The following is a 220,420-nucleotide window of genomic DNA, read 5'->3' on the forward strand; positions in this document are numbered from 1 at the left end:
CTCGCTGGTCTGGCTGGCGCTGCGGCCGAAGGACGACTAGGGCCGGTCCGGGTCAGGCGCTGCGCCAGAAGCGCGGGGTCAGGATCACGAAGACCACCATCAGTTCCAGTCGCCCGACGAACATCGCCGCGGTCAGGATCCATTTCGCCGGGTCGTTCAGGCTCTGGAAATTGCCCGCGGGGCCGATGATGTCGCCCAGGCCAGGGCCGATATTGGCAATCGCCGTCGCCGCGCCGGAAATCGCCGTCACGCTGTCCAGCCCGGTGGTTCCCAGAAGCACCGCCACCACGCCCAGGCTGACCACGAAGGCGGTGAAGAACGCCATCACGGAAAGCAGCGTCTCGGTGGCGATCGGCGCTCCGGCATAGCGCGGGGTGAATATCCCGTGCGGCGAGTGGATGCGGCGGATCTGCGATCCGATCGAGGCGAAGAGGATCTGGTAGCGGAAGATCTTGACCGAGCAGCAGGTCGATCCGGCGCAGCCTCCGATCAGTCCGACGAAGAAGAACAGCACCACCGGCAGCGAGCCCCAGAGCTGGTAATCGACCGAGGCATAGCCGGTGCCGGTGATGATCGAGGTGACGTTGAACAGCGCCTCGCGGAAGGAATGTTCCATATGGTCGCCGTTGACCGTGACCCGGTAGAGCGCGATCGTCACCACCAGCGTCGCCACGACCATCAGGAAGCTGCGAACCTGCGGGTCGCGCAGCAGCGGCCGTGCGGTGCCGGCGATGATCTGGACGTAGCGGACGAAGGGCAGGCTGGCCAGGACCATGAAGACCGAGGCGACATATTCCGCCGCGCCCTGATAGGTGCCGAACGAGGCATCCCAGGTCGAGAAGCCGCCCGTCGACATGGTGGTCAGCGCATGGTTCAGCGCGTCGAAAGGCGGCATGCCGACGAAGACGTAGCAGGCATAGCAGGCCGCGGTCAGCGCCAGATAGGCGGCCGAGATCCGCGCCGCGATCTGCGCCGCCCGGGGCAGCACCTTGCCGTCGGTATCGAAGGCCTCGGAGCGGAACATCTGCATCCCGCCGATCCGCAGCTCGGGCAGGAAGGTCATCGCCACCACGATGATCCCGATGCCGCCGAACCATTGCAGCATCGAGCGCCAGAGCAGCAGCCCGCGCGGCAGGAACTCCAGCCCGGTAAAGACGGTCGAGCCGGTGGTGGTCAGCCCCGACATCGATTCGAAGACCGCATCGACGGCCCGGGCCTGGGTGGCGCCCAGAGCAAAGGGCAGGGCGCCGAACAGCGGCAGCACCAGCCAGATGCCCGAGGCCAGAAGGAAGGTCTGCCGGATCGTCACCTTGGCGGTGACGCCGTTGGCGCAGGCCAGGGCGACGAAACCGCCGGTGATGGTGGTGATCAGGGCGCTTTCCAGGAACACCGGCCAGTGGCCGTTGCCTTCGATCAGATCGGTCAGCATCGGGATCAGCATCGTGATCCCGAGAAACCCGAGGATCAGGCCGATGACATATCCGACTGGGCGCAGATCGAGCATCGGTTCGGCATGGCCGGAGGGGCTGCGCCTGTCAAGCAGGTCCGGCGCGCAGGCAGGCGTTTCGCAGGCCGGCGACGTGGCCAGAGCAACATCGGGGGCCCGCATGGCCCGGCTCTGGGAATCGCCCGATGTCGCGCCTAGTCTTGCCGGATCATGCCCCAGAGCCGCCCTTCGCCCCTTGCCGCCGCGCCGCTCCGCCTGCTTCTGCTGGGCGGCTCGGCCGAGGCGGCGGTGCTGGCGAAACGGCTGGCCGGGCAGCCCGGGCTCGCCTCGATCCTGTCCCTGGCCGGCGCCACCCGCGATCCGGCGCCGCAGCCGCTGCTGTTGCGGGTCGGAGGCTGGGGCAGCGCCGCGGCGCAGGCCGACTGGATGCGGCGCGAGGCCATCGGCGCGGTGATCGACGCGACGCATCCCTTCGCCGCCCGGATCGGCCCCCGGACCGCGGCGATCTGCGCCGCTGCCGGTCTGCCCTATCTGCGGCTGCTGCGGCCCGGCTGGGTGGCGGGGCCGGGCGACCGGTGGACCCGGATTCCCGGCCCCGAGGCTGCCGCAGAGGTGATCCCCGAGACCGCGACGGTCCTGCTGGCCACGGGCCGGCTCTCGCTGCCCGGCCTGTCCGGTCTGGCCGGGCGGCGGCTCTATTGCCGCATCGTCGATCCGCCGACCGCCGCCTTTCCCTATCCGCCCGGCGCCTGGCTGCAGGGCCGCCCGCCCTTCACCGAGGCCGGCGAGAGGCGGCTGCTGCGCGATCTGGGCATCGACTGGATCGTCGCCAAGGACTCCGGCGGGGCCGGGGGCTGGCCGAAACTGGCGGCGGCGCGGGCCCTCGACCTGCCGGTGGCGCTGATCGACCGGCCTCCCCCCCCGGGTGCCAGTGTCTCCACCGTCACCGAGGCGCTCGACTGGCTGGCGCGGCTGCGGGGCGGCGCGCCATGAGCCCGGCGGCGCCGGTCGGGCGGATCATCGAGACCGAGGCCTGCGTCGCCGAAGGTGCGGCCTGGCTGGCGGCCCGCGACCCGGTGCTGGCCCGGGCGCTGGAGATCTGCGGCCCGCTGCCGCTGCGCCGCCATGCCGACGGCTTCGGGGCGCTGATGCAGGCGATCATCGGGCAGCAGGTCTCGACCGCCTCGGCAAAGGCGCTTTCGGCAAGGATGCAGGCCGCCGGGCTGACCGGCCCCGAGGCGATCGCCGCGGCCCCGGACGAGGCGCTGCGGGCAGCCGGCATGTCGCGGCAGAAGACCCGCTATCTGCGGGCGCTGGCCGAGGCGCGGCTCGACTATGCGGCGCTGCGCCGGGCCCCGGATGCCGAGGTCGTCGCGGTGCTGACCGCGCTGCCCGGGATCGGCAACTGGACCGCGGAAATCTACGCGATGTTCGCCCTGGGCCGGGCCGATGTCTTTGCCCCCGGCGATCTCGCCCTGCAGGAAGCGGCACGGATTCTCTATCGGCTGGACGGCCGCCCGACGCCGCGCGCCCTGGCCGGGATGGCCCGGGCCTGGTCGCCCTGGCGAGGGGTGGCGGCGCGGCTGCTCTGGGCCTATTACCGGGAAATCAAGGGACGCGAGGGGGTGGCATGAGCCGCAGATTGAAGGATGGCCGCCAGGCGGCGAAATCGGGGACGGCCGGTTCGGTCGTGGTCTTCCTGCACGGCTATGGTGCCGATGGTGCCGATCTTCTGGGCCTGGCCGAGCCGCTCGCCCCGCATCTGCCCGACACGGTGTTCCGGGCCCCCGATGCGCCTGACCGTTGCCAGGGTAATCCCTACGGGTTCCAGTGGTTTCCGATCCCCGGCATGGATGGTTCGACGGTCGAGGAGAGCCTCGCCGCCTTTGCCCGCGCGCGGGCCGATCTGCATGCCTATCTCGACAGGGTGCTGGCCGAAGAGAAGCTGCCGCCCGAACGGCTGGCTCTGGTCGGGTTCTCGCAGGGCACGATGATGGCGCTGCAGACCGCGCCGGAACGCGCGTCGCCGCTGGCCTGCGTGGTGGGGTTCTCGGGCCGGATCGTGGAGCCGGCGGCGCTGGCGACGGCACGGAGCCGCCCCCCGGTGCTGCTGATCCACGGCGACCAGGACCCGGTCGTGCCCTTCGACAACCTGGCCCATGCCGGCGCGCTGCTGGCCGACGCCGGGTTCGAGACCTACAGCCATGTCATGAAGGGCACCGCGCATGGCATCGCGCCGGACGGTCTGTCGGTGGCCCTGGGCTTTCTGAAGAAACATCTGCCGCCGCTCTGAGCCTCCGGCGGGAGGGTGCGCGGCCCCGAAGATACCGGCCTTGCCCATCTTCGGGACGAAAATACTCTCGGGGGGTGAGGCGCAGGGCGCCGAGGGGGGCGGACAGCCCCCCTTGCCCGGACCGTCAGCCGCCGGTGTGGCTCATGTGGCGGGACATCTGGCCGAGGCTCCGGCCCGCGGCGTCGGTCCGCGAATAGTCGAAGTCATGACCCTTGGGCTTGTGGGCGATGGCCTCGCGGATCGCGGCGATCAGCGCCGTGTCGTCGGACGAAGCGCGCAGCGGCGCCCGCAGATCTGCGCGGTCCTCCTGGCCCAGGCACATGAACAGTTCGCCGGTGCAGGTCAGCCGCACCCGGTTGCAGCTTTCGCAGAAATTATGGGTCAGCGGGGTGATGAAGCCGATCTTCTGCCCGGTCTCTTCCAGCCGCACATAGCGCGCCGGCCCGCCGCTCGATTCGGCCAGGTCGGTCAGCCGGTATTGCTCGGACAGCCGGGCCCGCAGATCCTTCATCGACCAGTACTGGTCGAGCCGGTCCTCGTTGCCCAGATCGCCCATCGGCATGACCTCGATGAAGGTCAGGTCCATCCCGCGCGCGGCGCACCATTCGGCAAGCTTGAACAGCTCGTCCTCGTTGAAACCCTTCAGCGCCACCGTGTTGATCTTGACCCGCAGCCCCGCCGCCTGCGCCGCGTCGATCCCGTCGAGCACCTGCGCCAGCCGGCCCCATCGGGTGATCTCGGCGAATTTCCTTTCGTCCAGCGTGTCGAGCGAGACATTGACCCGCCGCACCCCCGCCGCCGCCAGGTCCTTGGCAAAGCGCGACAGCTGCGAGCCGTTGGTGGTCAGCGTCAGCTCTTTCAGCGCGCCGCTCTCCAGATGCCGGGTCATGGCGCGGAAGAAGGTCATGATGCCCTTCCTCACCAGCGGTTCGCCGCCGGTGATCCGCAGCTTCGACACGCCCAGCCCGACGAAGGCGGTGCAGAGCCGGTCCAGCTCTTCCAGCGTCAGAAGCTCCTTCTTCGGCAGGAAGGTCATGGTTTCCGACATGCAGTAGAGACAGCGGAAATCGCAGCGGTCGGTGACCGAGACGCGCAGATAGCTGATCGCGCGGGCGAAGGGGTCGATGAGCGGTTCCATGCCATCGACCCTATGCCTGCACCGGCACCGCGGCAAGCCGTCGCGAGAGACTGATCGCGGGTGATTGATCGCGGTGCGGTTGCGGCCTAGGCTCGCGCCATGAGCACGCTTGCCCGATCCCGCCTGTCCCCGCCCCGCCTTGCGGTGCCGTTTCTGCTTCTGCTGCTGCCTGCCTGTGCGATCCTGAAGCCGCAGGCGCCCGCCGCGCCGGGTCCCGAAGAGACGCCGGCCGAGGCCGGGCTGCTGGTCTCGGCCCCGCCCCCGCCGCCGACGGCGCGAACCGTTGAAGAGTTCGACACCACCACCGCCGCCGAACGGGCCGCCGCCGCGAAGGCCCCGGCCCCCTCGGGAGAGCGCAGTCTGGGGCGGACGGTGGCCTCGCTGGGCGATCCTGCCGCGCCCGGGTTCTGGCTCGAGACGCCGCTGGTCAAGTCGGTGACGCAGGGCCGGGTGGTGCTGCCGGCCTCCGGTGCCGTGGTCCAGGTCGAGCTGCGCCCGATCGACGGGCCGGCCTCGGCCGGAAGCCGCCTGTCGCTGGCCGCGATGCGGCTGCTGGGCGTGGCGCTGACCGACCTGCCGGAGATCGAGGTCTATGCTGGCTGACGAGCGCAGGCTGGTGCGGCAGGAGGGCGACTGGGCCGCTCGCCGCGCCGCCTTCCGCTGGCCGCGCCCGCACCGGTTCAACATCGCCGAAGCCTGTTGCGACAGCTGGGCGTGGGCCGCGCCCGAACGCGAGGCGATCCTGCATCTCGATGCCGATGGCAACCGCGAGAGCTGGAGCTATGCCAAGCTGAAACATGCCTCCGACCGGCTGGCCAATGCGTTTCGGGCCCGGGGGCTGCGGCAGGGCGACCGGGTGGCGGTGCTGCTGGCGCAGGCGCCCGAGGTCATGCTGACCCATTTCGCGGCCCTGAAGCTGGGGGCCGTGGTGCTGCCGCTCTTCACCCTGTTCGGGAGCGAGGCACTGGCCTATCGGCTGGCCGATTCCGGGGCCCGGATCGTCGTCACCGATCCCGAGAACCTCGACAAGGTCGAGGCCCTGCGCGCCGATCTGCCCGACCTTCGGGAAATCTATGTCACCGGCCCGGTCGCCGCGCCGCTGCGCGCCTTCTGGGAAGAGATCGCAGCTGCCGCGCCGCAGCTGGCGCCGGTCGATACCCTGGCCGAGGACCCGGCGGTGATGATCTATACTTCGGGCACCACCGGCCCGCCCAAGGGGGTGCTGCACGCGCATCGCTTCCTGCTGGGGCATCTGCCCTCGATGGAATGTGCGCACGAGGGCTTCCCGCAGCCGGGCGATCGCGGCTGGACCCCGGCCGACTGGGCCTGGATCGGCGGGCTGATGGATATGGCGATGCCCTGCCTCTACTACGGCATCCCGCAGGTCTCGCACCGGATGCGGCGCTTCGACCCCGAGGCAGCCTATGCGCTGATCCGCGAAGAGGGGGTGCGCAATGTCTTTCTGCCGCCAACGGCGCTGAAGCTGATGCGGCAGGCGCCGGCGCCGCAGGGGGCGATGCTGCGCTCGATCTCCTCGGGGGGCGAAAGTCTGGGCGCGGATATGCTGGACTGGGCGCGGGGCGCTCTGGGTGTGGTGCCGAACGAGATCTACGGCCAGACCGAATGCAACCTGTCGCTGGTCAGCCAGGCCGGGGCGATGGAGCTGCGCCCCGGCACGACGGGCCGGGCGGTGCCGGGATTCGATGTGGCGGTGCTGGGGCCGGGCGGCGCCGAGGTGGCCGAGGGCGAACTGGGCGAGATCGCGGTGCGGCGCGGCACCCCGGTGATGTTCCTGCGCTACTGGAACAAGCCCGAGCAGACGGCGGCGAAATTCCAGGGCGACTGGATGCGCAGCGGCGATCTGGGGCGCTGCGAAGACGGCTATTTCACCTTCGTTGCCCGCGACGACGACGTGATCACCTCTTCGGGCTACCGGATCGGACCGTCGGAGATCGAGAACTGCCTGACCGGGCATCCGGATGTGGTGATGGCGGCGGCGGTGGGCCGGCCCGACCCGGTGCGGACCGAGATCGTGGTGGCCCATGTGGTGCTGCGCGACGGGGTGTCGCTGACCCCCGAGCTGGAAGCGGAACTGACCATGCGGGTGCGCGAAAAGGTCAGCCCGCATGTGGCCCCTCGGGCGATGGTCCAGGCCGAGAGCCTGCCGATGACCACCACCGGAAAGATCATGCGGCGGGAACTGCGCCAGCAGGGCGGCTGAGCGCCCGACCTCGGCCGTCAACTCTCCGAATCCGCCGGGACCGGGCCGCAATTCGGCGCCATCTGGTATTGCGCGGTCCGGCACCCGTTCCGAACGCCTGACCAATCCCCGCGCCCGATACCCCGCCCCAATGGCGTCCCGCGGCTGCGCAGCGGGAGTTGGGCCTTTTCTCCCGCCGTAACTTATGACATATGTCATATGACACAACTGACGGAGACAGGAATGAGTGATCTATTCAGCGTCGAGGGCCGGGTCGCGATCGTGACCGGCGGGCTTGGCCAGCTGGGTCAGGAATTCGTGAAGAGCCTGGCCGACGCCGGCGCCCGGGTCGCGGTCTATTCGCGGCGTGCGGTGAGCGACGCGGATATTTCCCGGCTGTTCCCGGGGCGCGAGGACAAGGTGCGGGTCTTCGTGGCCAGCGTCACCGACAAGGCGGCGCTGAAGGCTGCCACCGACGAGCTCTGCGCCAGCTGGGGCGTGCCGCATATCCTGGTGAACAATGCCGGCATCGATTCCAAGCCGGACGGTTCGGCCGAACAGAACGGCCCGTTCGAGGACTACCCGCAGAAATACTGGGACGAGATCATCGACGTGAACCTGACCGGCGTCATGCTGTGCTGCCAGGTCGTCGGGGCACGAATGGCAGCCGAGGGCCGCGGCTCGATCATCAATGTCGGCTCGATGTACGGCATGGTCTCGCCGAACCAGGCGCTCTACGCCTATCGCGAGGAACGCGACGGGGTGCCGTTCTACAAGGCAGTCTCCTATGCCGCGTCGAAATCCGGCCTGGTCAACCTGACCCGCTATGTCGCGACCTATTGGGCCAAGAAGAACGTGCGCTGCAATCTGGTGTCCTTCGGCGGCGTCAAGACCGGCTCGTTCGACAAGGAGTTCATCGACAACTTCCTGGAACGGGTGCCGATGGGCCGTCAGGCCGAGAAGGGCGAATACAACGGCGTGATCCGTTTCCTCGCCTCGGATGCCTCGTCCTACATGACCGGCTCGAACGTGGTGGTGGACGGGGGCTTCACCGCATGGTGAAACCCGGCGGCAACACCAGCGACCGGCTGCATATCGGCGTGGCCGCGGCCGTCGAGGAGCGGATCCTGTCGGGCGCGCTGGCGGTCGGGTCGAGGTTGCCGTCGGAATCCGAGATTGCGCGCGAATTCGGGATCAGCACCCGGTCCGCGCGCGAGGCGATGCAGGTGCTCGAGACCAAGGGGCTGGTGCGCCGCAGACACGGCGAGCGGGCCGAGGTCGTGCGCGACGACTTCGGCGCCTTCGTGGATTCGCTGGCGCGGACCGTGCGGTCTCGCTTCGCCGCCGAGCCGAGCTATCTCGTGCAGCTGATGGACGTGCGCCGCATGTTCGAGGTCGAGGCCGCCGGAAATCTCGCCGGCAGCGATGCCGAAACGCTTGCCGGTCTGGATCAGGCGGTCGGCCAGATGGCCGAGGCGGTGACGGCCAAGAGCTTCCCCGATTATGCCGAGGCCGATGCCGCCTTTCACCTGGCGCTGGTCCGGGCGGTCGGCAACGAAATCCTGACCACCTTCTACGAGAACCTCTACGGGCTGATTACCGAGATCATCCGGCTGACCGTCCGGGTGCCGTCCAAGCCGATGCTCGACGGGCTGGCCGAACACCGGCAGATGCTGGCCTGCCTGCGCCAGGGCGGTGCGGCGGCGGCGCGGAAGATCGTCGCCGAACATGTCGATCAGTCCAAGTCCTACCTTCAACTCGCCCTCGGCGACCTTGCCCGCAGAAAGACCGAAGCATGACCACCGCGACCTTTGATTATTCCGGCGTCGATTGGGATGCCGTCCGGCGCCTGAGCCGCTGGTACACCGGCGACATTCACGACGTCATGTCGGACCTCGGCCTCTATGGTCATCTGAAGGGCATCTCGCTGTATGGCCGTCTGGCGCCGGGCCGCACCGTCTGTGGTCCGGCGGCGACGGTCCGCTACCAGCCTTCCAGCCGCAAGGGGCAGCCGCAGGATGTCTATCACGGGGTGATCGACAACCTGGTCAAGGGCAGTGTCATCATGGTGGATTCCTCCTGCGCCGAGGGGTCGGGCACCGGGGAACTGATGTCGACCGGCGCCAAGACGGCCGGGGCCGTCGCGACGGTCGTGCATGGGACGGTGCGTGACCTGGCCGAGGTGCAGAAGCTCGACTATCCGCTGTTCGGCGCCGGCGTCAGCCCGGTCGGGGTCTCGGGCAACATGGAGCCGCGCGAGGCCCAGGTGACGCTGGACATCGGCGGGGTCAAGGTGTCGCCGGGCGATATCATCATTGCCGATGTCAACGGCGTCGTGGTGGTGCCGGCGGCCTCGGCCAGGGCGGTGGCGGATGCCGCCGACGCCCATGGTGCGGCCGAGCAGCAGGCCCGCGACCGGATTCTGAAAGGCGAGAAGCTCAGGGACATCTGGCCGGTCTGACCGGCCGCGCAAGGGGGGAGAAAACAGCAAGTGGCCGGACCGCGACATCTCGCAGCCAGGGGGCAGGGGGCAGGCCGCGCCGCCGCGCACCTATCGCGCGTGGCCCAGCCGCTGCGAGATCAGGTTGGCGTGATAGGTGACGACCTTGCTCAGTTCCTCGATGTCGGTGGCGGCCATTTCCCAGGCCGGGGCGCTGACGCTGATCGCCGCGAAGACCCGGCCATTGGCGGCGCGGATCGGGGCGCCGACGCAGCGCAGCGCCGGTTGGTGTTCCTCGTTGTCGATCGCATAGCCGCGGGCGCGTGTTGCGGCGAGGTCGTCGCGCAACGCCTGCGGGTCTGTCAGGGTCGTGTCGGTATGGCGTTCCAGTCCGAGCGCGATGACCCGCTCGACCACCTCGTCGTCCTGATAGGCCAGGATCGCCTTGCCGACGCTGGTGCAATAGGCCGGCGAATTCTCGACGAAGGAACTGGGCAGGATCCGTTCGGTCCCGGCATCGGTGCGCTGGATGATCAGGGCGCGCTGGCCGTCGAACACGGCCAGATGCACGGCGCGGTTGGTCAGCCGGTGCAGCGATTCGACCAGGCCGCTGCCTTCGCGATGCAGTTCCAGATTGGCCAGCACGGTCGAGCCGAACTCGAACAGGCGCAGCCCCAGCCGATAGGCGTCGCGCTCGTGCTCTTGCTCCAGCAGTCCGACCTCGCGCATCGAGGCGGCCAGCCGATGGGTGGTCGAGCGCGGGAAACCGGTCAGTTCGCAGATTTCGGACAGCGACAGGCTGCGCCGGTTCAGGGTGAAGCAGTCGAGGATCGCCATCACCTTCTTCAGCGACTTGAGGCTGCCCTCGACAGCCCTGCGGGCCGGTCGGTCGGCTGGGTCGGTCTGGTCCATCCGGTCAATCCTGACGATCAGTTGCGCACCCGCGACATATATCCGGACCCGAGGCCGCGGCGCCATAGGGCAGCCGGACAATCGGGGCGGGCCGCCCGGCCCCCGCGGCGGCGCATTGCCGCCCTCGTGCCGGTTCGCCGCGATGAAACCGGCGGGCAGCGCAACTGCCCGCCGACAGGTCCCTTAGGCCGCCCTGAGACGCTCGGTAGCGGCCAGCACCGGATCGACCGCGGCGTCGATCAGGCGCATCCGGTCGGCGTCGACCCGCTCCATCGGCGCCCGCGGCTGGTAGAGCGGCAGCCCCTGGCGCGACTGGACGTATTTCACGCAGGCCGGCAGCATGTCATGCGGCATCGCGTTCCAGAGCGCGTTCAGCTTGAAATGCAGGTCCAGGGCGCCGGCGTGATCGCCGCGCTGCACCGCGTCGAAGATTGCCACGGTCGCGGCCGGAACCGCGCAGGTCAGGGCGCTGATGGCGCCATGCGCCCCCATCGAGAAGGCCGGATAGAGCAATGCATCGATGCCGCTGAGCACCAGGTTTTCCGGCTTCGCGGCCAGCAGCAGGTCCGAGACCGACTTCAGGTCGCCCGAGCTTTGCTTCATGCCGACGACGCCGGGCACCTCGTCCATGATCGTCAGCATCGCCTCGACGCTGAGGTAGTTCCAGGGGATCACGTTGTAGATCAGGATCGGGATCCGCGTTGCCTCCCAGATGGCGCGGAAATGCTCGATGGTGGCCTTCAGGCCGGGCTTGAACAGATAGTGGACCGGTGTGACCTGCAAGGCGTCGATCTTGATGTCGCCAAGCATCTCGATACGGTCGATGGCCTCGCGGGTCGAGTTGACGATCAGGCCGGCGACAAAGGGCACCCGGCCGGCGGTGGCGGCATGGGCTTCGGTCATCGCCCGGGCGAATTCGTCCGACGACAGCGTGTGGCCCTCGCCCGTCGATCCGCCGACAACCACGGCACGCACGCCCGATTCGATCATCAGATCGATCTGCGGCCCAAGCGCATCCGGGACAAGATTGCCCTCGGCGTCGAACGGCATCGACAGCGGCGGCAGGATGCCCGTCAGTTTGTTTCGCACCGAAAGGGCGACTTCATTCGGCATTTTGAACTCCCGTTTGCATTGTGTGGCCTGCCCCCACGCATGGACCGTGCGGGTTTGAATCCGTCGCCGGGAGCAGAGTTGCAATTCCGAATATCGGGATTGCGACCCGTTTTGTATAGCATGAATCTGCAAGACGCTGTCAATCAGGCCGACATATTGGCCGAATTTCCAAGCATATGTGGCGTTGGCGCAGAGTCTGACCCGTGTTCGGTAGGAGTTGCATGGGGTTTCGTGGGATGTTAATCCCGAAATACGGTATAGTGCAGCATGGCTGCGAATGGGAGGAAACTGATGGGAATTCTTAAGAAGGCCGCAATGGCGGCGATCGCGGTGGTGGCGACGGCCGGGACCGCGCTGGCAGAATATCCGGACCGTCCGATCACATTGATCGTGCCCTGGTCCGCGGGTGGCGGCACCGATGCGACGGGCCGGCTGATCGCCGCGCAGCTCGAAGAGGCGCTCGGCCAGCCGATCAGCGTCGTGAACCGCACCGGGGGCGGCGGCATCGTCGGCCATGCCGCCCTGGCCGAGGCCGAGCCGGATGGCTACACGCTGGGAATCATCACCACGGAACTGTCGATGTACAAGGCCGTGGGCTCGTCCGATCTCACCTATGCGGACTATTCGCTGATCGGGCTCTACAACGCCGACCCCTCGGCGATCTTCGTCAAGGCGGATTCGCCCTATCAGACGATTCAGGACCTGGCCGATGCGATCAAGTCGGATGTCGGTGCGCTGGATGCCAGCGGCGCCAATTTCGGCGGCCTTAACCACCTGTCCTGGATCAGCCTGGTGCAGGGGCTGGGGGCCGATGCCGAAAAGATCAACTGGGTGCCGACCGATGGCGGTGCGCCGTCGCTGCAACTGCTGGTGTCCGGTGCCATCGACGTGGTGGTGGCGCAGTTCCCGGAAGCCAAGGCGCTGATCGAGGCCGGCGAGATTCGCCCGCTTGCCTATCTGGGCAGCGAGCCCAACAAGGGCTTCCCCGACGTGCCGACGGTGAACGACGCTCTTGGCGTGAACTTCGCGATCGCCGGCTGGCGCGGTCTGGCGGGTCCGGCGGGTCTGCCGGATGACATCACCGCCAAGCTGGTCTCGGAACTCGACAAGATCGTGCATTCGGACTCCTTCGGCGAGTCGATGGACAAGCTGAATTTCGGCGTCGTCTGGGCCGGTGGCGATGACTTCAAGACCTATCTCGAACAGCGCGGCGAGGCCTTCGGCAGGGCCATCTCCTCTGCTGGTCTGGACAAGAAGTAATCCCGCCACGTCGAGGGAAGACCATGACAATGAAAGCCAGGCCGAACTCTGATCTTCTGATCGGTCTGGCCTTCACTGCCGGCGGCCTGGGGATATGCTACCAGGCCGCCGGTCTGCGCCCGATGCCGGGCATGGTGGTGGGATCGGGGCTGTTCCCGACGATCACCGGCGCCGCCATGTGCCTGTTCGGACTGGTGCTGGCGGTGGAGTCGCTGCTGCGCCCGTCTGAAGGCGGCGATGCCGCGCCCGGGGCGGGCCCGGACCGACGCCGCGGTGCGCTGCCGCTCTATTCCGTTCTGGTGCTGGTCGGCCTGGCCCTTTTGGGGGCGCTGCTGCCCTCGGTCGGCTTCATTCTCTGCGGCGTTGTGTTCACCGCGCTGGTCACGCGCCTCGGCGGCGCCGGCTGGACGGGCAGTCTTGTCTTCGCGCTGATCGCGACCTTCGGCCTGTACTATGTCTTTGTCTACGGGCTGCGGGTGCCGCTGCCGCACGGACTCTGGGGGTTCTGAGCGTGATCGACGCCTTCATCGCCGCCGCGGAACTGGTCTTCACCTTCAAGACCCTGCTGGTCATCCTGCTGGCCTCGGCCTTCGGCCTGTTCGTCGGCGCGATGCCGGGCCTGACCGCCACGATGGCCGCGGCGATCCTGGTGCCGATCACCTTCTACATGGACCCGATCCCGGCCATTGCCGCGATCATCTCCTGCACCGCGATGGCGATCACCGCCGGCGACATTCCCGGCGCATTGCTGCGGATTCCGGGCACCCCGGCCTCGGCCGCCTATGTCGAGGATTCCTACGGGCTGACGCGGAAGGGCAAGGCCAGCCTGGCCGTCGGCATCGGCATCACCTCGGCCATGATCGGCGGGCTTGTCGGGTCGCTGGTGATCGTCTTCGCCGCGCCGCTGCTGGCCCAGTTCGCGCTTGGCTTTTCCAGTTTCGAATATTTCTGGCTGGCCCTGCTGGGGCTCAGCTGCGCCGCGCTGGTCTCGGGCGGCGGCCTGGCCAAGGGATCGCTGTCGCTGCTGCTGGGGCTGTTCATCGCCCAGGTCGGGCTCGACCCCCTGATGGCCCAGCCCCGCTTCACGTTCGGCTCCAGCGAACTGGCCGGCGGGATCAGCTTCATTCCGGCGATGATCGGCATGTTCGCCCTGGCCGAGATTCTGCGGAACGGTCGCCACGGTGCGCGGCTGGAAAAACAGACCCGGGTCGGAAACCCGTTCCGCGGGATCGGGGCGGTGCTGTTCAAATACAAGAAGAACCTGTTTCGCGGCGCCGGTATCGGCGCCGTCATCGGGGCGCTTCCCGGGGTCGGCGGAGACCTCGCGGCCTGGATCACCTATGCGCTGGCCAAGCGGACCTCCAAGACGCCCGAGAAATTCGGTACCGGCCACCCCGAGGGCCTGGTCGAGGCCGGGGCGACGAACAATGCCGCGCTCAGCTCGGCCTGGATCCCGGCGATGGTCTTCGGCATTCCGGGCGACGCGGTGACCGCGATCGCGGTCGGCGTCCTGGTGATGAAGGGGATGGAGCCCGGCCCGCAGCTGCTGACCATGAACCCGCAGAATTTCTATGCGGTGCTGATGGTGTTCTTTCTGGCCAACCTGCTGCTGCTGCCCTTCGGGTATCTGGCCGCCAAGGCTTCGCGCTTCGTCTTCGACGTGCCGCGGTCCTATCTCAATGCCGCGATCCTGCTGTTCTGCGTGGTCGGGTCCTACGCGATCAACAATTCGATGCTGGGCGTCTGGGTGATGATCGGTCTTGGGATCATCGCCTATCTGCTGGAGGCCCGCGGCTTCGCCGTCGCCCCGATCATCCTGGGCATCGTCCTGGGGCCGCTGCTCGAAACCAATTTTACCACCTCCATGATGATCGCGCGCGGCGATGTCTGGGCCTTCTTCGAGCGGCCGGTGGCCGGGGTTCTGGGGGTCTCCACGATCGTGATCTGGGTGGCCGCGACCGTCTCGGGCCTGGTTTTAGCGCGTCGGCGCCGGATACGGGCCTGACCGCCCGGCGCCTTCCGAACATCGCCGCCGCACCGTCCCCGGAAACTGGGCGGACTTGATCCAGAATAAAGACCGGCCCGCAGGGGCGCCTATACAGGGGCGAACCCTTTCGCGGAACCGGCTCTGACAGGCCGCCCGCAATTCCTCAGTTTGTGAGACCCGACCGTGAACAGTAAGCAGAAACAGTTCAACTGGACCTTCTGGATCATCGCCGCGCTGATCTGGTTGGGCCTGCAAGCCTGGCTCGGCTATCGCAGCGTCCTGCCGCTGCAATACAGCGAGTTCCTGACCTATCTCCAGGACGGGAAGGTCGCCGAGGTGACCGTCACCGAAACCATGATCGAAGGGAAGTTCTCGCAGCCCGTCGAGGGCAAGGACTACTTCGTCACCCACCGGATCGAGCCGGACTTCGCGGCCGAGCTGGAGAAATACGACGTCAAGTTCGCCGGCGCCTCGGACCAGACCTGGCTGACCACCCTGATTTCCTGGGTCGCACCGGTGCTGTTGTTCTTCGGCCTGTGGATGATCCTGATGCGCCGCATGTCCGGCGGGCAGGGCGGGCTCGGCAGTCTGGTGAACATCGGCAAGTCCAAGGCGAAGGTCTATCTCGAGACCAAGACCGGCGTCACTTTCAAGGATGTCGCCGGGGTGGACGAGGCCAAGGGCGAGTTGCAGGAAATCGTCTCGTTCCTTCAGGACAAGGACAAATACGGCCGGCTCGGCGCGCATATCCCCAAGGGCATCCTGCTGGTCGGGCCGCCGGGGACCGGCAAGACGCTGCTGGCCCGTGCCGTCGCCGGGGAGGCCGGGGTGCCGTTCTTCTCGATTTCCGGTTCGGAATTCGTCGAGATGTTCGTCGGGGTCGGCGCCGCCCGGGTGCGCGACCTGTTCGAGCAGGCCCGGAAGGCGGCGCCCTGCATCATCTTCATCGACGAGCTGGACGCGCTTGGCCGGGCCCGCTCGGCGGTGTCGGGCTATGGCGGCGGAGACGAGAAGGAGCAGACGCTGAACCAGCTTCTGTCCGAGCTCGACGGTTTCGATCCGCGGGTGGGCATCGTGCTTCTGGCAGCGACCAACCGGCCCGAGGTCCTGGACGCGGCACTGCTGCGGGCCGGGCGGTTCGACCGGCAGATCGTCGTGGACCGGCCCGAGCGCAAGGGGCGGGTGGATATCCTGAAGGTCCATACCAAGCGCATCAAACTGTCCGAGGATGTCGATCTGGATCAGGTGGCGGCGATCACCACCGGCTTCACCGGCGCCGATCTGGCCAACCTTGTCAACGAGGCGGCGATCGTGGCGACCCGGCGCAACGGCGACAAGGTGACGATGGCCGATCTGACGGCGGCGGTGGAACGGATCGTGGCGGGGGTGGAGCGCAAGTCGCGGGTGCTGGGCAGCGCCGAACGGGCGCGGGTCGCGCATCACGAGATGGGCCATGCGCTGGCGGCGGCGAACGTGGAGCACGCCGATCCGGTGCACAAGGTCTCGATCATCCCGCGGTCGATCGGGGCGCTCGGCTACACGATGCAGCGCCCGACCGAGGACCGCTTCCTGATCACCTTCTCCGAGCTGAAGGACCGCATGACGGTCCTGATGGCCGGGCGCGCCGCCGAGGAACTGGTGTTCGACGAGATTTCCACCGGCGCCTCGGACGATCTTGCCAAGGCCACCGACATCGCGCGGGAATGCGTGACCCGGTTCGGCATGACTTCGGTGGGGCAGACCGTGCTGGAGGACAAGCCCGGCCAGTATCTGGACCAGAAGGCCCTGGGCATCGCGACCCGGGACTACTCCGAGGAAACCGCGCGCGAGGTCGATCTGGCGGTGCGCGGGCTGATCGACGCGGCCTATCAGCGGGCCAAGGAGATCCTGACCGCCCATCTGTCCGATCTGAAGGCCGGGGCGGCGCTGTTGCTGGAAAAGGAAACCATCACGCCGGCAGATTTCGCCCCGATCGCGCGCGGCAAGCCGCCCGAAGACGATCAGGCGGCCTGAGGCGGGGGCAGATCGGCCGGGCCGGCACTTCGGCCCGGCGCGATCCTAGTCCAGCTCCACCAGCAGGTCCTTGGCGTCGATCTGGTCGCCCGGCGCCACATGCACCGCCTTCACCGTGGCGTCGCGGTCGGCGTGGATGCCGGTCTCCATCTTCATCGCCTCGATGGTCAGCAGCAGGTCGCCCTGCTTGACCTTGGCGCCGGCCACCGCCGCCACACTCGCGACCACGCCCGGCATCGGGGCGCCGACATGGGCCGGATTGCCGGGCTGCGCCTTGGGTCGCGCCGCCGTCACGCCCTTGGCCTTGCGGTTCGGCACCCGGATCAGCCGCGGCTGGCCGTTCAGTTCGAAGAACACCTTGGCCTCGCCCCGGTCGTCGGTCTCGCCCACCGCCTGCAGGCGGATTTCCAGGGTCTTGCCGGGGTCGATCTCGGCAGTGATCTCCTCGCCCGGCTCCATGCCGTAGAAGAAGGTCTTGGTCGGCAGGGTGCGCACCGGGCCGTAGGTGGCGTGGCGGCCCATGTAGTCGAGAAAGACCTTCGGATACATCAGATAGCCGTTCAGGTCCTCGTCATCGACCTTGAACCCGTTGAGCTGCTTCGACAGGTCGGCCCGCGTCGCTTCCAGATCGACCGGCTCCATCGCCTTTCCGGGGCGCTCCTTCAGCGGCTTCTCGCCCTTCAGGACCTTGGCCTGCAGGGCCTTGGGCCAGCCGCCGGGCGGTTGCCCGAGGTTGCCGCGCATCATGTCGACCACCGAATCGGGGAAGGCGACCTCGACATTCGGGTCTTCGACCTCGGCCCGGGTCAGCCCCTGCGCCACCATCATCAGCGCCATGTCCCCCACGACCTTCGACGAGGGCGTCACCTTGACGATGTCGCCGAACATCTGGTTGACCTCGGCATACATCTTGGCGACCTCGTGCCAGCGTTCCTCCAGACCCAGCCCGCGCGCCTGCGCCTTGAGGTTGGTGAACTGGCCGCCGGGCATCTCGTGCAGATAGACCTCGGACGCCGGGGCCTGAAGCCCGCTTTCGAAGGCGGCGTATTGCGCCCGCACCGTCTCCCAGTAGTTCGAGACCTCGCGCACCACCTCGATGTCGATCCCGGTCTCGCGGTCGGTGCCCTTCAGCGCCTCGACCAGCGTGCCCATCGTCGCCTGGCTGGTGTTGCCCGAAAGCGAATCCATCGCCGCGTCCACCGCGTCCACGCCGGCCTCGGCGGCGGCAAGGATCGTCGCGCAGGCGATTCCGGCGGTGTCATGGGTGTGGAAATGGATCGGCAGGCCGACCTCTTCCTTCAGCGCCTTGACAAGAATGCGGGCGGCGGCGGGTTTCAGCAGCCCGGCCATGTCCTTGAGCCCCAGCACATGCGCCCCGGCGGCTTCCAGCTCCTTCGCCATGCCGACATAGTATTTCAGGTCGTATTTTGCGCGGTCCGGATTGCCCAGGTCGCCGGTGTAGCAGATCGTGCCCTCGCAGACCTTGCCGGACTCGATCACCGCATCCATCGCCACCCGCATGTTCTCGACCCAGTTCAGGCTGTCGAAGGTGCGGAAGATATCGACACCGCTGGCGGCGGCCTGACGCACGAAGGACTGCACCACATTGTCGGGATAGTTGGTGTATCCGACCCCGTTCGAGGCACGCAGAAGCATCTGGGTCAGCAGGTTCGGCATCGCCGCCCGCAGGTCGCGGAGCCGTTGCCAGGGGCATTCCTGCAGGAACCGGTAGGCGACGTCGAAGGTCGCCCCGCCCCAGCATTCGACGCTGAACAGCTCGGGCAGATTGGCGGCATAGGCCGGCGCCACCCGGATCATGTCGATCGAGCGCATCCGCGTGGCCAGCAGGCTCTGGTGCCCGTCGCGCATCGTGGTGTCGGTCAGCAGCAGCCGGTCCTGCGCCTTCATCCAGTCGGCCAGCCCCTGCGGCCCGGTCTCGTCGAGGATCTGCCTCGTGCCGCGCGGCGGTTCGGGCCGGCGCAGCAGCGGCGGCCGGGGCGGCTTGGCATCGGCGGCGGGCAGGGGCCGGCCCTCGGTCTCGGGATGGCCGTTGATGGTGATGTCCGCGATGTAGGTGAGGATCTTCGTCGCCCGGTCGCGCCGCGCCGAGAACTGGAACAGCTCCGGTGTCTGGTCGATGAACTTGGTGTGATACTCGTTGTTCAGGAAGGTCGGGTGCTTCAGCAGGTTTTCGACAAAGGCAATGTTGGTCGAGACGCCCCTGATCCGGAACTCGCGCAGGGCCCGGTCCATCCGGGCAATCGCGGCCTCGGGGGTCGGCGCCCAGGCGGTGACCTTCTCCAGCAGCGAATCGTAATAGCGGGTGATCACCGCGCCCGAATAGGCGGTGCCGCCGTCCAGCCGGATGCCCATGCCGGTCGCGCCGCGATAGGCGGTGATCCGGCCGTAATCGGGGATGAAGTTGTTGGTCGGGTCCTCGGTGGTGATCCGGCACTGGATCGCATGGCCGTGCAGGCGCACGTCATACTGGCTGGGCGTGCCGGTCGCCTCCATCAGGCTCTTGCCCTCGGCGATCATTATCTGCGCCTGGACGATGTCGATGCCGGTGACTTCCTCGGTCACCGTATGTTCGACCTGGACCCGCGGATTGACCTCGATGAAATAGAAGGCGCCGGTCTCCATATCCATCAGGAACTCGACCGTTCCGGCGCATTCGTAATTCACCGCTTCGGCGATCTTCTTGCCGAGCCCGCAGACCTCCTCGCGCTGCGCCGGCGACAGATAGGGAGCGGGCGCGCGCTCGACGACCTTCTGGTTGCGGCGCTGCACCGAGCAGTCGCGTTCGTAGAGATGATAGATATGGTCCTGGCTGTCGCCGAGGATCTGCACCTCGACATGGCGGGCCTTGAGAATCATCTTTTCCAGGTAGCCCTCGCCATTGCCAAAGGCGGCCTCGGCCTCGCGCCGGCCCTCGCGCAGCTTTTCCTCAAGCTCGTCCTCGGACTCGATCGGCCGCATCCCGCGCCCGCCGCCGCCCCAGCTGGCCTTGAGCATCAGCGGATAGCCGACCTCGGCCGCCTGGGCCCTGATCCTGTCCATGTCGTCGCCCAGCACCTCGGTCGCCGGGATCACCGGCACCCCGGCGGCGATGGCGACCTTGCGGGCCGAGGCCTTGTCGCCAAGCGCACGCATCGTCTCGGCCTTGGGGCCGATGAAGGTGATGCCATTGGCGGTGCAGGCATCGACGAAATCGGGATTCTCGCTCAGCAGCCCGTAGCCCGGATGGATCGCGTCGGCACCCGAGAGCTTGGCGACCCGGATCATCTCCTCGATCGAGAGATAGGCCGCCACCGGTCCCAGTCCTTCGCCGATCCGATAGGCTTCGTCGGCCTTGAAACGGTGCAGGCTCAGCTTGTCCTCTTCGGCATAGACCGCGACCGTCTTCTTGCCGAGCTCGTTTGCGGCCCGCATCACCCGGATCGCGATCTCGCCGCGGTTGGCAATCAGGATTTTCTTGAATTCTGGCATGAGGCTCCCCCGGCTTCGTTACGCCAGTGTCATGCTGCAGTGCGGAAAACGCAAGGGGGCGGCGGCTGTCGGGGCCTATTCGGACTTGTGCACCATCCGGTTCGTCAGGGGCCGTTCCTCTAGGATCAGCGAAAACCCGAAACCCACCAGGGCAATCCCGGCCGCGATCCAGTAGATCGGGTGCAGCGCACCGACCACCGCGGCAATCGCGCTCTCGCGCAGGTCCGGTGGCATCGCGGCCATCATCTGCGGCCCGATCTCCAGACCGCCGCCAAGGTCGGCGGCACCCTGCACCGCGCCCAGTCGCGATGCCATGCCCGAGGCGAACAGGGCGCCGAACAGCGCCACGGCCATCGACCCGCCGACCTGCCTGAACATCAGCCCGGCAGCGGTCGCGGTTCCCAGTTGCTGGCGCGGCACCGCGTTCTGCACCGCCGTGGTCAGTACCGGGAAGATGCAGCCCATGCCCAGCCCGACCAGAAGGATGAAGAACCCGATCAGCGGGTAGGGCGTGGTGTCGGTTATCGTCGACAGCGTCAGCATCCCGACGATCAGAAAGCTGGTGCCTATCCGGGTCAGGATCCGGTATTTCCCGGTCCGCCCCATGTATTGGCCCGCCAGGGTCGAGGCGCTCATGATCCCCGCGGTCATTGGGATCAGCTGCCAGCCCGACACCGTCGGGGTCGAGCCCTGGGCGATCTGCAGGAACACCGGAATGAAGGTGATCGAGCCGAACATCGACGCCCCGGCGACAAAGCCGATCACGCAGGTGACCCAGAACACGTTCAGCCTGAACAGGCCCAGCGGCAGGATCGGCTCGGCCGCGCGGCGCTCGATCATCAGGAAGGCGGCCAGCGACAGCAGCGCCAGCGCCATGAGGCCCAGCGACATGGGGCTGCTCCAGGGCAGGGTGCGCCCGCCCAGCGAGGTGACCAGCACCGTCGCGCCCAGGGTCAGGCTCAGCGCGATGGCCCCGGCATAGTCGATCTTGTGCGACACCCGGTCGGGATGCGCCTTGAAGCCCAGGGTAAAGCCCACCACCGCCGCCAGCCCGAGCGGGATGTTGATGTAGAAGATCCAGTGCCAGGACAGGTTCTCGACGAACCAGCCGCCCAGCAGCGGCCCGATGACCGACGAGGTCGAGAATACCGCCGCGAAAACGCCCTGCACCTTGCCGCGATCCTTGGGCGCGATCACGTCGCCGATGATCGACAGCGCCAGGACGAACAGCCCGCCGCCGCCAAGCCCCTGCAGGGCCCGCGACACGATCAGGAAGGTCATCGACTGCGACAGGCCGCAGAGCGCCGAACCGGTCAGGAACATCCCCACCGAGATGAAGACCATGACCCTGCGGCCATAGAGATCGCCCATCTTGCCGTAGAGCGGCGCCACGATGGTCGATGCCAGGATATAGGCGGTGACCACCCAGCTCAGATGTTCCAGCCCGCCAAGATCGGCGACAATGGTCGGCAGCGCCGTCGAGACGATGGTCTGGTCCAGCGAGGCCAGCAGCAGCAGCACCGCCACCGAGCCGATGACCACGCGCACCGCGCTGTCCGGTGACGGGACGGGGGCGGCGGTTCGGGCATCCGGGGATTGGGTGGTATTGGTCACGGGACGAGGGCTCCGGATCTCGGACGGGGAAGCGGCGCGGTACGGGGTCCGCAGCCGCGGCGAGAGCTAGCTGTCGCCACGATATGTGTCAAGCGCATGTATATGCGCATGGCATGTTATTGACTTTTGCATATGTTTCTGCCATGCGGCGCCACATGGGGACAGGCAGGTCATGAGCAAGGGCTGGAAATACGGCGATCCGGTGCCGTTCATGCACGACCGGGTGGCCGAGACCCTGCGCGCGGAAGGTCTGGCCGACGCGGCGATTCCGGCTCTGCTCGACTTCGACACCGCGAATTTCCAGTGGCACCGGGTCGTGGCGCGCGGCGAGATCATGCAGTCGATCCTGAACCGGCTGAAGGTCGATCTCGACCTGTCGCTCTATCAGGGACTGCTGGCGCTGATCCGTATCCAGGCCGGTGTCGGACGCGAGGCCGCGCAGCCCACCATCGGGCTGGTGGCCGAGGAGATGGCGGTGGACCCGTCGCGGGCCAGCCGGATCGTCTCGGAACTGGTCAATCGCGGCTATGTCCGCCGCGAGGTGGCGCAGGACGACGGTCGCCGCTCGGTCCTGTCGCTGACGCCCAGGGGGTTCGAATTGCTGGGCCGGTTCCGGGCCGAGAAATGGCAGATCATGGCCCGCGTGTTCCGCGACTGGGAGCCCGAGAGCGTTGCCCATTTCGCCCGCTCGATCCGGGCCTATACCGAAAGCGTGCAGGCGGTGATGGCCGAACGCGCCGCCGAACCGGCGCCCGAGCCGCCCGATTGCGGGTCGGACTAGGGTTGCCGCTCAGACTCCGCTGACCACCGCCTTGCGCACATCCGCCGGTTTCTCCGCCGCCAGTTGCCCCAGGTTGGCCCGCAGGTCCGCGGTCAGCATCTGCACCAGATGCTCGGCCCCGGCCGCGCCCAGGGCGCCCAGGGCATAGTGGAATGCCTTGCCGAGAAAGACGAAATCGGCGCCCATCGCGATGGCGCGCAGGATGTCCAGCCCGCCCTCGATGCCGCTGTCGTAGATCAGCGGGTATTCCGGGCCGACCGCCGCCCGGATGCCGGGCAGGCAGTCCAGCGCTGCCGGTGCCCCGTCGAACTGCCGTGCCGCGTGGTTCGAGACCCAGACCGCATCGACCCCGGCATCCTTCAGCCGCAGCGATACCTCCGGGTCCAGCACGCCCTTGACGACGAACTTGCCGCTCCATTCCTCGCGCAGCATCTCGACATAGTCCCATTCGGGCGCGATCCGCATCAGATAGCCGATATGCGCGGTCGAGGGCAGGGCGCCCTTGTGCTCCGAATACCGTTCGATGAAGCGCATCTTCGGCATACCCAGCCGGGCGGTGCCCAGGGCCCAGGCCGGGCATTGCGCAATATGCCAGAGCGTGCGCGGGGTGATCTGCGGCGGATGCGTCAGCCCGCCGCGAATCTGCCGCTCGCGCCGCGAACTGGCCGGCACGTCCACCGTCAGCACCAGGGTATGGAACCCGGCGCCCTTGATCCGGGCCAGCATGTCGGCGCGCACCGCGGGATCGCGCGGCGGATAAAGCTGGAACCAGCCCTGATCGCCCACCACATCCGCGACATCCTCGGGCGCCCGGGTGGCCATGGTGGACATCGCATAGGGGATCGCGTGCCGCGCCCCCAGCTCGGCCAGAATCCGTTCCGCCCCCGGCCACATCGCGCCGGACATGCCCACCGGGGCAATCCCGAAGGGCAGCCCCTGCTTGCAGCCCAGCAACTCGACCGAGAGATCGGCGGTCACCTCGCCCTTCAGCACCTGCGGCAGGAACAGCACCCGGTCCAGCGCGGCGCGGTTGCGGACCATCCCGGTCTCGGTCCCGGTGGCGCTGTCGAGATATTCCCACATGAAATGCGGTATCCGGCGCCGGGCACGGGCGCGCAGGTCGGAGAGGGCGGGGTAGCGTGTGTCGAGATCCATACCCGGTTTCTGGCCCGGCGGCGCGGGATTGGCAACGGGCTCTGTCGCCCGCGGCAGGGGGCTGGCCCCGACAAACCTGCGGGGGTCGGGTATTCCGGCGTTGACGCAACGGCATTGCGGCCCAATGCTGGACCCGGCTCCAAGGAGGGCGCGGATGCAGATTGTCTTTCTGGAGATCGACACCGATGCGGAATGGGCAGTCTGCTCGCTCGGCCCCGCCTTTCTGGCCGCCGTGGCGCGGCAGGCCGGTCATCAGGCGCGGATGCTGCGGATCCCCGAATCCGAACCGATCGACGAGGCGGTGGCGCGGGTCAGGGCGGCCGGTCCGGACCTGATCGGCATCTCGATGACGACCCGGCAATGGCTGCGCGGCCGGGCCCTGGCCAATGCGCTGCGCGAGGTCGCGGATATCCCGCTGCTGGCCGGCGGGCTGCACGCCACCTTCTCGCCCGACCAGGTGCTGGGCGAACCCGGCTTCGACGCGGTCTGCCTGGGCGAGGGCGAGGCCCCCTTCGCGGCGCTGCTGCGGCATCTGGAGCGCGGCGGCACCCTGGCCACGGCGCGGATGCAGAACATCTGGATCAAGGGGCAGCCGCATCCCGGCCTCGCCCCGCCGGTGGCCGAGATCGACGACATTCCCTTCATGGCCCGCGACATGCTCGACGAACGCTATGGCGTGCGCCACATGACCACGCAGCGCGGCTGCCCCTTCCCCTGCACCTATTGCGCGGCGCGGATGTATGACCAGCTCTATGACGGGATCGGGACTTATGGCCGGCGGCGCACGCTGGACTCGGTGATGGCCGAGCTCAAGGACATTCGCGCGAACGGCGAGTTGAATTATGTCATTTTTCTGGACGATACCTTCACGATCAACCACCCTTGGGTGTTCGAATTCTGCAAGCGGATGCCGGAAGAGATCGGCGTCGGATTCTCGATCCACGCCCGCGCCGAGACCCTGAATCCGAAACTGATCGCGGCTCTGGCGGCGGGCGGCTGCAAGCATGTCGTCTTCGGCGTCGAGAGCGGTTCGGAACGGTTGCGGCGCGAGGTGATGAAGCGGCCGGTGACCAATGCGCGGATGATCGAGATCTTCCAGCGCACCCGCGACGCCGGGATGATCGCCACCGCCAACTACATGATGGGCGTGCCGGGCGAGACGCGCGAGGATCTCCAGGCGACGCTCGACCTGCACCGGGAGTTGAAGCCCACTGATTTCGGCTATTTCGTCTTCTATCCCTTCCCGGGCACCCAGTTGTTCGAACATTGCCGCCAGCATGGCTATCTGCCCGAGAACTGGCAGAGCCTGCCGGCGCGTCACGACGCCTCGATCCTGAACCTGCCGGACCTGACGCCCGGGGATATCGCGGAGAACTACGCGAAATGGACCCAGGTGCGCGAAGAGGACACCGCCCGGCGCTCGGTCCCCGCCGCGGCCCCGGTCTCGGCGAGTGCCTGCTGACCGGGGCGCGGGCTGCGGCGGCGGGAGCCTCCGGCGGGAGTATTTGGGAACCCGGAGATGGGCCGTCAGGGCCGGCAGGCGCGCGGAACGGAATAGGAACTTTTCCTTGCCGCCGTTTGCTTCTATCCTGCGGCCATGAGCAGGTTCGATGACGAGTCAGAGGCGTTCGAAGGCGCTGCGCAGGCGGGCGGCGGGCTGTCGCTCAGCCAACAGGCGATCGGTGCCCGCGGGGCGCCCTATCTCGACGATCTGAACCCGGAGCAGCGCGCCGCGGTCGAGGCGCTGGACGGGCCGGTGCTGATGCTGGCTGGGGCCGGGACCGGTAAGACCAAGGCGCTGACCACCCGGATCGCGCATCTCTTGAACACCGGCCGGGCGCGGCCGAACGAGATTCTTGCCGTCACCTTCACCAACAAGGCGGCGCGCGAGATGAAGGAACGCGTGGCGCGGCTGCTGGGCCAGACGGTCGAGGGCATGCCCTGGCTGGGGACCTTCCACGCCATCGGGGTCAAGCTGCTGCGCCGCCATGCCGAGCTGGTGGGGCTGAAGTCGAATTTCACCATTCTCGACACCGATGACCAGATCCGGCTGCTCAAGCAGTTGATCCAGGCCGAGAACATCGACGACAAGCGCTGGCCGGCGCGGATGCTGGCCGGGCTGATCGACGGCTGGAAGAACCGCGCCTGGACGCCGGAGAAGGTGCCCGCCTCCGAGGCCGGGGCCTACAACCACCGCGGAACCGAGATTTATGCCGCCTATCAGGAGCGGTTGCGGGCCTTGAACGCGGTGGATTTCGGCGACCTGCTGCTGCACGTCCTGACCATTTTCCAGACCCATGCGGATGTGCTGGCGCAATACCGGCGCTGGTTCCGCTATATCCTGGTCGACGAGTATCAGGATACCAATGTCGCCCAGTATCTCTGGCTGCGGCTCCTGGCACAGAAGCATCACAACATCTGCTGTGTCGGTGACGACGACCAGTCGATCTATGGCTGGCGCGGCGCCGAGGTCGGCAACATCCTGCGGTTCGAGAAGGATTTTCCCGGCGCCACGGTGGTGCGGCTGGAGCAGAACTATCGCTCGACCCCGCATATCCTGGCCGCCGCGAGCGGGGTGATCGCGGGCAACGAGGGACGGCTGGGCAAGACGCTCTGGACCGATCTGGCCGAGGGCGAGAAGGTGCGGCTGATCGGCCATTGGGACGGCGAGGAAGAGGCGCGCTGGATCGGCGACGAGCTCGAGGCCCTGTGCCAGGGCAGCCGCGGCATGGCGCCGATGAGCCTGGACGATTGCGCCATTCTGGTCCGCGCCAGTCACCAGATGCGCGCCTTCGAGGACCGGTTCCTGACCATCGGTCTGCCCTATCGGGTGATCGGCGGGCCGCGGTTCTACGAGCGGTTGGAAATCCGCGATGCGATGGCCTATTTCCGCGTCGCGGTCAGCCCCGATGACGATCTGGCCTTCGAGCGGATCGTCAACACGCCGAAGCGCGGCATGGGCGACAAGGCGATGCAGACCCTGCAGGGGATCGCGCGGCGGCAGGGGGTGCCCTTGCTCGAGGCGGCGCGGATCGCGGTGGCGCATGGCGAATTGTCCGGCAAGGCCAAGGGCGCCATGGGGCTGCTGGTCGATCAGTTCGACCGCTGGCACGCGCTGGCGCTCGGACCGCTGGAACCGGTGGCCGCCGATGCGGATGCGGTGATCGAGGAGGACGGCGCGCAGGCGGCCGGGCGCGGCGCTGCGGGGATCAGCCATATCGAACTGGCCGAGCAGATACTCGAGGAGTCGGGCTACACCGCGATGTGGCAGGCCAGCAAGACGCCCGAGGCGGCGGGGCGGCTGGAGAACCTGAAGGAACTGATCAAGGCGCTGGAGAATTTCGACAACCTGCAGGGGTTCCTGGAGCATGTCGCGCTGATCATGGACAACGAGACCGAGACCGGCGAGGCCAAGGTCAGCATCATGACTCTGCACGCTGCCAAGGGGCTGGAGTTTCCGGCGGTGTTCCTGCCCGGTTGGGAAGACGGGTTGTTTCCGTCGCAGCGGAGCATGGACGAGAGCGGGTTGAAGGGGGTCGAGGAGGAACGGCGGCTGGCCTATGTCGGGATCACCCGGGCAGAGCGGCTGTGCACGATTTCCTTCGCGGCGAACCGGCGGGTCTACGGGCAGTGGCAATCGGCGCTGCCGTCGCGCTTCGTGGACGAGCTTCCGGCGGAACATGTCGAGGTGCTGACACCGCCGGGGCTCTATGGCGGCGGCTACGGTGCGGCGGCGCCGGCGGCGACGCTGGACGAACGGGTCGCGCGGGCGGATGTCTACAACTCGCCGGGCTGGAAGCGGATGCAGAGCCGGGCGAAGGCGCGGCCGACGGCGCAGCCTTCCGAGGCGCGGCATATCGTGATCGACGCCGAGGCGGCGCCGGCCTTTGAGCTGGGGGCGCGGGTGTTCCACCGGAAATTCGGCTACGGGGCGGTCACCGGGATCGAGGGCGACAAGCTGGAGATTGCCTTCGAAAAGGCCGGGACCAAGAAGATCGTCGCCGGCTTCGTGGTGGCCGCCGAAAGCGCCGATGACGTGCCGTTCTAGGCCGATTCCCGGGCGTCCCCATGGGGACGGGGGTCCAAACATTTGAAATACAACGAAAACCGGAATCCAGCCCCAGTTTGGTTAATGATTCCTTTCGCCGTTGGGCCGGATTCGCTCAGTGCCGGAGCACCGGCAGCAGCGACAGGATCAGCATCGCGGCCATGGTCCAGTTGAAGGCGCGCAGCTGGGCCGGGTTGGTCAGCAGGCGGCGCATCTCGCGCCCCATCAGGGTCCAGAGCGCGTTCAGCGGCGGCCCGACCAACAGGAAGACCGCCATCACCACCGCGACTCCGGCCAGGCCGGGCGTGGGTGCGTAATTCGCCACCGCGCCCAGCACCATGGCCCAGGCCTTGGGGTTGACCCATTGGAAGGCCGCCGCCGCCAGGGTGCCCATCGGACGCGGCTTCACGGCGGCTTCGCCCGGCGCCCCGGCATGGGCGATCTTCCAGGCAAGCCACAGCAGGTAGGCGACGCTGAGAACCTTCAGGGCCAGTGCCGCCTCCGGCACGGTCTGGAACAGCGCCCCCATGCCCAGCCCGGTGAGGGCGATCATCATCGCCAGCCCGGCATTGATTCCGAGAATGTGCCACCAGGTCCGGCGCAGGCCGAAATTCGCGCCCGAGGCCAGCAGCATGACATTGTTCGGCCCCGGTGTTCCCACCGAGACCACGGCAAACAGCGCAAGCGCCAGAAGAAGTGTCGCGTCCATCATGCGCAACGATCCCTCAGTTCCGACGAAATCAGATTGCGAAGATGTGTCGAATGCCGCTATCTCTGCAATCAGTGATCGAGATGGACCAGATAAACGAAAAGATATTGCGTGAGTTGTCGCGCAATGGCCGGATCTCGAATCTCGACCTGGCGGCGGCGGTGGGCCTGTCGCCTTCGGCCTGTCTGCGTCGGGTGCAGGAGCTGGAGCGGCAGGGGATCATCGCTGGTTATCGGGCGGTGATCGACCGGAGCCGGCTGGGGATCGGATTCACGGCCTATCTCATGGTCGGGTTGGCCCTGCACAGCCGCGACGCGCAGCGCGCTTTCGAGCGGGCGGTGTCCCGCGCGCCCGAGGTCCGCGAATGCCACAATGTCACTGGATCGGTGGAGTACATCCTGCGGGTCGAGGTCTCGGACCTGGCGACCTTCAAGCATTTCCATACCGAAGTGCTGGGCGACCTGCCGCATGTGCGCTCGATCACCAGCTATATCGTGATGGAATCGCCCAAGGACGAGCGCGCCTGATCCGATCCTGCCGATTGTCCGGAGAAAGGTGCGGCGATGCTCGGGAGGAGGTGAGCATCGCCGCTGTCTGCCAGGCCTCAATCTGGGAGGAGAAGGCCCGGTAGTCTAAAGGTGCGGCGATGCTCGGGAGGAGGTGAGCACCGCCGCTGTCTGCCAGGCCTCAATCTGGGAGGAGAAGGCCCGGTAGTCTAAAGGTGCGGCGATGCTCGGGAGGAGGTGAGCACCGCCGCTTTCTGCCAGGCCTCAATCTGGGAGGAGAAGGCCCGGTAGTCTAAAGGTGCGGCGATGCTCGGGAGGAGGTGAACATCGCCGCTTTCTGCCAGGCCTCAAACTGGGAGGAGAAGGCCCGGTAGTCTAACCGTGCGGCGATGCCCGGGAGGAGGTGAGCATCGCCGCGATCTGCCGGACCCCGAATTGGGAGGAGGAGGTCCGGAAGTCTGTTCGTAGGGCCTGCCCGCATCTGGCGGGAGGCCAATTCCTCAGGCCTCGTAGGCCGCTTGCCGCGCGATCGACTGGATTTGCGAGCGATGAATGCCCAGATCGGCCAGTTCGCGGGCCGAAAGCTGGTTCAGCTCGGCCACGGTGCGGCGGTAGGTGTTGTAATGCGCGAAGCGCTCGGTGATCACGCTGACCAGGGCCGAAAGCCGGTTGCGGAGGCCGAAATGCGCGGAAGCGCGGGTTTGGTTCACATATGCCATGTCGGTTTGCCTTAGCTCTGCCGTTTGATTGCGGGGCCCGTATCGGCTCCGGTTGAGCTCAAGATAGGCAAATGCTGCATGTGCACAATGCCCGATGCGGCAATGCCGCCATGCAGAAAATGCATAAGCAGTGCTGACGCATATAGAATTGGTGTCCGGGCATGTTAGCGCCCATACTTTAGGCGGAAGATGAACGGCAGAGACGGGACGTGACCCTACGTCCAGGCGCCGCCATCCGCAGGTCGGGGCGCAGGGTGCCGCTGCGGAACCGAGTCGCCAGACCACGGAATCGGGCCGGTGGGGGCGGATTGATTCGACGGGCCGGGGTCGAAATCGCCGGAACCCGGTGCTGAAAGCGCGGCGACGATCCGTGATCGGGCTGGAGTATGGGAAAATCGCTCCACCATGCCCCACTTTTCTCCCTTCTACATCTAGTGTTCGTGATCGGCCTCACCACAAGGAGGGGTAGGTTGTGGTGCTGTGTCCCAGAAATTCGTTGTCCAGGAAGGGCATCGGTGACGAAAAGTGCCACACGGTGGCGTGAATTGGGTTGACGTGAAGCGATTTCCCCGGCATCAAGAGTTCCAGAAAGCAGAGGCACAGGGTCAACGAACCCGACGCTCTAATAAGAAACACGAGGCAGGTTTCATCAGGCAGCCTCTGCTTTCCTAACGACGAGATCCGGCGCGGGCATAACCCAAATCCCCCCAAGGCAGCGCGCAGTCGGACAAACCCAGAAATGGGACGAGGGCGGCGGATCGGGCGTGGCAGCACTCGATCCGCCGTTTCCGTTTCCGGGGCACAGAAGTTGGGGTGAAGACGGGCGACAGTGGACGTGGCGAGTTTCAGCGGAGAAGCCACCGTCAAGGTGGACGACAAGGGGCGGATCATCCTTCCGGCCTCTCTGCGTGCGCCGCTGGAAGGCCCGGACGGCAAGATCCCGACCGACAAGAAGCCCGCCCTGATCATCGTCTATGGCGGCGAACAGCAGAAACAGTTGCAGGTCTATACCGAGGCGTCGATCCAGGAGGTCCGGGCCAAGATCGAGCGGCTGCCGTCGTCGCCGCGCAGCCGGGTGCTGCGCTATCTCTACTTCTCGCGCACCTCGCGGGTCGAGGTCGACGGCGCCGGGCGGATGCTGATCGAGAAGAAGCTGCGCGAGAAGCTGCAGATCGAGAACGAGCTCTACGTCATCGGCCTGGGCAAGACCTTCGAACTGTGGCGCGCCGATGTGTTCGAGGAGCAGATGGCGCGCGACATGGAACTGGCCGAGGGGCTGGCCGAGGGTGTCGATCCGCTGGAAGAGCTGGACCGGGCGCTGGCCGAGCTGGACCGCAGCCCGCAGGCCGGGACGGCGGCATGATGGCGGGGCCTGCGGCGATGCCCGCGCCCGCGCATATCTCGGTGCTGCTGGCGCCGCTGCTCAGGGCCGTGGCGCCGGTCTCCGGCACCTGGATCGACGCGACCTTCGGGGCCGGGGGCTATGCCCGCGGGCTGCTGGAGGCGGGGGCCGAGAGGGTGATCGGCATTGACCGCGATCCGCTGGCCTTCGAACTGGCCGAGAGCTGGGCTGCGCCGCTGGCCGACCGGCTGGTGCTGGTCGAGGACACCTTTTCCAACATGGACCGCCATGCCGAGGGCGTTGACGGGGTGGTGATGGACCTGGGCGTCTCGTCGATGCAGCTGGACCGGGCCGAGCGCGGATTCTCGTTCCAGAAGGACGGGCCGCTGGACATGCGGATGGGCCGCGACGGGCCGAGCGCCGCCGATCTGGTGGCCGGGGCGGACGAGGCGGAACTGGCCGACATCCTCTATCTCTATGGCGAAGAGCGGGCCTCGCGCCGGATCGCCCGGGCGATCGTTGCCGAGCGGGCCAAGGCGCCGATCGAGACCACGCGGGCGCTGGCGCGGATCATCGAGGGCTGCCTGCCAAGGCCGAAGCCGGGCCAGAGCCATCCGGCGACCCGCAGCTTCCAGGCGATCCGGATCGCGGTGAACGACGAGTTCGGCGAGCTGGTGGCCGGGCTGGAGGCCGCCGAGCGGGTGCTGCGGCCCGGCGGCAAGCTGGCGGTGGTCAGCTTTCATTCGCTGGAGGACCGGATCGTGAAGCGGTTCCTGGCCGAGCGCAGCAGCACCGGCGGCGGGGGCAGCCGCTATGCGCCCGAGGCCGCGGGCCGCGAGCCCGGGTTCAGGCTGCTCGGGCGGGCGACCGGGCCGGATGCGGCGGAAGAGGCGGCCAACCCGCGCAGCCGTTCGGCCCGGCTGCGGGTTGCCGAACGCAGCAAGGCCGGGGCGCAGCCGGTGGACCGTTCGGCCATCGGCCTGCCGCAGTTGCACGACAAGACCAGAAAACGGGGGCATCGGGCATGAGGACACTGTTCAAGGTGATGGTGGCGCTGGTGGTCATGGGGCTGGGCTTCTGGACCTATCAGCAGAACTACGCCACCCAGGACAGCCAGAAGGTGGTCGCGCAGCTGAACCGCGACATCGGCCGGTTGCAGGACGAGCGGGCGGTGCTGCGCGCCGAATGGGCCTATCTGAATCGGCCCGAGCGGCTGCGCGAGCTGGTCGATATCAACTATGAACGGCTGGGCCTGCTGCCGCTGGCCCCGACCCAGTTCGGCCGGATCGACGAGATCGCGAGGCCGGTGCCGCCGGAACTGCCGATCACCGACCCGGTCGAGGTGACCGGCCGGATCGAGGAGGACCAGCAATGATCCGCACGCCGCTGCGCCCGCTGGCGCGAATCCTGGAGGCCCGTGCCAAGGGCGGCAATCCCGATCTGATCGAGAAGGAGAACCTGCGCGCCCGGCATGAGATCGTCCGCGACAAGGCCCGTTCCCGTGCCGAGGGCCGGCTGCTGATGCTGGGCCTGTTCTTCGTTGCCGCCTTCGGCGCCATCGCGGTCCGGATGGGCCATATCGCCGCCGCCGAACCGCGCGAGCCGGTGGCCGCCGCGACCGATTCCATTCAGGCGCAGCGGGCCGATATCCTGGACCGCAACGGCCGCATCCTGGCGACCAATCTGCAGACCTATTCGCTCTATGCCCAGCCGCCGCTGATGGTGGACCCGGCCCATGCCGCCGAGGAGCTGACGAAGATCTTCCCCGACCTCGACGGCAAGCGCCTGCTGGCCGACCTGACGGGGCCGCGCAAGTTCTTGTGGATCAAGAAGAAACTCAGTCCCGAGCAGATGCAGAAAGTGCATGACATCGGCGAGCCGGGGCTGCTGTTCGGCCCGCGCGAGATGCGGCTTTACCCGAACGGCCGGCTGGCGGCGCATGTGCTGGGCGGCACCACATTCGGCGTCGAGGGCGTGCATTCGGCCGAGGTGATCGGCACCGCGGGGGTGGAGCGGGCGTTTGACGCCTTCCTGCGCGATCCGGCGAACGAGGGCCGGCCGCTGGAACTGTCGCTGGACCTCACGGTGCAGGCGGCGGCGCGCGAGGTGCTTTACGGCGGCATGAAGCTGATGAATGCCAAGGGCGCGGCCGCGGTCCTGATGGACATCCACACCGGCGAGGTGCTCTCGATGATCTCGCTGCCCGACTTCGATCCGAACAACCGCCCCGGTCCGCCGGTCAAGGGTCTGCCCTCGGACAGCCCGATCTTCAACCGCGCGGTGCAGGGGGTCTATGAACTGGGTTCGACCTTCAAGGTCTTCGCCGTGGCGCAGGCGCTGGACCTGGGGCTGGTCTCGCCCTCGACCATCATCCAGACCAAGAGCCCGCTTGTCTGGGGCAAGTACAGGATCCGCGACTTCCACGACTACGGCAACCAGATGAGCGTGACCGACGTGATCGTGCAGTCCTCGAACATCGGCACCGCGCGGATCGCGCTGCAGATCGGCGGCGCGCGGCAAAAGGCGTTCCTGGCGAGCCTGGGCCTGCTGGACCCCTCTCCGGTGGAACTGGCCGAGGCGCCCTATGTCCGGCCGCTCTATCCGAAGAAGTGGAAGGAAATCTCGACCATGACGATTTCCTATGGTCACGGCCTGTCCGACAGCCCGCTGCACCTGGCGGCGGCCTATGCAACCATCCTGGGCGACGGCACCCTGGTGAAGCCGACGCTGCTGAAGCGGAAGTCGGTCGAAAAGGGGCCCCGGATTGTCTCGGAAAAGACTTCGGCCACGATGCGGTCGATGCTGCGCGAGGTGGTGACGCGGGGCACGGCGAGTTTCGGCGATGTGCCGGGCTATGCGGTGGGCGGCAAGACCGGCACTGCCGACAAGCCCAAGGAGAACGGCGGCGGCTATTACGATGACCGGGTGGTGGCCACCTTCGCCAGCGTTTTCCCGGTGAACGATCCGCGCTATGTCCTGGTCGTGACGCTGGACGAGCCCTCGACCTATATCGCCGGCGAGACCCGGCGCACCGCGGGCTGGACGGCGGTGCCGGTCGCGGCCGAGATGATCCGCCGGATTGCGCCGCTGCTGGGACTTCGGCCCGAGATTGAACCCGGGAGCGAACTCAGGTTAACAGAGGCATCGGTCAAGGACTGAAGGACGACCAGAGATGGCGCGGGCGCCCGGAGAGACCACATTATCGCGGCTGGGGCTGACGGCCCTGGGCGGACGGGATGCCCGGATCACCGGACTCGCGGTGGACAGCCGTCAGGTGGCGCCGGGCAATCTCTTTGCCGCGCTGCCCGGCACACAGGTGCATGGGGCGACCTTCCTGCCGGCGGCGCTGGCGGCGGGGGCGAGCGCGGTGCTGACCGACCGCGAGGGCGCCGATCTGGCGCGCGAGGCCCTGGCCAAGGCGAATGTGGCGGTGGTGCTCTGCGAGGACCCGCGCCAGGCGCTGGCCTATGCGGCGGCGCTGTTCTTCGGCGCCCAGCCCGAATGCGTGGTGGCGGTGACGGGGACCGCGGGCAAGACCTCGGTGGCGACCTTCACGCGGCAGATCTGGCAGGTGCTGGGATTGCCGGCGGTGAACCTGGGCACCATGGGGGTGATCGGCGACTTTCAGGCCAAGCTGGCCCATACCACGCCCGAGCCGGTGACGCTGCACCGGCTGCTGGCGCAGATGACCGGGGCCGGGATCAGCCATGCGGCGATGGAGGCCTCGTCGCACGGGCTGGACCAGCGGCGGCTGGACGGGGTGGCGCTGACGGCGGCGGCCTTTACCAATTTCAGCCAGGACCACCTGGATTACCACGCTGATTTCGATGAATATTTCGCCGCCAAGGCGGGGCTGTTCGCCCGCGTGCTGCCGGAGGACGGGATCGCGATCATCAATATCGACGATGCCCGCGGCGAGGAGATGGCGCATATCGCGCGGGGCCGTGGCCAGGACGTGGTGACGGTGGGCCGCTCGCCCAAGGCGGCGCTGCGGATCATCGCGCAGCGCTATGACGCCAAGGGACAGGACCTGCGGTTCACCTGGAACGGGCTGGCGCAGACCGCGCGGCTGCCGCTGATCGGTGGCTTCCAGGCCGAGAACGTGCTCTCGGCGGCGGCGCTGGCGGTGGCCTCGGGCTGCGATCCTTCGGATGTCTTCGCGGCGCTGCCGGAACTGACGACGGTGCCGGGGCGGATGCAGCTGGTCGCGACGCGCGAGAACGGTGCCACGGTCTTTGTCGATTACTCGCACAAGCCGGGGGCGCTGATCTCGGCCCTGCGGTCGCTGCGGCCGCATGTGCTGGGCCGGATCGTGGTGGTCTTCGGCGCCGGCGGCGACCGCGACCGGGGCAAGCGGCCGCTGATGGGCAAGGCGGCGGCCGAGAATGCCGATGTAGTGATCGTGACCGACGACAATCCGCGCAGCGAGGACCCGGCCAGCATCCGGGCGGCGGTGATGGCGGGCTGTCCCGAGGCGAACGAGGTCGGCGACCGGGCCGAGGCGATCCTGCGCGGGGTCGATGCGCTGGAGCCGGGCGACACGCTGCTGATCGCCGGCAAGGGGCACGAGACCGGGCAGATCGTCGGCGACGCGACCTATCCTTTCGACGATGCCGAACAGGCCAGTGTCGCGGTGGCGGCGCTGGACGGGAGGGTCGCGTGAGCCTCTGGACCTCGGCCGAGGCGGCTGCGGCGACAGGGGGGCGGGCAACGGTTGACTGGCAGGCCGACGGCGTGTCGATCGACAGCCGGAGCCTGCAGCCGGGCGACCTGTTCGTCGCCCTGAAAGATGTGCGCGACGGGCATGACTTCGTTGCGCAGGCGCTGGCCAAGGGGGCGGCGGCGGCGATGGTCAGCCGGGTGCCCGAGGGCGTGGCGGCGGATGCGCCGCTCCTGATCGTGCCGGATGTCCTGGCCGGGCTGGCGGCTCTGGGCGCGGCGGGGCGGGACCGGTCGGGCGCGCGGGTGGTGGCGGTGACCGGCTCGGTCGGCAAGACCTCGACCAAGGAGATGCTGCGGGCGGTGCTGTCGGCGATGGGACGGGTCCATGCCGCCGAGGCGAGCTACAACAACCACTGGGGGGTGCCGCTGACCCTGGCGCGGATGCCGCGCGACAGCGACTTCGCGGTGATCGAGATCGGCATGAACCATGCAGGAGAGATCGCGCCGCTGACCGCGATGACCCGGCCGCATGTCGCCATGGTCACCAATGTCGCCGCGGTGCATCTGGAGTTCTTCGATTCGGTCGAGTCGATTGCCCGCGAGAAGGCCTCGATCTTCCGGGGGCTGGAGCCGGGCGGCACGGCGGTGATCAATGCCGACGATGCGACCTCCCCGATACTCGATGCCGAGGCCGGGGCGCAGGGCGCGCAGATCGTGCATTTCGGCACCGCGCCGGGCAGCGATGTGCGGGTCGTTCAGGTGACGCTGTCGCAGGACACGACGGTGGTCAGCGCCGAGGTGCAGGGCCAGACGATCCTTTACAAGATCCGCTCTCCCGGCCGGCATTTCGCGCTGAACGCGGCGGGGGTGATCGCGGCGGCGCAGGCGTTGGGCGCCGATCCGGTGGTCGCGGCCTGCGACCTGGGGAATTGGGCACCGCCCAGCGGCCGCGGCACCCGCGAGACGGTGGTGCTGGACCTGGTCTATGACGAAGAGCGCTTCGCGCTGATCGATGACGCCTTCAACGCCAATCCGGTCTCGATGGCGGCGGCGCTGGAGGTGCTGGCGGTCAGCCCGGTGCGCGACGGGATCGGCCGGGTCCGGCGGGGCCGCAGGATCGCGATCCTGGGCGACATGCTGGAACTCGGCCCCGAGGAGGTTCCGCTGCACGCCGCGATTGCCGACTCGCCCAGCCTGGCGGCGATCGACGTGGTGCATTGCGTCGGGCCGCTGATGCGGGCGTTGTGGCAGGCGCTGCCCGAGGGCAAGCGCGGCGAATGGCACGAGACCGCCGGGGCGATGTGCGCCCGCGTCCATGCCCTGGTCGATGCCGGGGATGTGGTGCTGGTCAAGGGATCGAAGGGCGTCAAGGTTTCGCGCGTCGTCGATGCCTTGCGCAAATTAGGGCAGGCGCGGCCCGATGACATGCGCGGTGACGGCCCGGAGGGGACACCGCGAACAGAAGGGGCGCAGGGCTGATGCTGTACTGGCTGACCGAATATTCGGACGGGGGCGACTTCTTCAACCTGTTTCGCTACATTACCTTCCGATCCGGCGGGGCCTTCTTTACCGCGCTGGTGTTCGGCTTCATCTTCGGTCGGCCGCTGATCGATTTCCTGCGCCGCAAGCAGGGCCGCGGCCAGCCGATCCGCGAGGACGGGCCGGCCAGCCACCTGGAGACCAAGAAGGGCACCCCGACCATGGGCGGGCTGCTGATCCTCTCGGCGCTGATGGTGGCGACGCTGCTCTGGGCCCGGCTCGACAACGGCTATGTCTGGCTGGTGCTCTTCGTGACCCTGGCCTTCGGGCTGATCGGTTTCACCGACGATCTGGCCAAGGTGAAGAAATACAACACCAAGGGCGTGCCGGGCCGGTTGCGGATGGTGCTGGGCATCATGATCGCGGCGGTGGCCAGCTACTGGGCCGCGGCCATGCACCCGACCGAGTTGAGCAACATGCTGGCCTTTCCGGTGTTCAAGGCGACGCTGTGGGACCTGGGCTGGGGCTTCATCGTCTTCGGCGTGGTGGTGATCGTCGGGGCCGCCAATTCGGTCAACATGACCGACGGGCTGGACGGGCTGGCAATCATGCCGGTGATGATCGCCTCGGCGACGCTGGGCGTCATCGCCTATGCGGTCGGACGGGTCGATTTCTCGGAATATCTCGATGTGCATTACGTGCCCGGGACCGGCGAGATACTGGTCTTCTGCTCGGCGCTGATCGGCGGCGGGCTGGGGTTCCTGTGGTATAATGCGCCGCCGGCGGCGGTGTTCATGGGCGATACCGGCTCGCTGGCTCTGGGCGGTGCCCTGGGCGCGATCGCGGTGGCGACCAAGCACGAGATCGTGCTGGCGATCGTCGGCGGGCTCTTCGTGGTCGAGACGCTGAGCGTCATCATCCAGGTGCTCTATTTCAAGCGCACCGGCAGGCGGGTGTTCCTGATGGCGCCGATCCACCACCATTTCGAGAAGAAGGGCTGGGGCGAGAGCCAGATCGTGATCCGGTTCTGGATCATCTCGCTGGTGCTGGCGCTGATCGGGCTGGCGACGCTGAAACTGAGATAGGCCGCGGCGCGGGCGGATGTGGCCGGGGGCTCCCCTTGGCCGTCCTGCCGGTCCCGGCGCCGCCTGCCTGACCGGAAAGGCCGGCATGACCCGACCCAGACACATCATCCTTTCGGGCTGTTCCGGCGGCGGCAAGTCGACGCTGCTGGCGGCGCTGGCGGCGCGCGGCCATGCCACGGTGCCCGAGCCGGGGCGGCGGCTGGTGCAGGCGGCGCTGGCCGGGCAGGGCGGGGTGCTGCCCTGGGAGGATGGTCCGGGCTTTGCCGCCGCCTGCATCGACCTGGCGGTGGCGGATCATGCGGCCGTCCGCGACCGCGGCGGGCCGGTGTTCTTCGACCGCTCGGGGCTGGACGCGGTGCTGTGGCTGCAGGCGCGGGGGCTGGCGCTGCCGGCCGCGGCCGGCGAGGTGCTGGCGCAGCGTTTCGAGCGGGTGTTCCTGGTGCCGCCCTGGCCCGAGCTGCGGGTGGAGGATGCCGAGCGGAAGGGCTCGATGGCCGAGGCGGAGGCGGAATACCATGCGCTTGCCGCGGGCTATCCGGCCCTGGGCCATCCGGTGACGCTGCTGCCCAAAGGGACGGTTGCAAAGCGGCCGGCGTTCCTGGCCGGGGCGCTGGATTGCCCGCTGTAGCGGCGCCGCGCAGGCTGGCCCTTGCCGCGGAATTGGCCTAGCTCTGATCGGGCAGTGGCGTCGGAGGGGCGATGATACCGGTTCAGGGATTTGACGGGCAGAGCGTTCTGGTTCTGGGGCTGGGCCGTTCCGGCCTGGCGGCGGCCCGGGCGCTGGCGGCGGGCGGGGCCGAGCCGCTGTGCTGGGACGACAGCCCCGAGGGGCGGGCGGCCGCCGAGAACGCCGGCTTCGCGCTGCGTGATCCGCTGCGCGGCCCGGGGCTGGAGGGGATCGCGGCGCTGATCACCTCGCCCGGCATCCCGCATCTCTACCCCGCGCCGCATCCCGCCATCGCCGCCGCCTGGGAAGCCGGGGTGCCGGTGGACAACGACATCGGGCTGTTCTTCCGCTCGCTGGCGACGCAGGGCTGGGACGGGTTCGACGTGGCGCCGCGGGTCATCGCCGTGACCGGCTCGAACGGCAAATCGACCACGGCGGCGCTGATCCATCACCTGTTGACCGAGGCCGGGCGCGAAAGCCAGCTGGCCGGCAACATCGGCCGCGGGGTGCTGGACATCGACCCGCCGGGCGAGGCCGGCGTGGTGGTGCTGGAACTCAGCAGCTATCAGACCGACCTGGCCCGGGCGCTGACCCCGGATGTCGCGGTCTTCACCAATCTCTCGCCCGACCACCTGGACCGGCATGGCGGCATCGGCGGTTATTTCGCCGCCAAGCGCCGGCTCTTTGCCGAGGGCGGGCCGGACCGGGCGGTGATCGGGGTGGACGAGGCCGAGGGGCTCTATCTGGCCAATCAACTGGCCGAGGCGGCATCGGATGACCGGGTGATCAAGGTCTCGGTCAGCCGGAAGCTGGGCGGTCCGGGCTGGCTGGTCTTTGCCCGCAAGGGGTTCCTGTCGGAATGGCGCAAGGGGCGGCAGGTGGCCTCGATCGACCTGCGTGCCGTCAAGGGGCTGCCGGGGGTGCACAACCATCAGAACGCCTGCGCCGCCTATGCGGCGGTGCGCGGGCTGGGGCTGGCGCCGAAGGAAATCGAGCAGGCGTTCCACAGCTTTCAGGGCCTGCCGCATCGCAGCCAGCTGATCCGCGAGCGCGGCGGCGTGGCCTGGGTGAACGATTCCAAGGCGACCAATGTGGACAGCGCCGGCAAGGCGCTGCAGGCGTTCCGGAATATCCGCTGGATCGCCGGCGGGCTGGGCAAGGAGGGCGGGATCGAGGCGCTGCGTCCGCATCTCGGCTCGGTGCGCAAGGCCTATCTGATCGGCCATTCGGCGCGCGACTTCGCGCTGCAGCTGGGCGACCTGCCGCAGGACATCTGCGAGACCATGGAACAGGCCGTGGCGCGGGCCGCGGCCGAGGCCGAGCCGGGGGATACGGTGCTGCTGGCCCCGGCGGCGGCGAGTTTCGACCAGTATCCGGATTTCGAGAAGCGCGGCGAGGATTTCATCGCCCGGGTCATGGCGCTGCCGTAGGGCGGCGCTGCGGGGAGGTCTCCTGCAGTTCCGCCCGGCCGGCGATTTGATCCCGCGCAAGGCGGTCCCGGGATGGCTGCGGCAGGTTGGGGGCGTCTGAAAGGAGGCCCGCGATGAAACTCTTGATCGCCTATGCCACTACCGACGGCCAGACCCGCAAGGTTGCCCGGCGGGCGATGGACCGGCTCTACGAGGCCGGCCATTCGGTGGAACTTCTGAACCTTGCCGATCCCGCGGGGGTCGAGTTGGGCCGGTTCGATGCCGCGATCCTGGCCGGGTCGATGCATATCGGCGGCTATCAGCGCGAGCTGACCGATTTCGTGACCGACCACAGCGCAGAGCTGAACCGGATGCCGACGCTGTTCCTGCCGGTCTCGCTGTCGGCGGCGGGGCACAACGTCTCGGACTGGGAAGGGCTTGGCGACCGGCTGAACCAGTTCATCGAGTCGACGGGCTGGAAGCCGGGCCGGATCGAACATGTCGCCGGGGCGTTCCGGTTTTCGGCCTATGACGCCTTTCGCGGCTGGGCGATGCGCCGGATCGCGGCCGAGCGCGACCCGACGCTGAAACGGGGCGAGGACCGGGAATACACGGACTGGCCGGCGCTGGAGGCACTGGTGACGGACTGGGCCGCGGGGCTGAAGGCGAAGCAGGGCGCAACGGGTTGAGGGCGTGGTGCGTGCAAGCACGCACCCTACGTCGCCACAGGCCGGGGATATTGGACCCGCCCGCCGCTGCCGCCCTACAGGGTGCGTGCCTGCACGCAGGATCGGGCCTATTGGGTCAGCTTGACGGCGGTGCCGCTGGCATCGACCAGCACCAGCCGTTCGTTGACTTCGGAGCCGCCCAGCGGTTCCAGCCGGGTCGACATCGTGACCCCGACGACCGCCTCGGCGCCCAGCCGGGCGGCGGCCCTGCGCAGCTCGTCCCGGGCCAGGGCCTGCACCCGCGCCAGTTCCGCCTCCAGCCGCTCGCCCCGGGCGCCGGGCTGGTGGCGCAGACCGGCCAGCAGGTCCTTGCGGGTCTCCAGCGCCTGCACCACGGTTGCCTGCACCATTTCGAACCAGACCACGGCCGGAGCGCCGGGATATTCCGACAGGGTGGTCAGCCGGATCTGCGCGGCGGGGTCGGGGCCGGCAGCGGGCGGGGGCTGCCTGGGCGAGGATCGGGGCGCCTCGCCGTTGCTCAGTCTGGTGTGACAGGCGCCGCAGACCCTGGCGCCGGCATATTCGTATTGCGACAGAAAGCTGAGTTCGGTGCCGCACTCTGCACAGGTGGCCATGTTCGCCTCGAATCGGTCGGGTTGAGCCACAAGCCTTCCCGGAAGCCCGGTAACGATCAAGCCCGGGCGGGGGTCTTGCACCCCTATCGAGACTTTCCAAAAGCCCCCGTCTGCGTTACACTTCGACCCCAGACCCGGGGCAAACCCGGGCGACCCGAGGCAGTGAGACAGTCAGATGACCGAGATGGCCTATGGCACCATCCCCGTGCGGGATGGTGAGCCGGTACTTCCGAAATGGTGGCGCACGATCGACAAATGGTCGCTGTCCGCGATCCTTCTGCTGTTCGGCGTCGGCATATTGCTTGGCCTGGCGGCCTCGCCGCCGCTGGCCGAAAAGAACGGGCTTCCGGCCTTCTATTACGTGACCAAGCAGGCCCAGTTCGGGGCGCTGGCGCTGGTGGTGATGTTCGCCACCACGATGATGTCGCCGCAACTCGTGCGGCGTCTGGGGGTGGTGGGCTTCTGCTTTGCCTTCCTGGCGCTGCTGCTGTTGCCGCTGGCCGGGACCGATTTCGGCAAGGGCGCGGTGCGCTGGTATTCCTTCGGCTTCGCCAGCGTCCAGCCGTCCGAGTTCCTCAAACCCGGTTTCGTGATCGTCTCGGCCTGGCTGATGGCGGCGAGTTTCGATCTGAACGGACCGCCGGGGCGGCTCTATTCCTTTGTGCTGACCATGGTGATCGTCGGTTTCCTGGCGATGCAGCCCGACTTCGGCCAGGCGGCGCTGGTGCTGTTCGGCTGGGGGGTGATGTATTTCGTCGCCGGGGCGCCGGTGTCCCTGCTGGGCGCGCTGGCCGGTGCCGTGGCGATCCTCGGCACCTTCGCCTATGAGCATTCCGAGCATTTCGCGCGCCGGATCGACGGCTTCCTGAATCCGGAAGTCGATCCGCGGACCCAGATCGGCTATGCCACCAACGCGATCATGGAGGGCGGTTTCTTCGGCGTCGGCGTCGGTGGCGGCGAGGTCAAGTGGTCGCTGCCCGATGCCCATACCGATTTCATCATCGCGGTGGCGGCCGAGGAATACGGGCTGATCCTGGTGCTGCTGATCATCACGCTCTACGCGACCGTGGTGGTCCGCTCGCTGCTGCGGCTGGTCAAGGAGCGCGATCCCTTCATCCGGCTGGCGGGCACCGGGCTGGCCTGCATGTTCGGGGTTCAGGCGATGATCAATATGGGCGTCGCGGTGCGGCTGCTGCCGGCCAAGGGGATGACGCTGCCCTTCGTCAGCTATGGCGGCTCGTCCCTGATCGCGGGGGGAATCGCGGTCGGCATGTTACTGGCCTTCACCCGGACCCGGCCACAGGGCCGGATCGAGGATCTGCTGGGGCGTCGAGGATGAACCGGGTTCGCGTGGCGCAGCGCATACTGGCCTTCATCGGGATCTACTGGGTGCCGGAACCGAAGACGCCGAAGCCGGCCCGTGCCCGCCGCGCCCGGCCGCGTGCGTCGCTGTCGCCGCTGCTGCGCAGGGGGCTGGGCTTCGTCGGGGTCTGGCTGGAGCCCGCCGAAGAGCCCCGGCCGAGGCGCAGCCTGTGACGGCGCCGCTTCTCGTCATTGCGGCGGGCGGCACCGGTGGCCACATGTTCCCGGCGCAGGCCCTGGCCGAGGTGATGCTGGCGCGGGGCTGGCGGGTGAAACTGTCCACCGATGCGCGCGGCGCCCGCTATGCCGGAGGCTTCCCGGCGCCTGTGGTGGTCGAGGTCGTGGCCAGCGCCACCCCGGCGCGCGGCGGCCGCCTGGCCCGGATGGCGGTGCCGTTCCGGCTGTTCGCCGGGGCCTGGTCGGCGCGCCGCGCGATGAAGCGCGATCGGCCGGCCGTGGTGGTGGGCTTTGGCGGCTACCCCTCGATCCCGGCGCTGGCGGCCGCATGGCTGCTGAAACTGCCGAGCATGATCCACGAGCAGAATGGCGTCCTGGGCCGGGTCAACACGCGCTTTGCCCCGCATGTCGATCTGATTGCCTGCGGCACCTGGCCGACCGCCCTGCCGGCCGGGGTCGAGGGTGTCCACACCGGCAATCCGGTCCGCGCCGCGGTGCTGGAGAAGGCCGGCTCTCCCTATACGGTTCCGGGCGACAATCCGATGTCGGTGCTGGTCATCGGCGGCTCGCAGGGGGCCCGGATCCTGTCGGATGTGGTCCCGGCCGCGATTGCCGCCCTGCCGGATGACCTGCGCCGCCGGTTGCGCATCGCCCAGCAGGCGAGGCCCGAGGATCACGACCGCGTCACCGCCTTCTATGCCGGGGCCGGGATCGAGGCCGAGGTCGCGCCCTTCTTCGACGACGTGCCGCGCCGGATGAGCGAGGCCGAGCTGGTGATCAGCCGGGCCGGGGCCTCGTCGGTCGCCGATATCTCGGTGATCGGGCGGCCGTCGATCCTGATCCCCTATGCCGCGGCCACCGCAGACCATCAGAGCGCCAACGCCCGCGGGCTGGTTGACGCGGGGGCGGCGGTGCTGATCCCGGAAAGCAGGCTTGATCCCGGGACGCTTTCCGACCATATCGCCGCGATCCTGAGCGATCCGTCCGCGGCCCAGAAGATGGCGCAGGCGGCGCTGGCGCAGGGCAGGCCCGGCGCTGCCGAGACCCTGGCCGACCTGGTGCAGGAACTTGCCCGACCCAAGACCAAGACTACCGACCCCGAAAGGACGACATGAACGCGGCCACCAAACTCCCGACCCAGCTCGGGCCCATTCATTTCGTCGGCATCGGCGGCATCGGCATGTCCGGCATCGCCGAGGTGCTGCTGAACCACGGCTATTCGGTGCAGGGTTCGGACCTGAAACCGTCGAAGATCACCGAGCGGCTGGAAGGCCTGGGCGCGCGTATCTTCATCGGCCAGAAGGCGGCCAATCTGGAGGGCGCCGAGGTCGTGGTGATCTCCAGCGCCATCAAGCCCGGCAACCCGGAGCTGGACGAGGCCCGGACCCGGCATCTGCCGGTGGTGCGCCGGGCCGAGATGCTGGCCGAGCTGATGCGGCTGCGCTCGAACATCGCGGTGGCCGGAACCCATGGCAAGACCACCACCACGACGCTGGTGGCGACGCTGCTGGATGCCGGCGGGCTGGATCCGACGGTGATCAACGGCGGCATCATCCACGCCTATGGCTCGAACGCCCGGATGGGGCAGGGCGAATGGATGGTGGTCGAGGCCGACGAAAGCGACGGCACCTTCAACCGCCTGCCGGCGACCATCGCCATCGTGACCAATATCGACCCCGAGCACATGGAGCACTGGGGCAGCATCGAGAACCTGCGGCAGGGCTTCCTGGACTTCGTGTCGAACATTCCTTTCTACGGGCTGGCGGTCTGCTGCACCGACCACCCCGAGGTGCAGTCGCTGGTCGGCAAGATCACCGATCGCCGGGTCGTGACCTTCGGCTTCAACGCCCAGGCCGACATCTCGGCGACCGGGCTGCGCTATGACAAGGGCGTGGCGCATTTCGACATCGTGCTGCGCAACGAGGATCAGGTGATCGAGGGCTGCACCCTGCCGATGCCGGGCGACCACAATGTCTCGAACGCGCTGGCGGCGGTGGCGGTGGCGCGGCACCTGGGGATGAAGAAGGACGAGATCCGCAGCGCCCTGGCCGGGTTCGCCGGGGTCAACCGGCGCTTCACCAAGGTCGGCGAGGTCGATGGCGTCACCATCATCGACGATTACGGCCATCACCCGGTCGAGATCGCGGCGGTGCTGAAAGCGGCGCGGCAGGCCAGTTCGGGCCGGGTCATCGCGGTGCATCAGCCGCACCGCTATTCGCGGCTGCACGACCTGTTCGAGGATTTCTGCACCTGCTTCAACGATGCCGACGTGGTCGGGATTGCCGAGGTCTATGCCGCCGGCGAGGCGCCGATTGCCGGTGCCGACCGTGACGACCTGGTCGCCGGGCTGATCCGGCACGGCCATCGGCATGCCCGGGCGGTGATCGACGAAGAGGACCTGGAACGGCTGGTGCGCGAACAGGCGCGGCCCGGCGACATCGTGGTCTGCCTCGGCGCCGGGACGATCTCGGCCTGGGCGAACGGGTTGCCGGCGCGGCTGCGGGGACAGGCGGCATGAGTCTGCCGCTGATCCTTGCCTGCATCTGGGCCCTGGTGGCGACCGGGACCGCGATGCTGCCGATGCGCTATCAGCCCTGGCCGGGGATTCCGCTGCTGGTCGCGGCGCCGGTGCTGCTGGTCTGGATCGGCCGCGAGCACGGCACCTGGTGGGCGGTGGCGGGGCTGCTCGGCTTCCTGTCGATGTTCCGCTATCCGCTGATCTTCCTGGTCCGCCGCGCGCTTGGCCTGCCGGTCTCGCGGCCGCCGGGGCTGGCGGAGTCCGATCTGTCGCCGGCGATGCGGCGGATGCTGCCGCGCGAGGCCCGCGACGCGGAAGACGAAGGCCCTGCCGAGAGGGCCGGGTCATGAGCCTGCCGCTGATCCTCGCCTGCGTCTGGGCCATTGCCGCCAACCTGATCGGGATGTTGCCGAGCAAGGATTATCACTGGCGCGCGGCCTATCTGCTGATCGCCCTGGGCGTGCCGCTGGTCGGCTGGGTGACCTGGACCAACGGCCCCTGGATCGGGCTGATCGTGCTGGCGGCGGGGGCGAGCATCCTGCGCTGGCCGATCTGGTATCTCTGGCGCTGGATGATCGGGAAGGGCAAGGGCGGTGCGACCTGAGGCTTGCGTGGCCGCGGCTCGGCGGAACATCAAATCGCGGTGCGGCGAGGCCACCGGGCCGCGTGCCCGCACGTGCTCCGTAGTCGTCCCCGGCCGTGCGCCGATAGGCCGACCCCCGACGTTCCATTGAAACGCCCCGCATTCGGCGATAGCGAGCGCCCATGACCCTCCCCACCCCACGAGGCACTCTCACTCCCGACCGGCCGCTGGCCGATCTGACCTGGCTGCGGGTCGGCGGGCCGGCGGATTACCTGTTTCAGCCCGCCGATCTCGACGATCTGAGCGATTTCCTCAAGGCCCTGCCCGCGGATGTCCCGGTGTTCCCGATGGGAGTCGGCAGCAATCTGATCGTGCGCGATGGCGGCATCCGGGCGGTGGTGGTGCGGCTGGGGCGCGGGTTCAACGGGATCACGATCGAAGGCACCCTGGTGCGGGCCGGGGCGGCGGCGCTGGACGCGCATGTGGCGCGCAAGGCCGCGGCGGCGGGGCTGGACCTGACCTTCCTGCGCACCATTCCCGGCACCATCGGCGGTGCGGTGCGGATGAACGCGGGCTGCTATGGCTCGTATACGGCGGATCATTTCGTCGAGGCGGTGGCGGTGACGCGGGCGGGCGAGGTGGTGACGCTGGGGCCGGAGCAGATGAACTTCCGCTATCGGCAGAGCGATCTGCCCGAGGACGCGGTGCTGGTCGAGGCGGTTTTCCGGGCCGAAACCGGCGATCCGGAGGAATTGAACGCGCGGATGGAGGCGCAGCTGGCCAGGCGGAACGAGACCCAGCCGGTGAAGGACCGCACTGCCGGCTCGACCTTCCGCAACCCGGCCGGGTTCAGCTCGACCGGGCAGGCGGACGACAGCCATGAGCTGAAGGCCTGGAAGCTGATCGACGACGCCGGAATGCGCGGCGCCACCCGCGGCGGGGCGTTGATGAACCCGAAACATTCGAACTTCCTGACCAATACCGGAGATGCCAGCGCCGCCGATCTGGAAGGATTGGGCGAAGAGGTGCGAAAAAGGGTTTCCGAATGCTCCGGGATCACGTTAGAATGGGAAATCATGCGCGTGGGCGATGCTTAGGTCGCCCGGGCGGATGACAAGGGTCCGAGACAGGGCCTGTTGAGGCGGAAAGGACCGGAGACACGGTCCGAAAAGGCAATCGAGGCGGGTATGTCGAGCAGGGCAACCCCGCATGTGGCGGTACTGATGGGCGGCACCTCGGCGGAACGCGAGGTGTCCTTGTCCTCGGGCAGGGAATGCGCGGCCGCGCTGCGGGTGGCAGGGTTTCAGGTGACCGAGATCGACGCGGGCGTCGATCTGGCCGAGGTGCTGCGGGCGCTCGGCCCTGATGTCGTCTTCAATGCGTTGCATGGCCGTTGGGGCGAGGATGGCTGCGTGCAGGGGCTGCTGGAATGGCTGCGGCTGCCCTATACGCATTCCGGGGTGCTGGCCTCGGCCCTTGCGATGGACAAGCAGAAATCCAAGGCCGCCTTCGTCGCCGCCGGTCTGCCGGTGGTCGAGAGCCGGCTGGCCTGCAAGGCCGAGGTCGAGGCGTATCACGTGCTGCCGCCGCCCTATGTGGTGAAGCCGAATGCCGAGGGCTCGTCGGTCGGGGTCCATATCGTGCAGGAGGCGGCCGACGGCCCGCCGCAGCTGGACGAGTCGCTGCCCGAGGTGGTGATGGTCGAAGCCTATGCGCCGGGCCGTGAACTGACCTGCGCGGTGCTGTCGGGCAAGCCGCTGAACGTGACCGATATCTACAGTGACGGCTGGTACGACTATCACGCCAAATATGCCGAGGGCGGCTCGCGCCATGTGGTGCCCGCCGACATTCCCGAACAGATCACCGCCGCCTGTCTCGACTATGCCACCCGGGCCCATGCCGCGATCGGTTGCCGGGGGCTGAGCCGCACCGATTTCCGCTGGGACGAGAGCCGGGGTCTCGACGGGCTGATCCTGCTCGAGATCAACACCCAGCCGGGGATGACCCCGACCTCGCTGGCGCCGGAACAGGCGGCGAAGGCGGGGATCAGCTTTCCCGAACTGTGCCGGATGATCGTGGAGGATGCCTCGTGCGACCGCTGACGCATCGCCGGGGCCGCGACATGTGCCGCCGGATGGCACCACAGGGGCAGGCCCCGAAGGAGGCCGGATGAGCGCGCCGGACGAGACATTGCGGGCGACCCGGCCGGGCTGGCTTGGCAGCCGGGCACGGGCGCGGCTGGTGGGGCCGACCCCAGAGGCCGCCGCGGGGAGAGAGGCCGGGCAGGGCCGGATCGAGCCGGTGCTGAGCCGGACCCCGGCCAAGCCGGCGGGGACGTCGGCGCCGCGCCGCGACCCGGCGCCGAGCCGGGTGGTCTACCGGCTGCACCGGCTTTGGCTGACGCCGCTGTTCCGGGCGCTGCTGCGGCGCGGGCTGCCGATCTTCGCGGTGGTGCTGGGCATCGGCATCTGGTTTCACGACGAGGCTCATCGCGCCGCGGTCACCGACTGGGCCGAGGGGCTGCGCCAGTCGATCGCCGAGCGGCCGGAATTCATGGTGCAGATGATGCGGATCGAGGGCGCCTCGCCGGGGACCGCCGACCAGATCCGCCAGAAGCTGGGTCTGCGCCTGCCGCTGTCGTCCTTCGAGATGGATCTGGAGGCGATGCAAGCCAGCCTGCACGAGCTGGACGCGGTGGAATCGGCGCAGCTGCATATCCGCAAGGGCGGGGTGCTGGAGGTCGCGGTGACCGAACGCCAGCCGGTGGTGATCTGGCGCTCGGCCAAGGGCATCGGCACGCTGGACAGCACCGGCCACCCGGTCGCGCCGCTGCTGTCGCGGCTGGAACGGCCCGACCTGCCGCTGATCGTCGGCGAAGGGGCCGACAAGCATGTGCGCCAGGCGCTGGAGCTCCTGGCCGTCGCCGGGCCGATCCGGGACCGTATCCGGGGGCTGATCCGTGTCGGCGAGCGCCGTTGGGACGTGGTCGTCGAGCCGTCGATCCGGCTCATGCTGCCGGATCGGGACCCGGTGAGCGCCCTGGAACAGATCATCGCCCTGCATCAGGCGCAGGACCTTCTCGACCGCGACATCACCGCGGTGGACCTGCGCAATCCGCAGCGCGCCACGGTCCGGCTGAATGCCCCCGCCGCCGAGACCTATCGTCAGACTTCCGCCGCCTTGTCAGGAGCCGCCAGACCATGACCGACCTCTATCAATCGCAACGTGCCATGCGGAACATGCGCAAGGCGGCCATTCAGAGGGGCGTCGTGGCGGTTCTGGACCTGGGCACATCGAAGATCGCCTGCCTGGTGCTGCGATTCGACCCGACCCATGACGAGGGCGCCTCGGACGGGGTCGGTCGGATGGCGGGGCAGAGCGCCTTCCGGGTGATCGGGGCCGCCACCACCCGCTCTCGCGGGGTGAAATTCGGCGAGATCGACGCCATGGCCGAGACCGAACGCGCGGTGCGCACGGTGGTGCAGGCGGCGCAGAAGATGGCCAATGTGCGGGTTGATCACGTCATCGCAAGCTTCTCGGGGGGCGAGCCGCGCAGCTACGGGCTGGACGGTTCGCTGGACCTGGAGGACGGCCAGGTCCGCGACCAGGATGTGGCGCGGGTCATGGCGGCCTGCGAGGTGCCGCCCTATGGCGAGGGCCGCGAGGTGATCCATGCCCAGCCGGTCAATTTCTCGATCGACCACCGCACCGGCATCGAGGACCCGCGCAGCCATCGCGGCAACCGGCTGTCGGTGGACATGCACCTGCTGACCGTCGATCAATGCGTGATCCAGAACCTGATCCACTGCATCAAGCGCTGCGATCTGGAATTGGCCGGGATCGCCTCGTCGGCCTATGTCTCGGGGATGTCGAGCCTGGTCGAGGACGAGCAGGAACTGGGCGCCGCCTGCATCGACATGGGCGGCGGCACCACCGGGGTCTCGATCTTCATCAAGAAACACATGATCTATGCCGACTCGGTGCGGTTGGGCGGGTGCCATGTCACCGGCGACATCTCGAAGGGGCTGCAGGTGCCCTTTGCCACCGCCGAGCGGATCAAGACCTTCTATGGCGGCGTCGTGGCCACCGGGATGGACGACCGCGAGATGATCGAGATCGGCGGCGAGACCGGAGACTGGGAGCGCGACCGGCGCACCATCAGCCGCTCGGAACTGATCGGGATCATGCGGCCGCGGGTCGAGGAGATTCTCGACGACGTGAGGGCCAGGCTGGACGCGGCGGGATTCGAGCATCTGCCGAGCCAGCAGGTGGTGCTGACCGGCGGAGCCAGCCAGATTCCGGGGCTCGACGGGCTGGCGCCGAAGATCCTCGGCCAGAAGGTTCGAATCGGACGGCCGCTGCGGGTCCAGGGGCTGCCACAGGCGATGACCGGCGCGGCCTTTGCCAGCGCGGTCGGGCTGTGTCTTTTCGCCGCGCATCCGCAGGACGAATGGTGGGACTTCGAGATTCCCGTCGAACGCTACCCGGCCCGATCGCTCAAGAGGGCGGTTCGATGGTTCAGAGACAACTGGTAAACGCTACATCTGGAGTTTTGGGCGAAATCCCGCGTATGGCAATTTTGTGGCCCACCAGATTTTGTGGCAGATATGTGTTTTTCGCGTGACGGGGTAAGCTGAAACCGATAAAGTCAGCACAAACAAAGGGCCGGGCCGGGGTGGGCCTGGCGTCAACAGCAGCAGGCGGACAGATCAGATGACCTTGAACCTCACCATGCCGACCCAGGAGCAGGATCTGAAGCCGCGCATTACGGTGTTCGGCGTAGGCGGGGCCGGCGGCAATGCCGTCAACAACATGATCGAGAAGCAGCTCGACGGAGTGGAATTCGTCGTCGCGAACACCGACGCGCAGGCGCTGAGCCAGAGCCGCGCCGAAGCCCGCATCCAGATGGGCGTCAAGGCGACCGAAGGTCTGGGCGCCGGCGCCCGCCCGACGGTCGGCGCCACCGCTGCCGAAGAGACCATCGAAGAGATCATCGACCACCTGGCCGGGGCGCATATGTGCTTCATCACCGCCGGGATGGGCGGCGGCACCGGGACCGGCGCCGCGCCGATCATCGCCCAGGCGGCCCGCGAGCTGGGCGTGCTGACCGTCGGCGTCGTCACCAAGCCGTTCCAGTTCGAGGGCGTCAAGCGGATGCGCCAGGCCGATGAAGGCATCGAGGCCCTGCAGAAGGTCGTCGATACGCTGATCATCATCCCGAACCAGAACCTGTTCCGGCTGGCCAACGAACGCACCACCTTCACCGAAGCTTTCGCGCTGGCCGACGACGTGCTCTACCAGGGCGTCAAGGGCGTCACCGATCTGATGGTGCGCCCCGGCCTGATCAACCTCGACTTCGCCGACGTCCGCGCGGTGATGGACGAGATGGGCAAGGCGATGATGGGCACCGGCGAGGGCGAGGGCGACGACCGCGCCAAGATGGCTGCCGAAAAGGCGATCGCCAACCCGCTGCTGGACGAGATCAGCCTGAACGGCGCCAAGGGTGTCCTGATCAACATCACCGGCGGCCACGACCTGACGCTGTTCGAACTCGACGAAGCCGCGAACATCATCCGCGACAAGGTCGATGCCGATGCCAACATCATCGTCGGCTCGACGCTGGACACGGCGATGGAAGGCTGCATCCGGGTCTCGGTGGTTGCCACCGGGATCGACGCCTCGGTCAGCGCCGAGGATCAGCCGGTGCCGCGCCGCCGTCTGGCCGAGCCGCTGGCGAACCCGGCCGAACTGGCCGAAGCGCCGGTCTTCGAAAAGCCGGAAGTGGCGGCCGCGGCCTATGCCGAAGCGGCCCCGCAGGCCGGAGCCGATCGCCGCGGTGCCGCGCCGGCACAGCCGGGCCAGGATGCCCAGGAGCCGACCCTGTTCCAGGAGCTCGAGCCGCAGAACACGTTCGAGCCGAGTGCCGAGCCGGAGCAGATGGAAGAGGCCGGTCAGGCCGACGACCTGCCGCCGCCGGCCTATCAGCCGGGCCGCGCCCGGATGGCCACGCCGCCGGTCGAATCCTCGGCCGCCAGCTTCGTCGCGCCCAAGGCGCGCCCCGCCGGTTCGCCGTCGCCGGAAGCCTTGGCCCGGTTGCAGGCCGCGGTGAAGAAGGTGCCGCAGCAGGAGCCGCGTGGCGCCGCCCCGGCGGCCCAGCCCGGCGACCAGGGCGACCGTCAGCCGCGCTTCGGGATCAACTCGCTGATCAACCGGATGACCGGCCATGCCGAAGGCGCCAGGCCCGCCGCGGCGGCCCCGACGCAGGCCCCGGTGACCCGGCGTCAGCCCCCGGTGCAGGCCCAGCCGAGCGCCGAAGAAGAGCTGTCGCCCGAGCAGGAGCGCATCGAAATTCCGGCCTTCCTGCGCCGTCAGGCCAACTAGGCCCGCTCACATTCGCGCCGATCCGGCGCCACACAGACACAGGACAGGGCCGGAGAAATCCGGCCTTTTTCTATTGATATCAGGCTGTTGCCCTGCCTTCTTCGAGATTGCGGCGAATTCCTGCCGGATCGCGGCGGGGATGTTACAGGTCGTTGCAAAGAGTGAATTGTGTTGCCCGGCGCGGTTCCCTAACTGAACCGTGACGAAACCCGACCAGCGGATCCGGGATCTCGTTGTGGCAGAAACGATCCCTGAGGCTACACATTGCAGCGCACTCTCAAAGGACCCGTCGGCTTTGTCGGCACCGGCCTGCATTCCGGCCGTGCGGTGCGGATGACCGTGCAACCGGCTTCGGCCGGCTACGGCATCTGGTTCCGCCGGGCCGACCTTCCCGGCGATGCGCTGATCGCGGCCCGCTGGGACCAGGTCGTCGGCACGACTCTCTGCACCGAGATCGCCAATGGCGCCGGAGCCCGTGTCGCCACCATCGAACATCTGATGGCGGCGCTGGCCGGCTGCGGCATCCAGAATGCGCTGATCGAGATCGACGGGCCGGAAGTGCCGATCCTCGACGGGTCCTCGGCGCGCTTCGTGCAGGGCTTCCTGAAGCGCGGCCTGCGTGAACAGCAGGCCGAGGTCATGGCGATTCGGGTGCTGGAGCCGGTGACGGTCAGCCAGGACGGTGCCAAGGCGAGCCTGCATCCCGCCGAAGGGCTGGAAATCGACTTTGCCATCGACTTCGTGGATGCCGCGATCGGCCGTCAGCAGAAGCGACTGCGGATGGCCAATGGCGCCTTCGTGCGGGAGCTGGCCGACAGCCGGACCTTCTGCCGGCAGGCCGATGTCGAGCGGATGCAGGCCAACGGCCTGGCCCGTGGCGGCACCATGGCGAACGCGGTGGTCTTCGACGGCGATCGGGTGCTGTCGCCGGGCGGGCTGCGGCACCGTGACGAACCGGTGCGCCACAAGATGCTTGATGCCCTGGGCGACCTGGCCCTGGCGGGGGCGCCGCTGCTGGCGCGCTACAGGGGCGAGCGGGCCGGTCACGCGATGACCAACCGGCTGTTGCGGGCGCTTTTCGCCCGGCCCGGGGCCTGGGAACTGGTGACATGCGGCGCGGGCGTGGCGGCCCGGTTGCCCGGCGCCGGCGTGGGGCGGGCCGATCTGGCGGCGGTTGCCTGAAGGCGACGGCCGGCGGTCCGGGTGCAAAGAGCGTTTTGCACCGGAATTATCTGTGCTAGACAACCGCCAAGGATGCCGCCCCCACGGGGTCGGCACAGGCCATTCATGGGGTGAGCGGGTGCGGAAATCGGGACGGGCAGGGGGACGGTCGGCCGTTGCGCTGTGCCTGGCGATGACTCTTGCGGCCTGCGGCGGCGGCTCGTCGTTCAGCGGACCTTTCTCGGGTGCGTTCGGCAGCGGTGACCGCGGGAAGCCGCTGGAGGAATACTCCGCCGAAGAGATCTACAAGCGCGGCGAATACGAGCTGGAAAGCGGCAAGGCCAAGGATGCGGCCAGGTATTTCGGCGAGGTCGAGCGTCTCTACCCCTATTCCGAATGGTCCAAGCGCGCGCTGATCATGCAGGCCTACAGCTATCACAAGGACCGCGACTACGAGAATGCGCGGGCCAGTGCCCAGCGTTACATCGACTTCTACCCCGCCGACGAAGACGCGGCCTATGCCAAGTATCTGCTGGCGCTCAGCTATTACGATCAGATCGACGATGTCGGCCGCGACCAGGGCCTGACCTTCCAGGCGCTGCAGGCGCTGCGGGCGGTGATCGAGGAATATCCCGACAGCGAATACGCCCAATCGGCGATTCTCAAGTTCGACCTGGCCTTCGACCATCTCGCCGCGAAAGAGATGGAAATCGGCCGCTATTACCTGAAGCGGGGGCATTATGCCGCAGCGATCAACCGCTTCCGGGTGGTGGTCGAACAGTATCAGACCACGTCGCACACCGCCGAGGCGCTGCACCGGCTGGTCGAGAGCTATCTCTCGCTGGGCCTGACCGACGAGGCGCAGACCGCGGGCGCGATCCTGGGCTACAACTTCCGCTCGACACCCTATTACGAGGACAGCTACCGCCTGCTGACGAGACAGGGGCTGGAGCCGGAGGCCAAGGGCGACAGCTGGCTGGCGGCGATCTACCGGCAGGTGATCAAGGGCGAGTGGTTGTAGGGTGGGTGCTTGCAGGCACCTTTCTTGAACAGGCAGTGCGTGCGGATTCGCATCCAACGGGGCTGAAATGCTGCTCTCGCTCGACATTCGTGACATTGCCCTGATCGACCGGGCGGCGCTGACCCTGCGCCCCGGGCTGAACGTGCTGACCGGCGAGACCGGGGCCGGCAAGTCGATCCTTCTCGATGCCCTGGGCTTCGTGCTGGGCTGGCGCGGCCGGGCCGAGATGGTTCGCCCCGGCGCCAGTGAAGGGGAGGTGGTGGCGGTCTTTGCGCTGACGCCGGACCACCCGGCGCGGGCGATCCTGGCCGAGGCCGGTCTGCCCGTTTCGGACGAGTTGATCCTGCGGCGGGTCAATTCCTCGGACGGGCGCAAATCGGCCTATGTGAACGATCGGCGCACCAGCGGCGAGGTGCTGCGGGCGCTCTCGGACGTTCTGGTGGAACTGCATGGCCAGCAGGATGACCGGGGCCTGCTCAACCCGCGCGGGCATCGCCAGTTGCTGGACGATTTCGCCGGGAACGCGGGGCTGATCGCCGCCACCCGCTCTGCCTGGGGCGCGGTGGCTGCGGCCCGCAAGGCGCTGGTCGAAGCCGAGACGCGGCTCGATGCGGAACGGGCCGAGGAGGATTTCCTGCGCCATGCTGCCGCCGAGTTGGAGGAGCTGGCGCCGGAAGCGGGCGAGGATGCCGAACTGGACGCGCGTCGCCGGCTGATGCAGGGCGCTGCCCGGATCGGGGAGGACATCACCCGGGCGCATCAGGCCCTGGGCAACGAGGGCGCCGAGGGCCCGATGATCGACGCCCTGCGCTGGTTGGAAGGGGCGGCGGGCGAGGCGGGCGAGGTCCTGACCCCGGCGATCGACGCGCTCGGCCGGGCGCTGGACGAGCTGGGCCAGGCCGAACAGGCGGTGAGCCGGGCGCTGGAAGAGCTAATTTTCGATCCCCGCGAACTGGAGCGGGTCGAGGAACGCCTGTTCGCGATCCGGGGCCTGGCGCGCAAGCATTCGGTCGCCCCGGACGAGTTGCCGGCGCTGGCCGAGGAATTCTCGGCCCGTCTGGCGGCGCTCGACGGCGGGGCCGGCAACCTGGCGGCGTTGAAGGCGGGTCTGACCGAGGCGGAACAGGCCTATGAGGCCGCGGCGGCGGCGCTGACTTCGGCCCGGACCAAGGCGGCGCGGAAGCTCGACAAGGCGATGGCCCGCGAACTGGCGCCGCTGAAGATGGAGCGGGCGGTGTTCTCGACCGAGATCGCCGCCGCCGAGCCCGGCCCCGAAGGCGCCGATGCCGTCACCTTCACCGTCGCCACCAATCCCGGCGCTCCGGCCGGGGCGCTGAACAAGATCGCCTCGGGCGGCGAGCTGTCGCGGTTCCTTCTGGCGCTGAAGGTCTGCCTGACCGGGCGGTCGGAGGGGCTGACGATGATCTTCGACGAGATCGACCGCGGTGTCGGCGGCGCGACGGCGGATGCGGTCGGGCGGCGGCTGGAGGTCCTGGCCGCGGGCTCGCAGGTCCTGGTCGTGACCCATTCGCCACAGGTCGCCGCGCGTGCGGCGCATCACTGGCGGGTGGAAAAGCGGGTCGAATCGGGAGTGACCCGGTCATTGGTGACGGTTCTCGAACAATCCGACCGTATCACCGAGATTGCACGCATGCTGGCGGGTGATCGGATTACGGACGCGGCGCGGGCCGCTGCAACCGAGTTGATTCAATCCTCGTGAATGCACGCTTAAGGCGATGTTCATGACAATCGCGGTGGAAGCGCAAGAATGGGGCGGCAAGATCTTGCCCAGTGCGGATTCCGCCGCATAATGTGAAGTTAACTGCATTTTGCGGTTCGTCGCCATGTCGCGGGGTCTGGTCTGCGGGATGGTGATGTTTGGAAGGTAAGACTGGTACCTGAAGGGGGCTCTTGAATATCAAAGCATGGCATGCAGCGGCCGGATTGTTTGCTGCGGCGGCGGGCGGGGCGAATGCCGCGACCACCACCTATGACTTCGGCAACCCGGACACCGGGCCGTTTTCCGCTTCGTGCTCGGTTGCGGGCATTGTCAATGCCAACTGCTCGGTCACTCAGACCTCCAATGGTCTTGGCGTGGACGGCAACCCGGACCTCATCGATCCGGACCAGATCGACGGATTCCCCGTTTTCAGCGCGGAAACCCTGACCATCACTTTCAACTATGCAGTTAATCTGGTCGAGTTTACCCTCGGCTTGCTGGATGGCTATGACGACTATGAACTGTCGATCAACGGTGGCTCCTTTTCTCACTTCGGTCCTGGAGTTTCGAACCCGATCGTTGTTGGACAAAACTACGTTTCGTCCTTTTCGATCCGCGCTAGCGGCGAATTGAAAAAGGAAGACTGGTATGTCGGCAATGACGCCTTCACGCTCCGCTCGATGACGGTCGCTTCCGTCCCGCTGCCGGCCGGTGGCCTGCTGCTGGTGGGTGCGCTTGGCGGGCTTGGCGCTCTGCGTCGCCGCAAGGCCAAGAAAGCCGCCTGAGCTTTCGAAGACGATTATTGAAAAGGGCGGTGAGAAATCACCGCCCTTTTTTTTCGTTCCGGCTGCGGCCCGGTGCCCGATGCCGCTGGCGCGGGCAGCCGGCAGGGCAGCCCGTCTTGATCAGTCCATCGCCTTGAAGTGGAACTCGCCGCCCTCTTTCAGCCCCGAGGGCCAGCGCGAGGTCACCGTCTTGGTGCGGGTATAGAATCGGAAGGCGTCGGGCCCGTGCTGGTTCAGGTCGCCGAAGCCGGATTTCTTCCAGCCGCCGAAGGTGTGATAGGCCAGAGGCACCGGGATCGGCACGTTGATCCCGACCATGCCGATGTTGACCCGGTTGGCGAAATCGCGGGCGGTGTCGCCGTCGCGGGTGAAGATCGCGGTGCCGTTGCCGTATTCGTGGTCCATCGCCAGGCCCAGGGCCTCCTCATAGCTCCTGGCGCGCACGGTGGACAGGACCGGGCCGAAGATCTCGGTCTTGTAGATATCCATGTCCTTCGTCACCCGGTCGAACAGATGCGGGCCGACGAAGAAGCCGTTTTCATAGCCCTGCAGCTTGAAGTCGCGGCCATCGACCACCAGTTCGGCGCCCTGGTCGATGCCCGATTGCACCAGCCGGTGGATATTGGCCTTGGCGGCGGCGGTCACGACCGGGCCGTAATCGACATCGTCGCCGGCGGTATAGGGGCCGACCTTCAGCTTCTCGATCCGCGGAACCAGCCTTTCGATCAGCGCGTCGGCGGTCTTCTCGCCCACCGGCACCGCCACCGAGATCGCCATGCAGCGCTCGCCCGCCGCGCCATATCCGGCCCCGATCAGCGCATCCGCCGCCTGATCCAGATCGGCGTCGGGCATCACGATCATGTGGTTCTTGGCGCCGCCGAAACATTGCACCCGTTTGCCGTTGGCGCAGCCCTTGGCATAGATATACGAGGCGATCGGGGTCGAGCCGACAAAGCCCACCGCCTGCACCGTCTCGTTCTCCAGGATCGCGTCCACCGCTTCCTTGTCGCCGTTGACGACCTGCAGGACGCCATCCGGCAGGCCGGCCTCTTTCAGCAGTTCCGCCAGCATCAAGGGCACCGAGGGGTCGCGCTCGGAGGGTTTCAGGATGAAGGCATTGCCCGAGGCCAGCGCCGGGCCCATTTTCCACATCGGGATCATCGCCGGGAAATTGAACGGGGTGATCCCCGCCACCACGCCCAGCGGCTGGCGCATCGAATACATGTCGATCCCCGGCCCGGCGTTGTCGGTATATTCGCCCTTCAGCATCTGCGCCGCGCCGATGCAGTATTCGATCACTTCCAGCCCGCGCTGCACATCGCCCTTGGCGTCGGGGAAGGTCTTGCCATGCTCGCGGCTCAGCGCTTCGGCCAGCTTGTCCATGTCGCGGTTCAGAAGCTGGACGAAGGCCATCATCACCCGGCCACGGCGTTGCGGGTTGGTGGCGCCCCAGGCCGGCTGCGCGGCGGCGGCATCGGCAATGGCGCGATCGACCTCGTCCCTGGAGGCCAGGGGAACCCTCGCCTGAACCTCGCCGGTGGCCGGGTTGAAGACATCGCCGAAGCGGCCCGAGCCGCCCTTGACCGGCGCGCCGTTCAGGAAATGGGTGAGTTCTTGCATCGGGTCCTCCCAAGGAATTCTGAGCGTTCGCCGGCAGCCTAGCCTTGCATCGACGCCCATGAAAGCGGCAGTTTGACAAAAGGGCTTTGCGGAAATGGGGCGGTGAAGATGAGCGCGCAGTGGGATGACTTGCGGATTTTCCTTTCCGTGGCCCGGGCCGAAAGCCTGTCGGGCGCCGGGCGGGCGCTGAAGCTCGACCCCGCGACGGTCGGCCGCCGGGTGCAGCGGCTGGAAGAGGAACTTGCCCAGCCGCTGTTCACCAAGTCGCCGCAGGGCTACGAACTGACCGAGGCCGGGGCGCGCCTGCTGCCGCATGCCGAAGCCGCCGAAGCCGCTGCCAAGGCTGCTGCCGACGAGATGCGGGGCAAGGGCGGCGGGCTGTCGGGCACGATCCGGATCGGAGCCCCGGACGGCTGTGCCAATTTCCTTCTGCCACAGGTCTGCGCCGCGATCATGGACGCGCATCCCGGGCTCGACATACAGGTCGTGGCGCTGCCGCGGGTCGCCAACCTGTCGAAACGCGAGGCCGATATGGCGATTGCCGTCAGCCCTCCGGCTTCGGGCCGGCTGACGGTGCAAAAGATCACCGATTATCACCTGCACCTGGCGGCCTCGCGGCGCTATCTGCGTCAGAACCCGAAGATCACCAGCATCGCCGATCTCCAGTCGCACCGGATCGTCGGCTATATCCAGGACATGATCGCCGATCCCGAGCTCGACTACCTGGCCGAGATCGGCAACCCCAGGGTCAGCTTCGCCTCGAATTCGGTGATGGTGCAGTTCAACTATCTGGTGCGGGCGCTCGGGGTCGGGGTGGTGCATGATTTCGCCATGCGCTTCGGGCCGGGCCTGCGCCGGGTGCTGCCCGATCAGGTGGCGCTCAGCCGGGCGTTCTGGCTGATCCGCCCCGAGGACGACCGCAAGTCCGACCGGCTGAACCGTTTCGCCGAGGCGCTGGTCGCGGGAATGCGCGCCGAAATCGCTCGCGCGGAAGGCGACTCTTGACTTGGCGCCGGACTCGGCCAAGCTGATCGAACCCGCTCCGTGGCGCAAGGAGGACTCCCGATGCTGGTTGCACAGATCCTGAAATCCAAGCCCGAGGCGCCGGTGGTCACGATCCTGCCGGGCGCGACGGTCGCCGCCGCGGCCGAGCTTCTTTCGGCCCGAAGGATCGGCGCGGTGATCGTCTCGGAAGACGGGAAGCGCCCCGTGGGCATCCTTTCGGAACGCGACATCGTGCGCGAGCTGGGCAAGCGGGGGCAGGGTTGCATGGCCGATCTGGTCAGCGCCCTGATGACCAGAAATCTGGTCACCTGCACCGCCTCGGATGCCGCCGAGACGGTGCTGACCCAGATGACCGAGGGCCGGTTCCGCCACATGCCGGTGATGGCGGGCGAGGAGATGACGGGGATCATCTCGATCGGAGACGTGGTCAAGGCGCGGCTGGCCGAACTGGCGATGGAGCGCGATGCGCTGGAAGGCATGATCAAGGGCAGCTAGCCCGAACCCGCATGGCATCCGGATGGCGCGGTGCCGGATGAAAACCGCCTTGCATTCCGCGGCGCAATAATGTTGCGTGCCCCTGGCCAGGAGGATCAACCATGCGCATCGGACTCTACCCCGGAACTTTCGATCCGATTACTCTGGGGCATCTCGACATCATCCGCCGCGCCGCTGCGCTGGTGGACCGGCTGGTGATCGGGGTCGCGATCAACCGCGACAAGGGGCCGCTGTTCTCGCTGGACGAGCGGGTGGCGATGGTCGGGGACGAATGCGCCCGGGTCGCTGTCGAGACCGGGATCGAGATCGAGGTGCATCCGTTCGAGAATCTGCTGATCGACTGTGCCCGCGATGTCGGGGCCGGGATCATCATCCGCGGCCTGCGGGCGGTGGCGGATTTCGAATACGAGTATCAGATGGTCGGGATGAACCGGGTGCTGGATGAAAGCATCGAGACGGTGTTCATGATGGCCGAGGCCAAGCATCAGGCGATTGCCTCGAAGCTGGTCAAGGAAATCGCCCGGCTGGGCGGCGACGTGTCGAAATTCGTGCCCAGGCCGGTCTTCGACGCGCTACACGCCAAATTCGGCCAGGCGGACCGGCCGGAGGATCAGCGGCCGTAGACGGCGCGGCGGGCGATCCGGGGCGCGTCCTCGCGGTAGATGTCGAGGTCCAGCGCCACGTCCAGCGGAAGAGAGCGGATTTCACGGACGGTGCGGGCATAGGCGGCGCGTTTGGCGACGGCGCTGCGGAGATCGTTGAAGAAGGTCATCGGAAGTATCCTCTCGGCCTGGGGTCTGTTCCCCGTTGACCGAAGGATGGGCACGAATGTTTGCGGTAACAAGCGCTGTTTCTGCGGTGCAGCATTGCACTGGATGCATGGCAATGGCGGGGGGGCCACCCCTGACCGGCGGTCACGCAGGAAAAGGGGCGCCCGAAGGCGCCCCTTGAGCCACCCGGTGGGGCAGGTCTCAGATCAGCTTGCCCATCGCCACGGCGACATCCGCCATCCGGTTCGAGAAGCCCCATTCGTTGTCATACCAGGCCAGCACCCGGACCAGGTTGCCGGGCAGCACCTTGGTCTGGTCGGCGGCAAAGGTCGAGGAGGCCGGGTTGTGGTTGTAGTCGGTCGAGACCAGCGGCTGGGTCTCATAGCCCAGCACGCCGCTCATCGCGCCTTCGGACGCGGCCAGCATGGCGGCGTTGATCTCTTCCACGGTCGCCGATTTCTCCAGCACCACGCTGAGATCGACGCAGGAGACGTTCGGTGTCGGGACCCGGATCGAGGAGCCGTCCAGCTTGCCGTTCAGCTTCGGCAGCACCAGGCCCAGGGCCTTGGCGGCGCCGGTCGAGGTCGGGATCATGCTGAGCGCGGCGGCGCGGGCGCGGTAGAGATCCTTGTGCATCGTGTCCAGCGTCGGCTGGTCGCCGGTGTAGCTGTGGATCGTGGTCATGAAGCCGGTGGTGATGCCGAAGGTGTCGTCCAGCACCTTGGCCACCGGGGCCAGGCAGTTGGTGGTGCAGGAGCCGTTCGAGACCACCAACTGCTCACCCGTCAGCGTGTCGTCGTTGACCTTGTAGACGACCGTGTTGTCGGCCCCGTTCGACGGCGCCGAGACCAGAACCCGGCTGGCGCCGTTCTCGAGGTGAACCTTGGCCTTGTCGCGGGCGGTGAAGATGCCGGTGCATTCCAGCACGATATCGACATGCTTCCAGGGCAGTTCGGCCGGGTTGCGCACCGCCGAGACCGCGATCGGGCCGCGTCCGACGTCGATCGAGTTGCCATCGACCTTCACCGGATGCGGAAACTTTCCGTGCACCGAGTCGTGGCGCAGCAGATGGGCATTGGTTTCGACCGGGCCCAGATCGTTGATCGCCACGACTTCGATGTCGGTGCGGCCCTGTTCGATGATGGCGCGCAGGACGTTGCGCCCGATGCGTCCGAACCCGTTGATCGCGACTTTGACGGCCATGCTGATGTCCCCTGTGAGAAAGCTGGAATGACTTGGCCTGCGTTGAACGGCATTCCGGGCGAAACGTCAACCGGGACAGGGGGCGCAGGGCGCCGTTCGGCCTAGATCCCCTGGTGCCAGAAGGCCATCCAGGTGGTCAGTTCGCCAAGCTTGCGGAACAGGAACACCGCCGCGTCGAGGTGCAGCACGAAGTGGTCGAGCAGGAGAAAGCCGATAATCATCAGGCCGAGGATGGTTGCCAGCGTATTGGTCACGGTGAGAGAGGCTCCGTTCGGGCCGAAACCGGCCGGATTGTGGCGCCAGATTAGGCCAAAGCGCCGATGCCAGAAAGCGGGCGGATTGACGAACGCGCTGCCCGTGGTAAATCCGCCCCGATCCCTATAGGCCCAAGTCATGAACATTTTTGCTGATATTCGCACCCTGGTGCTCGAAAACCTTGCCGCGATGACCGGTGAGGGCGCGTTGCCCGAAGGGCTGGATTTCTCTGCCGTTGCCGTGGAGCCGCCGCGCGACGCGGGCCATGGCGACATGGCGACCAATGCGGCGATGGTGCTGGCCAAGCCCGCCCGCATGGCGCCGCGCGCCATTGCCGAGGCGCTGGCGCCGCGCCTGACCGCCGATCCGAGGGTCGAGACGGCCGAGGTGGCCGGGCCCGGCTTTCTCAACCTGCGGCTGGCGCCGGATGTCTGGGGCAGCCTGGTGCAGCATATCCTGGGCCAGAGCGCCGATTACGGCCGCTCGAACCTCGGCGCCGGGCAGAGTGTCAATGTCGAATTCGTCAGCGCCAACCCGACCGGCCCGATGCATGTCGGCCATGTCCGGGGCGCGGTCTTCGGGGATGCGCTGGCCTCGCTGCTGGCCTTTGCCGGCTATGCGGTGACGCGGGAATACTACATCAACGACGGCGGCGCGCAGGTCGATGTGCTGGCGCGCTCGGTCTATGAGCGCTACCGCGAGGCGCATGGCCTGTCGCCCGAGATCGCCGAAGGGCTTTATCCGGGCGACTATCTGGTGCCGGTGGGCGAGGCGCTGAAGGAGAAATACGGCGACAGCCTGCTCGACAAGGGCGAGCAATACTGGTTGGCCGATGTGCGCGAATTCGCCACCGAGGCGATGATGGCGATGATCCGCGCCGACCTGGCGCAGCTGGGCGTCAAGATGGATGTCTACAGCTCGGAAAAGGCGCTTTACGGCACCGGCAAGATCGAAGAGGCGATCGACGAGCTGCGCAGCAAGGGGCTGATCTACGAAGGCCTGCTCGAACCGCCCAAGGGCAAGGTGCCCGACGACTGGGAACCGCGTGAGCAGACCCTGTTCCGGTCCACCGCCCACGGCGACGATGTCGATCGGCCGGTGATGAAATCGGACGGGTCATGGACCTATTTCGCGCCCGACATCGCCTATCACTGGGACAAGGTGCGGCGTGGCTTCGACCAGCTGATCGACGTGCTGGGCGCAGACCATGGCGGCTATGCCAAGCGGATCAAGGCGGTGGTCTCGGCGCTCTCCGACGGCAGGGTGCCGCTGGACGTGAAGCTGATCCAGCTGGTCAAGCTGATGAAGAACGGCGAGCCGTTCAAGATGTCGAAACGGGCCGGCACCTTCGTGACCCTGCGCGACGTGGTCGAACAGGCCGGCGCCGACGTGACCCGCTTCGTGATGCTGACCCGCAAGAACGACGCGCCGCTGGAATTCGACTTTGCCCGTATCCTGGAGCAATCCAAGGACAACCCGGTCTTCTACGTTCAATATGCCCATGCCCGTATCCGCTCGGTGCTGCGCAAGTCGCTGGAAGCCGGGCTGCATCTGACCGATGTGCCGCTGATCGAGGATGAGGCGGAAGTCAAGCTGGCGAAACGGCTGGCCGAATGGCCGCGCCTGGTCGAAATTGCCGCCCGGGGCCATGAGCCGCACAGGATCGCCTTCTATCTCTATGATCTTGCGTCGGATTTTCATGCCCTCTGGAATCGCGGCAACGATCAGCCCGAGCTGCGCTTCCTGCAAGAGGGCGATCCGGCCCGTTCGGCGGCGAAAATCGCCCTGCCCAGGGCCGTTTCTGTTGTGATTTCTGCTGGTCTTGGTATTCTTGGCGTCACACCCGCCGAAGAAATGCGCTGAAGCATCGCGGCGGTCGAGCAGGGTTTGGGCACGTCTCCGGCAGAGAGGCGGCCCGACGGTGAACAAGGCAGGCAAATGGCGGACACCGAACTTGGTGAGCTCTACGGTCCGGCGACAAGGTCGCGCGGGTCGGTTTCTGGATGGATCGGACTGCTTGGGGCGGCGACCTCGCTGGCCATGGTGCTGGGCGTCGGGGTCTGGGGTTACAAGCTTCTGATGCGCGATGTGAACGGCGTGCCGGTGGTGCGGGCGCTGGAAGGGCCGATGCGGATACAGCCCAAGGACCCGGGCGGCGACCGGATGGCCTTTCAGGGGCTGGCGGTCAACCAGGTCGCGGCGGTCGGCGAAGCCGGAGAGATTGCCGACGAACTGGTGCTGGCGCCCCCGGCGCCGGACCTTCTGGACCATGACCTGCCGCTGGCCGAACTGGCCGGGGCGCCGGTGCCGGATTATTCCGAACAGACCGATGCCGCCGTGGCCGAAGTGCTGGAGGGCGGCACCGATGCCGAGGCTGCCGATGCCGGTCTGATCGATCCCGACGCCGCGCCGCCGGTTGCCGCCTCGGCCACGCTGGCCGATGCCGCGCCGCCCGCGCAGGCGCTGAAGCTGGTTCCGGCCTCGGTTCCCGGCGTCAAGCGCTCGCCCCGGCCGCCGGAACGTCCGGCGCGCCTGGAACGCGCTGTCGCGATCCTCGCCGCCGCTGCGGTGCCCGAGGCCGAGAAAGAGGCGGCCGCGGCCGAATCCGCCGTGGAAATCTCGGCCGACAGCCTGCCGGCCGATTCCCGCCTGGTGCAGTTGGGCGCCTTCGACTCGGTCGAACTGGCGCGCAAGGAATGGGGCAAGATTGCAGTGAAATTCGCCGATGTGATGGACGGCAAGATGCGGGTGATCCAGAAGGCGACCAGCGGCGGGCAGACCTTTTACCGGCTGCGGGTGGCAGGGTTCGAGGACCTGGCCGACGCACGTCGGTTCTGCGCCATTCTGGCGGCGGACAAGTCCAAGCCGCTCTGCGTGCCGGTCGCCACCCGCTGAGATGGTCGCGGCCTGCATCCTGGCCCCGGAAGGTCCCCGGCTGACCCCGCAGGACAAGGCCCGATTCCGCGCTCTCGATCCCTGGGGCTTCATCCTCTTTGCCCGGAACGTCGAGGATCCCGCGCAGCTTTCCGCGCTGACCTCCGATCTGCGCGACTCCGTCGGCCGCGATTGTCCGGTTCTGGTGGATCAGGAAGGCGGCCGGGTGCAGCGCCTGCGGGCCCCGCATTGGCGCGAATGGGTGCCGCCGCTGGATCAGGTCGAGTCGGCGGGCGAGGACGCGGCGCGGATGATGTTCCTGCGCGGTGCCCTGATCGGGGCCGAACTGCGCGGTGTCGGGATCGACACCGACTGCGCCCCCTGCGCCGATGTGGCCAGTGCCGCGACGCATCCCTTCCTGCGCAACCGCTGCTATGGCGAGGCTCCCGATGTCGTTGTCCATATGGCGCGGGCGATGGCGGCGGGGCTGCTGGCCGGGGGGTGCCTGCCGGTGATGAAGCATCTTCCCGGACATGGCGCCGCGACGGTGGACAGCCACCTGCATCTGCCGGTGGTGGGCGAGGACCGCGCCACCCTGCGGGCCCGCGACTTTGCGCCCTTCGCGGCGCTGGCGGACCTGCCGATGGCGATGACCGCGCATGTCGTCTATCCGGCCTTCGACGATGCCGCCCCGGCCACCCAGTCGCGCGAGATGCTGCATCTGATCCGGGGCGAGATCGGCTTTCAGGGCCTGGTGATGACGGACGACATCTCGATGGAGGCGCTGAGCGGCGATCTCGACCAGCGGACCCGGGCCGCGATCGCGGCGGGCTGCGATCTGGTGCTCTACTGCAAGGGCGAGCCGTCGGAATGCGAGCTGGTCACCGCCGCCGCCGGGCCGCTGACCGGACAGGCGCTGAGCCGGGCCGAGGCCGCCCTGGCCGCGCGTCCCGCCGGTCCGACGCTTGACATCGAAGCCGCCGAGGACGAGTTTCTCGCACTTCAGCAGGGCGGCGGATGACCGGGACCGAAGACTTCGAGGACGCGGGAGACCGCGGAGAGCGGGTGCGCGACCGGCTGGATGCCGAGGCGCTGATCGTCGATGTCGATGGCTGGGAGGGGCCGCTGGACCTTCTGCTGACCCTGTCGCGCAGCCAGAAGGTCGATCTGCGGAAGATTTCGGTGCTGCAGCTGGCCGAGCAATATCTGGGCTTCATCGACCGGGCCCGCGACCTGCGGCTGGAGCTGGCGGCGGACTATCTGGTGATGGCGGCCTGGCTGGCGTTCCTGAAGTCGCGCCTGCTGCTGCCCCCCGATCCCGCCGACGAAGGCCCTTCGGGCGAAGAGATGGCCGCGCATCTGGCCTTCCAGCTGGAACGCCTGGAGGCGATGCGCGAGGTCTCGGCGCGGCTGATGGGGCGCGATCAGAAGGGCCGCGACTTCTTCGTGCGCGGGGTGCCCGAGGATGTTCAGGCGGTGCGGCGGGTCACCTACACGGCGACGCTTCTCGACCTGATGCAGGCCTATGCGCGGATTCGGACCCGCGACGAGTTCCGCCCCTATGCGATGGATCGCGATCATTTCTTCACCATGGATCAGGCGCTGGACAGGATGCGCGGGCTGATCGGCTTTGCCGGTGACTGGACCACGCTGGAGAGCTATCTGCCCGAAGGCTGGGAGGTCGATCCGGCCCGCCGCCGCTCGGCGACAGCGGCCACTTTCGCCGCTTCGCTGGAACTGACGAAAGCCGGAACAATCGAGCTTCGGCAAGGCGAGATGTTCGCGCCGATCCAGATCAGGAAACGGCCAAATGTCTGAAGAGCAAGAAGAAAGCCTGTTCAAGGCACCGCCGCTGGCAGAGCAGGAACGGATGGTCGAGGCCATCCTCTTTGCCACTGCCGAACCGGTCAGCCTGGCGGAAATGAACGCCCGTATGCCGCATGGCTCGGATGCTTCCGAAGCGGTGCGGCTGCTCCAGCGCCGCTACGAGGGGCGCGGGGTGAATGTGGTGCGGGTCGGCGACAACTGGGCGGTGCGCACCGCGCCGGACCTGGGCTTCCTGATGCGCAAGGAAACGGTCGAGACCCGCAAGCTCAGCCGCGCCGCGATCGAGACCCTGGCGATCATCGCCTATCATCAGCCCGCCACCCGGGCCGAGATCGAGGAAATCCGCGGCGTCTCGGTCTCGCGTGGGACCATCGACCAGCTGATCGAACTGGGCTGGATCCGCTTCGGCCGCCGCAAGATGACCCCGGGCCGTCCGGTGACCTTTGTCGTGACCGAGGAATTCCTGGACCATTTCGGGCTGGAGAACGCCCGCGACCTGCCGGGGCTGAAGGAACTGCGGGCCTCCGGGCTGCTGGAAAGCCGGCCCTTCCCGGGCAGCAACGGGCCGGGGGAGGACGACGAGGCGGCGGACGCCGAAGAGGGCGAAGACCTGGAACAGGGCGAAATGTTCGACGGTCAGGGCCCGGCGTGATAGGCTGCCCCCGGGGGCGAAGGAGCAGGACATGAACATACTCGATTACCTCCTCCGCACGGTGATGCGCCAGTTGGTCAACCGTGGCGTCAAGGCCGGGATCGACCGCGCCGCGGGCGGCCGGAAGGCCCGCGACGGGGCGGCCAGGGACATGACCCCGGAAGAGCGCCGCCAGGCCAAGGAGGCCCGGCAGACTGCCCGGCGGGCCAGGCAGGCCGCGAAACTGAGCCGCCGAATGATGCGCTGACGTTGCGGCGCCGCGTCTAGACGGAACGGAATCCGGCTGAAACGCTGCTTTGTATTGCGCCGCAGCAAGCAGGGACTATTCTCGGCTGCAGCGAGGTATGCTGCATTGCAGAAACACGTCGACACCACCGCGTATCTGCGGATCACGCCCGACGCGGCGATCACGACCAAGGCGCATGGCGGCCGGGCGAAGTGTCTGCAGCGTCTGGTGCGGCTGGACCTGCCGGTGCCCGAGACCCTGGCGCTGCCCTTCGACATGGTCGAGCGGATCGCCGCCGGGCAGATGCCCGATACCCGGGCCATGCTGGCCTGCCTGAACGGTGTCGGGCTGGTCTCGGTCCGGCCGTCCTCGGAGGATCCGGACTGGGGCGGGCCGGGGGCGATGCTGAATATCGGCATGAACCAGGCGCTGCATGCCGAGTTGTCCAGAACCTTGGGCGTCGAGGCGGCTGACCAGCTCTATGTTCGATTTATCCAAGCCTACGCGGTTCATGTCGCCCGGCTGGACCCGGAAATGTTCGATTCCGCCAAGGCCGATGGGGTCCTGACCCCGGCCGAAGCGCTCCGCGCCTATGAGCTCGAGACCGACGAGGCCTTTCCGCAGGACCCGGCGGTGCAACTGGCCGAGGTTCTGCGTTCGATGGCGCGGGCCTGGGCCGGAACCTCGGCTCGGCTGCTGCGGATGGCGCGCGGCGCCCCGGCGGATGCGGGGCTTGGGCTGGTCGTGCAGGCGATGGCCCTGGGCCTCGGCCGTCCGGAAAGCGGTGCCGGGGTGATCCAGTTCGCCGATCCGGTGACCGGAGAGCCGCAGATAACCGGGCGCTATCGCAGCCAGGCGCAGGGACGCGACGCGCTGACCGGCGAGGGCGCGCTCTATCTGACCCGCGACCCGCGCGGCCCCTCGTTCGAAGAGCTGTGCCCCGAGGCCTATGCCGACCTCCTGCGTTATGGCAGCCTTATCCGGTCCCGGCTGCGCGAAGAAATGCAGATCGAATTCACCATCGAGAACAACAGGTTGCATGTTCTCGATGCGGTGCGGATCGGGCGGTCCGCGCGGGCGGCGCTGAAGATCGCGGTGCGGCTGGCCGAGGATGGCTGCATTCCGAAGACCGAGGCCGTGCTGCGGATTCCGCCGCGGGCCCTGACCGAACTGCTGCACCGTCAGGTCGATCCGCGCGGTGCCCGGGACGTGGCGATCACCGGCATCGCCGCCAGCCCCGGGGGGGCGGTCGGACGGATCGTGCTTTCCTCGTCCGCGGCGCAGGCCAGTGCGGCCCAGGGCGAGCCCTGCATATTGGTGCGCCGCGAAACCACGCCCGAGGACGTGCGCGGGATGCATGTCGCTGCCGGTGTGTTGACCGAGAAGGGCGGGATGACCAGCCATGCCGCGGTCATCGCCCGGGGTCTGGGCCTGCCCTGCGTGGTCGGCGCCCGTGGCCTGCGCTTCGTCCCCCGTGACCGCTCGGTGAAGACCGCCGACGGGCGGGTGTTTAGGGAAGGCGACATCATCACGCTCGACGGCTCGACCGGCGAGGTGCTGGCCGGTGCCGCGCAGATGCTGGCGCCGGCGCTGGACGGGGCCTTCCGTTCGTTGCTGTCCTGGGCCGACGAGGTGCGCGACATCGGCATCCGCGCCAATGCCGACACCCCCGCCGATGCCCAGACCGCCCGGATGTTCGAGGCCGAGGGGATCGGCCTGTGTCGGACCGAGCACATGTTCTTCGAGGAAGACCGGCTGACGGTGATGCGCGAAATGATCTTTGCCGACAAGGCCGAGGATCGCCGCGCCGTGCTCGAACGGCTGCTGCCCATGCAGCGCGAGGATTTTACAAGGCTCTTCAGCATCATGCAGGGGATGCCGGTCTGCATCCGGCTGTTCGATCCGCCGCTGCACGAATTCCTGCCGTCCGAACGCGACGGGATGCGCGAACTGGCCGAGGCGCTGGCGCTGCCGCTGGCCGATGTCACGGCACGGGTCGATGCGCTGTCGGAATTCAACCCGATGCTGGGGATGCGCGGTGTCCGGCTGGGCATCGTGATGCCCGAGATCTACGACATGCAGGCCCGGGCCATCTTCGAGGCGACGATCGAGGCCAGCCGTCTGGGCGAGCCGGTGGTGCCCGAAATCATGATCCCGCTGGTCTCGGCCCGGCGCGAGGTCGAACTGGTCAAGTCACGGATCGACGCGGTCGCCGCCGAGGTCCGGAATGCCAAACGCGCCAGTTTCACCTATCGGCTTGGCGTGATGGTCGAGACTCCGCGCGCCGCGCTGCGGGCCGGAGAGATCGCGCGCCATGCCGATTTCCTGTCCTTCGGCACCAATGACCTGACCCAGATGACCTATGGCCTGTCGCGCGATGATGCCGGCCGGTTCATGGCGGCCTATGTCAGCCAGGGCGTCTTCGGGGAAGACCCGTTCCACCAGCTCGACACCGAAGGGGTGGGCGAGCTGCTGAAGATCGGGGCCGAACGCGGACGCGAGTCGAAGCCGGATATCACCGTCGCCCTCTGCGGCGAACACGGCGGCAACCCCGAGTCCATCGGCTTTTGTCGGGCGGCCGGCTTCGATTATGTCTCCTGTTCGCCCTATCGCGTTCCGGTTGCGCGGCTGGCGGCGGCACAACTGGCGCTCCTGGAGCCGAAAAATCCAAGGTAGCTGTCCGTAAGGTGTTGAAATCATTCATTGCGGGAACGATTCGAGAACTCGTTTCCTGACCCTGCGGAACGAGCGCTCTCCCGCTTGTCAAGTGCTTGTGAGAGCGAAAGCTGGACTCATGGTCGAATTTTGCAGTATGACCTCGCCTCGGAAACGGTGGCGTATCAGTGGCCCGTCGGTTTGGGCAATCTGCTAGGGGGTTAGCTTTGAAGTTTTTGGTGGGAGCGCTGCTTTGCGGCGCCTCGCTCGTATGCGCCGGCATGGCAGGCGCAGACGGGCGATTGAGCACTTCCAATGGTCCGGCATTGGAACCTGCAGCACAGATCGCCGATCTGCTGGGCCGGGATCATGCCTCTCTGATGGCCGCGATGCCGCTTGTGATGCAGCAGCAGGTGGTGCGCGAGGCCGGGCCGAAGGGCAAGGTGGGACGGATCTCCTATGATCCGGAATGGATCGCGGCACAGCCCCACGCCACCGGCGGTGCCGAGTTCAAATGCCTGGCCGAGGCGCTGTATTTCGAGGCCCGGGGCGAGACGGTCAAGGGCCAGGTCGCGGTGGCCGAGGTGATCCTGAACCGGCGCGACTCCGGACTCTATCCGAATTCGGTCTGCGGCGTGGTCGGGCAGGGGGCCGGACGCCGCCATGCCTGCCAGTTCTCGTACAAGTGCGACGGTCATGCCGATGTGATCCGGGAAAAGGCCGCCTATGAGCGGGTGGCGAAGATCGCCAAGCTGATGCTCGCGGGCGCACCCCGGACCCTGACCCATGGCGCGATGTATTACCACAACGGAACCGTGCACCCGTCCTGGGCCCGGCGCTTTGCCCTGACGGCGAAGATCGGCACGCACCGCTTCTACCGCCGCTAGGGTCGTTCCGGGCGTGGCAATCCGGTCGCCGACCGGCTAAGTCGGGCGCCGAGGAGGCGCCGATGCCGAGTGAGACCGCCCAGGCCTTCGGGCCACCCGAAATGCGTGCCGAAGCCACGGCCAGCGGCCCCGCCGACCGCATCTCGCTGCGCGACCATGTCGTGGAGGCCGAGATCGGCGCCTTTCAGGAAGAACGCGGCCGCCGGCAGCGGCTGGCCTTCAATGTCGTGGTCGAGGTCGTGCCCCTGGCGCCGCCGTTCGACGACGACGTCGATCGCATCCTGAGCTATGACACGATCACCGAGGCGATTGCCGCCGAATTGGGGGCCGAGCGGATCAATCTGCTGGAAACCCTGGCCGGGCGGATCGCGGAACGGATCCTGGCCCGCCCGCAGGCGCTGCGGGTCTTTGTCCGGGTCGAGAAGCTGGACCGTGGGCCGGGGGCCCTGGGTGTCGAGATCGTCCGCGGCCGCGAGCATCTGCCGGGCCGGCCCGAGCCGGTCGGGCCCACGCCGCGCGTGGTGTTCCTGGCGCCCGAGGCGGTGGCCAGCCCGCTGCTGACCGGCTGGCTCGACCAGCTGGAAGCGTCCGGCCCGGCCTCGGTGCTTTGCGTCGGAGCCGAAGGCAACCGACCGCAGGCCATCGAAGCGCTGGCGCAGCGGCGGATCGACCTGCTGGCGATCGAGCAGGCCGCCTGGGTCCTGGCGGCCCGGGATAGGCGCTGCGTGGTGGTCGGTTCACGGACCGAGATGGACCATGCGGTGAAGCATCACCAGATCGTGGTCTGGGCGCCGTCGAAGCTGGTGCTGGACACGCCGCGCGGTGTCGAGGCCGATCCGCGCGATCCGGTCGGGCTGGCGCTATGGCTGGCGCAGGAACTGGGGGCGGTGGATGTGCTGCTGATCGGCGCCGAGGCGCCACCGGAGGTGCCGGGGCTGACCCTGCGCAGCCGCCCCGCGACGGAGGCGACACTTGACTGATCCCGCATTCGACCGCTTCGGGAGGATTGCAGCATGACACTCTATTACCGTCCGATCCCGATGACAGACCCGGCCCGGCCGGCCGACTCGCAGCTATTGGCGGGGGGCTGGTGCTGGTTCGACCGGGTCGAAGTCCTGGCCCGCGAAGCCGCGCCCGAAATCATCGGCTGGGAGGAGACGCCGGCCGAGGTTCTGGCACGACTGACGGCGCCGCGCCCGCCGGTCGTGGGGCTGGACATGGACCGGCCGCGGCTGATGGGAATCCTGAACGTGACGCCCGACAGCTTTTCCGACGGCGGGCTCTATCTGGCGCCCGAGGCGGCGCTGGCCCGGGCCCGCCGCATGGCCGGGGAGGGGGCCGATCTGCTGGACATCGGTGGCGAAAGCACGCGCCCCGGCGCGGCCCTGGTGCCCGAAGCCGAGGAGATCGCCCGCACCGCGCCGGTGATCGCCGGGTTGCAGGGGCAGGGCCTGCCGCCGATCTCGATCGACACCCGCAAGGCCGGGGTGGCGCGGGCGGCGCTGGACGCCGGGGCGGCGATGCTGAACGATGTTTCGGCTTTGAGCTTCGATCCCGGAATGGCCGCCTGCGCCGCCACCTCGGGCGTGCCGATCTGCCTGATGCATGCCCAGGGCGACCCCGAAACCATGCAGGCCGCGCCGCGTTATGACGACGTTCTGCTGGATGTCTACGACCATCTGGCGGCGCGGATCGCGGTGGCCGAGGCTGCCGGAATCGCCCGGAAGAACATCGTCGTCGATCCCGGCATCGGCTTTGGCAAGACCCAGGAGCACAATCTGGCGCTGCTGGCCCGTTTGTCGCTGTTCCACGGTCTGGGCGTTCCGGTGCTGCTGGGCGTCAGCCGCAAACGTTTCATCGGCGTGATCGGAGATGCGCCGGAACCCGCCGACAGGATGCCCGGATCCCTGGCTCTGGCCCTTGGCGCGGTGGCACAGGGGGTTCAGATCCTGCGGGTCCATGATATTTTGCCCAGCAGGCAGGGCCTCGCGCTCTGGCAGGCCGCAATCCGCGGACAGGCCGGACAGGCGACAGGCAGGGAAAGCGCAGGATGACCAGAACACTCTTCGGCACCGACGGGGTGCGCGGAACGGCCAACAGCTATCCGATGACCGCCGAGATGGCGCTTCGGCTCGGGGCGGCGGCAGGCCGGTTCTTCCGGCAGGATGGCGGTTCGACCCGGCACCGGGTGCTGATCGGCAAGGATACCCGCCGCTCGGGCTACATGCTCGAGAATGCCCTGACGGCGGGGCTGACCTCGACCGGAATGAATGTACTGCTGACCGGCCCGTTGCCGACCCCGGCGGTCGGCTTTCTGACCCGCTCGATGCGGGCCGATCTGGGGATCATGATCTCGGCCAGCCACAACCCGCATGAGGACAACGGCATCAAGTTCTTCGGCCCCGACGGGTTCAAGCTCTCGGATGTCGCCGAGGCCGAGATCGAGGCGATGCTGAACGGCGATATCCGGCTGGCGGAGCCGTCGAAGATCGGCTCGGCCCGGCGGATCGAGGACGGTCGCGGCCGCTACGAGGAATTTGCCAAGACGACCTTCCCGCAGGGCACCCGCCTGGCCGGTCTGAAGGTGGTGATCGATTGCGCCAACGGCGCCGCCTACCGGGCCGCGCCGGAGGTGCTGTGGGAACTGGGGGCCGAGGTGATCCCCATCGGGATCACGCCCAACGGCATCAATATCAACGACAAATGCGGATCGACCCACACCGATGCGGCGGCCGAGGCGGTGCGGGCGCATGGCGCCGATGTCGGAATCTGCCTGGATGGCGATGCCGACCGGGTGATGATCCTGGACGAGAACGGACGGGTGGCCGATGGCGACCAGATCATGGCGCTGCTGGCCGGACGCTGGGCCGACGAGGGCCGGCTGAAGGGCGGCGCGCTGGTCGCCACGGTGATGTCGAACCTGGGGTTGGAACGGTACCTGGCCGGCCGCGGCCTGACGCTGGAACGGACCCCGGTCGGTGACCGCTATGTGGTCGAGCGGATGCGGGCCAAAGGGATGAACCTGGGCGGCGAGCAATCCGGACATATCGTGATGACCGATTTCGCCACCACCGGTGACGGGCTGGTTGCCGGGTTGCAGTTCCTGGCCGCCATGGTCGAGACCGGGCGCCCGGCCTCGGAACTGGTGCAGAACTTCGCTCCGGTGCCGCAGCTTCTGAAGAACGTGCGGTTTTCCGAAGGTGCCGAGCCGCTGGCGGCGGAGTCGGTCAAGGCGGTGATCGCCGATGCCGAGGGCATGCTGAACGGGGCCGGGCGGCTGCTGATCCGCAAATCGGGGACCGAGCCGCTGATCCGCGTGATGGCGGAATGCGAGGACGAGACGCTGTTGGCGCAGGTGGTGGACGGCATCGTCGAGGCGGTGGCGGCGGCCGGCTGAGCCCGCCGGCCAGCGCATGCGAAGGACCGGGTGCCGCCGCGAACCAGGTCCACCGGGCGTCCGGTGAGGATCGCGATCAAGACGCTGGACGCCGGGCTGTGCACCGCCTGATCGGCGACGCCCAGCCCGGCCATGATCCAGACTCAACGCATCAGTTGCGGGACTTGTCGACCATCTTGCCTTTGGAGATCCAGGGCATCATCGCGCGAAGCTTCTCGCCGACCTGCTCGATCTGGTGTTCGTCGTTCAGGCGGCGGGTGGCCTTGAACATCGGCTGGCCGACGGCGTTCTCCTGCATGAAGTCACGCACGAACTTGCCGGTCTGGATGTCGCGCAGGACTTCCTTCATGCGCTTCTTGGTCTCTTCATAGGGCAGGATCCGCGGGCCCGAGACGTATTCGCCATACTCGGCCGTGTTCGAGATCGAGTAGTTCATGTTGGCGATGCCGCCTTCGTAGATCAGGTCGACGATCAGCTTCACCTCGTGCAGGCACTCGAAATAGGCCATTTCCGGTTCGTATCCGGCTTCGACCAGGGTTTCGAAGCCCATGCGGATGAGTTCCACGAGGCCACCGCAGAGCACGGCCTGCTCACCGAAGAGGTCGGTTTCGCATTCCTGGCGGAAGTTGGTCTCGATGATGCCGGAACGGCCGCCGCCGATGCCCGAGCAGTAGGAGAGTCCGAGTTCCATCGCCTTGCCGCTGGCATCCTGATGCACCGCAACCAGGCAGGGCACGCCGCCGCCCTTGACGTATTCGCCGCGCACGGTGTGCCCGGGGCCTTTCGGGGCCATCATGATGACATCGACGCCGGGCTTCGGCTCGATCAGGCCGAAATGGACGTTGAGGCCGTGGGCAAAGGCGATCGCCGCACCTTCACGCAGGTTGTCATGGACGTATTTCTTGTAGGTCTCGGCCTGCAGCTCGTCGGGCATGGTGAACATGATCAGGTCGCACCAGGCGGCGGCTTCGGCGATGCCCATCACCTTCAGGCCTTCGCCTTCGGCCTTCTTGGCCGAGGGAGAGCCCTCGCGCAGCGCAACGACAAGGTTCTTGGCGCCCGAGTCGCGCAGGTTCAGCGCATGGGCATGGCCCTGGCTGCCATAGCCGAGGATGGCGACCTTCTTGTCCTTGATGAAATTGATATCGCAGTCACGGTCGTAGTAGACGCGCATGGCCGAGTCCTTCCTTGGGTTTCGTTGCCAGCTTGATATCGGGGAATTCGGCTGAGTTTTCTGCAAACTTCACATTTCAGCGGCAGTATGCGAAGTATCTATTCGATATATCCGGAAAAATGCAGATTTCATGCAGCCCGATGATACCGACCGCCGCATCCTGCGCCGCCTGCTGGCCGAGCCGGGGCTGAGCACCGCCGACCTGGCCGAACGCGCCGGGGTCACGCCGGCCACCTGCGGGCGGAGGCTGGAAAAGCTGCGCGCGGCGGGAATCCTGAAGGGCATCCGGGCCCGGATCGACTGGCAGGCCCTGGGCTGGGCGGTCGAGGTCTCGCTGCGGGTCACGCTGGACAAGACCGACCCGCGCGCCTTCGACGAGTTTCTTGCCGCCGCCCGCCAGGTGCCCGAGGTGCTGGAACTGCAGACGTTCCTCGGCCGCGTCGATGTCCGGCTGGTGATGATCGCCCGCGACATGGGCCATTACCAGCGGCTTTATCACGAGAAGATCCTGACCCTGCCGCATATCGCCGATCTCGAGGCGCTGATGCAGGTCGCCCGGATCAAGCCGGCGGGGACCTTGCCGCTATGAGTGATCTCGACCCCACCGACCGCGCCATCCTGCGGGCATTGGCCGAGGATGCCACCCTGACCTCGGCGGCACTTGGCCGGCGGCTGGGCGTTCCGCAGCCACAGGTCTGGCGTCGGATCAAGGCCCTGGAGGACTCCGGCGTGCTGGCAGGGGCCTGGGTCGATCTGGACCTGGAACGGTTGGGTCTGGGGGTGACGGTCTTCCTGGGCCTGAAGCTGGCGATCAAGGGCAGGGTCAGCCTGGAGGATTTCGAACGTGCGGTGACCGCAATTCCGGAGGTGATCGAGGTGCATCACGTCGTGGGGCACTACGATTACCGGCTGAGGATCGCGGCCCGCGACCTGCCGGATTTCGAACGTCTCCTGCGGCGCCGGATCATGACCCTGCCGGGCATGGGCGAGGTCGAGGCCAATGTGCTGCTGAGCGAGGAACGCCTGCCGGGGCCGCTGTGATCCGCGTCATGCGTCCTGACCCGGCGGGCCCATCCCGGCACGGATCAGCCCGCGCCGGATCGGCGCAACGTCATGGACCAGTTTCAGCCCGATCTGCCGCAACTCCTGCGCCAGCCGGTCGGGCGAGCGGGTGACCCGGTTGAACAGGTCGATGGCGATGGCGCGGGCGGCGATGTCGCGGCTGCGGCTGGCCTCGAAACGGGCCAGCACCGCGGCAGCGCCCGGGTCCGGCTGCCCGGCCATGGACTGCGCCAGCGCGGCGATATCCATCACCGAGGTGTTCAGCCCCTGCGCCCCGATCGGGGGCAGCACGTGCGCCGCCTCGGCGATCAGCGCCACCCGGCCCGAGGTGAGCGCCCGCGCCCGCTGCGAGACCACCGGCCAGAGTGCGCGCTCGGTCAGCAATTCCAGCGGCCCCAGCAAGCCGCCGCTGCGCCGGGTCGCCTCGGCGGCGAAGGGTTCGGGCGGCAGGGCGGCCAGTTCGGTGGCCCGGGGGCCGGGGTTCATCCAGACCACCGCCGAGGCCGGAACGCCCCCGGCATCGGGCAGCGGCACCATGGTGAAGGGGCCGCCGTCGAGATAGAGTTCGGTCGAGATACGGTCATGCGGCACCGGATGCGAAACCGCGAAGGCCAGCGCCTTCTGCCCGTAGCGCGTCACCGAAAGCTCGATCCCGGCGGCGTCGCGCATCGGCGAGGCCCGGCCATCCGCCGCCACCGCCAGACGCGCCCGCAGGCGGCGCCCGTCGGTGAGGCGGATCAGCACCTCGGTCGAGCGGTTGACCAGCGCGGCAAAGCCGCAGCCCCAGGCGATCTCGACCCCCGGCTGGCGTTCCAGATGGGCCAGAACCGCACCGCGCAGGGAATCGTTCATGAAGTTCCAGCCCAACGGCCCGGCGCTTGCCTGCGCGAACAGGCGCTCGGTCCGCACCGTGGGGGGCTCTCCGGCCAGATCGACGATCCGCAGCCCGTCCAGCGGTGTCGCCAGCGGGGCCAGCGCGGGCCACAGCCCGATCCGCTCGAACAGGGCCTGCGCCGGACGCAGGAAGGCGGTGGAGCGCAGGTCGCCGCGCCCGGCGGGCCCCGGCTTGGGGCCGGGATCGGCGACCAGCACCCGGAACCCCTCGGCCGCGAAGGTCGCCGCCGCGATCAGCCCGGCCGGACCGGCCCCGGCAAGGAATATGTCGATCTCTTCGCGTTCCATGTCCCGACCCTAGGGCCGCGGCGCGGTGTCGTCACGGCCTGTCAGCTGCGACAGAAAGGCGCCGAGGTCCGGGGCGTGGTGATGGACATGCGGAGCTTCGTGCCGGTCGGGATGGACATGGATGCAGGCCATGCCCATGTCATGCGGCACCGCCAGGTTGCGGGCGTCATCCTCGAACATCGCGGCGCGGGTCGGCTCGACCCCGGCGGCGCGGAACACAGCGTCGAAGGCGCCGCGCTCGGGCTTGGGCAGGAAGCCGGCATCCTCGATCCCGTACATGGCGTCGAACAGGCCGCCCAGGCCGCGCGCCTCGGTCACGCGCTCGGCATGCTGGCGCGAGCCGTTGGTATAGACGATCTTGCGGCCCGGCAGCGCCCGGATCGCCGCCGCCAGCGCCGCATCCGGTTCCAGCGCCGACAAGGGGATGTCATGCACATGGGTCAGATAGGGCGTCGGATCGACCCCGTGCTCTCGCATCAGCCCCGACAGGGTGGTGCCGTAGCTGCGCCAGTACTGCGCCCGCAGCCGGTCGGCCTCGTCCCGCGCCACACCCAGTTCCTGCATCACCCAGTCGGTCATCCGGACCTCGATCAGGTCGAAGAGCCGCGCCGAGGGCGGGTAGAGCGTGTTGTCGAGGTCGAAGACCCAATGGCTGACGTGATCCAGTTCCTGCATGGTCTCGGCTTATCTCCCGGCCGACGGAACGGCAAGGCGGCTTGCCCACCGGCGCAGGCTCTGCCACGGTCGCCCGGCAAGAGCGAGAGAGTCCCATGGCCGAGAAACAGACCGGACAGAGCGATGCCTATGAGCTGATTCTGGAAGCCATCGACAGGGGCGACTACCGGCCCGGCGACCGGCTGGTCGAGGTCGAACTGGCCGAGCGTTTCGGCGTCTCGCGAACCCCGATCCGCGAGGCGCTGCAGCGGCTCGAGACCCAGTCGATGCTGACCCGCGACGGACGCAGCCTGATCGTCGCCTCGCTGGATCACAACCAGATGGCCGAACTCTATGTCGTCCGGGCCGAACTGGAAGGGTTGGCGGCGCGGCTGGCGGCCCGGCACGCGACCCCGGAAGAGATACGGGTGCTGGCCGAGATGGTGGCCGAGGACCGCGCCCTGCTCGGCGATCCGGAGGCCCTGTCGCGGGCCAACCGGCGCTTTCACAGCCAGATCCACCGCGCCTCGCACAATGCCTTTCTGGTCCAGCAGCTTGGCCTTGTGCATCGCTCGATGGCGCTGCTTGCGACGACCTCGCTGGCGGTCGAAGGCCGTGGCGCCGCCGCCTTGGCCGAGCATGAACGGATCGTCGAGGCGATTGCCGCCGGCGACGGCGATACCGCGACCGAGGCCCTGAAGGCGCATATCTCGAAGGCCTACGAAACCAGGCTGCGTTCCGACGCGCGGCGGATCGAGACCTCCTGAGCCGCCGTGGGCCGCGCCAGGCCATGCGTGGTCTTTTCCCAGTAGAAGGGACGGGTCAGCGCCTGCGCCAGCGCCCGCCAGGCGGCAATGGTGCCGAGCGGGAAATAGAGATGGATCGCCGGCACCCAGATCGCCAGGCCGCGATGGTGCGTCATCCGCAGCGCGATCAGGGCAGAGGCCAGGTTGACCGCCTCGGCGATGAAGAACGTCAGCCCGAAGCCCAGGATCACGGGCCAGCCGAAGAGGGGCACCAGTGGATGACCCAGCCCCATCGGCAGGGCCCAGAACGACCACAGCAGCGGCGCCAGAAGATATTGCGACAACGTGCCCAGGAACAGCAGTTGCACGCCCCAGAACTGTCGCGGCCCCAGTTCGCGCCAGAGCGCCAGCGGATTGCGCATATGGGTGGCCCAGGTCATCGCATAGCCCTTCAGCCAGCGCGAGCGTTGCCGGACCCAGGGCCAGACCCGGCAATTCGCCTCTTCCCCGGTTACCGTACGGACCAGCCGGGTGCGCCAGCCGTGCCGGGCAAGGCGCAGTCCGAGATCGGCATCTTCGGTGACGTTCCAGGCGTCCCAGCCGCCGATGGTCTCCAGCGCCGCGCGCCGGAAGAACAGCGTCGTTCCGCCCAGCGGCACCACCAGCCCGAGCCGCGCCAGGCCGGGCAGCACCAGCCGGAACCAGGTCGCGTATTCGATGGTGAACAGCCGCGACAGCCAGTTCTGATGGGCGTTGTAATAGTCGAGTGAGCCCTGCAGGCAGACGACATCGGGCGGCGCATTGGCGAAACCGGCGGCGACGCGCTGCAACTGGTCCGGCTCGGGCGCGTCCTCGGCGTCGTAGATGCCGATCACCTCTCCCCGGCAGAGGCCAAGGGCATAGTTCAGCGCCCGCGGCTTGGTCTTGAGCTGTCCCGCCGGCACCTCGACCACCCGCATCCACCAGGGCAGTTCGGCCCGGGCGATGGCGGCGCGGGTCACGGAGTCGTTGGCTTCGGTGACCAGGCATATCTCGAGCCGCTCTTTCGGATAGCTCAGGGCGCCGAGCCGCCGGATCAGCCGCCCGGCGATTTCCGGCTCCCGGAACAGCGGCACCAGGATCGAGATCATCGGCAGGGCCGGGGATTGCCCGGCGTCGCCGATGCGCGAGCGGACCGGCGGCCCGCGTCGGTGGCTGCGGAACCGGGGCAGGGTGCGGCGGGTGTGCTGCAACGTGGTCCAGATCGCGACGATCTTGAAACCGGTCGTGGCGACCAGCGTGAAGACCGCCCAGAGCGTCAATGCCGCCAGGGTCCAGAGCGGGAACAGGAGTATCGGCAGCAGCACCAGCGCCAGAGCGGCCAGGGCCGGCCAGCCCGGCCGCCTGCGCTGCCAGACCCGGCAGCTTTCCTCGACGGGGATCCGGGTTTCGGCCCGCTCGGCCATCCGTCGGCTGCACGCCTTCAGCAGCGCGGCCTCGACCTCGGTTCTCTCGGCCAGCACGAGCCGGAAGGCGCCGAGCTTCGTGCGCAGCCTGTCGGCCTGCCGCAGGGCTTCGGCCGGGCGCGATGTCGCCAGAATCACGGCGCCGCCAGCCGGGCCGAGCGGCAGCAGGTTCATCGACAGGCAGAGGTCGATCCCCAACCGCTCGACCAGCGCCGAGTCGGCGGTCAGGCCGTCGCGCCGGACCGGGGCGGCGAGGGCCGCCGAGGTGGCGTCGAGAAGCCCGGCCTCGTCCAGCGGCCCCTCGGCCAGCAGGCTGTCGATGGTCGGAACACCGTGGTGCAGGCGGGCGGCGCGAATCCGGTCGATGGCCGGGCAGGGCAGCAGGCCGGTGCTCTGCAGATAGTCCAGCAGCCGCTCCTCGGCGGGGGGAAGCCCGGTGGCCAGGGGCGCCTGTGCCTCTGGCCGCAAGGCGCAGAACGTCCGCAGTCGGGCCATGGCGCCAGCCCCCGGCCATGGGCGCCGACTGGCGACCCGGGGCGCCGTCTCTGCCAGATTTCCGTCTTCCGACAGTCCGATCGTCACCACACCGGCCCCTCTTGCCCAGGACCGGGTCAGCTTGCTTGGGCCGGGTTAATGGGTGGTTAAGGAAACCTACCCTGCCGCGCGAACCGCCTGCCTGCGGGCGTCCATCGCCTCGGTGAACCGTTCGAACAGGTAGTAGCTGTCCTGCGGGCCGGGCGAGGCCTCGGGGTGATACTGCACCGAGAAGACCGGGCGGTCGGTCAGCTTGATGCCGCAGTTCGAGCCGTCGAACAGCGAGACATGGGTCTCGACCACCCCTTCGGGCAGCGACTGGCTGTCCACGGTGAAGCCGTGGTTCATCGAGGTGATTTCGACCTTGCCGGTTTGAAGGTCCTGCACCGGATGGTTGGCGCCGTGATGGCCGTGGTTCATCTTGATCGTGCGGGCGCCGAGCGCCAGCGCCAGCATCTGATGGCCGAGGCAGATGCCGAAGATCGGCACTTCGGCTTCGAGAACGCCCAGGATCGCCGGCACTGCATAGGTGCCGGTCGCCGCCGGGTCGCCGGGGCCGTTCGACAGGAACACGCCTTCCGGCTCCATCGCCAGGATCTCTTCCGCGGTCGCGGTGGCGGGCAGCACCGTCACTTCGCAGCCGGCGCTGGCCAGGCAGCGCAGGATGTTGCGCTTGGCGCCATAGTCGACCGCCACCACCTTTCGGCCCGGGCCTTCGCGTTTGGAATAGCCCTGCGGCCAGGCCCAACGCATCTCGTCCCAGCGATAGCTCTGCCTGCAGGAGACATCCTTGGCGAGGTCAAGCCCGACCAGCCCCGGAAAGGCGCGGGCCGCGGCGACCAGCGCCTCGATATCGAAATTGCCTTCCGGATCATGCGCCAGCGCCACATGCGGGGCGCCCTGCTGTCGGATCGCCCGGGTCAGGCGCCTTGTGTCGACGCCGCCGATCCCGATCCGGCCGTGCTTTTGCAGCCAGTCGGTCAGGTTGCCGGTGGCACGCCAGTTCGACGGCTCGGTCGGATCCCATTTCACGACCATGCCCTGGGCCACCGGAACGGCGGCCTCGTCATCGACTTCCGTGGTGCCGGTGTTGCCGATATGCGGGAAAGTGAAGGTGATGACCTGCCCGGCATAGGAGGGATCGGTCATGATTTCCTGATATCCGGTCATCGCCGTGTTGAAGCACAACTCGGCCGTGGTCTGGCCCGTGGCTCCGAAGCCGTGACCGAAGAAAAGGGTGCCGTCCGCCAATGCCAGACAAGCGGTTGGTCTCGCGTGGCCGCTGGCCGTGCCCATTGCCGACTCCCTTGCTGGATCGGCCGGAACCTACGGGGTCTCAGGCCCGGGGTCAAGCCAGAGGAAACAATCACCTTACGCAAGGTTTTCAGTGACTTACGCCTTGCATCAGGCATTGTCATGACACAGATGACGGCGTATTGTAGGTCTCTTGACGCAGCGCATGGGGATGGCTGAGATCATGGAACTTAGGGCACGCATCAGCGAGGCGCTGAAAAGCGCCATGCGCGAGAAGGAAGCCGAGCGTCTGTCGACGCTGCGACTGATCAATGCGGCAATCAAGGATCGCGATATTGCCTTGCGCGCTGAAGGCCGCGACGACGGCGCCAGCGATACGGAAGTGCTGCAGATCCTGGGCAAGATGGTGAAGCAGCGGCAAGAGAGCATCCGCGCCTATGAAGAGGGCGGGCGGCTGGAACTGGCCGAGAAGGAAGCCGAGGAAATCAAGGTGATCGAGGGTTTCCTGCCCCGGCAACTGACCGAGGCCGAGACCCGGGCCGCAGTGGCCGAGGCGATCAGTGCCACCGGCGCATCTTCGATCCGCGACATGGGGCGGGTGATGGGCGAGCTGAAGGCCCGTTTCACAGGTCAGATGGACTTCAGCTCGGTCGGCTCGATGGTCAAGGAGCGGCTGGCCTAGCCACCGCTACCGCCGGGCCGGGTTTGCGAAGGCCGCCACCAGTTCGTTGCGCAGCGCGACTCGTTCCTCGGGGCCCAGAAAGGCGCCGATCTCGACCGTTCGCGGGCCGCCGTGCAGGGTCAGGTAATTCTCGACCGGGCCACCGGTTTCCTGCATCTCGACCCGGACCCAATAGGGATTCGCCTCCCAGCTGCGTTCCCGGCCATCGGGGTCGATCCGCACCAGCCGCGCCGCCTCGTCGGTGATGGTCAGCACCTCGCGCAGCGCGCCGTCGCGGTATGAGCGGCGCAGCAGCACCCAGGTCAGCGCCAGCGCGCCCAGCACATAGGGCAGCATTCCCCAGAGTGCCGCCTGGCCCAGCAGACCGAGCACCGGCACCATCAGCAGCACGAATGTCACCGCGATGAAGGCGACAAAGCCCTGCGGCGGCAGCGACCGGTAGGGCCAAAGCGTCAGGGTGACCTGCGGCCTGTCGGGCCCGGCTCCGGGGCTGTGCGGGACGTTTTCGCTCCAGTGATAGGGCATGGCGTCAGGCTTCTTCGGCAAGGTGGCGGGGCATCCCGTTTTCCTGTGTCGCCGCGGTGAAGTCCAGCGTGTCGGTTCCGGCTGAGCCGAGAGGTCGCAGCCCGGTGGCGATTTGCCTGAATCGAGGGCGTTTTGGTTCCGGGGCAGGGGCGCCGTCGCGGCGGGGGCCCGAAAAGCGAAAGACCCCGGGGGATACCCGGGGTCTTCCTGTCTTGCTCTGGCGGGCCGCCCTAGTGGGCGTGGCCGTGGTCCCAGTCGCTCTGCTTCGGCAGCGTCTCGAACGTGTGTTCGGGCGGCGGCGAGCTGAGGGTCCATTCCAGCGTGTCGGCATACTCGTTCCAGTAGTTGTTCTCGGTCACCTTCGCGCCGCGGGTCAGCGTGTAGTACATGATGACGAAGAACACGACGAAGGAGGCGAAGGACAGGAAGGCACCGATCGACGACCAGTAGTTCCAGTAGCCAAAGGCTTCGGGGTAGTCGATGTAGCGCCGGGGCATGCCCTGACGGCCGAGGAAGTGCTGCGGGAAGAAGGTCAGGTTGACGCCCACGAACATCAGCCAGAAGTGCAGCTTGCCGGCCCATTCCGGATACTGCCGGCCCGACATCTTGCCGATCCAGTAGTAGATGCCGGCGAAGATCGCGAAGGCGGCCCCGATGCTCATCACATAGTGGAAGTGCGCCACCACGTAGTAGGTGTCGTGATAGGCCCGGTCGATCCCGGCCTGGCTCAGCACGACGCCGGTGACGCCACCGATGGTGAACAGGAAGACGAAGCCGGTGGCGAAGAGCATCGGCGTCTTGAACTCGAGCGAGCCGCCCCACATCGTGGCGATCCACGAGAACACCTTGACCCCGGTCGGAACCGCGATCGTCATCGTGGCCAGCATGAAGTAGCTCTGCTGGGTCAGCGACAGACCGGTGGTGTACATGTGGTGCGCCCAGACGACGAAGCCCAGGAAGCCGATGGCGATCAGCGCCCAGACCATCGGCAGATAGCCGAAGATCGGTTTCTTCGAGAAGGTCGCGATGACGTGGCTGATGATGCCGAAGCCCGGCATGATCACGATGTAGACTTCCGGGTGGCCGAAGAACCAGAGGATGTGCTGGTAGAGAATCGGGTCCCCGCCGCCGGCGGCATCGAAGAAGGTGGTGCCGAAATTGCGGTCGGTCAGCAGCATGGTGATGGCGCCCGCCAGAACCGGCAGCGACAGCAGGATCATCCAGGCGGTGACGAAGATCGACCAGGAGAACAGCGGCACCTTGAACAGGGTCATGCCCGGCGCCCGCATGTTGAGGAAGGTGGTGATCATGTTGATCGCGCCGAGGATCGACGAGGCGCCCGAGACGTGGACCGCGAAGATCGCCAGATCCATCGCCATGCCGCTTTCACGGACCGACAGCGGCGGATAGAGAACCCAGCCGACGCCGGCGCCCAGCTGGCCGTCGCCACCCGGCGCGAACACCGAGCAGATCGCCAGGGTGGTGCCCGCGACATACATCCAGAACGACAGGTTGTTCATCCGCGGGAACGCCATGTCCGGCGCACCGATCTGCAAGGGCATGAAATAGTTGCCGAAACCACCGAAGAGTGCGGGGATCACGACGAAGAACATCATCAGGATGCCGTGGCCGGTGATCAGCACGTTCCAGAGGTGCCCGTTCGGCGTGCAGTCGCCGACCGCGGCCGCGGTGACCCGCAGGCCCTCCATGCACATGTACTGGACGCCCGGCTCCATGAGCTCGAGCCGCATGAACACCGTGAAACAGACGGATATGAAGCCCACCACCGCCGAGACGACGAGGTAGAGGATGCCGATATCCTTGTGGTTTGTGGACATGAACCAGCGGGTGAAGAAGCCCCGTTGGTCGTGGTGGTCCTGCGCGTGCGTGGCGGCGTCTGCCATGCTGATCTCCCGTTCTTGCACTTCTGCCGGGGGCAGGCTCGGCGCACAGCGGGTGCAACGGGCCGAGGCCGGGCGGCAGGTTCCTGATAGCTTCTAATTCGGTGCCGGGGCGGGGGCAATGCTCAAGCCGCAGTCCGACACGGGAAAATTGTCGCGGCCCGGCTCCGGGCCACAGGCCGACGGCGCGCACCCCCGCGGCACGGGGGCGCGAGTCCGGCGCTTCAGCTGTTCAGCGACTCGAGATAGGCCGCGACATCCCGGCCGTCCTTGAGTTTGTAGGTCATCTTCGACTTGGCCGTGCCCTTGCCGAGGTATTCACGCAGGAACGTCTTGGGGTCCTTGATGAACTGCGGCAGGTTCTCGGTATCCCAGACCAGCCCGGCTTTGCCGGCCGCCAGCATGTCGGGGCTGTACTTGAACCCTTCGTAGCTGCCCGCGGGGCGCCCGATGACGCCAAAGAGGTTGGGTCCGACCCGGCCGCCCTTCTGAATGACCTTGTCGCCGTCCACGATCGAGTGGCAGGCCTTGCACTTGCCGAATTCCTTGATCCCGTGTTCGATATCGCCGTCGGCAAGGGCCGGCAGCGCCGAAAGGGTCAGGATCGCAAGCGTGATGGGTTTCAACAGTTCGCGCATTGGAAGTCCCAGATTGATTGACAGGCCCTTGTCTTAGCCAATTGCGGCACCGATTTCGAGCGGCCCATTGTCGCGCCCGATTCCGGCCTGGTCTTTCGACGGCGCATCGAATTCGCCGGGCCGCACCTGGCGTTGGTAATCGGGTTTGAGACTTGCTCGGGCGGGGCCAGCAAACGGACGATGCGCGGATTCAACCTCCGGGTGATCCGCCTGATCCCCCGCCCTGGCCGGCCGAGTCGCGTCGCGCGAACAGAATCGCGACCTTCCCGCCGCAGTGTCGGGGACGGGGGAGCACGGTCCTGTGTCAGCCGCGTGGCATGTCAGGATTGTGGCGCCCGACCTTCGAATGCGGCGGAACTGTGGCGGAAGTGTGACAGGTTCGGTGCCGCCGCGGTCGGTCAGCTATGGGTCATCCGAATCGACATCTCGGTCAGCGCTTCGCGATCCTCGTCGCTGAGCGCATCGGTGCCTTCGGTCAATGCATGCAATTCGGCCAGCAGCGGGCGGATCGCGGCGATTTCTTCATCGGTGAACTCGCGATCCGATCGCACGAAACTGGCGACCGAACGCAGCCCGCCCGAGGAGATGGCGATGGTCACGCCATAGTTAAGCCCGTGCGCGCGCGCGCCTTCGAAAACCCCTGCCGTGTCCTTCTCGGCCAGGTCGCTCCAGCGCACCGCGCCGGTCTGGGTCAGACCCCAGGCGACCGTAGGATCCTTCATTAGCAAGCCCTTATTGGTATATTCTTCGCTCCAGGCGACGGGGTAGCTCTGAAACAGGAAGGTCGGCGCCGAGAAGCGGATATGCAACGCGATGGCGAATCCGGCGGGACTTTCCTGGTGCAGAAGTCCGATTAGCTCGGCGATCGTGGCCTTGTTTTTCATTGCGCGTCTGTCTGCTCGCTGTTAAGTTGCGCGGGCTGTTACCAGCGCCCCGAAAAGAGTACCAGATTCAACCAGAATGCGTTGTTTGCATTCTGCAACAAGTCTTAAACGGAACCCGCACTGGTTGTAAACTTGCAGAAAACCACAGCACAGGGGCAGCGCTTCTTCGAACTCGCGCCGGCAGGTCACTACTTGGCCCTGCGGGTGGGTTTTGCCTTCCCGATGGAAGAGAGGATCGAGCTTCCCCCGGCCTGGATCGCGGAATACACCCGTGGCGGGCTGATGCTGATGGACCCGGTGATGAAGTGGGTCTACCAGCACCAAGGTGCCCAGCGGTGGAGCGAGCTGGCCTTGCCCGATCCTGCAAATGTCCTGGCCGCTGCGGCGCGCCACGGCCTGTGTTTTGGCGCGGCTGTCGCGGTCAATGATCATGATTTGAAGGGCCAGCGCAGCTTTGGCTCCTTTGCCCGCTCCGATCGCGAATTCTCGGATGCCGAACTGGATGAACTGTTGGCCGAGGTCGAGCGGCTGCATCAGGCCAAGGCGCCGCCGACCAACCTCACCAAGGCCGAACTCGAGGCCCTGCGCATGGTGAAGGACGGGTTGCTGATGAAGGAGATCGCCGGGCTTCTGGGGGTCTCGGAAGGCGCTGTTCAGCAGCGTCTGAAGAACGCGAAGACCAAGTTGAATGCGACAACTTCGTCACACGCTGTGTCAATGGCGTCAGGATTTGGGCTAATTTAGGGCAAAAAGTTGGCGGAAATGGGGCATTGTTTCGAATCTTCGTAGCATTGTCCCAAAAGTGCTGTTTTCATTCACTCGCCGGTAAGGAGAGTGAATCATGCACAACATCACCTTTGACTTGTCGCGGCTCCATCTCTATGGGTCTGCTTTCTATGACTTCCTGAAACTTCGGAAGCACTTCTTCGTCGATACGCTCGGCTGGGACATCCCCCATGATGATTCGGTCGAGATGGATCAATATGACAATCCCAAGGCGCACTACTCGCTGGTGCTGCAGAACGGAAAGGTCGTCGGCGGCGCGCGCTGCATGCCGACATCGAGCCGTTGGGGACAGCACAGCTACATGCTGAAGGATGCGCGCGACGGCAAGCTCGAGGACATTCCTGCCTCGGTCATGCCGAGCGACGTGGTCTCGGATCAGGTCTGGGAATGCACCCGGCTCGTGGTCTCGGACGAACTGACCAGCCACGCGGAGCGGTCGGAATGTCTGTCGCTGATCGTGGATGGATTGATCCGCACCGCCAATCTGCACGGCGCGGCCGAGCTGATGTCGCTGTCGCCGGTCTCGCTGATGCGGGCGCTTCGGCAGCTGGGCTATGACGCATACCGCGTCGGAGAACCCTATCGCAACTTCGGTGACGGCCGGAACTACGCGGTTCTGGCGATGTCGGCACAGCCTGTGATGGGGCTGATGGCGGCGGAATAGCACGCGGGGAGGGGCCGGACGCGAGCCCATGGCCCCCCGATGCCCCCCGGTGGTGCATCCTTACCCAGGCGGTTTACGCCACCGGGCGGGCGCAGCTATGCTGTGTCGGCTGGGCCGGTCAGGCCCCGAACATGTAATCAGGAGTCCCTCGATGACCGCTGCGCGTCTCGTTCTTGCCACCCTTTGCCTGCCGCTGCTGGCCGCCTGCGAGATGGAGGGCGGGTCCTTCCAGGGGAGCGAGCCGAGAACCATTGCGGATCGCTGTGTCCGCAAGGCCGCCAGCGCGTTGCGCGTGAAGCGTGACCTGATCACCGTGACCGAGGCGCTGTCGGTGCCGGAAGGCGACCTCGTGACGATGGAAGTGCCCGGAACCGGCACCGTGCGCTGCACGGCGGATGTGGACGGGGTGATTACCGAACTGGCGAACATGTCGGCCACGGTCGCGGCGGCCGAGGCCAGCCCGGGCTGAACCCGGGCAGGGGCCGGCTCAGACCAGCCGATCGACTTCCTTGGCGGCGCGGATGAAATCGCGGAACAACGGCGCCGGTGCGAAGGGTTTCGACTTCAACTCAGGGTGGAACTGGACCCCGACGAACCAGGGATGGTCCTTCCATTCGATGATCTCGGGCAGCCGTCCGTCCGGTGACATGCCGGCAAAGACCATGCCGCAGGCTTCCAGTTTCTCGCGATACTTGCCGTCGACCTCGTAGCGGTGGCGGTGGCGTTCCTCGATCTCGGTCGTGCCATAGGCCTTTGCCGTCTTGGAGTCCGGTCGCAGGATTGCCGTATAGGCGCCCAGCCGCATCGTGCCGCCCTTGTCGTCATCGACCTTGCGGGCCACGGTGTGATTGCCCTTCACCCATTCCTTGAGGTGATAGACCACCGGGGTGAAGCGCTTCTTCCCGGCCTCGTGGTCGAATTCCTCGCTGCCCGCATCCTTCAGCCCGGCCAGGTTGCGCGCCGCCTCGATCACCGCGATCTGCATTCCCAGGCAGATGCCCAGATAAGGCACGCCCTTTTCGCGGGCGAACTGTGCCGCCTTGATCATGCCCTCGGTGCCACGCTCGCCAAAGCCGCCCGGAACGAGGATCGCGTGGAAGTCCTGCAGATAGACCGAGGGATCCTCGCGTTCGAAAATCTCGCTGTCGACCCATTCGGCGCGGACCTTGACCCGGTTCGCCATGCCGCCATGAGTCAGCGCCTCGGACACCGATTTGTAGGCATCCTCCAGTTGGGTGTACTTGCCGACCACAGCGATCCGCACCTCGCCTTCGGCGGTATCGACACGGTCGGTGACGTCTTCCCAGCGTTCGAGGTTGGGACGGGGCGCGGGCGAAATCCCGAAGGCATCCAGCACCGCCTGGTCGAGCCCCTGGCGGTGATACGCCATCGGCGCTTCGTAGATCGACTTGAGGTCGAGCGCCGCGATCACCGAATCCGGCCGGACATTGCAGAACAGCGCCAGTTTCTCGCGTTCCTTGGCGGGGATCGGACGGTCGGCCCGGCAGACCAGTATGTCCGGGGCCAGCCCGATCGAGCGCAGCTCCTTGACCGAGTGCTGTGTCGGCTTGGTCTTCAATTCGCCCGCGGCGCCGATATAGGGCAGCAGGGTCAGGTGCATGAAGACGCATTGTCCGCGCGGCTTTTCCTGGGCGAACTGGCGGATCGCCTCGAAGAAGGGCAGGCCCTCGATGTCGCCGACGGTGCCACCGATCTCGCAGAGCATGAAATCGACTTCATCCTCGCCGATCCTGATGAAGTCCTTGATCTCGTTGGTGACGTGCGGAATCACCTGGATGGTCTTGCCCAGGTATTCGCCGCGGCGTTCCTTCTCGAGCACGTTGGAATAGACCCGTCCCGAAGAGATCGAGTCGGTCATCCGCGCCGCCACCCCGGTGAAGCGCTCGTAATGGCCGAGGTCCAGATCGGTCTCGGCGCCGTCGTCGGTGACGAAGACCTCGCCATGTTCGAAGGGCGACATCGTGCCGGGATCGACGTTGAGATAGGGGTCGAGCTTGCGGAGCCGCACCGAAAAGCCGCGCGCCTGCAGCAACGCCCCGAGGGCCGCCGAAGCCAGACCCTTGCCGAGCGACGACACCACACCGCCGGTAATAAAGACAAATCGCGCCATGGAGAGCCCCCGTGAGTAATGCCGATCGCGGCGGCGGTGTAGCCGGAATATTCCAGCACCCACGGGATTCAAGCCTTACGCGATTCCCGCGAGGGCCGCAACATCAAGTGGGCTGCCCAGGTGTCAAACCTAGGGCTTGTGTATCAGTCGGCGCGCGGCGGTGCGACGGGCGCATCGCTCGGTGCCGGCGGCAACAGATCCTCGCCCGCGGGAACCTCTGGGGTTTCCACCGCGGCCGGGACGGGTTCACCCAGCCGGTCCAGCACCGAAGCACCGGCCGAATTCTTTGCCGCCACGATCGTCAGCGCGATGGCGCAGGCAAAAAACGTGGCGCCGAAAATCCAGGTCAGCTTGGCCAGCGCCGTTGCGGCCGCCCGGCCCGACATCACGCCGCCACCGCCGCCCGACATCAGCCCGCCGCCTTCGGAACGTTGCAATAGCACGGCGCCGATCAGCAGCAGCGCGTTGATCAGGAGGACGGTGAGAAGGACGTTTTCCAAGGCGCGGAACCCACTGTTGTGACCGGCGCTATCTAGGCGCTTCGGGCGGGCTTCGCAACCCTGTCGGCAGTCAGCCCGGCAGCTTCGGGGTGCCGCGGGTCAATCGTCGTCCACGTCATCCATGTCGGCCTGGCCCGACAGGGCCTTGCGGGCGAAGCTCCAGGACAGGCCGACGCCGAGGACCAGCGACAAGGCCAGGATTGCCAGCCAGGTGTTCAGATCGCGGTTCGACAGGCTCAGCCAGCCCTGATCGTAGAGCACCCATCCCAGGGCGCCCAGCAAGGCGGCCACCAGAATCATTCCGAACGGTCCGATCGAGCGCAGCGTGGCGCGCAGGTAGATGATCCAGCCGACCAGAAGCAGCAGCCCCAGAAAGACCGTCAGCGAGGTCTGCTCGCGCCAGTTGCCAACGCTCCAGCTGGTGTAGTTCCAGGCGGTCGGATTGAAGGTCGCCGCCACCAGGAACAGGGCAAAGACCCATCTGATCAGAAATCCCATGCCTTCCCCCATTTCGGCCCGGTCGCCGCCGGCGTTTCGAGGACGCTAAGACCTCTGTCGCGCCCCTGTCCAGCCTTGCGGCGAAAATGCCGGTTTCGTCGGTGCGCCGGGACCGCTATGAGGGTGCCGGATTTGCACAGGGAGGCCGCGAATGGCCAATGTCGTAGTGGTCGGCGCCCAATGGGGCGACGAGGGCAAGGGCAAGATCGTTGACTGGCTGAGCGAGCGCGCCGATGTCATCGCGCGCTTCCAGGGGGGCCACAATGCGGGCCATACGCTGGTCATCGACGGCACCGTCTACAAGCTGTCAGCGCTGCCGTCCGGCATCGTCCGGCCCGGCAAGCTGTCGGTGATCGGCAATGGCGTGGTGCTCGATCCCTGGGCGCTGCTGGCCGAGATCGAGCGGCTGGCGGCGCAGGGGGTCAGCGTGACGCCGGACAATCTGATGATCGCCGAGAACACGCCGCTGATCCTGCCGCTGCATGGCGAGCTGGACCGGGGCCGCGAGGGTCAGAACTCGACAGCGCGGATCGGCACCACGGGGCGCGGCATCGGCCCGGCCTACGAGGACAAGGTCGGGCGCCGGGTGATCCGTGTCGCCGACCTCGCCGATCCGCAGACGCTGGAGACCCGAATCGAACGGCTCCTGACCCATCACGACGCGCTGCGCTCGGGTCTTGGCCTGCCGCCGGTGGACTGGGCCGGGCTCAGCGCCATGCTGGCCGAGGTGGCGCCAAAGATCCTGCGCTTCGCCGGGCCGGTCTGGAAGGTGATGGGCGAGATGCGCAAGGCGGGCAAACGGATCCTCTTCGAAGGGGCGCAGGGCGCGCTGCTCGATGTGGATTTCGGCACCTATCCCTATGTGACCTCCTCGACCACCATGGCCGGCGCGGCGGCGACCGGTTCGGGGCTGGGCCCGAATGCGGCCGGTTTCGTTCTGGGCATCGTCAAGGCCTATACCACGCGGGTCGGCGAAGGCCCGTTCCCGACCGAACTGGACGACGCGACCGGGCAGCGGCTGGGCGAGCGGGGCCATGAATTCGGAACCGTAACCGGGCGCAAGCGGCGCTGCGGCTGGTTCGATGCGGTGCTGGTCCGCCAGACCTGCGCGATCTCGGGCACCCGCGGCATCGCACTGACCAAGCTGGACGTGCTGGACGGGTTCGAGACCCTGAAGATCTGCACCGGATACAGGATCGGTGACGAGGTCTATGACTATCTGCCGACTGCCGCCGCGCTGCAGGCGAAGGTCGAGCCGATCTACGAAGAGCTGGACGGCTGGTCCGACAGCACGGCCGGCGCCCGGTCCTGGGCCGAACTGCCGGCGGCGGCGGTGAAATACGTCCGCCGCATCGAGGAGCTGATCCAGTGTCCGGTTGCGATGCTCTCGACCTCGCCCGAGCGTGACGACACGATTCTCGTCACCGATCCCTTCGTCGACTGATGGCGCTGCGCTGGAGAACCCGCCGCCGCCTGTCGCTGCTGGTGCTGGTCGTCGGCCTGCCGGTCTACATCCTGCTGGCGATGAAGCTGGTGTCGGTGCTGGCCCCGACCGATCGGCCGGCGATCCTCGTCGAACTGGCGATCTATGTCGGCCTGGGTCTGCTCTGGCTGCTGCCCTGCCGCCCCCTGTTTCGCGGCATCGGCCAGCCCGAGCCCGAGGACGAACGCCTGGCCCGTCAACGTCGCTGAGCCGCGTCCGGCCCCGAGGCCCACTGTCCCCCGAATCACGAAGGGGCGACCCCTGCGGATCGCCCCTCGGCCTGCCGAAATGAAGTGCGGGGCAGCCCTTTCGGACCGCCCCGCGGGCAGGCGTCACCCGACATGACGTGCCCTAGTGATGCGCGCCCTCGGGGCGGAAGCGCGAATTCTTGGCGATGGTGAACTGGCCACGCTTGATCTTCTGGATCTTGCCGGTGCGCAGCAGGGTCCCGAAGGAGCGCAGGCCGTCCTCCCGGCTGAACGCGCCCCCCGTCGCCTGCATCGCGGCCTTCATCAGCTGCGGGCGCGAGAAATGCGGCCGGCCTTCGACAAAGGCGGCATAGGCGGCGGCGGCTTCCAGGACGTCCGGCAGTTCGGTGGCGGCCATCTTCTCGGCATATTCCTCGAAGGAAATGCTGTCGGCGATCGCCTTGCCTTCGGCGGGGAATTCGTCATCCGCCAGTTCGTCGTCCTCCATCAGAGCCAGGTTGCCGGTGGTGATCCGGCGCGGCCGGACCGAGGACTCGGAGGGCACTTCCAGATTCGGCAGGTCGATGCGCTGCTCGGAGACCAGCATCAGCGGCGCCAGGCGGCGTGTGGTGCCGGTGGCCCGCTCGCCGGGGCGGCGCGGTCGCACCACGCGTTCCAGATCGTTGCGATACTGGCTCATGTCCTCGTCGGTCTCGATGGCCTCGCCATTCTCGTCCCGGTCGGCGCGGGTCGCGGCAACGGCGGCCTTCAGATGCGCGATGGTCGAGCGGCGGCGCGAAGCCTCGGTATCGTCGAGCTGGCTGTTGGTCTCGTCCAGGATGCGGCGCACCGAGGCGTCGTCATCGCCGGCATAGGTCTTGTCCAGCAGCGATTTGCCTTCGCGGTTCCGGCGCGGCGTGTCGGCGGCAGAGATCGCTTCCTCGAAGGCGGCATGGTCCTCGGCCGCCTGGGCGGTGAGACGCTCGCTCTGGTCATCCCCGTCGGTATTGGCCGCCTCGGTTCCGGCGGCGTCTTCTTCCGCTTCGGCGGTGCCGGCATTCTCGGCTTCGACCTCGGCCAGTTCCGCCAGAAGCGAGGCTTCCTCTTCATCCGGCAGGGTCGATCCGGTCAGCGTCACCGGCGCCTCGAAGTCGTCCGTGACGTCCGCTTCGACGGCCTCAGCTTCTTCGGTGATGTCGGTGATCTCTTCCGGGCTTTCGGCGAGAAGGTCGATGTCGTCATCCTCGTCGTCCGCCCCGGCTTCGTCCTCGGCGTCGAAGAACAGCGAGGTGTCCTTGTCGTCCTCCGCCTCGTCCTCGTCGTCCACATCCTGCACGGCGCGGGCAACGGCGTCGGCGATCGAGAACAGGCCGTCCTCATCCGTGGCCTCGCCCGATTCGTCCTCTTCATCCGTGTCGCGGTCATCCGACAGCACCGGCATCGGTGCCAGCTCATCGGCTTCCGGCGCGGTCTCGGTGTCCGGGAAATCCTCGGTCTCGCGGTCGATCGAGGGTTTGCGCATCTTGATGACCCGGGCCCGAACGAGACGCGGGGCAGGGGCCGGCTCATCCTCGGGCTCGACCTCGTTGTCGGTCTGGATGTCGGCATCCTGCTCGGGCAGCACGGTCACTTCGGCCGAGGCCATGACGGTGACCGAGGTCTGCACTTCGACCTCGTCCGGACCTGCCGAATCGGCACTCTCGCTGACCCGGCTGATCAGGTCGGCCAGATCGACATCACCCGAGGCAACCTCGGTATCGTCGCTGTCCTCGTCCTCGAAACCGTCGGTGTTCTCGTTGCTCGCCTCTTCCATCTCGACGGCTTCGATCTCGAGTTCGGCCTCGGTGGCGGCGGCAGCGGCGGCTTCGACGGCCATCGAGGTTTCCAGTTCGGCGGCGTCGGCTTCCGCCTGGGCCTCGGCCTCGACCATCGCTTCGGCCAAGGCCGTCTCGGCGTCGCTGTCGTCGGCGTCGGTGACGGGTTGAGCGGCCTCGACGGCTTCCGGCGCCTCGATGTCGGTGTCGGCGGTTTCGGCCGGAGCTTCGGCTTCCTCGACCGGCTCGACCTGTTCGGCGGCCGGCTCGGCTTCGACCTCGGCATCCTTCTCGGCGGGGGCGTCCTCGAAGGCCGAGGAGATCGGCTTGAAGCCCAGCATCTCTTCCGACTGCGGCTCTTCCACGAAAGCGTCGGCGGCGGCAGAGCGGGCCACGGCGGCACGGATCCGCAGCATCTTGGCGGCAAAGCTCTCGGGGGCTTCGGCGGGCTGCGGTTCGGCGGCGGTCTCGGCTTCGGGCCGGGTCGGGGCGGCGGTCGGCTCGGCGTCCGGGGTGGGCTCCGGAGACTGAGCGGCCAGCGCCAGGGCCCGGGCGCGCGACTTGTCCTTCTTCTTCTTTTTCTTCCGCGGCGTGGACTCGGCTTCGGGCTGCGCCGGGCTTTCACCCGCCTCGTCCTCGGAGTCATCCATCTGCCGCAGCGTGACGCCGCTGCCCTCCACCTTGGCGATCACCCTGCGGTTGATCTCGCGCTCGGCGATACGGTGCAGCATATCGGCGTCAGGGGTCGGAGGTTCGGCGCCGAAATAGCGGTCATCGGCTGCAAGGTCCCGAAAATACTCCGCAATTCCGCGCATTGTGGAGAACGGATCGTCGAACCCTTCCAGAGTACAGGAAAAGGTACCATACGATACGGTGAGGATCTTGCTTGTGCCTACCATCTTCTCGTCGCTTTCTCCCCCGAGCCAGCAATACCTTATTTACCAATGACTGGTTCGCAAACCGGAACAGATACGGGTAAATGGCGTGATATTTTCAGGGTCAGATTGTGGACTGTTTCCTGATCGTGAACATTAAGGGAAACTGTGCGTGATCGTCGATACTATGGAAAATGTTACGCTGCTTGGCGCCGGCGAGGTTACGGCGGCAACTCTTGCCGAAGCGTTGACCCTGGCGCCGAATCTCGTGGCGGCGGATGGTGCGGCGGCCAAGGCCTTGTCTTTCGGGCATCTTCCCACGGCGGTGATTGGTGATCTCGACAGTATAGATGGGGCGAGTCGGGAGAAGATTCCAGCCGATCGCCTGCATCTGGTTGCCGAACAGGAAAGCACCGATTTCGAGAAGTGTCTCGCGGCGGTGTCGGCGCCGCTGATCCTCGGGGTCGGATTCATGGGGGCGCGGCTCGATCACGAACTGGCGGCCTACAACGCGCTCGTGCGCCATCCCGACCGCCGCTGCATCCTGATCGGGCCGGTGGACATCTGCTTCCACGCACCGCCCGAATTGCTGCTTGAGGTTGAACCGGGCGCGCGGGTTTCGCTGTTTCCGATGGCAAAGGTGACGGGGCGTTCCGAGGGGCTGCACTGGCCGATCGAGGGGCTTCGCTTTGCGCCCGACGGTCGAATCGGCACCTCGAATGCGGCGCATGGGCCGGTGCGGCTGGAATTCGACGGGCCGGGAATGCTGGTGATCCTGCCGCGCCAGGCGCTGCGCGCCGCGATCACCGCCCTCGGCGCCGTGGCAACCTAGGCGCGGGCCCGGCGCCGCTCGCGGTGGACGATGTAGAGCCCCGCCGCAATGGTGATCGAGATGCCCAGCAGCGCGAGATTGTTGGGAAAGTCGTGAAAGATCAACCAGCCGACCAGGGCGGCGCAGGGGATCTCCAGATATTGCATCGGCGCCAGGGTGGACGCCGGGGCGAAGCGCAGCGACCAGGTCATCAGGAGATGGGCGAGGGTGCCCGCCAGAGTCATCAGGATCAGCACCCAGACATCCGAGCGCTCCGGCATCACCAGCCGCAGTTCGTTCCAGCCCAGGCCCTGACCGAGGGCCAGCACCGGCAGCATCCACAGCAGCGCCACGCCGCCGGTCATGGCCTGCATCGCCACCGGATCGAAATGCCGGGCGATGGACCGGGTGGCGAACATGAACAGCGCGAACAGCAGCGCCGCAGCCATGGGCAGCAGGGCCGGTGCGCCGACGGCGACGAAATTCGGCTGCACCACCAGCAAGGTGCCGCCAAAGCCCACGGTGCAGGCGGCAAGGCGGTGGCGGCCGACTTCCTCTCCGGCGAAGAACCAGCCGAACGCCAGCATCATGAAGGGCATCACGAAGGCAATCGCCACCGCATCGGCCAGCGGCAGCCAGCGCAACGACAGGAACATCAACCCCATGGCGGTCATCTGCAGAACCGCCCGCAACACGACGATCGCCAGCACCCGGCGCGGCATTGCCAGGCTGCCGCCAAGCGCCAGCGCCAGCGGCGCCAGCAGGACGAACTGGCCGACGAAGCGGATCAGCACCATCTCGCCCAGCGGCAGCCGGTCTCCGATCAGCTTGGCGCAGGCATCCGAGAAGGGGATGGTCATGCAGAAGCCAAGCATCAGCGCGATGCCCAACGGCACCCGCTGCGCGGCGCCGGTCGGCTGCTGCGCAGGCGGAAGGCTGGGCGGGGACAGGCTGCTCATCGCCCGGCTCCCGGAAGGTCGTCGGCCGCGCCGGCGCCGGCTGGCACGGAAGGGGCGGTCCGGACGGACGCCGAGGGGAACGGGGCAGCAATCATCGGACCAGCGCTAAGGCGGCCGGCGCGAAAGGTCCAGAGCTTGCCGGCCGGGGCCCGGGCTTTTCCCGCGGGGGTCAGGTATTCCGACCCCTGCGGTCCCGGAAGAGGCTTGATCCGCGGCCCTGCCTTGCCCAAGCTGACGCAAGCATGCGCGCCGGCCCCTGTTGCCGGGCGCGGCACAGCGATGGAGCGGGCGGATGGACAAGAAAGACCTGGCACAGATCAAACCGGGGTCTCCGGCCTTCACCTCGAAATGGTGGAAGGAGAAACGCTCCGATGCCACCAAGGGCAGCGGTGTCCTCAAGGCGCTGGACGAATGGCAGAAGGCCTGTCCGAAGGACCCCGGGAAACTCTCCAGCCCCGCCGCCGCCGATGCCGCCACCAAGGCCGCCAAGGGCCTTGTCGCGGCGATGACCAAGGCCAAGGCGAAGAGCGGCAAGGACAAGGTCAGCGCAGATGCCTGCCTGCTCTATGTCAAGCTGGCCACCGCCTATATGGGCAGGATTCCGGCACCTGCCCCGGTCGCGGCCTCGGGCGCGCCTGCCGCGGACAAGGACTGGCCAAAGGTCCAGGCCCAGATGACCAAGGCACTGGCGGCGGCCAAGGCGGCCGCGACCAAGGGCGGAAAGATGGTCGAGTCCGTGGGCGTGGTGAACAAGGCTCTGGAAAAGGTCACCGCGCTGGCCAATGCCCGGGTCCAGGGCAAGACCGGGCGCCCGATCGCGGAACTGAACGCCCAGCTCGACAAGATCGGCGCGGCGCTGAAGGAGCCCAACCGCTTCCTCGGTCAGCAGGGCGCCCTGCGCAAGCTGCAACAGGGGGTGCTGTCGGCGGCCTCCAGGGTCAAGTCTCCGGCGGCCGCGGCGGCAACCAAGGCCTTTGATCAGGACTTCGACAAGCTGATGGATTTCGAGCGCCGGCTGGAAGCGGCGATCAAGGACACCGAGCGCGAGCTGGACGAGGCCAGAAACATCGTCAACAAGTCCGACACGACGCTGGATTCGGTGCGCGCGACCTTCGCCGATTTCCAGGATTCGGTCTATGACCACATCCAGACCAGCCTGCACCAGATGCCCGCGGCCCTGAATGCGCTGACCGTCGAGGCCGTCGAGATCATGAAGATGAAGGGCAAGACGCTGGACGCCAAGGCTCAGGAGGCGCTGCGCGACCGGGTCGATGATCTGGGCGACAGGCTGGCCCAGCTCGACCGGATCGCCACCGCCCATTCAAATGACGGCGCCTCGATGAAGAAGGTGATCCGGGGCTTCGAGAACGAACCCGATTTCGCCAAGGCGCTGCCGAAGCTGGACAAGGACCTGGCGGCGATGCGTTCGGCCCTGAAGAACGCCGAGAAGGCTGCCGATGCGGCCAGGAAGGTGGCGGCGAGCCTGACCGCCGCCTGAGGAGCGTCCGGCCTGCCGGGGGGCGGGTCAGGGAAGGTCGAGTTCGAATACGGTAACGACCGAAGTGCCCTGCGGCGGCATCCTGGCGATTTCGGTCAGGGCATCGGCAGGGAGGTCGATGCCGGCATGGGCGCGCAGCACCTTCTCATTGACGCTCCAGTCGGCGAAATGGGTGGCGCCGCGCTCGACCAGATAGGCGGCCAGGCGGTGCTCGCGCATCGCCGCCGCGGCGCGTCCGCTGACCACCCCGTCCAGGTTGATCACGCGCACCCCGGGCCGTGCGAAATAGCCAATGGCGCCGCTCTGCATCGCCGCGACGACGGCACCGTCCGGCAGGATGTCGGTCATTCCCGACAGGGCTGTGCCATAGCCGCGCCCGTGCGGTTCCGGCACTTCGGCGCGGGCGGCTTGCCACAGCGGCCAGGCGGCGGTCAGATTGCCCATGATCAGCGCTGCGGCCAGCGGTGCCGCCAGCCAGGAAGCCCGGCGGCCGATGTCCGCCAGCATGCAGCCCATTGCCGCGATCAGGGCCAGCGAGACCGGCAGCAGGTAGCGTTCGAAGAACCAGTAGGCGGGCAGCAAGGCGCCGTAGAACAGGTATAGCGGGACCGCGGCCAGCAGCAGCAGGGCCACCGCATCCATCCGGCGCCGGGCCAGCGCCGCCGTCAGGTGCCAGAAGGCCGCCGCCGCGAAGAGCATCGACAGATCAGGAACAAGGGCCGTCTCGGGAACCGGTCCCCGATAGGTCGTCAGTTCGAGCAGCGCCATCCCCAGCAGCAGGGGCGTGTCGAAACCGTGCGGCGCATAGAAGGCGGCGATTTCGCGGACCGCCGCTCCGCTCTCGGGCACCGGGGTCCCCGCGACCCAGAGGCAATAGCCCCACCACGGCGCAACCACGATCAGGCCCGCCAGGGCGATGGTCAGGACCTGCCGCCAGCGAAAGCGGAACAGGCACCACAGCCCGATCGCGGCGACGATGAAACAGGTGTCGATCCGGGCCCAGAGCGCCAGGCCCAGCACCAGACCCAGAGCAAGGAAGCGGCCCGGCGGATCGTCGCGCCGCAGTCTCTGCGCCAGCAGCGCGGCCCAGAGCCCGGTGGCGGCGGCCAGGGTCGTCTCCAGGCCGTTCGGCGCGTTCAGCAGCAAGAGCTGCGCGGTTGCCCCGATCAGCCCCGCCGCCAGTGCCGCCCATGGGGCGCCGCTGACCTCTCCGACGAGGCGGGTCAGCAGGCAGACCGCCGCCAGCCCGAAGACCGAACTGAGCACCGCGGAGGCCATGACCGGAGCCCAGCCGCCATCCCATATCCAGAACAGCGGCACCTGCATCAGGACGATCAGCGGCTGAAAGCCCGAGGTCCATTCGACTCCGTCGGTGCTGGCGGGCAGGCCATGCGCGATGTTCCGGGCGATGCTCAGCGCGTAATAGGTGTCGTCCGGCAGGAACACCGCGTCCAGCCGCAGGACCCCCTGCGCCAGCAGCAGGGCCAGCAAGAGGCCCGAGACAATCGTTGCGGTGAGGCAGGCGCGGGAAAGGGTCATCGAAGGGCCTCGGACGAAACGCATTGCCCCTTGGCCTAGGGGGGCAGCGGCCCTGTGGCCAGCGTGGCGCCAAGGCCGCGGCGCAGGTTTCGGACGGCTGTGGCCGGGATGACTCGCCCGGGCCGGGCCGAAGGGTCAGCAGTTCGGCACGTTCACCGCCAGACCGCCCAGCGAGGTTTCCTTGTATTTCTCGCTCATGTCGGCGCCGGTCTGGCGCATGGTCTCGATCGCCGCGTCCAGCGGCACCAGATGGCTTCCGTCGCCGCGCAGGCTGAGCGAGGCCGCCGAGACCGCCTTGATCGCGCCCAGCCCGTTGCGTTCGATGCAGGGCACCTGGACCAGTCCCTTCACCGGATCGCAGGTCATCCCGAGGTGGTGCTCCAGCGCGATTTCGGCGGCGTTCTCGATCTGCTCCGGGCTGCCGCCCAGCACCGCTGCCAGCCCCGCCGCCGCCATTGCCGAGGCCGAGCCGACCTCGGCCTGGCAGCCGCATTCGGCGCCCGAGATCGAGGCGTTGAACTTGATCAGCCCGCCGACCGCCGCCGCGGTCAGCAGGAACTCGGGCACCCGCGCCGCGCTGGCGCCGGGCACATGGTCGAGCCAATAGCGGATCACCGCCGGAATCACCCCCGCCGCGCCGTTGGTCGGCGCCGTCACCACCTGGCCGCCGGCCGCGTTCTCTTCGTTCACCGCCATCGCGTAGACCGACATCCAGTCGTTGATGACATGCGGCGCGGTCAGGTTGCGGCCGCGCTCGCGTTCGAGACTGGCGCGGATGCCCGGCGCCCGGCGCTTGACGTTCAGCCCGCCGGGCAGGGTGCCGCCGGTCTCCAGCCCGCGCTCGATACAGCCGTTCATCACCGTCCAGATCCGCGCCAATCCACGGTCGAGCTCGGCGGCGCTGCGCCGGGTCAGCTCGTTGGCGCGTTTCAGCCCGGCGATGGTCAGGCCGGTCTTGCGGCACATCTCCAGCATCGCGGCGGCGCTCTTGAACGGATAGGGCACCGGCGCGCCTTCCGCGGTGTCCTTGCCCGCCGCCAGCTCCGCCTCGGTCAGCACGAAGCCGCCGCCGACCGAGTAATAGGTCTCGGCCAGGATCACGTCGCCCTGCGCATCGCGGGCCCTGAGGATCATCCCGTTGGCATGGCCGGGCAGCGGAGGGCCGTAGTCGAAGACGAGGTCTGCCGAGGGATCGAAGGTCAGCGGCGCCAGGCCGGGCGGGGTCACCTGCCGGGTCGCGCGGATCCCGGCCAGCGCGACCTCGGCCTTCGCGGCGTCGTAGTCCTCGGGGCGGAACCCGGCGAGGCCGAGGATCACCGCCCGGTCGGTGGCATGGCCGACCCCGGTGAAGGCCAGCGAGCCATGCAACGAGGCCGCCAGCCCCCGGGCGCTGAAGGGCGAGCCGCGCAGCCGGTCGAGAAACCGCGCCGCCGCCAGCATCGGCCCCATGGTGTGGGAGGACGAAGGCCCGACCCCGACCTTGAACATCTCGAAAACCGACAGGAACATCGTGCCTCTCCTCTGGCACCGGCAGGTACCGGAGCCGAGTGATGCCAGAGCCGGGGGGGCGAGGTCCATGCCAAAGCGACCATTGGACGGGACAGTGCGACCCCGGCCGGCGGTCGCGGGCGGTGGCGGCGGGACGCCTCCGGCGGGAGTATTTGGGACCCGAAGATGGGCGTGCCGGGATGGGCGTGCCGGCGGATCAGGCCGGGCGTTGCCGATGCTCGATCAGCATCCACGAGCCGCAGGCGCGCGCATAGGTAGAGCGGCAGTGCAATGCGCGGGTCTTGCCGGTCACCCGATAGCTGAGCACGGCGACCCCGTCCTTGTGCAGCATCCTGCGGTCGTCGATCCGGGGCGGCGCGTCGCGGTCCCAGAAGCGGTTCTCTTTCATCCACAACGTCTGATCGTGCAGCATGGTCAAACCTCCAGGCCCCGACGGGGACCGATCCCGAGTATGCCTTCGCAGGGTAAACGCCATATGTTGAGGTTTGGTTTCACGTTCCGCGCGATTCCCGGACAAATGCGCGTGTCGGCGGCGTGAGCGGCGCAGGCCGGCCGGCTCAGGACGGGCGGCTGAGGATGAAGGCGGCGGCGCCGCTCAGGGCGACCAGCTGCAGCAGCAGCACCCAGGTCGGAACCTGCAACCAGAGCGTGAGCCCCAGCGAGGCGGCCATGGCGACGCAGGACCAGAATTTCGCCACTCTCGGGATCGCGCCGGTTTCCTCCCAGCGGATGATGCTGGGCCCGAAGACCGGGTGGCCGATCAGCCAGGCCCGGGCCCGCGGGCTGCCGCGGCCGAAGAAGAAGGCGGCGAGGATCATGAAGACCGTGGTCGGCATGATCGGCAGGAAAATCCCGATCACCCCGAGCGAGACCGAGATCCAGCCCAGCACCAGATAGACCGGACCCGGCACCCTAGCCCTGCGCATCGGGGCAGCCGGCCAACGGGCGGCGGGCGGATCGGGACAGCGGGGACGGGGCGCGGGACATCGGAACTCCTTCCCGCCAGCATATGGGCCAGTTGCGGGCCGAGGAAAAGCCCGGCGCCGCAATTCGGACCCCGACCGCGACGGCGCGCCGCGTCAGTCGATCGCGGCGCGGACCGCAGCGGTATAGCCCTCGGGGTCCTGAAGCATCGCGAAATGGCTGACCCCGGGCAGGATGACCTCGGTCGAGCCGGGGATCACCGCCGCCATATGGTCGGTATGGGCGCGGGTGATCGCCTCGTCATGGTCGCCGAGGGCGATGGTGATCGGCACCGTGATCGTGCCCAGTTCGGCATCGCTCCAGGCCGGCTGGCTGGCCCACATCCCGGCGATCTGGTTGACGAAGGCCTCGAATTCGTCCGGCGTCGGCGACAGCCGGGCATAGTCGCCGGCCATCCACTCGATGTAGCTGCCGAAGACGGCATCGGTCTCGACCGCCGGATCGACGCCATCGGTGGTGACATTGGCGGCATGGGCGAAGACATGGGTCAGCCGTTCCGGGTGGTGCAGCGCCATGTCGATGCCGATGATGCCGCCGTCCGACCAGCCGACCAGCGCCACCTTGTCGACGCCCAGCCCGTCGAGCAGCCCGACGTAATCCTCGGTCATCAGATCATAGCCGAAGGGCTGTTCGTCGCGGGTCGAGCGGCCATGGCCGCGGCTGTCGGCGACGATCACGGTATGATCCTGCATCAAGTCGATGACCTGATTTGCCCAGATGTCGGCATTGCCCAGCCCGCCGTGGATCAGCAGCACCGTGGGGCCGCTGCCGAAGGTGGCATAATGCATCTCGATTCCGTTCACCGGCATCATCCCCTCGGCGCTGGCCTCGGGCATCGGCGGCGGCTTCGGGATCGACATCCAGCGATCCTCGGCAAGGGCGGAACCGGCAAGAACGGGCAGCGCGATCAGCGCGATGGCGGGCAGAACGGGACGCATGGAAGACCTCGTGGATTGACAGTGGATGGACCGGCAAGGGTCTGGAGCGCCCCGACGGTGGGCGCCGCCTTCCGTGGTGTCAAGGCAATTGGCCCTTTTGCCCCTACCGCTGCCGGAGCATCTTTCCTATAACCCGCGCACCCTCAGCAACGGAGACCCCGATGGCCGGACAGCTTTCTCCCATCGACACCGCCAAGTTCGTCGCTGCCAAACGGGCGGTGGAATATATCGAGGACGGCATGAAGGTCGGCCTCGGCACCGGCTCGACCGCCGCCTGGATGGTCCGCTGCCTGGGTGAACTGATCCGCGAGGACGGGCTGAGCATCATCGGCGTGCCGACCTCGACGCGAACCGCCGAACTGGCCCGGCAGGTGGGCGTCAAGGTGATGAGCCTGGACGAGGCGCGCTGGCTCGACGTCACGATCGACGGGGCCGATGAATACGACCCCGATCTGAACCTCATCAAGGGCGGCGGCGGCGCCCTGCTGCAGGAGAAGATCGTCGCGACGGCCAGCGACCGGATGATCGTCATCGCCGATGCCACGAAGGCGGTCGAGCACCTGGGCGCCTTCCCGCTGCCGGTGGAGGTGGTGCCCTTCGGCTGGCAGACCTCGAAGGCGCTGGTCGAGGAGATGCTCGATTCGCTCGACGTGATCGGCCAGCATTCGACGCTGCGGATGAACCGTGACGCGCCTTTCGTGACCGACGAGGGCAATTTCATCCTCGACCTGCATCTGCAGCGGATCGGCAACCCGCGGCAGCTGAGCCTGGTGCTGAACCAGATCCCCGGCGTGGTCGAAAACGGGCTGTTCATCGACATCTGCGACGTGGTCGTGGTCGGCCATGGCGACGGCAAGGTGGAGGTCACCGACATCAACGAGGGCACGCATGAAGAGGACACGATCCAGTTCGCCGATGCACCCAACCTGTTTGCGGATTTCTGAATGAGCTTCGACTACGACCTTTTCGTGATCGGCGGCGGCTCGGGCGGGGTCCGCGCCGGCCGGGTGGCGGCCGAGGGCGGCGCCAGGGTGGCGCTGGCCGAGGAAAGCCGCATGGGCGGCACCTGCGTCATTCGTGGCTGCGTGCCGAAGAAGCTGATGGTCTTTGCCTCGGGCTATCGCCAGGCGGTGATCGATGCGCAGGAATACGGCTGGGACCTGACCCCGGGCAGTTTCGACTGGCCGCGGTTCCGGGCCCGGCTCGATGCCGAGCTGAACCGGCTCGAATCCGTCTATCGCACCAATCTCGCGCGGCCCGGAACGACGATCCATGACCAGCGCGCCACGGTGGTCGATCCGCATACGCTGCGGCTTGCCGATGGCACCACCGTCACCGCGCGGCATATCCTGGTGGCCACCGGCGGAAAGCCCTTTGTCCCCGATACGGTGCCGGGCGCCGAACTGGCGATGACCTCGAACGACGTGTTCCAGATGGAGGAGTTGCCGAAGTCGATCCTGATCGTCGGCGGCGGTTACATCGCCACGGAATTCGCCTTCATCCTCAAGGGGCTGGGCGTCGAGGTGACGCAATACTATCGCGGCGCCCAGGTGCTGCGTGGCTTTGACGAAGAGGCCCGCGGCCTGGTCGCCGAAGCCATGGGCCATGCCGGGATCGACCTGCACTGCGGCACCGACGTCGAGCGGATCGAGAAACGCGACGGCCAGCTCTGGGTCAAGGCCAGCACCGGGCGCGAGGCCTGTTTCGACAAGGTTCTCTATGCCACCGGCCGCCGTCCCAATACCGAGGGGCTGGGGCTGGAGGCGGCGGGGATCTCGCTGGGCCGCAACGGCGCGGTGCCGGTCGATGCGCATAACCAGACCTCGGTGCCCTCGATCTTCGCGATCGGCGATGTCACCGACCGGGTGCAGCTGACCCCGGTGGCGATCCGCGAGGGTGCGGCCTTCGTCGAGACCGTGTTCAAGGGCAATCCGACAACGGTGGATTACGAGAACATCCCCTCGGCGGTCTTCACCCAGCCGGAACTCGGCGCCGTCGGCCTGACCGAGGAAGAGGCGCGCGAGCGCGAGCCGGTGGACATCTACTGCGCCGCCTTCCGCCCGATGCAGCATGCTTTCATCGGCCGCCAGGAGCGGGTGATGTTCAAGCTGGTTGTCGCCAAGGAAAGCCGGAAGGTGCTGGGCTGCCATATCGTGGCGCCGGGCGCCGGAGAGATGATCCAGATCGCCGCCGTGGCGGTGAAGATGGGCGCGACAAAGGCCGATTTCGATGCGGTGGTGGCGGTGCATCCGACCATGGCGGAAGAGATCGTGTTGATGAAGCAGCCGGTTCGCAGCTATTAGCCACGGGTTGAATTTTCGCCTGTCAGAGCACAGGTTGAGCAGGGATTGATGGGAGCAAGCATACTTATGGCCGGAAACAACGGCGGACCCTGGGGCGGCGGCTCCGGTGGCGGTGGCGGTAACGACGATGACGATGGCAGCCGGGGCGGTCAGCGCCCGCCGGTCGGCGGCGGGCAGGTTCCCGACATCGATCGCATCGTCCGCAAGGGACAGGAACAACTGCGCGTCCTGATGGGCGGCCGCGGCGGCAATGGTCCGCGCGGTCCCTCGAACGGCAGCGGCGGCGGTGGCGGGCCGCAGGGCCCGATCGTCACCCGCGGCACGTTGCTCCTCGGCGGTCTGGCGGCGGTGGCCGTCTGGGTCTTTGCCTCGTTCTATACGGTCAAGCCGGAAGAACAGTCGGTCGAACTGTTCCTCGGCAAGTTCTCGTCGATCGGCAATCCCGGCCTGAACTTCGCCCCCTGGCCCTTCGTCACCGCGGAAGTGGTGCCGGTCGCGGTCGAACAGACCGTCGATATCGGTGTCGCCAAGTCGTCACGCGACGAAAGCGGGCTGATGCTGACCACCGACGAGAACATCGTCGACATCGACTTCCAGGTGGTCTGGAACATCAACGACCCGGCGAAATACCTGTTCAACCTGCGCGACCCGAAGATGACCATTGAAGCGGTGGCCGAATCGGCGATGCGCGAAATCATCGCGGCCTCGGAACTGGCGCCGATCCTGAACCGGGATCGCGGCGTGATCGCCAGCCGCGCCGAGAAGCTGATCCAGGACACGCTGGACAGCTACGACAGCGGCGTGACCATCGTTCGTCTCAACCTCGACAAGGCCGACCCGCCGCGCGAAGTCATCGACGCCTTCCGCGACGTGCAGGCCGCCGAGCAGGAGCGCGACCGGTCGGAACGCGAAGCCGATGCCTATGCCAACAACGTCCAGGCAAAGGCCCGCGGCGAAAGCGCGGCGGTGCTGGAACAGGCCGAGGCCTATCGTGCCCAGGTGGTGAACGAGGCGCTTGGTGAAGCCAGCCGCTTCCTTGCCGTTCTGGCCGAATACCGGAACGCGCCGGAAGTGACCCGGCGGCGGCTCTACCTCGAAACCATGGAAGCGGTGCTGGGTCAGGTCGACAAGGTCATTCTTGACGACAAGGCCGTCGGCGACCAGGGCGTGCTGCCCTATCTGCCGCTGAACGAGTTGGGCCGGACCGCGCGCCCCACCACCTCCACCCAGACCGGAGGCAACTGAGATGCGCCGTACAACCCTCATCCTGCCGATCCTGGCCATCGTCATCGCGGCGGCGCTGTCGTCGATCTTCATCGTGGACGAGCGCGAGAAGGCGCTGGTCCTGCAATTCGGCCAGATCAAGGCGGTCAAGGAAGACCCCGGCATCGGTTTCAAGATTCCGCTGATCCAGGAAGTCGTGCGCTATGACGACCGGATTCAGTCGCTGGATACCGACGAGATCGAGGTGACGCCCTCGGACGACCGGCGCCTCGTGGTCGATGCGTTCGCGCGCTGGCGAATCGCCGACGTGGTCAAGTTCCGGCAAGCGGTTGGTGTCGGCGGTATCGCCACCGCCGAATCGCGGCTGAATTCGATCCTCGTGGCCCAGATCCGGCAGGTTCTGGGTTCGGATCAGGTGACCTCGAACACCATCCTCTCGGCCGACCGTGCCATCCTGATGAGCCGGATTCGCGACGCGGCGCGGGGCCAGGCGTCCAACCTCGGGATTCAGGTGATCGACGTCCGGCTGAAGCAGACCAACCTGCCGGCCCAGAACCTCGACGCGACCTTCGCCCGGATGCGGGCCGAACGTCAGCGTGAAGCCGAGGATGAACGCGCCCGGGGCCGCGAGGCCGCGCAGCGGGTTCAGGCCCAGGCCGACCGCAACGTCGTCGAAATCGTGTCGGACGCCAAGCGCCAGTCCGAGATCACGCGAGGCGAGGCCGATGCCGAACGTAACCGGATCTTTGCCGAAGCCTACCAGCAGGACCCGGAATTCTTCGGCTTCTATCGTTCGCTGACCGCCTATCAACGGGCGCTGAAGGCGGGCAACACGACGCTGGTGATCTCGCCCGACAGCGAGTTCTTTACCTATCTCCAGTCCTCCGGCCTGGGGCAATTGCCGGTCGACAGTGCCGAACCGGTCCGGCCGGTCCAGCCGCGCCCGACCGATACCCCGACGCCCGAGCCGGCCCCGACGCCCGAGCCGGCTCCGGCCCCCGAACCGGCGCCTGCGCCGGCGGAATGAAAACCATGATCCTCGCCCTCGGCCTCGTCTTCGTGGTCGAGGGCCTGATCCTGGCTCTGCTTCCGAACCGGCTCGACGAAATGCTGCGGCTGATCGCCGAGATGTCGCCCGACATGCGCCGGACGCTGGGCCTTCTGGCCCTGGCCACCGGCGTGGTGCTGGTCTGGCTGGCCCGCTCGGCGATCTGAGCCGAAGCCGCCGGTCCGATCCGGACCCCACCCGCTTCACCTTGAAAATATCCCCGCCGGAGGCTGCCTCCGGTCCGGTTCAGCGCACCAGCCGCAATTGCTGGCGCGGTGCCGCGGTGCCCTTGCGCAGCGCCTCGTAGGGGTCTTCCGTGGCCAGCATCATATCGACCACCTGGCGCAGCAACTGCCGGCGTCCGCGGGCCGAATAGAAGCCCCCGGCCACCTGCGAGGTTTCCAGCAGATAGTGCCGATAGTCCCGATAGGCGCGGCTGTCGGGCCGTCCGGGCCGGGCGAAGAACTCGGGCAGGGTCTGGGTCGAGACGAATTCCGGCTTGGCATAGACCGCCTCGCCGAAGACCTTCAGCGGCAGGCCGCGCCAGAGCACCTGCTGCGCGGCAGTGGAATTGACCGTCACCGCGCTGCGGGCATGGTCCAGGAGCTGCGCCAGTTTGCCGCCGCGCACGTAATGGACCCGGCCGGCCACGCCGAACCGCTCGGCCAGGGATGCGATCTCGCGGCGCAGCGGCACCCGGCCATCCTCCAGCGGATGCGCCTTGAAGACCAGGTGGTGATGCTGCGGAGCGCCCTCGGCGAAGCCCCGGACCACCACCTCCAGAAAGGCGTCCATCGACCGGAACGGGGAATGCATCCGGAAGCTGGCATCATGCGCCAGTTGCAGCAGGCAGAGGTGATAGGGAAAGCCGCCGGTCCGGATTCTCCAGGTCGCCACCACCCGGTCGGCCCAGTGCAGCGGCATCAGCCCCAGGCGCCGCAGGTAGAGACGGAACTCCTGCGCCACGCTCTCGGCCCGGTGCGGCCGGAATCCGGCATAGGCGCGATTCCGGGCCAGGACCTGGAAGTGATAGAGCGCCCCGTAGAAGATGTGGTGCCGCATGTCGCCCCAATGGGTCGGCGCCTCGGTATGGTCCAGTTCGGCATTGGCCAGCGCGGTGCGCATATCCTCCACGCCGAGGTCCATCAGGCGCGAATGGCCGTTCGAGCCGTCACGTTCGTAGGTCACCCAGTAGGGCCGCAGATAGCCTTCCTCGAAGACATGCACGGTGATGCCGCGGGTCCGGGCCAGCGCCACCGCCTCGGCATGGATCGGTCTGGTGTCGCCATAGAGCACCAGGTCGGTGATCCGTTTCTCGGTCAGGATTTCGGCGGCACGGGCCGGCCAGGCCTCGGGCGTGTCGCGATAGGGGATGAAGCTGGGCCGGTCGGACCAGAAGACCTCGTCGCCGCGGTTGAACCCGACCCGCCAGACCTCGGCCCCGGCGGCGCGCAGCATCCGGCCGAGGCGGCTGAAGAACGGTCCGTGCGGCCCCTGCAGGAACAGGAAGCGCCGGTCTATCCCGGTTGCGAATGTCATTCACCCTCCGACCCGCATCCATAGCGACGGCCCTTCAGCCTGTCACCCGATCCCGCTTCATCAAAGCCGGAAAGCCGGGCGTTTTGATGGCGGCGCATGGGCAATTGCGCCCGATACGGCGCCACGTCCGGCACCGCGGCGGCTGGCGATGGCGCCCGGGTGCTTGATCTTGCCGGACGCCGGGGGCTACACCGCGACAACAGGTCCAGGGAGACGCCCATGTTCACCGGCATCATCAGCGACATCGGAACCGTGCGTTCGGTCTCCCAGAAGGGGGACCTGCATGCCAGGATCGGCACCGCCTGGGATGTCTCGACGATCGAGATCGGCGCCTCGATCGCCTGCGACGGGGTCTGCCTGACCGTGGTCGCCACCGGCGGCACCCCGCCCGAAGGCTGGTTCGATGTGGATATCTCGGCCGAGACCGTCGCCAAGACTAACATCGGTCGCAACCTCTGGGCGCCGGGCAAGCGGATCAACCTGGAGCGGGCGCTGAAGGTGGGCGACGAACTGGGCGGGCATATCGTCTCGGGCCATGTCGATGGCGTCGCCGAGGTGCTCGAGATCCGCGACGAGGGCGAATCGACCCGGGTCGGCTTCCGCGCGCCCGAGGACCTGGCCCGCTTCATCGCTCCGAAGGGGTCGGTGGCGTTGAACGGCACCTCGCTGACGGTGAACGAGGTCGAAGGGCGCAATTTCGGCGTCAACCTGATCCCGCATACCAAGACGGTCACGACCTGGGGCGAGGTCAAGGTGGGCGATGTCGTCAATCTCGAGATCGACACCCTGGCGCGCTATGTCGCCCGGCTGAACGACTGGGCCGCCTGACCTGGCGGACAGCGGCTGCCGTCGCGGACGGCCTTGCGGAAGGATCGCGCGGAACGGGCCGGGGGAAGACCGGCCGCGGTCGTGCGAAGATGTCATGCCTCCGGCGGGAGCATTGCCACCCCGAAGATGCGCCTGAGCGGTGCCGGGCAGCGGCGGGCCGCCTTGCCTTTCGCCCCGCTCGGAGACTAGAGAAAGCACGGCGCGGGGCGCGACAGGATGATGCGGCCGGCCCTGCCCATAGCCCTCTTGTCGTCCTGGCCGGGTCCGGTCCGGCGATGCAATTCAGCGGGTCCCGTCCCGGGGCGCCGCATGGCCCGGAACCGCCGGGCTGCTGGAGCCAGAAAGACCTTGCTGAAGCATTTCCAGAGCATTCCGCCGGTTCCGATCGCGAGCTTTCTCTTCGTGACCGGCATCCAGGGAACCCGGCCCCTGATTCCGCTCTATTCGCAGCAGATCGGTGTCGGACCGGAGGAACTGGGCATCCTGGTTGCCGTCTTCGCGCTGATTCCGCTTCTGCTGGCGTCGGTCGCCGGATCGCTGATGGACCGCCACGGCATGGGCCGCGCGCTGGTGCTGGGCGGCCTGGCCGGGGCGATCGGGCTGTTGCTGCCCTTCATCGCACCGGGCCGCGCCGGTCTCTATGTCTCGCAGCTGATTGCCGGCACCGGCTTCACCGTATTCATGCTGGCGGCGCAGAACCAGAGCGGCAAGTCGGCCGGCGATGGATGGAGCCGCGAGCGGGCAGTGGCGGTGTTCAGCATGGGCGTCGCACTGGGCAGTTTCGTCGGCCCGTTCATCGGCGGGATCGTCGGCGAGCATGTGGGCTATGACCGTGCCTTCCTGCTGCTCGGCCTGCCGGCGCTGGCGGCCGTCGGCTTCGTGCTGCCGCAGATGCGGGCCGACCGGCTCGAGACCCGGCCCGCAACAGAGGGCGCAGCAGGACCGCGGACGCTGGGCAATCCGCTGCGTGTGCTCGGCTATCATCGCTACATGCTGCGTGCCATCATGGTCAGCAGCCTGATCCTGATGGGCAAGGACCTGTTCGTCGCCTATTTCCCGCTCTATGCGCTTTCGGCCGGCCTCTCGGCCTCGTCGATCGGGATCATCATCGCGCTGCACAATGGCGGCGGGGTCGTGATGCGCTATTTCATGCTGCCGCTGGTCCGGATCCTGGGCAAGGACAGGGTCATCGTCCTGTCGATCGGCTTCGGCGGGCTGGGCTTCCTGGTTCTGCCGCTGTTCAGCAGCCCGGTGGCGCTGACGCTGATCGCGCTGGCCATCGGCCTGGGCCTGGGGGTGGGGCAGCCGCTGTCGATCACCCGCACCATGAACCTGTCGCCGCCGGACAAGATCGGCCAGGTGCTGGGTTTCCGGCTGGCCTGCAACCGCTTCACCCAGCTGGTCACGCCCCTGGCCGTCAGCGGCGTCGTGCTGTTCACCGGGGTGAGCGGGGTCTTCGTGCTGATCGGGTTGGTCATGTCGATCGGAAGCACCCGAATCTCGATCCCGGAAGGCGAGGAGCGGCCAGCCTAGGGCGCGGCCGCGCCGGTCGCCGCCGGGGTCAGAGCAGCAGCTGTGCCATGGTCAGGCCCAGCGTCGCGATGAAGGCCCAGGCGCAGAGCGCCAGGAGGAGCGGCCGCAGGCCGACGCGCATCAGGCTGGCCAGATGGGCCTGCAGCCCGGCCGCCGCCAGCCCCAGCACCAGCAGGAGTTCCGAGACCAGGCGGATGCCCTGGTGGGCGGCGTCGGGGACGGAGACCACGCTGTTCAGGATCACCACCGCCAGGAAGCCCAGCACGAACCAGGGGATCGGCGCCTTGCCCGCGACCCCGTCCTCTTCCCGGTGGCCCAGGCGCATGCTCAGCGCCACGCCCATCGCCACCGGCACCAGCAGCACCACCCGGCCCAGCTTGGTCACGGTGCCGACATTGCCGGCCAGGTCGCCCTGCTGATAGGCCGCGGCGGTCACCTGCGCCACCTCATGCACCGTGGCACCGGTCCAGACCCCGAAGACGGTCGGATCAAGGCCCATCAGCCCGGCCAGAAGCGGATAGGCCACCATCGCGACACTGCCCAGCAGCGTCACCGTGGCGATGGCATAGGCCATGTCCTCTTCCGGTCCGCGCCGCACCGCGTTGATCGCGATCACCGCCGAGGCGCCGCAGATCGAGGTTCCCGCGGCAATCAGCTCGGTCAGGTGTCGCGGCACCCTGAGCAGGCGCCCGAACAGCAGAGTCGCGCCGAAGGTGGCGAAGACGCAGGTCATCACGATGACGATGGTCGTGGTGCCGAGGCTCGAGATGTCCATCAGGGTGATCCGGATGCCCAGCAGCACGATGCCCAGCCGCAATGCGTGCTTGACGAGGAAGCCGGTATGGGTCAGCGCCGCGGCGGGCAGCGGGGCGACATTGCGCAAGGCGATGCCGAGGAGGATGGCCAGCATCATCGAACTGACGCTGGCCAGGGCCGGAAGCTGGTGCAGAAGGATCGCCAGGCCCGCGACCGCGGCGGGCAGGAGAAAGCCGAGGAAGGGCAGGGCGCGCAACCGCGCGGCGGTGGACACGGGGGTGTTCAGGTTATGCATGGGACTCGATTCTCATTGATTGGCGCGAACATCGTCTTGCCAAACAAAAAATAAAAACAAATAATAATCGTATAACCGATCGAAAGTGTCGATGAATTGACCCTTGAGCAGCTACGCATATTCGTCGCGGTCGCGCGTTGCGAGCATGTGACCCGGGCGGCGGGTGATCTGAACCTGACCCAGTCGGCGGTCAGCGCCGCGGTGACGGCCCTGGAACGCCGGCACGGGGTGAAACTGTTCAACCGCGTCGGTCGTGGCGTCGAGCTGACGCCCGAGGGCCGGCTGTTCCAGAAAGAGGCCGAGGCGGTGCTGCTGCGTGCCGGAGAGGCCGAACAGGTCCTGAACGACCTGGTGCGGCAGCCCGGCGGGCTGCTGCGCCTCGCCGCGAGCCAGACCGTGGCAAGCTACTGGCTGCCCTCCCGGATGATGGCCTTCCACGAGTATTACCCCGAGGTTGCGCTGGAACTGACGGCCGGGAATACCGAGACCGTGGTCGCTGATGTAAGGCAGGGCACCGTCGATCTCGGGGTCGTCGAGGGCGAAGTCGCGGGCGACGATCTGGATGTTCTCGACGTCGCCGGTGACCGGATTTCGGTCGTGGTCGGCGCCCGGCACGACTGGCGCCACGGGCAGAAGGTGGGTGCGGAGGAACTTGCCGCGACCTCCTGGATCATGCGCGAGCGCGGATCGGGAACGCGGGCCGAGTTCGAGCGCCGGATCGCCGAACGCGGGGTGGACCCGGGCGCGCTGGATGTGGTGCTGGAACTGCCCTCGAACGAGGCCTGTCTCGCGGCGGTCGAGGGCAGCCTCTCGGCCACCGTCCTGTCGCGTCGGGCGGCGCAGGCGCGGCTGGGCTACGGCCTGTGGGAGGCCGGTTTCGATCTTCCGCGGCGCCGGTTCCGGGCCATCCGGGATCCCCGCCGGTATCTGTCCCGCGCGGCACGGGCAATGCTGGAAATGCTGAAAGGTTAGGCACCGGGCGCGAAGTCTCTGGACGCAAGGGCCGGGCTGCGGTTTGATCCCGGCGTCACACTTGGGATTTCCGATGACCGATCCGCTTCCCGCCCTGGGCCACAACAGGGGGCCGAGCCTGGCCCCGGGCTCGTCCTGGGCCCGGCATTGCTGGACCAGGGCGCGGGCCGAGCTGTTGCCGACCCTGCCGCTGGAGGTGATCCGTCTCCGGGTGGCGCGGGCGCGGGAGATCGGGCTCGACTATCCGACCTATGCGCGGGTCCGGGCCACGACCGGGCGCGACATCGTCGCCTTCCTGTTCTCGACTGAGACTCTGCGGCTGCGGCCGGTGCGGCTCGACCTGCCCTCGGACCGGGCCGGGAAGCTGGCCGAATTGGCCGCCGACCGGCTGTTGCTGGCGGCGCCGGACGTGGCGCCCGAGATGGCGCTGCGGCGCTTTGCCGAACAGGGGGTGACGCTGGCCGGGGCGAGCCCGGCACCCGCCGCCCTGGGCCCCTGGGCCGAGGCGCGGGCGGCGCTGCGGGCGGCGCTCGACCCGCTGAAACTGCCCGGCGACGCGGTGCTGCTGATCGGCGAGGGGCGGCTGCAGCAGGACTGGGCCGAGGCCGGGCACCTGGCCGGGTTCGTTCCGGGCGACAGGTTCTTCGGCGGTGCCGGCGCCGCGACCTGAGCGGGGCCGGCCCCGGCGGCAGCGGGCGCGGCATTGCCGAGGCAAGATGTCGCGCGGTCTCGCGCGCGGGAACCGGGCCGGTTCCGGGGCGTCCCCTCTGGCCAAGGGCGGCGGGCGCGTGTATCCCGCCCGCTGAACCATCAGAGGCCAGCATGACCGATTTTTCCGACGCAATCTCTTCGGTCGACGAGATCATCGAAGACGCCCGCAACGGCCGGATGTTCATCCTGGTCGATCACGAGGACCGCGAGAACGAAGGCGATCTGGTGATCCCGGCGCAGATGGCCACGCCCGAGGCGATCAACTTCATGGCCACCCACGGCCGCGGGCTGATCTGCCTGGCGCTGACCGGAGAGCGGATCGACGCGCTCGGCCTGCCGCTGATGGCGGCGCAGAACTCGTCGCGGCACGAAACCGCCTTCACCACCTCGATCGAGGCCCGCGAGGGGGTGACCACCGGGATTTCGGCGCATGACCGGGCGCGGACCGTGGCGGTGGCGATCGATTCGGCCTCGACCGCCGCCGATATCGCGACGCCGGGCCATGTCTTTCCGCTGCGCGCCAAGGATGGCGGGGTGCTGGTGCGGGCCGGGCATACCGAGGCGGCGGTGGATGTGTCGCGGCTGGCCGGGCTGAACCCTTCCGGGGTGATCTGCGAAGTGATGAACGACGATGGCACGATGAGCCGTCTGCCCGACCTGGTGGCCTTCGCCCAGCGGCACGGGCTGAAGATCGGCACGATCTCGGACCTGATCGCCTATCGCCGGCGGCACGACAACCTGGTGCGCCAGACCCAGAGCCGGAAGATCATCTCGGAATTCGGCGGCGAGTGGGAGATGCGGGTGTTTTCCGACCAGACCCAGGGGGCAGAGCACATCGTCCTGATCCGGGGCGACATCTCGGGGGACGAACCGGTCATGGTGCGGATGCATGCGCTCGACCCGATGCTGGACGTGATCGGCGCCGGCGGGCCGGGCCGGGCGCGGGAATTCGGCGATGCGATGGAGATGATCGCCCGCGAGGGCCGCGGCGTGCTGGTCCTGCTCCGCGATCTGCACATGCGGGTGGCCGAGCCGGATACGGTCTCGCCGCAGACGCTGCGGCAATACGGGCTGGGGGCGCAGATCCTGTCCAGCCTCGGGATCACCGACCTGATCCTTCTCACCAACTCGCCCAAGCCCAAGGTGATCGGCCTCGAAGGCTACGGCCTGTCGATCGCCGGCACCCGCCGGATCACGGAGTAGACCGATGGCCCTGACCGATCCCCACGGCGCCCTGCCGCTGCCGAAGTTCGAAGCGCCGGTGAAACTGCTGATCGTGGTGGCGCCCTATTACCGGGCGATTGCCGAGGATCTGCTGGCCGGGGCGCGGGCGACGCTGGAGGCCGTCGGCGCCGCGCATGAGACGGTCGAGGTGCCGGGTGCGCTGGAAGTGCCCTCGGCCATCGCCACCGCCCTGCGCGAGGCGAATTTCGACGGTTTCGTCGCGCTCGGCTGCGTGATCCGTGGCGAGACCACCCATTACGACACCGTCTGCAACGACAGTTCGCGCGGGCTGATGCTGCTGGGGCTGCAGGGCGCCTGCATCGGCAACGGCATCCTGACCGTCGAGAACGAGGCGCAGGCCGAGGTCCGCGCCGATCCCGCGGGCCAGAACAAGGGCGGCGGCGCGGCGGCTGCGGCGCTGCATCTGATCGCCCTGCGGCGGCGCTGGAGCGGGGTGAAGAACCCGGTCGGCTTCCGCCCCGCCGACGAGATCAAGCTTGCCAAGGGCGGGGACACGCTGTGAGCGCGCCGATGTCCAGGAGTCGTCAGGCCAGGTCGGCGGCGCGGCTCTATGCCGTGCAGGCGCTGTTCCAGATGGAAAGCGCCTCCCAGACCGCCGAATCGGTGATGCGCGAATTCGAGACCCACCGGATCGGCGTGGTCTATGAAGACGCGGAAATGGCCGAGGGCGATCTCGACCTGTTCCGGCTGCTGGTCGGCCAGGCGGTGAACCACCAGGCCCGGATCGACCAGATGACCGACCGGGCGCTGGTCGAGAAATGGCCGATCGCCCGGATCGACCCGGTGCTGCGGGCGCTGTTCCGCGCCGCCGGCGCCGAGCTGGTCGAGGGCAAGGCGCCGCCGAAAGTGGTGATCGTCGAGTTCGTCGATATCGCCAAGGCCTTCTTCCCCGAGGGCCGCGAGCCGAAATTCGTCAACGCGGTGCTCGATCACATGGCCCGCGAGGCCCGGCCCGAGGCCTTCTGATCCGGCCGGGTCCGGTTCGCTGCCGCGGCCATCTTTGGGTCCGAAATACTCCCGCCGGAGGCACCCGCCGGCATCACCGGCGCGCCGGGTGGCATGATGGATCACCGTCCCGGCCTGCGCCCATATGGCGGACCCGTGGCGATCGGCGCCGAACGGTTCAGGCGATCCGGCGCTCGAACATGTCGGTTTCGGGATCGGACAGGCCGGGATGGCGATGGAACCCGGCTTTTTCAAGAACCCTGGCCGAGGCCGCATTGCCCTTGCCGACCCCGGCCCGAAGGGTTCGCGGCCCCGCGCCCCGCAGCGTCGCGACCAGCCCCGCGACCACTTCGGTCGCATAGCCCTTGCCCCAGGCCGTCGGCCCCAGCAGATAGCCGACATGGCAGATCGGTGCCGGCGTCCCGGCCCCATCCTCCGCCAGCAACAGCAGTCCGACGATGGCCCCGGAACCGGTCTCGGCAATGGTGAAGACCGTGCATTCGGCGGCACGGGCGGACATCCAGTCGGCGATCCGGGTCGCTTTGCCGGACAATTGCAATGGCTCGGGGAGAGGAGCCAGGACGTCGGGGGTCAGGATGTCGGACAGGGTCGCCTCCAGCGCCCGGCGCTGCTGCGGATCGGCAATGACGGGCGACCAGTCCCGCAGGGTCAGCCGGTCGGTCGTGAAGCTCTGCATGGGGGCTCCGTGCTCTGCTGGTCGTCGGGGCGCCGGGCGGGCGGTGGCCGGCTGGATGCCCGCTCTCGTCTCATGGCGGATCGGAGCGGGTCGTCAGGCGGAAGCGTTCCAGCTCCTGCGCGGTGAGGATGTAGATTTCCTCGGGCGGGGTTGCCAGCGCCGGTTGCATCAGCCGCAGGTCGATGCCCATCTCGGTGAGGTAGCCGACCACCTCGGCCTGGCCGCGCTGGATGTCGCGCACCGCGAGGAAGGCGGGCAATACGGTATTCTCGCCGAAATAGTGCTGGTGGACCCCGACCAGGGCGCCGTCGGCGACCTCGCGGAGCACCCCGGCCGCCAGGATGTAGGGACAGGCCGACAGGCAGGCATCTCCCGGTTCCATCGCCGTGGACATCCCGGCCGTCCGCACCAGCCGCCCGATCGCCAGCGCATCGCCGACCGAACCTCCGGGAGAGGAGAGCCAGATCCGACGCGGCGGCACCGCCTGTTCTTCCAGCCAGTCGGCAAAGCGCCCGGCATCGCCCTCGGCAATCGCGCCGGTCAGCCGGGCCTCGGGACCGGTCCGTTCGAAGCGCAGCCGCTCGGGCATGTCCTCGAGCTGCGGGAAATGCCTCGTGCCCGGCGGTGCCGGCAAGCGCGGCACAAGGGCCGGGTCATAGCGCCGTGTCTGGTCGCCCGGGGCCGTCGGGGCGGTCAGGTCCTCGACTCCGCGCCCGGCGAAGAGCCGCGGCAGGGTGGCCGACAGGTCATGCGTCACCAGCCAGGCGCCCATCGCCAGCTGCATCACCAGGATGAAGCGGATCGCCTCTCCGGTCCGGGTCCGGGCACGCAGCCGCACCGGCTCAGCCCTTGATCGGCTTGACGGTGGCGCTTTCGGGCCGGGTCTCGGGGCGCGGCACCTCGCGCGGTTCCAGATCGGGGAAATGCGGGCCTTCGCTTTCGGTCCGGGGCAGGGTCAGGTCGGCCTGGCGCAGCGCCGCCAGCGCGTCGCGCAATTCGGCCAATGTCATCGCCTCGCCCGAGGAGACATGCACCCGGCCCGAGCGGATCGCCGACTGGGCGATGGCCAGGATCAGCACCAGCACCGCCGGCAGCAGGTCGATGGCGATGGCGCCGGCCCAGCTGGGCACGAAATTGCGGGCGTAGAGGATCACCGCATCCGCCGCCGAGACCGGGGTATAGGCAATATCCGCCGGCGGCTCCATCGCCATGACCTCTTCCGCCGCGCCTTTCAGGGTCTCGGCCCGGGCCTTGAGCAGGTCCAGCACCGAGCGGATCGTCGCCGCCTGATCGGCGCGGCCGACCTCGGTGCGTCCGTCGAGTTCGGGCAGCACCACGGAATCCGCCAGATCGGCCGCCGCCCGTTGCACCAGCGGCGCCACCGATAGCTGCCGCAGCTCGGTGATCACCCCGGCCAGCCGCACCGATTCCTCGGAGAATTCGACCGAGCGGGCCGCCACCGGTCCGACCGAGACGGTCAGCGCCCGCATCCGTTTGAGGATCGTGTTGCCTTCGGTAAAGGCCGCCTCGACCGCCTCGGTCTGGGCCGCGATCTGGCGTTCCAGCGCGGTCAGCTCGTCGGATTTCTGCCGCAGCACCCGGAACACCGCACCGCGCCCGGCCAGGCCCGAAAGCGAGCCGGCGGCCTCCTGCGCCGAGAGGTCCTCGAAGCTGGTCCGGACCCGGGCCACGTCGCGCTCCAGCGACTGGGCGGCCAGGCTGATCGAATGGGCCCGCTCCAGCGCACCCTGGTAGTCCTGCACCGTCACCGCCAGATGCTGTTCGACCGCCGCCGCCCCGGCCAGTGCCGCGGCGTTCAGCCAGGAGGACATGGCGATGATCGCGCCCGACCCCAGCAGCATGGCGAAGAGCAGTCCGATCCGGGCGCCGAAGGTGCGCACCGCGGGCACCAGCCGCATCATGTAGGACCAGAAGACGAAGATCCCGACAGAGACCGCGATCGAATAGGAAATCGCGGCAAAGACGGAGAGCGCGCCATTGTCGTCGAGCAGCGAGGATACGCCGAGATAGGTGTAGATGCCGCTGGCCGTGGCCAGCACGCCGAGCGCCGCCGAGGTGAAGCTGTCGAGCCAGCCCAGATGGCCCTCGATCTCGCGCGCATAGGCCAGGCCTTCGGACTGGCGGGCGGTCAGCCCAGTGTGGATCTCGGTCATGCCGGGTCGGTTCCCTGTTGGGCCGCGCAAAGCGGCGCGGCAGCGGCGACGATAGAGCCAATCCGCGGTTTCGCCAAATCACGGCGGCGTCGGCGGCGGGGCGCGGGCAGGCAGCGGCGATATGTCCGGCCCGGCGGGGCTTGGACTCACCCCCTCCTGCCACTAGATTCCCATCAGCAAGGGAGAATTGCGATGCCGGAACTGGTTCGTCTCTACATTCGTCACAGCCTGATCGGCTTTGCGCTGGCCGCGCTCTTCGTGGCGCTTCTGGTCGGCTTCGATATCGCCGGGCTGCGGCATCTCGTGCTCGAGACCGACGGCGGCTGGCTGGCAGGACTGGTGATGGTCATGCTGAACGGGATCGTTTTTGCCGGGGTGCAGTTCTCCATCGCGATCATGTCGATGGCCGAGGATCGGCAGCCCCCGGGCGGCGGTCTGCGGCAGGCGATCCAGCGGCTCTGGGTGCCTGCGCCGGCCCCCGGGCAGGTCGCGGTTCCGGTCCGCAACGATCCGCAACCGCGGGGCTGAGCCTCGCCGCGCCCCGGTGGCGGGGCGCATCTGTCTGTGCTGAAAGGGAAAAGTGGCGGAATCCGTAGCATCCGTGTGGGTGTTGCATTCCCGAGGACCCGCTAATGCAGGTGGGCGCCAGGTACCCGGACCAGGGTCCGAACAGAGCCAGCTCCCTCGGAATACTTATAGGCCACCGGAATGGGACCCATCACGCGAAGAGCAGAAACCGCCACCCGTTGAGATAGGGCCGGGCAGGGGCATCGGCAAGCCCTGATCGCACCGGTTTCGCCCGGGGTCGCGAAATCCGGCCGCTTGATTTCTGTTTACCTTTTGTTCACAATTCCCGGATGACCGAGATCCCGCCGTCCGAGCATTCCTCCGGCCTGCAGCCCGGCCAGCTGCTGGCGCGGGGCACCTGTCGCCATCTGATCGGGCATGGCTTCGCCACGGTCGAGGAACTGGTCCCGGCGCCGGGCCTGCGGGTCGATGTGATGGCCCTGGGGGCGAAGGGCGAGATCTGGGTGGTCGAGTGCAAGTCCTCGCGTGCCGATTTCCAGTCCGATCAGAAATGGCAGAACTATCTGCCCTTTTGCGACCGGTTCTTCTGGGCGGTGAGTGCCGATTTTCCGCTCGAGCTGCTGCCCGAGGAAACCGGCCTGATCATTGCCGATGGTTACGACGCCGAAATCCTGCGGGTCGGACCGGAAACCAGGCTTGCCGGTGCGCGGCGCAAGGTGATGACACGCAAATTCGCCCGCCATGCGGCGTTGCGCCTGCAGGCGCTTCGAGACCCCGGGGTCACCGCCGCGGGGCTTTCCCCGGCGGTTTAGCGCCGGGTTTCGGAGCTTTCGGCTTCTTGCCCTTCTGCCGCTCGGGTTTCGCCGCCATGACCCGCGCCTGTTGCGCGGCAAGGCGGATTTCCTCGGCGATTTCCTCGGCCTCTTCCGGTTCGAAGTCCAAGGGCAGATCAATGCCTTCGCCGGCGACGTAGAAGCGCACCATTCCCAGGGTGGTCGGTGCGATCTGAAGATCGGCGGCGATGTCGCTTTCCTTGTCGATGCCCATTGCGGTCCCCTCTGGTCGGCCCGGACTTAAGCCCGCGCCCGCGATCCCGCAAGCCGGAACACGCTTGACCTCGGCAATCGGGCGGTCAGTCTGGGGCCCGAAAGGGGCTAGCGATGAACCCGCCCGAACCGACCCAGACCCCGGCCGCGCTTGACCCGTCGCAGGTGATCCTGCGACCCCTGCGCCCCGGCGATGCCGACTGGCTGATCGCTCAGCACGGCAGGCTCTATGCCCGTGACGAAGGCTTTGATGCCAGTTTCGAGCAGCTGGTGGCCGATATCGTGGCCGGGTTCCTGCGCGACCACGACCCGGCCCGCGAACGTGGCTGGATCGCCGAGGCAGGCGGCGAAAGGCTCGGTTCGATCTTCCTGGTCCGGGCCGAAACGGGGCAGCCGCCCGATACCGCCAAGCTGCGGCTCTTCCTCTTGCTGCCGCAGGCGCGCGGGCTGGGGCTGGGCCAGCGCCTGCACGATGCCTGTCTCGATTTCGCCCGTGGCGCCGGCTATCGGCGAATCGTGCTCTGGACCCATGAGAGCCACCGCGCCGCGACCCGGCTCTATGCCCGCAACGGCTGGACCATGACCGGCAGCCGGGCGACCCGGTCCTTCGGCCGCGACGTGGTCGAACAGGCCTGGTTCCGGCTGCTGTGACAAGGGGCGCGGGGCAAGGCGCGCGCCGGGGCTGCGGGAAGGCGGCAAAGAGGCTTGCACAACGCCGCTGCCGGGGTTAAGTCCCCGAACCGTGCCGCCTTAGCTCAGTTGGTTAGAGCGCTGGATTGTGGATCCAGAGGTCCCCCGTTCGAGCCGGGGAGGCGGTACCACCCCCAGGCCCCCGTTTTCGTGATGTCCGGCGCTGCCGCGCCTCACTCGTCGGTCAGCCGGGCACGCTGGCGCAGCTTGCCGCTCTCGGCGTCATAGACGAGCACCTCGTCGCCCTCGGTCAGCACCAGCACGAATCCCTCGCCCAGCGTCACCGCCCGGGCTTTGACACCCTCGGGCAGGGCGATGCTCTCGGGCAGCAGACGCGGGGTCGGACCGGGGCCCTGGTTCAACCGCCAGATCATCAACCCGATGATCACCACGATTCCGACGATCATCACCGTGGTCAGCAGGGTGACAAGCCAGCGCAGAAGCCGTAGGTTCCGCGCCGTTGCGGCATCCTCCGCAGTTTCCGCCGTTTCGGCACGTTCTGGGGTTTCGTTCATGTCCCGCACCCTGATCCGGGTCACCATCGAAGCCGATCCGCCCGATAGGCTTGATAAGGCACTGGCCCGCGACGTGCCAGAGGAAGCGGCGCTGTCGCGGTCGCGTCTGGTGCGGATGCTGGCCGAGGGCGCGATCAGCCGCGATGGCGTGGTCGTGTCCGACCCCAAGGCGAGGGTCGCCGAGGGCGAGACCTTTCTGATCAGCGTCGAGGAGCCGGACGATCCCGACACGCGGCCCGAGGATATTCCGCTGTCGGTGGTCTACGAGGATGACGAACTGATCGTCATCGACAAGCCCGCCGGCATGGTCGTGCATCCGGCGCCGGGCACCCCGGGCGGCACCATGGTCAATGCCCTGCTGCATCATTTCGGCGGCAACCTGTCGGGGGTGGGGGGCGAGAAGCGCCCCGGCATCGTGCACCGGATCGACAAGGATACCACCGGCCTGCTGGTGGCTGCGAAATCCGACCGGGCGCATCACGCGTTGGCGGCGCAGTTCGAGAAGCACAGCGCCACCCGTGCCTATCTGGCGATCTGCCACGGGGTGCCCGATCCGGGCGACCCGAGGCTGCGCGGGTTGCGCGGTGTCAGCTTCGAGGGTGGCAACGTCCTGAAGATCACCACCCATCTGGTCCGGCACAAGACCGACCGCCAGCGTCAGGCAGTGCTGTTCCACGGGGGCCGCCACGCGGTGACGCGGGTCCGCACGGTCGAGGCTTTCGGCGGCCAGGTCGCGCTGACCGAATGCCGGCTGGAGACCGGCCGCACCCATCAGATCCGGGTCCACATGGCCTATGCCGGCCATGCGCTGGTCGGTGACCAGACCTATGGCGGCCGGCGTCGGGTGCGTGGGGCTCTTCCCGGGTCCGAGGCGGTCATGGCCTTCCCGCGCCAGGCGCTGCACGCCGCGCTTCTGGGTTTCGATCACCCGGTTTCGGGCGAGAGGATGGAGTTCGAGGCGCCGCTGCCCGCCGACATGGCGGGGCTGCTGGAGGCGTTGCGGGGAAAAACCGATTAATTTTCCCTACCGGTCTTGAAATCCTACCGGTAGCATTCCCATATCGGTGTGGAGATGGCTGAAAACCGTAAATCCATGCATCCCGTCCACCGGTCGAATTGCCCGATCAACCTCGCCGTCGAGGTTCTCGGCGACCGCTGGACGTTGCTTGTGCTGCGCGATCTGATGTTTTCCGATCGGCGCCATTTCCGTGCCCTTCTGGAAGGCTCGGTCGAGGGGATTTCGCCCTCGGTTCTGTCGGATCGCCTGCATTCGCTGGTGGCGAGCGGGCTTCTGGTTCGCGAAAGCTGCGAGGAGCACCGGCAGAAGGCGATGTTCCGCCTGACCCCGGCCGGGGCCGATCTGGTTCCGGTGATCGCGGCCCTGGGCGCCTGGGCGGCCAAGCATTGTGATCCCGATCCGGAACTCTGCGATGCCACGATGGCGCTGGAGCAGGGCGGCGAAGAGGCCTTCTACGCCTTCAAGGAACGTCTGCTGGCCGAGGCATCGGCGCCGCAGGCCGCTCCTGCCGAGGCGGAAAAGATGACAAAGGCTGACACAGATGTCCCAACTGCGTGACAACAACGGAACGTTATTGGCATCTGCGCCGGAACCGGCGTCACGCTGCGTATGAGAGGAACAACTGCCGCGCGGACTTGACAGCGCGGCCCCGCACGACCACTTGGAAGTTAATAGGCTTAACATAGGAATGAGGGACAGGATGGCGAGCTACGCAAATCTCCCGGCACCGTCCCCTGAACAGGGGCTCAACCGTTACCTTCAGGAAATCCGGAAGTTTCCGCTTCTGGAACCGGAGGAAGAATACATGCTGGCCAAGCGATGGGTCGATCACGAGGACCCGGACGCGGCGCACAAGCTGGTCACGTCGCATCTGCGGCTCGCCGCCAAGATCGCGATGGGCTATCGCGGCTATGGCCTGCCGCAGGCCGAGGTCATTTCCGAGGCCAACGTGGGCCTGATGCAGGCGGTCAAGCGCTTTGACCCCGAGCGCGGATTCCGTCTGGCGACCTATGCGATGTGGTGGATCCGGGCCTCGATCCAGGAATACATCCTGCGCTCGTGGTCGCTGGTGAAGCTGGGCACCACCACCGCCCAGAAGAAGCTGTTCTTCAACCTGCGCAAGGCCAAGAACCGGATCGGTGCGCTGGAAGAAGGCGACATGCGACCCGAGAACGTCGCCCGGATCGCGCATGACCTGAGCGTGACCGAGGACGAGGTGATCTCGATGAACCGCCGCCTGGCGGGATCGGATTCCTCGCTCAACGCCATGGTCGGCGGTGGCGGCGACGGCGACAGCTCGACCCAGTGGCAGGACTGGCTCGAGGACAAGGATGCCGATCAGGCCGGCGCCTACGAGGAAAAGGACGAGCTCGACACCCGGCGCGAACTGCTGGCCGAGGCGATGTCGGTTCTGAACGACCGCGAAAAGGACATCCTGATCCAGCGCCGCCTGCAGGACGAGCCGGTGACCCTGGAAGACCTCTCGGGCGTCTATTCGGTCAGCCGCGAACGTATCCGGCAGATCGAGGTCCGCGCCTTCGAGAAGCTTCAGGAGAAGATGCGCGAGCTGGCGAAGGGCAAGGGGATGATGGTTCCGGCCTGAGCCGGTTGCCCGGTCTCTCTCGTCAAGACCTGGATGCGCCGCCCCCTCGGGGCGGCGTTTTTCTTGCGGTCGTTCCGTGCCGCCGCCGGCCGGGGCGACGAATTGCCCGAAATGGTCGATCCGCTCTTGGCCCAACAATTCATTTGCCTATGATCGCCCGCGATCAAGGGAGAGAACAGATGTCGAAACCCGTTCGCTGGGGCGTCTTGTCCGGCTCGAACTTCGCCGCCACCACCATGGCGCCGGCGATTCACGAGGCCGAAGGCGCCGTGCTCGATGCCGTGGCCACCGCCGATCCGGCAAAGGCGGCAAGGTTCCAGGCCTTCCATCCCGGCATTCGCGTGCTGCCCGATTATGACGGGCTGCTTGCCGATCCCGATATCGACGCAGTCTATGTGCCGCTGCCGAATTCGATGCATGTGGACTGGACCGAAAGGGCCCTGCGCGCCGGCAAGCATGTGCTGACCGAGAAGCCGATCGCGGTGACGGCGGAAGAGATCGACCGGTTGATCGCGCTGCGCGACGAGACCGGGCTGCTTGCGGCCGAAGCCTTCATGATCGTCCATCATCCGCAATGGCAGAAAGCCCGCGCGCTGCTCTCCGAGGGCGCGGTGGGCCGGCTGCGCCATGTCGATGCCGCCTTTTCGTTCTTCAACGACGATGCCGGCAACATCCGCAACCGCGCGGAGGTCGCGGGCGGCTCGCTGCGCGACATCGGCGTCTACACCATGGGCTCGGTCCGCTTCGCCACCGGCGAGGAGCCGGTCAGCGTCGAATGCAGCATCGACTGGGAGAAGGGCATCGACGCCACCGCCCATGTCGCGGCGCGGTTCCCGTCCTTCACCTATCGCTCGATGACCTCGATGCGGATGTGTCCGCGGCAGGAGGTGATCTTTCACGGCACCGAGGCGTTGCTGCGGGTGCCGGCGCCGTTCAACGCGGCGGTGTTCGGCGAGGAACAGGTGATCCTCGAACGCGCCGACAGGAGCATCGAACGGTTCCGCTTCCCCGGCACCAGGCAATACAAGCTGCAGGTCGAGGCCTTCTGCCGGACAGTCCGCGACGGTGCCGCCTATCCCTGGCGTCTCGAGGACGCGAAGGGCACCCAGGCGATGATGGACCGTGCCTACGCGGCGGCAGGCCCGGCCGGTTGACAAGGATCAAGGCCGGGGCGGCGCGGCTCGCCCATCGTGGTGCCTGCCTGACAAGGAGCAACGCCATGCAACAGGACCTGACCCTGATCATCATCGCCAACGAATCCGAGGCGGCCTTCTATTCCTCCGCCGGGCTCGGCAGGGGGCTGCATCGGCTCTCGGAGATATCCGCCGCCGACTTCGCCGACACCCACCGGGCCCATACAAAACCGATGGGCCGCGGAAAGGGCGGGCCGGCCGGAGAGACGCATGAATACGAGCCGAAGACCTCGGACCGCCGCCTGAGCCGCGAGAACTTCTCGCATCACGTCGCGGAGGCGGCCGAGGAAATCTGGGAGGCCGAGCCCTTCACCCGTCTCTTCGTCGTCGCCCCGCCGCGGATGCTGGGCGCGCTGCGCGACGATCTGCCGGGGTCGCTGACCCGCAACCTGGCGGGGGATCTCGACAAGGACCTCGTGAAGGTGCCGCTTCAGGACCTGCCGGAACACTTCAGGGGGCTGATCGTCCTGTAACCTGCCGGAAGCCGCCTGTTGCACTGGTTCACGCTCCGGCGCATCATGTATCACGGCGGTTTGACGCGGCGCGACATGGCTTTGAGTTGCCACTTGGGTGGTGCTGCGCGATCACTGTCGGGCACACAGCCGGGCTATGCGTTGCCCGACAGGCTAGTATTTCGAGGAGGTTCTCCGTGACATCTCAGGCACTCATCCGCCCAATTGACCGCACCGCGCCACTCAGGGCGCTCTGGCTACTCGCCGTGGCCACGGTGCTGGTCGTGGTGCAGGCCTTTTCCGTCCAGGCAAAGGGCGCACCGGAAAGTTTTGCCGATCTGGCCGACAAGGTCAGCCCGGCAGTCGTCAACATCACCACATCCACCGTCGTCGCTTCGGTGGGCGGGCAGGGACCGATCGTCCCGGAAGGCTCGCCTTTCGAGGAGTTTTTCAGGGACTTTCTCGACCAGAACCCGCCGGGCGGCTCGCCGCGGCCCCGGGCACGGCGCAGCCAGGCGCTCGGCTCGGGCTTCGTGATTTCCGAAGACGGCTACATCGTCACCAACAACCACGTCATCGACGGCGCCGACGAGATCGAGATCGAGTTCTTCTCGGGCAAGCGCCTTGATGCCAAGGTGGTCGGCGTCGACAAGAACACCGATATCGCCCTGCTCAAGGTCAATGCCGACAAGCCGCTGGCGCATGTGTCCTTCGGCGACTCGGACAAGATGCGGGTCGGTGACTGGGTCATGGCGATGGGCAACCCGCTGGGCCAGGGCTTCTCGGTCTCGGCCGGGATCGTTTCGGCCCGCAACCGGGCGCTGTCCGGCAGCTATGACGACTTCCTGCAAACCGACGCCGCCATCAACCGGGGCAACTCGGGCGGTCCGCTGTTCAACATGGACGGCGAGGTGGTCGGTGTGAACACCGCGATCCTGTCGCCCAACGGCGGCTCGATCGGCATCGGTTTCTCGATGGCCTCGAACGTGGTCTCGAAAGTGGTCAGCCAGTTGCAGAAATACGGCGAAACCCGGCGCGGCTGGCTGGGTGTCCGGATCCAGGACGTGACCCCGGACGTGGCCGAGGCAATGGGTCTCGACTCGACCAAGGGCGCCCTGGTGACGGATGTGCCGGAAGGTCCGGCGCTGGCCGCCGGCATCAAGGCGGGCGACGTGATCCTGTCCTATGACGGTGCCGAAGTTGCCGATACCCGCGATCTGGTGCGCCGGGTGGGCGACAGCGATGTCGGCTCGGTGGTCCGGATGGTGGTCTATCGCAACGGCAAGACCGAAACCCTGATGGTCACCCTCGGCCGCCGTGAAGAGGCCGAAGGCGCGGTCCCGGCCTCGGCCCGCCCGGACGCGATCGTGGAAGGCGAGGAACTGGGCATGGACCTGACGCCGCTGACCGATGCGCTGCGCAGCGATCTGGGCCTCGACTCGAGCGTCGAGGGGCTGGTGGTCAGGAATGTCGCCGAAGGTTCGGAAGCGGCCGACAAGGGCATCGCCAAGGGCGATGTCATCGCCGAGGCCGGTCAGCAGAAGGTGCAGACCCTGAAGGACCTGCAGGACCGGATCGCCGAGGCCAAGGACGCCGGGCGCAAGTCGCTGCTGCTGCTGGTCCGCCGCAACGGCGAGCCGCGCTTCGTGGCGCTGTCGGTCGGCTGAGCCGACAACGGAAAGATCGGAACGGGGCGCCTTCGGGCGCCCTTTTTCATGGGCTCAGTCCGGCACCCGCGCATAGGCGACCAGTCCCAGGGACCGCGCCGCTTCGATCGACAGGATGGCGCTGTCCAGCCCCTGCTGCTGGCGCTGATAGCTGCGCAGCGCCAGCCGCGTGTCGGGGTCCATCTTCCCGGTGATCGGCCCGGCATAGAAGGACCGCACCGCTAGCGCCCGCTGCAGCGAGGCGACGAACTCGGGGGTGATCTGGTCCCGGCAGGGGGTCTCGATCAGGATTTCCGCGCCGCCGCCGCTGATCTTCTGATAGGTCGCCTCGCGGTAGATCGCCGGGCTTATCACGGTTCCGTCGGCATCCCGCACTTCCGGGTTGACCAGGACATGGCCCTTGACCGTTTCGAATTCGGTCGGGGTGCGGTCCTGGGCGTAGCAGCTGCCGGGGGCGGCGCCCGGCGGCGGCGGGGCGCTGTCCTCGGCCAGGACCAGCGGCGCCTCGGCCTGCCGCGCCACCGCGGGCGGGGCGCCGTCGGGCGCCGCGCAACCGGCCAGCGCCAGCGCCGCGGTCAGGGTCAGCAGGGATCGGGTCATGCGCCTGTTTCTCTTGCCCGCCTGTCGCGGCGGTTGTTCTTGGCGGCAGGATACGCGGTTTCGACGGGGCCCGGAAGCCACCCGCGACCGGCCCGGCGAACTGGCGCAGCCCGGCCACAGTGGGCGGGCCGCCCGCCCGGCGCGCCCTGCCGGCCTCTTCGGGTCCCAAATACTCCCGCCGGAGGCACCCGCCGTCGCCGCGGGCGCTGCCGCTCAGGGCGGGGGGCCGGGAGAGCTCGCCCCGGGCCGGAGCAGGCTGTCGAGCAGCGGCGAGAGATCCTCGACCCGTTCGGCCAGCACATGCGCCACGCCATGTTCGCGCTGCAACCGCCCGGTGACGCGCAGCAACCGCCCGGCGATGACGGCGCGGCGGAACTTCTCGTAGATCGCCCGCCAGACCACCACATTGGCGGTGCCGGTCTCGTCCTCGAGCGTGACGAAGATCACCCCCTTCGCGGTGCCGGGGCGCTGGCGCACCAGCACCAGCCCGGCCACCGTCACCCTGGCGCCGTTCGGCGGCCGGTCGAGCAGCCCGGCCGGCAGCGCCCGGGGCGGGCGCGGCCAGGCGTCGGGATGAGGCGTGACCGGATACATGGCGAGAGAATACAAGAACAAAAAGGGAACATCAATCCGGTTCCGCCACCGTTCCCGCCACTGGCCGGCCAGGCCCCTCCGCCGCTTCCATCAAGAGCGTGTGCGATCCGCAACGGCAGGCGATACGGGGGGTGGAACCCGGCCCGCGACCGGGCTAGAGACGCAGACGACATTCTGCGGACGGGGCTCATGGCGAAGATCACCTATATCGAATACTCCGGCAAGGAGCATACGCTTGACGTCAAGAACGGACTCACCGTCATGGAAGGTGCGCGCGACAACGGGATTCCGGGAATCGAGGCCGATTGCGGCGGCGCCTGCGCCTGCTCGACCTGCCATGTCTATGTTGCCGAGGACTGGGTCGACAAACTGCCGCCGAAACAGCCGATGGAAGAGGACATGCTCGAATTCGCCTACGAGCCGGACCCGGTCCGATCGCGCCTCACCTGTCAGCTGAAGGTGTCGGATGCGCTGGACGGGCTGGTGGTGCAGATGCCGGAACGGCAGATCTGATGCCCGGTCGGGCGGTCCGGACCACCGTTCTGGCCGCCGTCGCCGCGCTTGCCACCCTGGCCGTCCCCGCCGCCGCCTGCACCGTGGCGCAATGGGGGCTGACGGCCTATCCCGAAAGCGTCGTCCATGATGCCACGACCAGGGGCCACCCGGACCGCGCCTGGTTCGACGGGCCGGTCGATCGCTATCGGCACGGGGTCTTCGGCCGCGAGCACGAGCCGTCGCAGCTCTGGGTCTACGAGGTCGGCAACCATGGTCTTTGCGGCCATGTGCTGACACTCGATTCCGACCATGTCTTCGAGGATCTCGCCCCCCGTCTGGCCGATCTCGACGGCGACGGCAACAACGAGATCATCGTGGTCCGCAGCCATCTGCGGAAGGGCGCGCAACTGGCGGTCTATCGCTGGACCGGGCGCGAGCTGGAGCTGGCGGCAGCCACCGGATACATCGGCCGGACGCACCGTTGGCTGGCCCCGCTGGCGGTGGGCGATCTCGATGGCGACGGCCTGCCCGAGCTGGCCTATGTCGACCGTCCGCATCTGGCCCGGGTGCTGCGGGTGGTGCGGATGCAGGGCGACAGGCTGGTTCCGGTGGCCCGCCTGGACGGCGTCACCAACCACAAGTTCGGGGCGGCAAGGATCGAAGGCGGCCTGCGGGACTGCGGTGCGGGGCCGGAACTGATCGCCGCGTCGGGCGACTGGACGGCCTTGCTGGCGATCCGGTTGACCGCAAAGGGGCTGACGCCGCGCAAGATCGCGGCCGAAACCGGCCCGGCGGCCTTCGCCCGCGCCCTGGCCTGCGAATAGGGCCGCCTCAGACCCCGACCTTCGGCCCCAGACAGATCATCGGTTCCGAGCTTTGCCTGGCCTCGTAGAGCTCGGTTGCGGCGGGATCGTTCTGGAACCGCGCGATCAGCCCGTTGCTGCCCTTCTCGAAGGTCCAGCACTGCGGCACCTCGTTGTTCTCGTAGGTGAAGCAGATCATGCCCTGGTCCTCGTACCAGCTGCCCTCGACGCAATCGTCGCCCAGAAAGGCCCAGCGGACCCGGCGGTTCTTGAGATACTGCTCGATCCCATAGGCGGTGCCGCCGGAATTGTAGGTCAGCGTGCGGCCGGTGACATAGGCTTCGAACTCGGCCCCCGACATTGGCTCCGCGTTGGCCGGAGCGGCCAGGACAAGGGCAAGGATGGTGGCAAGGGCGCGTGTCATGTGACGATCTTGCCAGATCGCCAGTCATCCGGCCAGAGGGCAGGCAGGGGATCGGCAAGGCTTCGCAGGGAAGTGATCCGTCGCGAGCGCGCGCCCGGCCGGTTCAGCCCTGCGCCCCGGTCGCCTTGGTCAGCGCCGCCAGCCGGGGATGCATGACCCGTTTCCACAGCGGCGGCACCATCGCCAGCGCCGCCATGGCGGGCAGCGAGGCGGGCAGCATCGGCTCGGCCCCGGTCCCGGCCAGCCGCAGCGCCGGATAGGGCCGGGCAGGGTGGGCGTGGTGGTCCGAATGGCGCGGCGCGTTCAGCATCAGATGCGTGGTGAACCAATGCGGCGCGTTCCAGCTCAGCTCCGGCCCGACCGGGGCAGGGCGGCCGCCCGCCGACACCGGCCGCGCCAGCCCGTAGTGCTGCACGTAATCCGACAGCAGCAGCTGCATCTGCGCATAGCTCGCCAGCGCCAGCCAGGCCGCCAGTCCGGCCCCGCCCGCCAGCGCCCAGACCAGTGCCAGCCCGGCCAGCGCGCCGAGAGCATAGGTCCGATAGGGGTGCCAGCCGCCGCGCCCCTGCCGCCGCGCGGTCTCGGCCCGCAGCCCCTCGACGAACGATCCGCGCCAGGCCCGCAGTGCGAAATGGTAGAAACCTTCGCCTTTCCGCGCCGTGTTCGGGTCGCTGTCCAGCCCAACATTCGGATGATGCACCAGCCGGTGCGCCGAGGTGTGATGGCCGAAGAGCAGCGAGATATAGACCCACATCCCCAGCCGGAACAGCCGCCGGTCGGTGCGATGGATCAGCTCATGCGCATTCGAGTTCGAGACCTGGCCGAACCACATCCCCGCCGCCAAGGCCACCGCGCCCCTCGCGCCCCAGCCGATCCCGGTGCCGCCCGAAAGCGCCAGCACCGCCAGCGGCAGCAGCACGAAATGCACGCAGGCGAGCACCACCGACAAGCCGTCCGCGGCGGGAAATTCCTGTCCGGCACGGGCTTCGGGCACCAGCCGCACCAACAGGTCCAGCGCCGCCGCCAGGAGCGTCATCGCCAGCAGGGCCGCCAGCGCCCAGTAGCCGCCCAGCACGGCCCCCAGCCCGATCAGCAGCGCCGGGGCCAGCGTCGCTCCGGCAAAGACCGCCATGCCCTGCATTGCCACTCTCCGTTTCCGCGCCGATCATGGCCCTTCGCGGCGGCGCTGAAAACCCCGGCCCGAATCCGCGCCCCCGGCCTTCCCATTCGTCCCGGGAGCGTTTACCTGAGAGCCAATTGAAAGGGCATCGATGGCGTTCTTCAGCAAATTGAAAGAGCGGCTCTTCAAGAGCTCGGCAAAGCTCGAGGAAGGGTTGGAGGCGATCGTTTCGGACGGCGGCAGCGCCGAGGCCGAGGCCGAAGCGCAGGCCGAAGCTCGGGTCGACTCTCCGCCGGACGCGCCGGAAGCGCAGCCGGAAGTGCGCGAAGAGGTTTCCCCGCCCGCTGCCCCGGACGACGCGCCGGCAGACCAGGCGGCCGAGCCGCGCCCCGAATCCCGTCCGCCGCCCGCGGCCGAAGCTCCGCCAGCCCGGCCCGCCGCCGACCCCGAGCCCGAAACCGCCGCGCCGCAACCCGTCGCCCCGGCACCGGTTCCAACTCCGGCAGCCCCGGCCGCCCCGGCCGCGAAACCCGCCGAGCCGGCGAAACGCGGCTTCCTGGGCCGGATCCTCGGCCGCTCGGAAGGGCCGGTCCTGCGGCGCGAGCTGGACGATGCGATGCTCGAAAGCCTGGAAGACCTGCTGATCGCCTCGGACATGGGCGTCACCACCGCCAGCCGGGTCACCGCCAACCTGGCCGAGGGACGGCTGGGCAAGCGGCTCTCGGTCGCCGAGATCAAGGACATCCTCGCCGCCGAGATCGCCAGGATCATGGAACCGGTGGCAAGGCCGCTGCCGATCTACCCGAAGCGCCCGCAGGTCGTGCTGGTCGTCGGGGTCAACGGCTCGGGCAAGACCACCACCATCGGCAAGCTGGCCAGCCAGTTCCGCGCCGCCGGCAAGAACGTGGTGATCGCCGCCGGCGACACGTTCCGCGCCGCGGCGGTCGAGCAGCTCAAGGTCTGGGGCGATCGCGCCGGCGTGCCGGTGCTGACCGCGCCGCAGGGCTCGGACCCCGCCAGCCTGGCCTTCGAGGCGATGACAAAGGCCGAGGCCGATGGCGCCGATCTGCTGCTGATCGACACCGCCGGGCGGTTGCAGAACCGGCAGGACCTGATGGAGGAGCTGGCCAAGATCGTCCGGGTGATCCGCAAGAAGGATCCCGAGGCGCCGCACAACACCCTGCTGGTGCTCGATGCCACCACCGGCCAGAACGCCCTCAACCAGGTCGAGATTTTCGGCGAGCTGGCGAATGTCACCGGGCTGGTGATGACCAAGCTGGACGGCACCGCCAAGGGCGGCGTGCTGGTGGCGCTGGCCGACAGGTTCGGACTGCCGATCCATGCCATCGGCGTCGGCGAGCAGATCGACGATCTGGACGCCTTCGACCCCGAGGATTTCGCCCGCGCCCTAACCGGGGCCGTCGCCGGATGACGGGCCGCGCCTGTGGCGGTCCTTCTTCGGGCCGATGTCTTCGGCCCAGCGAAGGCCGACCAGCACCAGCAGCACCAGCGCCGTGGCCAGGGCTGCCAGCCCGATCTGGCCCAGCCCGCAGGCCAGCCCGATGGCGCTGACCACCCAGAGATCGGCAGCCGTGGTCAGCCCGGTGACATGCCCGCCCGAGGCGAGGATGGTGCCGCCGGCCAGAAAGCCGATTCCGGTGGTGACCGCCGCGACCAGCCGCAGCGGATCGACGCGCAGGGTCGGCCCGCCCATGGCATTCGCGTCGGCGACCACCTCGAAGGCCAGCAGGGCAAAGAGACAGGCCCCGACCGCCACCATGATATGGGTGCGCAGCCCGGCGGGCTTGCGATGCCATTCCCGCTCCAGCCCGACGATGCCGCCCAGCAGACCGGCCGAGAGAAGCCGCAGCAGCATCGCCGTCCAGCTCAGCGACAGCGGTGTCGCGGTCAGTTCGCCCCAGGCATGGCTCAGCATCGCGTTCCCTCTCCCTGAGCGCGGCGGGTGCAGCCGATGACCGAATGGCTTGCCGCGCTGGCCGGCACCCCCGAGGGCGCCCGGCTGGCGACGATCCTAGCCCTGGTCTCGGCCTTTGCCCATGCGGTGTTTGGCGCCCTGCAGAAAGGCCGCCACGACCCCTGGCTGAGCCGCGGCTCGATCGATTTCTCGATCTTCGTCCTGGCCCTGCCGATGGCGCTGTTCCTGGTGCCCTGGCCGACGCCGGCGGGCTTCGCCGTGCTGCTTGGTGCGCTGGTCATCCATTTCTTCTACAAGATGGCGATGGCGCTGGCCTATACCCGCGCCGCCTATACCGTGGTCTACCCGGTGGTGCGCGGCTCGGGGCCTCTGGCCACCGTGGCGGCGGCGGCGCTGATCTTTCACGAGCATTTTACTCTGGTGCAATGGCTGGGCGTCGGCTGCCTCTCGGGCGGGATTCTGGCGCTGGCGGGGCTGAACCTGCGCGGCGTCACCCTGGGCCGGGCGGCGCTGCGGGCGGGGTTGGGATACGCGCTGATCGGCGGGCTGCTGGTGGCGCTCTACACGACCTATGACGCCTTCGGGATCCGGCTCTCGGCCTCGCCCTTCACCTTTCTGGCGTGGTTCTTCCTTATAACCGCCATTGATTTCCCCATAATCGCGGCCCTGCGCTATCGCCGCATGTCCGCGCCCCCGGCCCCCGGCCCGCTGCTGGCCCGCGGCTTTCTCGGCGCGGTGATCGCCTTCGTCAGCTTCGGTGGCGTCATGCTGGCCACCTATCTCGACAAGGTCGGAGAGGCGGCGGTCCTGCGCGAGACCTCGACGGTCTTTGCGGCGGGAATCGGCTGGTTGATGCTGGGAGAACGGGTCGGGGCGCGTCGTGCGGGGCTGATGTGCTTGATCGCACTGGGTGCCGTGATAGTTGAGATGGGAGGCTGATCCAGTGGAGACATCAATGACCGAGCCCAAGCCGGTGCGCAAGCTGAGCCCGACCATGAAACTGGTTCTCGATTTCGGGCCGATCCTGGCCTTCTTCCTGGGCTATGCGCTGTTCAAGGGCCGGGTGTTCAGCATCAACGGCACCGAATATTCCGGCTTCGTCGCCGTCACCGCGATGTTCGTGCCGCTGCTGGTGGCGACGACGCTGATCTCCTGGCGGCTGACCGGCAAGCTGTCGAAGATGAACCTGATGACGCTGGTGCTGGTGGTGCTGTTCGGCGGGCTGACGATCTGGTTCAACGACGAGCGCTTCTTCAAGATGAAGCCGACGATGATCTATGCGATCTTCGCCTTCATCCTGCTGGCCGGCCTGGCGCGGGGCAAGAGCTATCTGGCCATGGTGATGGACGAGGTGCTGCCGATGCAGCCCGCCGGCTGGATGATCCTGACCCGGCGGCTGTGCATCTTCTTCGCCGTGCTGGCGGTCAGCAACGAGCTGATCTGGCGCAACTTCTCGACCGACACCTGGGTGACCTTCAAGACATTCGGGCTGACGCTGGGGGTCTTCGGCTTCTTCCTGTTCCAAGGCAAGCTGTTCGAGACCTATGCGCTGCAGCAGAAGGACGGGCCGGACGAGTGAGTCCGGCATCCCGGTCCGCCCGCCCATCTTTGCCTTGAAAATACTCCGGGGAGCGCGAGGGGCAGCGCCCCTCGCCGGGTCGCTGCGCCGCAGGCGCGGCGAAACCCGCCCTGCGCCGCGGCCGGTCCCCGGGCCTAGCGTGCCGCCGCCGCGACCCGGTTGATCCCGAAGGCCCGTGCCCGCGCTCTCGGGTCGGCGTCGAACAGCGCCGCAAGCTGCTCGGTCATCGCGCCGGCCAGCTGTTCGGCATCGGTGATCTTCACCGCGCGCTGGTAATACTTGGTCACGTCATGCCCGATCCCGATCGCCAGCAACTCCACCTGGCGGCGCTTCTCGACCATGGCGATCACGTCGCGCAGATGCTTGTCGAGGTAGTTCGCCGGGTTCACGCTCAGCGTCGAATCATCGACCGGGGCGCCGTCGGAGATCACCATCAGGATCTTGCGCTGCTCGCGCCGGGCCACCATCCGCCGATGCGCCCATTCCAGCGCCTCGCCGTCGATATTCTCCTTCAGCAGGCCCTCCTTCATCATCAGCCCGAGGTTGGGCCGGACCCGCCGCCAGGGCGCGTCGGCGGATTTGTAGATGATGTGGCGCAGGTCGTTCAGCCGCCCCGGCCCCTGCGGACGGCCCTCGGCGAGCCATTTCTCGCGGCTCTGGCCGCCCTTCCAGGCCCGGGTGGTGAAGCCGAGGATCTCGACCTTCACCTGGCAGCGCTCCAGCGTCCGGGCCAGGACATCGGCGCAGATCGCGGCGATCGAGATCGGCCGGCCCCGCATCGAGCCGGAATTGTCCAGCAGCAGCGTCACCACGGTGTCGCGGAATTCGGTGTCCTTCTCGACCTTGAAGGACAGCGGCGTGGTCGGGTTCGCCACCACCCGCGCCAGGCGGCCCGCATCCAGCGTGCCCTCTTCCAGATCGAATTCCCAGCTGCGGTTCTGCTGCGCCTGCAGGCGCCGCTGCAGCTTGTTCGCCAGCCGCCCCACGGCGCCCTTCAGCGGGTCGAGCTGCTGGTCCAGATAGGCACGCAGCCGTTCCAGCTCGGCCGGTTCGGCCAGTTCCTCCGCGCCGATCTCCTCGTCGAAGGCGGTGGTGAAGACGGCATAGTTCGGATCGGCTTCCGAGACCGGCGGCGGGGGCGGCGGCTCCAGCGGCGCTTCGCCCTCCGGCATCTCGGCCTCGTCGCCCATCTCCTGATCGGCCAATTCGTCGGCCGAGAGCTGCGCCTGCGACGGGTCCTGGGTATCCTCCTGGCTGCTCTCGGATTCGGCATCGGCCTCTTCCGAGCTGTCGTCCTCCTCGCCCTCCGAGTCGGGGGTCTCCTGATCCTCTTCGCTTTCGGCCTGCTCCTGCGATTCCTCGTCCGATCCGTCCGGGTCCTCGCCCAGCTGGTCGCCATAGCCGAGATCGGCGATCACCTGCCGCGCCAGCCGGGCAAATGCCGACTGGTCCTCCAGCATCTCGCCGATCCGGTCCAGCGTGCCGGCGGCCTGATCCTCGATGAAGGGGCGCCACAGCTCCATCACATTGGCCGCGCTCTTGGGCAACTCGCGCCCGGTGGCCAGATGCCGGACCAGATAGCCCGCCGCCACCGACAGAGGCGCGTCCGAGGCGCGGGTCACCTGGCCATAGCCCTTGCGTTCGGCCTCGGCGCCGATCTTGGCGTCGATATTGCCGGCGGTGCCGGGCATGGTGCGGGCGCCGACCGCTTCGCAGCGGGCGGTTTCCATCGCCTCGTAGAGGTCCTTGGCCATCTGCCCCTGCGGCATGTATTTGGCATAGGTGGCATCGTCCTGATGCCGCAGCTTCAGCGCATAGGCATCCGCCGTGCCGCGTGCCAGCAGCACCTCGTCGCGGGTCATCCGGCGCGAGACCTGCGGCAGCCGCACGGTATCGACGGTCATCCCGGGCGGATCGACCGAGTAGCTGACCGTCAGTTCGGGGTCGTCGGCCATGACCTTGGTGGCCTCGGCCAGCGCCTTCTTGAACGGGTCGGCGGGGTTGTCGTTGGGTTTGCTCATCGGGTCCGCCTCGGGTCAGCTTGCGTCCGGCCGGTGCCGCACGGGGTCATGCCCCTCATAAATCACCCCGTCCGGGGCGCGGCAAGGGGCCGCGATGGCGCAGGCCGGTTGTCCGGGCCTGCGCAAGTCCATTAGGCTGGTCCCGACCCAGAGCAAGGAACCCGAACATGACCAGACCTTTCCAGCGGGTCGCAGGCGCCGCCGCACTGACCGCACTGCTCTGGCTTGGCGCGGCCCTTCCGGGGCTGGCAGGGCCCGACTGCGCCAGGTTGATGGCCAGCTTCCGGGTGCCGGCGCCGGGTGCCACGGTGGCGGGTACGCAGGGAATGCGGCTGGCCGGTTGCAGCGCTGCCGAGACGACGATGTTCCGCGCCAATCTGGACGCCGCGCGCAAGGCCGTGCCGGTCCAGGATCCGAGCCGCCTCTACGGCACATGGCTGGGCGACGATGTGCTGGACTATGTCGCCGGGATCGCCGTTCCGGGGCAGGAGGTTCTGGTGATCGGCCCGGGCGAGGGGCCGGGCCAGATCGCGTTCCGGCAATACTGGATCAAGGCCTCGGTGCCCGCGGGGCCCGAGTCGCTCTGGGACGAGACCGGCACCTACCAGGGGCTGCTGGCCGAGGGCGTTCTCGACCCGCAGGGTGACGCGCCGGGCCGCTACGGGGTCCAGCCGTTTTCCGATATGCCGATGATCCGCTACCACCACCCCGTGCTCGAATGGGAGCGTTCGGCCAATCTCGGGGTCTGGCAACGTCTCAATCATTTCGAGCAGCCGTTGACCTTCGCGCTGGCCGGGGAGGTCTTGGTGGCGCAGACGCAAAAGCGCAGCTGGCCCGGCCGCGAGGATACCCCGGCGCTGGTGACATATACCAGGGTGGCCGAGGGCGCGCCGGAACTGGCGCTGTTGATGGTGCAGGTGCTGGAACTCAGCCAGGCAAAGAATTTCGACTGCCTGACGCATCAGATCAGCGAAGGGCAGGGGCCGTTGGTGCAGGCGCTCGCACCGGTGACGCTGGAGGAGGTCCGCGCCAACCTGCTGCGGCAGGTTGCGCTGCTGATCGAGCGAAAGGAACTCATGGAGCAGGCAAGGAACGGCGGCCTGACTGACGAGCAGCGGGACCGGATTCCGGTCGTCCTGGACAGGATGATGGGGCTTTCGGAAGCCGCGCCATTCACGGCGCTGCGCGGGACCGTCCGGAAGGGCACCGTCATCGGCTGCTACGACTTCCCGTGAACGGCTATTCGGCCGCCTGCCGCTCTGCCGCGCCGTCATAGGCGGCCCGTGCCGCCTCGATCCGTTGTGCGTTTTCCAACGTCCATTGTGCAAGGGCGAGGATCGGGCGCTGCAGATCGCGGCCCAGCGGCGTCAGCGCATATTCCACCTGCGGCGGTTTGGTCGGCAGAACGGTGCGGCTGACAAAGCCGTCGCGCTCCAGATTGCGCAGGGTCGAGGCAAGCATCTTCTGCGAAATATCGCCGATATCGCGGCGTAAGGCATTGAATCGTCTGGGTCCCTGGCTGAGCGCGCGGATCACCAGCATGGTCCATTTGTCCCCGACCCGGTTCAGCATCTCGCTGATCCTCGTGCAGGGCCCGGGCTCGTCCGGCGCCCCGGTTTCGTCCGGGTAACCTTGTTTCATCACGGGTCCCTCCTGTCATTCCGGTGCCCTGGTGCGGCGCCGGTGCGTCCTTGCGGGCGAGTCGCCTCTTCACAATATCCGGGTAGTTACGATTCGTAACCATACAACACAAGGAGAGCGCCATGTCCCGCAAACCCCGCATCGCCATCATCATCGGTTCGACCCGTCCCACCCGCTTTGCCGACAAGCCGGCGGCCTGGCTGCTGGACAAGGCCGGGACCCGCGACTGGGATGTGGAACTGGTCGATCTGCGCGACTACGACCTGCCGTTCTTCGACGAGATGGCGTCGAATCTCTGGATGCCGTCAAAGAACCCGAAAGCGGTGAATTGGCAGGAGAAGATCGCCGAATTCGACGGCTACATCTTCATCGTGGCCGAGTACAACCGCTCGATCACCGGGGCGCTCAAGAACGCCCTGGACCAAGCCTACAAGGAATGGAACCACAAGCCCATGGCGGCGCTCGGCTATGGCGGCACCGGGGCGGCCCGTGCGGTCGAGCATCTGCGCAGCATCGCGATCGAGTTGCAGATGGTCCCGACCCGCTCGGCGATCCACATCCTTGGCGCCGATCTGCAGAAGGTGCACCCGATGACCGGCGGCACGGCCGAGATGTCCGAGATCGAGGATCACCTGATGCCTTCGGTCAATGCGACCTTCGACGATCTGGAATTCTGGCTCCGCGCCACCATGGCGGCCCGGCAAGAGGATATGGAAGTCGCTGCCTGAGGCGGCGGGGAGACGAAGGAAAGGGCCGGAGGCATTGCCTCCGGCCCTCTGTCCGTCCGGGATGGCTGCCTAGCCGCAATAGCCCTTGCTGGCCTGGATCGAGCCAATGGGCTGATCGTCGGCGCTTTTCACCTCATAGGCAAAGATGGCCCCGGCTTCGAGCATCGCCTTGGCGGTCTCGTCCTCGCAAAGCGTCCGCTTGACCATCGCGATCCGGTTCTGATGGTAGTCGGGCGAGACCTTGTCCTTGTCCAGCAACGAGCGGATGGTGCGGGTCAGCGTGGTGCCTTCCAGCTTGGCATCCTCATAGCGCGAGAAATCGTCGATTTTCTTGCCCTCGGTCCCGACCTCGTCGGCCAGCCCTTGCAGATAGGCGGTGACCTCCTCGGCTGTGGGCGGAGTCGGTCCGCCGATCCAGCCCTGGCTCTTGCCCAGGAAATAGCCGCCGATGGCGATGACGATGATGACCACAAGGCCAATGATGCCGTTCTTGCTCATTCTGAAATCCGTTCTTCCAACTGGTTTGCCCCGGCCAATGTCGGCCGGGAAAATTTTCTAACTGTGCCCCGCTATAGCACGGGCGCCGGGCATCTAAACCCTTTGCCGGATGAAAAAGGCGGTCATGGACGTTTTCAGGCGCCGGGGACCAGCTGGTCACAGTCCGCGAGAAATGCCTGCGCCAGCTTGCCCGACCCCGCCCGCCCGGCAAACAGGGCATCGCCCAGAAGCCGCCGCTGCTCGGCCTTGGCGGCAACCCGCCAGCCCATCGCGACCTGCTCGGAAACGCCGCTGTCAGGCTGTACCGCCCGCATCAGATCGGCAAACCGGTCGCGGCGCCGGGCCGGAACCTCCGAGGCCGGCCCATCAACCAGCCAGTAATGCTCGGTCAGCGCCGAATAGCGCCCGGCGCAGGTGGCGAAGGCGTGCAACTGCTGCTCGGGCGTCAACGGCGCGGCGCGGGACGGGGCGGGGCCGACCCCGGCGAGGGCGGCGATCAGGCAGGCACAGATTGTCCTCAAACCGACCATGAATGCAGCATGGCCCCGAAAATTGCGCAAAACAATCAGGCAATCTGAAAACTCCTGGGCGCCGTGGCGATCAGGCCGGGTCCTGCCCGCAGAACTCCGCCAGGTCTTTCAGAAATCCGGCGACCGCCTTTTGGTTGCCGGGTGATGCCATTCGGGTGGCGATCTCCCCGGGCGACAGTTTCATGAAATGGAACCTCAGGAACAGGTCTTCGCGGAACCTCTGGCTGACGGTGGCAAGCACCAGCCGGAGCTGCTCCAGCATGTCGTCGCCGCGATGCGAGCAATGCATCAGTACGATCGGCTTGGTGATGATCTCGTCCCGCGACACCAGCCAGTCGATGGCGTTCTTCATTCCGCCGGGGATGGCCCGCACATATTCGGGGCTCGAGATGATGACCGCGTCGCTCCGTTCGATCAGGCCGACGAAATGCGCGACCGTCTCGGGCAGGGGCCCCGCTTCGAGATCCGGCGAAAAGACCGGCAGCCCGGCGACTTCGGCAAAGACCGTCACCTCGTGCGCGGGCCGGGCGATCCGGGCCACGGCGCGCAGCATGGCAGTATTGGTCGAGTCGGCCCGCCCGCTGCCGGAAATCGCGAGGATGTTCATTGGCCGGTGCTAGCGCATGGATCACCGGGCATCAACGGCGGGAGGTTGCCGTGGCGCATCGGGCGAAAAATGGCAAAGGGCCGCCCGAAGGCGGCCCCTGCGTCAGGTCACGAAAGCTGCCCGGCTCAGACCGCAGCGGCACTCGCGGCGCTTTCCGGCAATTCCTCGTCAAAGCAGCGCTGATAGAACTCGGCCACCGTCTGCCGTTCCAGCTCGTCGCATTTGTTCAGGAAGGTCAGCCGGAAGGCATAGCCGACATTGCGGAAGATCTCGGCGTTCTGCGCCCAGTTGATGACGGTCCGCGGGCTCATCACCGTCGAGAGATCGCCGTTCATGAAGGCGGTCCGGGTCAGGTCGGCCACGGTCACCATCTGGCTGATGATCTTGCGGCCCTTGTCGTTGTTGTAATGCGGGCTCTTCGCCAGCACGATCGCGCTTTCGGCGTCGTGGCTCAGATAGTTCAGCGTCGCCACCATGCTCCAGCGGTCCATCTGCGCCTGGTTGATCTGCTGCACCCCGTGATAGAGGCCGGTGGTATCGCCCAGGCCCACGGTGTTCGAGGTCGCGAACAGCCGGAAACTCGGGTGCGGAGTGATGATCTCGTTCTGATCCAGCAGGGTCAGCTTGCCGTCATGTTCCAGCACCCGCTGGATGACGAACATCACGTCGGCCCGGCCGGCGTCGTATTCGTCAAACACGATCGCCACCGGGTTGCGCAGCGCCCAGGGCAGGATGCCTTCGTGGAACTCTGTCACCTGCTTGCCGTCGCGCAGCTTGATCGCGTCCTTGCCGATCAGGTCGATCCGGGAAATGTGGCTGTCGAGGTTGACCCGCACGCAGGGCCAGTTCAGGTGCGCCGCGACCTGCTCGATATGGGTGGATTTCCCGGTGCCGTGATAGCCCTGGATCATCACCCGCCGGTTATAGGCAAAGCCCGCCAGGATCGCGAGCGTGGTGTCGGGGTCGAACTTGTAGGTCGGATCGATCTCGGGAACCCGGTCGCTGCGCTCGGCGAAGGCCTTCACCTTCATGTCGCTGTCCATGCCAAAGACATCGCGGACCGAAATCTCTTCGGTGGGCTTCTGGGGCAGATCGGACATCGGCAGGTTCCTTCGTTTGACGCTGCTTGATTGTCCATTCCGCCGGGCTGTGCAAGGGGGGCAGGCCGTATCCGGAGGGCGCGAGCAGAGGTTTTCGGGCATTCTCCGCCGGTTCGGGGCCAATGGCGCGGATATACCGCACCCTGTCACGTCCGGGCGGTGGTGGCGCCGCCGCCGGCGTTCCTCGTCGGCAAGGCATCGTGAATCAGCCCCGGCTGATGAAGCCCGGGTTCACCACGCCCTTGAAGCAGCGCGGGAAGTAGGGGTAGCTGTCCGTCGCATAGTAGCGGTAGCTGCCGCCGACCATCATCCCGTTGCATTCGTCGAGCGTGCCGGCGCCTTCGACATATTCGAAATCCTCCTCGAAGGTGCCGTCATGGGGCCCGAAAGGCGCGGTCGGCCGGTCGCCGGATTTCAGCCGGTAGGACGAGCTGACCCGCCCGGGCTCGTAGTGAATCTCGAACCCGTCCGGGGCAAAGCCGATCGGGTTGCCGTCGAGCGAGGCGACATAGGCCGGGGATGTCGCGTGGTAGTGATACAGGCCCGAGCGATCGACATGCGCGTTCTGGGCGTCCATGCCCAGCTTGCGCGGCGCGTACATGGCCTGCTGGCGCCAGCCGCTCGACGGGTCGGAACTGAAGCCGCCGCGCCCGTCGGGGTCATAATACCCGGCCGTGTAGGGGCGGAACGGCACGCCGGTGAGCGATACGCCGACAGTCATCAGCCCTTTGGTCGTCTTTCCGGCCAGCTTCGGTTCCGACGGGAAACAGAAGGTCAGATGCTGCTCACGGAAGGCGTTCGGGTTCGCCCTGTTGGGGAAGCGTCCCATCTCGTGGTTCGGCGCGCCATTGGACGAGATGCAGGTCATGTCCCCGCGGGTGGTGATCCGCGACTGGTTGTCATGCGCGGCGGCTGCCAGGGGAAGCAGGCAAAGGAACAGGGCCGATCGGATCATGTCTCTCTCGCGGTTGCCGGTGATCCGTAGCAACACGCGCCGGTGGCGCGTTTCCGTCGCCGCCGGATTCGGGCAGCGACGGCCGCGCCGGGGCCGATCAATCGCGGAAGTTGCGCGAGACCTTGATCTGATCCCAGGCCCAGACAACCTCTTGCAGCCGGTCCTCGTCGGCCCGGTTGCCGCCGTTCATGTCGGGATGAAGATCCTTGACCAGGCTCTTGTACTGCTTGCGGACCTCGGGGCGGGTCCAGTGGTCCTTGGCTTCCAGGATCTCCAGCGCCTTGCGCTCGGTCGGGGGCAGCTTGCGGGTGCCGGTGATCGACTTGCCGGGGTTCTGCGTCGCCTTGGCGCCCAGCACCTCATGCGGGTCCTTGATCCCCAGCCGCGACCAGGCTCGTTGCTCCTCGCCCTTCTTGAAGGGCTTGGTCGGCCGTTCCCAGACCCGGTCCTTGTCGAGCTGCTCCTGGAATTCCTCTTCGGTCGAGCCGTTGAAGAAGTTCCACTTCAGATTGTATTCGCGCACGTGCTCGCGGCAGAACCAGAAATAGTCGTCCAGGATGTCGGGCGATTTCGGCGCCCGGTACTGGCCCGCCTCCTTGCAGCCCGGATGTTCGCAGACCCGTGTCGAGGTCTCGAACGCCCCGGACATGCCCCGCCGTCCTCTGGTCCGCTTCTTCTTGTCAGCCCCGACCGATATGTCGAAACCGAATGGATCGTTTTTTGCCATGTGACCGCCTTTTCGACTCGGACCAGCGAGTTTAGAGGTTTCTCCCGGAACGGGAAGAGGGTAGGGCGCAAGAATGCCGATGAAAGACCAGATCGAGACGCTTCTGAGCGACGCCTTTGCACCGTCGCGGCTGGAAGTCCTGGACGAGAGCGAGAGTCATCGCGGTCATGCCGGATACCAGGAGGGCGGCGAGAGTCATTTCCGGGTCCGCATCGCGGCGCCCGTCTTTGCCGGGATGTCGCGCCTGGCGCGGCATCGGGCGGTTCATGCCGCGCTGGGTCCCGAGGTGATCGGGAAGATCCACGCGCTGGCGCTGGAGATCGAGGCCTAGCTCACTCGCCCGCCAGACCTCCGTTCGCCGGACCCAGACGTGGCGAGGGACCGGGCTCGGGATCGCGGCGGACCGGGACCACGGTGGGTTCCTGTCCATCCGCGGCCTGCGGCGGGCGCGGGGGTTCGGGTGTCGGTTCCGGCACGGGGTCCGGCATCGGCACGACCCGGGGCCGCGCCGGGGCGGGATGCTGCGCCTCGACATCGAGAACCCGGCGAAACACCAGCATGTTCTGGAACACCGTGGTCCGCCCGGTCAGGCCCGAGCGTTCCTCGGCCGGCAGGGTGTCGGTCCGCAGATATTCCCATCCGTCGGCGCCGTGCAGGTTCATCAGGCTGGCCAGGGTATGGGCGAAGCGGTCCTCGGGCGTCTTCACCCCGCGGGCTTTCTCGCCCTTCTTCGGGGCGGGAACGACCTTGTATTCGTATCGCGTCATGAGGCTCTCCCGGGTCGGCTGACCGGGGGGTTCTAGCCGAGACCGGCCGAGTCTGGAAGGGCATCGCCGGGGGAATGGCGCGACTGTGACCGGGTGTCCCCATGGGGACGGGGGGTCAAGAGATTGGAATCGTTGAGAAAGCCGTGGGGACGCCTGTCTTGGTGAATGGGCGGTTAACAGCTGAGGGGCGGGGACGCGCGCGAAGAGGGCTGTGGCGATGGCTGGAGGAATGGCCCACAGGAGACGCCGGTGTTCAGTGCAGCGAACGGTAGCTTCGCGCCCAATCTTACGGATGTTGCATGGCGTCCGAAGGCGCGTGACCTGCGCATTACTGCCAGTCACTACGGCCTCGCCAACACATGACTTTCGTTCGGAGCTTTTCGTTGTTATTTGGAATGTAGTCCGCCACGGGAAACGGACAGGATAGCGCGTTACGCGACTGGCGCTAAAGACTATGGCTTGTCGTCAGTAAATCGAGGTCTCATCTGTGCCAGATGAAAGGGTCCAACAACTCATTGACCAACTCCGTGAGACGGAATTCGTTGAGGTGAAGAACTGGCTCGGCGGCCTTGTTGAAAGCGACGAAAAAGCACGGCTTGCTAAGGAGATCATTGCTCTCGCAAACTCGGGTGGTGGCCATATTTTCATTGGCTTTACAGATGATGAAGGGCAAGGACATCAGCCCATCGATCCAGAGGAAATCGAAGCAAAGGCATTCTCGCAGGATGCCATTGCCGGGATCGTTCATCGATATTGCACGCCAGCTATTCAATGCAGTGTCGAGATTTATCGTCAGACAACAGGTCAAATTGACCATCCCGTAATATCCGTTCCGGCCGCTGGCCGAGTTCCATTGTTCGCATCCAGGCAAAGCCCAGATAACCGAACGCTTGCTAATGGGATCGTTTACGTTAGACGACCGGGTGGAAAAAGTGAGCCCTGCAGGACGCAAGACGACTGGGAGCGTCTCTTGGAGCGACTGGTGCACGCGCGCCAAGATCAACTGATAAACGCGATCAGGAATGTTCTGAATCCAGAGCAAGAATTTACTCCGCCAGCACAAGAACAGGTATTCGAAGACTGGATTCGCGCGTCGCGTGCTGCGCGGGCCGACCTTCTTGCGGATTTGCCAGAAGGACACCCACTGCGTCTTGAAATCGGATACTACGAGGTGGCATTCTCAATCAGGTCATTCCAAGAGCCTGACATAGCTGAACTTAACAAAAACCTCGACCTGAACCGCCCACGGCACAGCGGCTGGGCGCCCTTTGTGTCTTTACATCGGGATGGGATGGCGCCCCGCCCGTCGCGAGATGTGATACAGACGTGGCTAGTTGGCAAGGAAGAGCGTGACCGCGACCCGTTCTACTCCGATTTCTGGCGTCTGTCGGTACATGGCGACGGATATCTTGTGAGGGCGATGCAGGAGGACAACCCAAATTATGGTGCCAACCTAGCGCCTCGCCCTCATCGACCAGGGTTTGATTGGGAACTGCCTATCTACCGTATGACCGAGATGCTCAAGTTGATTGAGTGGCTCGGTTTAACATATGCATCCGTGGATTCCACCTTCCAAATGCGCGTTACATACTTCGGTACCAACGGTCGGAGATTGACACAGCATCGATTGCGCTACATGTTGCATTGCGGCGGCATGGCGCATGAAAACTCGATTACTTCGCAGATTTCAGGACGTGTTGGTGAGATCGCATTGAATACCGAGGAAATGGTCTTCTCGCTGTTGCGCCCGGTGTTTGTTCAATTCGATTTTGCGGAACTGCCGAGGCAGCTCGTTGACAACGTCGTTCAAGACGTCGTGAATTTTCGAGCGTAGTGCATACTTTGACCACAATACGCCGACAACAGACGTTCGAGTAGTTGCGTCGAATGCACACTTCGTCCGCACTGTCGGCTTCTGAGCGCCGCGCAGCGTCAGCCCGATTCCCGTCGCCCATGAGGCAAGACCACAGGCCGATCCCGCAGCCCGCTACAGCCCCAGCTTCTTCGCCACCAGTTCGTTGACCGCCTTCGGGTTGGCCTTGCCGCCGGTCGCCTTCATCACCTGGCCGACGAACCAGCCCGCCAGCTTGGGATTGGCCTGGGCCTTCTCGACCTGGGCCGGGTTCTCGGCGATGACGGCATCCACCGCCGCCTCGATGGCGCCGGTGTCGGTGACCTGCTTCATCCCGCGCTCGGCCACGATCGTCGCCGGGTCGCCGCCTTCGGTATAGACGATCTCGAACAGGTCCTTGGCGATCTTGCCGGAAATCTCGCCGCTGGAAATCAGCTCGACGATGCCGCCGAGCTGCTCGGCCGAGACCGGGCTGTCGCCGATCTCGTGGCCTTCCTTCTTGAGCCGGCCGAACAGTTCGTTGATCACCCAGTTGGCGGCCAGCTTGCCGTCGCGGCCCCGGGCCACGGCCTCGAAGTAATGCGCGTTCTCGACATCGGCGGTCAGCACCGAGGCGTCATAATCGGTCAGCCCGAATTCGGTCATGAAGCGGGCCTTCTTGTCGTCGGGCAGTTCCGGCAGGCTGGCGGCGATGTCATCGACCCAGGCCTGTTCGATTTCCAGCGGCAGCAGGTCGGGATCGGGGAAGTAGCGGTAGTCATGCGCCTCTTCCTTGGACCGCATGGAGCGGGTCTCGCCCTTGTCGGCATCGTAGAGCCGGGTCTCCTGCTCGACCGTGCCGCCGTCCTCCAACAGAGCGATCTGGCGCCGCGCCTCGAAATCGATGGCCTGCTGGATGAAGCGCATCGAGTTCATGTTCTTGATCTCGCAGCGGGTGCCGAGATGCGAGAAGTCCTGGGTTTCCTGGTATTTCTCGTAATCGCCCGGCCGGCAGACGGAAACGTTCACGTCGGCGCGCAGGTTGCCGTTCTGCATGTTGCCGTCGCAGGTGCCGAGATAGCGCAGGATCTGGCGCAGCTTGACCACATAGGCCGCCGCTTCCTCGGGGCCGCGGATGTCGGGGCGCGAGACGATCTCCATCAGGGCGACGCCGGTGCGGTTGAGATCGACGAAGGACATGGTGGGGTCCATGTCGTGGATCGACTTGCCGGCGTCCTGCTCGACATGGATGCGTTCGATCCGGACCTTGCGGGCGGTGCCCTGGCCCATCTCGACCAGCACCTCGCCTTCGCCGACCAGCGGGTGGTAGAGCTGCGAAATCTGGTAGCCCTGCGGCAGGTCGGGGTAGAAGTAGTTCTTGCGGTCGAAGGCCGAGACCAGGTTGATCTGCGCCTTCAGGCCCAGCCCGGTGCGCACCGCCTGCTCGATGCAGTATTCGTTGACCACCGGCAGCATTCCCGGCATCGCGGCATCGACGAAGGCGACGTTCGAGTTCGGCTCGGCCCCGAAACGGGTCGAGGCGCCCGAGAACAGCTTGGCCTCGCTGGAGACCTGGGCATGGATTTCCATCCCGATCACCAGTTCCCAGGGGCCGGTGGCGCCTTCGATGGTCTTCGGGGTCGGCGGGGCAAAGGTCAGGTCGAGCATCTGCGATGGTCCTTGGCGGTGTCGGAGCGTGTTCTAGGCGCTCGGGGCCGGGCGGGCAAGTTCGCTTGCAACGGCGGCCGGGCAGGGGGCGCTGCCCCCTCGGCGCGGGCGCGCCTCACCCCCGGGATATTTGCAAGATGAAGCGGGGGCGGGCGCCGGCTGGCGGACATCCGCTGATCGGCGGGATCGATGTTTGACCCGGAGGGGGCTGTCGGGCCATGAGTCCGGCTGCCGGGATGCTGCCTGCCCGGTCTTGCCGATCTGGACCCATGTTGCCATTTCCCCGCTCCGGCGCCGTCCGTGCCGCAATGCTCGCCGCGATCTGCGCCTTCCCGACCGCCTGCGCCCCCCTGGCGGCGCCCGAGCCCGAGGACAGCTCCCCGGCGATGCGGTGGGACCACCGGCCCGAGGCCGAGCGCTGGACCAACGCGGCGATGCTGGCGATGCAGACCCGGGGGACCTCGCTGCTGACGGTGGTGCCGACGGATATCGACGCCTATTGCCCGGGCTATGAAGAGGCCGGGCCCGAGGACCGGGCCGCCTTCTGGGCCGGGCTGTTCTCGGCCATCGCGAAATACGAGAGCACCTGGAACCCCAAGGCAAAGGGCGGCGGCGGGCTCTATTTCGGCCTGCTGCAGATCCTGCCCTCGACGGCGCGGTCGGTCGGCTGCGATCCCGGCGAGCTTCTGGACGGCGCGGTGAACCTGAACTGCGCGGTGCGGATCGCCGACCGGCGGGTGCGGGTCTCGGACGGGACGGTGGCCTCGATCACCGCCGACTGGGGGCCGATGCACTGGGCCGACAAGCGCGCCGAGATGGCGGCCTGGACCCGCGAGCAGGACTATTGCCAGGCCCGCTAGGGGCGGATCGGTCTTTGCGGCGCGGTCGTTTGATCGGGGTGGTGGTGGTGCGTGCAAGCACGCACCCTACGGTGCCGGCCGGGTCCGTGGGTTCCGGCCGACGCGGGGCGGGTAGGGTGCGTGATTTCACGCACCAAACCGGTGCCGCCGAGCCCGGCCCTAGCGGCCGCCGGTGACGTCCAGCGTGGCGCCGGTCACGTAGGAGGCGGCGTCGGACAGCAGCCAGAGAACCGCTTCGGCGACTTCGCTGGCGGTGCCGGCGCGCTGCATCGGCACCAGCGCGGCCATCCGCGCGGCCCGGTCGGGTTGCCCGCCCTTGCCGTGGATCGGGGTCTCGATGATGCCGGGGCGGATGCCGCAGACCCGGATCGATTCGCGGGCGACCTCGTCTGCCAGCCCGCGGGTCATGGTGTCGAGCGCGCCCTTGGTGGCGGCGTAGTCGACATATTGCCCGGGCCCGCCGAGCCTTGCGGCGACCGAGGAGATGTTGACGATCACGCCGCCGGCATGGCCGTAGCGGGTCGACATCCGGCGCACCGCCTGGCCGGCGACCAGCAGCGGGCCGATCAGGTTGGTATCGACCATCCGGCGCAGGCGCAGGGGGTCGATCTCGTCCAGCCGCGCCGCCTGATCGACGATCCCGGCATTGTTCACCAGCCCGTCGAGCCGGGGGAAGGCGGCATCGAACTCGGCGAACATCCGTTCCACCTCGCCCGGGATCGACAGATCGGCCTGGAGCAGTTCCACCCTGGCCCCGGCCGCGCGGGCCTGATCGGCGACCTCGGTGGCGGCGGCGGTGTCGGAGCGGAAGCCGAGCGCAAGGTCATGGGTCGGGGCGGCGAGACGGGCGCAGGCGGCGCCGATGCCGGTCGAGGCGCCGGTGATCAGAAGGGTCTTGCGGGGCATGGTCTGGCTCCTGTTCTCCCCCGGGCCGGTGCTCAGCCGACCCGGATTTGCAGCTTGATGTCGCGGGGCCGGCCTTCGGCGGCACGCTCGAATGCCGCCACCGAATCGGCAAAGGCGAAGGTCTCGGTGATCAGCGGTTTCAGATCGACCTTGCCGGCGCCGATCAGGGCCAGGGCCCGGTCATAGACATTGGCATAGCGGAAGACGGTTTCCATCCGCAGTTCCCGGGCTTGGGCGGCGACGATGTCGAGCGGGACGGGTTCGACCGGCATTCCGACGAAGACCACCGCGCCGCCGGGGCGGGCGGCGCTGAAGACCGATCCGAAGGCCGAGGGATGGCCGGAACATTCGAAGACCAGATCGGCGCCCCAGCCGGCGGTCTCGTCCATGACCCGGGCGGTGGCATCGCCGGGGGGGGCGATCAGGCCCGGGTAGTGCTGCACCGCTTCCAGCTTTTCCGGCTTCACATCGGACAGGTAGACCCGCGCGCAGCCCCCTGCCAGCGCCGCCAGCGCGACCATGTAGCCGATCGGCCCGGCGCCGATCACCAGGGCCACGTCGCCGGGCGCGATCCGCGCCCGCGCCGCCGCCTGCATCCCGATGGCGAAGGGTTCGACCATCGCGCCCTCGGCAAAGCTCACGCTGTCGGGCAGCCTGTAGGTATAGGCCGCGGGGTGAGTCACCGACCCGGTCAGGCAGCCATGCACCGGCGGCGTTGCCCAGAAGGTCACGGCGGGATCGACATTGTAGATCCCCAGCCGGGCGGCGCGGCTGTGGGGGTCGGGCACGCCGGGCTCCATGCAGACCCGGTCGCCGGGGGCGAGGCTCGTCACCCCGGCGCCGACCTCGGTGACCACCCCGGCGGCCTCGTGGCCCAGCACCATCGGCGCTTCGACCACGAAGGGGCCGATCCTGCCGTGGGTGTAGTAATGCACGTCCGAGCCGCAGATCCCCACGGTATGCACGGCGATCCGCACGTCATCGGGGCCGAGGCTCTGGTCCAGGGCGATGTCGCGGAGCGAAAGCTGGCCGACCCGTTCGAGAACCAGAGCCCGCATGGTCACGCGCCCAGGATTCGGCTGACCATCTCGGTCAGGTCGCGGCTGAGATCGGGGGTGGCGAGAACCCGGCGCAGTTCGGCCCGGATCAGCTCTTGCCGGTGCGCGTCATAGCGCCCCCAGCTGTCGAAGGCCGAGGAAACCCTGGCCGCGGTCTGCGGGTTGATCGGGTCGAGCCGGATCAGCGCATCGGCCAGCAGCCGGTAGCTGGCCCCGGACGGATCGTGGAAGCCGGCAGCGTTCAGCGCCAGCGCCCCGATCACCGAGCGGCAGCGGTTCGGGTTCTTCCAGTCGAAATCCTTGTGCGATTGCAGGGCCCTGGCGGTTTCGGCACAGGTTTCCGGACTGGCCAGCGTGACCTGCATCGAGAACCACTTGTCGATCACCAGCCGCTCGTGCTGCCATTGTTCGTAGAAGGCACGGGTTTCGACCGCTCCCTCGCCGACCGCCAGCAGCGCGGCCCAGGCGGCCTGCTGCTGGGTCATGTTGTCGGCCTTCGAGAATTGCGCCCGGGCCCGCGCCGGGTCGAGCCTTGTCAGCAGGCCGAGCGCCGCATTGCCGAGCGCCCGCTTGCCGGCCGAGGCCGCGTCGGGCGTGTAGGGGCCCTGCACCTGGCAGCTGTCATGGAGCGCCGTCAGCTCGGATTCCAGCGCCCGGGCCAGGGCGTCCTCCAGCGCGCCAACCGCCCGATGGATCGCCAGCGGGTCGGGGGTGGTGCCGGACTGGTGCAGGGTCTGGGCCAGGTCGTCCTCGCCCGGAAGGGCCAGCATCTTGGCGCGGAAGGCGGGATCGAGGCTGTCGTCGGTGATCACCGCCCGCAGCCCCTCGATCAGGTCGGCGTCGGGGGCGGCGCCATCGCGGATCGTCGCCAGCAGGCTGTCCTTGGCCAGGGCCCGGCCCGATTCCCAGCGGTTGAACGGATCGGTGTCATGCGCCAGCAGGAAGGCCCGCTCGGCGGAGGGCACGGCGCGGTCGAGCACCACGGGCGCGGAGAAATCGCGCAGCAGCGAGGGCACCGGGCGGCTGGACAGGCCCTTGAATTCAAAGGTCTGCTCGGCCTCGGTCAGTTCCAGGACCCGGGTCGGCAGGACCTCGTCCCCGTTCGGGTTCAGAAGGCCCATGGCCACCGGAATCACCTGCGGCTGCTTGTCGGGCTGGCCCGGGGTCGGCAGGGTCTGCTGGCGCAGGGTCAGGGTATAGGTGCCGTCGGCATAGCTGTCCTCGACGCTGACCCGCGGGGTGCCGGACTGGGTGTACCAGCGCTTGAACTGGGTCAGGTCGCGGCCGGTGGCGTCCTCGAAGACCTTCAGCCAGTCCTCGATCGTCGCGGCGTCGCCGTCATGGCGTTCGAAATAGAGATCGAGCGCCTTGTCATAGCCTTCCGGGCCGACCAGGCGGCGCAGCATGCCGATCACCTCGGCGCCCTTGCGATAGACCGTGGCGGTGTAGAAGTTGTTGATCTCGGCATAGGCATCGGGCCGCACCGGGTGGCTGAGCGGGCCGCTGTCCTCGCGGAACTGGCCGGCCCGGAGGCCCAGCACGTCGTCGATCCGCTTCACCGGCTGGCTGCGCATGTCGCCGGTGAACTGCTGGTCGCGGAACACGGTCAGCCCTTCCTTGAGGCAGAGCTGGAACCAGTCGCGGCAGGTGATCCGGTTGCCGGTCCAGTTGTGGAAATACTCGTGGGCGATGATGCCCTCGATCAGCTCATAGTCCTTGTCGGTGGCGGTCTCGGGGCTGGCCAGGACATAGCGGGAGTTGAAAATGTTCAATCCCTTGTTCTCCATCGCGCCCATGTTGAAGTCATCGACCGCGACGATGTTGAAAATGTCCAGGTCGTAGGCGCGGCCATAGACGCGCTCGTCCCAGTCCATCGAGCGGATCAGGGAATCCAGCGCATAGTCGCATTTGTCCTCGTCGCCGGGGCGGGTCCAGATGTTCAGATCGACCCGGCGATCCTCGCAGGTGATGAATTCGCCATGCGTGGCCACCAGATCGCCGGCGACCAGGGCGAAGAGATAGGCGGGCTTCGGCCAGGGGTCGTCCCATTCCGCCCAGCCGGGGCCGGAGCCGACCGGATTGCCGTTCGACAGGAGCACCGGCAGATCGCTCTCGATCCGGACCTTGAAGGGCGCCATCACGTCGGGGCGGTCGGGATAGAAGGTGATCTTGCGGAAGCCCTCGGCCTCGCATTGGGTGCAATACATGCCCTTGGAGATGTAGAGCCCTTCCAGCGCGGTATTGGCCGCCGGGTCGATCTCGACCTCGGCTTCCCAGAGGAAGCTGTCGGGCAGCGGCCGGGTGAGGGTGAGGCCGGTCGAGTCGAGCTCGTAATCGCCCGGCGTCAGCTCGACCCCGTCCACCGCGGCGCGGATCAGCCGCAGCTTCTCGCCGTCGAACCGCACCGGGCCGCTGCCGGCCGGGTTGGCGCGGTAGCGGATTGCCGAGGTCACGCGGGTCGCCGAAGGCGCCAGGCGGAAGGTCAGCGCCACCGACTCGGCCGTCAGCGGATAGGGGCGGTAATCGGCAAGAAGCGTCTGGGTCGGGGAATCGTCGCGCATGGGAACTCCGGTCTGGCATCCCCCGCGGCGCGCGGGATGCGCTGGTCTGTTTTCCGGGCGACGTTAGCCCCGCGGGGCAGCGGCAACAAGAAGGGGGGCGCCAGCGGGGGCGGTTCAGTGCATTCCGGCCCGAATATAGGCCTCGAGCTGCTCGGCCACGGTGCCCCAGCCCCGGGAAAAGCCCATCTGCTCGTGCTGTTCGGCGCTCTCCGGGGTCCGGTGCCGGGCGATGGCGGTATAGTCGGTGCCCTCGGGGTGGTCCCTGAAGATCAACTCGGCGGTGAAGCCCAGCCCGGGGTCGCTCGCCGGCTGCCAGTCGGCCAGCATCATGTCGGTGAAGACCAGCGCATGACCGGGATCGACATGCAGGTAGGAGCCGTCATTGGGATAGTCGGCGCCGTCGACATGCATCCGGGTGAAGAACCGGCCGCCGGGGCGCAGGTCGATGATCGCCTCGGTGGTCTTGTGCGGCCTGGGGCAGAACCAGGGCAGCAGCAGCTCGGGCGTGGTCCAGCATTGCCAGACCAGATCGCGCGGCGCCTTCAGGATGCGGCGCAACGTCAGGGTGGTGTCGGCGGTCATCGGGGGCGCTCCTTCATCAGGGTGGCAAGGTGGTCTTCCAGATTGTCGAGCCGGGCATCCCAGAGCGCGCGCTGCTCTTCCATCCAGTCGCGGGCCGGGGCGAGGGCGCCCGGCCGCAGCGCGCAGATCCGGGTCCGGCCCTGTTTGCGGGTCTCGATCAGGCCGCCGGATTCCAGTTTCTTGAGGTGCTCCATGAACGAGGGCAGGGCCATGCCGAAGGGTTCGGCAAGGGCGCCGGCGGGCTGCGGACCGGCCGAGAGCCGGGCCAGCACCGCGCGCCGGGTCGGATCCGCCAGCGCCTGGAACAGCGCGTTGAGCGGGGCGGGATCGGTCATCCCTTTTCCAGCAGCAGATGGCGGGCGTCCGGGGTCGCCAGGGTCCGGGCGATCCGGTAGCCGAGGCCGGGCAGGTCGAGCCCGGGCCAGAGCGCCTCGCCGCCGCCGAGCAGGATCGGCGCCACCGCCAGATGCATCTCGTCCACCAGCCCGCGTTGCAACGCCGCGCGCAGCGTCGCCACCCCGCCGCCAAGCCGGATGTCGAGATCGCCCGCCGCCGCGCGGGCCTGCTCCAGCGCCGCGTCGAGCCCTTCGGCGACGAAGTGGAAGGTGGTGCCGCCATGGTCGAAACTGGCGCGGGGGTGGTGGGTCAGCACATAGACCGGGCAGCGGTAGGGCGGCACGTCGCCCCACCAGCCTTTCCAGTCGTCATTGGCCCAGGGGCCGCGCTCGTGGGTGAACATGTTGCGCCCCATGACCCAGGCGCCGATGCCGTGAAATCCGCGCGCCGCCAGCCGGTCGTCCTCGCCGATCGAGCCGCCGTCCTGGCCAAACATCGTCCGGAAGGTGCGGGTCTTGAAGGCCCAGCGGTGCAGGTCCTGGCTGCCCCGGCCCATCGGATTCTGCAGGTCCTGGCCCGGCCCGGCGCCGTAGCCGTCGATCGAGATCGTGAAGCCGTGAACGCGAAGGCGGGTCATGTCAGCTCTCCTGAGCGGGGAAATGGGTCAGTTCCCAGATATGGCCATCCGGGTCGGCGAAAGCGCGATAATACATGAAGCCGTGGTCCTTGGCGGCGCCATGTTCCGCGCCGCCCTTGGTCGCGGCGGTCTCGACCAGCCGGTCGACATCGGCGCGGCTGTCGATTTGCAGCGCTACCAGCACCTCGCGGGCCCTGGCGGTATCGACCGGCGCCACTCCGGCAAAGCCGCGGAACTTGTCATGGGTCAGCAGCATCGCGAAGGCGCTGTCCGAGAGGATCAGGCAGGCGGCGGTGTCGTCGGTGTAGTCGGGATTGAACGCATAGCCGAGCGCCCGCCAGAACCGCATCGCGGCGGGCAGGTCGGCGACCGGCAGATTGACGAAGATCATGTTAGACATGGGGCGGCTCTGGGATTGATAAGGGCATCTCCTAAGTATTGGGTTTCGCCTGTCGCGGCGATTCGCTCAAGCAAAAATTAGGGGGACGCCTAAGTTTCTAGATCGGGCCGGAATTGGTAACATTTTCCGACCGAAATGGCCGAGAATCGGAACAATCGACTTTTCATCGTCGCGCGGGAGCGCCATAGAAAGGAGCAAACAAGGGGACAGAGCCATGAGTCAGCGGATCGACAGAAACGGATTGCAGGTTGCGCCGGAGATGGTGGCGTTCATCGAGATCGCGGCACTGCCGGGCACCGGCGTGGCTCCGGGCAGCTTCTGGTCGGGGCTGGCCGGGCTGATCGAGGAGTTCGGACCGAAGAACCGGGCGCTGCTGGAAAAGCGCGAGCAGCTGCAGTCGAAGATCGACGCCTGGCACCAGGCCCGCAGGGGCGAGCCGGTGGACCCGGCGGCCTATCAGGCCTTCCTGCGCGAGATCGGATATCTGCTGCCCGAAGGGCCGGATTTCAGCATCGAGACGCAGAATGTCGATCCCGAGATCGCGACCCTGCCGGGCCCGCAGCTGGTGGTGCCGGTGATGAACGCCCGTTATGCGCTGAACGCGGCCAATGCACGCTGGGGGTCGCTCTATGATGCGCTCTACGGCACCGACGCCATGGGCGATCTGCCGAAGGGCAAGGGCTATGACCCCGAGCGCGGCGCCCGGGTGGTGGCCTGGGCCAAGGCGCATCTCGACAGGGTGGTGCCGCTGAAAGGCGCCTCCTGGGCCGATGTGACCAAGCTGGAGGTCCGCGACGGGGCGCTGGTCGTCACCGCCGGGGTCGAGACCGGGCTGGAAGCGGCGTCGGAATTCGTCGGCTACAATCAGGGCGGCGAGAGCCCGTTGCAGCTGCTCCTGCGCGCGAACGGGCTGCTGATCGAAGTGGTGGTCGATCCCTCGACCCCGGTGGGCAGGTCCGATCCGGCGGGGATTTCCGATGTGCGGCTGGAAAGCGCCGTCTCGGCGATCATGGATTGCGAGGATTCGGTCGCGGCGGTGGATGCCGAGGACAAGGTTCTGGCCTGGGGCAACTGGCTGGGCCTGATGAAGGGCGACCTGACCGAGGAGGTCAGCAAGGGCGGCAAGAGCTTTACCCGGCGGCTGAACCCGGACCGGGTCTATCGGACCCCGGAGGGCGGCGAGATCACCGTCAAGGGCAGGGCGCTGATGCTGGTGCGCAATGTCGGCCATCTGATGAGCAATCCGGCGGTGCTGGACGGCGAGGGCCGCGAGGTGCCCGAGGGGCTGCTCGACGCCATGGTGACGACGCTCTGCGCGATGCATGACCTGAAGAAAAGCGACGGCGCCCGGAACTCGGCCGCCGGGTCGGTCTATGTGGTCAAGCCGAAGATGCACGGGCCGGAAGAGGTGGCCTTTGCCGACGAGATCTTCAGCGCCGTGGAAGCCTCACTGGGCCTGCCGCAATATACGGTGAAGCTGGGGATCATGGACGAGGAGCGGCGCACCAGCGTCAACCTCAAGGAATGCATCCGGGCCGCGAAGCACCGGGTGGCCTTCATCAACACCGGCTTCCTGGACCGGACCGGCGACGAGATTCACACCTCGATGGAAGCCGGGCCGATGATCCGCAAGGGCGAGATGAAGAACTCGGCCTGGATCGCCGCCTACGAGGACCGCAATGTCGATATCGGCCTGGCCTGCGGGCTGAAGGGCAAGGCGCAGATCGGCAAGGGCATGTGGGCGGCGCCCGATCTGATGGGCGACATGCTGGCGCAGAAGATCGGCCATCCGCAGGCCGGGGCGACCTGCGCCTGGGTGCCGAGCCCGACCGCGGCGACGCTGCATGCCACGCATTACCATCTGGTCGACGTGATGGCCCGGCAGGACGAGCTGGCCGCCGGCGGGCCGCGCGGCAAGCTGGACGATCTGCTGACGATCCCGCTGGCGCATGGGGTGAACTGGTCCGAGGAGGAGATCGCCGCCGAGATCGAGAACAACGCCCAGGGCATCCTCGGCTATGTGGTGCGCTGGATCGACCAGGGGATCGGCTGCTCGAAAGTGCCGGATATCCACGATGTCGGGCTGATGGAGGATCGGGCGACCTGCCGGATTTCGTCGCAGGCCCTGGCCAACTGGCTGCATCACGGGGTGGTCAGCGAGGCCCAGGTCCGGGCGGCGCTGGAGAAGATGGCGCAGGTGGTGGACCGGCAGAATGCCGGCGATCCGGCCTATGAGCCGATGGCGCCGGGCTATGACGGGGTCGCCTTCAAGGCGGCCTGCGATCTGGTGTTCCTGGGCCGCGAGCAGCCTTCGGGCTATACCGAGCCGGTGCTGCACCGGCGGCGGCTGGAGCGCAAGGCGCAGCATTAGGGCGGCCGGCCCGGCTCGGGCCCCGTCCGGGGCCGTCGCCGGACCGCGTCGGCGGAACGCCTCCGGGGGGCGCTGCCCCCCGGCCTGCGGCCGCCCCCCGGAGTATTTCCAAAGGCAAAGAACGGAGCACGACATGGCAGAGATCACCCTGCGCAAGGCGAAGACGATCATCAAGGCGGCGCTGGCCGAGGCCAAGACCCGCGGCTTCAACCCGCTGGCCGTGGTGGTGCTGGATGCCGGCGGGCATCTGAAGGCGGCCGAGCGCGAGGATGCGACCTCGGCCGGGCGGGCGGCGGTGGCCGAAGCCAAGGCCTATGGCGCGGTGATGCTGGGCATGTCCGGCAGCGCCCTGCGCGACCGGGCCGAGATCGCCCCGCAGTTCGTCTCGGCGGCCAATGGCGTCTTCGGCGGCAAGCTGGTGCCGGTGCCCGGCGGGGTGCTGGTCAGGGATTCCAAGGGCGCGCTGATCGGTGCGGTCGGGGTTTCGGGCGATACCTCGGACAACGATGCGATCGCGGCCATGGCCGGGATCACGGCGGCGGGGCTGGTCGGCGAGGTCTGAGGCCGCGCCGGCGCCTTCTAGAGCGCCCGGGCGCCGATGTCGCGGCGGTAGAAGCCCTGCGGCCAGTCCACCGCCTCGGCCATCGCATAGGCGCGCTCCCTGGCCTCGGCCAGGGTGGCGCCGCGCGCGGTCAGGTTCAGCACCCGGCCGCCATTGGCCAGCAGCCGGGCGCCGTCGCGGCGGGTTCCGGCATGAAAGACGATCTGCGAGCTGTCCGCCGGGATCGCCTCCAGCCCCTTAATCTCGGAGCCTTTCTCATACGCGCCGGGATAGCCCCGGGTCGCCATGACGACGGTCATCGCATGGTCGTCGGCCCAGTTGACCCGCGCCCCGGACAGCCGGCCGCGGGCCGCCGCCTCGATCAGGTCGAAGGCCTGGGCGCCGAGCCGCAGCATCAGCGCCTGGCATTCCGGGTCGCCGAAGCGGGCGTTGTATTCGATCAGCCGCGCCCGTCCGTCGCGGATCATCAGCCCGGCGTAGAGCACCCCCTGATAGGGGGTGCCGCGCCGTGCCATCTCGGCGAGCGTGGGGCGGATGATCTCGGCCATCACCTGGTCCTGGATCGCCGGGCTCAGCACCGGGGCCGGGGAATAGGCGCCCATGCCGCCGGTGTTCGGGCCCTGGTCGCCGTCGAAGGCGCGTTTGTGGTCCTGCGCGGTGCCGATCGGCAGCGCGTCGAGCCCGTCGCAGAGCACGAAGAACGAGGCTTCCTCGCCGGTCATGAATTCCTCGATCACCACCTCGGCCCCGGCATCCCCGAAGGCGCCGCCGAGAATGTCGTCGACCGCCGCCAGCGCGGTGTCGAGATCCATGGCCACGATCACCCCCTTGCCGGCCGCCAGCCCGTCGGCCTTGATCACGATCGGGGCGCCCTTGATCCGGACATAGGACCGGGCCGAGGCGGCATCGCTGAACCGCGCCCAGCCGGCCTGCGGCACGCCGGCGACCTCGCAGACCTCCTTGGTGAAGGCCTTGGACGCTTCGAGCTGGGCCGCCGCCGCCGAGGGGCCGAAGACCGCGATGTCCAGCTCGCGCAGCCGGTCGGCCACCCCGGCGGCCAGGGGCGCCTCGGGGCCGATCAGGACGAAATCGACGGCGTTCTCCTCGGCGAAGGTGGCGACCTGGCCGGGGTCGAGAATGTCGAGATCGGCGCATTCGGCGATCTCGGCGATCCCGGCATTGCCCGGCGCCACGATCAGGCGGTCGCATTTCGGGTTCTGCTGCACCGCCCAGGCCAGGGCATGTTCGCGTCCGCCGCCGCCGAGGATCAGAATGTTCATCGTGTCGCCTCCGGTTTTTCGTGCCTTCTAGAGCATAACCGGCGCCGACGGGAACCGTCCGGCGGCGGGAATCTGCGGCGGCGGGGCAATCGGCCGGTCTGCGGGCGTGTCGGGGGATTGACGCAGGGGCTTTTGCCGACATGGTGTGACCAAGCCATCCTTACCGAAGGTCTTGCCATGCTGTCCCGTCTGCTTTCCGCCCCGATCGTCGTGCTTGCCCTGGCCGCACCGGCGCTGGCCGAGGTCTCGGCCCGCCATTTCCCGGCCGCCTTCGAGGCGCTGGACGAGACCCAGCGGCGCACGGTGCAGCAGGAGTTGCAGACCGCCGGGCTCTATGGGGGCAGCATCGACGGGCGCTACGGGCCGGGGACCGAGCGGGCGCTGATCCAGGCCGTCGACCGGATCGTCGGGGACGGGTTCCACGGCATCGCGATCTTTCTCGACACCGAGGCGGATGCGATCTCGTTCATGTTCACCCTGGCCGAGGGCGGCTATTCGAAATGGCTCTATGGCGAGGGCGACGAGAACGACGGCGGTTGAGCGGCGGTTGAAACGGCCGCGAAAGCCGGTCAGAAAGGCGCCATGTCCGACCTCTTCGAAGACGATGCCTCTCCCGACGCCGGCCCCGGCGGCAATGCGCATGAATTCTCGGTCGGCGAGATTTCCGGCGCCGTCAAGCGGCTGATCGAGGGCGAATTCGGCCAGGTCCGGGTGCGCGGCGAGGTGGGGCGCTGCGTTCTGGCGCGGACCGGGCATCTCTATTTCGATCTCAAGGACGACCGCGCGGTGCTGGCGGCGGTGTCCTGGAAGGGCCAGGTCGCCCGGATGAGCGTCAGGCCGGAAGAGGGGATGGAGGTCGTCGCCACGGGGCGCCTGACCACCTATGCCGGGCAGTCGAAATACCAGCTGATCGTCGATGACATCCGCCCGGCCGGGGCCGGGGCCCTGATGGCGATGCTGGAAAAGCGCCGCGCCGCCCTGCAGGCCGAGGGGCTGTTCGATCCGGCGCGCAAGAAGAAGCTGCCCTATCTGCCCGAGGTGATCGGGGTGGTGACCTCGCCCAGCGGGGCGGTGATCCGCGACATCCTGCACCGGCTGCGGGACCGGTTTCCGCGCAAGGTGCTGATCTGGCCGGTGGCGGTGCAGGGCGAGAAATGCGCCCCGGAAGTGGCCCGCGCCATTGCCGGGTTCAACGCGCTGAGTCCCGGTGGCGCGATCCCGCGGCCCGATCTGATCATCGTGGCGCGGGGCGGCGGCTCGATCGAGGATCTCTGGGGCTTCAATGAAGAGGCTGTGGTGCGGGCGGCGGCGGCCAGCGAGATCCCGCTGATCTCGGCGGTGGGCCACGAGACGGACACCACGCTGATCGACCATGCCGCCGACGTGCGGGCGCCGACGCCCACCGCGGCCGCCGAACTGGCGGTGCCGGTGCGGCTGGAGCTGATGGCCTGGACCGCCGAGCAGGGCGGGCGGCTGCGCCGGGCGCTGACCCGGGGGCTGGCGCAGCGCGGCCAGCGGTTGCGCGACCTCTCGCGGGCCCTGCCGCGCCCCGACAGTTTGACCGAAAACGCCCGGCAGCGGCTGGACCGGGCCGATGCCGGGCTGGAGGCGGCGCTGACCCAGATGGTGGCGATGCGCCGCCTGCAACTGTCCCGGACCGCCGGGAAGCTGCATCCGGCGCTGCTGACGCAGCGCGTCGATGCGGCCCGCAGCCGGCTGGCCGAGAAGGCCGGACTGCTGCCGCGGGCACTGACGACGCTGACCGAACGGCGCGGGGCGCGGCTGGACAGGGCGGCGGCGCGGTTGCGCCCGGCGGGGCTGGAGCGCGATCTGGCCCAGGCCCGGCGCAACCTGACCGGCTTGATGCAACGGCTGCGCAGCGCCGCCCGCAATGCCGAGGACCGACGGGCCCGCAAGCTGGAGGCGCTGGAGCGGTTGCGATTGTCGGTCGGATATACCGAGACCCTGAAACGCGGCTATGCGGTGGTGCGCGGCGATGGCCATGTCGTCACCACGGCCGAGGCGGCGGGGGCCGCGACGGCGCTGGAGATCGAGTTCCGCGACGGCCGCCTGCCGGTCGCGGGCCGAGGCGCCACGCCGCCGGCTGCGCCGAAAAAACGCGGCAGGGGCACGCCCGACGATCAGGGCAGCCTGTTCTGACCGCTCCGTGCCGCGGCGGCGTTGGTCCTGGAGATATCCCCGGGTGGCGGCGCGGCTGCGGGGGCAGACGGGCCCTGCGACGCTCGGGACCGCGCGCGGCTCAGAAGGCGCGGAAGGTCATCGTTGTGAGCGACCGCTCGATCCCCTCGATGTCGAGCAGGTTCTCGTTGATGAAATGGCCCACATCCGCCTCTTCGGGGATGTAGAGTTTCAACAGCAGGTCATGCTCGCCACTGGTCGAATAGAGTTCGGAATGGATCTCGCGGGCGATGATCCGTTCGGCGACCGCATAGGTGGTGCCGGGCTTGCAGCGAAGTTGGACGAAGACACAGGTGCTCATGGCGGCAACGTTGGCACGAAGCCGCACCGGGACACAATATGCCATTCGCAGGAACCTGCGTCTTGGCAGGGGAGGGCGCCGGGGCTAAGACACCGGCAGCCAAGCCCGGAAGGCCCGAGATGCGCAGAGCCGAGATCGCCCGCAAGACCGCCGAGACCGAGATCACCGTTGCGGTGGATCTCGATGGCAGCGGCCGTTACGCCAACGCCACCGGGGTCGGCTTTTTCGACCATATGCTGGACCAGCTGTCGCGGCATTCGCTGATCGATCTGACGGTGAGCGCCAGCGGCGATCTGCATATCGACGATCACCACACGGTGGAGGATTGCGGGATTGCGCTGGGCCAGGCGCTGAGCAAGGCGCTGGGCGACAAGCGCGGCATCCGGCGCTATGGCGAATGCCACCTGGCGATGGATGACACGCTGGTGCGGGCGGCGCTGGATCTCTCCGGCCGGCCCTGGCTGGGCTGGGGCGTGGAGATGACGGCGCCGAAGATCGGCACCTTCGACACCGAGCTGGTGCGCGAATTCTTCCAGGCGCTTTCGACCCATGGCGGGATCACCCTGCATGTCGATCTGCTGCGCGGGATCAACAGCCACCATATCGCCGAGGCCGCCTTCAAGGCCGTGGCCCGGGCCCTGCGCATGGCGGTGGAGCCCGATCCGCGGGCCGGGGATGCCCTGCCGACGACCAAGGGCGCGCTCTAGGCGGGCAGGGCTGCGGGGACCGGGGCCTTGTCGCGGCGCAGCAGCCATTCGGCCAGCAGCAGATTCGGCACCCAGCAGGCCCAGGCGATCACCGTATAGGCGCGGTCGAAATCAAAGCCGAGCAACTGGCCCAGCGGCAGGTAGAGCCGCAGGGTGACGGCGGCGAAGGTCAGCGCCGCCGAGCGGATCATCCAGCGCCGATGCGCGGCGAAACGGCGTGCCCTTGCCTGCCAGACCCCGGCGGCGGTGCTTGTCAGCCAGAGCAGGCCGAGCAGGAAGAAGCCGCTGGCCGCGACGGGACCGGCCTTGCTGTGCCAGGCGAGGCTCAGCGCGCCGAGCCCGGCCAGCAGGATCGCCAGCGCATAGGCACGACCGATCCGGCGGTGCAGGGCGGGGCGCCGGGAACGCAGGCCTTTCCAGAACTGGAACGGCATCAGCGCCAGTGCCAGCGGCGCCAGCCCGACATGGGCGAAGAAGGCCAGCGGATGCGCGATGGCGTGATACTCGACGAATTCCATCGAGGCATGGACGCCGAGAACCAGAAACCGCCAGGAGACCAGCGCGATGCCGAGCGACAGGAGCCAGAACAGGGTGCGGCGGGCATGGGTCAGGGGGATCATCCGAAGGCTCCGATTCGGTTCAGCTTGACAGTGTAAAGATCACGTTGGCTTTACACTGTCAAGTTTCACCCTATCCTGTGCGGCATGAGCAAGGCACCAACACGCAAGCAACACCATCATGGCGATCTGAGGCAGGCGCTGATCGAGGCCGGCATGGCGCTGCTGGCCGAGGGCGGGCCCGAGGCGCTGACCCTGCGCCGCTGCGCGGCGCGGGCCGGGGTCAGCCACGCCGCGCCGGCGCATCACTTCGACGGGCTGGCGGGCTTGCGGCAGGCAATTGCAATGGAGGGGTTCCGGATCTTTCGCGAGACGATGGAAGCCGCCGCTGCGGCCGGGCCGCAGACCCCGCGTGCCCGGCTGCGCGGGGTCTGTGCCGGCTACCTGGAGTTCGCGATCCGGCATCCGGCGCTGTTCGACCTGATGTTCGGGTTCAGCGCCTCGGAACTGCCGCCGCCGCGCAAGGACGAGCAGAACAGCCTGGCCTATCAGACCCTGCGGCAGGCCTGCGCGCCCTTTGTCGGCCCCGGGCAGGACCCGGCGGCGATCGAGTCGCAGGTCTGGTCGCTGGTGCATGGGTTCGCGACGCTCTACCTGTCCGGGCGGATGCGGTTCAATGCCGGTTCGGCGGCGCCGCGGGCGCGCTTCGACGAGGTGATGGCGCTGCTCGACCGGATCGGCACCGACCCCGCCGCGTGAGCCGGGACTTGGATTTCCCGGCGATTGCTTCTAGTCAGCCGGGGCAGACCAGCCATGGGGTGCCTGAGAATGCTGACCGCACTGATCGACTATGATTCGGGCAATCTCCATTCGGCCGAGAAGGCCTTTCAGCGGATCGCGCGCGAGACCGGGGCGGGCGAGGTGCGCGTCACCTCGGACCCCGAGGTGGTGCGCCGTGCCGACCGGGTGGTGCTGCCCGGCGACGGCGCCTTTCCGGCCTGCAAGCGGCAGCTGATGGATTACACCGGCCTCTTCGAGGCGCTGGACGAGGTCGTCACGCGGAAGGCGCGGCCGTTCCTGGGGATCTGCGTCGGGATGCAGATGCTGGCCAGCCGGGGGCTGGAATACGAGGAGGTGCCGGGATTCGACTGGATCGGCGGCGAGATCGTCAGGATCGAGGGACAGGGGCCGGAGGGGCCGCTGAAGGTGCCGCATATGGGCTGGAACGATCTGGTGGTGGATCGCCCGCATCCGGTGCTGGCCGGGATCGGGACCGGGGACCACGCCTATTTCGTCCATAGCTACCAGTTCCGGCTGGCCGATCCGGCGCATCTTCTGGCGCATGTCGATTACGGCGGCCCGGTGACGGCCATCGTCGGGCGCGACAATATGGTCGGCACCCAGTTTCACCCGGAAAAGAGCCAGGCCACCGGATTGCGGCTGATCGGCAACTTTCTGCGCTGGCGGCCCTGAGCGATGCCGGGCGGGCCGCGCGATCTGTCGGCGGACCAGCTGGGGGCGATCCTGACCGAGATCGGCGAAGAGATGTCCGAACGCGAGGATCGCGGCCGGGTGGCAAGCTATATCCCGGAGCTGGCCGGGGTCGATCCGGCGCGGTTCGGCATGGCGCTGGCGCTGCCCGACGGGCAGGTGCTGAGCACCGGCGATGCCGCGGTCGGCTTTTCGATCCAGTCGGTCTCGAAGGTCTTCGCGCTGGCCATCGCACTGGGGCGGCTGGGCGATCAGCTCTGGGACCGGGTCGGGCGCGAACCTTCGGGCAATCCGTTCAACTCGATCCTTCAACTCGAGCATGAGAACGGTATTCCGCGCAATCCCTTCATCAATGCCGGGGCGATCGTCGTCACCGACGCGATCCTGACCGGGCATCCGCCGAAGGCGCTGCTGGGCGAGATTCTGGACTTCATCCGCGACGCGGCGGGCGACGAGAACATCCATATCAACGAGGCGGTGGCGCGGTCGGAGACCGAGACCGGGCATCTGAACATGGCGCTGGCGCATTTCATCGCCGCGCATGGCAATCTGCGCAACCCGGTCGAGATGGTGCTGGGCGCCTATTTCCACCAATGCGCCATCGAGATGAGTTGTGTGCAGCTGGCCCGGGCCGGGCGGTTCCTGATCGCCGCGCCGGGGGCGCCGCGGATCGTCTCGCTGGCGCGGGTGCGGCGGATCAATGCGCTGATGCTGACCTGCGGGCATTACGACGCCTCGGGCGATTTCGCCTATCGGGTCGGGCTGCCTGGCAAGAGCGGGGTCGGCGGCGGCATCCTGGCGGTGGCTCCGGGGCGGGCGGCGATCGCGGTCTGGTCGCCGGGGCTGAACGCGCGGGGCAATTCGGCCCTGGGGTCGGAAGCGATGGAGATGCTGGCGAAGCGGACCGGCTGGTCGGTATTCGGCTAGGGTCGGGCCTTTCCTTTGCCCGGCCTCCCCGTCGTGCCGGCCGCAGCCCCGTGACGGCGGTCCCGCGAATGCCGGTTAGGCCTACTCGGGCGGCGCGAAGATCATCACGTCCAGTTCGTCGCCCGGGGTGAAATCCTTCACCGTGGCCTCGAACCGGGTCGGGCCGGTCTTTTCGATGCCCTTGAAGCACAGGCTGATCTGGTTGTCGGTGCTGCCCTTGTCGAGGATCAGGTGGAAGGTTCCGATCGGCCCCCGCCAGTTCGCCCCGGTGGTCAGGATGTAGCGGATGTTGGTCGCCAGAAGCATCCCGTAGGGCGCGCCCGCCAGCTTCTTGCGCAGCGCCGAGATCTCGCCCTGGCTCATGCAGTAGTCGGCGGGGTCGAATTCGACGAAATCCGGGCCGCCGACAAAGAAGGCCCCGGCCATCGGGCTGTATTCGTGGCGGATATGCACGGTCTTCCCGGCGGGAAAGTCCTGGGTCCAGTAGTAGCTGGCATGGATGGTCCAGAGCGGCGCCGGGTCAGAGCCGTCATACCAGCGCGCCGCGCCCAGCCGTTCCAGCTCGGCGCGGCCCTCTTGCGGCACCGCCCTGAGCGCCGCCATGACCATGTCGTAGTCGAGACTTCCGACCGGGATGCCGTAGCTTTCGAGCAGGCGGGTGATGTCTATTCCGTTGCGCAGCGCCTTGATCTCGAGCGCCGGGTAGAGCTCCTGCCCATCGGACCAGACCCGGAAGCCGATCCGCGCCGAAACCGAGTCGCCCGGCCCGCCCAGCCGGTCGGCGCCTTCCCAGGCGAGATCGTAATCGGGCAGCGGAAAGGCCACCAGCGTCGTGGTCCCGGCCTGTTCGGCGCTGCGAAAATCGTAATCGACGGTGATCTTCCCGGCCGAGACGAACAGGGTTTCGGCCAGCAGTTCGACCGGGGCGTCACGGACCAGCCGAAGCCCGCCGGCCTCCATCACCGCAACCGAATCGTTGCCCCGGACGGGCCCGGCCAGCAGCGCCATCGCCGCCAGCATCCCGAACATCCCCTGCCTGATCCGCATCGCGTCCCCCGATCTGCCGCGGCCAGGCGGACATCAAAGGCCAGCCCCGACCATGACACCGATCAAACACCGGCAGGACGCGGCTGTCTACTTCACCCGGGTCCAGTTCTGCTTCTTGCAGATCGGCCCGATGCAGCCCGAGACCTTCAGCGTGTCGCCCGAAAGCTGCATCTTCGAGCGATAGACCTTGCCGGTCGAGGGCTGCCAGATCTGCCCGCCCGAATAGGAGCCTCCGCCATCGGCCCGCATGTCCCAGACGATCTTCCTGCCCAGGTTCTCGGACTTGTACTCGCCGGCACTGTTGAAGGTGTTGGCGATCACCCCGCAGAGCCTGTCGCCGCAGGGGCCGAACCGGACATGCGCATAGGCGCCGTCATCCACCTCGGTCTTCCAGAGCCCTTCGACCGGATCGGCAAGGGCGGCCAGCGGTGCCAGGGCCAGGCCCAGAACCGCCACCAATATGCGTGTCATCTTGGTCATCGTTCGTCTCCAGATTTGGCACAGTCTGTGCGGCGCGCGCCGTTGCGGCAAGTCTGACGTTGGGTCTGGGCCGTGGCGCCGGTCCGGGCGGGTGGCCCGGGCGGTTGCCGCAGCGCCGGCTTTCTGCCAGAAGCCGCGCGAACCACAGGGAGTGCCCGCCGATGATCCTCTATCCCGCCATCGACCTGAAGGACGGCAATTGCGTGCGGCTGCTGCGCGGCGACATGGCGGCGGCGACGGTGTTCGGCACCGATCCGGCGGCGCAGGCGCGGGCCTTTGCCGAGGCGGGCTGCGCCTGGCTGCATCTGGTCGATCTGAACGGCGCCTTCGCCGGCCAGCCGGTGAACGCCGCGGCGGTCGAGGCGATCCTGGCCGCGGTCAAGGTTCCGGTGCAGCTCGGCGGCGGCATCCGCGACATGGCGACGATCGAGCGCTGGCTGGACAGGGGGCTGGCGCGGGTGATCCTGGGCACCGTGGCGGTGGAGAACCCCGAGCTGGTGCGGGCGGCGGCGGCGGCCTTTCCGGGCCGGATCGCGGTCGGCATCGACGCCCGCAAGGGCCGGGTGGCGACCCGCGGCTGGGCCGAGGAGACCGAGGTCATGGCGACCGATCTGGCGCGCAGCTTCGAGGATGCCGGGGTGGCGGCGATCATCTATACCGACATCGACCGCGACGGCGCCATGCAGGGGCCGAATGTTGCCGCGACCGGGGCGCTGGCCCGGGCGGTGCGGATTCCGGTGATCGCCTCGGGCGGAGTCTCGTCGCTGGACGATCTGCGGGCGCTGGAGGCCACCGGGGTGATTGCCGGGGCGATCTCGGGCCGGGCGCTTTATGACGGTGCGATCGACCTGGCCGAGGCGCTGGCGGTGACCGGCGGCTGACCTCCGTCGCGGCGGCGGCGAACCGCGCGCCACAGCAGCCAGAGCCAGCAGCCCAGACCAAGCGATCCGGTGATCAGGGCGATCGGGATGTTGACCGGCAGCCCGCCGATCCGCTGCGCCTGTCCGGCCAGCAGCGCGGTGGTCAGCGGCGCGATCAGGAACAGCAGATGCCGCCAGGCCGGCACCGGCCTGCCCAGGTCGAGCGGCCCGGCATCGCCGAGCCGCCAGATCATCCAGCCGGTCATCAGGATCAGCGCCGGGCAGCTCAGCCGGATCGGCGACGGCGCCGCCATCGCGTCCAGGAGCCAGAGCGCCAGGGCCAGGATCGGCAGCACCCGCAGCGCCCAGCGGGGCGGGCGTTGCAGCGGCGTCAGCCGGTCGAGCAGGATATTGGCCAGCGGCACCGCCAGCCCGGTTCCGGCCAGATAGAGCGCGATGGCGCCGCTGCCCGGCATCGGCCGCTCGGCGGGCCAGTATTGCGCCCAGATGCCGCCGAAGAGGCCCAGCAGCAGCCAGCCGAGGCCCTGGCGCAGGGGGCCCAGGACGGCGCCGCTGCGGGCCAGCCAGACCAGCGCGCCGCCGGTGATCAGCGCGTGCCAGGCCAGCGGGGTCCAGACCAGCTGATAGGGGAAGGCGTCATACATGGTGCCGACGATGATGCCCTCGGCGACGAATCCCAGGAGTGCGCCGCCCAGGAAGGCGCCGCGCCAGCCGCCCAGCCCGAAGCGGAGCAGGGTGCCGAGCGCCAGCCCGGCGGTACAGGAATAGGCAAGCCAGATCAGGCCGAGGTCGAGCGCCGCCACCGGCGTCGGCGGGGCCGACCAGAACAGGAATTCCGAGCCCCAGACCGCGATGGCGCCGAAGCCGAGGCTGGCAAGAATGAACTGCAGGATGCGCATGGGTGCAGACTGGCATCCCTGCCGGCCCGGTTCCAGCCTTCGCGATGCCGCAGGCGGGCGGCGGCCGCGATCGACGGCCCCGTGCCGTCCCTGCACATCTGCGCGCGGATGGCACCGCGGCGGTGGCACCTCGGAAAGTTTTCCGCTAGGTCGGGCGCGAAGGACGGAGCCATGCTGAAGACCCGCATCATCCCCTGTCTCGACGTGGCCGATGGCCGCGTGGTCAAGGGCGTCAATTTCGTCGATCTGGTCGATGCCGGCGATCCGGTGGATGCCGCGCGCGCCTATGATGCCGCCGGGGCCGACGAGCTGTGCTTTCTCGACATCCATGCCACGCACGAGAATCGCGGCACCATGTACGACCTGGCGACCCGCACTGCCGAGCAATGCTTCATGCCGCTGACCATCGGCGGCGGGGTGCGGACCCCCGAGGACGTGCGCGACCTGCTGCTGGCCGGGGCCGACAAGGTCTCGTTCAATTCCGCCGCGGTGGCCGATCCGGATGTGGTGGCGCGGGCGGCGGACCGGTTCGGCTCGCAATGCATCGTGGTGGCGATCGACGCCAAGACGGTGGCGCCGGGGAAATGGGAGATCTTCACCCATGGCGGGCGCCGGGCCACCGGGATCGACGCGGTCGATTTCGCCCGCAGGGTCGCGGCCAGGGGGGCGGGGGAAATCCTGCTGACCTCGATGGACCGCGACGGCACCAAGGCCGGCTTCAACCTGCCGCTGACCCGCGCCGTGGCCGATGCGGTGTCGGTGCCGGTGATCGCCTCGGGCGGGGTCGGGACGCTGGATCACCTGGTCGAGGGCGTGACCGAGGGCCATGCCAGCGCCGTGCTGGCCGCCTCGATCTTCCATTTTGGCACTTTCTCGATCTCCGAGGCCAAGGCCCATATGGCGGCGGCCGGCATTCCGATGAGGCTGACATGAGCCGCGAGACCGCCCTGGAACGACTTGCCACCACCATCGCCGCCCGCAAGGGCGCCGATCCCGAGACCTCCTGGACCGCGAAGCTGCTGGCCCGGGGCCCCGAGAAGGCGGCCGAGAAATTCGGCGAGGAAGCGGTCGAGGCGATCATCGAAGCGGTGAAGGGCGACCGGGCCCGGCTGACCTCGGAAGCGGCGGATGTGCTCTATCACCTGCTGGTCATGCTGGCGGCGCGCGACGTGACCCTTACCGAGGTGCTGGCAGAGCTGGAGCGCCGCGAAGGCACCTCGGGCATCGCCGAAAAGGCCGGACGCAGGGGCTGACGGCCCGCGGCCGCGGACCGGTCATAGCATCCGTCTTCCATCTTTGGGTCGGAAATACTCCGGGGGTCCGGGGGCAGCGCCCCCGCGGATCGGCGCGCCGGGCGCGTCGATCCCGACCCGCCTCGCCGGGCCGACCCGCGCTAACCGGCCCCGGCCTCACCGCATCCAGAGCCCGGCCTTCCTCAGCCGGTTGCGGATCATCTGCTCGCGCTTCGGCAGGTGCTCGCGGTCGAACAGCGCCCGCGCCCTGGCGCCGCGGCCCTGGTAGACGGTGCGCAGGATCGGTTCGTATTCCTTCAGCACCTTCTTGACCCGGTTCGGCGCGGTCACGGATTCGAGCATCTGCACCACGGCATCGGATTCGCGGGCATAGAGCATCGGGAAGGTGCGGTAGTGGCAGGTCACGTCGCCGTCGAGACCGGCCAGCTCGGGCCCCGGGCGGCCGCCGCCGAAGGAATGGATCACCAGCGGCAGCACCGCCTGGTCGAGCCAGGGGTCGAGCGGCTGGCAGATCAGCTCTGCCGGCGGGTCGTCGCGCAGCGCCACGGCCCAGTCGAGAAAGCGCCGCCCGAAGGCGGCCGGATCGGCGCCGAAGAACCAGCCGGCGTTGAAATAGAGATAGCGGGCCCAGTATTCCTCGGGCTGGCTCCGGTCGATGGTCGGCTCGATCTCCAGCCCGAAGCGGTTGTAGAGCGCCCGCCAGATCGCGTCGTAGCCGGGGCCGTAGAGCTCGATCCGCGGCCAGGTGCCCTCGCGCCGCATCGAGGCCGAGGGCCGGTCGAAGTCGAACCGGATGTCCGACAGCTTGCCGGTGATCAGCGTGTCGGTGTCGAGAAACAGGAAGGGCTCGCCGGGCGGCAGCACCGAGAGCGCCTCGATCTTGTTGCCATGGGGATAGCTCTGGCCGAAGGCCCGGCTTTCGAAGGGCCGCAGTTCGGCGCCGAAACCCTCCAGAAGGGCCAGCAGCGGGGCTTGCCGCGGGGCCGGGTCGATGTCCCATTTCGGGCCGCGCACCGGATGTGCGACGATCAGGCGGCCGGGAAACCCGGGATCGGCGGCGCGCAGCGACGCGGCAAGGATCACCGCCTCATAGGCCAGGCGGCCATGCTGGGCGACGATCAGCAGATTGAAGGGTTTTGCCTTTTTCGGCTTTGCGGTCATACTGCCCCTGCCGGTGCTTTCCGGCAGTATATTCGGATGCGGCACATGACGAAAGCTGCATCGCCCGACCATTGGAGCCCGTCATGGATATTCTCTTCTATCTCATTTTGCTGGGGGCCGGCCTGTCCGGGGCCGCGAACTCTTCCAGCCAGGACTACGCATATGAACCGCCCGCCAAGGTGCAGGAAGCTCCCGAGGCTCCGAAACCCGAGCTGCCCGACATCGCCGAGATTGCTCCGGAAACGCCCGAGGCCCCGGTGGATGACGCGCCCGACATCGCCGCGGTCGAGCCGGAAGCGCCGGCGCTGCCCGATTTCGGCGCTGCGCCCGAAGAGGCCGGCGATCCGGGCTGGTTCGGCCCCGACCATGGCGGCTACGTCGCCGAGAACCTCGATCCGACCGGCAAGATGACCACCGCCGCCGAGATCAAGCCGATCCTGACCGTGACCAAGGGCCAGTGGCTGGCGGTGCGCGACTATGACGGGCAGGACCTGCTCTATTTCACCAATCTGCTGGCCTGGCGCTGCGGGGTCTTCGAGATCCGCTATGCGGTGAACGACGGTCCAGTGCAGATCTTCGAGGCCGAGCCCTGCTATGACGACGAGGCGGCGCCGAATGCGCTGAAGCTGGAAGACAGCCTGCCCTATGTGGTCCTGCCGGCCGGGTCGGTGGCCAGCGTCCGGGTCGAGGTGCTGTATGACGATCTCAGCGTCGACAGCGCCGAATACGACCGCGCCGCGATCGAGATCAACTGATGGCCGGGGAGGTATCGCCGCCGCCCGGGCTGACCCCGCCGCAACAGGCCCTGTGGTGGCTGGAGCGGGGCGGGCTGTCCCTGGGACCGGAATGGGAAAAGGCGCATGCGATCTGCCAGTCGAACGAGGGCGATCCGGCGCATGACCTGGTGCATGCGCTGGCGCATCTGATCGAGGGCGACCTGGGAAATTCCGACTACTGGTATCGCCGCTCGGGCGATGCGCCGGTCAGCCGCGACCCGCATGCGGAATGGCGGCGGATCGCGGATCGGTTGGGTGGGCCGGCCCGGCAGGACTAGACCGGCCGGACATCCCTAGCTCTGGAAATCGACGCTGGTGATGAGGTTGTTCTTGTCGGCCTGGCAGGTGTAGGTCGAGCCGTTGACCGAGGTGTAGATCTTTGGTCCGATTGCGGTGTTGACGGTGCCGGTCACTTCGACCTCGTCGGCCGACATGCCGGTCTGCGTGGCGACCGCGGCGGCGCAGCTCTGCTGCACGGTGGGCGGGCCGGGCGGAGCGCAGGCGACTAGGCCGATCGCGGCAAGGGCAAGGCAGATGGTCTGGGTTGCGGTCATCGAAAATCCCCCAAAGGTGAAAATGGATCGTGACGTAACGATAACCGATCCGGCCCGAAGCGGCCAGTGCCTGCCGCCCGCAGGTGGCAGGCTTGTGCCGGTCGCGATGCGGCGCGGCGCCGGCGGGATCAGTCGCGGGTCCGCGCCGCGATGGCGGCGGCGATCCGGGCCCGGACCTCGGGCGGCTGTTCGCCGATCGCGTCGCGGAGCACGGCCAGGTCGTTCCTTGCGGCGTGGAGCTGGTCGATCAGGCTGATCACCACAGCCAGCGCCTCGGGCTCCATGTCATAGACATCCGCGAATTCGCAGAGCAGGTCGAGCCGGGCCAGATCGCTCTTGCGGAAGACCGGCCCGGTCGCGCTGCGGGTCGGCACCACCGCCTCGGCCTCGACCAGGGCGGTCAGCCGGGTCCGGGTCAGCCGGGCCACCAGCGTCAATGTCTGTTCTTCGGAGTAGATCTCGGTCACCGCATCGCCCCCTTCAGCAATTCCTTGCGCGGGTCGTCGTTGCGACCCTTGCGCCACTCCTCGAGAAAGGCCGCCAGCTTCGGATCAGGCGCCTTCGGCACCACGATGCTGAGCGTCACCAGCTGGTCGCCATGGCCGCCCTTGCGCTTGACGCCGCGGCCGCGCAGCCGCAGCACCCGGCCCGAGCTGGCGCCCTTGGGTATCGTCAGGGCGACGGTGCCCTTGATCGTCGGAACCTCGACCTTGGCGCCGAGGATCGCCTCGTCGATGGTGATCGGCAGGGTGATCGCGATGTCGTCCCCTTCGCGGCGGAAGACCTTGTGCGGGCGGACCGAGACCGTCACCAGCGCATCGCCGCGCGGGCCGCCGCCGAAACCTTCGCCGCCCTTGCCGCGCAGCCGCAGGGTCTGGCCGTCGCGTAGCCCTTCCGGGATCGTCACGTCCAGGGTGTTGCCGTCGGGCAGGGTGATCCGCGAGGTGCCGCCGCGCACCGCGTCGAGAAACGGAACCTCGAGCGCATAGCGGTGATCCGGCCCCGGCGCCGAGAACCCGGCCCCGAAACCGGAACCGGCGTTGCTGTGGCGCTGGCCGGCACGCTGCCGGAAGAATTCGGCAAAGATGTCGTCCGGGTCCATCCCCGAGAAATCGCGCGGCCCGCCGTGGGCCCCGGCTCCGGCGCCGGGCGATCCGGCGAAGTCGCGGTAGTAGTTGCGCTGCGGCTTCTCGTGGCCCTCGGCGTCGATCTCTCCGGCGTCGTAGCGCGCCCTCGTTTCCGGGTCCTTCAGCAGGTCATAGGCCGCCGAGACCTTCACGAAACGCGCCTCGGCTTCGGGATCGTCGGGGTTGATGTCTGGATGGCTGGTGCGGACCAGCTTGCGATAGGCCGATTTGATCTCGTCCTGAGTGGCCGAGGGTTTCAGCCCGAGAGTGGCATAGGGATCAAAGTCCATTGGGTCGGGTCTTCTCTGAACTTGCGCCCGTCGGCGAGAGCGGGCCTGTCGCGTCTTGGAACCACAGCCAGGGTAGCCCGGCTCTGATCGAGGTCAATCCGTCGCGAAAATCTGCGGCGCCCGGTTCGCGTACCCGGGCATTCCGGCAGATCGCCGCTCTGGCGCGTCCGGGCCGTCGGGGCGGGATTGGTCAGCCTCGCGCCGCTTTGGCCGGTTTGGCGCGCTTCTTTCTGGCCGGAGCCGGTTCGGCCGGTCCCGACGCCTTTTGCGCGGCTTCCGACGCGTCGCGCTCAAGCCGGGCGGCGCGCAGGCGCTTGGTCTTGGCGAGCCGGGCCTTGGTCTCGGCCTCGATCAGGGCCTTCGAGGCTTCGTGAATCCGGTCGGCCACGCTCTGGGCGCGGCTGGCACCGGGGGTTGGTTGGCGAAAGGCCCGATTTGCGCGGTCGGTCTGAAGGTTGGTTGTGGTCATCATGTCGTCTCCATTCTGCTGGCGTCATCCCGGCAAAGCCCCCGGAACCCAATGGGCCGGGCACCGGGAGGAGTGAACCAGTCTGCGTCAAGGCGGCGCGGTGTGTCTCCGGGCTGACCGGAGGCGACAGGCACCATTGCGGACCCTCTCGTGCCGCGAAGGGGCGGCGGTCCGGCGCGGTCGGGAAGACCCGGGGCACCTACCACATATGGTGGCTCCTGGCCGAAAAACAAGCGCGCGATGGTCCGGCGGGGGGCCGGTGGCGGCCGTCAGGGACGCTGCGACGGATCGTCGCCAAGGCCGGTATTCCTGTCATGATCAGCCCCCTACGGTTGCGGCAACGGGGGGCGGGCCTTAGCTGAGGCGGGCGTGCGAACTCCTGAAGTTGCATTGTCGATGGAGTAGACGAAATGATCGAAGTTGAAACCAAGGACGGAATCGTCGTCGCGACGGCGAAGGGCGAAGTCACCGCGGATGATTACGAAAAGACCCTGGTGCCGGGGATCGAGGCGGCGATCGCGGCGCATGGTCCGGTGCGGATGCTCTATTGGTTCGGACCCGAGTTCACCGGCTTTTCGGCGGGCGGGGCCTGGGCCGACATGCGGCTCGGGATGCGGCACTTGCGCGATATCGAGCGGGTGGCGGTGGTGACCGACAATCACGTCATGGGCGCCACCGTGCAGGCCTTCGCGGCGGTGCTGCCGATGGCGGTGCGGGTGTTCGGCGATGCCGATATCGCGGCGGCGAATGCCTGGCTGGTGGCGGACGACCCGGCGAAGGGCTGAGCCGACGGCGGCCTACGGGCCGACTGGCGCGCGGTCGGCAAAGACCGGTCCGACCCCCCGTGCGCGGATCTCGGACCCGTCGCGGAGCAGGAACAGTGCCGAAAGACCCAGGCCCCGCGCCAGTTCGCTGCCCGCGTCGGGGCCGGTCACCATCAACGCGGTAGCGAAGGCATCGGCCAGCATGCAGCTTTCGGCCACCACGGTCACCGAGGCGGGCGGCTCGGCCAGCGGTCCGCCGCGTCGCGGGTCCATGGTGTGCGACAGGCGGTGGCCGCCGATCTCGACCCAGTGCCGATAGTCGCCCGAGGTGGCAACGGCGGCATCCGAGAGTTCGAGCACCGATTGCAGGGCCCGCGTTCCGTAGAGCGGCGCCTCGATCGCCACCGGCCAGGCGCTGCCGTCGGGGCGGTGGCCAAGCGCCACGACCTCGCCATCGACCGAGAGCAGGGCGTCGGTCAGCCCCAGGGCCTGTGCCGCCCCGGCCATGCGATCGACGGCATGGCCCTTGGCGATCCCGTTGAGGTCGAAGCGCACCGGCGCGTGTTTCCGGGCGCGCCGGTTGGCCGGGTCAAGCTCCAGCACCTCCCAGGAAGGCCGTTGCCGCTGGCCGAGCGCCGCCCGGATCGCGCCGGGATCGGCGGGGTCGGGACCGAATCCCCAGGCCGAGACGGCGGCGCCGACGCCGATCTCGAAGGCGCCGGCACTCTCGCAGCCGACCGCCAGAGCGGCCCCCAGAACGGTCAGCAGCGACTCGGGCAGGCTGACCCAGTTCTCCGGCGCGGCGGCGTTGAGCCGGTTGAGTGCACTGCCGGGTTTCCAGAGCGACATCTCGGTATCGACCTCTCGGACCGCATCGGCGAGGGCCTGCTCCAGCGGGGTGCGGTCGAAGCCCTTCGGGACGAAGCACAGGGCGGCCCAGCGGGTGCCCATGGTGGCGCCGTTCAGGGCCAGGCGGTCCAGATCAGAAAACGTCCTCGACATAACGCCCCTCCCGTTTCAGCGCGACCGGGTCGATGGCGAGGGGGGCGAGGATCTCGGACAGCGCCCGGCCGACGCCCTGCGCCATCTCGCGCCCGCCGCAGACCATGATCCGGGCGCCGCTGGCGACCAGTTCGGCGATCCGGGGGCCATCGGCGCGCAGCGCGTCCTGGACATAGCCGCGCTCCGGCCCGCGCGAGAAGACGGCGGCGGCGCTGTTCAGCCGGCCCTCGTCCTGCCAGCGGGCGAGGTCGTCGCGATAGAGGAAGTCGCTCTGCCGCGACCTGTTGCCGAAATAGAGGTGGATCGGCCGCCGCCTGTGGTTGTCGCGGACGAAGCCCGCCAGCGGACCGATACCGGCGCCTGCGCCGATCAGGATCAGCGGCGAGGTGCCCGGGCCGGCATGGAAGGCGGGGTTGGCGCGGACAAAGGCGGCGACGGATTCGCCCGGTTGCAGCGCGGTAAGCTGGCCCGAGCAGAGACCGCCCGGCATCCGCCGCACGACGATCTCGACGAAGCCGTCGCGGGCGGAGGACGCCAGCGAATAGTAGCGCGGCCGGTCATCTCCCCTGGGCACGATGCCCAGCAGGTCGCCGGGCGCGAAGCTGCCGAAGCCCCGGTTCAGGAGACGGTCCAGAGACCGGCGCCAGAGCCCGCGCCGCGGCAGGGCGAAGCGCAGGATCGAGACCGGGGCCTGCACCTCGTCGCCGTGATCGTCGCGCGACAGCAGGGTCAGGGTCTCGCTGGTCTCGCCCGTCTCGACCGGCCCGAGCCTGAGGTCGAGACCGGTGGCGGCCGAGAACGCTTCGCCCCAGCGGTGGAAGTCGCCGGACGACTGCCTGTCGACGCTGCCGGGCGGGGCAAGCTCGCGCCAGCCGGCCTCCAGCGCGGCCTTGCGGATCGTCTCGGCATAGGCGCAGAAGGCATCGAAGCCGCGATCCCCGAAGCCGAGGATGGCAAAGGGCATCTGCGGGGCGGGTGTCGTCTTCAGCCGGTCGAGAAACCCTTTGGCCGAGGCCGGGGCATCGCCGTCGCCATAGGTCGCGGCGAAGATCACCATGCGTTCGGCTTGGGGATAGCGGTCCGGCGCATAGGAGGACAGCGGCCCGACATGGACCGGCGCGCCGGTGGCGGCCTCGATGGCCTCGGCGGCTGTCCGGGCAAAGCGCCAGGTGGTGCCGCCTTCGCTGCCGACCAGAAGGACCGTGCGGGCGGTTTCGGGGGGCGCGCTCTGGCGGCGGCCCCGGCCGGTCAGCCAGACCAAGGTGCCGGTGCCGGCCAGAACCGGCACGCCGAGGGTGCCGAGTCCGAGGATCAGGCCCAGCCAGGCCGCGCCCTGTCCAGTGTGCAGCAGGTGGACCCAGTCCATGATCCGGTCGGACAGGCTGCGGGGCACCCAGCCGGTGACGTCACCGGTGCCGGGATCGACATTGCCGACGCCCTGATAGGTTTCCAGCAGATAGGCTCCGGCCGGATCGCCCTGGCGTGGCAGGTCGAGGCCGATCAACTCCGACACCGGGACGTCGAGCCCCGGCAGCAGCGCCGCATCCCGCGCCGCTGCACCGCTGGCGGCGGGCATGGGCGGCACTGCCGGGTTGTCGGGAACCAGTCCGAAGGTCGCCGCCGACATCCAGAGCGCGGTCAGGGTGCTGAGCATCACGACCGGCAGTGCCAGCCGTCCGAACCAGAGATGCCAGCGCCCGGCGCCGCGTCCCCGGGCGGGCCGGAACAGCGCCGCCCAGCCTCCGGCACGCCGCACCGCCAGCCCGATGCCCGAGACGGCCAGCGCCAGCAGGGCCAGACTCGACAGGGCCACGACGATGCGGCCGGGATCGCCGGTGAAGAGTTGCCGGTGCAGGGTCTCGATCCAGAGTTCGGTGGCCGAGGGGGTGGTCGGGCCCAGCAAGGCGCCGGTTGCCGGGTCGATGCCGGTCTGCATGAAGCCGTTGTCGCCAAAGCCGATCGCGGTGATTTCGCCGTTTGTCGAACGCTCGATCCGGGTGGTGCCGGGCAGGGCCTGCACGACCTGACTGGTCAGTTCCCCCACCGAGAGGCTGGACGGGCCTTCGGCCTGGAGCGGCGGAAACAGCGACAGCGCGACGCCGCTGAGGGAGACGACGACAAGCACGGCCGCGGCGGGCAGCGCGACCCAACGGTGGAGGACTCTGAGCATCGGTCCGGCGCCTTACATCGCGTATGAAAAGGACTCGATATAGCCGCGCCCCGAGACCGGCTTCGAAGCGCCCTCGCGGGTCAGCGGCAGGACGATCTCGGAGGGGCTGGCCGGGTAGTGCTCGACGGCGGCGTCGATATGCAGCGTGTAGCCGGCATCGAACAATGTGTCGGCAAGGTCGAGCGTCACGGTCAGGGTCCGGCCCGAGCCGACGCTGGCGCCGGTGATGCCGCTGATTTCGTTCATGTCGCCGCCGGAATAGCGATACCAGTCGGTCAGGTCGGGAATGTAGCGGGCCTTCGATGCCGCCATCCAGAGCGTGCCGACATAGGCGCCTGTCTGGTCGGTGACGTAATAGGCCAGGAAGGCCGGCTTGCCGCCGTAGTTGCGCAGCTGGGTCTTCAGGGTGACTTCGGTGGCGCCGGCCAGCGAGGGCGCGGTGAGCGCGGTGGTCAGGGCGAGTGTGGCGAGGAGCGGTCTCATCTTGGTCTCCGGATGGTCATCGGGGGTGGGGCGGCGGTGTGCCGCCCCGCCGGGTCAGTTCACTTGCGCCTTGGGCGTCATGCCTTTGCCGAACAGGCCGTTGTCCGGCGGCGGGCCACCATTCTGCATGCCGCGCTGCTCGCAGCTGCCGGACCCGCGCGCGCCGCGTTCGTCATCATCGTCGTCGCCGCAGGCGCGGTGCTCGTGATCGCCGCCGCGGCCGGCATGGTCGCGGTTGTGGTCGTGGTCGCGGCCGCCATGGTCGTCATCGTCCTGGCCGAAGAGCCAGCCGAAGGCGCCATGGCGCTCGCCATGTGCCTCGCCTTGCCGGACCGGGATCACCCTTTCGTCCGGGGACGCATCCTGGGCCAGCATCGGCGCGGCCAGCGCGGCGCCAAGGGCAAGCGCAACCGCGCCACCCGTCAGAAGAAGTTTCATCGCAAAGCTCCTGTCTTGCGGTTCCTGTCTGGAGGCTTTGTCGCCGCTGATCCTGTCGGCCACCTGACGGGCGCGCGAAAAATGCGTCAGCTTCCCGTCAGCTTCCGGCGGAGGAAATTGCCGGGGCGACGGGGACGGTTCAGCTTCCCGTCAGCCGGCGCTGCTAGTAGTCAGGACGAAACTCCCAGGGATCGACCCTTCCATGCGCGTTCTGTTGATCGAAGACGACGCGGCGCTCGGCGCCGCTGTTCGGGACCAGGTCCGGGCCGACGGCCATACGGTGGACTGGGTCACGCGGCTGGACGATGCCGGGGCGGCGCTGAAGGCGGGCGGCTTCGAACTGGTGCTGCTGGACCTGATGCTGCCGGACGGGCGCGGGATTCCGTTCCTCAAGGCTTTGCGGGCCGAAGGTGCGGTGGTGCCGGTGATCATCCTGACCGCGCTCGACCAGGTGTCGGACAGGATCGACGGGTTGAACGCCGGGGCCGATGACTATCTGGTCAAACCCTTCGACCTGACCGAACTGTCGGCCCGGATCGGCTCGGTCGCACGGCGCTATACCGGCAATCCGAACCCGCTGATCACCCTGGGGCCGCTGTCCGTCGATCTTGCCGCGCGGGTGGTGAAGAAGGACGGGCGCAAGGTGCAGCTGACGGCGCGGGAATGGGTGCTGTTCGAGGCTTTCGTGCAGCGTCCGGGCCGGCTTCTGTCGAAGCCGCAGCTGGAGGAACGGCTCTATTCCTTCGACGACAGCGTCGAGAGCAACGCGATCGAGGTTCATGTCAGCCGGTTGCGCAAGAAGCTGGGCCGCTGGGTGGTCCAGACCGAACGCGGGCTGGGCTATCGGCTGGGCACGCCATGAAGGCGGCGCGCTCGCTCGAACTGCGCATCGCGGTGACGGTCGGCATCGCGGTGACGCTGCTCTGGGTCGCGGCGGCGACGCTGACCTGGCGGCTGCTGGATGACGAGATGAACCAGCTCTTCGACCGCGACCTGAAGAACACGGCGCAGAGGATCCTGCCCCTGGTGCTGCGCGACGAAGGACATGACCGTCCCCGCGACGAGGACCGCGAGGAAGAGGACCGCGAGGAACATGACGGCGACCGGAAGGGCCATGATCACGAGTTGGTCGAGCGGCTCGGCGACGAGGAGGAATACGTCGATTACGTGATCCGCAACCGCTCCGGCGACGTGCTGCTGGCCTCGGCCGGCGCCGATCCGGCGCAGATACCGGACCGGAAGGGCGAAGGGTTCCTGTCCACCGCCAGCCATCGCATCTATTTCGCCCAGGCCGCCGACGGGCGCCTGCGCATTGCGGTGGCCGAGCCGCTGGACCATCGCCGCTCGGTGGCGCGGGGGATGCAGATCTGGCTGGCCCTGCCGCTTCTGGTGGTGATCCCGCTGACGCTGGCGGCGATCCTTCTGGCGGTCCGGCGCAGCCTGCGGCCGGTGGCGGGGCTGCGGCAGGCGCTGGAGGCGCGGGGGCCGCGCAATCTCGGCCCCGTGGATGCGGCCGAACTGCCCACGGAACTGCAACCGATCGCGCAGGGCGCCAACAGCCTGCTGGCGCGGCTGCGCGCGGCCTTCGAGGCCGAGCGGAGTTTTGCCGCCAATGCCGCGCATGAGCTGCGGACCCCGATTGCCGGGGCGATTGCCCAGGCGCAGCGGCTGAAGACCGAAACCGGGGACAAGGCCGCCGCCGAACGCGCGGGCGAGATCGAGACGGTGCTGAAGCGGCTGAACGTGTTGTCGGTGCGGCTGATGCAGCTTGCCCGCGCCGAAGGTTCGCGGCTGCGGACCGGCACCGCGACCGACATGGTGCCGGTGCTGCGGATGATTGCCGACGATTTCGGCCACGGTGACGACGCCGACCGGATTCAACTGCATCTGCCGGAGGGGGAGGTGCTGTCCGATCTGGACCCGGACGCCTTCGGCATCCTCTGCCGCAACCTGATCGAGAATGCTTTGCGCCACGGTGCGGCGGGGGCGCCGGTCGATATCCGTTTCACCGGCGAGGGCGTCCTGACGGTCGAGAACGATGGCCCGGTGATCCCGCCTGCCGACCTGGAGCGGCTGACCCAGAGGTTCCAGCGCAGAGCGGAGTCCGGCGAAGGCAGCGGCCTGGGGCTGGCCATCGTCCGGACCATCGCGGAGCGGGCCGACGGGGTGTTGAGCCTGGTCTCGCCGGTGCCGGGCAGGGCCGGCGGGCTGTCGGTGCGCTTTGAGTTGCCGCATGCCGATGCGGCCGGGGACAAGCCGTCGGCCTGAGGGGGCGGGGAGCGCGCTATTCCGCCGCGAGTGCCGGCCCCGGTTCCTGCCCGTTGCGCCATGCCGCGCGGAACCCGCTCGGCGTGCAGTTCCTGATCCGCGCGAAGGTCCGGTTGAACATCGACAGGTTGCCGAAACCGACATCGGCGGCAATCCGGGACACCGGATCGTTGCTTTCGATCAGGCGGCAGCAGGCATGGCCGATGCGCAACCGGGCGACGTAGTCGCCGAAGGTCATCCGGGTGTGGCGGCGAAACATCCGGTGAAAGCTGGATTGGCTCGCGCAGGCCATTTCGGCCAGGGCGGCCACGGTCAGCCGCTCGGCATAGTGGTGGTGGATGTGGTCCAGAACCCGGGTGAACCGGGGGTCGGCGGCCGGCAGGTGACCGGTCGGCGGCGGCGCGGTGCCGATTGTCTCGGCGCCGGTATCGCGGGCGATCTCGTTCAGGGCCTGCAGCAGCAGGATCAGCCTGTCGGCGGGCAGGGCGCCGCGCATCGCGCGCATCCGCTCGGCCACCCTTTGGCGCGTCGGGGGCGAGAAGCTGACCGCCTGGACGCAGCCGGCCAGAAGCTCCGAGACATGGCTGAGCTCGGGCAGCGTCTCGGCAAGCCGCCCGATCCAGTCCGGCGAGAAACAGGCGACCAGCGCCATATGCGGCTGGTCGGCCCGCAGCCGCTCCCGCGAGCGCCAACTGTGCGGCACGTTCGGGCCGATCAGGACCAGATCGCCATCGTCATAGGGGCCTACGTGATCGCCGACGAAGCGGTTGCCGCGGCTGTTCAGGGTCAGGGTCAGTTCGAACTCCGGGTGCCGGTGCCATTCGAAGGGGATGCCGTCCGTCAGACGCCGGTCGAGAAAGAACCACGAGGCGCCCGGTTCCGGCACCAGCGTCTCGAGAAAGGGCCGGGATCTGAACATTTCTCTCACCCTTCTCGGGAAATCTGACAGTTTCGTATCGGAATCTGAGCCAATCGGCAAGCGATCGTCAGCGGCGGGCAGGCTATGCAGGACGGGGATAGGAACAGGAGGACGAAGATGAGCGGCGAAACAGTCACCCCCGAAACCGGCGTTGAAGAGGGCCGGGGCAGCCATTCCGGCGCGCCCGCCGATGCCTGTCCGCTGGCCCGGATCGAAAAGACCTTGCCGCTGCGGGTGCTCAGCCCCGAGGACTGGCGGCACTGGCAGAGCCGCGGCTTCGTCGTGGTGAGACAGGCGGTCCCGCGCGAGATGGCCGATGCCGTGGCCGAGATGCTGTGGCAGTTCCAGGAAATGGATCCCGATGATCCGGGCACCTGGTACAAGCCGCAGCTTCGCGAGATCAAGATGAAGGAGCTGAACGGCACCGGCATGGTCGAGGTCTACAACCACCAGAGCATGTGGGATGTGCGGCAGTATCCGCGGGTCTATGACGCCTTCGTGGACATCTGGGACCGCGAGGAGCTCTGGGCCGAAATCGACCGGGCCAACCTGAACCCGCCGAACCGCGCGGCGCGGCAGCAGAAGCGCAGCCAGGGGTTCATCCATTTCGATGTCGATATCTCGCAACGTCCGCTGCCGGTCGCGGCGCAGGGGGTTCTGTCGCTGCGGCGGCAGGGCGGCGAGATTGGCGGCTTCCAATGCGTTCCGAGCGTCTTCGCCGAGATCGACGACTGGTGGGACCGGCAACCGCCCGGGTCGGACCCGTTCCGGCCGGACGTGACCGGGCACGAGATCGTCAATGTCGATCTCGAAGCGGGCGACCTGCTGATCTTCAACTCCCTTCTCGCCCATGGCGTGCGGCCCAATGTCTCGGAACGGGACGTGCGGATGGCGCAATATGTCTCGATGTTCCCGGCCGATCCCGGGGACGAGGCGCAGCGGCAGGAACGGTTGCGCATCTGGTCCGAACAGACCCATCCGGTCGGCGATCCCTTCCCCGGCGACCCGCGCGAATTCGAGCGCCGGAACTTCCCGAGGGCGCAGCTCGATGCACTGGGGCGCAGGCTTCTGGGGCTCGATCCCTGGACCTGAGGGCAATCGCGCCGGGTCTGGGGCCGTGAAGGCGGAAAATCCTGCAAGTCCGGGGTTTTCCGGGCCTGGCTTCTTCCTGCCGTGCCGTTGTTGGGTTACAGCGGCGCGGCAAGGGATCGGCAGCGGTTCGACCTTGCTTCCATGGCGAATGAGGAGACCGAACTGATGTCTGAAGGCGAAGCGCCGGGCGCGCGAGGAATGTCATCCCTGACGATCGAGGATGTGGTCTGCGTTCCTCTGGTCGGCGAAAGCCCGAAAGGCGGTTGGAGCAACGAGATTCAGCCCGATGACTCGATTCATGCGCTGATCGCGGTGCATACCGCCGGGGGGGCGAGCGGCTATGGCTCGTGCTTCACCGACGGCTATCTTGCGAAGGAGGCGGTGCGGCAGTTGCGGCCACTGCTGATCGGAGAGAACGCGGCCGAGGTCGGGCGGCTGACCGAGACCCTGCACCAGAACAGCTTCTGGATGGGGCGCGGCGGGACGCTGACCCATGCGATCAGCGGCATCAACATCGCGCTGTGGGACCTGCTGGGAAAGGCCGTCGGCCTGCCGGTCTCGGTGCTGCTCGGCGGCCGCTACAAGGAGCGGATCGAACCCTATGCCTCGCTGCTGATGGATGAGCCGGAGAAGATGGGCGATGTCCTGTCGGGCTATGTCGAGCAGGGCTACCGCGCCTTCAAGATCGGCTGGGGCCCGTTCGGGCGCAGCGGGTCATATGCCAGGGACGAGGCGATCATCCGGGCGGCGCGGGACGTGTTGTGCCATGGCGAGCATCTGATGGTCGATGCCGGGGGCAGCGATGCCTTCTGGCCGAACCGGCTGAAATGGGCGATGCGCACCGCCGACATGCTGGTGGATTACGAGGTGGACTGGTTCGAGGAAGCGCTCCAGCCCGATGATCTGGAAGGATTCGTCGCCCTGCGCAACTACAGCCGGGTTCCGATCAGCGGCGCCGAGGTGCTGACACGCTGGCAGAGCTTCCGGCCCTTCATCGAGGCCGGGGCCTTCGACATCATCCAGCCCGACGTCACCAAGGTCGGCGGGATCACCGAACAGCGCCGGATCGTGGAAATGGCCGAGCAGCATGGCGTAGCCTATGTCGGCCATGGCTGGAACACCGCCCTGGGTCTGGCGGCCGATCTTCAGATGGCGGCGGCTTTCGCCAATACCCCGTTTGTCGAATACATCGGCGGCAGCCGCTATGTGGACGGCATTCTGGAAACGCCCTTCACTCTGGATGCCGACGGGTTCCTCGACATTCCGGCGGCACCCGGTCTTGGCGTGACGCTGGATTCCGGCAGGCTGGACGGAATCGCCGTGGGGCTGGAGGCGCTGCGCCTATAGCGGCGCGGCAGAGACCGAATAGTCGACGGGGACCGGGGCCTGCGGGGTGATCTGCACTGCGGTCCGCAGGCCCCGCCGGTTCAGCGGGTTGGGGGCGGTCGAGATCGCGTCGGCCAGATCGAAGGCCGCCGCCAGCGGTTCGACCCCGAGCCCGCGGTAGCGCCCGTTGAACGGTGGGTCTTCGGCGCCATGGTCGCTGATCCAGAGCATGAGCGAAGGCAGTATCTCCCGGTCCCAGTCCAGCGTCACCGCTGCCCGGTCCTCGAGATAGCGCAGCACCGCCGGCCCCGTCGCGCCGCCGAGCAGCAGAACCTCCTCGACCTCGCCAGCTGGCGGCAACCGGCCGAGGTCGGTGGTGCCGCCCGGTGCAGGGACCTCCGACAGCGAAGTGAAATCGCGGTTCGGCAGGGCGCGGGTCTTCCCCGGCGGGATCAGTCCTGGGTAGGTCTGGCCGAGCTCGAAGCCGGCATCGATCTGCAACTGGCCGGGTGTTTCGGGCAGGCGGAAGATCGGATGCAGGCCGACCGAGACTAGGGCCGGGCGTCGGGCATGGATCTCGAGCCGGAAATCCAGCGCCGGGCTGCCGTCGCGGCCGGAAACATGACGTTCGAGACGGGCGACAGGGGAGTCCTCGTCATAGTCGAGCCGCATGTGAACGGCGCCGTCGGCGCAGCTGACGACCTCCCAGTCGCGATCCGCCGAGGGGCCGTGGTCGGTCGGGTTGCAATGGCTGCCGGCGCAGCGCCGCCAGTCCTCCGTCATGCCCTCGGGCGGGGGGCTGGAGCCGAAGGGGACGCCGACAAACTCCCCGCCCAGCTCGCGCAGATGGCCGACGATGGCCGGGTCGGTGATCGTGCCCATCCAGTCGGCCCGCGCAAAGGGGCGAAACCTTTGCCCGTCCAGGTCGAATTCGGCCCAGGCCAGCATTCCGGCCGTGGGCAGGACGGCGAAGCGGCCATGCGACCAGCCGAGTTCGCGTTCGGCAGTCATCAGGCGGGAAGCTTCAGGACCGGGGCAGGCGGACCCGCCACCTCGGCCCGCAGGGTGAAGAGACTGCCCGAGAGAGGCGCCTGGGCCAGGGCCCCGGCGTCCAGATCGACGCGGGCGGTGGTGATGAACAGCTGCCGGTTGTCGTCGCCGCCGAAGCAGAGGCTTGTAACCAGCGGCACGGGCAGTTCGACGCGGGCCTGCAGGGTGCCGTCCGGAGCATAGCGGCTGACGCAGCCGCCGCCCCAATGTGCGACCCAGAGGCAGTCCTCGTTGTCGAGCGTCACCCCGTCCGGAAGGCCCTCGTCCCTGGTCATCTGGACGAAGAGGCGGCGATCGAGGAGGCGGCCCTCGGCGTCGATCCGGTAGGTGTGGATCCGGCCCTCGGTGCTGTCGCTGAGATAGAGTCGGTCGCCGGCGCCGGTGATCGCCGGCCCGTTGCAGACGGCAAGACCGGCATCGACCGGCACCGCCCTTGTTCCGTCCATGCGAAAGAGAATGCCGCGCGGCGCGCTTTCGCTGTCTTCCGCGGTTCCGATCCAGAGCCGCCCCAGACTGTCCACCTTGCCGTCGTTGTAGAACAGGTGCGGCAGCGAGTGCAGCGGGTGGGCGAAGGGGGTGGTCTTGCCGGTGGTCCGGTCCAGCAGCACGATCCCGTCCTTGCAGCTGACCAGCAGCATGCCGGGCTGGCTGGTGGCCATGACCATGCCCAGCGGTGCCTGGCCGGGCACGGCGATGGTCTCGGGCTGTTCGGCGCCGGGGGGCAGGATGTGCAGCCGGCCCTCGACCGCGTCGATCCAGGCAAGCTCGTTGCTGCCGGGCAGGACGACGGGTGTTTCGCCCAGCGTGCAGTCGATCCGCAGCAGCAGCTCCGATTCCATCTCCGCGATCCTCAGAAGGTGGCCGAGACGCCGCCGTCCACCAGCATGATCTGGCCGGTGACATAGCGGCAGTCGTCGGAGCAGAAGAAATAGGCCGGTCCGGCGATGTCCTCGGGCAGCCCGGCGCGGCGCAGGGGAATGCGGCCGTATTTCAGGTAGATGTCCTGGAACCAGTCGGTCTGGTGCTCGTGCCCCGAGCCGTCCGGAAGTTTCGCCATGTCGGTGTCGATGAAGCCCGGCGCGATGGCGTTGACCACGATGCCTTCGGGCGCAAGGTCGCAGGCCAGCGCCCGGGTGAAGTTCACGATCGCCCCCTTGGCGGTGGAATAGGGGATCGCGTCCACGCTGCCGCGCATGCCCATGATCGAGGCGATGTTGAGCACCCGCTTGGGCGCCTCGCCCTTGCGCAGCAGATCGAGCATGGCGCGGGTGACGCGGATCGCGCCGTGCTGGTTGATGTTCATCACGTCGAGATAGTGGTCCATCGTCAGCGCGTCGAAGCCGGTGGCGTCGAGGATCGAGGCGTTGTTCACCAGGATGTCGCAGCGGCCGTGGGCTTCGGCGATGGAATCGCACATCGCCGCGACCGAGGCGTCGCTGCCGATATCGACGGCCAGGGCCGAGACATCGCCTGTCAACTCGGCGGCGCTGGCCTCGGCCAGGTCCTGCCTTATGTCGGCGATCAGCACCGAAGCGCCTTCGGCGGCGAGACGGGCGGCAATGGCCTTGCCGATTCCCCTTGCCGCCCCGGTGACCAGCGCGACGCGTCCTGCAAGTGTTCTGTCAGTCATTCTTCTTCCAATGTGCCACGGGGGTTGAGCCGCAGGGCCACGATCGCGGCCAGGGTGATCGAGACCCCCAGGACGATCGTGACCAGGGCGTTGATCTCTGGCGAGAAGCCGACCCGCATCATGCCCCAGAGCCGCAGGGGCAGGGTGGTGGTGTCGCCCGCCAGGAAAAAGGTGACGAAGGTCTCGTCGAAGGAGATCGTCAGCGCCAGCACCGCCCCGGTGACGGCAGCCGAGCGCAGTTGCGGCCAGATCACCCGCGCGAAGGTCTGCCAGCGCGTGGCGCCGAGATCGGCCGAGGCCTCGATCATCGAGCGCGGGATGGATTGCAGCCGCGTCAGCACCAGCCGGTAAAGGATGGCCAGCACCAGCGCGACATGGCCGATGGCGATGGTCGCGGTGCCGCGCGGAATGCCCAGGCCGTTGAAATAGATCAGCAGCGACAGGCCGGTGATGATCGGCGGCATCAGGAAGGGAAGATAGACGAACAGTTCGAGCAGCCGCCGCATCATCGCGCCTTCCCACTCGACATAGAGCGCGATGGCGATGGCCAGGGCCGTCGCGATGGCGACCGAGATCAGCCCGACGATCAGCGTCGTCTCGACCGCGTTCAGCACCGAGGTATTGCCCAGAAGCTGACCATACCATTGCAGGCTCGCTTCGTTCCAGTGGACGCCGTTGCGGTCGGTGGGCACGATCGAGAAGATCGCCGAGATCAGCACCGGCGTGTAGAGGACCAGGAAGGTGATGACGGTCAGGCCGCCCAGCACCCAGTCCACGCTCCGTTCTGCAAGGGATTTGCGCATCTATCTCTGCCTCGCGGCCATGAATGCTGCCAGGCCGATCACGGCCAGGGCGAAGAGGAACATGATCACCGCCAGCGCCGCGCCGAAGGGCCAGTTGTAGGCCAGTCCGAACTGCGACCAGATCACCCGTCCAAAGGTGAAGCCGTTCGGGCCGCCCACCATCTGCGGGGTGATGTAGTCGCCGAGCGCAAGCACGAAGGTGAACAGCGCCCCGGCGGCGGTTCCGGGCAGGCTGAGCGGCAGCACCACGCGCCAGAAGGTGGTGCCGGCACCGGCGCCCAGATCGGCGGAGGCCTGGGTCAGGCTTTTCGGAATCCGCTCCAGCGTCAGGAAGATCGGCAGGATGACGAAGGGCAGCAGGATCGTCGCCATGGTGATCAGGATGGCGGTCCGGTTGTAGAGGAACAGCGTGCTCGGCTGATCGAGAATTCCGGTGAAGACCAGGAACTTGTTGAGAAAACCGTTCAGCCCGAGGATCGAGCGCATCGTGTAGATCTTGACGATATAGCTCATGAACAGGGGCAGGATCAGCAGCAGGAGCAGCAGATACTTGATCCGCCCGCGCAGCCGCCAGATGAAATAGGAGACCGGATAGCCGATGGCGATGCCGATGCCGGCGACCGCGGCGCAGAGGCCGATGGTGAACAGGAAGGTGCGCCAGTAGGCGTCGTTCTCGAGGAACCCGGCGTAGTTGGCCAGGGTCGCGTCGGGAACGATGACATTGTCGGAGACCCGCCAGAAGGACATGACGAAGAAATTGCCGATGGGCAGCACCACCAGCAGGAGCGGCACCGAGGCGGCGAGCGCGAAGAGCAGCAGGCGACTGGTGCGCGAGGTCATGGGGCCTGCTCCGCGGCCTTCTCGACAACCGCGATGTCGTCGCGCCGGATCCAGATGCTCTGCCTGGCGCCGGGCGCGGGCGGGGTCTGCCCCGGCTCGCTGGTGATCCGGGCGGTGAAGGGCGTCTCGATCCCGGGCAGGCGCAATGTCATGTCGCTGCCCGCGCCGGCGAACTCGACCGAGAGAACCTCGGCCTCGGTTTCGAGCGCGTTGTCGCGCGGGCTCAGCGAGATGAGTTCCGGGCGCACCGCCATGAGAACCCGGCGCGGCGCCGCCTCCACCCCGTCGGGCCGGGCCGTCGCGCCCATCGGCGTGACCAGGCGGCCGTCGGCGTCAATATCGGCTTCGCAGAGGTTGTTGTCGCCGATGAAGCTGGCGACGAAGCGGGTGCGCGGACGATAGTAGATGTCCTTCGGCGAGCCGATCTGTTCGACCGAGCCCACATTCATCACCACCATCCGGTCCGACATCGTCAGCGCTTCCTGCTGGTCATGGGTGACGAACAGGAAAGTGGTGCCGATCTGGCGTTGCAGGTCCTTCAAAAAGCCCTGCATCTGGCGCCGGAGCGCGGCGTCGAGCGCCGACAGCGGCTCGTCCAGCAGCACGATCCTGGGCCGGCAGACGATGGCGCGGGCCAGCGCGACCCGCTGCCGCTGCCCGCCCGAAAGCTCGGCCGGCGAGCGGTCATGGAAACTGCCGAGTCCAACGGTGTCGAGCGCCTCCTGCACGGCCCTGGCGATCTCGTCCTTCGGCATCCGCCGGATCGACAGGCCATAGCCCACGTTCTTTGCCACCGACATATGCGGAAACAGGGCATAGTCCTGAAAGACCGTGTTGAACGGACGCTTGTTCGTCGGCACCCGGGCCAAGTCCTGACCGTCGAGAAGGATGCGGCCGCCGCTGGGCTGGGTAAAGCCGCCGATCATCCGCAGGATCGTCGTCTTGCCCGACCCGGAAGGTCCGAGCAGGGTCAGGAATTCGCCGTCCTTGATCTCCAGGTCGATCGGGCGCAGGACTTCTACCGTGCCATAGCTCTTGCTCAGGGCTTCCAGCTGCAGGGCCATGGTTCAGGCCACCGTGAACTTGCGCATGACGTCGTAATCCAGCTCGACGCCGAGGCCGGGCTTTTCGGGCAGGCTCAGGGCGCCGTCGACAAGATGCAGCTCTTCCTGCGCCAGCTCGCGCCGCAGCCGCTCGACGCAGAGCTGGGGCGGCAGGTATTCGATGAAGCTGCAATGGTTGGTGACGAAGGCCAGATGCGCGGTGGCCGAGATCGAGATGCCGGTCTTCCAGCAGTGCGGCACGATCTTCAGACCACGTTCGGCGGCCATGTCGCAGACGATCTTGGCTTCGCCGATCCCGCCGACGCGGCCGACATCGGGCTGCGCGACCTGGACCTTGCCGATATCCATCAGTTCCTTGAATTCGTATCGCGTGGCCAGCCATTCGCCGCTGGCGACCATCGTCGGCGCCTGCTCGCTGACCTTGGCGAGGGCTTCGACATTGTCGGCCGTGATCGGGGTCTCGAGGAAATAGAGATCGAACTCGGCCCAGTCCTTCACCGTGGCCAGGCAGGCATCGGCATCGTCCCAGAGATACTGCACATCGACCATCAGCGTGATTTCGGGGCCGACGGCCTTGCGCACCGCTGCGACGACTTCGGTATGCTTCTCGAACGGTTCCCGCATCCCCGAATGGGCATAGGGGCCGTTCATCGTGACTTCGCTCTTCATCGCGGTAAAGCCGAGCGCCTTGGCGTCGAGCGCCGATTGCACCAGCGCGTCGCGGTATTCCTCGAAACTGTGGCCCGCCGGTTGCAGCGAGGCATAGGGGGTGACGCTCTGCCGCGTGGCGCCGCCCAGCAGGGCGTGGACCGGCTGGCCCATGGCCTTGCCGCAGAGGTCCCAGAGCGCCATGTCGATGGCGCTCATCGCATGGATCACCATCCCGCGCCGCCCGTTCATCGCGGTGCCGGTATAGATTTGTTCCCAGAGATCGCCGATCCGGAACGGGTCGGCGCCGATCAGGATCTCCTTGATCGCCTGGCCCATCGTATGGGTGCCGGGCGCCTCGATCACCGCCTTCGCCATCCAGGGGTTGGCGTCGCATTCACCGATCCCGGTGACCCCGCCGTCGGTATGGATCAGCACGACGAGGCTGTCCTGGGCCGAGGACGTGAAGCTGGGATCGTAGTCCGGCGCCAGGAGGACGTGGCATTCCACGTCGGTGATCTTGAGATTCGGCGCGGGCGAGGAGAGCACCGGAGAGACGGTTTTCATCGAATGGGATCCGTTCTTCGCTTGAAGGATCGGTGGCGGGGAGCCCCCGCCACCGCAGGTCTGTCCGAAAGGCGGTTCAGAGCGCCGCCTTGACCTCGTTCCAGACCGTGACGCGCTTGTCGAAGTCTTCCGGGGCTTCCAGGAAGACAAGCTGGTCGGCATAGGTGAAGCCGTTGCGCGTGTTGGCCTCTTCGTTGACCGCGTTGCCGTAGCTCTTGTCGTCGGACAGGATCGTGCCGACCTCTTTCGAGAGGCAAGCGTTGACCCAGGCATAGGCCAGGTCCACGTCTTCCGCCCCGGCCGAAACTTCCCAGCAATCCAGCCAGCCGATGGCGCCTTCGGACGGGATGGCCATCGCCGCATCGACGCCCAGGTCGCGCAGGCCGGCGACCTGCGGTTCGCCCATCGAGAACATCGCCTTCACGCCCGAGTTGGCGAAAATGTTCACGCCTTCGTCGAAGCCGGCGAAATAGGTCAGAAGCAGGCGCTTCTGCGCGATCAGCTTTTCCTTGACCATGTCGAACTGCGCATCGGTCAGGTTGAACGGGTCGTCGAGGCCCAGAACCATGGCGGCGAGCGTGACGCTGTTGTTGGCGTCGTCCAGCGCGATCAGCTTGCCGGCATTGGCCGGGTCCCACATCACTTCCCAGCTTTCCGGGGCGGCGTCGAACTGGGCCTTGTCATAGACCAGCGGCAGCGAGCCCCAGGCGAAGGGGATGCCGTATTGCTTGCCGTCGCGCATCAGCACTGGAAGGTCCTGGAAGGCGGGGCTGAGGTTGGCGGAATTGGGAATCTTGGCCAGATCCAGCGGCGCGATCAGCCCGGCGCCGATGTAGCGGTCGAAGCCCGAGGTATCGACCGAGATCAGGTCGAAGTCGGCGCCTTGCGAGCCCTGCATCTTGGCGAACATCTCGTCGACCGAACCGGCGTAGGAAATCGAGACGTCGGCATCGAACTCTTCCTTGAACGGGTCCAGCCATTCCGGCTCGGCATAGCCTTCCCAGCACAGGATGCGCAGGTTGCGGCTGGCCGCGAAGGCCGGCCGGGCGATGAACGGCGCCGACAGGGCCGCCGCGCCGGTGGCCAGGGCATGGCGCCGCGAAATCGCGGTCGGCATGGCCCGTCTGGCCCCGCCCATGTTCTCTTGTTCAGACATCTGTAAAACTCCCTTGCTTGTTTTCTGGTCTGGTTACGGTCACTTCTCGGACAGCTTGCGGTACATCCGGGCACCGGCGACATGGGTCTCGATTTCCGCGTCGAGCAGGTCGAGATCGCCAGACTGCAGCACTTCGACATAGCGGTGGTGCTCGGGGATGATCCGCTCGTAGTTGTCGTCGCGGTCGGTCTCGATGGCGAACATGATCAGCACATGCCGCTGGATGGCCGACCAGAGGGTCGAGAGAAGCGGACTTCCGGCGATATCGAAGACGGTCTGGTGAAAGGCGGTGTCGGCGCGGTGAATGCCGTACCAGCCGTTGCGCGGGTGGTGGGCCTCGTGCTCGATCTCCAGAATCCGGTCGCTCAGCAGTTCGAGCGGATGCGGATCGGTCTTGAGCTTTTCGGCGACCAGCCGGGCCGCCAGCCTTTCGACCGCGACCCGGGCATCGTGAAGCTGAACCCCCCAGGCCTTGTCGAAATTGGCGACATGCATGCCGCGGCGCGGCTTGGGCACCACGATCCCCTGGCTGGCGAGAATGCGCATCGCCTCGCGCACCGGCACCCGGCTGACGCCCAGGCTTTCGGCCAGTTCCGTTTCGACGAGTTTCTGGCCCGGAGCCAGTTTCTGGCCCGCGATGGCTTCCACGATGTGATCGGCGACCCGGTCGGCGAGGGCCCGTTCCCGCAGCGGCGGGATCGTCGATTCCGGGATCACCTTCGGTTCCATAACGGATTCTGCGTCCATACTTATTGTATACAAAAATTCAATTAGCACGACGTCTTGATTCGGTCGAGCATTTTGCTAGCCGCTGCCGCGAAAATCTTGGGCAGCCGTCGAGGGCGTCGATCCGGCGGCGAGGGAGGAAGGCGAGCTGGGCCAGGGAGGGCGCGGTTTCAGGCGGGTGCGTGTGTCATGGGGCGCTTGCCTTCGCGGTCCCGCCGGAAAGGTATCGCTGCCCTTCTGTGACAGCAGATTTCGTAACACCCCGGTCAGGTGAGTTCCCTTGGTATGTTCCAAATGGCGACCTTTTGGTGGCAAGATATGGTTGCGCTTCAATGCCCGGGCGAACAAACTCGACCGACGAGCCGACATCAGAAGTTGGTCGCCAGGGGGGGAGATGCAGTTTGGCATAAACCTGCTTTGTCTGACGGATGTCCTGTCGGATGAGCATGATGCAGCACTCGAGACGATCATTGGTCTGGGCTACGACGGGGTCGAGGTTCCGGTGCTGTCCGGCGATCCCGAGGGCTATGCCCGGCTGGCCAAGAAGCTGGACGGTATCGGTCTGCGCCGTTGTTGCACCGCGATCATCCCGGATGCCGATGCCAATCCGTTGAGCGCCGATCCGGCGGTGCGCAAACGCGGGCTGGCGCATCTCGACTGGATATCGGATTGCGCCGAGGCTCTGGGGGCCGAGAGCATCGGCGGGCCGTTCCACGCGCCCCTCGGCGTGTTCACGGGGCAGGGACCCAGCGAAAGCGAGATCGCCCACGGCGCCGAAGCGCATCACGCGATGGCCGAGCGTGCCGCGCGAAACGGCATGGTGCTGAGCCTTGAAGTGCTGAACCGCTTCGAGACCCATTTCCTCAACACCGCGCAGCAGGCCAAGGCCTATGTCGCGCGGGTCGATCACCCGGCCTTCGGCATCATGTACGACAGCTTCCACGCCAACATCGAAGAGCGCGACCAGGTGGCCGCGATCACCGAACTGGGCCGCGCGATCAACGTCTTCCATGTCTCCGAAAATGACCGGGGCATTCCCGGGCGCGGGCAGATCGACTTTCCGGCGCTGTTCCGGGCGATCCGCGCCACCGGGTTTGACGGCTGGGTGACGGTTGAGGCGTTCAGCGCGGGCCTGCCGGGCATCGCGGCGGCAACCCGCGTCTGGCGTCCGCTGTTTCCCGATCACGAGACGCTGTTCTCGGAAGCCATCGCCAACATGCGCCGATGGTGGGACGAGGCCGCCTGATGCAAGCTGCGCCCGCAACCGCCCCTCCGGCCCTCCAGATGACCGGGATGACCAAGGTCTTTCCCGGTGTCCGGGCGCTCTCCAATGTCGATCTGACCTGCCACGCCGGCGAGGTCCATGTCCTGGCCGGAGAGAACGGCGCCGGGAAATCGACGTTGATCAAGATCCTGTCCGGCGTCTACAGGCCGGACGCCGGCAAGATCGTGGTGAACGGGCAAGAGGCCGTCTTCCGCCATCCTTTGGAAGCACTTCGCGCCGGCATTTCGGTGATCTACCAGGAGTTCTCGCTGCTGCCGGATCGCACGGTGGCACAGAACATCTTCCTGGGGCGCGAGATCCATCGCCGGGGCCGGCTGGATCACGCCGCGATGAACGCCAGTGCCCGGCAGACGCTGGAGACGCTGGGCGTGCATGGGCAGATCGCGCCCGAGGCCCTGGTCAGCGATCTGGACGTGGCCTCGCAGCAGATGGTCGAGATCGCCAAGGCGCTGTCGCTGGACCCGCAGGTCCTGGTGATGGACGAGCCGACCGCCGCGCTGAACCCGACCGAATGCGCGGTGCTGTTCGAGGCGGTGGACCGGCTGCGGGCGCGGGGCTGCGCGATCATCTACATCACTCACCGCATGCACGAGGTGCAGCGCCTGGCCGACCGGGTCTCGGTGCTGAAGGACGGTGAACTGTCGGCCCATTTCGACAGCCTGCCCGAGCCTTCGGCCATCGTCCGTGCCATGGTCGGACGCGACATCGACACCTTCTTCGCGCCCCGGGCGACGTCGGACCAGATCGGCGACGTGCTGCTGGAGGTCCGCGACGGCGGTAATGCCCGGCTGGACGCGATCAACTTCACCCTGCGCCGTGGCGAGGTTCTGGGATTTGCCGGTATCCAGGGGGCCGGGCGGGCGGCCCTTGGAATGGCCCTGTTCGGAGACACGCCGCTGGAGCGCGGGCAGGTCATCCTGCGCGGTCAGCCGGTACGGATCACCTCGACGCGCGACGCGATTGCCGCCGGAATCGGCCTGTTGCCCGGGGATCGCAAGGCCGAGGCTCTGGCCCTGGAACAATCGGTGCTGGACAACGGGATGCTCAGCGCCCGCGCCCTGGCCCGGCTGCTCGGGTCTCACCGCTCGAACGGGTTCACCAATACGGGCAGGATGAGCGGTCTGCTGGACAAGATGGAGGTCCGCGCTCCGGACTACGAGGTGGCGATCGGCTCGTTGTCGGGTGGCAATCAGCAGAAGGCGATCGTCGCCCGCTGGCTGGCGCTGGCGCCCGAGGTGCTGATTTTCATCGAGCCGACGCGCGGCATCGACGTGAACGCCAAGGCCGGAATTTACCAGTTGATGCGCGATCTCGCCATCGGCGGGGCGGGGATCATCCTGATCTCCTCGGACCTGCCGGAAGTCCTGGGCTGTTCGGATCGCATCGTGGTCATGCGCGACGGCACCGTCGCCGGAGAATTCGGGCCCTCGCCATCGGAGACAGAGGTCATGGAGCTGGCAACCTCGGCCAGGCACGCGGCGGCATGAGCATCGTGATTGCCCCCCTGAAGCGCATGTTCGAAAGCCGCCGGTTCGAGCGAAACGCGGCTTTCTACCTGCTGTTGCTCGCCGGCCTCGGCTATGTGCTGATCGCGGTGGCGACGGGACAGATGCAATACCTGACCCTGGACAACCTGGTGTCGATCCTCGGGCGCACGGTCGCGTTGGGCATCACCGCCATCGGGCAGACCTTCGCGATCCTGATCGCCTCGATCGATCTGTCGGTTGCCAGCCTGATTTCGGCGGCTTCGGTTCTGGCCTCGGTGGTGATGAACGGCGATCCGGGCATGATCGTGCCGGCAATCCTTGCCGTGGCGGTGCTGGGGGCGGTCGTGGGGCTGATCAACGGCGTGTTGATCGCCTATTTCGACGTGAACCCGCTGATCGCCACGCTGGCCATGAGCCTGATCATCCAGGGCATCCTGTCGGCCTTCGTCACCAATTTCGCCGGCGACGTGCCGGAAGGCTTCCAGGTCTTCGCCTATGGCACATTCGCCGGCGTTCCCTATGCGCTGATCCTGATGCTGTTGTTGGCCTTGGGCGCCTGGTTCGTGCTGCGGCACACCCGGTTCGGGGCGAACATCTATTCGGTCGGCGGCAATCCGGCGGCGGCGCGGTCGGCGGGCATTCGCACCAGCCGGGTCATCATCTCCGCCCATCTCATCTGCTCGCTCTGCGCGGCGCTGGCCGGGATCTACCTGGCCTCTCGCCTGCGGGCCGGGGCGCCGTGGATCGGCGCCGACGGGGTCTATGACCTGGAGAGCATCGCCGTGGTGGTGATCGGCGGCACCGTCCTGTCCGGCGGGCGCGGCGGCATCTGGGGGACCATGGCGGGTGTGATGATCTTCTCGTTGCTGGATTCGATCTTCAACCTCACCGGTGTCGATGCCTTTGTGAAACAGGTCCTGCGTGGGGTGATCATCGTCGGCGCCGTCGCGCTCTATTCCTATCGTTCGGGGAGGATTGCGGCATGAGCCTCGCCCCCGCATCCGAAAAGCCTGGTCGCAGCCGCTGGGCACAGATCAACCCGGTCTATTTCGTCCTGCTCGCCCTGCTGGTGCTGATTGTCCTGCAGAACCCGAGGTTCGCCGAGCCGACGGGCTACATGAACTTCCTCAAGCGGGCCGCGCCGCTGGCGATCCTCGCCGCCGGGCAGCTCTATGTCATCGTCTCGGGCGGTTTCGACCTTTCGGCGGGATCGCTGATCACGCTGGTCGTGGTCGGCTCGTCGATGCTGACCAACAACGACCCGAATGCCACTGCCTGGGTCATCGCGGTGATGTACGCGATCGGCGTGGTGGTGGGCTGCGTGAACGGGCTGGTCGTCACGGTGCTGAGGGTGCCGTCGCTGATCGCGACTTTGGGAATGATGATCTCACTTGGCGGGCTGTCCATGATGTGGTCCGGAGGGTCGCCGCGCGGCTATCTGCCGGATACATTCCGCTTTTTCGGACGGGCGCTGATCAGGGACGTGCCGGTGATCGGGCTGCTTCCCATCGCGGTGATCGTCATGGTGGTGTCGGGCCTGCTGTTGTGGCTGCTGATGTCGCGGACCAACCTGGGCCGGATGATCCATGCCCTGGGCGACAACCCGCGTGCCGCGCAGCTGGCCGGGGTGCCGGTGCTGCCGGTCAGGCTCTCGGCCTTCGTGGTTTCGTCGCTTTCCGCGGTCACGGCGGGAATCCTGCTGGGCGGCTTTGCCGGGGTCTCCACCGATGTCGGCACCGGCTACGAGTTGCAGGCGATCACCGCGGCGGTGCTGGGCGGTGCGCAGCTGCTGGGCGGGCGCGGTTCCGTTCCCGCCGCCATCGCCGGTGCGCTGACCCTTCAGGCCATCTTCACCCTGCTCAATTTCATGGGATTTCCCCAGCCGCTCCGGCAGGTGGTGCAGGGCCTGATCCTGATCGCTGCCGTGGGCCTGGCCGCCTATCGCAAGAAACAGGGGGCGGGATGACATATCGCGCCGCCACAGGAATTTCGCTCGGAAGGGACCGATGGATCGGGACCGCGCGAGATACCCAGTCCGTCAATTTCAGGGAGGAAACGACATGAAGAAGATCACGAAAGTGGTTGCGGGGGCGCTTGTTGCCCTTGCGCTGCCAAGCCTCGGCCTGGCGCAGAACTACGACGATCCGGCGGAATTCGCCAAGAGCCTCGCGCAGCTCAGCGCGACGCCGATGGGGCCGGAAGGCGAGCCCTGGCTGCAGTATCTGGAAGACAGCATGGTTGACACCAGCCAGTATGCCAAGGACGGCCCGGCCACCGTCTGCTTCTCGAATGCAGGGGTGAACAACGCCTGGCGCGTCGTCGGCTACACCAACATGACCGAAGAACTTGCCCTGCATGACAACATCGGCGAGTTCATCCATCTCGACGCAGAGGGTTCGGACGACAAGCAGATCGCCGATATCGACGACCTTCTGGCGGGCGGCAAATGCGACCTGCTGATCGTGTCGCCGAACACCACGGCGGCGCTGACCCCCGCGGTGGAAAAGGCCTGCGAGCAGCTTCCGGTCATCGTCTTCGATCGTGGCGTGAATACCGACTGCCCGGTGTCCTTCGTGCATCCGGTCGGCGGTTATGGCTTCGGCATCCAGGGTGGCCAGTTCGTGGCCGACAATACCCCCAAAGGCGGAAACGTGCTGATGCTGCGCATCCTGCCTGGCGTGGACGTGCTGGAGACCCGCTATTCGGCCGGTCGCCACATCATGGAAGATGCCGGCCTGAACATCGTCGGGGCCGAGTTCACCGACGGTGACAATGCCAAGACGAAATCCATCGTCGAGGACTACCTGCAGCGTGGTGATATCGACGCGGTATGGATGGATGCCGGCGCGACTGCGGTGGCGGCGATCGAGGCGTTCGAGGATGGCGGCTATGACATCCCGGTCTTCGTGGGCGAGGACCAGCAGGACTTCCTACAGAAATGGGATGCTCTCGGCCTGACCGCGATTGCGCCGACCTATCCCACCTACCAGTGGCGCACGGCGATCATCGCCGCCAGCCGGGTGCTGAAGGGCGAGGCGATCCCCGGTCCGGAGTGGGTTCTGCCGCAGCCGGCGATTACCCAGGACACGCTGGCCGACTACATCGACGTCACCATGCCGCCGCTGCACTACGCGATGTGCGGCTGCGAAGGCATGGCGAACTATCCGCAGGCCTGGGGCGGCAAGTAAGCCGCGCCCGGCGCTTGGGTCGGAAAAGGTCGGGGCGCTCCATTCGGGGCGCCCCGTTTCATTCCGCTGCCACCATCCGCATCAGCGCCTGGCCGAGAGGGTGCTGCGGATTGCCCAGTTCCAGAACAATGTTCATGTGGTTGCATCCCGCGACCTCCAGCAATCGCCCGCTGTCGCCCAGATGGGCCGCATAGGCGCGGGCCTGATCACGGAAGGGGGGCGTCTCGTCCGCGCCGAAGGCCAGCAGTCTTGTGCATCCCGGTAGCAGGATGGCGGTCATCGGTGACCAATCGGCCACCTCTTCCGGGGTCAGGGCGATTTCCGGTTGCAGGAAAGAACTCGGGATCGGCGCCAGGTCATAGATGCCCGACAGCAGCAGCATTTCCCGGGGAATGCGGGGCAGGGGCGGCTCGGCCGTTGTCCGGGCGGCCAGCCAGCTTGCCAGATGCCCGCCCGCGGAATGGCCCGACACGGTGATGCGCTTCGCGTCGCCGCCGAAGTCCCCGGCATGGTCGGCCACCCACGCGAAGGCCGCGCGGCACTGGGCCACCAGATCGGCCAGACGCACGGCGGGCATCAGGTCGTATTCGACCAGCACCGCGACACCGCCCGCCGCGATCACGGGTTCCGCGACAAAGGCATAGTCCTCCTTGCGGCCGGCCCGCCAGTAGCCGCCATGGATGAAGATGTGAACGGGGCGCCCGGAAGCTGCCCGACCGTCCCGGATCACATCCAGGGACTGCCGATCCCCCGACCCGTAGACGATGTTCCTTGTCACCGACCAGCGCGCAGAGGTCGCGGCGCTCAGCCGCGCATAGGTTTTCGAAATCTCATCGAATTCCGGGACATAGTCGCGGATCTTGAAGTGGTCTTCATGCATTTCCCGGTTCCGTGTCAGCAGGCCCGTCGCCCAGGGCCCGGCAGGCACTTTCAAGACAACCCCGGGCATATGCAAACGCTTCGATCCGCGGCTGCCGGCTCCAGCCAAGCGTGATCCAGCAGGCGCCGGCCTTTTCGGGCAGTTGGACCTCGGCCTCGATCTGGTGCTTCACGCGCTGGTGCTGCGGCGGAAGGCGCAGGATTTCGGTGGGGCCGGCCTGTTCCGTTGCGGCCCTGAGCGAAACCGTCGCGCCGGTCTCCTGGCGCAGCCACAGCAGGACCGCCTCGGCACGTTCGGCGATCCGGGCCAGGCCCAGCGGCGCCAGGCCCAGGGCGAAGGCCTTGGGGGCGAGCAGGCACCTGCCGCCGGCCAGCCGTCTGAGAAAGCCGGCGCGTTCCAGCTTGCCCAGAATCTCGATCGTGCCGGTGCGCGCCAATCCGCCGCGCGCGCAGATTTCCCCGAGCCGAATGCCCGGATGCTCGGCGACCAGGAACAGGATCCGGGCCAGATGACGGATGCCGGTCGCGTCAGCCATGCGTTCCGGCTCCGGACTGCCGGGCCAGCTGGGCGGCCGATCTGTTGTAGCTGTTGCCGGGATAGCGCACCCGGAAACTATGCGGGTCATAGGCGCGGCTGATCCCGGACTGCAGGATGAGCTGATCGGGAAGATCCCAGCGGACATGGTCTTCGAACAGCATGGTGGAGCTGACGGAACGGGTGGAATCGCCCCGGGTGACAATGACATCCGAGCGCACGGATATGGTGCGGGGAACCGGGCTTCCGCGCAATGCGCTGAACAATGTCTCGATCCCGACCAACCCCATCGACGGCGGATAATCGACCGCCACCATCCGGACGTCGTTTTGCAGGGCCAGCTTGTACACCTGATTGAGGTCGCCGCCAGTGTGCGGAGGAATGTCCCTTCCGGAATAGCCAGCCGCCAGATAGGCCTGAAGCGAGCCGACGCCCTGCAAGCCGCTGTCGGACCAGACACCGTCGAAGGGGCGCTCGCGGGTCCGCAGGTGGCTCTCGACACGGGATCGTGCGATTTCCGGCCGCCAGTCCGTCCAGTGGCAGGCGGTGATGCAGATATCCGGGAACCGGCGGAAGACCTCTTTGGCGGCGGCAAGGCGCGCGATTGCCGGCGCAGCCCCCCGCTTTCCGGGCAGGAGCAGAACCCGGCCCCTTCCTTGCAGCGTCTCGGCCAGCCAGAGCGCGGTGACATGGCCGATGAGCTGGTCGGAGCTGTTGACGAAGCTGTCAAAGGCGCGAAACCCGCCGATGGCCCGATCGACCAGCACGACACGGACGCCGCGGCGGACGGCATTTTCCAGTTCCGCTGCGATCAGCGGCGAGTTTTCGGCGCTGACCAGAAGCCCGTCCGCCCCGTCCTCGACCAGGGACCTGATCTGAAGGCTCTGCAGTTCGGCATTGTCGTCGGCGTGACGGATCGCCAGCCGATCCAGGGCATCGCCCAGGCCGCCGGCCCCGTACTCGATGGAGTGCACCAGGGCCATGCGCCAGTCATTGCCCAGCGAGGTGTTGGAGAAACCGATGTGGAAGCGGCGCCGGTTCGTCGGCCTCGCCCGACCAAGCGACAGAACCGGAGACGCGGGGAAGTATCCGGGGATCACCTTCGGGAAGCCCGTCCGGACCGAGACATCCCGGGTACTGCGGCGCTGGAAATCGGTGTAGACCTGCTTGGCATAGGCCTTGCGCAGGACAGAGGCCTTGTCACCGGTCGCGATCCTGCCGCGCGACAGCGAGACCAGCCCGGACTCGGCCAGGACCTTGCCGATGCGGTGCAGGCTGGTGCGCGGCACGCCCGTGATGTTCCGTGCCTCCTTTGTGCCGATCGCGTCTTCCCCGCATTCGGCCAATGCGCTCAACAGGGCAATCGCGCCGTCCACGCCGTTCTGACGATGCCTGCCCAAGCGCGCAATCCCTTCCCGGAAGCGTTAGTCCCTGATTGTTCCAAATGGCGACCTTGTCACAATCAATGCGGCTGGCCCCGGTGTCAAAGCCAAAATAGGCTTTCGGCAACGACAGTTGCGGCTTTTTCACCGCTGACATCGACAACCGGGAGGAGTTGGAAATGGGGTCATACCTGATCAAGAACGCGACCGTGTGGGATGCGATCGATGACCAATCCTACAAGGGCGAAGTCCACATCGAAGGCAACCGCATCAAGACCGTTGCCCGCGGTGCGGACCAGATTCCCGAGGACCGCGCAGAGACCGTGATCGACGCCGAGGGCAAGTTCCTGATGCCCGGCCTCGTCGAAGGCCATTGCCACCTGTCCTTCTGCGGCCCCTCGCGCAATCAGGACCTCGGCGAGATTCCTCCCGAGGAACACATGCTGGAGACCTGCCGGGCGGCGACGCTGATCCTGGATCACGGCTTCACTTCGGCATGGTCCGCTGCCTCGGCCAAGATGCGGCTGGATGTGGTTCTGCGTTCGGAAATCGAGAACGGGTATGTGGCAGGCCCCCGCTACCGCGCGGCGAGCCCCGAGATCACCACGACCGGCGGTCTGGGGGACGAGCGCCAGATGCACATGAATGCCGAGAGCTTCGGCTGGCTGGCGGACGGCCCGACGGAAATCCTGCGCGCGGTTCGGCTCTGCTGCCGGGAGAACGTGGACAACGTGAAATTCAATGTCTCCGGCGACGAGTTCGTCAGCCATGCCCGGGCCGAGATCATCTCGATGACGGAACTCGAACTGACCACCGGCGTCAAGGCGGCCCATGACTGGGGCAAGATGGTCGCCTGCCATGCCCGCGCGGCGGAATCGGTCAAGCGATCGGTTCGGGCAGGGGTGGATTGCATCTACCATTGCGATTTTGCCGACGAAGAGGCGCTCGACATGCTCGAGGCGGCCAAGGACCGGGTTATCGTCGGTCCCGCCTTCGGGCTGGTTCACAATTCGGTCTTCGAAGGCGATGCGGTCGGATTGACAAAGGATGTCGTCGAAAAGATGGGCCTGCCGCGCAAGCTGGAACACACCTGCGCCACCTATCACGAGATGCGCAAGCGCGGCATGCGGGTGGTGGTCGGCGGGGATTACGGGTTCACGATCACCCCGATGGGGCAGAACGCGCGCGACATCGGCCATTTCGTGAAGTTCTTCGGCTATTCGCCGGCTGAGGCGCTGAAATGCGCCACCGAGGTCGGGGCGGAGCTGATGGGTCACAAGGGCGAGCTGGGGATCATCAAGGACGGGGCGTTGGCCGATGTCCTGCTGGTCAACGGAAACCCGCTGGAAGATCAGGCCTGCCTCGTCGGCCCGGACAAGTTCGCCTTCATCATGAAGGACGGCCTGGTTCACAAGGACTGGCGGCGTCCTGGTATGAGGTCGGAGCTTCTCGCCTGAGGTCGGTCGCTTGGCCCGGCGCGCGCGGACCTGACGGGTGCGGCTCCGTCCCCCTCCGATCATCGCTTTGATGTTCGTGCGACCGAGGCCGGAACATGCCCGACTGGCCGGGCGGGCGGCGCATGTGCAACTCTGACCCGATAGCCGATTGTTGCGGGACTTCCTTCCTGCCGGACGATCAGACCGACGGAACGCGTCCGCAGCCGCGTATGGCATTCGACGTCCTGGCAAACATCGGAGCTGACATGAAGACGCATTTCCTGGCCATGTCCATCGTGGCCCTTTCTTCCACCGGCGCGTACGCCGAGACCTTCTCGGCCGATGTCTGGGCGGACAACTGGTTCGAGTTGCGGGTCGATGGCGAAACCGTTGGCGAGGACAGCGTGCCGATCACCACGGAGCGGTCCTTCAATGCCGAGAGCTTTGTCTTCGAGGCCGAGCGGCCCTTCGTCCTTGGCCTCGTCGCGAAGGACTTCAAGGAGAACGATACCGGGCTCGAATACATCGGCACGGGCCGGCAGCAGATGGGCGACGGCGGCGTGATCCTGCAGATCAGGAATGCAGCCGGCGAGCCGATTGTCGTCAGCAATGCCGACTGGCAATGCCTCACGATCCATACCGCCCCGCTGGACAAGTCCTGCGAGGACCAGCGCAATCCGGTGGCGGGGGAAGGGGCCTGCGCCTTCGACGTCTCGGAAGAACCGGAGGGCTGGGACACGGCGGCGTTCGACGCCGCTTCCTGGCCGCAGGCCGACGTCTACACCGAGGCGGAGGTCGGCCCCAAGGCCGGTTATGATGAGATTGCCTGGGCCGAGGATGCCAGGCTGATCTGGGGCCCCGACCTCGAACAGAGCAATACGGTGCTCTGCCGCCTGATGGTCGAGTGACCTCTCCCCGCGGACCCGAACCCAACGGACGCTTGGCCATGACCCGGAACGCGCATTCGCAGCGCGTTTCGCCCGGCGTGGCATCTGCATGCTTTCCCCCACGAATGCCGTTTCGGGGCCAATCCTGGCGTCGGATCGGGAAGGGACCATTTCCCTCGGCGCAATCTGACAGGACCGCCTATGCGCGCGCCGACCGTCCGCTGCTGCCGGAGGCCGGGCGGGCAATTCCGTGCCTGCATCCGCCCGCTCGTGCCTTGACCCCATTTGTGAAGTGAAATACTACCCTGCCAAGGTCTGCGGGCGTTGTGTAATGGTAAGACCTCAGCCTTCCAAGCTGATGACGCGGGTTCGATTCCCGCCGCCCGCTCCAGCCGACTTGCCCCTCATCACGCACTTGTTTCCGCTGCCCGATCCGGGTCGTGCAGCAATTCGTCACAGGCCGGTTGCGGGCCCGGCGGGGGGCGCATAAACCGGGGCCGACAGCGGACGGGACGGTTTCGATGAGCGCACGCGATGTGAATGCCGGCAGCGAAGAGCGTGCCAAGTCGAAACGTGTGGGCGCCCTGGCCGGGCTCTGGCCCTTCGTTGCCCCCTATCGCGGCATGCTGGTTCTGGCGCTGGTGGCGCTGGTCTTCACCGCCGCGATCTCGCTGATCCTGCCGCTGGCGGTGCGCCAGGTCGTCGATGCCTTCCAGGCCGAGGAACTGGTGCTGCTCGACAGCTATTTCGTCGCGGCGCTCGGCGTGGCGCTGGCGCTGGCTCTGGGCACCGGGCTTCGCTACTACCTTGTCACGAGGCTGGGCGAGCGGGTCGTCACCGACATCCGCAAGGCGGTGTTTGCCCGGGTCGTCGGGCTGTCGCCCGCGTTCTACGAGCGGATCATGACCGGCGAGGTGCTGAGCCGGATCACCACCGACACGACGCTGATCCTGTCGGTCATCGGCTCTTCGGCCTCGATCGCGCTGCGCCAGATGCTGACCCTGATCGGCGGGCTGGCGCTGATGATCTTCACCTCGGCAAAGCTCTCGGGGCTGGTGCTGCTGATCGTGCCGGCGGTGGTGGTGGCGATCGTGGTGCTGGGGCGGCGGCTGCGCAAGCTGAGCCGGGAGAACCAGGACTGGATCGCCGCCAGTTCGGGCAATGCATCCGAGACGCTGTCCAGCGTCCAGACCGTGCAGGCCTTCACCCATGAGGCATTGAGCCGCGAGACCTTCGACGATGTCAGCGAGCAGAGTTTCCGCATCGCCCGAACCCGGATCGCCACCCGGGCATTGATGACGGTGGTCGTGATCGCGGTCATCTTCTCGGGCGTGGTCGGCGTGCTGTGGATCGGCGCCCGCGACGTGCGGGCCGGGGCGATGAGCGTCGGCCTGCTGGTGCAATTCGTGATCTACGCGATCATGGTCGCCGGCTCGATCGGGGCGCTCAGCGAAATCTGGGGCGAGTTGCAGCGCGCCGCCGGGGCGACCGAGCGGCTGGTGGAGCTGCTGAACGCCGAGGACACCGTGCGCGATCCGGCCACGCCCGTGGTGCTGCCGCGCCCGGTGCGGGGCGAGATCGTCTTCGAGGATGTCGCCTTCCACTACCCGACCCGGCCGGAGCAGAATTCGCTCGACGGGGTCAGCTTCCGGGTCGCCCCGGGCGAGACGGTGGCGCTGGTCGGCCCATCGGGCGCCGGCAAGACCACGGTGATCCAGCTGCTGCAGCGGTTCTACGATCCGCAGGCCGGACGGGTCCGGCTGGACGGGGTGGATCTGCGCGACATGGCCCGGGCCGATTTCCGTCAGGCCATGGCCCTGGTGCCGCAGGACCCGGTGATCTTCGCCAGCACCGCCGCCGAGAACATCCGCTTCGGCCGTCCCGACGCCAGCCAGGCCGAGGTGGAAGAGGCGGCCCGCGCGGCGGCGGCGCATGAGTTCCTGTCGGAACTGGCCGATGGCTACCAGACCATGGTCGGCGAGCGTGGGGTGATGCTCTCTGGCGGGCAGAAACAGCGCATCGCCATTGCCCGCGCGATCCTGCGCGACGCGCCGGTGCTGCTGCTGGACGAGGCGACCAGCGCGCTGGACGCCGAAAGCGAACGTGCGGTGCAACTGGCGGTGGACCGCATGGCCAGGGGCCGCAGTACCCTGATCGTGGCGCACCGGCTGGCGACGGTGAAGAAGGCCGACCGCATCCTGGTCTTCGAAAAGGGCCGGATCGTCGCCGAGGGCACGCATGATTCGCTGGTTGCCGAGGGCGGGCTCTATGCGCGGCTGGCGCGGCTTCAGTTCACCGATGGTGCGGCGGCCTGACGGCGGCGAATGACGCGACGTGTCGGCGGCAGCCCCCTTGCCCGTTCCTGCCTTTCCTCGCATCCTCTCGCCGGAAGACCCGGTGACGGGCCGTGGGGAGGACGGATATGAGCCGGTTTGCCAGTACCGCAGATGTCGAAGCAATCAACAACGAGATGCCCTGGCAGGATCGGCCGGTCGCCGAGACGCTGCATGCGCTGATGGCCCAGACGGCGGCCCGGCATGGCAGCCGCAACGCGTTGAGTTTCCAGCTGGAGTCGGGGCCGAAGGATGCCGCCGAGACGCTGACCTGGGCCGATCTCTATGCCCGGAGCTGCCAGGCCGCCAACATGTTCCGCAGTCTCGGCATCGGTGAAGGCGATGTGGTGGCCTTCCTGCTGCCGAACTGCACCGAGACCGCGACGACGCTGCTGGGCGGGGCCATTGCCGGGATCGTCAACCCGATCAATCCGCTGCTGGAGGCCAACCAGATCGCCGCGATCCTGCGCGAGACCGGCGCCAAGGTGCTGGTCACGCTCAAGGCCTTTCCCAAATCGGACGTGGCGCACAAGGCGGCGCAGGCGCTGTTGAACGCGCCCGAGGTCGAGACCGTCCTGGAGGTCGATCTGAACCGCTATCTGAAGCCACCGAAGAGCTGGATCGTGCCGTTCCTGCGGCCCAAACATGCGGTCCATCACCGGGCCAAGGTTCTGGACTTCGCTACCGAGATGCGCAAGCAGCCGCCGACCCTGGCCTTCGAAGACAGCGCCGGCGACCGGGTCTGCGCCTATTTCCACACCGGCGGCACGACCGGCATGCCCAAGGTGGCACAGCACCAGTATTCGGGGATGGTGTTCAACGGCTGGCTGGGGGCGACGCTGCTGTTCCGGCACACCGACGTGCTGTTGTGTCCGCTGCCGCTGTTCCATGTCTTCGCCGCCTATCCGGTGCTGATGTCGGCCATCGTCTCGGGCGCGCATGTCGTCCTGCCGACCCCGCAGGGCTATCGCGGCGACGGGGTATTCGACAATTTCTGGAAGCTGGTCGAACGCTGGGGGGTGACCTTCATGATCACCGTGCCCACGGCGATCTCGGCATTGATGCAGCGCCCGGTCGATGCCGATGTCTCGACCATGCGGATGGCGATTTCCGGCTCGGCGCCGCTGCCGGTCGAACTCTACCAGCGCTTCGAGAAGGCCACGGGCGTGCAGATCGCCGAGGGCTACGGGCTGACCGAGGCGACCTGCCTGGTGTCCTGCAACCCGGTCGACGGGCCGAAGAAGACCGGCTCGGTCGGGTTGCCCTTGCCCTATTGCGACGTGCGCATCCTCCATTGCGATGCCGAGGGCAACATCATCCGGGAATGCCCGGTGGATGAAGTCGGAGAGATCTGCGTCTCGACCCCCGGCGTGTTCGTGGGGCGGACCTACAGCGAATCCGACAAGAACAGCGACCTGTTCGCCGACGGCAAATGGCTGCGCACCGGCGATCTGGGCCGGCTCGATCCCGATGGTTATCTGTGGATCACCGGCCGCGCCAAGGACCTGATCATCCGTGGCGGGCACAACATCGACCCGGCGATGATCGAGGACGCGCTGATGGCGCATGAGGCGGTGGCCTTTGCCGGCGCCATCGGCCAGCCCGATGCCCATTCCGGAGAGCTGCCCTGCGCCTATGTCGAACTGGTGAACGGCGGGACGGCCACGACCGACGAGCTTCTGGCCTTTGCCAAGGCAAGGGTGCCGGAACGCGCCGCGCAGCCGAAATACATCGAGGTTCTGCCCGAACTTCCCAAGACCGCGGTCGGCAAGGTGTTGAAGAACGACCTGCGCAAGCTGGCGATCGCCCGGGTCTATGGCGCGGCCCTGGCCGAGGCCAAGGTCGGCGCGGAGATCGGGTCGGTCTACGAGGACAAGAAGCGCGGGCTGGTGGCACGCCTGGTGCGGACCGGAGAGGTTTCGGACGAGGATGTGGCGCCGGTCCTGGGGGTCTTCACGAGGCCCTGGGAATGGGATGATGCGGCGCGTCCCGCGGATGACTGAGCCCGGCCGGGCGCGCGGCATTGGACAGGCATGCGTCAAGCGCCTAGATTGCCCGCTGCAACGCCCGGGTGAAGCCCCGGGCGGATCGGAGGGATGATGCCGGAAGATGGGGCAGGCGGCTCGGCTGTCGATACCACCGTGGCGCGGATCCGCGCCCTGATCGCGGACGAGGGTCTGGGAGTCGGGGACAGCCTGCCGACAGAACGCGAGCTTTGCGAACGTTTCGCCACCAGCCGCAACACGGTGCGCGAGGCGATGCGCATTCTCAAGGCCTATGGCATCGTCGATGTCCGGCCCAAGGTCGGCGCCACGATCATCGACAACCGGATGAGCCAGGCCTTCGAACAGTTCAGCTTCAACCTGATGGAACTGTCGGACGAGACCTTCTGGGACATCCAGAACTTCCGCCGCCTGCTCGAGGTCGGCTCGGTCGAGACCCTGCTGGAAAAGATCACCGATGATGACCTGGCCGAGCTGCGGGCAATCAATGCGCAGATGCAGGAGGCGGGGGACGTCGATGCGGCCTCGGAATGCGACTTCCGCTTTCACACGAGGCTGCTTGCCGTCCTCGGCAACAAGGCGATCCTGGATGTCTACCAGATCATGAAGCCGGTGACGCTGAGGATCATGAAGAACGGCAAGACCCGGCGGACCTTCGAGACCAGCACCTTCCGCGAGCATGTCGATGTGCTGGACGCTTTGCAGGCGCGGGACCGGCTGGCCTATCAGTACCGGATGAAGGTCCATCTGGAATCCGGCGTCACCTATCTGGAGCAGCGCGCCGCCGAGGCGGGGTCCGGAACCTAGAGCGGGATCACGTCGACCTTCTGGCTGGTCTTCTGGCTGCCCGAGGCGCGCAGCTGGCCGCGGATCGGCGCGACATCGGCATAGTCGCGGCCCAGGGCGGTGACGACATGGTCCGAGGCGACCAGCAGATCGTTGGTCGGATCGAACTGCACCCATCCCATTTCGGTTCCGCACCAGGCCTGCACCCAGGCATGCATGGCGTCGGCCCCTTCCAGCCGCTCGGTCCCCGGCGGCGGGATGGTGCGCAGGAAGCCCGAGACATAGCCCGCGGGCACCCCGATCCCGCGTAGGCAGGCGATCATGATGTGGCTGAAGTCCTGGCAGACCCCGCGCCGGGCCTTGAACGCCTCGTCGGCGTCGGTGTCCACATCGGTGGCCTTGGGATCGAAGGTCATGTCCCGATGCAGCGCCCGGCCCACCGCCTGCACCGCCTGAAAGGCCGTGAGAGGGCCCGTGCCGGCCCGGCTCAGCGCCTCGCGCGCATAGGCGGTCATCGCCGGGTTGGTCTGCACCCGGTCGGAGTTCCCGGTGAAGTGATGCGGCGATCCCGGCGCCAGGTTGCGGGCCAGGGCCAGATCTTCGCCCAGCCGTTCCAGAGCCGGGGACAGGTCGAACTGCGGTGCGGTGGCGGTGCGCTGGACCCGGGCCTGAAGCCGGAAGGTGACGCCGCTGATCGGCCGGTCATAGGCGATCTCGGTCCGGGCATTGCCGAAGAAATCGACTCCGTCGCGGCGGTCGTCGGGGCGCGGGTCGATCGAGACTTCACCCGCCACAAGCTGCTGCTGGTTCTCGAGGTTCAGCGGCAGCAGGCGCAGCACATGCCGGCCCATCGAGGCGGGCTGCTCGTAGCGGTAGCCGAATTCCAGCGCGATATCGTAGAGCTGTGCCATCTCAGGTCAGATAGGCCGCGGTGAGGCCGTCGGAAAGCTCGGCCAGCCGGACCCGCATCCGCAGAAGCCGCCGGGGCGTCACCTGATCGGGGGTCAGCACCGCCAGATCGGTATGCAGTTGAAGCACCTGCCGCGACAGGGGCGACATCTCTCCCTGTATCACCGAATTGGGCAGCATGGCGATCTGATCCTTCACTTCGGAAAGCTGGAACAGCACCGAACGGGGGTTCAGGCTGTCCAGGGCCAGCAGATCGATCACCGTGTTGCGGTTGGTCTCGACCGAGAAGCGGCGCTTGTGGGTCATCACCGAGTCGCCGATCTCGACCGCCACGTCGAGACTGCCCTCGGGCGCGTCGGGGGCGGCCAGCCCGGCCAAGGTAACGCACATCCGGTCGGCCCGTTCCAGCGCCCGGCCGATCGACAGGAAGCGCCAGCCGAAGAAGCGATACATGTTCTCGTGCACCAGCCCGGTGAAGCCTGCCGTCTTGCGCAGCAGCACCGACATCGCCCGCGCCGCGTCGTCGCCGGGCTGCACCGAACCTTCCATCCAGCGCACCGTCTTGGCCAGATCGCGCAATGCCAGCCAGCCGTCGATCGAGAACCGGTCGCGGACCTTGCCGGCGCAGCCGACGGCGGCCTCGACCTGTTCGTTGATCTGCGGCGGGATCGGATGCTCCAGATCGGCGCCGCTCCTGGTCAGATGCTCGCCCAGATGGTCGAGCAGCGGGGTCGATTCGAGCCCGGTCTCGGCCATCCTGAGGTGATAGCAGCGCATCTGCCGCATCAGGCCTTCGCCGCGCTCCATGTAGCGGCCGAGCCAGAACAGGTTGTCGGCGGCGCGCGAGGGCAGGGTGCCCTGCGAGCGGCGGACATAGGCCCCCGGCGCCGGATGGGCCAGGCTGTCGGTGGCCACGGCGTGATCCGAGACGATCCAGACATCGGCGACGGAGCCGCCGTTGCGCATCGCCAGCGCGGTCGCGTCCTCGGTCCGGCCGATCCGCGCATAGCCCCCCGGCATCACCGTCCAGCCCTGCGGGGTGCGGGCGGCGAACACCCGCACCGTCATCGGGCGCGGCACCAGGCGACCATCTTCCCAGGCCGGGGTGGTCGATAACGTCACCGCCTGCTGGCCGACCAGGTTGGGTGCCTCCTCGTCCAACCAGGCCTCGACCGAGCTTCGCGCCTCGCCGCGGAAAGCGCCACCGAGCGCGGTGGTGTCGTCGATCTCGAAGGGCAGCGAGGTCGAGAGCGCCGGGCCGACCATCATCTGCGCGGTCTGTGCCTTGACATGGGCCAGTTCCGTGGGCTGGCCGCACCACCAGGTGGCGATATTGGGCAGCAGCAGCGGCCCGCCCAGCAGCTTGCGGGCGATCGCCGGCAGAAAGGCCAGAAGGGCGCGGGTCTCCAGCACGCCCGAACCGAGCGCATTGGCCATGGTCAGCGTCCCGGCCCGGATCGCCCCGACCATTCCCGGCGTCCCGAGTTGCGAGCGGGCGTCGAGCTCCAGCGGATCGGCGAAGGCGGCGTCGAGCCGGCGCCAGAGCACCGAGATCGGTCGCGGTCCGGAAATGGTGCGGACCATCAGCTGGCCATGATCGACCTTGAGATCCTCGCATTCGAGCAGCAGGAAGCCGAGATAGCGGGCGATATAGGCGTGCTCATAATAGGTGTCGGTATGGCTGCCGGGGGTCAGGATCGCGACCCGTCCGTCGCTGCCGCCGGTCATCCCGTTCATCGCGTCGCGAAAGCCGCGGAAGAAGCCGGCCAGCCGCTGCACGTTGGCATGGGCGAAGAAATCCGAGAATACGCGGCTGGTCGCCACCCGGTTCTCTAGCGCGAAGCCGGCCCCGGACGGGGCCTGGGTCCGGTCCCCGAGGACGAACCACGAGCCGTCGGGTGAGCGTCCGACCTCGAAGGCCAGCATGTGCAGGAAATGCCCGCCGCGCGGGGTGACACCGACCAGCGGCCGCAGCCATTCCGGGTTTCTGGCGATCAGCTGCGGCGGCAGCAGCCCGTCCGAGACCAGCCGTCCCGGCCCGTAGAGATCGGCCATCACCTGTTCCAGCAATTCGGCGCGCTGGACGATCCCGGCCTTCAGGCTGTCCCATTCGGACTCGGCGATCAGCACCGGAACATGGCTCAGCGGCCAGTCCCTTTCGGTCGAGATGCCGCCGCCGTTCTGCCGGAAGAACACCCCGGCGTCGCGCAGATACTGGTCGCCATGGGCAAAGCGGTGCAGCACCTCGTCATCCGAGAGCCGCGACAGAAAGCTGATCAGCCGTGACCAGACCGGGCGCAGCTCGCCACTACCGGTCAGCAGTTCATCCGCGACCCCCGGGTGCGGGTGATAGTCGCGCAGCAGGTCGCGGCTGGAGTCGGGCAGCGCAGAGGCCATGTCACAATCCGTCGGGGCGCCTGAGATCGAGCGTCATCGGAAACTCGGGATGCGGCCGGTCGTCGGGCATTGGGTAGCTGCCGGCGGTATGGCCGGTCTTTTCGAACCGGGCAAGTCGCCGCGCTTCGGCCTCGTTGCCGTTGACCGGGAAGGTCTCGTAATTGCGTCCGCCCGGATGCGCGACGTGATAGGTGCAGCCGCCGAGTGCCCGGCCGGTCCAGCTGTCGTAGATGTCGAAGGTCAGCGGCGCATCGACCGGCAGCACCGGGTGCAGTGCCTCGGCCGGTTGCCAGGCCTTGAACCGCACCCCGCCGACCGCGGTTCCGGCCGCCAGTCCCGGGGTCAGCGGCACCCTGCGCCGGTTGCAGGTCACGATGTAGCGCTCGGGGTCGGTGGTGGTCAGCTTGACCTGGAGACGTTCGACCGAGCTGTCGGTATAGCGTACCGTGCCGCCGATCGCGCCCTTTTCGCCCAGCACATGCCAGGGTTCCAGCGCCTGCCGCAACTCCAGCCTGGTGCCTTCGTATTCGACCTCGCCACAGAACGGAAAGCGGAACTCGGCCTGGGCCTCGAACCAGTCCGGGCGCAGTTCGAAGCCATGCGCCTTGAGATCGGCCAGCACGTCGAGGAAATCGGCCCAGACGAATTCGCGCAGCATGAAACGGTCGTGCAGCGTGGTACCCCAGCGGGTCAGCTTGCCGCTCAGCGGGGCCTGCCAGAACCGCGCGATCAGGGCCCGGATCAGCACCTGCTGGGCCAGGTTCATCTTCGGGTCCGGCGGCATCTCGAAGCCGCGGAACTCGACCAGACCCAGCCGGCCGGTGGGGCCGTCCGGGGAGTAGAGCTTGTCGATGCAGATCTCGGCCCGGTGGGTGTTGCCGGTCACGTCGATCAGGATATTGCGCAGCAACCGGTCCACCAGCCAGGGTGGGGCAGAGCCGCCCGAGGCGGGATCGGGAATCTGGCCGAGCGCGATTTCCAGCTCGTAGAGCGTGTCGTGCCGGGCCTCGTCGATCCTCGGGGCCTGCGAGGTCGGGCCGATGAAGAGGCCCGAGAACAGGTAGGACAGCGAGGGATGCCGCTGCCAGTGCAGGATCAGGCTGGCCAGAACGTCGGGGCGGCGCAGGAAGGGCGAGTCGTTCGGCGTCGCGCCGCCGACCACCACGTGATTGCCGCCGCCGGTGCCGGTGTGGCGGCCGTCGATCATGAACTTGTCGGCGCCGAGCCGGCAGGCGCGGGCCTCTTCGTAGACCGCCATCGTGGTCGCCACGCAGTCCTCCCAGCTGTCCGCCGGGTGGATGTTCACCTCGATCACGCCCGGGTCCGGCGCGACGCGGATGACGTTTATCCTGGGGTCATGCGGCGGGGCATAGCCTTCGATATGGATCGGAAGGCCCATTTCCGCCGCCGTGGCCTCGGCCGCCGCGACCAGTTCCAGATAGTCCTCCAGAGCCTCGACCGGCGGCATGAAGACGCAGAGCCTTCCGTCGCGGGGTTCCACGGTCATCGCGGTGCGCACCGCGCCGCCGACCGGGCCGAGTTCCTGCTCGATCACGTCCTGGGTCGGGCCGGTCGCGGCAGGGGCAGAGACCGGCTGCTGGCGGTCGGCCGAGACCTCCGGCGTTTCCGGCTCGGACGCCTCCGGCGCGGCGGCCCGGAAGCTGTCGAAATCGGGCAGGGTGCCGCGCGGCACGGTCGGATCGACGATATAGGTGTAGGGGAACTGCGAGGCAGGAACATGCGGCAGTGCGCCCAGCGGGATCCGGTAGCCGACCGGGCTGTCGCCGGGTACCAGAAAGACATGGCCGCGCCGCAGCTTCCATTTCTCGCTGCGCCAGCCATGCCCCGCCGCCCGGGATTGCCAGCGCTGGATCGGCAGCACATGGCCCGAAGGCTCGGTCAACCCGCGGGCAAAGACCCGGGCGATGCGGTTGCGCTCTTCGGGGTCTTTCAGCCTGGAGTTTTCCGGGGTCACGTTCTCGGGCAGGTTGCCTTCCTTCAGCACCCATTCGGCGGGGTCCTCGAAGGCGGGCACCACGTAGTCGGGTTCGATTCCCAGCTTTTCGGCCATTCCGGTCAGTAGCTTGCCGGCATCTTCGGCGGTGGCTCCGGTCGCGGCGCCTTCCTCGGCGATCAGCCCGGCGTCCTTCCAGATCGGTTTCAGGTCGCGGCGCCAGTAGAGCGAGAAGGTCCAGCGCGGCAGGGTCTCGCCCGGATACCACTTGCCCTGGCCATAGTGCAGGAAACCGCCCGGCGCGAAGCGGTCGCGCAGCCGCCGGATCAGCTTGTCGGCCAGTCCGCGCTTCATCGGACCCACGGCGGCGGAGTTCCACTCGTCGCTCTCGAAGTCATCGACCGAGACAAAGGTCGGCTCGCCGCCCATGGTCAGCCGCACGTCGTTGGCGCGCAGCACCTCATCGACCTTGTGGCCCAGCCGGTCGAGCGCGGCCCAGCTTTCCTCGGAGAACGGCTTGGTGATCCGGGGATGTTCGGCGGTGCGGGTCACCGTCATGTCGAAGCCGAAGTTCACCTCGGCATAGGAAGCCATTCCGACGATCGGCGCGGCATTGCGGTAATGCGGCGTCGCGGCCAGCGGGATATGGCTTTCGCCGGCCAGCAGCCCCGACGTTGGGTCAAAGCCGATCCAGCCGGCGCCGGTCAGGTAGACCTCGACCCAGGCATGCAGGTCGGTGAAATCGTGATCCGTGCCCGAAGGCCCGTCGAGCGCTTCCAGATCGGGCTTCAGCTGGATCAGGTAGCCCGAGACGAAACGCGCCGCAAAGCCCAGGTGCCGCAGCACCTGGACCAGCAGCCATGAGGAATCCCGGCAGCTTCCCGTTCCGGCGATCAGCGTTTCCTCGGGGGTCTGGACGCCGGGCTCCATGCGGATCACATAGCCGACGGCCTGCGCCACCCGGGCGTTCAGATCGACGAGGAAATTGACCGTGTTGTCGGCCTGACGCGGGATTTGTGCGACGAATTCGGCCAGCCGCGGCGTTGCCGGCTCGGGTTTGCGGTAGATCGACAGGTCGTCGCGCAGCTCTTCGGGATAGTCGAAAGGGAAGGCCTCGGCGCTGTCGTCCACGAAGAAGTCGAACGGGTTGTAGACCGTCATGTCCGCGACCAGATCGACCTCGATCCTGAACTCGCGCACCGGCTCGGGGAAGACGAAGCGGGCCAGCCAGTTGCCATAGGGGTCCTGCTGGTGGTTGACGAAATGTTCCGCCGGCGAGACCTTCAGCGAATGCGAGATGATCCGCGTCCGGCTGTGCGGCGCGGGCCTGAGCCGGATGATTTGCGGTGACAGCGTGACCGGACGGTCATAGCTGTAGGACGTCATGTGATGGATCGCCGCGGTGATCGCCATGGAGGCTCAGCTTCCGATGTTTTGCATTGCAGTACAGCTTTGCAAATGCGGGGCCTTTCGGCCAGCTTATTCGCCGTTTCGCGGGCTGCCGTGGCGGAAATGGCCGCCGACGAAGCAGCCGCAGAGCATGTTGCAATCTCGAAGAACAGTCTTGCGATGCTGCTCTCCTTACGGTAGAGCGGAGGTCAGGGGGGGTCGTCATTTAAGCGAGCGACCCTATGAATAACATGCCTTTTGCGGCCATTGCGTCGCGCAAGACCAGTACAGTACAAGCTTCTGATTTCCCGAGTTTCGGCTTCTCATCTTGCGAAAGTCGGCGCGTAAACCATGTCGGTCCCGGTGATGGATGGTGTCTGGGACGTCTGGGCCGCTTTGGCCGGGACGAGTCGGCCACGGCGACCGTCGAATTCGTGATCTGGGCGCCGACGCTGATCTTCATCGGCGTGGCGATGTTCGTGCTCAGCTACTACATCGCGACGATCAGCGAAGTGCAGCAGGTGGTGCATGGCATGGCCCGGGCCAGCATCGGTCTCGTCAATGGCGGTTGGCAGACCTCGGATCTCTGCGAGCAATTGGGCGAGGACGTCATGCCGCGGCTGGTGTCCCAGATGGCGGTGGTGGACCTGGATCGGTTTGCGCCGATGACCGCCTGTCCCGGCCAGCCCGATGCGACGGACTTCTTCACCCTGTCCGTCAGCTACGACTTGCGCGGCAGTTCGCTGCATTCGCTGGGCGCGCTCTTCGGGCTTGATCTGGCAGAGATCACGCGCAGCTCGACCATCCAGCTCTGATCGCGACAGACCTTGCCAGTCAGAACCCAGCAATGAGCAGCCGCAGCGACTTCCGCGTCATTGCCGGGCCGTCCCGACGGGCGGCGCGGTTCGGGGCCGATCAGGCCGGGTCGCTGTCGGTGTTGATGCTGTTCCTGGTGCCGGCCATCATCCTGATCTTCGCGGCGGCGCTGGACATCTCGAAGCTCAATGCCCAGCGTCGCTATGTCCAGGCCCAGGCCGATCTCGCGGCCCTGAGCGCTGTGCGGCACCTGCCTGACTCGGCGGATTCACGGGTGGTGGCGGGCAATGTCGTCTGGCGCAACGGGCAGTACGGACCGGTGACGCT

General features: G+C 67.6%; 221 protein-coding genes, 2 tRNA genes and 1 other RNA gene (2 of these 224 running past the window's edge). 130 read left to right on the forward strand and 94 right to left on the reverse strand.

Annotated elements, in window-relative coordinates; translation table 11 throughout:
- Positions 1–40, forward strand: the 3' portion of a protein-coding gene (locus NUW50_RS12835) for an MFS transporter (protein WP_258289534.1). 1,190 nt of this gene lie to the left of the window's left edge; 40 of the gene's 1,230 nt are visible here — the last part of the coding sequence; the start codon falls outside the window, past its left edge; the stop codon is at positions 38–40.
- A gap of 12 nt (positions 41–52) precedes the next feature.
- Here the strand turns inward: NUW50_RS12835 and NUW50_RS12840 are convergent, their stop codons facing one another.
- The gene (locus NUW50_RS12840) at positions 53–1,504 is read right to left on the reverse strand and encodes a TrkH family potassium uptake protein (protein ID WP_258290145.1); all 1,452 of its coding nucleotides are present in this window, start codon (positions 1,502–1,504) and stop codon (positions 53–55) included.
- A 153-nt stretch (positions 1,505–1,657) separates the two neighbouring features.
- Between NUW50_RS12840 and NUW50_RS12845 the strand changes: the two genes are divergently transcribed.
- The 3 genes from NUW50_RS12845 to NUW50_RS12855 are packed head-to-tail and all read left to right on the forward strand — an operon-like array spanning position 1,658 to position 3,740.
- On the forward strand, positions 1,658–2,440 hold the full coding sequence (locus tag NUW50_RS12845) for a cobalt-precorrin-6A reductase (RefSeq protein WP_258289535.1): 783 nt from the start codon (positions 1,658–1,660) through the stop codon (positions 2,438–2,440).
- Positions 2,437–3,081, forward strand: a complete 645-nt coding sequence (locus NUW50_RS12850; RefSeq protein WP_258289536.1) for a DNA-3-methyladenine glycosylase family protein — start codon at positions 2,437–2,439, stop codon at positions 3,079–3,081. Before NUW50_RS12845 ends, NUW50_RS12850 begins: the two co-directional genes overlap by 4 nt.
- A complete protein-coding gene (locus NUW50_RS12855; RefSeq protein ID WP_258289537.1) occupies positions 3,078–3,740 on the forward strand; it encodes an alpha/beta hydrolase in 663 nt (220 codons plus the stop codon). Before NUW50_RS12850 ends, NUW50_RS12855 begins: the two co-directional genes overlap by 4 nt.
- A gap of 124 nt (positions 3,741–3,864) precedes the next feature.
- Here the strand turns inward: NUW50_RS12855 and moaA are convergent, their stop codons facing one another.
- Positions 3,865–4,878, reverse strand: coding sequence for a GTP 3',8-cyclase MoaA (gene moaA / locus NUW50_RS12860; protein WP_258289538.1), 1,014 nt, complete (start codon positions 4,876–4,878; stop codon positions 3,865–3,867).
- A gap of 99 nt (positions 4,879–4,977) precedes the next feature.
- Between moaA and NUW50_RS12865 the strand changes: the two genes are divergently transcribed.
- The 5 genes from NUW50_RS12865 to NUW50_RS12885 all read left to right on the forward strand — a co-directional run bounded on the left by NUW50_RS12865 (position 4,978) and on the right by NUW50_RS12885 (position 9,539).
- On the forward strand, positions 4,978–5,481 hold the full coding sequence (locus NUW50_RS12865) for a hypothetical protein (RefSeq protein WP_258289539.1): 504 nt from the start codon (positions 4,978–4,980) through the stop codon (positions 5,479–5,481).
- Positions 5,471–7,099 carry an AMP-binding protein gene (locus tag NUW50_RS12870; protein WP_258289540.1) on the forward strand — a complete coding sequence of 543 codons (1,629 nt, stop codon included), beginning with the start codon at positions 5,471–5,473 and terminating at the stop codon, positions 7,097–7,099. Before NUW50_RS12865 ends, NUW50_RS12870 begins: the two co-directional genes overlap by 11 nt.
- A gap of 222 nt (positions 7,100–7,321) precedes the next feature.
- Complete coding sequence (locus NUW50_RS12875) at positions 7,322–8,140, forward strand: SDR family oxidoreductase (RefSeq protein ID WP_258289541.1); 819 nt, start codon at positions 7,322–7,324, stop codon at positions 8,138–8,140.
- Entirely contained in the window at positions 8,134–8,877 is a 744-nt protein-coding gene (locus NUW50_RS12880; RefSeq protein ID WP_258289542.1) for a FadR/GntR family transcriptional regulator, read from the forward strand. Before NUW50_RS12875 ends, NUW50_RS12880 begins: the two co-directional genes overlap by 7 nt.
- On the forward strand, positions 8,874–9,539 hold the full coding sequence (locus NUW50_RS12885; RefSeq protein WP_258289543.1) for an RraA family protein: 666 nt from the start codon (positions 8,874–8,876) through the stop codon (positions 9,537–9,539). The genes NUW50_RS12880 and NUW50_RS12885 overlap by 4 nt, the downstream gene beginning before the upstream one ends.
- 90 nt (positions 9,540–9,629) lie before the next feature.
- Here the strand turns inward: NUW50_RS12885 and NUW50_RS12890 are convergent, their stop codons facing one another.
- Both NUW50_RS12890 and NUW50_RS12895 read right to left on the reverse strand, forming a co-directional pair.
- Entirely contained in the window at positions 9,630–10,430 is an 801-nt protein-coding gene (locus NUW50_RS12890) for an IclR family transcriptional regulator (protein WP_258289544.1), read from the reverse strand.
- A gap of 183 nt (positions 10,431–10,613) precedes the next feature.
- Complete coding sequence (locus NUW50_RS12895; RefSeq protein ID WP_258289545.1) at positions 10,614–11,543, reverse strand: dihydrodipicolinate synthase family protein; 930 nt, start codon at positions 11,541–11,543, stop codon at positions 10,614–10,616.
- Between the two features lie 291 nt (positions 11,544–11,834).
- On the opposite strand from NUW50_RS12895, the gene NUW50_RS12900 reads away from it, so the two are divergent.
- From NUW50_RS12900 to ftsH, 4 genes are all read left to right on the forward strand, one after another.
- Positions 11,835–12,803, forward strand: coding sequence for a tripartite tricarboxylate transporter substrate binding protein (locus NUW50_RS12900; RefSeq protein ID WP_258289546.1), 969 nt, complete (start codon positions 11,835–11,837; stop codon positions 12,801–12,803).
- Between the two features lie 29 nt (positions 12,804–12,832).
- Positions 12,833–13,312: a tripartite tricarboxylate transporter TctB family protein gene (locus NUW50_RS12905; RefSeq protein WP_258289547.1), complete on the forward strand. Its 480-nt coding sequence runs from the start codon at positions 12,833–12,835 to the stop codon at positions 13,310–13,312.
- Positions 13,313–13,314: 2 nt separating this feature from the next.
- Positions 13,315–14,808, forward strand: a complete 1,494-nt coding sequence (locus NUW50_RS12910; protein WP_258289548.1) for a tripartite tricarboxylate transporter permease — start codon at positions 13,315–13,317, stop codon at positions 14,806–14,808.
- 165 nt (positions 14,809–14,973) lie between these two features.
- Complete coding sequence (gene ftsH / locus NUW50_RS12915) at positions 14,974–16,803, forward strand: ATP-dependent zinc metalloprotease FtsH (protein WP_258289549.1); 1,830 nt, start codon at positions 14,974–14,976, stop codon at positions 16,801–16,803.
- A gap of 45 nt (positions 16,804–16,848) precedes the next feature.
- Here ftsH and NUW50_RS12920 read toward each other — a convergent pair whose 3' ends face one another.
- Together NUW50_RS12920 and NUW50_RS12925 are read right to left on the reverse strand one after the other, a co-directional pair.
- On the reverse strand, positions 16,849–20,292 hold the full coding sequence (locus NUW50_RS12920; protein ID WP_258289550.1) for a pyruvate carboxylase: 3,444 nt from the start codon (positions 20,290–20,292) through the stop codon (positions 16,849–16,851).
- Between the two features lie 75 nt (positions 20,293–20,367).
- Positions 20,368–21,906 carry an MDR family MFS transporter gene (locus NUW50_RS12925; protein WP_258289551.1) on the reverse strand — a complete coding sequence of 513 codons (1,539 nt, stop codon included), beginning with the start codon at positions 21,904–21,906 and terminating at the stop codon, positions 20,368–20,370.
- Between the two features lie 172 nt (positions 21,907–22,078).
- Between NUW50_RS12925 and NUW50_RS12930 the strand changes: the two genes are divergently transcribed.
- The gene (locus NUW50_RS12930; RefSeq protein ID WP_258289552.1) at positions 22,079–22,687 is read left to right on the forward strand and encodes a MarR family winged helix-turn-helix transcriptional regulator; all 609 of its coding nucleotides are present in this window, start codon (positions 22,079–22,081) and stop codon (positions 22,685–22,687) included.
- Between the two features lie 9 nt (positions 22,688–22,696).
- Here the strand turns inward: NUW50_RS12930 and NUW50_RS12935 are convergent, their stop codons facing one another.
- Positions 22,697–23,842 carry an alpha-hydroxy acid oxidase gene (locus NUW50_RS12935; RefSeq protein WP_258289553.1) on the reverse strand — a complete coding sequence of 382 codons (1,146 nt, stop codon included), beginning with the start codon at positions 23,840–23,842 and terminating at the stop codon, positions 22,697–22,699.
- A 154-nt stretch (positions 23,843–23,996) separates the two neighbouring features.
- Here NUW50_RS12935 and NUW50_RS12940 point away from each other — a divergent pair, with 154 nt between their 5' ends.
- The gene (locus NUW50_RS12940; RefSeq protein ID WP_258289554.1) at positions 23,997–25,304 is read left to right on the forward strand and encodes a B12-binding domain-containing radical SAM protein; all 1,308 of its coding nucleotides are present in this window, start codon (positions 23,997–23,999) and stop codon (positions 25,302–25,304) included.
- A gap of 135 nt (positions 25,305–25,439) precedes the next feature.
- Positions 25,440–27,890: an ATP-dependent helicase gene (locus tag NUW50_RS12945; RefSeq protein ID WP_258289555.1), complete on the forward strand. Its 2,451-nt coding sequence runs from the start codon at positions 25,440–25,442 to the stop codon at positions 27,888–27,890.
- Positions 27,891–28,005: 115 nt separating this feature from the next.
- On the opposite strand, the gene NUW50_RS12950 is transcribed toward NUW50_RS12945, so the two are convergent.
- The gene (locus tag NUW50_RS12950; protein WP_338001360.1) at positions 28,006–28,602 is read right to left on the reverse strand and encodes a LysE family translocator; all 597 of its coding nucleotides are present in this window, start codon (positions 28,600–28,602) and stop codon (positions 28,006–28,008) included.
- Positions 28,603–28,652: 50 nt separating this feature from the next.
- Here NUW50_RS12950 and NUW50_RS12955 point away from each other — a divergent pair, with 50 nt between their 5' ends.
- Positions 28,653–29,126 carry an Lrp/AsnC family transcriptional regulator gene (locus NUW50_RS12955; protein WP_258289556.1) on the forward strand — a complete coding sequence of 158 codons (474 nt, stop codon included), beginning with the start codon at positions 28,653–28,655 and terminating at the stop codon, positions 29,124–29,126.
- 479 nt (positions 29,127–29,605) lie between these two features.
- On the opposite strand, the gene NUW50_RS12960 is transcribed toward NUW50_RS12955, so the two are convergent.
- Positions 29,606–29,824 (reverse strand): DUF1127 domain-containing protein, encoded by a 219-nt coding sequence (locus NUW50_RS12960; protein ID WP_258289557.1) that lies wholly within the window; start codon positions 29,822–29,824, stop codon positions 29,606–29,608.
- A gap of 835 nt (positions 29,825–30,659) precedes the next feature.
- Between NUW50_RS12960 and NUW50_RS12965 the strand changes: the two genes are divergently transcribed.
- The 10 genes from NUW50_RS12965 to NUW50_RS13010 all read left to right on the forward strand — a co-directional run bounded on the left by NUW50_RS12965 (position 30,660) and on the right by NUW50_RS13010 (position 41,157).
- Positions 30,660–31,187: a division/cell wall cluster transcriptional repressor MraZ gene (locus NUW50_RS12965; RefSeq protein ID WP_258289558.1), complete on the forward strand. Its 528-nt coding sequence runs from the start codon at positions 30,660–30,662 to the stop codon at positions 31,185–31,187.
- A complete protein-coding gene (gene rsmH / locus NUW50_RS12970; protein ID WP_258290147.1) occupies positions 31,187–32,194 on the forward strand; it encodes a 16S rRNA (cytosine(1402)-N(4))-methyltransferase RsmH in 1,008 nt (335 codons plus the stop codon). The genes NUW50_RS12965 and rsmH overlap by 1 nt, the downstream gene beginning before the upstream one ends.
- Positions 32,191–32,541 carry a cell division protein FtsL gene (gene ftsL / locus NUW50_RS12975; protein WP_258289559.1) on the forward strand — a complete coding sequence of 117 codons (351 nt, stop codon included), beginning with the start codon at positions 32,191–32,193 and terminating at the stop codon, positions 32,539–32,541. Before rsmH ends, ftsL begins: the two co-directional genes overlap by 4 nt.
- A complete protein-coding gene (locus NUW50_RS12980) occupies positions 32,538–34,325 on the forward strand; it encodes a peptidoglycan D,D-transpeptidase FtsI family protein (RefSeq protein WP_258289560.1) in 1,788 nt (595 codons plus the stop codon). The genes ftsL and NUW50_RS12980 overlap by 4 nt, the downstream gene beginning before the upstream one ends.
- A gap of 13 nt (positions 34,326–34,338) precedes the next feature.
- Positions 34,339–35,829, forward strand: coding sequence for a UDP-N-acetylmuramoyl-L-alanyl-D-glutamate--2,6-diaminopimelate ligase (locus tag NUW50_RS12985; RefSeq protein ID WP_258289561.1), 1,491 nt, complete (start codon positions 34,339–34,341; stop codon positions 35,827–35,829).
- On the forward strand, positions 35,826–37,307 hold the full coding sequence (locus NUW50_RS12990; protein WP_258289562.1) for a UDP-N-acetylmuramoyl-tripeptide--D-alanyl-D-alanine ligase: 1,482 nt from the start codon (positions 35,826–35,828) through the stop codon (positions 37,305–37,307). The genes NUW50_RS12985 and NUW50_RS12990 overlap by 4 nt, the downstream gene beginning before the upstream one ends.
- Complete coding sequence (mraY, locus tag NUW50_RS12995; RefSeq protein WP_258289563.1) at positions 37,307–38,392, forward strand: phospho-N-acetylmuramoyl-pentapeptide-transferase; 1,086 nt, start codon at positions 37,307–37,309, stop codon at positions 38,390–38,392. The genes NUW50_RS12990 and mraY overlap by 1 nt, the downstream gene beginning before the upstream one ends.
- Positions 38,393–38,477: 85 nt before the next feature.
- On the forward strand, positions 38,478–39,020 hold the full coding sequence (locus NUW50_RS13000) for an AAA family ATPase (RefSeq protein WP_258289564.1): 543 nt from the start codon (positions 38,478–38,480) through the stop codon (positions 39,018–39,020).
- 71 nt (positions 39,021–39,091) lie between these two features.
- Positions 39,092–40,489 (forward strand): UDP-N-acetylmuramoyl-L-alanine--D-glutamate ligase, encoded by a 1,398-nt coding sequence (murD, locus tag NUW50_RS13005; protein ID WP_258289565.1) that lies wholly within the window; start codon positions 39,092–39,094, stop codon positions 40,487–40,489.
- Between the two features lie 113 nt (positions 40,490–40,602).
- Positions 40,603–41,157 (forward strand): flavodoxin domain-containing protein, encoded by a 555-nt coding sequence (locus NUW50_RS13010; protein WP_258289566.1) that lies wholly within the window; start codon positions 40,603–40,605, stop codon positions 41,155–41,157.
- A gap of 107 nt (positions 41,158–41,264) precedes the next feature.
- Here the strand turns inward: NUW50_RS13010 and NUW50_RS13015 are convergent, their stop codons facing one another.
- Positions 41,265–41,771: a YbjQ family protein gene (locus NUW50_RS13015; RefSeq protein WP_258289567.1), complete on the reverse strand. Its 507-nt coding sequence runs from the start codon at positions 41,769–41,771 to the stop codon at positions 41,265–41,267.
- A gap of 175 nt (positions 41,772–41,946) precedes the next feature.
- Here NUW50_RS13015 and NUW50_RS13020 point away from each other — a divergent pair, with 175 nt between their 5' ends.
- From NUW50_RS13020 to NUW50_RS13090, 15 genes are all read left to right on the forward strand, one after another.
- Complete coding sequence (locus NUW50_RS13020) at positions 41,947–43,110, forward strand: peptidoglycan glycosyltransferase FtsW (protein WP_258289568.1); 1,164 nt, start codon at positions 41,947–41,949, stop codon at positions 43,108–43,110.
- The gene (locus NUW50_RS13025) at positions 43,107–43,307 is read left to right on the forward strand and encodes a hypothetical protein (protein ID WP_258289569.1); all 201 of its coding nucleotides are present in this window, start codon (positions 43,107–43,109) and stop codon (positions 43,305–43,307) included. The genes NUW50_RS13020 and NUW50_RS13025 overlap by 4 nt, the downstream gene beginning before the upstream one ends.
- Positions 43,304–44,425, forward strand: coding sequence for a UDP-N-acetylglucosamine--N-acetylmuramyl-(pentapeptide) pyrophosphoryl-undecaprenol N-acetylglucosamine transferase (locus NUW50_RS13030; protein ID WP_258289570.1), 1,122 nt, complete (start codon positions 43,304–43,306; stop codon positions 44,423–44,425). The genes NUW50_RS13025 and NUW50_RS13030 overlap by 4 nt, the downstream gene beginning before the upstream one ends.
- Positions 44,422–45,828 (forward strand): UDP-N-acetylmuramate--L-alanine ligase, encoded by a 1,407-nt coding sequence (gene murC, locus NUW50_RS13035; RefSeq protein WP_258289571.1) that lies wholly within the window; start codon positions 44,422–44,424, stop codon positions 45,826–45,828. Before NUW50_RS13030 ends, murC begins: the two co-directional genes overlap by 4 nt.
- Positions 45,825–46,178, forward strand: coding sequence for a DUF2484 family protein (locus tag NUW50_RS13040; RefSeq protein ID WP_258289572.1), 354 nt, complete (start codon positions 45,825–45,827; stop codon positions 46,176–46,178). Before murC ends, NUW50_RS13040 begins: the two co-directional genes overlap by 4 nt.
- The gene (locus NUW50_RS13045; protein ID WP_258289573.1) at positions 46,175–46,432 is read left to right on the forward strand and encodes a DUF2484 family protein; all 258 of its coding nucleotides are present in this window, start codon (positions 46,175–46,177) and stop codon (positions 46,430–46,432) included. Before NUW50_RS13040 ends, NUW50_RS13045 begins: the two co-directional genes overlap by 4 nt.
- Positions 46,433–46,593: 161 nt before the next feature.
- The gene (murB, locus tag NUW50_RS13050) at positions 46,594–47,508 is read left to right on the forward strand and encodes a UDP-N-acetylmuramate dehydrogenase (RefSeq protein WP_258289574.1); all 915 of its coding nucleotides are present in this window, start codon (positions 46,594–46,596) and stop codon (positions 47,506–47,508) included.
- 90 nt (positions 47,509–47,598) lie between these two features.
- The gene (locus NUW50_RS13055) at positions 47,599–48,513 is read left to right on the forward strand and encodes a D-alanine--D-alanine ligase (protein WP_258289575.1); all 915 of its coding nucleotides are present in this window, start codon (positions 47,599–47,601) and stop codon (positions 48,511–48,513) included.
- A gap of 67 nt (positions 48,514–48,580) precedes the next feature.
- A complete protein-coding gene (locus NUW50_RS13060) occupies positions 48,581–49,615 on the forward strand; it encodes a cell division protein FtsQ/DivIB (protein WP_258289576.1) in 1,035 nt (344 codons plus the stop codon).
- Positions 49,612–50,946, forward strand: a complete 1,335-nt coding sequence (gene ftsA, locus NUW50_RS13065; RefSeq protein ID WP_258289577.1) for a cell division protein FtsA — start codon at positions 49,612–49,614, stop codon at positions 50,944–50,946. Before NUW50_RS13060 ends, ftsA begins: the two co-directional genes overlap by 4 nt.
- A gap of 178 nt (positions 50,947–51,124) precedes the next feature.
- The gene (gene ftsZ, locus NUW50_RS13070; protein ID WP_258289578.1) at positions 51,125–52,792 is read left to right on the forward strand and encodes a cell division protein FtsZ; all 1,668 of its coding nucleotides are present in this window, start codon (positions 51,125–51,127) and stop codon (positions 52,790–52,792) included.
- A gap of 264 nt (positions 52,793–53,056) precedes the next feature.
- A complete protein-coding gene (gene lpxC / locus NUW50_RS13075) occupies positions 53,057–53,974 on the forward strand; it encodes a UDP-3-O-acyl-N-acetylglucosamine deacetylase (protein ID WP_258289579.1) in 918 nt (305 codons plus the stop codon).
- 118 nt (positions 53,975–54,092) lie between these two features.
- Positions 54,093–54,974: an outer membrane protein assembly factor BamD gene (locus tag NUW50_RS13080; RefSeq protein WP_258289580.1), complete on the forward strand. Its 882-nt coding sequence runs from the start codon at positions 54,093–54,095 to the stop codon at positions 54,972–54,974.
- Positions 54,975–55,041: 67 nt separating this feature from the next.
- Positions 55,042–56,694: a DNA repair protein RecN gene (gene recN, locus NUW50_RS13085; protein WP_258289581.1), complete on the forward strand. Its 1,653-nt coding sequence runs from the start codon at positions 55,042–55,044 to the stop codon at positions 56,692–56,694.
- A 191-nt stretch (positions 56,695–56,885) separates the two neighbouring features.
- On the forward strand, positions 56,886–57,479 hold the full coding sequence (locus NUW50_RS13090) for a VPLPA-CTERM sorting domain-containing protein (RefSeq protein ID WP_258289582.1): 594 nt from the start codon (positions 56,886–56,888) through the stop codon (positions 57,477–57,479).
- A 120-nt stretch (positions 57,480–57,599) separates the two neighbouring features.
- On the opposite strand, the gene NUW50_RS13095 is transcribed toward NUW50_RS13090, so the two are convergent.
- Positions 57,600–59,099, reverse strand: coding sequence for a CoA-acylating methylmalonate-semialdehyde dehydrogenase (locus NUW50_RS13095; protein ID WP_258289583.1), 1,500 nt, complete (start codon positions 59,097–59,099; stop codon positions 57,600–57,602).
- A 108-nt stretch (positions 59,100–59,207) separates the two neighbouring features.
- On the opposite strand from NUW50_RS13095, the gene NUW50_RS13100 reads away from it, so the two are divergent.
- The 3 genes from NUW50_RS13100 (at position 59,208) to coaD (ending at position 61,222) form a co-directional block, all read left to right on the forward strand.
- The gene (locus tag NUW50_RS13100) at positions 59,208–60,104 is read left to right on the forward strand and encodes a LysR family transcriptional regulator (RefSeq protein WP_258289584.1); all 897 of its coding nucleotides are present in this window, start codon (positions 59,208–59,210) and stop codon (positions 60,102–60,104) included.
- A 60-nt stretch (positions 60,105–60,164) separates the two neighbouring features.
- Positions 60,165–60,599, forward strand: a complete 435-nt coding sequence (locus NUW50_RS13105) for a CBS domain-containing protein (protein WP_258289585.1) — start codon at positions 60,165–60,167, stop codon at positions 60,597–60,599.
- Between the two features lie 101 nt (positions 60,600–60,700).
- Positions 60,701–61,222, forward strand: a complete 522-nt coding sequence (coaD, locus tag NUW50_RS13110) for a pantetheine-phosphate adenylyltransferase (RefSeq protein ID WP_258289586.1) — start codon at positions 60,701–60,703, stop codon at positions 61,220–61,222.
- Here coaD and NUW50_RS13115 read toward each other — a convergent pair.
- The 3 genes from NUW50_RS13115 to NUW50_RS13125 form a co-directional block, all read right to left on the reverse strand.
- Complete coding sequence (locus NUW50_RS13115) at positions 61,210–61,371, reverse strand: hypothetical protein (RefSeq protein ID WP_258289587.1); 162 nt, start codon at positions 61,369–61,371, stop codon at positions 61,210–61,212. The genes coaD and NUW50_RS13115 overlap by 13 nt on opposite strands.
- A 199-nt stretch (positions 61,372–61,570) precedes the next feature.
- Positions 61,571–62,572 carry a type I glyceraldehyde-3-phosphate dehydrogenase gene (gene gap, locus NUW50_RS13120; protein WP_258289588.1) on the reverse strand — a complete coding sequence of 334 codons (1,002 nt, stop codon included), beginning with the start codon at positions 62,570–62,572 and terminating at the stop codon, positions 61,571–61,573.
- 101 nt (positions 62,573–62,673) lie between these two features.
- Positions 62,674–62,967, reverse strand: a complete 294-nt coding sequence (locus tag NUW50_RS13125) for a hypothetical protein (RefSeq protein WP_258289589.1) — start codon at positions 62,965–62,967, stop codon at positions 62,674–62,676.
- On the opposite strand from NUW50_RS13125, the gene argS reads away from it, so the two are divergent.
- The 11 genes from argS to glmM all read left to right on the forward strand — a co-directional run bounded on the left by argS (position 62,966) and on the right by glmM (position 75,345).
- A complete protein-coding gene (argS, locus tag NUW50_RS13130; protein ID WP_258289590.1) occupies positions 62,966–64,690 on the forward strand; it encodes an arginine--tRNA ligase in 1,725 nt (574 codons plus the stop codon). The genes NUW50_RS13125 and argS overlap by 2 nt on opposite strands.
- 75 nt (positions 64,691–64,765) lie before the next feature.
- Positions 64,766–65,722 (forward strand): SPOR domain-containing protein, encoded by a 957-nt coding sequence (locus NUW50_RS13135; protein ID WP_258289591.1) that lies wholly within the window; start codon positions 64,766–64,768, stop codon positions 65,720–65,722.
- Position 65,723: 1 nt separating this feature from the next.
- Positions 65,724–66,722 (forward strand): beta-N-acetylhexosaminidase, encoded by a 999-nt coding sequence (nagZ, locus tag NUW50_RS13140; RefSeq protein ID WP_258289592.1) that lies wholly within the window; start codon positions 65,724–65,726, stop codon positions 66,720–66,722.
- Positions 66,719–67,519 carry a segregation and condensation protein A gene (locus NUW50_RS13145; RefSeq protein WP_258289593.1) on the forward strand — a complete coding sequence of 267 codons (801 nt, stop codon included), beginning with the start codon at positions 66,719–66,721 and terminating at the stop codon, positions 67,517–67,519. The genes nagZ and NUW50_RS13145 overlap by 4 nt, the downstream gene beginning before the upstream one ends.
- Complete coding sequence (scpB, locus tag NUW50_RS13150) at positions 67,512–68,180, forward strand: SMC-Scp complex subunit ScpB (protein WP_258289594.1); 669 nt, start codon at positions 67,512–67,514, stop codon at positions 68,178–68,180. Before NUW50_RS13145 ends, scpB begins: the two co-directional genes overlap by 8 nt.
- Positions 68,181–68,211: 31 nt before the next feature.
- Positions 68,212–68,427: a hypothetical protein gene (locus NUW50_RS13155; protein ID WP_258289595.1), complete on the forward strand. Its 216-nt coding sequence runs from the start codon at positions 68,212–68,214 to the stop codon at positions 68,425–68,427.
- 105 nt (positions 68,428–68,532) lie between these two features.
- The gene (locus NUW50_RS13160; protein WP_258289596.1) at positions 68,533–71,082 is read left to right on the forward strand and encodes a pyruvate, phosphate dikinase; all 2,550 of its coding nucleotides are present in this window, start codon (positions 68,533–68,535) and stop codon (positions 71,080–71,082) included.
- Positions 71,083–71,387: 305 nt separating this feature from the next.
- A complete protein-coding gene (locus NUW50_RS13165) occupies positions 71,388–71,948 on the forward strand; it encodes a cell wall hydrolase (RefSeq protein ID WP_258289597.1) in 561 nt (186 codons plus the stop codon).
- A 62-nt stretch (positions 71,949–72,010) separates the two neighbouring features.
- Positions 72,011–72,928 (forward strand): dihydroneopterin aldolase, encoded by a 918-nt coding sequence (locus NUW50_RS13170; protein WP_258289598.1) that lies wholly within the window; start codon positions 72,011–72,013, stop codon positions 72,926–72,928.
- Between the two features lie 33 nt (positions 72,929–72,961).
- The gene (folP, locus tag NUW50_RS13175) at positions 72,962–74,002 is read left to right on the forward strand and encodes a dihydropteroate synthase (RefSeq protein WP_258289599.1); all 1,041 of its coding nucleotides are present in this window, start codon (positions 72,962–72,964) and stop codon (positions 74,000–74,002) included.
- Positions 73,999–75,345, forward strand: a complete 1,347-nt coding sequence (gene glmM, locus NUW50_RS13180; RefSeq protein WP_258289600.1) for a phosphoglucosamine mutase — start codon at positions 73,999–74,001, stop codon at positions 75,343–75,345. Before folP ends, glmM begins: the two co-directional genes overlap by 4 nt.
- Before the next feature lie 151 nt (positions 75,346–75,496).
- Here glmM and ilvC read toward each other — a convergent pair whose 3' ends face one another.
- Positions 75,497–76,519: a ketol-acid reductoisomerase gene (ilvC, locus tag NUW50_RS13185; RefSeq protein ID WP_258289601.1), complete on the reverse strand. Its 1,023-nt coding sequence runs from the start codon at positions 76,517–76,519 to the stop codon at positions 75,497–75,499.
- Between the two features lie 130 nt (positions 76,520–76,649).
- Between ilvC and NUW50_RS13190 the strand changes: the two genes are divergently transcribed.
- Entirely contained in the window at positions 76,650–77,108 is a 459-nt protein-coding gene (locus tag NUW50_RS13190) for an Lrp/AsnC family transcriptional regulator (protein ID WP_258289602.1), read from the forward strand.
- The gene (locus tag NUW50_RS13195) at positions 77,105–77,560 is read left to right on the forward strand and encodes an Lrp/AsnC family transcriptional regulator (RefSeq protein ID WP_258289603.1); all 456 of its coding nucleotides are present in this window, start codon (positions 77,105–77,107) and stop codon (positions 77,558–77,560) included. The genes NUW50_RS13190 and NUW50_RS13195 overlap by 4 nt, the downstream gene beginning before the upstream one ends.
- 6 nt (positions 77,561–77,566) lie before the next feature.
- Here NUW50_RS13195 and NUW50_RS13200 read toward each other — a convergent pair whose 3' ends face one another.
- Positions 77,567–78,763, reverse strand: coding sequence for an FAD-dependent monooxygenase (locus tag NUW50_RS13200; RefSeq protein WP_258289604.1), 1,197 nt, complete (start codon positions 78,761–78,763; stop codon positions 77,567–77,569).
- A gap of 9 nt (positions 78,764–78,772) precedes the next feature.
- Positions 78,773–79,438 carry a pyrimidine 5'-nucleotidase gene (locus NUW50_RS13205; protein ID WP_258289605.1) on the reverse strand — a complete coding sequence of 222 codons (666 nt, stop codon included), beginning with the start codon at positions 79,436–79,438 and terminating at the stop codon, positions 78,773–78,775.
- A gap of 95 nt (positions 79,439–79,533) precedes the next feature.
- On the opposite strand from NUW50_RS13205, the gene NUW50_RS13210 reads away from it, so the two are divergent.
- Complete coding sequence (locus tag NUW50_RS13210) at positions 79,534–80,184, forward strand: GntR family transcriptional regulator (RefSeq protein ID WP_258289606.1); 651 nt, start codon at positions 79,534–79,536, stop codon at positions 80,182–80,184.
- On the opposite strand, the gene NUW50_RS13215 is transcribed toward NUW50_RS13210, so the two are convergent.
- Positions 80,136–82,103, reverse strand: coding sequence for a glycosyltransferase family 2 protein (locus tag NUW50_RS13215; RefSeq protein WP_258289607.1), 1,968 nt, complete (start codon positions 82,101–82,103; stop codon positions 80,136–80,138). The genes NUW50_RS13210 and NUW50_RS13215 overlap by 49 nt on opposite strands.
- Before the next feature lie 156 nt (positions 82,104–82,259).
- Positions 82,260–83,438, reverse strand: coding sequence for a glutamine-hydrolyzing carbamoyl-phosphate synthase small subunit (gene carA / locus NUW50_RS13220; RefSeq protein WP_258289608.1), 1,179 nt, complete (start codon positions 83,436–83,438; stop codon positions 82,260–82,262).
- Positions 83,439–83,619: 181 nt separating this feature from the next.
- Between carA and NUW50_RS13225 the strand changes: the two genes are divergently transcribed.
- A complete protein-coding gene (locus NUW50_RS13225) occupies positions 83,620–84,078 on the forward strand; it encodes a GatB/YqeY domain-containing protein (protein ID WP_258289609.1) in 459 nt (152 codons plus the stop codon).
- 6 nt (positions 84,079–84,084) lie between these two features.
- On the opposite strand, the gene NUW50_RS13230 is transcribed toward NUW50_RS13225, so the two are convergent.
- The 4 genes from NUW50_RS13230 to NUW50_RS13245 form a co-directional block, all read right to left on the reverse strand.
- On the reverse strand, positions 84,085–84,624 hold the full coding sequence (locus tag NUW50_RS13230) for a DUF2244 domain-containing protein (protein ID WP_338001361.1): 540 nt from the start codon (positions 84,622–84,624) through the stop codon (positions 84,085–84,087).
- Between the two features lie 209 nt (positions 84,625–84,833).
- Entirely contained in the window at positions 84,834–86,507 is a 1,674-nt protein-coding gene (locus tag NUW50_RS13235; protein ID WP_258289610.1) for a cytochrome c oxidase subunit I, read from the reverse strand.
- Positions 86,508–86,728: 221 nt separating this feature from the next.
- A complete protein-coding gene (locus tag NUW50_RS13240; protein ID WP_258289611.1) occupies positions 86,729–87,142 on the reverse strand; it encodes a c-type cytochrome in 414 nt (137 codons plus the stop codon).
- A 398-nt stretch (positions 87,143–87,540) separates the two neighbouring features.
- Positions 87,541–88,026: an autoinducer binding domain-containing protein gene (locus NUW50_RS13245; RefSeq protein WP_258289612.1), complete on the reverse strand. Its 486-nt coding sequence runs from the start codon at positions 88,024–88,026 to the stop codon at positions 87,541–87,543.
- A 132-nt stretch (positions 88,027–88,158) separates the two neighbouring features.
- Here NUW50_RS13245 and NUW50_RS13250 point away from each other — a divergent pair, with 132 nt between their 5' ends.
- The 3 genes from NUW50_RS13250 (at position 88,159) to NUW50_RS13260 (ending at position 89,945) form a co-directional block, all read left to right on the forward strand.
- The gene (locus tag NUW50_RS13250) at positions 88,159–88,770 is read left to right on the forward strand and encodes a helix-turn-helix transcriptional regulator (protein ID WP_258289613.1); all 612 of its coding nucleotides are present in this window, start codon (positions 88,159–88,161) and stop codon (positions 88,768–88,770) included.
- A 97-nt stretch (positions 88,771–88,867) separates the two neighbouring features.
- A complete protein-coding gene (locus NUW50_RS13255; protein ID WP_258289614.1) occupies positions 88,868–89,476 on the forward strand; it encodes an acyl-homoserine-lactone synthase in 609 nt (202 codons plus the stop codon).
- Between the two features lie 151 nt (positions 89,477–89,627).
- Positions 89,628–89,945: a hypothetical protein gene (locus NUW50_RS13260; protein ID WP_258289615.1), complete on the forward strand. Its 318-nt coding sequence runs from the start codon at positions 89,628–89,630 to the stop codon at positions 89,943–89,945.
- Between the two features lie 18 nt (positions 89,946–89,963).
- Here NUW50_RS13260 and NUW50_RS13265 read toward each other — a convergent pair whose 3' ends face one another.
- From NUW50_RS13265 to NUW50_RS13275, 3 genes are all read right to left on the reverse strand, one after another.
- Positions 89,964–91,607, reverse strand: coding sequence for a CTP synthase (locus NUW50_RS13265; RefSeq protein WP_258289616.1), 1,644 nt, complete (start codon positions 91,605–91,607; stop codon positions 89,964–89,966).
- A 143-nt stretch (positions 91,608–91,750) separates the two neighbouring features.
- Complete coding sequence (gene secG, locus NUW50_RS13270) at positions 91,751–92,107, reverse strand: preprotein translocase subunit SecG (protein WP_258289617.1); 357 nt, start codon at positions 92,105–92,107, stop codon at positions 91,751–91,753.
- Between the two features lie 99 nt (positions 92,108–92,206).
- Complete coding sequence (locus NUW50_RS13275) at positions 92,207–92,605, reverse strand: DUF6524 family protein (RefSeq protein ID WP_258289618.1); 399 nt, start codon at positions 92,603–92,605, stop codon at positions 92,207–92,209.
- A gap of 151 nt (positions 92,606–92,756) precedes the next feature.
- Between NUW50_RS13275 and NUW50_RS13280 the strand changes: the two genes are divergently transcribed.
- Entirely contained in the window at positions 92,757–94,049 is a 1,293-nt protein-coding gene (locus NUW50_RS13280; RefSeq protein ID WP_258289619.1) for an adenylosuccinate synthase, read from the forward strand.
- Entirely contained in the window at positions 94,049–94,297 is a 249-nt protein-coding gene (locus NUW50_RS13285; protein ID WP_258289620.1) for a DUF2842 domain-containing protein, read from the forward strand. Before NUW50_RS13280 ends, NUW50_RS13285 begins: the two co-directional genes overlap by 1 nt.
- A 142-nt stretch (positions 94,298–94,439) precedes the next feature.
- Here NUW50_RS13285 and NUW50_RS13290 read toward each other — a convergent pair whose 3' ends face one another.
- A complete protein-coding gene (locus NUW50_RS13290) occupies positions 94,440–96,989 on the reverse strand; it encodes a hypothetical protein (RefSeq protein WP_258289621.1) in 2,550 nt (849 codons plus the stop codon).
- Positions 96,990–97,137: 148 nt separating this feature from the next.
- Between NUW50_RS13290 and NUW50_RS13295 the strand changes: the two genes are divergently transcribed.
- Entirely contained in the window at positions 97,138–97,797 is a 660-nt protein-coding gene (locus NUW50_RS13295; RefSeq protein WP_338001362.1) for a thiamine diphosphokinase, read from the forward strand.
- Here the strand turns inward: NUW50_RS13295 and NUW50_RS13300 are convergent.
- Complete coding sequence (locus NUW50_RS13300) at positions 97,794–98,735, reverse strand: DMT family transporter (RefSeq protein ID WP_258289622.1); 942 nt, start codon at positions 98,733–98,735, stop codon at positions 97,794–97,796. The genes NUW50_RS13295 and NUW50_RS13300 overlap by 4 nt on opposite strands.
- Positions 98,736–99,027: 292 nt before the next feature.
- On the opposite strand from NUW50_RS13300, the gene NUW50_RS13305 reads away from it, so the two are divergent.
- Complete coding sequence (locus NUW50_RS13305; RefSeq protein WP_258289623.1) at positions 99,028–100,233, forward strand: hypothetical protein; 1,206 nt, start codon at positions 99,028–99,030, stop codon at positions 100,231–100,233.
- A gap of 27 nt (positions 100,234–100,260) precedes the next feature.
- On the opposite strand, the gene NUW50_RS13310 is transcribed toward NUW50_RS13305, so the two are convergent.
- The 5 genes from NUW50_RS13310 to NUW50_RS13330 form a co-directional block, all read right to left on the reverse strand.
- Positions 100,261–101,772: a hypothetical protein gene (locus NUW50_RS13310; protein WP_258289624.1), complete on the reverse strand. Its 1,512-nt coding sequence runs from the start codon at positions 101,770–101,772 to the stop codon at positions 100,261–100,263.
- 135 nt (positions 101,773–101,907) lie between these two features.
- A complete protein-coding gene (locus NUW50_RS13315; RefSeq protein ID WP_258289625.1) occupies positions 101,908–103,281 on the reverse strand; it encodes an L-serine ammonia-lyase in 1,374 nt (457 codons plus the stop codon).
- Between the two features lie 196 nt (positions 103,282–103,477).
- Entirely contained in the window at positions 103,478–103,693 is a 216-nt protein-coding gene (locus tag NUW50_RS13320; RefSeq protein WP_258289626.1) for a hypothetical protein, read from the reverse strand.
- Between the two features lie 145 nt (positions 103,694–103,838).
- Complete coding sequence (locus tag NUW50_RS13325; protein WP_258289627.1) at positions 103,839–104,207, reverse strand: YbaN family protein; 369 nt, start codon at positions 104,205–104,207, stop codon at positions 103,839–103,841.
- A gap of 153 nt (positions 104,208–104,360) precedes the next feature.
- Positions 104,361–105,203 (reverse strand): alpha/beta fold hydrolase, encoded by an 843-nt coding sequence (locus NUW50_RS13330; protein ID WP_258289628.1) that lies wholly within the window; start codon positions 105,201–105,203, stop codon positions 104,361–104,363.
- Between the two features lie 161 nt (positions 105,204–105,364).
- Here NUW50_RS13330 and rpiA point away from each other — a divergent pair, with 161 nt between their 5' ends.
- The 5 genes from rpiA (at position 105,365) to NUW50_RS13355 (ending at position 109,945) form a co-directional block, all read left to right on the forward strand.
- Entirely contained in the window at positions 105,365–106,147 is a 783-nt protein-coding gene (gene rpiA / locus NUW50_RS13335) for a ribose-5-phosphate isomerase RpiA (protein ID WP_258289629.1), read from the forward strand.
- On the forward strand, positions 106,148–107,506 hold the full coding sequence (gor, locus tag NUW50_RS13340) for a glutathione-disulfide reductase (RefSeq protein ID WP_258289630.1): 1,359 nt from the start codon (positions 106,148–106,150) through the stop codon (positions 107,504–107,506). It abuts the gene before it with no gap.
- Positions 107,507–107,572: 66 nt separating this feature from the next.
- Positions 107,573–108,751: an FtsH protease activity modulator HflK gene (hflK, locus tag NUW50_RS13345; protein ID WP_258289631.1), complete on the forward strand. Its 1,179-nt coding sequence runs from the start codon at positions 107,573–107,575 to the stop codon at positions 108,749–108,751.
- Position 108,752: 1 nt separating this feature from the next.
- On the forward strand, positions 108,753–109,757 hold the full coding sequence (hflC, locus tag NUW50_RS13350) for a protease modulator HflC (RefSeq protein ID WP_258289632.1): 1,005 nt from the start codon (positions 108,753–108,755) through the stop codon (positions 109,755–109,757).
- A gap of 5 nt (positions 109,758–109,762) precedes the next feature.
- Positions 109,763–109,945: a DUF2065 domain-containing protein gene (locus tag NUW50_RS13355; RefSeq protein ID WP_338001363.1), complete on the forward strand. Its 183-nt coding sequence runs from the start codon at positions 109,763–109,765 to the stop codon at positions 109,943–109,945.
- A 79-nt stretch (positions 109,946–110,024) separates the two neighbouring features.
- Here the strand turns inward: NUW50_RS13355 and NUW50_RS13360 are convergent, their stop codons facing one another.
- A complete protein-coding gene (locus tag NUW50_RS13360) occupies positions 110,025–111,317 on the reverse strand; it encodes a capsule biosynthesis protein (RefSeq protein WP_258289634.1) in 1,293 nt (430 codons plus the stop codon).
- Between the two features lie 219 nt (positions 111,318–111,536).
- Here NUW50_RS13360 and NUW50_RS13365 point away from each other — a divergent pair, with 219 nt between their 5' ends.
- The gene (locus NUW50_RS13365; protein WP_258289635.1) at positions 111,537–112,145 is read left to right on the forward strand and encodes a riboflavin synthase; all 609 of its coding nucleotides are present in this window, start codon (positions 111,537–111,539) and stop codon (positions 112,143–112,145) included.
- Positions 112,146–112,493: 348 nt separating this feature from the next.
- Positions 112,494–113,678 (forward strand): MFS transporter, encoded by a 1,185-nt coding sequence (locus tag NUW50_RS13370; RefSeq protein WP_258289636.1) that lies wholly within the window; start codon positions 112,494–112,496, stop codon positions 113,676–113,678.
- A 28-nt stretch (positions 113,679–113,706) separates the two neighbouring features.
- On the opposite strand, the gene NUW50_RS13375 is transcribed toward NUW50_RS13370, so the two are convergent.
- The gene (locus NUW50_RS13375; protein WP_258289637.1) at positions 113,707–114,729 is read right to left on the reverse strand and encodes a YeiH family protein; all 1,023 of its coding nucleotides are present in this window, start codon (positions 114,727–114,729) and stop codon (positions 113,707–113,709) included.
- 96 nt (positions 114,730–114,825) lie between these two features.
- Here NUW50_RS13375 and NUW50_RS13380 point away from each other — a divergent pair, with 96 nt between their 5' ends.
- The 5 genes from NUW50_RS13380 (at position 114,826) to nusB (ending at position 118,623) form a co-directional block, all read left to right on the forward strand.
- Positions 114,826–115,701 (forward strand): LysR substrate-binding domain-containing protein, encoded by an 876-nt coding sequence (locus NUW50_RS13380; RefSeq protein ID WP_258289638.1) that lies wholly within the window; start codon positions 114,826–114,828, stop codon positions 115,699–115,701.
- Between the two features lie 73 nt (positions 115,702–115,774).
- Positions 115,775–116,371, forward strand: coding sequence for a hypothetical protein (locus tag NUW50_RS13385; RefSeq protein WP_258289639.1), 597 nt, complete (start codon positions 115,775–115,777; stop codon positions 116,369–116,371).
- Positions 116,372–116,523: 152 nt separating this feature from the next.
- Complete coding sequence (ribB, locus tag NUW50_RS13390; protein WP_258289640.1) at positions 116,524–117,615, forward strand: 3,4-dihydroxy-2-butanone-4-phosphate synthase; 1,092 nt, start codon at positions 116,524–116,526, stop codon at positions 117,613–117,615.
- A 4-nt stretch (positions 117,616–117,619) separates the two neighbouring features.
- Complete coding sequence (locus NUW50_RS13395; RefSeq protein WP_258289641.1) at positions 117,620–118,159, forward strand: 6,7-dimethyl-8-ribityllumazine synthase; 540 nt, start codon at positions 117,620–117,622, stop codon at positions 118,157–118,159.
- Between the two features lie 8 nt (positions 118,160–118,167).
- Positions 118,168–118,623, forward strand: a complete 456-nt coding sequence (nusB, locus tag NUW50_RS13400) for a transcription antitermination factor NusB (RefSeq protein WP_258289642.1) — start codon at positions 118,168–118,170, stop codon at positions 118,621–118,623.
- A 157-nt stretch (positions 118,624–118,780) separates the two neighbouring features.
- Here nusB and NUW50_RS13405 read toward each other — a convergent pair whose 3' ends face one another.
- The 3 genes from NUW50_RS13405 to NUW50_RS13415 form a co-directional block, all read right to left on the reverse strand.
- Entirely contained in the window at positions 118,781–119,299 is a 519-nt protein-coding gene (locus tag NUW50_RS13405; RefSeq protein ID WP_258289643.1) for a GNAT family N-acetyltransferase, read from the reverse strand.
- Positions 119,300–119,369: 70 nt separating this feature from the next.
- A complete protein-coding gene (locus tag NUW50_RS13410) occupies positions 119,370–120,137 on the reverse strand; it encodes a hypothetical protein (RefSeq protein ID WP_258289644.1) in 768 nt (255 codons plus the stop codon).
- A 4-nt stretch (positions 120,138–120,141) separates the two neighbouring features.
- Positions 120,142–121,473, reverse strand: a complete 1,332-nt coding sequence (locus NUW50_RS13415) for a hypothetical protein (RefSeq protein WP_258289645.1) — start codon at positions 121,471–121,473, stop codon at positions 120,142–120,144.
- A 192-nt stretch (positions 121,474–121,665) separates the two neighbouring features.
- Between NUW50_RS13415 and NUW50_RS13420 the strand changes: the two genes are divergently transcribed.
- Positions 121,666–122,001: a hypothetical protein gene (locus NUW50_RS13420; protein ID WP_258289646.1), complete on the forward strand. Its 336-nt coding sequence runs from the start codon at positions 121,666–121,668 to the stop codon at positions 121,999–122,001.
- 55 nt (positions 122,002–122,056) lie between these two features.
- On the opposite strand, the gene ssrS is transcribed toward NUW50_RS13420, so the two are convergent.
- Positions 122,057–122,212, reverse strand: a non-coding RNA gene (ssrS, locus tag NUW50_RS13425) — 6S RNA.
- A 118-nt stretch (positions 122,213–122,330) separates the two neighbouring features.
- On the opposite strand from ssrS, the gene NUW50_RS13430 reads away from it, so the two are divergent.
- A complete protein-coding gene (locus NUW50_RS13430) occupies positions 122,331–122,813 on the forward strand; it encodes an MmcB family DNA repair protein (RefSeq protein WP_258289647.1) in 483 nt (160 codons plus the stop codon).
- Here the strand turns inward: NUW50_RS13430 and NUW50_RS13435 are convergent.
- Positions 122,782–123,048, reverse strand: a complete 267-nt coding sequence (locus NUW50_RS13435; RefSeq protein WP_258289648.1) for a DUF6324 family protein — start codon at positions 123,046–123,048, stop codon at positions 122,782–122,784. The two genes, NUW50_RS13430 and NUW50_RS13435, sit on opposite strands and share 32 nt — an antisense overlap.
- Before the next feature lie 113 nt (positions 123,049–123,161).
- On the opposite strand from NUW50_RS13435, the gene NUW50_RS13440 reads away from it, so the two are divergent.
- Both NUW50_RS13440 and NUW50_RS13445 read left to right on the forward strand, forming a co-directional pair.
- Positions 123,162–123,698, forward strand: a complete 537-nt coding sequence (locus NUW50_RS13440; protein WP_258289649.1) for a GNAT family N-acetyltransferase — start codon at positions 123,162–123,164, stop codon at positions 123,696–123,698.
- A gap of 93 nt (positions 123,699–123,791) precedes the next feature.
- Positions 123,792–123,868 (forward strand) — tRNA-His (locus NUW50_RS13445).
- 42 nt (positions 123,869–123,910) lie between these two features.
- Here the strand turns inward: NUW50_RS13445 and NUW50_RS13450 are convergent.
- Positions 123,911–124,252, reverse strand: coding sequence for a DUF6476 family protein (locus tag NUW50_RS13450; protein WP_258289650.1), 342 nt, complete (start codon positions 124,250–124,252; stop codon positions 123,911–123,913).
- Between NUW50_RS13450 and NUW50_RS13455 the strand changes: the two genes are divergently transcribed.
- From NUW50_RS13455 to NUW50_RS13480, 6 genes are all read left to right on the forward strand, one after another.
- Entirely contained in the window at positions 124,251–125,270 is a 1,020-nt protein-coding gene (locus tag NUW50_RS13455) for an RluA family pseudouridine synthase (RefSeq protein ID WP_258289651.1), read from the forward strand. The genes NUW50_RS13450 and NUW50_RS13455 overlap by 2 nt on opposite strands.
- A 54-nt stretch (positions 125,271–125,324) precedes the next feature.
- Positions 125,325–125,828 carry a winged helix-turn-helix transcriptional regulator gene (locus NUW50_RS13460; RefSeq protein WP_258289652.1) on the forward strand — a complete coding sequence of 168 codons (504 nt, stop codon included), beginning with the start codon at positions 125,325–125,327 and terminating at the stop codon, positions 125,826–125,828.
- Between the two features lie 142 nt (positions 125,829–125,970).
- Positions 125,971–126,873: an RNA polymerase sigma factor RpoH gene (gene rpoH / locus NUW50_RS13465; RefSeq protein WP_258289653.1), complete on the forward strand. Its 903-nt coding sequence runs from the start codon at positions 125,971–125,973 to the stop codon at positions 126,871–126,873.
- A 179-nt stretch (positions 126,874–127,052) separates the two neighbouring features.
- Positions 127,053–128,027, forward strand: a complete 975-nt coding sequence (locus NUW50_RS13470) for a Gfo/Idh/MocA family protein (RefSeq protein WP_258289654.1) — start codon at positions 127,053–127,055, stop codon at positions 128,025–128,027.
- Positions 128,028–128,092: 65 nt separating this feature from the next.
- Complete coding sequence (locus NUW50_RS13475) at positions 128,093–128,539, forward strand: host attachment protein (protein WP_258289655.1); 447 nt, start codon at positions 128,093–128,095, stop codon at positions 128,537–128,539.
- Positions 128,540–128,715: 176 nt separating this feature from the next.
- Positions 128,716–130,185: a Do family serine endopeptidase gene (locus tag NUW50_RS13480; protein ID WP_258289656.1), complete on the forward strand. Its 1,470-nt coding sequence runs from the start codon at positions 128,716–128,718 to the stop codon at positions 130,183–130,185.
- Positions 130,186–130,239: 54 nt separating this feature from the next.
- Here NUW50_RS13480 and NUW50_RS13485 read toward each other — a convergent pair whose 3' ends face one another.
- Together NUW50_RS13485 and NUW50_RS13490 are read right to left on the reverse strand one after the other, a co-directional pair.
- Positions 130,240–130,785: a peptidoglycan-binding domain-containing protein gene (locus tag NUW50_RS13485; RefSeq protein WP_258289657.1), complete on the reverse strand. Its 546-nt coding sequence runs from the start codon at positions 130,783–130,785 to the stop codon at positions 130,240–130,242.
- Between the two features lie 213 nt (positions 130,786–130,998).
- Complete coding sequence (locus tag NUW50_RS13490) at positions 130,999–131,379, reverse strand: OB-fold nucleic acid binding domain-containing protein (RefSeq protein ID WP_258290150.1); 381 nt, start codon at positions 131,377–131,379, stop codon at positions 130,999–131,001.
- A gap of 189 nt (positions 131,380–131,568) precedes the next feature.
- On the opposite strand from NUW50_RS13490, the gene NUW50_RS13495 reads away from it, so the two are divergent.
- Positions 131,569–131,892 (forward strand): 2Fe-2S iron-sulfur cluster-binding protein, encoded by a 324-nt coding sequence (locus NUW50_RS13495; protein WP_258289658.1) that lies wholly within the window; start codon positions 131,569–131,571, stop codon positions 131,890–131,892.
- On the forward strand, positions 131,892–132,698 hold the full coding sequence (locus NUW50_RS13500) for an FG-GAP repeat domain-containing protein (RefSeq protein WP_258289659.1): 807 nt from the start codon (positions 131,892–131,894) through the stop codon (positions 132,696–132,698). The genes NUW50_RS13495 and NUW50_RS13500 overlap by 1 nt, the downstream gene beginning before the upstream one ends.
- Positions 132,699–132,705: 7 nt before the next feature.
- Here the strand turns inward: NUW50_RS13500 and NUW50_RS13505 are convergent, their stop codons facing one another.
- Both NUW50_RS13505 and NUW50_RS13510 read right to left on the reverse strand, forming a co-directional pair.
- Positions 132,706–133,101 (reverse strand): hypothetical protein, encoded by a 396-nt coding sequence (locus NUW50_RS13505; protein WP_258289660.1) that lies wholly within the window; start codon positions 133,099–133,101, stop codon positions 132,706–132,708.
- A 103-nt stretch (positions 133,102–133,204) separates the two neighbouring features.
- On the reverse strand, positions 133,205–134,242 hold the full coding sequence (locus NUW50_RS13510) for an alkane 1-monooxygenase (RefSeq protein ID WP_338001364.1): 1,038 nt from the start codon (positions 134,240–134,242) through the stop codon (positions 133,205–133,207).
- 130 nt (positions 134,243–134,372) lie between these two features.
- On the opposite strand from NUW50_RS13510, the gene ftsY reads away from it, so the two are divergent.
- A complete protein-coding gene (gene ftsY / locus NUW50_RS13515; RefSeq protein ID WP_258289661.1) occupies positions 134,373–135,653 on the forward strand; it encodes a signal recognition particle-docking protein FtsY in 1,281 nt (426 codons plus the stop codon).
- Here the strand turns inward: ftsY and NUW50_RS13520 are convergent.
- Entirely contained in the window at positions 135,630–136,157 is a 528-nt protein-coding gene (locus NUW50_RS13520; RefSeq protein WP_258289662.1) for an MgtC/SapB family protein, read from the reverse strand. The two genes, ftsY and NUW50_RS13520, sit on opposite strands and share 24 nt — an antisense overlap.
- Positions 136,158–136,193: 36 nt before the next feature.
- Between NUW50_RS13520 and NUW50_RS13525 the strand changes: the two genes are divergently transcribed.
- A complete protein-coding gene (locus NUW50_RS13525; protein ID WP_258289663.1) occupies positions 136,194–137,096 on the forward strand; it encodes a DMT family transporter in 903 nt (300 codons plus the stop codon).
- 16 nt (positions 137,097–137,112) lie between these two features.
- Entirely contained in the window at positions 137,113–137,736 is a 624-nt protein-coding gene (locus NUW50_RS13530) for an inner membrane-spanning protein YciB (protein WP_258289664.1), read from the forward strand.
- 134 nt (positions 137,737–137,870) lie between these two features.
- Here NUW50_RS13530 and cobT read toward each other — a convergent pair whose 3' ends face one another.
- On the reverse strand, positions 137,871–139,757 hold the full coding sequence (gene cobT, locus NUW50_RS13535) for a cobaltochelatase subunit CobT (protein WP_258289665.1): 1,887 nt from the start codon (positions 139,755–139,757) through the stop codon (positions 137,871–137,873).
- A gap of 167 nt (positions 139,758–139,924) precedes the next feature.
- Between cobT and NUW50_RS13540 the strand changes: the two genes are divergently transcribed.
- Entirely contained in the window at positions 139,925–140,992 is a 1,068-nt protein-coding gene (locus NUW50_RS13540; RefSeq protein WP_258289666.1) for a hypothetical protein, read from the forward strand.
- A gap of 4 nt (positions 140,993–140,996) precedes the next feature.
- On the opposite strand, the gene NUW50_RS13545 is transcribed toward NUW50_RS13540, so the two are convergent.
- The gene (locus tag NUW50_RS13545) at positions 140,997–141,398 is read right to left on the reverse strand and encodes a winged helix-turn-helix transcriptional regulator (RefSeq protein WP_258289667.1); all 402 of its coding nucleotides are present in this window, start codon (positions 141,396–141,398) and stop codon (positions 140,997–140,999) included.
- Between the two features lie 122 nt (positions 141,399–141,520).
- Here NUW50_RS13545 and NUW50_RS13550 point away from each other — a divergent pair, with 122 nt between their 5' ends.
- Positions 141,521–142,126 (forward strand): NADPH-dependent FMN reductase, encoded by a 606-nt coding sequence (locus NUW50_RS13550; protein ID WP_258289668.1) that lies wholly within the window; start codon positions 141,521–141,523, stop codon positions 142,124–142,126.
- A 69-nt stretch (positions 142,127–142,195) separates the two neighbouring features.
- Here NUW50_RS13550 and NUW50_RS13555 read toward each other — a convergent pair whose 3' ends face one another.
- The 6 genes from NUW50_RS13555 to NUW50_RS13580 all read right to left on the reverse strand — a co-directional run bounded on the left by NUW50_RS13555 (position 142,196) and on the right by NUW50_RS13580 (position 146,543).
- Positions 142,196–142,624 carry a hypothetical protein gene (locus tag NUW50_RS13555; protein ID WP_258289669.1) on the reverse strand — a complete coding sequence of 143 codons (429 nt, stop codon included), beginning with the start codon at positions 142,622–142,624 and terminating at the stop codon, positions 142,196–142,198.
- A 134-nt stretch (positions 142,625–142,758) separates the two neighbouring features.
- Positions 142,759–143,154: a hypothetical protein gene (locus NUW50_RS13560; protein WP_258289670.1), complete on the reverse strand. Its 396-nt coding sequence runs from the start codon at positions 143,152–143,154 to the stop codon at positions 142,759–142,761.
- Between the two features lie 70 nt (positions 143,155–143,224).
- On the reverse strand, positions 143,225–143,761 hold the full coding sequence (locus tag NUW50_RS13565) for an NADPH-dependent FMN reductase (protein WP_258289671.1): 537 nt from the start codon (positions 143,759–143,761) through the stop codon (positions 143,225–143,227).
- 125 nt (positions 143,762–143,886) lie between these two features.
- Entirely contained in the window at positions 143,887–144,861 is a 975-nt protein-coding gene (gene cobS / locus NUW50_RS13570; protein WP_258289672.1) for a cobaltochelatase subunit CobS, read from the reverse strand.
- A 205-nt stretch (positions 144,862–145,066) separates the two neighbouring features.
- On the reverse strand, positions 145,067–145,816 hold the full coding sequence (locus NUW50_RS13575; protein WP_258289673.1) for a YHYH protein: 750 nt from the start codon (positions 145,814–145,816) through the stop codon (positions 145,067–145,069).
- A 97-nt stretch (positions 145,817–145,913) separates the two neighbouring features.
- Positions 145,914–146,543, reverse strand: coding sequence for a J domain-containing protein (locus NUW50_RS13580; protein WP_258289674.1), 630 nt, complete (start codon positions 146,541–146,543; stop codon positions 145,914–145,916).
- Between the two features lie 73 nt (positions 146,544–146,616).
- Here NUW50_RS13580 and NUW50_RS13585 point away from each other — a divergent pair, with 73 nt between their 5' ends.
- Positions 146,617–146,874, forward strand: a complete 258-nt coding sequence (locus NUW50_RS13585; protein WP_258289675.1) for a BolA family protein — start codon at positions 146,617–146,619, stop codon at positions 146,872–146,874.
- A 1-nt stretch (position 146,875) separates the two neighbouring features.
- On the opposite strand, the gene NUW50_RS13590 is transcribed toward NUW50_RS13585, so the two are convergent.
- Complete coding sequence (locus NUW50_RS13590) at positions 146,876–147,310, reverse strand: DUF4177 domain-containing protein (RefSeq protein WP_258289676.1); 435 nt, start codon at positions 147,308–147,310, stop codon at positions 146,876–146,878.
- 487 nt (positions 147,311–147,797) lie between these two features.
- Here NUW50_RS13590 and NUW50_RS13595 point away from each other — a divergent pair, with 487 nt between their 5' ends.
- Complete coding sequence (locus NUW50_RS13595; protein ID WP_258289677.1) at positions 147,798–149,144, forward strand: AlbA family DNA-binding domain-containing protein; 1,347 nt, start codon at positions 147,798–147,800, stop codon at positions 149,142–149,144.
- A 153-nt stretch (positions 149,145–149,297) separates the two neighbouring features.
- Here NUW50_RS13595 and gatB read toward each other — a convergent pair whose 3' ends face one another.
- Positions 149,298–150,809, reverse strand: a complete 1,512-nt coding sequence (gatB, locus tag NUW50_RS13600; protein WP_258289678.1) for an Asp-tRNA(Asn)/Glu-tRNA(Gln) amidotransferase subunit GatB — start codon at positions 150,807–150,809, stop codon at positions 149,298–149,300.
- 272 nt (positions 150,810–151,081) lie between these two features.
- On the opposite strand from gatB, the gene NUW50_RS13605 reads away from it, so the two are divergent.
- Positions 151,082–151,669, forward strand: a complete 588-nt coding sequence (locus tag NUW50_RS13605; protein WP_258289679.1) for a transglycosylase SLT domain-containing protein — start codon at positions 151,082–151,084, stop codon at positions 151,667–151,669.
- A gap of 159 nt (positions 151,670–151,828) precedes the next feature.
- On the opposite strand, the gene NUW50_RS13610 is transcribed toward NUW50_RS13605, so the two are convergent.
- From NUW50_RS13610 to NUW50_RS13640, 7 genes are all read right to left on the reverse strand, one after another.
- A complete protein-coding gene (locus NUW50_RS13610; RefSeq protein WP_258289680.1) occupies positions 151,829–152,575 on the reverse strand; it encodes an SDR family oxidoreductase in 747 nt (248 codons plus the stop codon).
- Positions 152,576–152,607: 32 nt separating this feature from the next.
- A complete protein-coding gene (locus NUW50_RS13615; RefSeq protein WP_258289681.1) occupies positions 152,608–153,633 on the reverse strand; it encodes an NAD(P)-dependent alcohol dehydrogenase in 1,026 nt (341 codons plus the stop codon).
- A gap of 2 nt (positions 153,634–153,635) precedes the next feature.
- The gene (gene pepN, locus NUW50_RS13620; RefSeq protein WP_258289682.1) at positions 153,636–156,194 is read right to left on the reverse strand and encodes an aminopeptidase N; all 2,559 of its coding nucleotides are present in this window, start codon (positions 156,192–156,194) and stop codon (positions 153,636–153,638) included.
- A 114-nt stretch (positions 156,195–156,308) separates the two neighbouring features.
- Positions 156,309–156,776, reverse strand: coding sequence for an SRPBCC family protein (locus NUW50_RS13625; RefSeq protein ID WP_258289683.1), 468 nt, complete (start codon positions 156,774–156,776; stop codon positions 156,309–156,311).
- The gene (locus NUW50_RS13630; RefSeq protein WP_258289684.1) at positions 156,773–157,111 is read right to left on the reverse strand and encodes an ArsR/SmtB family transcription factor; all 339 of its coding nucleotides are present in this window, start codon (positions 157,109–157,111) and stop codon (positions 156,773–156,775) included. The genes NUW50_RS13625 and NUW50_RS13630 overlap by 4 nt, the downstream gene beginning before the upstream one ends.
- The gene (locus NUW50_RS13635; protein WP_258289685.1) at positions 157,108–157,749 is read right to left on the reverse strand and encodes a dihydrofolate reductase family protein; all 642 of its coding nucleotides are present in this window, start codon (positions 157,747–157,749) and stop codon (positions 157,108–157,110) included. The genes NUW50_RS13630 and NUW50_RS13635 overlap by 4 nt, the downstream gene beginning before the upstream one ends.
- A 1-nt stretch (position 157,750) precedes the next feature.
- Positions 157,751–158,149, reverse strand: coding sequence for a VOC family protein (locus NUW50_RS13640; protein ID WP_258289686.1), 399 nt, complete (start codon positions 158,147–158,149; stop codon positions 157,751–157,753).
- Positions 158,150–158,363: 214 nt separating this feature from the next.
- Between NUW50_RS13640 and NUW50_RS13645 the strand changes: the two genes are divergently transcribed.
- The gene (locus NUW50_RS13645; protein WP_258289687.1) at positions 158,364–160,520 is read left to right on the forward strand and encodes a malate synthase G; all 2,157 of its coding nucleotides are present in this window, start codon (positions 158,364–158,366) and stop codon (positions 160,518–160,520) included.
- A 133-nt stretch (positions 160,521–160,653) separates the two neighbouring features.
- Positions 160,654–161,082: a GlcG/HbpS family heme-binding protein gene (locus NUW50_RS13650; protein ID WP_258289688.1), complete on the forward strand. Its 429-nt coding sequence runs from the start codon at positions 160,654–160,656 to the stop codon at positions 161,080–161,082.
- Between the two features lie 17 nt (positions 161,083–161,099).
- On the opposite strand, the gene purD is transcribed toward NUW50_RS13650, so the two are convergent.
- Positions 161,100–162,362: a phosphoribosylamine--glycine ligase gene (purD, locus tag NUW50_RS13655; RefSeq protein WP_258289689.1), complete on the reverse strand. Its 1,263-nt coding sequence runs from the start codon at positions 162,360–162,362 to the stop codon at positions 161,100–161,102.
- 177 nt (positions 162,363–162,539) lie between these two features.
- On the opposite strand from purD, the gene NUW50_RS13660 reads away from it, so the two are divergent.
- Together NUW50_RS13660 and xseA are read left to right on the forward strand one after the other, a co-directional pair.
- Positions 162,540–162,902 (forward strand): peptidoglycan-binding domain-containing protein, encoded by a 363-nt coding sequence (locus tag NUW50_RS13660; protein ID WP_258289690.1) that lies wholly within the window; start codon positions 162,540–162,542, stop codon positions 162,900–162,902.
- A 42-nt stretch (positions 162,903–162,944) separates the two neighbouring features.
- On the forward strand, positions 162,945–164,522 hold the full coding sequence (gene xseA, locus NUW50_RS13665) for an exodeoxyribonuclease VII large subunit (protein WP_258289691.1): 1,578 nt from the start codon (positions 162,945–162,947) through the stop codon (positions 164,520–164,522).
- A 100-nt stretch (positions 164,523–164,622) separates the two neighbouring features.
- Here xseA and NUW50_RS13670 read toward each other — a convergent pair whose 3' ends face one another.
- Positions 164,623–164,862 carry an Lrp/AsnC ligand binding domain-containing protein gene (locus NUW50_RS13670; RefSeq protein WP_258290152.1) on the reverse strand — a complete coding sequence of 80 codons (240 nt, stop codon included), beginning with the start codon at positions 164,860–164,862 and terminating at the stop codon, positions 164,623–164,625.
- A 119-nt stretch (positions 164,863–164,981) separates the two neighbouring features.
- Between NUW50_RS13670 and hisB the strand changes: the two genes are divergently transcribed.
- On the forward strand, positions 164,982–165,569 hold the full coding sequence (hisB, locus tag NUW50_RS13675; RefSeq protein WP_258289692.1) for an imidazoleglycerol-phosphate dehydratase HisB: 588 nt from the start codon (positions 164,982–164,984) through the stop codon (positions 165,567–165,569).
- Here hisB and NUW50_RS13680 read toward each other — a convergent pair.
- Positions 165,566–166,189 carry a DUF2306 domain-containing protein gene (locus tag NUW50_RS13680; protein WP_258289693.1) on the reverse strand — a complete coding sequence of 208 codons (624 nt, stop codon included), beginning with the start codon at positions 166,187–166,189 and terminating at the stop codon, positions 165,566–165,568. The two genes, hisB and NUW50_RS13680, sit on opposite strands and share 4 nt — an antisense overlap.
- Positions 166,190–166,273: 84 nt before the next feature.
- Between NUW50_RS13680 and NUW50_RS13685 the strand changes: the two genes are divergently transcribed.
- The 3 genes from NUW50_RS13685 to NUW50_RS13695 all read left to right on the forward strand — a co-directional run bounded on the left by NUW50_RS13685 (position 166,274) and on the right by NUW50_RS13695 (position 168,544).
- Positions 166,274–166,885, forward strand: a complete 612-nt coding sequence (locus tag NUW50_RS13685) for a TetR/AcrR family transcriptional regulator (RefSeq protein WP_258289694.1) — start codon at positions 166,274–166,276, stop codon at positions 166,883–166,885.
- Positions 166,886–166,954: 69 nt separating this feature from the next.
- The gene (hisH, locus tag NUW50_RS13690) at positions 166,955–167,599 is read left to right on the forward strand and encodes an imidazole glycerol phosphate synthase subunit HisH (RefSeq protein WP_258289695.1); all 645 of its coding nucleotides are present in this window, start codon (positions 166,955–166,957) and stop codon (positions 167,597–167,599) included.
- A gap of 3 nt (positions 167,600–167,602) precedes the next feature.
- The gene (locus tag NUW50_RS13695) at positions 167,603–168,544 is read left to right on the forward strand and encodes a glutaminase (RefSeq protein ID WP_258289696.1); all 942 of its coding nucleotides are present in this window, start codon (positions 167,603–167,605) and stop codon (positions 168,542–168,544) included.
- Positions 168,545–168,625: 81 nt separating this feature from the next.
- Here the strand turns inward: NUW50_RS13695 and NUW50_RS13700 are convergent, their stop codons facing one another.
- Positions 168,626–169,591: a DUF4424 domain-containing protein gene (locus NUW50_RS13700; RefSeq protein ID WP_258289697.1), complete on the reverse strand. Its 966-nt coding sequence runs from the start codon at positions 169,589–169,591 to the stop codon at positions 168,626–168,628.
- An 87-nt stretch (positions 169,592–169,678) separates the two neighbouring features.
- Positions 169,679–170,071, reverse strand: coding sequence for a DUF2147 domain-containing protein (locus tag NUW50_RS13705; RefSeq protein WP_443135111.1), 393 nt, complete (start codon positions 170,069–170,071; stop codon positions 169,679–169,681).
- A gap of 161 nt (positions 170,072–170,232) precedes the next feature.
- On the opposite strand from NUW50_RS13705, the gene hisA reads away from it, so the two are divergent.
- Positions 170,233–170,952: a 1-(5-phosphoribosyl)-5-[(5-phosphoribosylamino)methylideneamino]imidazole-4-carboxamide isomerase gene (hisA, locus tag NUW50_RS13710; RefSeq protein ID WP_258289698.1), complete on the forward strand. Its 720-nt coding sequence runs from the start codon at positions 170,233–170,235 to the stop codon at positions 170,950–170,952.
- Here the strand turns inward: hisA and NUW50_RS13715 are convergent.
- On the reverse strand, positions 170,901–171,851 hold the full coding sequence (locus NUW50_RS13715; RefSeq protein WP_258289699.1) for a hypothetical protein: 951 nt from the start codon (positions 171,849–171,851) through the stop codon (positions 170,901–170,903). The two genes, hisA and NUW50_RS13715, sit on opposite strands and share 52 nt — an antisense overlap.
- 171 nt (positions 171,852–172,022) lie before the next feature.
- On the opposite strand from NUW50_RS13715, the gene hisF reads away from it, so the two are divergent.
- Together hisF and NUW50_RS13725 are read left to right on the forward strand one after the other, a co-directional pair.
- Entirely contained in the window at positions 172,023–172,784 is a 762-nt protein-coding gene (gene hisF, locus NUW50_RS13720) for an imidazole glycerol phosphate synthase subunit HisF (RefSeq protein ID WP_258289700.1), read from the forward strand.
- The gene (locus tag NUW50_RS13725; RefSeq protein ID WP_258289701.1) at positions 172,781–173,104 is read left to right on the forward strand and encodes a phosphoribosyl-ATP diphosphatase; all 324 of its coding nucleotides are present in this window, start codon (positions 172,781–172,783) and stop codon (positions 173,102–173,104) included. The genes hisF and NUW50_RS13725 overlap by 4 nt, the downstream gene beginning before the upstream one ends.
- Positions 173,105–173,260: 156 nt before the next feature.
- Here NUW50_RS13725 and NUW50_RS13730 read toward each other — a convergent pair whose 3' ends face one another.
- Positions 173,261–174,265 carry a hypothetical protein gene (locus tag NUW50_RS13730; protein WP_258289702.1) on the reverse strand — a complete coding sequence of 335 codons (1,005 nt, stop codon included), beginning with the start codon at positions 174,263–174,265 and terminating at the stop codon, positions 173,261–173,263.
- Positions 174,266–174,348: 83 nt separating this feature from the next.
- Here NUW50_RS13730 and NUW50_RS13735 point away from each other — a divergent pair, with 83 nt between their 5' ends.
- Together NUW50_RS13735 and NUW50_RS13740 are read left to right on the forward strand one after the other, a co-directional pair.
- Positions 174,349–175,020 (forward strand): hypothetical protein, encoded by a 672-nt coding sequence (locus NUW50_RS13735; protein WP_258289703.1) that lies wholly within the window; start codon positions 174,349–174,351, stop codon positions 175,018–175,020.
- Positions 175,020–175,319: a hypothetical protein gene (locus NUW50_RS13740; RefSeq protein WP_258289704.1), complete on the forward strand. Its 300-nt coding sequence runs from the start codon at positions 175,020–175,022 to the stop codon at positions 175,317–175,319. Before NUW50_RS13735 ends, NUW50_RS13740 begins: the two co-directional genes overlap by 1 nt.
- Before the next feature lie 15 nt (positions 175,320–175,334).
- Here the strand turns inward: NUW50_RS13740 and NUW50_RS13745 are convergent, their stop codons facing one another.
- The 4 genes from NUW50_RS13745 to NUW50_RS13760 form a co-directional block, all read right to left on the reverse strand.
- Complete coding sequence (locus NUW50_RS13745; protein WP_258289705.1) at positions 175,335–175,595, reverse strand: hypothetical protein; 261 nt, start codon at positions 175,593–175,595, stop codon at positions 175,335–175,337.
- Between the two features lie 128 nt (positions 175,596–175,723).
- The gene (locus NUW50_RS13750) at positions 175,724–176,062 is read right to left on the reverse strand and encodes a hypothetical protein (RefSeq protein WP_258289706.1); all 339 of its coding nucleotides are present in this window, start codon (positions 176,060–176,062) and stop codon (positions 175,724–175,726) included.
- A complete protein-coding gene (locus NUW50_RS13755) occupies positions 176,059–177,012 on the reverse strand; it encodes a J domain-containing protein (RefSeq protein WP_258289707.1) in 954 nt (317 codons plus the stop codon). Before NUW50_RS13755 ends, NUW50_RS13750 begins: the two co-directional genes overlap by 4 nt.
- A 190-nt stretch (positions 177,013–177,202) precedes the next feature.
- Positions 177,203–177,484 (reverse strand): hypothetical protein, encoded by a 282-nt coding sequence (locus NUW50_RS13760; protein WP_258289708.1) that lies wholly within the window; start codon positions 177,482–177,484, stop codon positions 177,203–177,205.
- Positions 177,485–177,891: 407 nt separating this feature from the next.
- Between NUW50_RS13760 and NUW50_RS13765 the strand changes: the two genes are divergently transcribed.
- The gene (locus NUW50_RS13765) at positions 177,892–178,266 is read left to right on the forward strand and encodes an STAS/SEC14 domain-containing protein (RefSeq protein ID WP_258289709.1); all 375 of its coding nucleotides are present in this window, start codon (positions 177,892–177,894) and stop codon (positions 178,264–178,266) included.
- 12 nt (positions 178,267–178,278) lie between these two features.
- Here NUW50_RS13765 and NUW50_RS13770 read toward each other — a convergent pair whose 3' ends face one another.
- From NUW50_RS13770 to NUW50_RS13785, 4 genes are read right to left on the reverse strand one after another with little or no spacing between them, the layout of a single operon-like run.
- Entirely contained in the window at positions 178,279–179,247 is a 969-nt protein-coding gene (locus NUW50_RS13770) for an FAD:protein FMN transferase (protein WP_258289710.1), read from the reverse strand.
- The gene (locus tag NUW50_RS13775) at positions 179,228–181,417 is read right to left on the reverse strand and encodes a PepSY domain-containing protein (protein WP_258289711.1); all 2,190 of its coding nucleotides are present in this window, start codon (positions 181,415–181,417) and stop codon (positions 179,228–179,230) included. Before NUW50_RS13775 ends, NUW50_RS13770 begins: the two co-directional genes overlap by 20 nt.
- Before the next feature lie 12 nt (positions 181,418–181,429).
- Positions 181,430–181,900: a DUF2271 domain-containing protein gene (locus NUW50_RS13780; RefSeq protein ID WP_258289712.1), complete on the reverse strand. Its 471-nt coding sequence runs from the start codon at positions 181,898–181,900 to the stop codon at positions 181,430–181,432.
- Positions 181,901–181,954: 54 nt separating this feature from the next.
- A complete protein-coding gene (locus tag NUW50_RS13785) occupies positions 181,955–182,338 on the reverse strand; it encodes a hypothetical protein (protein ID WP_258289713.1) in 384 nt (127 codons plus the stop codon).
- Positions 182,339–182,540: 202 nt separating this feature from the next.
- Between NUW50_RS13785 and NUW50_RS13790 the strand changes: the two genes are divergently transcribed.
- Together NUW50_RS13790 and NUW50_RS13795 are read left to right on the forward strand one after the other, a co-directional pair.
- Positions 182,541–183,200 carry a response regulator transcription factor gene (locus NUW50_RS13790; RefSeq protein ID WP_258289714.1) on the forward strand — a complete coding sequence of 220 codons (660 nt, stop codon included), beginning with the start codon at positions 182,541–182,543 and terminating at the stop codon, positions 183,198–183,200.
- Positions 183,197–184,606, forward strand: a complete 1,410-nt coding sequence (locus tag NUW50_RS13795) for an ATP-binding protein (RefSeq protein ID WP_258289715.1) — start codon at positions 183,197–183,199, stop codon at positions 184,604–184,606. The genes NUW50_RS13790 and NUW50_RS13795 overlap by 4 nt, the downstream gene beginning before the upstream one ends.
- 16 nt (positions 184,607–184,622) lie before the next feature.
- Here the strand turns inward: NUW50_RS13795 and NUW50_RS13800 are convergent, their stop codons facing one another.
- Positions 184,623–185,525 carry a helix-turn-helix domain-containing protein gene (locus tag NUW50_RS13800; RefSeq protein WP_258289716.1) on the reverse strand — a complete coding sequence of 301 codons (903 nt, stop codon included), beginning with the start codon at positions 185,523–185,525 and terminating at the stop codon, positions 184,623–184,625.
- Positions 185,526–185,642: 117 nt separating this feature from the next.
- Between NUW50_RS13800 and NUW50_RS13805 the strand changes: the two genes are divergently transcribed.
- On the forward strand, positions 185,643–186,617 hold the full coding sequence (locus NUW50_RS13805; protein ID WP_258289717.1) for a phytanoyl-CoA dioxygenase family protein: 975 nt from the start codon (positions 185,643–185,645) through the stop codon (positions 186,615–186,617).
- A gap of 198 nt (positions 186,618–186,815) precedes the next feature.
- Positions 186,816–187,964 carry a mandelate racemase/muconate lactonizing enzyme family protein gene (locus NUW50_RS13810; RefSeq protein WP_258289718.1) on the forward strand — a complete coding sequence of 383 codons (1,149 nt, stop codon included), beginning with the start codon at positions 186,816–186,818 and terminating at the stop codon, positions 187,962–187,964.
- Here the strand turns inward: NUW50_RS13810 and NUW50_RS13815 are convergent.
- The 9 genes from NUW50_RS13815 to NUW50_RS13855 all read right to left on the reverse strand — a co-directional run bounded on the left by NUW50_RS13815 (position 187,959) and on the right by NUW50_RS13855 (position 196,418).
- Positions 187,959–188,954, reverse strand: a complete 996-nt coding sequence (locus NUW50_RS13815) for a hypothetical protein (protein WP_258289719.1) — start codon at positions 188,952–188,954, stop codon at positions 187,959–187,961. The two genes, NUW50_RS13810 and NUW50_RS13815, sit on opposite strands and share 6 nt — an antisense overlap.
- Complete coding sequence (locus NUW50_RS13820) at positions 188,954–189,832, reverse strand: SMP-30/gluconolactonase/LRE family protein (protein ID WP_258289720.1); 879 nt, start codon at positions 189,830–189,832, stop codon at positions 188,954–188,956. Before NUW50_RS13820 ends, NUW50_RS13815 begins: the two co-directional genes overlap by 1 nt.
- Positions 189,833–189,843: 11 nt before the next feature.
- Complete coding sequence (locus tag NUW50_RS13825) at positions 189,844–190,623, reverse strand: SDR family NAD(P)-dependent oxidoreductase (RefSeq protein ID WP_258289721.1); 780 nt, start codon at positions 190,621–190,623, stop codon at positions 189,844–189,846.
- A complete protein-coding gene (locus tag NUW50_RS13830; protein WP_258289722.1) occupies positions 190,620–191,426 on the reverse strand; it encodes an ABC transporter permease in 807 nt (268 codons plus the stop codon). Before NUW50_RS13830 ends, NUW50_RS13825 begins: the two co-directional genes overlap by 4 nt.
- Entirely contained in the window at positions 191,427–192,266 is an 840-nt protein-coding gene (locus NUW50_RS13835) for an ABC transporter permease (protein WP_258289723.1), read from the reverse strand. It abuts the gene before it with no gap.
- Positions 192,263–193,330 carry an ABC transporter ATP-binding protein gene (locus NUW50_RS13840; protein WP_258289724.1) on the reverse strand — a complete coding sequence of 356 codons (1,068 nt, stop codon included), beginning with the start codon at positions 193,328–193,330 and terminating at the stop codon, positions 192,263–192,265. The genes NUW50_RS13835 and NUW50_RS13840 overlap by 4 nt, the downstream gene beginning before the upstream one ends.
- 3 nt (positions 193,331–193,333) lie before the next feature.
- On the reverse strand, positions 193,334–194,545 hold the full coding sequence (locus NUW50_RS13845; RefSeq protein WP_258289725.1) for a mandelate racemase/muconate lactonizing enzyme family protein: 1,212 nt from the start codon (positions 194,543–194,545) through the stop codon (positions 193,334–193,336).
- Positions 194,546–194,621: 76 nt separating this feature from the next.
- Complete coding sequence (locus tag NUW50_RS13850; protein WP_258289726.1) at positions 194,622–195,701, reverse strand: ABC transporter substrate-binding protein; 1,080 nt, start codon at positions 195,699–195,701, stop codon at positions 194,622–194,624.
- A 39-nt stretch (positions 195,702–195,740) separates the two neighbouring features.
- Positions 195,741–196,418 carry a GntR family transcriptional regulator gene (locus NUW50_RS13855; protein ID WP_258289727.1) on the reverse strand — a complete coding sequence of 226 codons (678 nt, stop codon included), beginning with the start codon at positions 196,416–196,418 and terminating at the stop codon, positions 195,741–195,743.
- A 403-nt stretch (positions 196,419–196,821) separates the two neighbouring features.
- On the opposite strand from NUW50_RS13855, the gene NUW50_RS13860 reads away from it, so the two are divergent.
- From NUW50_RS13860 to NUW50_RS13880, 5 genes are all read left to right on the forward strand, one after another.
- A complete protein-coding gene (locus NUW50_RS13860) occupies positions 196,822–197,673 on the forward strand; it encodes a sugar phosphate isomerase/epimerase family protein (protein WP_258289728.1) in 852 nt (283 codons plus the stop codon).
- Between the two features lie 38 nt (positions 197,674–197,711).
- A complete protein-coding gene (locus NUW50_RS13865) occupies positions 197,712–199,199 on the forward strand; it encodes a sugar ABC transporter ATP-binding protein (RefSeq protein ID WP_258289729.1) in 1,488 nt (495 codons plus the stop codon).
- Positions 199,196–200,185, forward strand: coding sequence for an ABC transporter permease (locus tag NUW50_RS13870; RefSeq protein WP_258289730.1), 990 nt, complete (start codon positions 199,196–199,198; stop codon positions 200,183–200,185). Before NUW50_RS13865 ends, NUW50_RS13870 begins: the two co-directional genes overlap by 4 nt.
- Positions 200,182–201,165, forward strand: a complete 984-nt coding sequence (locus tag NUW50_RS13875) for an ABC transporter permease (protein ID WP_258289731.1) — start codon at positions 200,182–200,184, stop codon at positions 201,163–201,165. The genes NUW50_RS13870 and NUW50_RS13875 overlap by 4 nt, the downstream gene beginning before the upstream one ends.
- A gap of 94 nt (positions 201,166–201,259) precedes the next feature.
- Entirely contained in the window at positions 201,260–202,387 is a 1,128-nt protein-coding gene (locus NUW50_RS13880) for a substrate-binding domain-containing protein (RefSeq protein ID WP_258289732.1), read from the forward strand.
- A 58-nt stretch (positions 202,388–202,445) separates the two neighbouring features.
- Here the strand turns inward: NUW50_RS13880 and NUW50_RS13885 are convergent, their stop codons facing one another.
- The 3 genes from NUW50_RS13885 to NUW50_RS13895 are packed head-to-tail and all read right to left on the reverse strand — an operon-like array spanning position 202,446 to position 205,201.
- Entirely contained in the window at positions 202,446–203,267 is an 822-nt protein-coding gene (locus NUW50_RS13885) for an alpha/beta hydrolase (protein ID WP_258289733.1), read from the reverse strand.
- Positions 203,260–203,802 (reverse strand): helix-turn-helix domain-containing protein, encoded by a 543-nt coding sequence (locus tag NUW50_RS13890; protein ID WP_258289734.1) that lies wholly within the window; start codon positions 203,800–203,802, stop codon positions 203,260–203,262. Before NUW50_RS13890 ends, NUW50_RS13885 begins: the two co-directional genes overlap by 8 nt.
- Entirely contained in the window at positions 203,795–205,201 is a 1,407-nt protein-coding gene (locus NUW50_RS13895; protein WP_258289735.1) for a substrate-binding domain-containing protein, read from the reverse strand. Before NUW50_RS13895 ends, NUW50_RS13890 begins: the two co-directional genes overlap by 8 nt.
- A 161-nt stretch (positions 205,202–205,362) precedes the next feature.
- Here NUW50_RS13895 and NUW50_RS13900 point away from each other — a divergent pair, with 161 nt between their 5' ends.
- The 6 genes from NUW50_RS13900 (at position 205,363) to NUW50_RS13925 (ending at position 212,649) form a co-directional block, all read left to right on the forward strand.
- Positions 205,363–206,640 (forward strand): metal-dependent hydrolase family protein, encoded by a 1,278-nt coding sequence (locus NUW50_RS13900; protein ID WP_258289736.1) that lies wholly within the window; start codon positions 205,363–205,365, stop codon positions 206,638–206,640.
- A gap of 245 nt (positions 206,641–206,885) precedes the next feature.
- Positions 206,886–207,527, forward strand: a complete 642-nt coding sequence (locus tag NUW50_RS13905) for a PEBP family protein (RefSeq protein ID WP_258289737.1) — start codon at positions 206,886–206,888, stop codon at positions 207,525–207,527.
- A gap of 296 nt (positions 207,528–207,823) precedes the next feature.
- Positions 207,824–207,897 (forward strand) — tRNA-Gly (locus NUW50_RS13910).
- Between the two features lie 130 nt (positions 207,898–208,027).
- Positions 208,028–209,821, forward strand: a complete 1,794-nt coding sequence (locus NUW50_RS13915) for an ABC transporter transmembrane domain-containing protein (RefSeq protein WP_258289738.1) — start codon at positions 208,028–208,030, stop codon at positions 209,819–209,821.
- 107 nt (positions 209,822–209,928) lie between these two features.
- Complete coding sequence (locus NUW50_RS13920) at positions 209,929–211,842, forward strand: acyl-CoA synthetase (protein WP_258289739.1); 1,914 nt, start codon at positions 209,929–209,931, stop codon at positions 211,840–211,842.
- Between the two features lie 96 nt (positions 211,843–211,938).
- The gene (locus NUW50_RS13925; protein ID WP_258289740.1) at positions 211,939–212,649 is read left to right on the forward strand and encodes a FadR/GntR family transcriptional regulator; all 711 of its coding nucleotides are present in this window, start codon (positions 211,939–211,941) and stop codon (positions 212,647–212,649) included.
- Here the strand turns inward: NUW50_RS13925 and NUW50_RS13930 are convergent.
- Genes NUW50_RS13930 through NUW50_RS13940 form a run of 3 tightly spaced genes read right to left on the reverse strand, consistent with a single transcriptional unit; the run spans position 212,646 to position 219,301 of the window.
- The gene (locus NUW50_RS13930; RefSeq protein WP_258289741.1) at positions 212,646–213,539 is read right to left on the reverse strand and encodes a transglutaminase family protein; all 894 of its coding nucleotides are present in this window, start codon (positions 213,537–213,539) and stop codon (positions 212,646–212,648) included. The two genes, NUW50_RS13925 and NUW50_RS13930, sit on opposite strands and share 4 nt — an antisense overlap.
- Position 213,540: 1 nt before the next feature.
- Positions 213,541–215,934, reverse strand: coding sequence for a circularly permuted type 2 ATP-grasp protein (locus tag NUW50_RS13935; protein ID WP_258289742.1), 2,394 nt, complete (start codon positions 215,932–215,934; stop codon positions 213,541–213,543).
- Position 215,935: 1 nt separating this feature from the next.
- Entirely contained in the window at positions 215,936–219,301 is a 3,366-nt protein-coding gene (locus NUW50_RS13940) for a transglutaminase family protein (protein ID WP_258289743.1), read from the reverse strand.
- 410 nt (positions 219,302–219,711) lie between these two features.
- On the opposite strand from NUW50_RS13940, the gene NUW50_RS13945 reads away from it, so the two are divergent.
- Together NUW50_RS13945 and NUW50_RS13950 are read left to right on the forward strand one after the other, a co-directional pair.
- Complete coding sequence (locus NUW50_RS13945) at positions 219,712–220,092, forward strand: hypothetical protein (RefSeq protein WP_258289744.1); 381 nt, start codon at positions 219,712–219,714, stop codon at positions 220,090–220,092.
- 32 nt (positions 220,093–220,124) lie between these two features.
- Positions 220,125–220,420 carry the start of a pilus assembly protein TadG-related protein gene (locus NUW50_RS13950; protein ID WP_258289745.1) on the forward strand. The gene runs 1,351 nt beyond the window's last position, so 296 of the gene's 1,647 nt are visible here — the first part of the coding sequence; the start codon lies at positions 220,125–220,127; its stop codon lies off the right edge, out of view.

It is taken from the genome of Frigidibacter sp. ROC022 (assembly GCF_024723735.1).
Lineage (GTDB): Bacteria > Pseudomonadota > Alphaproteobacteria > Rhodobacterales > Rhodobacteraceae > SLM-1.

What these genes read in the sequence shown, in the direction of transcription:
- NUW50_RS13505 (WP_258289660.1), bottom strand. Translation starts at nt 133,101, where the DNA reads ATGACACGCGCCCTTGCCACCATCCTTGCCCTTGTCCTGGCCGCTCCG.
- NUW50_RS13435 (WP_258289648.1), bottom strand. Translation starts at nt 123,048, where the DNA reads ATGGGCATCGACAAGGAAAGCGACATCGCCGCCGATCTTCAGATCGCA.
- NUW50_RS13640 (WP_258289686.1), bottom strand. Translation starts at nt 158,149, where the DNA reads ATGTCTAACATGATCTTCGTCAATCTGCCGGTCGCCGACCTGCCCGCC.
- NUW50_RS13355 (WP_338001363.1), top strand. Translation starts at nt 109,763, where the DNA reads ATGATCCTCGCCCTCGGCCTCGTCTTCGTGGTCGAGGGCCTGATCCTG.
- NUW50_RS13870 (WP_258289730.1), top strand. Translation starts at nt 199,196, where the DNA reads ATGAGCATCGTGATTGCCCCCCTGAAGCGCATGTTCGAAAGCCGCCGG.
- NUW50_RS13450 (WP_258289650.1), bottom strand. Translation starts at nt 124,252, where the DNA reads ATGAACGAAACCCCAGAACGTGCCGAAACGGCGGAAACTGCGGAGGAT.
- NUW50_RS13430 (WP_258289647.1), top strand. Translation starts at nt 122,331, where the DNA reads ATGACCGAGATCCCGCCGTCCGAGCATTCCTCCGGCCTGCAGCCCGGC.
- NUW50_RS13455 (WP_258289651.1), top strand. Translation starts at nt 124,251, where the DNA reads ATGTCCCGCACCCTGATCCGGGTCACCATCGAAGCCGATCCGCCCGAT.
- NUW50_RS13700 (WP_258289697.1), bottom strand. Translation starts at nt 169,591, where the DNA reads ATGCGGATCAGGCAGGGGATGTTCGGGATGCTGGCGGCGATGGCGCTG.
- NUW50_RS13315 (WP_258289625.1), bottom strand. Translation starts at nt 103,281, where the DNA reads ATGTTCCTGTCGGTTTTCGAGATGTTCAAGGTCGGGGTCGGGCCTTCG.
- NUW50_RS13730 (WP_258289702.1), bottom strand. Translation starts at nt 174,265, where the DNA reads ATGACCGCAAAGCCGAAAAAGGCAAAACCCTTCAATCTGCTGATCGTC.
- NUW50_RS12955 (WP_258289556.1), top strand. Translation starts at nt 28,653, where the DNA reads ATGCCGCTATCTCTGCAATCAGTGATCGAGATGGACCAGATAAACGAA.
- NUW50_RS13190 (WP_258289602.1), top strand. Translation starts at nt 76,650, where the DNA reads ATGCAGCCCGATGATACCGACCGCCGCATCCTGCGCCGCCTGCTGGCC.
- NUW50_RS13290 (WP_258289621.1), bottom strand. Translation starts at nt 96,989, where the DNA reads ATGGTAGGCACAAGCAAGATCCTCACCGTATCGTATGGTACCTTTTCC.
- NUW50_RS13580 (WP_258289674.1), bottom strand. Translation starts at nt 146,543, where the DNA reads ATGGCAAAAAACGATCCATTCGGTTTCGACATATCGGTCGGGGCTGAC.
- NUW50_RS13785 (WP_258289713.1), bottom strand. Translation starts at nt 182,338, where the DNA reads ATGAAACTTCTTCTGACGGGTGGCGCGGTTGCGCTTGCCCTTGGCGCC.
- hisB (WP_258289692.1), top strand. Translation starts at nt 164,982, where the DNA reads ATGCGCAGAGCCGAGATCGCCCGCAAGACCGCCGAGACCGAGATCACC.
- NUW50_RS13405 (WP_258289643.1), bottom strand. Translation starts at nt 119,299, where the DNA reads ATGCAGAGCTTCACGACCGACCGGCTGACCCTGCGGGACTGGTCGCCC.
- NUW50_RS13200 (WP_258289604.1), bottom strand. Translation starts at nt 78,763, where the DNA reads ATGGAACGCGAAGAGATCGACATATTCCTTGCCGGGGCCGGTCCGGCC.
- NUW50_RS13310 (WP_258289624.1), bottom strand. Translation starts at nt 101,772, where the DNA reads ATGACCCTTTCCCGCGCCTGCCTCACCGCAACGATTGTCTCGGGCCTC.
- NUW50_RS12940 (WP_258289554.1), top strand. Translation starts at nt 23,997, where the DNA reads ATGCAGATTGTCTTTCTGGAGATCGACACCGATGCGGAATGGGCAGTC.
- NUW50_RS13500 (WP_258289659.1), top strand. Translation starts at nt 131,892, where the DNA reads ATGCCCGGTCGGGCGGTCCGGACCACCGTTCTGGCCGCCGTCGCCGCG.
- NUW50_RS13840 (WP_258289724.1), bottom strand. Translation starts at nt 193,330, where the DNA reads ATGGCCCTGCAGCTGGAAGCCCTGAGCAAGAGCTATGGCACGGTAGAA.
- gap (WP_258289588.1), bottom strand. Translation starts at nt 62,572, where the DNA reads ATGGCCGTCAAAGTCGCGATCAACGGGTTCGGACGCATCGGGCGCAAC.
- NUW50_RS13770 (WP_258289710.1), bottom strand. Translation starts at nt 179,247, where the DNA reads ATGTCGAGGACGTTTTCTGATCTGGACCGCCTGGCCCTGAACGGCGCC.
- NUW50_RS13660 (WP_258289690.1), top strand. Translation starts at nt 162,540, where the DNA reads ATGCTGTCCCGTCTGCTTTCCGCCCCGATCGTCGTGCTTGCCCTGGCC.
- NUW50_RS13320 (WP_258289626.1), bottom strand. Translation starts at nt 103,693, where the DNA reads ATGCTGCACGATCAGACGTTGTGGATGAAAGAGAACCGCTTCTGGGAC.
- NUW50_RS13565 (WP_258289671.1), bottom strand. Translation starts at nt 143,761, where the DNA reads ATGAACATCCTCGCGATTTCCGGCAGCGGGCGGGCCGACTCGACCAAT.
- ftsY (WP_258289661.1), top strand. Translation starts at nt 134,373, where the DNA reads ATGGCGTTCTTCAGCAAATTGAAAGAGCGGCTCTTCAAGAGCTCGGCA.
- NUW50_RS13550 (WP_258289668.1), top strand. Translation starts at nt 141,521, where the DNA reads ATGTCCCGCAAACCCCGCATCGCCATCATCATCGGTTCGACCCGTCCC.
- ftsA (WP_258289577.1), top strand. Translation starts at nt 49,612, where the DNA reads ATGACCGACCTCTATCAATCGCAACGTGCCATGCGGAACATGCGCAAG.
- NUW50_RS13555 (WP_258289669.1), bottom strand. Translation starts at nt 142,624, where the DNA reads ATGAGCAAGAACGGCATCATTGGCCTTGTGGTCATCATCGTCATCGCC.
- NUW50_RS13630 (WP_258289684.1), bottom strand. Translation starts at nt 157,111, where the DNA reads ATGACCGATCCCGCCCCGCTCAACGCGCTGTTCCAGGCGCTGGCGGAT.
- NUW50_RS13940 (WP_258289743.1), bottom strand. Translation starts at nt 219,301, where the DNA reads ATGGCGATCACCGCGGCGATCCATCACATGACGTCCTACAGCTATGAC.
- rpiA (WP_258289629.1), top strand. Translation starts at nt 105,365, where the DNA reads ATGGCCGGACAGCTTTCTCCCATCGACACCGCCAAGTTCGTCGCTGCC.
- NUW50_RS13285 (WP_258289620.1), top strand. Translation starts at nt 94,049, where the DNA reads ATGGCGCTGCGCTGGAGAACCCGCCGCCGCCTGTCGCTGCTGGTGCTG.
- NUW50_RS13520 (WP_258289662.1), bottom strand. Translation starts at nt 136,157, where the DNA reads ATGCTGAGCCATGCCTGGGGCGAACTGACCGCGACACCGCTGTCGCTG.
- NUW50_RS13145 (WP_258289593.1), top strand. Translation starts at nt 66,719, where the DNA reads ATGACCGGGACCGAAGACTTCGAGGACGCGGGAGACCGCGGAGAGCGG.
- NUW50_RS13485 (WP_258289657.1), bottom strand. Translation starts at nt 130,785, where the DNA reads ATGACCCGATCCCTGCTGACCCTGACCGCGGCGCTGGCGCTGGCCGGT.
- NUW50_RS13115 (WP_258289587.1), bottom strand. Translation starts at nt 61,371, where the DNA reads ATGACCTTCTTCAACGATCTCCGCAGCGCCGTCGCCAAACGCGCCGCC.
- NUW50_RS13195 (WP_258289603.1), top strand. Translation starts at nt 77,105, where the DNA reads ATGAGTGATCTCGACCCCACCGACCGCGCCATCCTGCGGGCATTGGCC.
- NUW50_RS13260 (WP_258289615.1), top strand. Translation starts at nt 89,628, where the DNA reads ATGACCGCTGCGCGTCTCGTTCTTGCCACCCTTTGCCTGCCGCTGCTG.
- NUW50_RS12885 (WP_258289543.1), top strand. Translation starts at nt 8,874, where the DNA reads ATGACCACCGCGACCTTTGATTATTCCGGCGTCGATTGGGATGCCGTC.
- NUW50_RS13815 (WP_258289719.1), bottom strand. Translation starts at nt 188,954, where the DNA reads ATGACTGCCGAACGCGAACTCGGCTGGTCGCATGGCCGCTTCGCCGTC.
- NUW50_RS13545 (WP_258289667.1), bottom strand. Translation starts at nt 141,398, where the DNA reads ATGAAACAAGGTTACCCGGACGAAACCGGGGCGCCGGACGAGCCCGGG.
- NUW50_RS13155 (WP_258289595.1), top strand. Translation starts at nt 68,212, where the DNA reads ATGAACATACTCGATTACCTCCTCCGCACGGTGATGCGCCAGTTGGTC.
- NUW50_RS12880 (WP_258289542.1), top strand. Translation starts at nt 8,134, where the DNA reads ATGGTGAAACCCGGCGGCAACACCAGCGACCGGCTGCATATCGGCGTG.
- NUW50_RS13375 (WP_258289637.1), bottom strand. Translation starts at nt 114,729, where the DNA reads ATGCATAACCTGAACACCCCCGTGTCCACCGCCGCGCGGTTGCGCGCC.
- NUW50_RS12850 (WP_258289536.1), top strand. Translation starts at nt 2,437, where the DNA reads ATGAGCCCGGCGGCGCCGGTCGGGCGGATCATCGAGACCGAGGCCTGC.
- NUW50_RS13575 (WP_258289673.1), bottom strand. Translation starts at nt 145,816, where the DNA reads ATGATCCGATCGGCCCTGTTCCTTTGCCTGCTTCCCCTGGCAGCCGCC.
- carA (WP_258289608.1), bottom strand. Translation starts at nt 83,438, where the DNA reads ATGGGCACGGCCAGCGGCCACGCGAGACCAACCGCTTGTCTGGCATTG.
- NUW50_RS13245 (WP_258289612.1), bottom strand. Translation starts at nt 88,026, where the DNA reads ATGAAAAACAAGGCCACGATCGCCGAGCTAATCGGACTTCTGCACCAG.
- NUW50_RS13210 (WP_258289606.1), top strand. Translation starts at nt 79,534, where the DNA reads ATGGCCGAGAAACAGACCGGACAGAGCGATGCCTATGAGCTGATTCTG.
- NUW50_RS13755 (WP_258289707.1), bottom strand. Translation starts at nt 177,012, where the DNA reads ATGGACTTTGATCCCTATGCCACTCTCGGGCTGAAACCCTCGGCCACT.
- NUW50_RS13385 (WP_258289639.1), top strand. Translation starts at nt 115,775, where the DNA reads ATGACCGATCCGCTTCCCGCCCTGGGCCACAACAGGGGGCCGAGCCTG.
- NUW50_RS13850 (WP_258289726.1), bottom strand. Translation starts at nt 195,701, where the DNA reads ATGTCTGAACAAGAGAACATGGGCGGGGCCAGACGGGCCATGCCGACC.
- NUW50_RS12900 (WP_258289546.1), top strand. Translation starts at nt 11,835, where the DNA reads ATGGGAATTCTTAAGAAGGCCGCAATGGCGGCGATCGCGGTGGTGGCG.
- NUW50_RS12985 (WP_258289561.1), top strand. Translation starts at nt 34,339, where the DNA reads ATGGCGCGGGCGCCCGGAGAGACCACATTATCGCGGCTGGGGCTGACG.
- NUW50_RS13280 (WP_258289619.1), top strand. Translation starts at nt 92,757, where the DNA reads ATGGCCAATGTCGTAGTGGTCGGCGCCCAATGGGGCGACGAGGGCAAG.
- NUW50_RS13645 (WP_258289687.1), top strand. Translation starts at nt 158,364, where the DNA reads ATGAGTCAGCGGATCGACAGAAACGGATTGCAGGTTGCGCCGGAGATG.
- NUW50_RS13625 (WP_258289683.1), bottom strand. Translation starts at nt 156,776, where the DNA reads ATGACCGCCGACACCACCCTGACGTTGCGCCGCATCCTGAAGGCGCCG.
- ilvC (WP_258289601.1), bottom strand. Translation starts at nt 76,519, where the DNA reads ATGCGCGTCTACTACGACCGTGACTGCGATATCAATTTCATCAAGGAC.
- NUW50_RS12840 (WP_258290145.1), bottom strand. Translation starts at nt 1,504, where the DNA reads ATGCTCGATCTGCGCCCAGTCGGATATGTCATCGGCCTGATCCTCGGG.
- NUW50_RS13935 (WP_258289742.1), bottom strand. Translation starts at nt 215,934, where the DNA reads ATGGCCTCTGCGCTGCCCGACTCCAGCCGCGACCTGCTGCGCGACTAT.
- NUW50_RS13045 (WP_258289573.1), top strand. Translation starts at nt 46,175, where the DNA reads ATGAGCCTGCCGCTGATCCTCGCCTGCGTCTGGGCCATTGCCGCCAAC.
- NUW50_RS13060 (WP_258289576.1), top strand. Translation starts at nt 48,581, where the DNA reads ATGAGCGCGCCGGACGAGACATTGCGGGCGACCCGGCCGGGCTGGCTT.
- folP (WP_258289599.1), top strand. Translation starts at nt 72,962, where the DNA reads ATGACACTCTATTACCGTCCGATCCCGATGACAGACCCGGCCCGGCCG.
- NUW50_RS13915 (WP_258289738.1), top strand. Translation starts at nt 208,028, where the DNA reads ATGAGCGCACGCGATGTGAATGCCGGCAGCGAAGAGCGTGCCAAGTCG.
- gor (WP_258289630.1), top strand. Translation starts at nt 106,148, where the DNA reads ATGAGCTTCGACTACGACCTTTTCGTGATCGGCGGCGGCTCGGGCGGG.
- NUW50_RS13510 (WP_338001364.1), bottom strand. Translation starts at nt 134,242, where the DNA reads ATGCAGGGCATGGCGGTCTTTGCCGGAGCGACGCTGGCCCCGGCGCTG.
- hisF (WP_258289700.1), top strand. Translation starts at nt 172,023, where the DNA reads ATGCTGAAGACCCGCATCATCCCCTGTCTCGACGTGGCCGATGGCCGC.
- NUW50_RS13015 (WP_258289567.1), bottom strand. Translation starts at nt 41,771, where the DNA reads ATGGCCACCTGTGCAGAGTGCGGCACCGAACTCAGCTTTCTGTCGCAA.
- NUW50_RS13825 (WP_258289721.1), bottom strand. Translation starts at nt 190,623, where the DNA reads ATGACTGACAGAACACTTGCAGGACGCGTCGCGCTGGTCACCGGGGCG.
- NUW50_RS13495 (WP_258289658.1), top strand. Translation starts at nt 131,569, where the DNA reads ATGGCGAAGATCACCTATATCGAATACTCCGGCAAGGAGCATACGCTT.
- NUW50_RS12960 (WP_258289557.1), bottom strand. Translation starts at nt 29,824, where the DNA reads ATGGCATATGTGAACCAAACCCGCGCTTCCGCGCATTTCGGCCTCCGC.
- NUW50_RS13885 (WP_258289733.1), bottom strand. Translation starts at nt 203,267, where the DNA reads ATGCATGAAGACCACTTCAAGATCCGCGACTATGTCCCGGAATTCGAT.
- NUW50_RS13470 (WP_258289654.1), top strand. Translation starts at nt 127,053, where the DNA reads ATGTCGAAACCCGTTCGCTGGGGCGTCTTGTCCGGCTCGAACTTCGCC.
- hisH (WP_258289695.1), top strand. Translation starts at nt 166,955, where the DNA reads ATGCTGACCGCACTGATCGACTATGATTCGGGCAATCTCCATTCGGCC.
- NUW50_RS13930 (WP_258289741.1), bottom strand. Translation starts at nt 213,539, where the DNA reads ATGGCACAGCTCTACGATATCGCGCTGGAATTCGGCTACCGCTACGAG.
- NUW50_RS13265 (WP_258289616.1), bottom strand. Translation starts at nt 91,607, where the DNA reads ATGGCGCGATTTGTCTTTATTACCGGCGGTGTGGTGTCGTCGCTCGGC.
- NUW50_RS13460 (WP_258289652.1), top strand. Translation starts at nt 125,325, where the DNA reads ATGGCTGAAAACCGTAAATCCATGCATCCCGTCCACCGGTCGAATTGC.
- NUW50_RS13305 (WP_258289623.1), top strand. Translation starts at nt 99,028, where the DNA reads ATGGACAAGAAAGACCTGGCACAGATCAAACCGGGGTCTCCGGCCTTC.
- NUW50_RS13475 (WP_258289655.1), top strand. Translation starts at nt 128,093, where the DNA reads ATGCAACAGGACCTGACCCTGATCATCATCGCCAACGAATCCGAGGCG.
- NUW50_RS13020 (WP_258289568.1), top strand. Translation starts at nt 41,947, where the DNA reads ATGACCGAGATGGCCTATGGCACCATCCCCGTGCGGGATGGTGAGCCG.
- NUW50_RS13715 (WP_258289699.1), bottom strand. Translation starts at nt 171,851, where the DNA reads ATGCGCATCCTGCAGTTCATTCTTGCCAGCCTCGGCTTCGGCGCCATC.
- NUW50_RS13095 (WP_258289583.1), bottom strand. Translation starts at nt 59,099, where the DNA reads ATGCAAGAACTCACCCATTTCCTGAACGGCGCGCCGGTCAAGGGCGGC.
- ftsL (WP_258289559.1), top strand. Translation starts at nt 32,191, where the DNA reads ATGAGGACACTGTTCAAGGTGATGGTGGCGCTGGTGGTCATGGGGCTG.
- NUW50_RS13300 (WP_258289622.1), bottom strand. Translation starts at nt 98,735, where the DNA reads ATGAGCAGCCTGTCCCCGCCCAGCCTTCCGCCTGCGCAGCAGCCGACC.
- NUW50_RS13585 (WP_258289675.1), top strand. Translation starts at nt 146,617, where the DNA reads ATGCCGATGAAAGACCAGATCGAGACGCTTCTGAGCGACGCCTTTGCA.
- NUW50_RS13680 (WP_258289693.1), bottom strand. Translation starts at nt 166,189, where the DNA reads ATGATCCCCCTGACCCATGCCCGCCGCACCCTGTTCTGGCTCCTGTCG.
- NUW50_RS13025 (WP_258289569.1), top strand. Translation starts at nt 43,107, where the DNA reads ATGAACCGGGTTCGCGTGGCGCAGCGCATACTGGCCTTCATCGGGATC.
- NUW50_RS13635 (WP_258289685.1), bottom strand. Translation starts at nt 157,749, where the DNA reads ATGACCCGCCTTCGCGTTCACGGCTTCACGATCTCGATCGACGGCTAC.
- NUW50_RS13415 (WP_258289645.1), bottom strand. Translation starts at nt 121,473, where the DNA reads ATGACCGAGATCCACACTGGGCTGACCGCCCGCCAGTCCGAAGGCCTG.
- cobT (WP_258289665.1), bottom strand. Translation starts at nt 139,757, where the DNA reads ATGAGCAAACCCAACGACAACCCCGCCGACCCGTTCAAGAAGGCGCTG.
- NUW50_RS13525 (WP_258289663.1), top strand. Translation starts at nt 136,194, where the DNA reads ATGACCGAATGGCTTGCCGCGCTGGCCGGCACCCCCGAGGGCGCCCGG.
- NUW50_RS13865 (WP_258289729.1), top strand. Translation starts at nt 197,712, where the DNA reads ATGACCGGGATGACCAAGGTCTTTCCCGGTGTCCGGGCGCTCTCCAAT.
- NUW50_RS13735 (WP_258289703.1), top strand. Translation starts at nt 174,349, where the DNA reads ATGGATATTCTCTTCTATCTCATTTTGCTGGGGGCCGGCCTGTCCGGG.
- coaD (WP_258289586.1), top strand. Translation starts at nt 60,701, where the DNA reads ATGCGCATCGGACTCTACCCCGGAACTTTCGATCCGATTACTCTGGGG.
- NUW50_RS13890 (WP_258289734.1), bottom strand. Translation starts at nt 203,802, where the DNA reads ATGGCTGACGCGACCGGCATCCGTCATCTGGCCCGGATCCTGTTCCTG.
- xseA (WP_258289691.1), top strand. Translation starts at nt 162,945, where the DNA reads ATGTCCGACCTCTTCGAAGACGATGCCTCTCCCGACGCCGGCCCCGGC.
- NUW50_RS13215 (WP_258289607.1), bottom strand. Translation starts at nt 82,103, where the DNA reads ATGGCCCGACTGCGGACGTTCTGCGCCTTGCGGCCAGAGGCACAGGCG.
- NUW50_RS13805 (WP_258289717.1), top strand. Translation starts at nt 185,643, where the DNA reads ATGAGCGGCGAAACAGTCACCCCCGAAACCGGCGTTGAAGAGGGCCGG.
- NUW50_RS12905 (WP_258289547.1), top strand. Translation starts at nt 12,833, where the DNA reads ATGAAAGCCAGGCCGAACTCTGATCTTCTGATCGGTCTGGCCTTCACT.
- scpB (WP_258289594.1), top strand. Translation starts at nt 67,512, where the DNA reads ATGTCTGAAGAGCAAGAAGAAAGCCTGTTCAAGGCACCGCCGCTGGCA.
- NUW50_RS13830 (WP_258289722.1), bottom strand. Translation starts at nt 191,426, where the DNA reads ATGCGCAAATCCCTTGCAGAACGGAGCGTGGACTGGGTGCTGGGCGGC.
- NUW50_RS13790 (WP_258289714.1), top strand. Translation starts at nt 182,541, where the DNA reads ATGCGCGTTCTGTTGATCGAAGACGACGCGGCGCTCGGCGCCGCTGTT.
- glmM (WP_258289600.1), top strand. Translation starts at nt 73,999, where the DNA reads ATGACCAGAACACTCTTCGGCACCGACGGGGTGCGCGGAACGGCCAAC.
- hflK (WP_258289631.1), top strand. Translation starts at nt 107,573, where the DNA reads ATGGCCGGAAACAACGGCGGACCCTGGGGCGGCGGCTCCGGTGGCGGT.
- NUW50_RS13010 (WP_258289566.1), top strand. Translation starts at nt 40,603, where the DNA reads ATGAAACTCTTGATCGCCTATGCCACTACCGACGGCCAGACCCGCAAG.
- NUW50_RS13725 (WP_258289701.1), top strand. Translation starts at nt 172,781, where the DNA reads ATGAGCCGCGAGACCGCCCTGGAACGACTTGCCACCACCATCGCCGCC.
- NUW50_RS13170 (WP_258289598.1), top strand. Translation starts at nt 72,011, where the DNA reads ATGCCGAGTGAGACCGCCCAGGCCTTCGGGCCACCCGAAATGCGTGCC.
- cobS (WP_258289672.1), bottom strand. Translation starts at nt 144,861, where the DNA reads ATGTCCGATCTGCCCCAGAAGCCCACCGAAGAGATTTCGGTCCGCGAT.
- hisA (WP_258289698.1), top strand. Translation starts at nt 170,233, where the DNA reads ATGATCCTCTATCCCGCCATCGACCTGAAGGACGGCAATTGCGTGCGG.
- NUW50_RS13920 (WP_258289739.1), top strand. Translation starts at nt 209,929, where the DNA reads ATGAGCCGGTTTGCCAGTACCGCAGATGTCGAAGCAATCAACAACGAG.
- NUW50_RS12890 (WP_258289544.1), bottom strand. Translation starts at nt 10,430, where the DNA reads ATGGACCAGACCGACCCAGCCGACCGACCGGCCCGCAGGGCTGTCGAG.
- NUW50_RS12895 (WP_258289545.1), bottom strand. Translation starts at nt 11,543, where the DNA reads ATGCCGAATGAAGTCGCCCTTTCGGTGCGAAACAAACTGACGGGCATC.
- NUW50_RS12935 (WP_258289553.1), bottom strand. Translation starts at nt 23,842, where the DNA reads ATGGATCTCGACACACGCTACCCCGCCCTCTCCGACCTGCGCGCCCGT.
- NUW50_RS13740 (WP_258289704.1), top strand. Translation starts at nt 175,020, where the DNA reads ATGGCCGGGGAGGTATCGCCGCCGCCCGGGCTGACCCCGCCGCAACAG.
- NUW50_RS13775 (WP_258289711.1), bottom strand. Translation starts at nt 181,417, where the DNA reads ATGCTCAGAGTCCTCCACCGTTGGGTCGCGCTGCCCGCCGCGGCCGTG.
- NUW50_RS13780 (WP_258289712.1), bottom strand. Translation starts at nt 181,900, where the DNA reads ATGAGACCGCTCCTCGCCACACTCGCCCTGACCACCGCGCTCACCGCG.
- NUW50_RS12980 (WP_258289560.1), top strand. Translation starts at nt 32,538, where the DNA reads ATGATCCGCACGCCGCTGCGCCCGCTGGCGCGAATCCTGGAGGCCCGT.
- recN (WP_258289581.1), top strand. Translation starts at nt 55,042, where the DNA reads ATGCTGCTCTCGCTCGACATTCGTGACATTGCCCTGATCGACCGGGCG.
- NUW50_RS12950 (WP_338001360.1), bottom strand. Translation starts at nt 28,602, where the DNA reads ATGATGGACGCGACACTTCTTCTGGCGCTTGCGCTGTTTGCCGTGGTC.
- NUW50_RS12930 (WP_258289552.1), top strand. Translation starts at nt 22,079, where the DNA reads ATGAGCAAGGGCTGGAAATACGGCGATCCGGTGCCGTTCATGCACGAC.
- NUW50_RS13105 (WP_258289585.1), top strand. Translation starts at nt 60,165, where the DNA reads ATGCTGGTTGCACAGATCCTGAAATCCAAGCCCGAGGCGCCGGTGGTC.
- ribB (WP_258289640.1), top strand. Translation starts at nt 116,524, where the DNA reads ATGACCGATTTTTCCGACGCAATCTCTTCGGTCGACGAGATCATCGAA.
- NUW50_RS13835 (WP_258289723.1), bottom strand. Translation starts at nt 192,266, where the DNA reads ATGACCTCGCGCACCAGTCGCCTGCTGCTCTTCGCGCTCGCCGCCTCG.
- gatB (WP_258289678.1), bottom strand. Translation starts at nt 150,809, where the DNA reads ATGCTCGACCTGACCTTTGCCCCGCCGACCCCGAAGACCATCGAAGGC.
- NUW50_RS13745 (WP_258289705.1), bottom strand. Translation starts at nt 175,595, where the DNA reads ATGACCGCAACCCAGACCATCTGCCTTGCCCTTGCCGCGATCGGCCTA.
- NUW50_RS13225 (WP_258289609.1), top strand. Translation starts at nt 83,620, where the DNA reads ATGGAACTTAGGGCACGCATCAGCGAGGCGCTGAAAAGCGCCATGCGC.
- argS (WP_258289590.1), top strand. Translation starts at nt 62,966, where the DNA reads ATGAACATTTTTGCTGATATTCGCACCCTGGTGCTCGAAAACCTTGCC.
- NUW50_RS13205 (WP_258289605.1), bottom strand. Translation starts at nt 79,438, where the DNA reads ATGCAGGAACTGGATCACGTCAGCCATTGGGTCTTCGACCTCGACAAC.
- mraY (WP_258289563.1), top strand. Translation starts at nt 37,307, where the DNA reads ATGCTGTACTGGCTGACCGAATATTCGGACGGGGGCGACTTCTTCAAC.
- NUW50_RS13330 (WP_258289628.1), bottom strand. Translation starts at nt 105,203, where the DNA reads ATGCGTCCCGTTCTGCCCGCCATCGCGCTGATCGCGCTGCCCGTTCTT.
- NUW50_RS13420 (WP_258289646.1), top strand. Translation starts at nt 121,666, where the DNA reads ATGCCGGAACTGGTTCGTCTCTACATTCGTCACAGCCTGATCGGCTTT.
- NUW50_RS13325 (WP_258289627.1), bottom strand. Translation starts at nt 104,207, where the DNA reads ATGCGCAGGGCTAGGGTGCCGGGTCCGGTCTATCTGGTGCTGGGCTGG.
- NUW50_RS13540 (WP_258289666.1), top strand. Translation starts at nt 139,925, where the DNA reads ATGACCAGACCTTTCCAGCGGGTCGCAGGCGCCGCCGCACTGACCGCA.
- hflC (WP_258289632.1), top strand. Translation starts at nt 108,753, where the DNA reads ATGCGCCGTACAACCCTCATCCTGCCGATCCTGGCCATCGTCATCGCG.
- ftsZ (WP_258289578.1), top strand. Translation starts at nt 51,125, where the DNA reads ATGACCTTGAACCTCACCATGCCGACCCAGGAGCAGGATCTGAAGCCG.
- NUW50_RS13875 (WP_258289731.1), top strand. Translation starts at nt 200,182, where the DNA reads ATGAGCCTCGCCCCCGCATCCGAAAAGCCTGGTCGCAGCCGCTGGGCA.
- NUW50_RS13650 (WP_258289688.1), top strand. Translation starts at nt 160,654, where the DNA reads ATGGCAGAGATCACCCTGCGCAAGGCGAAGACGATCATCAAGGCGGCG.
- moaA (WP_258289538.1), bottom strand. Translation starts at nt 4,878, where the DNA reads ATGGAACCGCTCATCGACCCCTTCGCCCGCGCGATCAGCTATCTGCGC.
- NUW50_RS13845 (WP_258289725.1), bottom strand. Translation starts at nt 194,545, where the DNA reads ATGAAAACCGTCTCTCCGGTGCTCTCCTCGCCCGCGCCGAATCTCAAG.
- NUW50_RS13590 (WP_258289676.1), bottom strand. Translation starts at nt 147,310, where the DNA reads ATGACGCGATACGAATACAAGGTCGTTCCCGCCCCGAAGAAGGGCGAG.
- NUW50_RS13055 (WP_258289575.1), top strand. Translation starts at nt 47,599, where the DNA reads ATGTCGAGCAGGGCAACCCCGCATGTGGCGGTACTGATGGGCGGCACC.
- NUW50_RS13365 (WP_258289635.1), top strand. Translation starts at nt 111,537, where the DNA reads ATGTTCACCGGCATCATCAGCGACATCGGAACCGTGCGTTCGGTCTCC.
- NUW50_RS13040 (WP_258289572.1), top strand. Translation starts at nt 45,825, where the DNA reads ATGAGTCTGCCGCTGATCCTTGCCTGCATCTGGGCCCTGGTGGCGACC.
- pepN (WP_258289682.1), bottom strand. Translation starts at nt 156,194, where the DNA reads ATGCGCGACGATTCCCCGACCCAGACGCTTCTTGCCGATTACCGCCCC.
- NUW50_RS12875 (WP_258289541.1), top strand. Translation starts at nt 7,322, where the DNA reads ATGAGTGATCTATTCAGCGTCGAGGGCCGGGTCGCGATCGTGACCGGC.
- NUW50_RS13705 (WP_443135111.1), bottom strand. Translation starts at nt 170,071, where the DNA reads ATGACCAAGATGACACGCATATTGGTGGCGGTTCTGGGCCTGGCCCTG.
- NUW50_RS12920 (WP_258289550.1), bottom strand. Translation starts at nt 20,292, where the DNA reads ATGCCAGAATTCAAGAAAATCCTGATTGCCAACCGCGGCGAGATCGCG.
- NUW50_RS12845 (WP_258289535.1), top strand. Translation starts at nt 1,658, where the DNA reads ATGCCCCAGAGCCGCCCTTCGCCCCTTGCCGCCGCGCCGCTCCGCCTG.
- NUW50_RS13440 (WP_258289649.1), top strand. Translation starts at nt 123,162, where the DNA reads ATGAACCCGCCCGAACCGACCCAGACCCCGGCCGCGCTTGACCCGTCG.
- NUW50_RS13760 (WP_258289708.1), bottom strand. Translation starts at nt 177,484, where the DNA reads ATGATGACCACAACCAACCTTCAGACCGACCGCGCAAATCGGGCCTTT.
- rpoH (WP_258289653.1), top strand. Translation starts at nt 125,971, where the DNA reads ATGGCGAGCTACGCAAATCTCCCGGCACCGTCCCCTGAACAGGGGCTC.
- NUW50_RS13880 (WP_258289732.1), top strand. Translation starts at nt 201,260, where the DNA reads ATGAAGAAGATCACGAAAGTGGTTGCGGGGGCGCTTGTTGCCCTTGCG.
- murB (WP_258289574.1), top strand. Translation starts at nt 46,594, where the DNA reads ATGACCCTCCCCACCCCACGAGGCACTCTCACTCCCGACCGGCCGCTG.
- NUW50_RS13100 (WP_258289584.1), top strand. Translation starts at nt 59,208, where the DNA reads ATGAGCGCGCAGTGGGATGACTTGCGGATTTTCCTTTCCGTGGCCCGG.
- NUW50_RS13615 (WP_258289681.1), bottom strand. Translation starts at nt 153,633, where the DNA reads ATGCGGGCTCTGGTTCTCGAACGGGTCGGCCAGCTTTCGCTCCGCGAC.
- NUW50_RS13000 (WP_258289564.1), top strand. Translation starts at nt 38,478, where the DNA reads ATGACCCGACCCAGACACATCATCCTTTCGGGCTGTTCCGGCGGCGGC.
- NUW50_RS13810 (WP_258289718.1), top strand. Translation starts at nt 186,816, where the DNA reads ATGTCATCCCTGACGATCGAGGATGTGGTCTGCGTTCCTCTGGTCGGC.
- nagZ (WP_258289592.1), top strand. Translation starts at nt 65,724, where the DNA reads ATGGTCGCGGCCTGCATCCTGGCCCCGGAAGGTCCCCGGCTGACCCCG.
- NUW50_RS13240 (WP_258289611.1), bottom strand. Translation starts at nt 87,142, where the DNA reads ATGCGCGAACTGTTGAAACCCATCACGCTTGCGATCCTGACCCTTTCG.
- NUW50_RS13795 (WP_258289715.1), top strand. Translation starts at nt 183,197, where the DNA reads ATGAAGGCGGCGCGCTCGCTCGAACTGCGCATCGCGGTGACGGTCGGC.
- NUW50_RS13900 (WP_258289736.1), top strand. Translation starts at nt 205,363, where the DNA reads ATGGGGTCATACCTGATCAAGAACGCGACCGTGTGGGATGCGATCGAT.
- NUW50_RS13820 (WP_258289720.1), bottom strand. Translation starts at nt 189,832, where the DNA reads ATGGAATCGGAGCTGCTGCTGCGGATCGACTGCACGCTGGGCGAAACA.
- NUW50_RS13235 (WP_258289610.1), bottom strand. Translation starts at nt 86,507, where the DNA reads ATGGCAGACGCCGCCACGCACGCGCAGGACCACCACGACCAACGGGGC.
- NUW50_RS13360 (WP_258289634.1), bottom strand. Translation starts at nt 111,317, where the DNA reads ATGACATTCGCAACCGGGATAGACCGGCGCTTCCTGTTCCTGCAGGGG.
- NUW50_RS12865 (WP_258289539.1), top strand. Translation starts at nt 4,978, where the DNA reads ATGAGCACGCTTGCCCGATCCCGCCTGTCCCCGCCCCGCCTTGCGGTG.
- NUW50_RS13125 (WP_258289589.1), bottom strand. Translation starts at nt 62,967, where the DNA reads ATGACTTGGGCCTATAGGGATCGGGGCGGATTTACCACGGGCAGCGCG.
- NUW50_RS13275 (WP_258289618.1), bottom strand. Translation starts at nt 92,605, where the DNA reads ATGGGATTTCTGATCAGATGGGTCTTTGCCCTGTTCCTGGTGGCGGCG.
- NUW50_RS13670 (WP_258290152.1), bottom strand. Translation starts at nt 164,862, where the DNA reads ATGAGCACCTGTGTCTTCGTCCAACTTCGCTGCAAGCCCGGCACCACC.
- NUW50_RS13135 (WP_258289591.1), top strand. Translation starts at nt 64,766, where the DNA reads ATGGCGGACACCGAACTTGGTGAGCTCTACGGTCCGGCGACAAGGTCG.
- NUW50_RS13905 (WP_258289737.1), top strand. Translation starts at nt 206,886, where the DNA reads ATGAAGACGCATTTCCTGGCCATGTCCATCGTGGCCCTTTCTTCCACC.
- NUW50_RS13765 (WP_258289709.1), top strand. Translation starts at nt 177,892, where the DNA reads ATGATCGAAGTTGAAACCAAGGACGGAATCGTCGTCGCGACGGCGAAG.
- nusB (WP_258289642.1), top strand. Translation starts at nt 118,168, where the DNA reads ATGTCCAGGAGTCGTCAGGCCAGGTCGGCGGCGCGGCTCTATGCCGTG.
- NUW50_RS13560 (WP_258289670.1), bottom strand. Translation starts at nt 143,154, where the DNA reads ATGGTCGGTTTGAGGACAATCTGTGCCTGCCTGATCGCCGCCCTCGCC.
- NUW50_RS13490 (WP_258290150.1), bottom strand. Translation starts at nt 131,379, where the DNA reads ATGTATCCGGTCACGCCTCATCCCGACGCCTGGCCGCGCCCGCCCCGG.
- purD (WP_258289689.1), bottom strand. Translation starts at nt 162,362, where the DNA reads ATGAACATTCTGATCCTCGGCGGCGGCGGACGCGAACATGCCCTGGCC.
- NUW50_RS13395 (WP_258289641.1), top strand. Translation starts at nt 117,620, where the DNA reads ATGGCCCTGACCGATCCCCACGGCGCCCTGCCGCTGCCGAAGTTCGAA.
- NUW50_RS12945 (WP_258289555.1), top strand. Translation starts at nt 25,440, where the DNA reads ATGAGCAGGTTCGATGACGAGTCAGAGGCGTTCGAAGGCGCTGCGCAG.
- NUW50_RS13925 (WP_258289740.1), top strand. Translation starts at nt 211,939, where the DNA reads ATGCCGGAAGATGGGGCAGGCGGCTCGGCTGTCGATACCACCGTGGCG.
- NUW50_RS13695 (WP_258289696.1), top strand. Translation starts at nt 167,603, where the DNA reads ATGCCGGGCGGGCCGCGCGATCTGTCGGCGGACCAGCTGGGGGCGATC.
- murD (WP_258289565.1), top strand. Translation starts at nt 39,092, where the DNA reads ATGATACCGGTTCAGGGATTTGACGGGCAGAGCGTTCTGGTTCTGGGG.
- murC (WP_258289571.1), top strand. Translation starts at nt 44,422, where the DNA reads ATGAACGCGGCCACCAAACTCCCGACCCAGCTCGGGCCCATTCATTTC.
- NUW50_RS12855 (WP_258289537.1), top strand. Translation starts at nt 3,078, where the DNA reads ATGAGCCGCAGATTGAAGGATGGCCGCCAGGCGGCGAAATCGGGGACG.
- NUW50_RS13860 (WP_258289728.1), top strand. Translation starts at nt 196,822, where the DNA reads ATGCAGTTTGGCATAAACCTGCTTTGTCTGACGGATGTCCTGTCGGAT.
- NUW50_RS13530 (WP_258289664.1), top strand. Translation starts at nt 137,113, where the DNA reads ATGACCGAGCCCAAGCCGGTGCGCAAGCTGAGCCCGACCATGAAACTG.
- NUW50_RS13800 (WP_258289716.1), bottom strand. Translation starts at nt 185,525, where the DNA reads ATGTTCAGATCCCGGCCCTTTCTCGAGACGCTGGTGCCGGAACCGGGC.
- rsmH (WP_258290147.1), top strand. Translation starts at nt 31,187, where the DNA reads ATGGCGGGGCCTGCGGCGATGCCCGCGCCCGCGCATATCTCGGTGCTG.
- NUW50_RS12870 (WP_258289540.1), top strand. Translation starts at nt 5,471, where the DNA reads ATGCTGGCTGACGAGCGCAGGCTGGTGCGGCAGGAGGGCGACTGGGCC.
- NUW50_RS13255 (WP_258289614.1), top strand. Translation starts at nt 88,868, where the DNA reads ATGCACAACATCACCTTTGACTTGTCGCGGCTCCATCTCTATGGGTCT.
- NUW50_RS13610 (WP_258289680.1), bottom strand. Translation starts at nt 152,575, where the DNA reads ATGCCCCGCAAGACCCTTCTGATCACCGGCGCCTCGACCGGCATCGGC.
- NUW50_RS13685 (WP_258289694.1), top strand. Translation starts at nt 166,274, where the DNA reads ATGAGCAAGGCACCAACACGCAAGCAACACCATCATGGCGATCTGAGG.